Raw genomic sequence first — 230,686 nt, 5'->3', positions numbered from 1 at the left:
CCGGAACTTTTGGCGAAGGCCGATTGGTGGGGCATCATCGGAATGACGATGCGTTTAGTTGCCTCACCGTCTTACTTGAGGAAGGGCAACGCGAAAACTGGTTCGAATCCGTCTTCATTATCGGGCTCAGTTTCGCTTCGCTCTTTGGCTTTGCCATTCTATTCATCACACAGAAAACGAGCGTTGCCCCGGTTATAAAGCTGTCACTTCTCCGTAATGCTACATTCGCCAGCGCTACACTGATTGCGCTCGTCGTTGGCGCTGCAACCTATGGTGCCACGTTCATTTTACCCCAGTTTCTTAGCACCATTGCGGGATACAATCCGAGGCAAGCCGGGAGCGTTATGATGCTTGCGGCAGTTCCTGTGCTCTTACTCGTCCCTGTTCTGCCGCGTATCGTAGGACGCTTTGATGCACGCATCATGGTCGCCCTGGGATTGGTTTTGCTAGCATCGAGTTGCTTTGTCGATATTGGACTTAGTCCAGACAGTGCCGGAGCGGATTTTACTCTCTCACAATTGCTGCGAGGCGTCGGTCAGATTCTGACCGTTTTACCACTCAATCAGGTTTCGATGGCCGCGATCGGAAGAGAAAACGCAGCTGATGCGGCAGGAATTTACAGCATGGCGCGCAATCTCGGAGGCTCTCTGGGGCTGGCCTTTAGCGGTATAGTTATTGACCATAGAACTGCGGTTCATTCTGATTCCATTCGAGAGTCTCTCACTGCAAACTCATTGGCGGGTCAGGCACAGCTCGCAGTCAATGGTGTCAGCCAGGGCATAGATGCCGCCACAGCGAAGCTGCGCGCGATATCACAGCTAACGAGCCTGATCGAACGAAATGCGCTTGTGATGACCTATAATGACTGCTTTTGGCTAATGGGAATGATGATATTGGCGCTGTCACCTGCCGTATTATTGCTTCGTCGGCCCGTAATTCCGCCAGAAATTAACAGGGCTTAAAAGTGGGATTTTCTCAGCATTGTGATCGAGGAGATTGCGATGAAAACGAGCACGCTTAACCAATCAAAGATTCTTGCAATCCTGCGTCAGGCCAAAGGTGGTATTCCGGGGCCGGAGCTATGCCGCGAACACAGAGCTGCGAACTGGATCAGGTTAAAATATGACTAGTTATCTCTTGTTTTGGCGTTAGCATCTGGATTATAGGGAAATCGAGTGTTTTAGGCACGCCACAGTTATTGGTTCTCAACTCAGGACTCCTCCCTTGATAGCAATGAAGTCTCTTCTGGCTGTTTCAGGCCTCGCTGCCATACTTACTTTTCAGATCAACCCGGCCACCGCATCTTCGACAAAGTATCCGCTGACAATTGAAAATTGCGGTGCAAAAATCACGTTCGAAAAAGCTCCCGAGCGCTCTATCGGCCTTGGTCAGAACAGTGCAGAAATTCTTCTGCTGCTTGGTCTCGAAGACAAAATGGCGGGAACCGCTTTTTGGCCGAGCAAGGTCCTCCCACAGCTTGAAGCCGCCAATTCAAAAGTAAAGCTTCTGACAGTGGAGTTCCCGACTTTTGAATCCATTCTTGCGGAGAACCCGGATTTCGTTGCGGCATCATTGCCGAGCCTGATTGGAAAAAGCAGCAAGGTCGCCAAGCGCGAAGATTTCGACAAGGTCGGTGTTCCAACCTATTTGTCGCCAAGCACCTGCCTGAGCACGGAACAGGTCAAGGATGAATATGGCAGCAGAGACGAATTGTGGAACATGAATCTTCTTTACAAGGAGATCGATGAGCTTTCGCAAATTTTTGACGTTACCGATCGCGGGCAGCGTCTCATTGCTGATTTCAAGGCCCGCGAAGCTGCGTTGAGAGCCAGCGTCCCTACAGGCGGCAAGAAGCTTTCCTACGTTTTCTGGTTCTCCAGCCAGTCCCCTTCTGCCGATGCTTATCTGGGCGGCGGAAATGGCGCATCAAGTTTCATTGCGAATGTACTTGGCGGCGAAAATGCCATCAAAGCCGAGGCAGAATGGCCGACCCTCGGCTGGGAAAGCATTATCGCTGCAAATCCCGACGTCATCGTTGTGGCCAATCTCGATCGCAATCGTTGGGAGCTTGACAAGCCTGAGGCCAAGATTGCGTTCCTGAACTCCGACCCGGCCGTCAGCCAGATGCCCGCCGTCAAAAACAAGGCCATCGCCGTCATGGACGGTCAGGCCATGAACCCGACCATCCGCACGATCTATGGTGCAGAACAGGTTGCAGAGCAATTGAAAGTGCTTGGTATCCTCAAGTGAGTGACCTCAGTCATCCCTTAAGGCGCCATCCCTTAAGGCATTGGGGCATATTTGGCCTTGTACTGCTGGCGTCTCTTTTCGCAATCGGACTTGTTGTGGGTTTAAGCGTCGGGATCGGCGATTTGCCGATCCCACTCTCAACGACTTTTGCTGCGATCACCAATCGCCTTGGGTGGAGTGCGGTCGAACTCAATCGCATTCATGAGACGGTGATCTGGGATTATCGTTTAAGTCGGGCTCTTGTTGCAGCATTTTGCGGTGCCGGCCTTGCCCTGTCGGGCGCGATCATGCAGTCGCTTTTGCGCAATCCCTTGGCCGAACCCTATGTTTTGGGTATTTCGGCTGGTGCATCAACCGGCGCGGTTGCCGTGGTCATTCTGGGTATTGGAGCCGGCGCCGTTTCACTTTCCGCAGGCGCTTTTGTGGGTGCATTTGCGGCCTTCTTCTTCGTAGCTCTTCTCTCCAATGGGACACGGGGCGGCGCTGATCGCACCATTCTTGCAGGCGTTGCAGCCTCACAACTTTTCAATGCGGCGACCTCATATATTGTTACCACATCGGGCAATGCACAGCAGGCCCGCGACGTGATGTTTTGGTTGCTCGGCAGTTTTGGTGGCGTTCGCTGGCCAGAATTCACGCTGGTTTCTGTGGTGGTAGGCTTTGCACTTATCGCCTGTCTTCTTTATGCGCATGTGCTCGATGCATTTGCCTTTGGTGATGAAGCTGCTTCCTCGCTCGGGGTCAATGTGGGACGCGCTCGCCTTGTCCTGTTCGCGCTGACCGCAATGATGACAGCAACCATCGTCAGCATGGTTGGATCAATTGGCTTTGTCGGGCTGGTTGTGCCTCATGCCGCCCGTTTCATTGTGGGGCCGCTACACATAAGATTGCTGCCAGCCTGTGCCATTGTCGGCGCGATTTTCATGGTGCTCGCCGATATTGCATCACGTGCGCTGATACCGCAGCAGGTCTTGCCGATTGGCGTTGTCACCGCACTCGTCGGGGTGCCGTTCTTTTCGATCATTCTTTACCGGTTTCAGCGCGCATCATGACAATCATCGCCGACAATATCACCTGGAAGATTGGCAAGAAAACTATTCTCGATGGCGTGTCTTTTGAAGCGAAGCCCGGAAAGATGCTCGGGCTTCTGGGACCAAACGGGTCGGGAAAGACGTCCTTACTGCGTTTGGTCGCCGGACTAAAGCGCCCTCATTGCGGGCGCGTCATGCTCGATGAAACGGATATCAGCAAAATCTCCCGACGCAGCATCGCACAGCGGATTGCCTTTGTGGAGCAACACGCAACGACCAATGCCAATCTCAAAGTCATTGATGTCGTAAAGCTCGGTCGCTTTCCGCACCGCTCATTGTTCTCCGGCTGGATAGGTGTGGATGATGCCGCTGTGGAAGATGCACTTGAACGCACAGGCATGAAGACCAAGCGAAATGATCATTGGCAAAGCTTGTCGGGTGGCGAAAAGCAGCGCGTACATATCGCAAGAGCATTGGCGCAGAAGCCAAAAGAACTCATTCTTGACGAGCCGACAAACCATCTGGATATTCAGCATCAGATGAGTTTGCTCAAACTTGTCTCCGGTTTGCCTATCACGAGCATTATCGCGCTGCATGACCTCAATCATGCAGCCATGTTCTGTGATGAACTGATCGTCATGAAGAACGGCACAATAGTGGCTGCTGGAATCCCGGAAGACGTCATCAATGAGCGGCTTCTCAGGGATGTCTTCTGTATCGAGGCGCGAGTGGAGACTTCCCCGCATTCCTGCCGACCGCATATACACTATCTGAGATAATTATCGGCGGGCGGCTAACTGATCGAATAATGTCGCCGCCGCCATTGTCCTAAACAGTCAGATGACTTCTGGCTTTCGGCGTATCCAGCACTTCGGCAGCACCCTCCAGAACGATCTCACCGCGATCCATGATATAAACGTGATCGGCAAGTTCGCGGCAGAAATCGAGATATTGCTCAACCAGCAGGATGGCCATGCCGGTCGAGTCGCGCAGATAGCGGATAGCGCGGCCGATATCCTTGATGATGGAAGGTTGTATGCCTTCTGTCGGTTCATCGAGCACCAGAATACGCGGTTTCAGAACCATGGCACGACCGATGGCCAGTTGCTGCTGCTGACCACCCGACAGATCGCCGCCTCGACGCGACAGCATGTCCTTCAGCACCGGAAAGAGATTGAATATCTCGGCTGGAATAGACCGCTCCGAGCGCTTGAGCAACACATAACCGGTTTCGAGGTTTTCCTTCACTGTCAAAAGCGGGAATATTTCGCGTCCTTGCGGAACATAGCCCATGCCCCGGCTGGCACGCGCATAAGGTGGCAGGGCCTTCATATCTTCATTGTCGAACACGACATGCCCGCCGCTCAGAGCCTGCTGTCCGGTAATTGCGCGCAGTAAGCTGGTCTTGCCAACACCGTTGCGACCCAGAACACAGGTAATCCGCCCTGCTTCCGCCTTCAGCGACACTCCGCGCAAGGCCTGTGCCGCACCATAATGAAGGCTCACATTTTCAACGTTCAACATCCGTAAGCCTTTCTAGCGCCCAAGGTAATTTTCGATCACTTTCGGATCAGAACTGACGAAATCGATTGATCCTTCGGCAAGCACGCTACCCTCAGCAAGGCATGTCACCTTGACACCCAGCTCGCGGATGAAACCCATATCGTGTTCCACCACCACAACCGAGCGCGTCTTGGCGATTGCCTTAAGAAGAATAGCGGTTTCAGCCGTTTCAGCGTCCGTCATACCCGCGACTGGTTCATCGACCAGCAAAAGCTTGGGCTCTTGAGCAAGTAACATACCGATTTCGAGCCACTGCTTTTGACCATGAGAAAGATTGGTGGCGAGTTCATCGCGCCGCGCCCAAAGGCGCACTGTCTTCAATATCTCTTCGATGCGCTCGCTATCTGCCTTGTCCTGACGATAGAACAATGTCGCCCAGACACCCCGCTTACGGTCGAGTGCAAGCTCGATGTTGTCCCAGACAGTGTGGCTCTCGAACACGGTCGGCTTCTGGAACTTGCGGCCGATTCCAATCTGGGCAATGTCAGCCTCATCCTTCTTGGTGAGATCTATATTACCCTCAAAAAACACCTCACCCTCATCCGGTTTTGTCTTGCCGGTAATGATATCCATCATCGTTGTCTTGCCAGCGCCATTCGGACCAATAATGGCACGCAGCTCGCCCGGCTCGACGACGAAGGACAGCGCATTAAGCGCCTTGAACCCATCGAAGGAAACGGAAACACCGTTGAGATAAAGCAGAGTGTTGGGGCTTTCGGTCATTATCTATCTTACTCCGCTGGCGTCGCTTGCAATTTGGCTTGCACTGTCGTGTCGTTCCCGACTGATGCCTTTGCGGATTGACGTGAAACCATGAATGACCGGAATGTGCCGACAATGCCTTTTGGCAGGAACAGGGTAACAGCGACGAACAGCGCTCCGAGCACGAACAGCCACATTTCCGGAAATGCAGTGGTGAAGACGCTCTTGCCGAAATTGACCAACACTGCACCGATCACCGGCCCCACGAGCGTTGCTCGCCCCCCAACCGCCGTCCAGATGACGACTTCGATGGAATTGGCCGGAGCAAATTCACCCGGATTGATGATGCCGACCTGTGGCACATAGAGTGCACCGGCCACAGCTGCCATCATCGCCGAAACCGTAAAGATGAAGAGCTTGTAGTTTTCCGGGCGGTAACCCAAAAACCGAGTGCGGCTCTCGGCATCACGTACGCTGACGAGCACCTTGCCGAATTTCGATTTGACGACAGCCGAACTGAAGACCAGAGCCATGGCCAACACGATTGCGGAGACGGCAAAGAGGGAGGCGCGCGTACCATCGGCCTGAATGTTGAAGCCCAGAATATCCTTAAAATCGGTCAGACCGTTATTGCCACCGAAACCCATCTCGTTGCGAAAGAAAGCCAGCATCAAGGCATAGGTCATGGCTTGGGTAATGATCGAAAGATAGACACCAGTCACGCGGGAGCGGAAGGCAAACCAGCCGAACACGAAGGCCAGCAAGCCCGGCACCAGCAGTACCATCAGGAAAGCGAACCAGAAATGGTCGAAGCCAAACCAGTACCATGGCAGTTCTTTCCAATTAAGGAACACCATAAAGTCTGGTAGGTCCGGATTGCCATAAACCCCGCGCACGCCGATTTGACGCACCAGATACATACCCATTGCATAGCCGCCGAGCGCAAAAAATGCAGCATGACCAAGTGAGAGAATACCGCAGAAGCCCCAGACCAGATCAAGCGCCAGCGCCAGCAAGGCATAGGTCAGATACTTGCCAAGCAGCGACACCATGTAGGTTGGCACATGCAGCGAGTGATCGGGTGCTGTCAGCAGATTGAGCAGCGGAACAGCAAAAGCGGCAGCAATCAGGATGGCAGCGGCGATAAAGACACCCCGGTCGAGTTTTCGAAACAGAAATGCCGTAATCATGCTTCCACCGCCCTGCCCTTGAGAGCGAACAAACCGCGCGGGCGTTTCTGGATAAAGAGAATGATGAGCACAAGCACCAGGATCTTGCCAAGCACTGCACCGGCGTAAGGTTCGAGGAACTTGTTCAGGATACCGAGCGAGAATGCGCCAACCAGTGTGCCCCACAAATTGCCAACGCCGCCAAACACCACAACCATGAAGCTGTCGATGATGTAGCCCTGTCCGAGATTGGGCGACACATTATCGATCTGCGACAGCGCGACACCAGCTATGCCCGCAATTCCCGAACCCAATGCGAAGGTGAACGCATCCACATAGGGCGTCCGGATACCCATTGACGACGCCATGCGCCGGTTTTGGGTGACAGCACGCATTTGCAGGCCAAAATTTGATCGTTTCAATAGAGCCAGCAGCGTGAAGAAAACGGCCATCGAAAACACGATGATCCAGAAGCGGTTCCAGGTGATGGTCATACCGCCCAGTTCGAACGCACCCGACATCCACGATGGGTTGCCAACTTCGCGATTGGTTGGTCCGAATATCGTGCGTACAGCCTGTTGCAGGATCAAGGAAATACCCCAGGTCGCCAACAAGGTTTCAAGCGGACGTCCATAGAGGAACCGGATGACACCACGTTCGATCGTCAGCCCGACCAGCGCCGTGAACAGGAATGCCAATGGCAATGCGATAGCAAGCGACCAGTCGAACAGGCCGGGGTAGCTGGTGCGAATGACGTCTTGCACCACGTAAGTGACATAAGCACCCAGCATGACCATTTCGCCATGTGCCATATTGATGATGCCCATGACGCCGAAGGTAATTGCAAGGCCGATGGCGGCGAGCAGCAGCACCGAGCCGAGTGACAGCCCATACCAGACATTCTGCCCGATATCCCATAAGGCCTGTCTTTGCTCGATATGCGCGATGGCTCCATCAAGCGCCACTGCAAGCTCAGGCTGCGCATTGGCGCGAGCGGCGCTCAAAACCGACAAGGTGGAACGATCGCCATGGTCCTGAATGAACTGTGCCGCTCGCAACTTATCGCCGAGCGGGCGATCGGAAATCAGAAGCGACGCGGCCTGCGCCTTTTCCAGCACTGTCCGGATTGCGCTGTCCTGTTCCTTGGAAAGCGCAGCTTCGATTGGCTCAAGCGCGTCTGCGTCCGGGCTTGCGGCGACAATTTCGGCAGCCTTCAGGCGCTCACCCCGGTTGGGACTCATCAGTGTCAGCCCACCCAGAGCGGTGCGAACCGCACGGCGCACGGAATTGTTGACTTTGACCTTTTCCATCCCGCCTTTCGGCGCTTCTCCAGCCTTTTCGCCGGTGATCGGGTCCGTAAGCTGGAAGCTCGCACCGGATGCCTTGGTAATGAATACCCGGCCATCAGATTTGCGCATATAAAGATCGCCATCACCAAGTGCATTCAGCACCGGCACGACCCGCGCATCGCCCGTATCCGCAAGAGCGGAAATCCGGTCCTGCATCTGGGTAAAATTCGCCTTACCCAATGCATCGACAAGCCCCTGAAATTCATCCGCTCTCGCCGCCGTCGCCATGACGGCAAACAGGACAGACAGGACGAGCAAGACGGCCCGTATCCGGCACTCCATAGCTGACTTCCTTAATTATAGCTGTATTCTCGATTGTGACCCGTTCAGACCTCTGAACTGCAAGGGGCGGGCCCGTCCATGCCCGCCCTCTGCATCCCCGTTATCAGGATCCGCCCTGACCTCCGCACTTGCCGGTTTCGACATTGAAATTGCCGCAAGACATCGGCTTGCGCCAATCCGAGATCAGGTTCTTGGAATCCGGCAGGTAATCAGACCACTCATCACCAACAATCAGTCCCGGCGTCTGGCTGACAATTTCAAACTGACCGTTCGACTGGATTTCGCCGATCAGCACCGGCTTGGTGATATGATGGTTGGGCATCATGGTCGAATAGCCACCTGAAAGATTGGGCACGGAGACGCCAACCATTGCATCGATCACAGCGTCCTGATCGATGGTTCCGGCCTTTTCGACAGCCTTGAGCCACATGTTGAAACCGATGAAAGATGCTTCCATCGGATCGTTGGTGACGCGCTTGTCATCCTTGGTGAAAGCATGCCAGGTTTCAATGAACTTGGCATTGGTCGGATTATCAACCGACTCGAAATAGTTCCACGCTGCAAGATGGCCGACCAGCGGAGCAGTGTCGATACCCGCCAGTTCTTCTTCACCAACCGAGAAGGCCACGACCGGAATATCTTCTGCCTTTACGCCCTGATTGGCGAGTTCCTTATAGAATGGAACATTAGCATCGCCATTGACGGTAGAAACGACAGCGGTCTTTTTGCCTGCCGCACCAAAGCCCTTGATCGCCGCCACTTCCGTCTGCCAGTCCGAGAAGCCGAATGGCGTATAGTTGACGCGGATATCCTCAGGCTTCACGCCCTTGGAAAGCAGATAAGCTTCAAGAATCTTGTTGGTTGTGCGCGGATAGACGTAATCGGTGCCTTCGAGAACCCAGCGTTCAACACCTTCGTTTTCCATCAGATAGTCAACAGCAGGGATTGCCTGCTGGTTCGGTGCCGCGCCCGTATAGAAAACGTTGCGCTCGGATTCCTCACCTTCATACTGCACCGGGTAGAACAGAATATTGTTGAGTTCCTTGAAGACCGGGAGAACCGATTTGCGCGACACCGACGTCCAGCAACCGAACACGGCTGCGACCTTATCCTGAGAAATCAGCTGGCGCGCCTTTTCAGCGAAGAGCGGCCAATCGGAAGCGGGGTCCACGACAACGGCCTCAAGCTTTTTACCCAGAAGACCACCCTTCTTGTTCTGCTCTTCGATAAGCATCAGCATGGCGTCTTTGAGTGTCGTTTCGGAAATGGCCATTGTGCCCGACAACGAATGGAGAATACCAACCTTGATCGTGTCTTCTTCGGCAAATGCGCCGGAGAGGCTCGGGATGGTAAGCGCGCTTGCAAAAAGCGCGGCAAGCATCTGCGACCGGAATTTCATTGTGTGTCCCTCTCTGTATGGTTCTCCCGGTTCTCCGGGTTATTGCCAACTATTGGGGAGAGGTCGCCGTTTCCTTATACGTTAAATGACGTAGTTACCGGGGTGAAATATGCATTATTGAGTTTACCTGCTATCTCTCTTTGAAACGGCACAATAAAGAGCCAGAGGGGAAATGGAGCAGTATGGGACAGCATGGGGCAGCGCGGCAACGCATCATCCCAGTCAGAAGGGAATATAACCGCTGGGTTGCTGATGAAACGCTGGAGGATTATGCGCTACGCTTCACCGCGAAAAGCGCACGCCGCTTCTCGTCCAATCGCATTGCCCATACCGCCATAGGTGCGATCTCCTTCCTCGCTCTCGAAGCAATCGGCGGCGCGATCACGCTGTCATACGGCACCAGCAACGCCATTGCCGCCATCATTGTCGCAAGCCTTATCATGCTGGGGGTCGGCCTGCCGATCAGCCGCTATGCCATACGTCATGGCGTCGATATCGACCTTTTGACGCGCGGTGCCAGCTTCGGCTACATCGGATCGACCGTCACCTCGCTCATCTATGCGACTTTTACCTTCCTGCTCTTTGCCATCGAAGCCTCCATCATGTCTGGCGCGCTGGAACTGGCCTTCGGCATTCCTATGTGGCTCGGCTATATCATCAGCGCCATCGTGGTCATACCGCTCGTCACCTATGGTGTGCGCATGATCAGCCGGTTTCAGATCATCACCCAGCCGTTCTGGATCGCCCTCAACATCCTCCCTTTCATTTTCATCGCACTGGTCGACTGGGATAAATTCAATCTCTGGCTAACCTTTTCCGGCATTCAGGCGGGTTTTACCGGCGGCGACAGCGCACCTTTCGTGCTGGTGCAGTTCGGGGCCGCATCGGCAGTCATTCTGGCGTTGATGGCGCAGATCGGCGAACAGGTGGATTTCCTGCGTTTCCTGCCACCCGGAGGCCAACGTAAATGGCGGCATAAAATTGGGGTGTTTCTCGCTGGTCCCGGATGGGTCGTGCTTGGCGCGCCCAAATTGCTGGCCGGATCATTTCTGGTGGTGCTGACGCTCAGCACAGGTGTTCCGGCCAGTGTGGCCGCTGATCCGGCGCATATGTATCTGACGGCTTTCGGTTATATGATCCCGTCTCATACGGCAGCATTGCTGCTGACGGTCGCCTTCGTCGTGGTCTCGCAGTTGAAGATCAATGTCATGAACGCCTATGCCGGGTCTTTAGCCTGGTCAAACTTCTTTTCGCGGCTGACGCACAGCCATCCCGGTCGCGTTGTGTGGCTCGTATTCAATGTCTGCATCGGCCTCCTCTTGATGCAGCTCGGCATCTATAAAGTACTGGAACAGACGCTCGGTATTTTCTCCATCGTTGCCATGGCCTGGCTGAGCACGATCTCCGCAGATCTGTTTATCAACAAACGCCTTGGCCTGTCGCCGCCCGGTATTGAGTTCAAGCGCGCCCATCTTTATGACATCAATCCGGTCGGCACGGCTACAATGGCCACTGCCTCCCTTGTCGCGATAGCCGCCCATTTTGGTGCGTTCGGTACTGTCGTCTCGGCGCTCGCGCCCTATATCGCGCTGCTCGTAGCCTTTATCGTCTCTCCACTGATCGCATGGAAAACCGGCGGCAAATATTACCTCGCCCGCAAGCCGCGTCGGGCCTGGCAGAATCAACTCGCCATCACCTGTTCGGTCTGCGAACATGATTTCGAGCCGGAGGATATGGCCTGGTGTCCAGCCTATGCCGCGCCGATCTGCTCGCTCTGCTGTTCGCTCGACAGCCGTTGTCACGACCTTTGCAAACCGAAGGCGCATTTACGAGCGCAGAGCGCCGAAGTAGCACACGCACTGCTGCCCACCGCCGTCATTGAAAAACTCTCGACACGGCTGGGGCGCTACGCTGTCACGGTTGTCGCTTCCGTTGCCTTTCTTGGCTTTATCCTCGCTCTCGTGGCTTATCATGCGGGTGCGGCATCGCCCGAAACCGCAGAGGTCGTCAACCGAACGATCCTGATCGTGTTCTTCGTTCTGGCCTTGATTGCCATGATCGTCTGCTGGTTCTACGTACTGGCGCATGACAGCCGTCATGTTGCGGAAGAGGAATCCTCACGACAAACCGCACTTTTGCTGAGAGAAATATCAGCACACAAAAAAACAGACGCAGCGTTACAACAGGCCAAGGACAATGCCGAAGCCGCAAACCGCGCCAAGAGCCGTTATGTCGTCGGCCTCAGCCATGAACTTCGCACGCCGCTCAATGCGGTTCTTGGTTACGCGCAGATATTGGAGCGCGACGAAACCATTCCGGTGGCCCGCCAGCCGTCGATCAAGCTAATCCGGCGCAGCGCCGATCATCTTTCGGGACTGATCGATGGACTTCTCGATATATCCAAGATCGAAACCGGCCATTTGCAGGTCTATTCCAACGAGATCATTCTGCACGATTTTCTCGACCAGATCATCGATATGCTAAAGCCGCAGGCAGAAGCCAAGGGTATTACATTTCGTTATCACAAGGCCAAGACACTGCCGCAATATGTGCGCACTGACGAGAAGCGCCTGCGTCAGATACTGGTCAACCTGCTGACCAACGCAATCAAATTCACCGAGAAGGGCGAAGTCGCCCTGGAGGTCGACTATCGCAATCAGGTTGCGACATTCAAGATCATGGACACTGGTCGCGGCATTGCGGATAAGGATCTTGAGCGTGTCTTCGAACCCTTCCAGCGCGGTGAGACCGAACATACCCGCCATCTGCCGGGCCTCGGCCTCGGCCTGACGATCACCAAGCTTCTGACCAACACGCTGGGCGGTGAACTTTCAGTCACAAGCACCTACGGTAAAGGTTCGACTTTTCAGGTCCGCCTGATGCTGAGTGCCATCGACCGCCCGATCAATCTGGCTGCTCCAACGCGAAAGATTGAGAACTATAGCGGCCCACGACGTACCCTGATCATCGTCGATGACAATGACGACCATCGCACGCTGATGCGCGAAATTCTGACACCGCTCGATTTCATCGTGTTGACGGCAAAGAGCGGACCGGAATGTCTGACCCTGATCGACGGCATCAGCCCGGATCTCTATTTCATCGATATCCGAATGCCGGAGATGGACGGCTGGGAACTGGTGGCCCGCCTGCGCGATAAGGGTGAAACTTCGCCCATCATTATGCTTTCAGCCAATATAGGCGATGGCACACGGCCTGGTAGCTTGCCAGACAACGCACATAATGACGCGCTGACCAAGCCATTCGACATTCGACAGATTCACGCCAAGCTTGCCGTGCATCTGGGCCTCAACTGGATTTACGAAGAAGAAGACCAGCGCAAACCTCAGCCGCTACAGGCAACCATCACCAGTCCCACAATCACCGACCTCCAGGATCTGATCCGTTTGGGTGAAATCGGCTATGTCCGAGGGATCGAGGCAAAACTCACTCTTCTCGCGCAGGACGAAAGCCTCGTTCCCTTCGTTGAAAATGCGCGCGAATATATTCGTGCATTCAACATGTCTGGCTATGATATGTTCTTACGCGATCTGGAACAAAAAATGGATCACCGGCTATGAGTGTTCTCCCCCGCGACACGGTTCTAATTGTCGACGATTCCCCGCAGACACTCGGCTTTCTAACTGAGGCGCTCGAACAGGCGAGTTACTCCGTGCTAATCGCCACATCGGGCAGCGCGGCACTCGGCATTGCAGAGCGTATCACCCCGGACATGATCCTGATGGACGCTGTTATGCCGGGAATGGACGGCTTTGAAACCTGCCGCCAGCTCAAAGCGAATCCGGCAATCTCGCAGGTGCCAGTAGTTTTCATGACCGGCCTGACTGAAACCGAGCATATCGTTCACGCACTCGAAGCGGGTGGGGTCGACTATCTGAGTAAGCCCATCAATATCGACGAACTGCGGGCGCGCATAAAAGTGCATCTGACCAACGCCCGTTCCGTGCAAAGCGCACGCGTGGCGCTTGATGCAAGCGGCAGACATCTGTTCGCCGTGGATCGCGATGGATCCATCCTCTGGTCGACGCCTCAAGCCGTACGTCTGATGGATGGTGTCAGCGCCCCCGGCAAAGGACAATCGTTGTTGCAGGAAAAATGCGCCGAGTGGCTGCAGGCGCGAGACAGACAAGACGCTTCCAGAGATGCACCAGACATTATCTCTGCAGATGACCGTATTTCACTGCATCTTGCTTATCTCGGCTCCACGGGTGCGAACGAGTTCCTGTTTCGCCTGACTGCTATTGATCAGGCCGGGGAACAGGATATGCTTCGCGTTCATTTCGGCCTGACGCCCCGCGAAAGTGATGTATTGCTTTGGGTCGCGCGAGGAAAAACCAATCGTGACATCGGTGCTATTCTCGACCTGAGTGCCCGTACCGTGAACAAGCATCTCGAACAGATCTACATTAAACTTGGGGTCGAGAACCGCGCTGCGGCGGCTGTGAAGGCGACTATACTTGTTCATAAGTAGAAAGGAGCTGCTGATCACTCCCGGTGGCAGCCACGTTGACCTCTACGACAGAATGGACAAGATTCCCGTTTATTCAATCAGAATCTCACCTCGTAGAAACCAAGGCGTCTGGGCGTGGGGGCCACAACATGCAGTCACGAAAACGAACATGCCTACCGATAGACATCGATAGGCATGAACGCTAAAATTATTTCATTTCAGTGATTTAGATCGATTTTTGGCGGATATTATTCCCACTCGATCGTACCCGGAGGCTTCGAAGTCACGTCATAGACTACGCGATTGATACCGCGTACTTCATTGATAATACGGGTAGCCGCATTTCCAAGGAAGTTCATGTCGTAGTGGTAGAAGTCAGCAGTCATGCCATCAACCGAAGTCACTGCACGCAGTGCACAGACGAATTCATAGGTACGGCCGTCACCCATAACGCCAACGGTCTGAACCGGAAGCAGAACGGCAAAAGCCTGCCAGATAGCGTCGTAAAGGCCAGCCTTGCGGATTTCATCAAGATAGATCGCATCTGCTTCGCGCAGGATTTCAAGCTTTTCGCGCGTGATGCCGCCCGGGCAACGGATCGCAAGACCCGGACCGGGGAACGGATGACGTCCGATGAAGCTGTCAGGAAGACCCAGTTCCTTGCCCAATACGCGCACTTCGTCCTTGAAGAGTTCGCGCAGAGGCTCGACCAGCTGCATGTTCATGCGCTCTGGCAAACCGCCAACATTGTGGTGCGATTTGATCGTGACTGAAGGACCACCCGTAAACGAGACACTTTCGATAACGTCCGGATATAACGTACCCTGCGCAAGGAAGTCTGCGCCGCCGAGCTTTTTCGCTTCTTCTTCGAAAACTTCGATGAACAAACGCCCAATGGTCTTACGCTTCTTTTCCGGATCGCTTTCGCCTTCGAGAGCGCTAATGAAGCGGTCCTGCGCGTTCACGAGGATCAGCGGCAGGTTATAATGCTCCTTGAACATGGCCACCACATCGGCAGCCTCGTTCTTGCGCATCAGGCCGTGGTCCACGAGGATACAGGTCAGCTGATCGCCAACTGCTTCGTGGATCAGGAGAGCGGCAACTGAGGAGTCAACGCCGCCAGAGAGAGCGCAAATGACCTTGCCCTTGCCGACCTGCTTGCGAATGGCGTCAACTGCCTGTTCGCGATAGGCAGACATGGTCCAGTCAGGCTTGATGCCGACGATGTTGTGAACGAAATTCTGAAGCAGCTTTGCACCATCTGGCGTGTGCACCACTTCCGGGTGGAACTGAACTGCGAAATACTTACGCTTTTCATCCGAAATTGCTGCGAAAGGTGCATTTGGCGACGTGCCAATAACCTTGAAACCTTCAGGAAGCGCTGTAACGCGGTCGCCGTGGCTCATCCAGACCTGATGACGCGTGCCTTTGGCCCATATGCCAGCGAACAGTGCGCTGTCTTCCTGAACTTCGAGGAACGCGCGGCCGAATTCACGGTCGTGACCGCTTTCGACCTTGCCACCCAGCTGGGCGCACATGGTCTGCTCGCCATAGCAAATGCCAAGAACGGGAATGCCCGCCTCGAAAATTGCCTGCGGCGCGCGCGGACTGCCGATGTCCGTTGTCGAGTGTGGACTACCCGACAGGATCACAGCCTTCGGATTGATGCGCTTATAGGCATCTTCCGCCGACTGGAACGGAACGATTTCGGAATAGACTCCGGCTTCACGTACGCGGCGTGCAATCAGCTGCGTGACTTGGCTGCCAAAGTCGACGATAAGGATAGTGTCAGGATGTGCCGTGGTGCTCATGCGGAGCATCTAGATAAAAAGCGGCCAAAATGCAATGGAAGAAGTGCCACGTTTCAACAATCCAACAGAGAAACTTAGCCTATACTGACATATCCCTGTCAGGAAGTATCAGGGTGCCGTCCAAAATCGCCGCTTCCAGCTCTTCAACCGCACTTGCGAGCTTCTCGTCGATAACATGGAGATACTCGGTCCAGTCGCCCACCTGCTGCAATTCTCGTACGCCGTCGGAAATGCCACGCAGGCCAATCAGAGTGATGCCGTATGCCTGACATGCACGCAGGCAGGCGTACGTCTCCATATCCACCATATCGGTATCAATTGTATCATAGGCTTTTCCGGAGACGATATTCGCACCGGATGAAAGCGACGCACTGGGAAGACCCGGCACCAGACACGGCAAATCAAGGGTTCTCGGCAAGTCCAGAAATGGTGTGCAGCCTTTTTCAAAGCCTAAGGGTGAAGCGTCCATATCGCGGTAAGCGACCGATGAGACCTGATAGATTTCAGTCTGCGGAAGTGTCGCGGATCCAGCTGAGCCAAGCGAGACGATCAGATCGGGCAATTCGCCCTGCTGTTCGAATAGGGTGAGAACGCGCGTCAGATTGATTGCAGCTTCGACCGGACCGACACCGATCATAAATGGCGAGAAAAGCGAACTCAGATATGGACCATATTCCGCTTCTGTCGCCATGACATAAAGAAGACGTTTTCCTGCAATGGTTTTGATCATCCCTGCAGGCCCTTACGATCCTGAACAACCATCATCGTGCCAGTCATGGTCGCAATAAGACGCACTTCTGTGTCTGTCACAGCGAAAGCCTGACCATCGCTGACCATAATCGTCCGACCGGGCTTGGTAACCTCGCCGCGAAACAGAAAACGGTCACCTTTACCTGGGGCCAACAGATTGACCTTGAACTCGATTGTAAGCACCGCAGCATCAGTCGGCATAAGACTAAGGGCTGCATACCCGCAGGCAGAGTCCAATGCCGCAGAAATGATGCCCGCATGGAGAATACCGTGCTGCTGTGTCAGCTCTTCGCGAAACGGCATTTCGACTTCAACAATGCCTGGCTCACAGCGCGTGAGTTCCGCGCCGATCAATTTCATGGCCGCCTGGCGGCCAAAACTCTCTTCAACGCGCTCTTTAAAATCAGGCTCGGCAATTCTGTGCGCTGGCATAAAGTTCCCTGAGATTAGCCTCGTTTTTGTAGAACGCTCACATAAAACCCATCGGTATCCGTTGACAATGGAGAAAATACGCTGCCGCGCGCAGGATACACCGGCGCAACCGCACCGGCTTCCGGAACTACCCTGTTCCAGAGTTCCGACGGGGCAATTTCCGAATAGTTGCTGTTCTCAGAAAGGAAGCGCTCAACCTGTCGTGTATTTTCTTCGTCAAATAGCGAACAGGTCACATAAACCAGTCGTCCGCCCGGCTTCACGTAATGCTTGGCTGCTTCCAACACTTCCTGTTGGTCCTGCACACGACGTTCAAGCTGCTGATCATTGAGACGCCATTTTGCATCCGGTCTGCGTCGCCACGTGCCCGAACCGGTGCATGGAGCGTCGGTCAGCACAAGGTCCATACGCTCGATAAGCGGCGCGAGTGCATCGAGATTGCCGTGAACCTGCGTGTTGCGAACGCCCGCTCTCTGCAATCTGTCATGCATTGGCGAAAGCCGCGCGCGTTCGGCATCATAAGCGTGAACCTGTCCGCTATTGTGCATAGCGGCAGCCAGCGCCAGCGTCTTACCGCCCGCACCCGCACAATAATCCAGCACCTGCTCTCCGGGCTGCGCACCTGCAAACAGGGCAGCCAGCTGTGATCCCAGATCCTGCACCTCAAACCAGCCGTCAAGAAAGGACTGATCGGTCTGCACATTGGGATGACGTCCAAGCGCTTCAATCGGCGGAATACGCAAGGCCTGATCAAGGAACGGTGCCTTTGCAACGCCCGCCTTTTCAAGGGCCTGGAGCGTGGCTTCAGGCGTGGCTTTCAGCAGGTTCACTCTGAGATCGACTGGTGGGCGTGTGGCAAGGGCTGCGGCCTCTTCCACCCATCGTTCACCAAACAGCGCTTCAAATGACGGGACGCACCATTCGGGCACATCGGCTTTCACAAATGCTGGTGCTGCAGAAAGATCGCGACTGGCCCAGGCTTCGCGACGTGCGGTTTCCAGAGGTTCAGGGGCAAATTTATCGCCTTCAAGCGTGGCATCAATGGCTGCGAAATCCATGCCACCTTCGGAGACCAGCGCGCCATGGGCCAATGCACGTGCATCATCCGCATCCATGCGCCACGCAATGGATAGTTTGCGGCGAAGCGCATCATAAACAATATTGCCGATAACAGCACGATCGCCAGCACCGGCAAAGCGATGCGATGCACCCCAATCCTTCAGCGCATCGGAAGCCGGGCGCTTGCCCGCTTCAATATCGTTCAGAACCTCAATCGCCGCCTGAAGGCGTCCGCCAAGCCGCATTACCACTCCTTCACATCTTAAGTGTCGGGCATAGCCTTCCTTGATGGGAAAAGGCAATCGGCAATTAGAGCGCGGTGTATTTTATCATGCCGCAATTGATCCCCTCAAAAGCAAAAAGCCGGAACAATCGTCCCGGCCTTTTAAATGGTTGCTAAGTCGCTTACTCAGCCGCTGCGGTCGACTCTTCTTCAAGAGCGATCGTATTGGCCTCATAGCCATGCGCATCTTTCAATGCTTTGCGAACACCAGCTTCATAATCAGGGTGCGCAAGCTTGAAATGAGCGAGTTGACGCTCGACGATGAAGCCCGGAACACCGGTCATTGCCGCCGCAATATTCGAGAACAGGCGCGCTTTCTGCCCATCGTCGAACAGATTGAACAGGGCACGCGGCTGCGAGTAATCATCGTTGCCGATACGATGATTGTACCGATCGGCGTTACCAGTAATCCGCAGCGGCGGTTCCTTGGCCGTTGGTTGCTCAACCGGACCATTGAACGAGTTTGGCTCGTAATAGGCATCGGGGTTACCCGTCGCAATACCGCCAAAAGTGTTCATCTGACCATCGCGATGGTAGTGGTGCACTGGGCATTTCGGCTGGTTGACCGGAAGGTTCTCATAATGCGTACCAAGGCGATGACGATGCGCATCGGCATAAGAGAACAGGCGTGCCTGCAGCATCTTATCTGGCGAATAGCTGACACCCGGCACGATGTTTGATGGCGAAAACGCAGCATTTTCAATCTCGGTGAAGTAATTTTCCGCATTGCGGTTGAGTTCCATCACGCCAATATCGATCGGCGGATAGTCGGCATGCGGCCACACTTTGGTGAGATCGAAGGGGTTATAAGGCGTCTTGTCAGCATCAAGTTCAGGCATGATTTGCACCTGAACTTTCCACTTCGGGAACTCGCCCTTGTCGATGGAAGTGAACAGATCTTCCTGCGTGGATTCACGTGTACGGCCGATCACGCGCTCAGCTTCATCATTGGTCCAGTGCTTGTGACCCTGCAAGGTCTTGAAGTGGAACTTGACCCAATAACGCTCGCCAGCATCATTCCAGAATGAATAGGTATGCGAGCCATAGCCGTTGATATGGCGTACATCCGTTGGAAGACCACGATCCGACATCAGGATCGTCACCTGATGCAGGCTTTCCGGCGAAAGCGACCAGAAATCCCACATAGCGGTCGCCGAACGCAGGTTGGTCTTTGGATGACGCTTCTGGGTGTGAATGAAGTCCGGGAACTTCAGCGGATCACGCACGAAGAAAACTGGCGTGTTGTTGCCAACCAGATCCCAATTGCCTTCTTCGGTGTAGAACTTCAATGCAAAGCCGCGCACATCGCGCTCGGCATCAGCTGCACCCTGCTCACCGGCAACAGTCGAGAAGCGAGCCAGCATTGGGGTTTTGGCACCCGGCTGCAGCGCCTTGGCCTTGGTGTATTTAGAAATATCGCCAGTAATTGTCAGCGTGCCGAATGCACCCCAACCCTTGGCGTGAACGACGCGCTCAGGAATACGCTCACGGTTCTGGTGCGACAGCTTTTCAATCAGCTGATAGTCCTGCAACAGAACAGGACCGCGCTCACCAGCGGTAAGGGAATTCTGGTTATCCGGGATTGGCGCACCAGCGCTTGTAGTCATAATCGGACGGTCTGCCATGGGAATTTCCCTCCTAAAATAAATTGGTCTATCCAGCAATCAGCCTGGCTTTTGGCGCGACATAGCCCTGCTATGCCCCACTCTCGCTGGGTAACGAAAACAGTTTAGACTTGTTCCAATAATAATCTCCAATTGCTTTTTGTGTTATTATTGATAGGATTTTCTTATCATGTTTACGATCAGACAAATGCGCTACTTCGATGCACTTGCCAGCACGCTACATTTTAGAAAAGCCGCTGAGCTCGCGCATATCTCTCAGCCTGCCCTCTCGGCACAGATTGCTGAAATGGAAGCCGTCGCTGGCGCGCCACTATTCGAGCGCTCGCAACGCAAAGTCATCATGACAGAGCTTGGTCGGGAGTTGCTTCCCGGCATCAGAACGATTCTCAAAGAGCTTCACGCGCTGGAGGAAATCTCGGCACAAAGCAAAGGCTTGCTGCAAACCCAGTTGCGCCTTGGGATTATTCCGACCGTTGCACCTTATGTCGTGCCCCATCTCATTCCACTACTCAGAGACCGGCATCCGTCTTTCCGTCTGCAACTGCGCGAAAGTGTAACAGCAAAACTACTTGATGAACTTCATGCTGGTGAAATCGACGCTATCGTTGCGGCACTTCCAATCGCAGATGAGCGACTTGCGCATGAAAAACTGTTCGACGACCGCTTTCTGATAGCCACTTCAAGCAATGACCAGACGATACTCTCCTCACCCATGACACAGGATAGTGTGGTGCTGGATCGTTTGCTGTTACTGGAAGAAGGCCATTGCATGCGCGATCAGGCGCTGGCGGTCTGCTCATTGCCGTCGAAGCGACAGCTGGTGAAATATGGCGCGACCAGCATGACGACACTGCTGCAAATGGTGAGCCATGGCATGGGCCTGACACTGATCCCGGAAATTGCCGTTCGTGCCGAGGCACGCAGCAATCACATGCGCATCGTTCCGTTTGAAGGTGAACAGCCCAAACGGGAAATAGCACTTTTGTGGCGAAGGCAAAGTAAGCGCCGTAAAGATTTTCATGCTCTTGCCGAATGCATCGTCGAAAGCGCCAGCAATCTCCTCATCAGCGATGATGAATTACCGTCGCTTGCAAAATAAAAAGGCGACCCGAAGGCCGCCTTGGTATTATATCTTGCACCATCCAGTGGATATTACATGCCGCCCGGATAATTCGGGCTTTCACGAGTGATTGCCACACCATGGGAATGGCTTTCACGCAAGCCCGCATTGGAAATGCGCACGAAGGTCGCTTTATCGCGGAACTCTTCGAGTGTCTTCGCGCCGACATAACCCATGGAAGCGCGCAGGCCACCGGCAAGCTGATGCAGAACGGCTGAGATCGGGCCCTTGTAAGCGACCTGACCTTCGATGCCTTCAGGTACCAGCTTCAGCTCGTCACGCACTTCCGCCTGGAAATAGCGATCTGCCGAACCACGAGCCATTGCACCGACTGAGCCCATACCACGGTAGGATTTGAACGAACGACCCTGATGCAGATAAACTTCGCCCGGGCTTTCTTCCGTACCCGCCAGAAGCGAGCCTGCCATAGCTGCGACCGCTCCGGCAGCAAGCGCTTTGGCGAAATCGCCGGAGAACTTGATGCCACCATCGGCGATTACCGGAATGTTGTGCTTGTGAGCTGCTTCAACCGCCGACATGATTGCGGAAAGCTGCGGAACGCCAACGCCTGCAACAATACGCGTCGTGCAGATCGAACCCGGTCCGATACCAACCTTGACGGCATCCGCACCCGCATCAATAAGCGCCTGCGTACCACCAGCGGTGGCAACATTGCCTGCGAGAATAGCGACATTCGGATAGGCCTTCTTGATGCGTGCAACCGCATCAAGAACACGCTGCGAATGACCATGCGCCGTATCAACCACGAGAAGATCAACGCCTGCATCAATCAAACGTTCGGCACGCTCATAGCCGTCTTCACCAACGCTCGTGGCAGCAGCGGCACGCAGACGACCCTGTGCATCCTTGGCCGCATTTGGATTAAGCTGCGACTTCTCAATGTCCTTAACCGTGATGAGGCCAACACAGCGGCCTTTATCGTCAACAACCAGCAGCTTCTCAATACGGTGTGCATGCAGCAAGCGCTTGGCTTCATCCTGCTGCACGTTTTCACGCACAGTGATGAGGTTTTCGCGCGTCATCAGTTCATAGATTTTCTGTGCCGGATCAGAAGCAAAGCGCACATCGCGATTGGTCAAAATGCCGACCAGACGCCCCGGGCCCTTGGTTGCATTTTCAACGACCGGAATACCCGAAATGCCATGTGCTTTCATAAGCGCCTGCGCGTCGGCAAGTGTCGCATCTGGTCCGATTGTGACAGGGTTTACCACCATGCCGGATTCAAACTTCTTGACCTGACGGACTTCCTCGGCCTGGCGCTCAGGTGTCAGATTACGGTGAATAACACCAATGCCGCCCGACTGCGCCATGGCGATGGCCAAACGCGATTCTGTTACGGTGTCCATTGCAGCGGAAAGCAGGGGCAGGTTAAGCTCGATATCCTTGGCAATACGTGTGCGCAGATCGACCTGTCCGGGCATCACCTCGGAATGACCCGGCTGCAAAAGCACATCATCGAAGGTGAGAGCGAGCGCGCCAGTGGAAGATTCCACGATTTTTGCCATTGCCAATTCCTTTACCGGTTTTACCGAATGAGAAAAGCCGCCTCTCCGGTAAACATCCGGGAGCAGCGACTAGACTGGGTTTCGTGTTGAATTGGCACCGGCTGGTAACATGGTTATGACTGCTTGGAAAGTCTTTTGCGGACAAGTTTCAGTTACTGATAACGATTTTCATGATAAATCGCCCGCATACTTTGTGTAATTGGCCCAAAGGGGGCACAATGCGTAAATCATATCAACGCGTTCCACTCATTCGCCGTTCACGGGCAATGTGGATGTCTCCACGTTTGTGGAAGCCTCGGCTCGTTTTCTGGTGCGGGGCGATCGCAATTGGCCTTATCAGCGTCGCCTTTGCAGAAGCCGCAGATATTGCACAGGACTGGTTCAAGAGATTGACCGATGGTTCTGCCAGCCCATGGCGGGCCTGGTTGCCCCTCATCATCACACCACTTGGTTTCATGCTGTGTTCCTGGATCGCAATCGCCTGTTTCCCCGGCTCCGGCGGCAGCGGTATCCCGCAGGCGATTGCTGCCCGTCACCTGAACAATCATGAAGACAGGACGTTGCTGCTCTCGTTGAAGATTGCATTTGGTAAGATCGTTCTGACCATCGTGGGCCTTTTTTCAGGCGCGTCCATCGGGCGTGAAGGCCCCACCGTGCAGATCGGCGCATCGATCATGCTGTTATCGGCACGCATCGGCAGCATGGAGCAAGCGCGCGGACTCATTCTGGCAGGCTCAGCAGCCGGCATTGCCGCAGCCTTCAATACACCGCTTGCGGGCATCGTGTTCGCCATCGAAGAAATGGGGCGTGCCTATGCGGCGCGAACCAACGGTCTGGTTCTCTCGGCAGTCATCCTTGCAGGTCTCGCCTCACTCGGCCTCGTCGGCAATTATAATTATTTCGGCCTGACGACTGTAACCGTTACAACCCATATGGATTGGGTTCTGGTGATTGGCTGCGGTGTGATCGGCGGCGCATTCGGCGCTGCATTCAGCGCGCTCGCACTCAACCTGACAAATCGTGTACGCCGCCGCGTGCAGAAAGCTCCGCTTCGGGATACGGTACTGATAGCAGGCGCTTGTGGTCTGGTGATTGCCATCATCGGCATTGCATCAGGTGGAGCAACTTTTGGCACCGGATATGATCAAGCGCGTAGCGCCGTGGAAGGTCTGCCGCTGTCTCCATTCTACTTCGTAGAGAAATTTATTGCAGGGCTTCTCTCTATGGTGTCCGGTATTCCCGGCGGCATATTTGCACCATCCCTATCCGTTGGCGCTGGACTTGGCAGCACCATAGGACTGCTTCTGGGGACCAGCATCAGTCTCGCAGCTGTTCTGGGTATGGCGGGCTATTTTGCCGGCGTTGTGCAGGCACCCATGACTGCATTTGTCATCATTCTGGAAATGACCGGCAACCACAACAATGTCATTCCGCTGATGTGTGCATCGATGCTGGGATATGGCACCGCGCGCCTCATCTCACATGAGCCGCTCTATCACGCCTTGTCGCGAACATTCGTGGCAGATGTCTTGCGCCAGCGTCGCGCAAGGGAAAAGAATATATCGTCTGAATAAACAATCATCTTTGGGGGAGGACATACCTATGGATCGAAGAACATTCGCAAAATCGCTTGCGGGGTTGGGGACAATACCCTTCTTAGTCGGTTCGGCAACAGCAGCACAAAGGGGAGAAGAAAGCATGCTGGAATTGATGGGCGGAAGCATTACCGATGTGCCGGGAATGAAACTCGGGCATCACACGCTGACCAAGCGCCCCACCGGCTGCACCGTTTTGCTTTGCGAAGAAGGAGCAACCGCAGGTGTTGATGTGCGTGGCTCTGCACCCGGCACGCGCGAGACTGATCTTCTTGATCCAATGAATTATGTTCAACAGGTACAAGCAATTCTGTTGTCCGGCGGCAGCGCCTATGGCCTGAGTGCTGCGACCGGTGTGATGCGCTATCTCGAAGAAAACAACCTGGGTTTCAAGATCGGCAAGGGTGTTGTTCCGATTGTGCCTGCCGCGATCCTGATGGATCTTGGCGTTGGAGATTTTTCCGTTCGCCCCGATGAAGAAGCCGGATATCTGGCGTGTAAGGCAGCAAAAGCCGAAGCCTCCGGCGAAGGTAATATTGGCGCAGGTGCCGGTGCAACTGTCGGCAAAATGTTTGGCATGGAATATGCGATGAAGGGTGGCCTTGGCACAGCGAGCTACAAGGTTCCCGGAACAGACGTCGTGGTTGGCGCCATCGTTGCCGTAAACGCTGTGGGTGATGTTTACGCCCCCAACTCGCAGCAGATATTGGCGGGCGCGCGTAACGAAGACGGCAAAGGCTTCCGCAACATCATGGACTCGCTCATGCAGGGCCGCAATGTCGTCAAGTCTGGCGGGGCCAACACGACCATCGGCGCCATTGCAACCAATGTTCCGTTCAACAAGGCTGAGCTCAAAAAGATCGCTGGCATGGCGCATGACGGTTTTGCCCGTTCGATTAACCCCATCCACACAATGTGGGATGGCGATACGATCTTTGCGCTCTCGACAGGCAAGGCAGAAGGTGTTGAAGCTGATGTAACTGCCATTGGTGCTATTGCCGCAACTGTGATGGCTCATGCCGTTGCCCGTGCGGTGATGCAAGCTGAAAGTCTGCCAGACCTGAACCTGCCCGCCCATCGGGACTATGTTTAGAGTATTTGAGCCAAAAATAAGAACCGGCTTTGCGTTCGGAAAAGTGTAAAGACAAATAGATAGAGCGGTTCCAACGATTTGATATCAACTGGAACCGCCCTACTCGGAAAGTTCTCGATAACCACATAAACACGCAGCGATTGAAACGATCCGTAATATACGCGATATGAGAAGCGGCTCTTACAGAGCCTGATATTGGAATTAGAGCGCCGCGCGCCTTGTTGGGCGCACAAAGATCGTTCTGGTAGTCTAAACAATGCACTAAATTGATTTTCATTGGAAAACAGGTCGGACACAGCATGACAGTCAATTCCCTCAAATTCGGTACAAGCGGTCTCAGAGGGCTAGCGACCGAGCTTAACGGATTGCCTGCTTATGCCTATTCGCTGGCATTTGTGCATATGCTGAAATCGAGGGGCAGCCTGAACGCAGGCGACAAGGTGTTTGTCGGTCAGGATTTGCGACCATCGAGTCCTGATATCGCAGCGCTTGTAATGGGCGCGATTGAAGATGCAGGCTTCACATCTGTTGATTGCGGTGTATTACCCACACCCGCTCTGAGCTATTATGCCATGGCGCAAAATGCGCCATGTATCATGATCACCGGCAGTCATATCCCGGATGATCGCAATGGATTGAAGTTCTATCGCGCCGATGGCGAGATCGATAAGGATGATGAAGCCGCAATAAATGCGGCTTATGCTGCCCTCCCGTCTGATATTTCATCACGGAAAGCAGTTGGCTTGTCCGTAAGCGACAGCGCAATCAACGCCTATGCTGAGCGCTACATCGAGCTTTTTGGCAGTGGCAGCCTCACAGGACTGAAAATCGGCATCTATCAACATTCATCGGTGGCGCGCGACCTTCTCACCAAAATCCTTGGCGCACTTGGTGCGGAAACGGTAGCACTTGGCCGCTCCGATATTTTTGTGCCTGTCGACACAGAGGCGCTACGCCCGGAAGATATTCGCCTTCTTGCCGAATGGGCGCAGCAGGACCGTTTTGACGCCATCGTCTCAACCGACGGCGATGCAGACCGCCCTCTCATTGCAGACGAGCATGGGCATTTCGTGCGCGGCGATCTTGTGGGTGCCATCACATCTGCCTGGGTCGGTGCCGATGTCATCGTCACGCCAGTCACATCCAATGCAGCACTTGAAGAATGTGGGAAGTTTACCCGCGTTCTACGCACGCGCGTTGGCTCGCCATATGTGATTGCGGGCATGCAACAAGCTCTCAACGAAAACGCAAAAAGCGTGGTTGGATTTGAAGCCAATGGCGGGGTGCTTCTCGGCAGCACCATCGACAAGGATGGTCGACAACTATCCGCTTTGCCTACACGCGACGCGCTTCTGCCAATTCTTGCCTGCCTGAGCACGATCAAGCAAACGCAAACGCCGCTGTCCGAAATCGCGCACAGCTATGGTTTTCGAATTGCATTGAGCGACCGTTTGCAGAATGTGCCGCAAGAAAAGAGCACCGCATTTCTGTCAGTCATCACGCAGGAAGACGCACGCATTCAGCTTTTCCCAGCGACTGACACCGTTATACGGTTCGAAACAATCGATGGCGTAAAGCTGTTCTTCAAATCAGGGAATGCCGTGCATTATCGCGCGTCAGGAAATGCACCCGAACTGCGCTGCTATGTCGAAGCCGCCAGCGAAGCTCAGGCCAATGAATTATTGACAATGGGACTCGAAATCGCCCGTAACGCAACGAAGGATGCCACCAGCAAATGAGCTTTATCCCGGTTATCATCAGCGGCGGTTCTGGTTCCAGACTTTGGCCGCTTTCGCGCGACGCCCATCCAAAACCGTTCATCGAACTGCCAGACGGCGGCACGCTGATCGGCAAGACCTATGCACGCGCTTCGCACCTTCAGGATGCCGATCAGATTCTCACTGTCACAAACCGCGATTTCCTGTTTCTGACGCTTGATGCCTATGCAGACGCTAAGACGGATACCTCTGCGCGCAAAATCGACAATACATTCCTTCTTGAACCGGTGGGCCGCGATACGGCACCCGCAGTGGCGTTGGCTGCGCTTCAAGCAGCATCGACCTATGGCGCTGACGCGACTTTGCTCGTCATGCCAGCGGATCATCTGATCGAAGATGAAGCCGCTTTCGCAGATGCTGTACTGGAAGCACGCAAACTTGCCGATGCTGGCCGCATCGTCACTTTCGGCATCGTTCCTGATCATCCGGAGACCGGTTTCGGCTACATCGAAGTCGATGGCACGGACGTTCTGCGCTTTGTCGAAAAGCCTGATGCAGCCACCGCACAGACCTATGTTGAGAGCGGCCGCTATTATTGGAATTCCGGCATGTTCTGCTTCAAGGCTCTAACGATGATCGACGCCATGCAGCGCCACGCACCGGAAGTGTTGATCGGCGCCAGATCAGCCCTCGAGCATTCGCGTCGTGGTGTGAACGGCGAAACCAGAACGCTGGAAATTGCCAAGGATCAGTTTGCGGCAACACCTGCTATTTCCATCGACTATGCCGTCATGGAAAAGGCAGACAACATCGCCTGCATCCCTGTTTCCTGTGGCTGGTCCGATATTGGTTCGTGGGCAGCAATGGCAGACCTGATCGAGCCGGATGCTGACGGCAATCGGCTGCGTGGCGAAACGGTCCTCGAAGAAACAACCGACAGCTTTGTTCTTTCGGAAACGCGCCTCGTCAGTCTCGTTGGCGTTCACGATCTTCTGGTTGTCGATACACCGGATGCCCTGCTTGTCGCCCATCGCGATAAGGCACAGGATGTGCGCAAGGTCTTCAACAAGTTGCGTGCTCAAGGCCACGAAGCGGCCAAATTGCACCGCACCGCTCACCGTCCATGGGGCACTTATACAGTGCTGGAAGAAGGCGATGGCTTCAAGATCAAACGTATCGAGGTCAAGCCCGGTCGCCGTCTAAGCTTGCAGGCACATCATCACCGTTCCGAACACTGGATTGTGGTTTCCGGCACGGCAAAGGTCGTCAATGGCGAGCGGGAAATCCTGCTCACCAACAATCAATCGACCTATATCCCTTGCGGCTTCAAGCACCGTCTAGAAAATCCTGGCATTCTTCCGCTTGTCCTGATTGAAGTACAAAGCGGCGAATATCTCGGTGAAGACGACATCGTTCGTTACGATGATATTTATGGGCGCACCTGATCCTGCAACGAAGAAGCGAATTGTGATCTGGATCATCGATAAATGGCGGTTTTTAGCAATCGCGAATCCGCTATAGTTGTGTCATGACGATCCAGCACCTAAGCGAAACCATTATCAACCAGATTGCCGCTGGCGAGGTGATTGAACGCCCTGCCAGCGTGATCAAGGAACTTGTCGAAAACGCAATCGATGCTGGCGCAACCCGTATTGAGGTTGTGACCGCTGGCGGCGGCAAGACGCTTCTGCGCGTGACCGACAATGGTTCGGGCATTCCTTCCAATGAGCTGCCACTCGCCGTTTCACGCCATTGCACGTCCAAGCTCACCGACGATGTGAATGATATTCGCGCGCTGGGTTTTCGCGGCGAAGCGTTGCCATCCATCGGCTCAGTTTCAAAACTCACGCTGAAATCACGTCCGCAGGACGCCGAGTCCGGCTTTGAAGTAGTGGTCAATGGCGGGCATCTTGATGGCCCTCGCCCGGCGGCGCTTAATCGCGGCACCATTGCCGAAGTACGCGACCTCTTTTACGCGACGCCTGCGCGCCTTAAGTTCATGAAAACGGATCGCGCCGAAGCAACCGCCATCACCGATATCGTCAAAAGGATTGCAATCGCCTTCCCGCAGGTTCGGTTTTCGTTAGCAGGCACGGATCGAACTCCGCTGGAACTTCCGGCCACAGGGAGCGGTGTAGACGCGACCCTTGAACGTATCGGCCAGATACTCGGCAAGGAGTTTTCGGATAATGCGCTGCATATTGATGCCGAGCGCGATGGTGTGCGACTTGCAGGCTTTGCTGGCATCCCATCATTTAACCGAGGCAATGCACTGCATCAATTTGCATATGTGAATGGCCGTCCTGTTCGCGACAAACAGATTTTCGGAGCGCTACGCGGGGCATATTCCGATGTCATTGCACGTGACCGCCATCCGGTGGCAGTGCTGTTTCTGACGCTCGATCCCTCTTTGGTCGATGTGAATGTGCATCCCGCCAAAGCAGATGTCCGCTTCCGCGATCCAGGCCTTGTGCGTGGTCTTATTGTCGGCGCCATCAAGCAAGCGCTTGCACAATCGGGCATACGCCCGGCAACAAGCGGCGCAGAAGCCATGCTGCAAGCGTTCCGGGCTGAAGGATTTCAACCGCGCGCCTCTACCGGCAATTACGCGGCTCCTGCGTGGCGACCAGCGACACCATCCGCGCCACGTACAGAATGGTCGCCGCAAACGGCACACCCGGCACATAAGCCACTAAGTTTTGATAGCCCGCTTGCCTTTCATGAAGACGAGCAGGCAACGATTGTAACAATTCCTGCAGCCGATGCACGCGCCACCATCGCGGAAGCCTCTGTCGAAACGATGCAGAAGCCGCTTGGCGCTGCGCGCGCACAAATCCACGAAAATTACATCGTCGCGCAGACAGAAGACAGTCTGGTGATCGTAGACCAGCACGCAGCGCACGAGCGCCTCGTCTATGAAGCGCTGAAGAATGCGCTCCATTCTCGCCCGATACCGGGGCAGATGCTGCTGATTCCCGAAATTGTTGACCTGCCGGAAGAAGATGCAGAGCGACTCACTGCCCATTCTGAAACGCTGGCACGATTCGGCCTTGGTATTGAACAGTTTGGTCCCGGCGCAATTGCGGTGCGCGAAACACCAGCCATGCTTGGCGAGATGAACGTGCAGCAGCTTATCCGCGATTTAGCCGATGAAGTTGCGGAGCACGACACATCCGATGGTCTCAAAGCAATGTTGAACCATGTCGCTGCCACCATGGCCTGCCACGGTTCAGTGCGTTCGGGTCGACGGCTTAAACCTGAAGAAATGAATGCGCTTTTGCGTGATATGGAGGCGACGCCCGGCTCCGGTACATGCAATCATGGACGCCCGACCTATATTGAGCTGAAGTTGACCGACATTGAACGATTGTTTGGTCGGCGCTAACCATAGGCTCAAGCATGTCGCAGTTAAATGGATTCATTGAACGTTCGCGAACATGCGACAATTAAAAGAATCTAGAGCGAGCGCCATGGGTGCGATTAAACGCGACACGCTCTGGACGAAGCATTCGCTGCTTGATAGATTCTGGTATCAAGGAATTACACAATGAACAAATTTGAATCACCTCGCTCATCAGAAGCTGTCCTGCGTTATCTCGACGGCGATTTTGAAATCGTAAAGCACGGCTCTTTTGTCCTGTGTGCCGTGACAGGCGCACCTATTCCGCTCGACGAGCTGAAATACTGGAGTGTTGCGCGCCAGGAAGCCTATGCGTCGGGGTTGATTTCATACGAACGCGAGCTTGCACTCAATCCGGAATTGCGGAGCCGCAAGAAGGCTTAGAGGCTGACAATGAGCGGACTTTGTACCGCTCGACCGCCATATCGAGAATATGGCCCAGCGCGTCCTTGCGCTCAAATTGCAAATCAACATCGAGTACGGCCAGTTCGCGCATAAACTCACTCGGCACGTCACTCATAGTCACAAGACGAACATGGTCCTTGGCAGTCGTAATAAGACCCGTTCCAAGCCGGTTCGCTGTTTCAATAAGTTTGCGAATATCATCAGGCTGATAGCTATAATGGTCCGGGAAGGTTTGACTTTCCACAATCTCACCGCCAGCCTCCCGCACACTTGCAAAGAACTTGGCAGGGTTGCCAATTCCCGCAAATGCCAGCCAGCGATTGCCTGCAACAGCTGAAGAAGACGAAGGCACCAGTTTTGCCTCGTAAATGGCGCGTCCGGCACGCGATGCCTGCCGCACCACGAAATCGGCAGCACTGCCCTTGCCAATGCGCAGCAGAGCATCAGTCTTGCGCATCTGGTCAGTCAATGGCGCGCGCAAGGGGCCTGCGGGAATCACCCGACCGTTGCCTACGCCACGTGTCGAATCGACCACCAGCAGTGAAAAATCGGCATGCAGCCGTGCGCTCTGGAAACCATCATCCATGATGATAAAGTCGCAACCGCGCTGGCGTAGTTCCCATGCAGACTTCAGGCGATCCGGGCAAAGCGCGACCGGTGCGTGACGCGCAAGCAGCAGCGGTTCGTCGCCCACATGACGGGCGCTGTCAATGGACGGATCGACAATATGCAAACCTTTGTAATTGCCGCCATAACCACGTGAAACAATACCGGGCTGTAAGCCGCGTGCCTTGGCAGCCTTAGCAAAGGCAATAGCAGTCGGGGTTTTGCCTGCGCCGCCAACGGTAAAATTACCGATACATAGAACGGGGGCCGCTATTTTGGGCGGCTCCGCTTTGAGAAGCCGTCGGCCAGCAACAGCACCATAGACCCATGAGAGAGGTGCAAGCCCATAAGCGCGCCAGTCAGGCTTTTCCCACCAGAAGGGTGGTGCCTCGCTCGCCATTCAGACACCGCCGTTGATAAAGGTCGCTTCGCTGCGGTTCCCTGGCAACTGCGCCTGCAAGACCAGCGGTTGAATGAACGGCTCCAGCGAATTCAACGTGCGATCCAGCGCGCCGCGCATATCCTTTACCGTATTTGCACCGGCAGTGATCATCGCGCGCAGATGCTGCGGATTATTGAAGAGAAAATTGATCGCGCCAGCGAGCATGTTGCGATCCTTCACCACGCGCGCGCCGCCATTCTTGATAAGCCGCTGGAAGGATTCACGGAAATTCTGGACATTCTTACCTGTCAGAACTGCTGTGCCCATCATGGCCGGTTCAAGCGGGTTATGCCCGCCTTCCTTGGTCAGCGAATTGCCAATGAAGGCGATCTCGGTGAGCTGGAGATAAAGCCCCATCTCGCCAATCGTATCACCAAGCAGAATATCGGTATCCGCTTCAATAACGTCTCCGCGGCTGCGTGCAGCCACCTTCAATCCCTTTTCGCCAAGCATGGCTTCAATGGCGGGAGCGCGGTTTGGATGACGCGGAACGATGATTGTGACCAGACGCGGATAACGTACCTTCAGCATCTGATGCACTTCTGCCGCTATCTCTTCTTCACCATCGTGGGTAGAGATTGCAGCCCATGTACGACGCCCGGCAATTTGGCGCTGCATGGTTGCCAGCGCCTGCGGATCGGCTGGTGCCGGGGCCGTATCAACCTTGAGATTACCTGAAACGCTGACCGGCCTTGCCCCAAGAGCCCGAAATCGATCGCCATCCAGCTCGGACTGCGCAATCACATGTGCGAAGTTTTCAAACAGCGCTTCCGCCAGTTCAGGGCGCTTCTGCCATGAGGCAAAAGAGCGATCAGACAGACGCCCATTGACCAGCACATGCGGAATATGCCGTGCGCCGAGCGAAAGCACGGTGGCTGGCCAAATCTCGGATTCACAGCCTATCGCCAGATCCGGCTTCCAGTGATCAAGGAAGTTATTGACTGCCGGTTGCAGATCAAGCGGCGCATATTGATGGATAACCTGATTGCCCAGCTGATCGGCAACGAGTTTCGCCGATGTCACTGTTCCGGTCGTCATAACGATGTGGATACCAGTGGCTGCAATGCTTTCGATCAGCGGCGCAATGGCAACCGATTCCCCAACGCTTGCAGCATGAGCCCATATAACAGGACCTTGTGGGCGCGCTATCGAGGTTTTCCCGTAGCGCTCACCGCGCCGGACGCGTTCTTCCTTGCCACGCGATGCACGATAGGAAATGTAAGCGCCAATGAAGGGATAGGCTGCAGAGCCGAGCATACGATAGGCCGACAACATGTTTCGTGCCCAACGTTCACTCATTTGCCTACCTCCAACGCCGCATAAGCCTTGGTCGTCGCATCATTGAGTTGGCGCGTCAATTCCATGCGCTTTTCTTCCAGTTGTGCCTCATCGGCATTTTCATCCACCCAGACCGGCTCTCCGCAGACAATTATCGAGCGGCCGAATGGCAACGGAATTGTGGTCTTGTCCCATGTCTTATGCAAAACATGATTCCGCGAAAAAGCATACGCAAAAGGCATAATTGGTCGACCCGATAATTTGGCCAGCAAAATAATTCCTTCGCCCGCTTCACGCGCTTTGCCATGGGCAATATCAGCAATCATCGATGCCGACTGTCCCTTTTTCAGGGCATTCTTCAACGTTAAAAGCGCACGCGCTCCGCCTTTTCTGGCAGAATTGCCTTCACCACGCCCACCAGAGCCACGCACTGTGATGAAACCAAACTTCTCGGCAATGCGTGCATTGAGTTCCGCATCGGCACTGCGCGAAAACATGGCCACAACTTCCAGATCATGCGGACGCACCACCGCAGCCATAATGTGCTGGCCGTGCCAGAACGTTATGATTGAGGGACTGTTTTCGCGCAAAAGGGTCTTGATATCAGCAGATCCCTTGAGACGTGGATTAGTCAGATGCACAAATTTCAGATAGCTGGAAATCAACTGCACCAGCACGGATTGTAAGAAAGCCGAACGCGCAAGTGGCCCGCGAATGCGGCGCCACATACGCTTGGCAAATCCATCCGAGCGGCTGCGCGCATCGGCTTTCGATACGCCTTTTTCCTTTGCCATCTGATCTTTGTGCGAAGCAGACAAAAGCGCTTATTCCGCCTTCAGGTCCACGCCTTCCGGATCAAGCAAGCGATGCAGATGCACAATGAAGTAACGCATATGCGCGTTATCGACTGTCTGTTGCGCCTTGGACTTCCAAGCCGTCTTGGCAGTCTCATAATCGGGATAGATACCAACGACATCTAGATTATCGAGATCGCGAAACTGGATGGTTCCGAGCTTTTTCAGCTCACCGCCAAATACCAGATGAAGAAGCTGCTTTTTGTCGCCTTCGGCACTCATGACAATATCCCTTGAACAAAAACGCGTTCGACCTGACAAAATCAAATCGCGCATCTCAACATGTTTATCTAACGCACATCTTAGTCCTGAAACCGCTTCACACGTTTCGGGATGCACTTATTCCGGTTCGCAGCATGATTAACTCAATGGCCAGTCCGCGACAACACTCAACATTTCCTGCAGGAGGTTTCCACTGGAAGCAACCAGCGCACCATGTTGCAGTGTAGGTCCACCATAAATGAGAGGCTGAGCGTCCTGGGTCAAGAGCGCTCCGCCCGACTCACTCAGGATGAGATCGGCTGCAGCCAAGTCCCAATCATGCGAATTTGGCCGAATGAAGGTGCCGGCAATATCACCACGTGCCACCATTGCAATACGATAGGCGAGCGATGGCACATAAGGGTGCACCGTCACACGGTCGCGCCAGCCTTCAGGCAAAACATCAACCATTCGCTTTGCCGAAGCCATCGAGATTTTTTCGCCCGGTGGAGGCAAGCGGGTTTGAATGGGCATGCCATTTTGCGATGCACCAAAACCTTTTCCAGCCTCAATAACTTCGTTGACCACAGGACATTGCAAAACACCGGCAATCGGTTTGCCGTCTTCCACAATAGCCACGCTCACGCACCACTGGGACTGGCCATTAATAAAGCCGCGTGTACCGTCAATAGGATCGATAACAAACGCGCGACGGCGCTGGGCTGCCGCTCTGTCATCCGTCGTTTCTTCCGAAATCCAGCCATAATCAGGCCGTGCATCAAGCAGCACTTCCTTCAGATAGTTATCGACCGCGAAATCGGCTTCACTGACGGGCGACTGTCCATCCTTCAACCAGACTTCCGGCGATTGGCCGAAATAGCGCATAGCGATACGGCCAGCCTCACGTGCTGCATTGCGCAGAAGTTCAAGCTCGTTCTGGATATCTTTGCGTTTCTCAATTTCCGGCAAGGGTCATGCCTTCAATCACAAGTGTTGGAGCCGTCATGCCAAAATTCCGGTCAATATCGGAAGCAGGCGTCATATTGAGGAACATGTCCCTGAGGTTAGAAGCAATCGTCACCTCGCTTACAGGATAAGCAAGCTCCCCGTTTTCAATCCAGAACCCGGAAGCACCACGGCTATATTGACCCGTGATCATATCAACACCCTGCCCGAATACTTCCGTCACGTAAAAACCAGTACCGACGGAACGGATCAGTGATTCCGGTGTTTCCACCCCCGGTTCAATAGCAAAGTTAGTTGAAGCTGGTGAGACACCTGAACCTGAACGCACACCACGTCCATTGCCAATCAACCCCAGTTCCCGTGCACTCGAACCTGACAGAAGCCATTGCTGCAACACGCCATCTTCAACCATCGTCAGAGGCTGGCCTTCGATGCCCTCGCCATCAAATGGACGCGACGATGATCCACGAATGCGCAATGGATCATCGGTAACATTGATCCCGGCCTTCAAAATCTGTTTGCCAAGGCTGTCGCGCAGAAAACTGGTCTTGCGTGCAACAGAGGCGCCATTGATTGCGCTTGCGAGATGGCCCGCAATACCCCGCGCCAGACGTGGATCAAAAACGACCGTAACCGGACCCGTCTTGGCTTGGCGTGCACCCAGACGACGCACGGCACGCTCACCGGCGCGTCTGCCGATATTTTCAGGTGTGTCGAGATCCGCAAAATGAAGGCGTGAGCTGAAATCATAATCGCGCTCCATCTTGGTCCCCTCGCCTGCAATTGCAGACACCGAACGACCGAAACGCGTTGCAGCATACTCACCCGAAAAGCCCGATGATGTGACCAGCACCAGACCACCCATGCTGCGTGAAGCACCTGCACCGCCGGAGTTGCTCACACCTTGCACAGCACGTGCCGCAGCTTCCGTGGCCAGTGCGTCTTCGGTAAGACGCGCCGTATCGATTTCAATCGCATCGAAGAGATCGAGATCGCGGGGCGCTTTCACCAGCAAAGCCGGATCGGCCAGTTGCTCATACGGATCTTCCGGAGCAACCCGCGCCATGGCAACCGCACGCTCAGCTAATTTGTTGGGATCGCTTCCAGCATTGGCAGAAACACTGGCGATACGTCGCCCAACGAACACCCGAAGAGAAAAATCATCACTCTCGGACGATTCGGTTCCCTCAACCTTGCCAAGCCGAACAGAGACGCTGACCGAGCGCGCGCGGATCACAACCGCGTCAGCATGATCGGCCCCCGCACGCTTTGCAGCAGCCACCAGCTGCGCTGCGCGATCAACCAGTTTCTCCGACGAATTATCTGAAATCATTACATAATCCAAGACTATAGGGGCAAAACGGCACCAGACTGGCAACCACGAGATATAACCAACCGTAATGGGAATTTGCGAAAAAATATCGTCAAATTATTCGACATCGGGCTGATTAGAGCCATATCTTGTTTCTATATTGCCGAAATCCGGGGGCTTCAAGGCAAGCCTGCCACATTCTTCACATTTCAAGAGCACAACATGGTCGCAACTGGCGGAAGTCTTTACTTACAGGCGCTGATGATTCTGGGTGGTGCGATCATCGCTGCGCCCTTATTCAAACGCCTTGGCCTTGGCACCGTTCTGGGCTATCTCGCCGCCGGAATTGCGATCGGTCCCGTTGCACGCCTTATCTCGGAAGGCGAGGAACTGCTGCATTTTTCGGAGCTCGGCGTCGTCTTCCTATTGTTTATAATCGGACTTGAACTGAAGCCATCGCGGCTCTGGTCGTTGCGCCATGCAATTTTCGGCCTGGGTGCTGCTCAAGTCTTGCTTACAGGCTCGGCATTGGCAGCCCTGGGCGTCTATCTTGCCGGGCTGGAGACGAATGCGGCAATCATCATCGGCTTCGGCCTGGCGCTGTCCTCAACGGCATTTGCCATGCAGGTGTTGGAAGATCGCGCGGAGACTAACCAGAAGCACGGGCAGCGTGCCTTCGCTATCCTGCTGTTTCAGGACCTCGCCATTGTTCCTATTCTGGCAATCATTCCGGCACTGTCTCCCAATGAACCTTCACAGGCCAGTGCGGGCTTTCATCTGGCGACAGCCATTGCCGCGATTATCGCACTGGTGATTGCCGGACGCTATCTCATCAATCCGATGTTCCGTATCATTGCCAATACCGGCGCACGTGAAGTGATGATCGCCGCTGCCCTTTTTGTGGTGCTGGGTTCAGCCAGTCTTTTACAGGCAGCAGGGCTATCCATGGCAATGGGTGCATTCATTGCAGGCGTGCTGCTGGCCGAATCGTCTTACAGACATGAGCTTGAAGCAGATATCGAACCTTTCCGCGGAATTTTCCTCGGCCTGTTTTTCGTGGCTGTCGGGCTTTCGCTCAATCTGACTGTGATCCTGCAATACTGGCAGACCATTCTGATGGCGGTGCCGATCTTCATGATCGTCAAGGCGGCGATTATCTATGTGCTGTGCCGCATCTTCCGCTCGAACCATAATGATTCAATCCGCGTTGCATTTCTGCTTCCACAGGGCGGCGAGTTTGCGTTTGTGCTGTTTTCCGCAGCTGCTGCCGCTGCTGTCATTTCAAGCGCGTTAAGCTCAGAGCTTGTCGCCGCCGTCACAGTTTCGATGGCACTGACACCGCTTTCTGTAGCCATTGGCTCAAAGCTGCTGATCAAAGACAAGACCGAAGACGTCATCGAAGAAAACTTCGAAGGCGCTGGCGCAGATGTTCTGATGATCGGCTTTTCGCGTTACGGACAAATTTCCGCTCAGATCCTGCTTGCCGGTGGCATCGATGTGACGGTGATCGACAACTCACCGAACCGCGTGCGTGCAGCCGGAAAATTCGGTTTCCGCATCTATTTCGGCGACGGCACGCGCAAAGACGTGCTCGAAGCTGCGGGCATCCGCAAAGCCAAGATTGTCGCCGTGTGCACGCATAAGAAGGAAATCACCAACCGGATCGTTAATCTGATCCAGTCGGAATTTCCCGACGTACGTCTTTTTGTGCGTTCTTATGACCGTGAACATACGCTGCAACTTCGCGCTCAAGGCGTTGAATATGAACTGCGTGAAACTTTCGAATCCGGTCTCTTGTTCGGTCAGCGCACGCTCGAAGGTCTGGGGCTTTCGGAAGCCAACGCCTATGCCATCTGCGAAGATGTGCGTCAGCGCGATGAAGATCGTTTGCACGTACAAGCGTCGGAAGGAATCATGGCAGGACGGCATCTGCTCTTCAACAAGCCCGTCACGCCTGAGCCTCTGGTTAAACCACAACGCGAAGGTCAGCGCATTGACAAAGCAGGCGACGGCATCGATGCGGTTGCCAATCTCGACGAAGGTACGGCCTCGGCCGCAGTTGCCGCTGAATAGGATCAGGAAGCGGCAGCGGCGGGCTTGCCACTTAGAACTGTATCGAGGGCAAGTTTCAACTCTTCGCGAATGTCTGCACTCTGCGACAGAATCTGCTCGAACTTCAGAAAATCGAGCAGGCCGATTCTCTCGACATTGGGGCGAAGGAAAATATGCGGCGGGCGATTGCGGAACTTGTTCTCGATGATCGAACACATGGTAAGCTGGTTGGCACCCATGACAGCTTCAATGGTGGTTGGCATATAGTCGTCGGGCCCAACAGGGGCACCAACAACATCGATACCGATCACGATATCCGCTTTGTCGAAGAGCAGATCGAATGGCACCGGATTGAGCAATCCGCCATCCACCAGAATACGTCCATTGCGACGCACCGGTCTGAAAACCGGCGGAATAGCGCAGGAAGCCGCAATGGCTGAGCGTAGATCGCCTTGTTCGATATTAAGCTCAGTGGCTGCATGAAAATCCGAAGCGGTAATGCTCATCGGGATTTTCAGCTCTTCCACATTTTCGGGCAGTGCCGCCGGTAAAAAGACGTCCAATATCTTTTCGATGTTGAACTGGCTGACACGGAAACCGCCTTTCAGCAGCTCCACCCAACGTTCAGGACGCGCCTGCCACATACGGCGGGCAACTTCCGCACGACGATTAAAAATCGCCGCCATATATTCGTGAATTTCCTTGCCGCTCATGCCGTTCGCCATTCCAGCACCGACAATCGAGCCAATGGATGAACCGGCAATTGCTACTGGCTTTATACCCAGTTCGTCCAACACTTCGACAATGTGGATATGAGCTATACCGCGAGCACCGCCGCCGCCAAAGGCGACGGCGATACGTGGTGATGTCGGTACGGTTATATCCATGAAACTTTCCTCACGGCATATAGGCTTACGACTGGGCTGGGCCAAAAATCAGAATTGCAGGTTCAGCTTCCAAAAGCTTTTTGGCAATAGCTTTCACCTGATCGAGCGTCACCGCATCAATCAGTTCAGCACGCCTGTCGATGTAATCACGATCAAGTCCGGCTTCCTGAAGGCCAACAAGTGTGTCGGCAATCGATACCGAAGAATCGAGATTGTTTACGGCATAAGAGCCTTTGAGATAGCTCTTGGCTGCAGCAAGCTCGGCTTCTGTCGGACCATCATTTGCCATCGCAGCGACTTGCTCACGAATGATCTTGAGCGATTCCTGCGCCTTTTCAGGTCGTGTTGCAGTCGAAATCGTCAGCGCCGATACGTGATCACGTAGCGCCATCGACGATGACACGGAATAGGCCAGACCGCGCTTTTCACGCACTTCCGCATAAAGGCGCGACGTAAACCCGCCACCCAGAATATGGTTCATCAGATAGGAAGCGAAGAACTCCGGATCTTTACGTGGAACTGCCGGATAGACAAAACTGATCGATGTCTGCGGCATATCAAAACTAAGGCTCGTTGTCGTGCCGAGCGCGAGTTTCGCATCGGGCACTGGCACCAGCTCAGCATTTGCAGGCAGATCGCCGAATACCTTGTCGAGCATTTCGCCAAGATCCTTGGCGTTGATCGCACCAACAACGCCAATCGTCAGGCGATCACGAGCAAAGTTCTTGCGATGGAAATTGACAAGATCTTCGCGGCTGATTGATTGCAGCGACTTGATCGTACCCTCATCCGGACGGCCATAAGGATGGCTGCCATAGAGAACTTCTGAGAATTTTCGCGAGGCAATGGTCGAAGGATTGCGCTGCGAAGCTTCGAGGCTTGCAACCACCTGCTGACGAATACGATCAATCGCATCCTGATCAAAGCGTGGCTTGTTAACGGCAAGCGCCAATAGGCCGTTCACTGCATCACGGTTCTCGGCAAGCATACGGATATTGCCGGAAACCGAATCAGGAGAAGCCGAGAAGCTCATTTCTGCGCCAAGATTATCGATGCGTTCCTGAAAACTGTCGGAATCAAGATCGCCAGCACCTTCATCGAAAAGACCCGTCATCAGATTGGCAAGACCTTCCTTGCCACTCGGATCTTGCGACGTGCCACCCTTGAACGAAAACCGCATGGAGATAAGCGGTACGGAACTGTCTTCAACCAGCCAGGCTTTGATACCCTTTGGCGAAACGACTTCCTGAATCTCGATTGCGTATGCCGGAAGGTTCAGAACCACCAGCAACATCATGGATGTTGCCAGTGCTATCATTGCCGTCTTTGCACGATTAACATTCAACGCAATAGCTTTGCTCACTGGATTGCTCCTCCCGCGCCATTCTCACCTGCATTGCCAGCGGCAGCATTGGGATTTTCACGTGCATTTTCAGGATCGGTATCCGGCGGCAGCAAGTAGCTCGTCACCGACTGATTTTTCACCAGATAGCGGCTCGCAGCATCTTTTATCTGCTCGACAGTGACACCCTTGATAACATCCGGCCATTTCTGAATATCTTCAATGCTCTGGCCAATGGAGAGCGTGGAGCCGTAAATACGGGCCATACCGGACTGACTGTCGCGCGCAAATGTGACAGCTTTCAGGAAGCGATTGCGTGCCTGATCAAGTTCGATCTGTGTCACACCGTCCTTGATGATACGTGCAACTTCGGCATCAACAGCCTTTTCAACATCGGCCAGCGTCTTGCCGTTTTGTGGTGAACCATAAACCGAGAATGTACCGTCATCGAGGGGATCGCCATCATAACTTGCACCCGTATTGGATGCGATGCCCTGCTTGACGATCAGCTCCTGATAAAGACGCGAGCGGAGCGAGCCGCCGAGAATTTCGCTCAAAAGATCGAGCGCAGGCGCATCGCCTGCCTTCACATTCGGAAAGCGCTTCTCGTTGGAATAAGACGGCACCAGCCACGACACACGGAACGATGGCGTGCTCACACGATCATCATGCAGCGTCACAACGCGCGCTGCGTGCTTGACCGGCTCCTGCGGACGCTCGCGCGGCAGAACCTCGGCGCGCTTGGGGATTGTGGCCCAGGTCTTCATGACAAGATCGCGCACGCGTTCAGGTGTCACGTCACCGGCAATCACCAGCGTTGCATTATTCGGGGTGTAATATTGCTGGTAGAAATCAACCGCATCCTTGAGGCTGAGTTTCTCCATTTCCTGTCGCCAGCCAATCACAGGCACACGATAAGGATGATTGTAAAAAAGCACAGCGTCGGTGTTTTCCATCAGCATCGCTGCAGGATTTGAATCCACGCGCATACGACGCTCTTCAAGAATAACCTCGCGCTCAGTCGTTACCGCCTCTTCGTCGAGCACCAGATTGGCCATGCGGTCCGATTCATAGCCCATCACCATTTCAAGTGCATCAGGCGCGACACGCTGAAAATAGGCGGTGTAGTCATAAGAGGTGAACGCGTTTTCCTGACCGCCAATGGCTGCGATCTTCGCGGAAAACTCGCCAGCCGGATAGGTTTTGGTGCCCTTGAACATCAGGTGTTCAAGAAAATGCGCAATACCGGATTTGCCCGGTGCCTCATCAGCCGACCCCACATGATACCAGATCATCTGCGTGACCACCGGGGCGCGATGATCAGGAATAATCACGACCTTCAACCCGTTTTCGAGGGTAAAGCTGCTGATATCTTCGGATTTCGTGATTTCTGGCAGATTTGTTTGTGCCTGAGACTGGGTAGCCTCAGTTGCAGCTGCCGGTGCGGGCGTCTGCGCCTGAACCGAGCCCGTTGCAAGCGGCAGAGCCAACGCCAAACCAAGGGCGGTGGACAACAAAAAGTGCCGGAGTGAGGGGTTATGCACCAAACGACATCTCCAATCAGTTTCATTCCGCCCTGACAACTTTGAAATGTCTGGCGAGCGGCAAGATCCAGAGCATTTCCTATCTAAGATGAATAGGTAGAAATGCTCTATTTATTTGTTTCGCTCATGTCTTTATCCCAAAATCGGTTCCCATTTTTGGGAGACATGCTCTATATTCAAAATTCACTGTGCTTCCGAAACCGGCGCTCCGGTTTCGGATAAATCTCTAGTCCGCTTTCAACTGTATCAGCCGGATGATGGTGCCACCATAATTCCGCTCTTCATGAACGACGAATCGTTCATCCAGTTCAAGCGATGCTTCCGCATCTTCTTCAAGCACGAGAAGTGCGTCAGGATTAAGCCAACGGCCTTCAAGTGCTGATAAAAGTGCCTTTTCGCCCATGCGGCGGCCGTAGGGCGGATCAGCAAAAATCAGATCGAACGGTTCCATCGTGCCTGCTTCACCAAGCTTACAGGCATCGCGGCGTAAAACCTTGGTCTGGCCCTGCAGACCAAAAGCTTCGATGTTCTGACGAAGAATGCCGCGCCCTTCCGCCGACTCTTCGACAAAAACGGCATAGCGGGCGCCGCGAGAAAGCGCTTCAAGGCCGAGCGCGCCTGTACCTGCAAAAAGGTCCAGAACACGCCCGCTTTCAACCTTGTCCGGGAAGCTGTGTGCGAGAATATTGAATAGGCTTTCCCGCGTCCGATCTGTGGTCGGACGAATAGAATTTGTGGTCGGTGTGACGAGCGCGCGCCCGCGGAATTTACCGCCGACGATCCGCACCGCCGCCCCCTGGCTTGCCACCGCGTGGCTTTCCATCACCAGATCTTCCGTTGCCTGGCTTGCCACCCGAACCGCCACGATCCGGCCCCTTGCCAAAGCCGCCTGGCCCCTTCGACGGGCCACGACCTTCGCCGCCACCAGAGCGCGGACCGCTGCTGCGTGGGCCACGATCGGCATTACCGCCACCGAAACGACCTTCGCTGCGTGGACCCGAAGGCTTACCGAAGCTACGGCCTTCATATCCGCCCGATGATCTTTCGCCGCCTTCGTTCTTCAGTTCAGCGCGCTCGCGCTTGCCCGGACGACGCTCTTGCTTGCGATCATCACGGCCTTCCGGACGTGGTGCACGAGGCTCGTAACGGCCTTCTGGTCTGCCTTCCGAACGGCCTTCAAAACGGCGCGGGCGATCATCACGACCTTCTTCACGACGCTGATCACCATCTCCAAAACGACGTGGACGCGACTGGAAATCACCTTCCGCACGAGGAGCGCGAGGTCCTGAACGGCTATCCGAGCGTCCCTCAGGACGATTTCCGGAATGGGAGCCCTGTTTATCAAAACGCCCTTCTGAGCGGCGGGGACGGTCATCACGGCCCGCTTCACGACGCTGATCGCCATCCTCGAAACGGCGTGGACGCGATTTGAAATCACCTCCCGAGCGGCTGGCGCGTTCACCACGAGCCGTAGCACGCGCGGCTTTTTCTGCCGCAGCTTTTTCACCCTGCGGACGGGCACCTGGTGCCATCCAGACATTGCTATTGCCACGGCGACGCGGCTCAACCTTGTCTTCTTTCTTTTCTTCACGCTTGCGACGCTCTGGCTGACTGGAGATCCATTCGCGTTCACGCGGCTGACGACGATATTCGCCTTCTGGCTCCTGCTGCTCCATCTCACGACGCGTGCGGCCCTGCACAACGGTGTTGGAGAATTCGTTCAGAACTGGCGCATCGAAATCCGCGCCCGATTCTTCAACGAGCTTTTCACCAAGCTGATCACGCAGAATGCGTCCCCGAATTTCACGAACCGCACCCTCTTCAAGATCGCCAAGCTGGAAAGGACCGAACGAAACGCGGATCAGACGACCGACCGTCAAACCAAGTGCGCCAAGGATGTTCTTGACTTCGCGGTTCTTACCTTCGCGCAGACCGATAGAAATCCAGACATTGGCACCCTGCTCGCGCTCAAGCGTTGCTTCGATGCTGCCGTAAAAAACGCCATCGACAGCAATACCGTCCTTCAGTGCATCAAGCTGTACCTGCGTGACCTTGCCGTGGGCGCGAACGCGATAGCGGCGCAGCCAGCCGGTGGAAGGCAGTTCCAGAACGCGCGACAGACCACCATCATTGGTGAGCAGAAGCAGACCTTCGGTATTGATGTCGAGACGACCAACTGAAAGTACGCGCGGCATTTCCGGAGGAAGCGCCTCAAAAACAGTCGGACGGCCTTCCGGATCACGATTGGTGGTCACAAGACCCGCAGGCTTGTTGTAGAGCCAGAGACGTGTGCGTTCCGCCTGCTTCAACTGCTTGCCATCAACCGTGATGACGTCTGTGCGCTTCACGTTCACCGCGGGGCTTTCAAGCACCTTACCGTTTACAGAGATGCGGCCCGCCGCAATCATGGTCTCTGCTTCGCGGCGCGATGCAATGCCTGCACGTGCCAAACGCTTAGCGATGCGCTCGCTGGTATCTTCACCCTCTTGCGTGTCGCGCGATCCGAACTTGCGCGGACCTCCGCGATCGTCGTCACGGCGAGGCCTGTCGTCGCGCGGCCTATCTTCACGTGGGCCCGAACCTCGCTCGCCGCGTTCACCGCGACTGCTGCTTGGGCGACTGCTGCCGGAGCGATCGCCTCGGCCTTCACCACGTCCATGCGGGGGGCGTCGACCGCCCTTGTTATCGTCTTCATTACTCATCTGGTATTGGCCTTTCAGCAGCGCCGCCGTGTCGTCTTTCGCACCTTGGGGGTTGGCAAAGAACCGTCCGGTCAAGAACGCTGTATAAATCCGTTTACAAATCGGTTTTGATTTCGTGACTTATGCAGTAACAAATCGCTCAATGGCTTGCGAGCGAAATTTCCCTGTCCAGCGCACGAAATGAGGTTGGCTTGAAAAAGGTTGCAGACATTTCACGCCCAAAAGTGGCGACACCGATGGAGATTGCGCTTGAAGAGGCAAAATCTGCAGCCCTCCGCGGTGAGGTGCCCATTGGTGCGGTCATCGTGCATGAAGGCACGATTATCGCCCGGGCTGGCAACCGTACGCGGGAATTGAACGACGTTACCGCCCATGCGGAAGTGCTTGTAATTCGTCAGGCAGGAGAAGCACTTAACTCCGAACGCTTGCTCGACTGCGATCTCTATGTGACGCTTGAACCCTGCGCGATGTGTGCCGCTGCAATCTCGTTTGCTCGCATACGCCGTCTTTATTATGGCGCCGCCGACCCTAAAGGGGGCGGCGTGGAATATGGACCGCGTTTTTACACACAGCCCACATGCCATCACGTTCCAGAAATTTATGCGGGCTTCTCCGAAGAGAAAGCCCAGAAAATTCTCCGGGATTTTTTTCGCGAAAAGCGATGAGCGAAGCTTAATTTACCACCCTATGTCCCGTCATATGGCGCAGAGTATTATCACGCAGCGCAAAATGATGGACCAGCGCCATCAGCACATGTCCGACAATAACGGCCAGCAATACCCAGCCAAGAAGACCGTGAAGCGCGTTGCCCGGCGCGGTTAATGCTGCGTTCTGCACTCCAGTCTGTTCGAATAGCTGGATGCCGAAGACCGAAAAGCCACGGCCATTGCCATAGCTCCGGAGTAGTGCAAGCGCAGGCACTGCAAACATAAGCGCATAAATCACCAGATGACCGAAGCCCGCAAGCTTACCCATCACACCCGGCTTATGCGGACGACTGGAAAGATTTAGCACCCCCCAAATTCCACGCAGCAGAACGAGCACCAGCAGAGAAAAGCCAATCGTGAAATGCGCTGACCAAAAGAAGTTATAAAGCGGCGTTTCTTTGATAAATACGCGCAGGATAGCAGATATGAACTGCCACAGAAAAAGCGCAGCCATCAACCAATGAAACATACGGCTGACGACACCGTAACCATTGGGGCCATCCCAAATTGAATTTGTCTTATTCATTACTATACCTTACATCCCGAAAAGCTGCAGGATACGCTTTGCCAGAATGCTTTCGTTGATTGAAATCAAATATTGTTCAGAATAGCCAACATTAAAAATATTTAATATTATAGATCCGTTACTATGGAGCAGTTCCGACTTCATGACAGAGAATTGGTAGTGATATAAAAAAGAAGCCGGAAGAAAAAATCTTCCGGCTTCCGCAATTATGAAAATCTATACTATGTATATCAATTCCAGGGCAGCAGATCGCGCCAGCTCTTGCCGCCACCGCCAGCTGCTTTCTTGCGCTCGCGTTCTTTCTGCGCCTCATCCTGCCCCATGTCACCAACAGCTGCTGTCGATGCAGGCTGGCGGTAACCAAGTGGCGGCTCGCTCAGATAGCGGCGATTGGTTGATGTACCTTGTGTCTGCTCTGCACGCTGTTTCTTCAGCTCAGCAACCTTGGCTGGATCGAAGGTCGGCGTGCGCGATTCATAATCTTCGCGACGGCTGGCACCACTTGGCAATGAAGCCCGGACGTTGCTTGCAACAGGTACGTCCTGTTCAACAGGCGAAACGAAGTTCGGATTGTCGCGGTTTGCGGTGATTTCATCACGCAAGCGCTTGCGGCGTTGTTCTGGCGATTCTGGCCATGATGGATCGCCCGCACTTGCAAGACTTTCCTGTGGAGCTGGCAACACACCCTTGTCACCCTCTCCCGGACGCACAAGATCAGGTCGTGGCTTGTAATCAATACGGTCTTTTTTCTTGCCCTGACCAAAGCTTGCCATGTTCGACACGTCATCGAGAAGCTGCGCATTCGCAGTTTTGTCGGTTCCGTAGGTCGGCGACGATACACAACCAGACAGCGCGAGGCCCGCGACTGCCGTCATCAATACCAGAACTCGTCCTTCAATCTTCATTAGCGCCACTTCTTTTACGCCTGTCGATTTTCTCTTCGTCAAAGGCTTCTTTTCAACCCTTGCCGCAAGAAACCGGCAACTCCAAGGCAGATTGCAAGTTTATCTCAAGGAGAGCCTTGTACATGAGAGCATCTCTACGGGCAATCGCGATATTAACCGCTATTTCACCATGTCCTCACTTTACAAGGCAAGCCCTGAAGCGAAAAGCCCGGATGCACACCGCAGCCGGGCCTTTGATTATTATGCCGAAAGCTTGCCGAGAGCCTTCAACTCGTGAAGGGCTGCCGCATCACGGGCCGAGACTTCCGGGAATTCCGGGTCAGAACCGACATCCGTGGTGTATCGCCACGAACGCGCGCACTTCTCACCTTCTGCACGAACCGGAACAACTGCAACGCCCTTCACGTCATCCAGCGTGAAGGCATCAGCAGGTGCTGCAGCATCAGTCACATCGATGCCACTGGTGATGCAGATTTCAGCGAAATCCAATCCTTCAAGCGAATCGACAAGGCTCCTGTCCGCGATATAGACAACGGGCGCTGCTTCCAGAGAAGAACCGATGCGCTTATCCGCGCGTTCCAGTTCCAAAGCGCCCGTAACGACCCGGCGAACATTACGAACCTTGCGCCACTTTTCAGCCAGCACATCGTCGCGCCATTCGGCAGGCGTCTTGCGGAACTGTTCCAGATGCACCGAAACAGATTGCGGATAGCGGTCGAGCCAGGCTTCTTCCATTGTGAAAGGCAGCATTGGAGCAAGCCAGGTTGTCACGCGGTCAAAAATCGCGCGAACAGTCTGAAGGGCTGCCTTGCGGCGGACGCTCGATGGTGCATCGCAATAAAGCGCATCCTTGCGGATATCGAAATAGAAAGCCGAAAGCTCGACATTCATGAAGTCGATCAGAGCGCGGGCAATCCGCTTGAAATCAAACGCGTCATAGCCCGAACGCACGACTTCATCGAGCTCCGCCAGACGATGCAGCATCAGGCGTTCGATTTCCGGCAGTTCTGCATGCGGAACATTTTCGCCTTCATCATGGGCGAGCGTGCCCAGCATCCAGCGAATGGTATTACGCAGCTTGCGATATGCATCGATATTGGTCTGGATGATGCTCTTGCCGAGGCGCTGATCTTCCCAATAATCGGTCGTCATGACCCATAGACGGAGAATATCCGCACCCGAATCCTTGATGACGTCCTGCGGCGTGACAGTGTTGCCGAGCGACTTCGACATCTTCTTGCCGTTCTCGTCCATGGTGAAACCATGGGTGACGACAGCATTGTAAGGCGCACGGCCACGGGTTCCGCAGCTCTCCAGCAGCGACGAGTGGAACCAGCCGCGATGCTGGTCGGAGCCTTCGAGATAAACGTCCGCTGGCCATTTCATATCCGGACGATCTTCCAGCGTGAAAGTATGCGTCGAACCAGAATCGAACCACACGTCGAGAATGTCGCGAACCTGTGTCCAGTTTTCGTTGGAACGGCTACCGAGGAAACGCTCACGCGCACCGTCCGCAAACCATGCATCCGCACCTTCTGCCTCGAACGCTTCAAGGATGCGCTTGTTCACGGCATCGTCCTGAAGGATGTTGCCTTCCTCATCTGCAAACACGCAGATCGGCACGCCCCATGCGCGCTGACGCGAAAGCACCCAGTCCGGGCGACCTTCGATCATGGCACGAAGACGATTCTGACCGGCAGCCGGCACAAAACGCGTATCTTCAATCGCTTTCAGCGAGCGCGAACGCAGCGTGGTGCCATCGCCGAGGTTCTTGTCCATATAGACAAACCACTGTGGCGTGTTGCGGAAGATAACCGGCTTCTTCGAGCGCCATGAATGCGGATAGGAATGCTTCAGACGACCACGCGCGAATAGCTTGTCAGTCGCGATGAGCTGCTTGATGACAGCATCATTCGCATCGCCCTTCTTGCCGTTATCATCGATGACACGCGCAGGCCCACCTTCGCGATCCGGACCAAAGCCCGGCGCATCCTTGGTGTAATAGCCATCATCGCCGACCGGGAACGGGATGCTCGGATCAATGCCGCGCGCTTCCAGCTCACGTGCGTTGTCCATCCAAGCTTCAAAGTCTTCGCGACCATGGCTTGGAGCGGTGTGCACGAAGCCAGTACCGGCATCGTCAGTGACGTGATCGCCAGAAACCAGTGGCACGACGAATTCGTATCCGCCGCCAAAGCCCTTGAGCGGGTGATCGAGTACATTCTTGGAAAGCTCTTCGCCGGTCACATCGCGAAGGCGCTTAAACTCAAGCTTTGCCTTCTTGGCGCATTCGTCAGCCAGCTTATCAGCGAAGATAAGCTTTTCGCCGGGACGTGGGCCAAAATCATTTTCAGCAGCTGTGACTTCATAAAGGCCATATTCGACACGCGTCGAATAGGCCACGGCACGATTGCCCGGAATGGTCCATGGAGTTGTTGTCCAGATAACCACGGAGCTCCCGGCAAGATCGCCAGAACCTGCGACCGGGAACTTCACCCAGATCATATCCGACTCAATGTCGTGATATTCGACTTCGGCTTCTGCAAGGGCTGTGCGTTCGACAACCGACCACATGACAGGCTTCGACCCACGATAAAGCTGGCCGGTTGCAGCAAACTTCAACAACTCACCAGCAATCCGCGCTTCCGCGTGGAAATTCATGGTCGTGTATGGGTTTTCAAAATCGCCGCAGATTGCGAGGCGCTTGAACTCTTCCGACTGGACCTTGATCCAGCCAGCCGCAAATTCACGACATTCCTTGCGGAATTCGTTGATTGCAACTTCGTCCTTGTTCTTGCCCTGTGCGCGGTATTTTTCTTCAATCTTCCATTCGATCGGCAGGCCGTGACAATCCCAGCCCGGCACATAATTCGAGTTGAAGCCGCGCATCTGGAACGAGCGCGTGATGACATCCTTGAGGATCTTGTTAAGCGCATGACCGATATGGATGTTGCCATTTGCATAAGGGGGGCCGTCATGCAGCACATAAAGCGGACGATCCTTCGCGTCTTCACGCAGCTTTTTATAGAGGTTCATTTCCTCCCAGCGCTGCACAAACAAAGGCTCGCGCGCAGGCAGTCCCGCACGCATTGGAAACTCGGTCTGTGGCAGATTGAGAGTTTTGGAATAGTCGATCTTGGCAGTCGTCTCGGTCATTTTATTACTTGCCTGTCAATCCCGCGCAGCAATATGGCGGGCGAAAATGCTGAAAGTTCAGGAGGCTGCAACATACAGCCGGGAAAATTCAAAAGGCTGCGAGGCACAGCCGGTCGTTCCCGGACCTTCCTGCCATGCATTGCGTTTCACGCAACGCCATCAAGGCTTAGAGGAAGGCCGGGCCAATAATTCGTATGGCCGCGATGATATGCCGAAAATCCGTCATCATGGGCACGCTTTTAGCAATGACCTTCGCAGGAATAAAGAGGCAGGACGCAATAAACTTGCAGCCCTGCCCTCCAAAACTTTACAGATAGAGCATGCCTCCCAAAAGTGAGAACCGGTTTTGGGATAGAGACATGCGTAAAAACAAATGGATAGAGTGTTTCGATCAGTCGAGCGAGAAATCGAAGCGGTAAGTCGCAGCAATACCAACCATAAACTGATCACGTGAACCGTGCTGTTTCACAATGCTCGAGTCCTTTGCCGGACCCTGAAGACGGCTATATTCACCAAACAGGCTGGTATCGATTTTGTCGGTTGCTTTCCATGTAACCGCGCCACCAACACCGACCGATTCCCAACCGCCACCTGGACGATATTCCTTAACGCCAGATGCGACCGCTTCCTCAGCCGTCACACCATAATAGGTTTTAAAATAGTCTTTGGACGCGAAGGTCGCGCGTGGGCCGGCCGAAACGCGGATCACAGGCGTCACGTCATAGAATGCGTCTGCTGCAACATCGGCAACAACGCCCTTGTGGGCGCGAATACCCTGACGCACTTCGCCACGGAAACGCAGCCAATCGGTTGGATAGACGTCTACGAAGCCACCGGCTTCACCGCCGAATTTGGTTTCGTGAAGGCCATCAATATCGGTATCGCGCTTGAACAGAAGCTTGCCCGTCGCACCGACACGAAAGCGATCCGTATCGATCACAGCAAAGGAGACGTTGTCGTTACGCGAAGAGAAGCGCTCGGCTTCACCCTGACGACCGAGCGAGACCAGCGGCTGCGCCGAGAATTTATATTTGTTGGAACCTTCGAACTTCGGAGCAACAAGGCCAGCCGCACCGACCTTGAGATACCAGTCACCTGACCAGAAGTACTTGCGGGCGGGCTTCACTTCCTCAGCCGCATATACGTCCGTCTGCTGCATATCCGCAGCAATGACCGACAAAGGACCTACGAACAATGCTGCGCCTGTAACAAAGGCAAGAGGGACAATACGCGTCACATGAAACTCCGATGAACAGTGGCCCGTAAACTTTGCGGGCATTTAACACTGTTTGAACGGAATATGTAAAATTAAACTTAAATCTCAGGTAGAAATTACTACAGTTTTTTCGCGATATGACTCTCAGAAGTGGAAATCCACTGTAAGTCAGGACCGTCGCTATAGCTAAGCTGGAAAGGACAGGAGACGATCCAGTGCGGATATCGGTTGTGCTCCCGCCAGAATCGCGCGCGCTTCTTCTTCGTCGCGTTTCATCTGAACGATCAGCGGATCGAGACCGTCAAATTTGATTTCACCGCGCAGATAGCCAAAGAAAGACACCTCAGCGACTTCACCATAAAGGTCGCCGGAAAAATCAAAAACAAAGGTTTCGAGCAAGGGCTTGCCATCACTGTCGACGGTCGGGCGACGGCCAAAACTTGCAACACCGTCATGCAAACTGCCATCTGCCCTGCGGAACCGCACAGCATAAATGCCGTGTTTCATGCTGACATGATCATCGATTGTCATGTTGGCGGTTGGAAAGCCAAGCGTGCGACCAAGCTTCTTACCGTGAATAACTTCACCGCTGACTCGGTAGCGATAGCCAAGAAGACCCGCAGCTTCTGCAACCTCGCCATCGCACAAAAGCGCGCGAATACGCGTCGAGGAAACGACATTACCGCCCTCGTCGCTGAATGCATCTACCAGAGAAACACTAAAGCCCGATGAGGTTCCGGCTTCCACGAGGAATTCCGGTGTGCCACGGCGTCCCTTGCCAAAATGGAAATCATACCCCGTGACAACCCGGTTGGCATGCAGCCGCCCGACAAGGATATTGCGCACGAAATCTTCTGCGGACTGTGCTGAAAAATCGGCGGTAAACGGCTGCTCAACAACCGCATCAAACCCCATGAGCCGGAGTATCTCGGCCTTTTCAACTGCATCTGTGAGGCGTTCAATCGGCTCGTTCGGCTTGAAAAAACTGCGTGGATGCGGCTCGAAAGTCAACACAACTGCAGGCAATCCATCCCTGTGTGCGAGTTCCAGCGCACGCTCCAGCACGGCCTGATGGCCACGATGAACACCGTCAAAATTGCCGATCGCCACCACGCAATCACGTAGGTTAAGCGGTAGTGCATCGGTTCCTGAAAGACGCTGGAAGACAGGTTTTGTCATGATCGAAGCAGTTTCTCGAAAATATCAGACGAGGGCATAAAGCGAAGCGATTGGAGAATGGCCATGCTTTTGTAGAAAAGCATTCATTTTATCAAAATCAACATTCCCGTCGGCAGCGTAATCGGCGGCATGGACGCCGCCCGAAATATAGAGCACATCCAGACCATAATCCGCCGCGCCCTTCACATCAGTCAATACACCGTCGCCGATGCCGAGAATGCGTTTTCTATCAACGGCATGCCCACGGACTTCCTCGACCGCCTTCGAAGCGGCTTCATAGATCGGGCGATGTGGCTTGCCTGCAATCAGAGTACGACCGCCAAGCTGACCGTAATCACGCGCCAGCGCACCAGCACACCAGATCAGACGTGGGCCGCGTTCAACCATGATATCCGGATTGGCACAGATGAATGGGAGATTGCGCGAACGCAAGCGCTGCAACAGCTCAGTATAATTTTCCGGCGTCTCGGTTTCATCGTCATAAAGACCAGTACAGACAACACCCGAAGCTTCGAACTCTTCAACGAGCTCGACATCCAGACCTTCATAAATCGCCAACTCGCGTTCGCTGCCGATATGGAAGACCTTGCGCGGTCCTTCGATAATAAGGTCACGGGTCACGTCGCCTGACGTCACGACACGATCATAAGCATCTTCCGGCACACCAAGCAGAGTCATTTGTGCGATCACGCTCGGATATGGACGCGGCGCATTGGTCACGAGGACAACCGTCAATCCCTTGGCGCGTGCCCGCTTCAAAGCGGCAACGGCTGGCGCAAACGCAACCTCACCATTGTGAAGAACACCCCAGACATCACAGAAGATCGCATCATATCCATCCGTCAGATCGTCCAGGCGTTCAGGCATCTTCATGGTTTTCCTCAGTATGCTGGTCCAGTCCATGACCGGTAAAATCGGGAGCCCGACCGTGCTATTCTCAAGCAAACGGTCGACTTTGGTGAAGATGCATCTTAGGCATCCTGCGGTTTCCTCTACAAGAATGAGCCTGATCTGTCACCACGCTTGAGCTCGTCTGCGTCCAAATGAACGCCCGGATGAACGCATTGTGTTTAAACGATAAGTCTTTCTCCCGATCAGACGCCGTTAACCAAGCCTGCCATTTCCTGAACATAACCAGCCACAGGCGCTTATTTTCCTGCCCTCCTTGCCCCGCGCCTGTATAGTCCCCACATTCCGGGGAACAGCACGCCCATGCCCTGGGCAGCTGTATATGCAGAATTTATTTTCCGCTCTGTCAAAAAACGGCAACGATCCTTGACAAAGAATAGCCCTGCTTCTATCTCTGAGGCACGTTAGCACTCAGACATCTAGAGTGCTAACAGCGCGGGCCGGCCGGCTCGCTTAAACAGGGTTCAACGTCTACAACACCAAGGGTTATACCATGGCTGAGATTAAGTTCCGTCCGCTTCACGACCGCGTAGTCGTTCGTCGCGTAGAATCGGAAGCAAAGACTGCTGGCGGCATCATCATCCCTGAAACCGCCAAGGAAAAGCCACAGGAAGGCGAAATCGTCGCTGTAGGCGCAGGCGCCCGTGACGAAGCTGGTAAGCTGATCGCTCTGGAAGTTAAGGCTGGCGACAAGGTTCTGTTCGGCAAGTGGTCGGGCACCGAAGTCAAGATCGGTGGCGAAGACCTGCTGATCATGAAGGAATCCGACATCTTGGGTATCGTCGGCTAATACCTTCGCCTGACCGGCGGTCTAGCCGGTAAAAATTCATTCATCACCATAATCTGACCGGGAAATTCCCAGGAGAGTAAAATGGCTGCTAAAGACGTAAAATTCGGCCGCACTGCGCGCGAAAAGATGCTGCGCGGCGTCGATATCCTCGCTGATGCTGTTAAGGTAACGCTCGGCCCAAAGGGTCGTAACGTTGTTATCGACAAGTCCTTCGGCGCTCCACGCATCACCAAGGACGGTGTATCGGTTGCCAAGGAAATCGAACTGGAAGACAAGTTCGAAAACATGGGCGCACAGATGCTGCGCGAAGTGGCTTCGAAGACCAACGACACTGCCGGTGACGGCACCACCACTGCGACCGTTCTCGGTCAGGCTATCGTTCAGGAAGGCGCCAAGGCTGTTGCCGCTGGCATGAACCCAATGGACCTGAAGCGCGGTATCGATCTCGCAGTTGGCGAAGTTGTTGCTGAACTTCTCAAGAAGGCCAAGAAGATCAACACTTCGGAAGAAGTTGCTCAGGTCGGTACCATCTCCGCTAACGGCGAAGCCGAAATCGGCAAGATGATCGCTGAAGCGATGCAGAAGGTTGGCAACGAAGGCGTCATCACGGTTGAAGAAGCCAAGACCGCTGAAACCGAACTCGAAGTCGTTGAAGGCATGCAGTTCGACCGCGGCTACCTGTCGCCATACTTCGTCACCAACCCAGACAAGATGGTTGCTGATCTCGAAGACGCATACATCCTTCTGCACGAAAAGAAACTTTCGAACCTGCAGGCCCTTCTGCCTGTTCTCGAAGCCGTCGTTCAGACTTCCAAGCCGCTCATCATCGTTGCTGAAGACGTCGAAGGCGAAGCTCTTGCTACCCTCGTAGTCAACAAGCTGCGTGGCGGCCTGAAGATTGCTGCTGTTAAGGCTCCTGGCTTCGGCGATCGCCGTAAGGCAATGCTCGAAGACATCGCGATCCTCACCGGCGGTCAGGTTATCTCCGAAGACCTCGGCATCAAGCTCGAAAGCGTTACGCTCGACATGCTCGGCCGCGCCAAGAAGGTATCGATCACCAAGGAAACCACCACCATCGTTGATGGCGCTGGCAAGAAGGCTGAAATCGACGCACGCGTTGGCCAGATCAAGCAGCAGATCGAAGAAACCTCTTCCGACTACGACCGTGAAAAGCTGCAGGAACGTCTTGCTAAGCTTGCTGGCGGCGTTGCAGTTATCCGCGTCGGCGGTGCAACGGAAATCGAAGTTAAGGAAAAGAAGGATCGCGTTGACGATGCTCTGAACGCAACCCGCGCTGCGGTTGAAGAAGGCATCGTTGCTGGCGGTGGTACCGCTCTGCTCCGCGCTTCGGCAAAGGTTTCCGTCAAGGGTATCAATGCTGACCAGGAAGCTGGTATTGCCATCGTTCGTCGCGCACTGCAGGCTCCTGCCCGTCAGATCACGACCAACGCCGGTGAAGAAGCATCCGTAATCGTTGGCAAGATCCTTGAAAACGCTTCGGAAACCTTCGGCTACAACACTGCAAACGGCGAATACGGCGATCTGATCGCACTCGGTATCGTCGATCCGGTCAAGGTTGTCCGCACTGCTCTGCAGAACGCAGCTTCGGTTGCTGGCCTGCTGATCACCACGGAAGCCATGATTGCTGAACTTCCTAAGAAGGACGCAGCTCCTGCTGGCATGCCTGGCGGCATGGGTGGTATGGGTGGTATGGATTTCTAAGAAATCCATAAAGCACAAACCTGCGCTGAAATCTGGCGCAGGTGGCAGCTCAAAAATAGAAAACCTCCGGTCTCGACCGGAGGTTTTTTTATGCTCGATTTAAGCGATAGTTAGAATTTTCCGGGTAGTTTTTCTCAATACCCACAGTCAGAAATTCGAGGAAAGGCACCGGTTATACGCCTTTCTTACATCATGTAACTCTTTGTGATTTATGGAAAATTTACCTAGCGCAAGCTTTATTATGTTGCCCGTATGTATTTTAGCATTTTCTGATTTACTTTCGGCAACTTTCGTGATCAATCGCTAGCTATACGAGATGGACTTCCTGTTTGCCCCCGCACTTTGGAAGTCCTGTCTCAGGCAACAGGAAAGGCAGGCGCAAGCCTGCCTTTCCACTTTTTAGCGACCAATCATTTAGCTTGCTTATTCCGCCGCATCTGCGTGCACATGGTCATCGCCAGATAGACGGGCATCATAGCGCGCCCGCGCCATCATTACCTGTGCCTCATTGGCAATTGCCCATTCCCCCAAACCACGAACAGGTTTGAGAAGATCGCGACCCAATTCCGTCAGTTCGTATTCGACCTTTGGCGGGATGGTTGGAAACACAGTCCGGGATACGAATCCATCACGCTCAAGATTACGCACCGTAGTTGTCAGCATTTTCTGTGAAATGCCCTCGACCGTACGGCGGATTTCATTAAACCGCATCGGACCATTGCCGAGATAGCTCACCACCAAAACCGTCCATTTATCGCCGACACGGGAGAGAATATCCGTCACGGCTCTACAAGCGCTGGTTTCCTTGAAGTCACCGGGTTTCATAAAAGTGCCTCCTTGCGCAATATAATTAGTCACTAGTATAGCGTTAGTCTCTATTGGTTACCACTCAAAAAGGAAATATCCATGAGCAAGCTTAAAGTGGCCGTGATTGTCGGCAGCACCCGCGAACAGCGGTTTTCGCCGGTGTCGGCAGAATGGATTGCAAAGGTCGCTGCTGAACGTTCTGAATTCGATGTCGAAATTCTGGACCTCGCCGACTATCCGATGGGCTTTTATGGCGACACGACAACCACGACCGCACAGGCTGAGACCGCCGATAAGTGGAAAACCAAGCTTCGCGAATTTGACGCCTACATCCTCACCGCGGCTGAATACAACCATGCTCCGACTGCTGTTTTGAAGAATGCTATTGACTATGGTGACTGGATCCAGAAGCCAATGGGTTTTGTCGGACACGGCGGCGTCGGCGGTGCACGTGCAGTGGAACAATTACGCATGATTGCCGTCGAAATGTCCTCCATGTCGGTTAAGACCGGCGTACACATCCTGTTTCCGGACTATCTGGCAGTCGTCAAGAAAGAAAACACACTGGATGATTTCCCGCATCTGGCTGAAGCTGCAAAGAACATGCTTGATCAGCTTGCATGGTGGGGCCATGCTTTGAAGGCAGCTCGCCTCGGCTAGTTTACTTGCGACAAGCCGGACAATGGCTCACGGGTCGCATAACCCGGCTTGTCGCAACGCTTTTTCGCCCTATGATTATCAGAACGACAACTGGGATGGATAATCATATGCGTAAAGAATTACCGATAGCGACCGCGCCAAAAGACGGGCGGAAAGTCACTGTGGTCTGGATCGATGATGACGATCAGCGCAATGAGTCGGTTGGCCAGTATCGTTCGCTCGATAAGCTCAAAGCTGGCGGTGGTGACTGGGACGAAACAGACACGGGCTGGTGGATTTTCACCGATAGCAAAACCCAGCAGAAGGTTGAACCGACCGCATGGATTTCCGAAACCGACGACGGCGATGACGACAACGAGGATAACTAAATCCCGGACATGCGCTGCGGTCGATAAAATTTGACTTTTATATTCATATTTTATCAAATGGTTGAGAGCTAAGACTTTGCAATGCAAGCATTCCATAGCCAATAATCCACCAATGCTGTTATTCTCGATTCTACAGGCGGGCATTTCACCCGCTTGAAACAAGCCGGAGACTGAAAATGACTGCCACGCGTACCGAAACAGATACTTTCGGACCGATCGATGTTGCCGCCGACCGTTATTGGGGCGCGCAAACTCAACGTTCTTTGCAAAACTTCAAGATTGGCGGCGAGCGTATGCCCCTGCCCTTGGTTCATGCGTTGGGCGTCGTCAAGCGTGCGGCAGCCGAAACCAATATTGCGTTGGGCAAGCTTGACCCGGTTCTGGGGCAGGTCATCGCCGTTGCGGCATCGGAAGTGATTGAAGGCAAACTCGACGATCATTTTCCGCTTGTCGTCTGGCAGACCGGTTCCGGTACGCAGTCGAACATGAATGCCAACGAGGTCATTTCGAACCGCGCGATTGAGCTTCTCGGCGGTGAACTTGGCTCCAAAAAGCCGGTTCATCCAAACGATCACGTCAACATGAGCCAGTCGTCAAACGACAGCTTTCCAACCGCGATTCACATCGCGACTGCCGTTGAAGCCGTAAACCGGCTTTACCCGGCACTTGAGTATCTCACCAAAGCGCTCAAGACCAAGGAAAAGGCGTTCAAGGACATCATCAAGATCGGACGCACGCACACGCAGGATGCAACGCCGGTCACACTTGGACAGGAATTCTCCGGCTATCGCGCAGCACTCGAATATGCGCGCCATCGCATCGAACAGTCCCTCGCTGACGTCTTCCTGCTCGCACAGGGCGGCACCGCCGTTGGTACGGGCCTGAATGCGCCAAAAGGCTTTGACACCGGCTTTGCCGATGCAGTGAGCGAAATTACCGGATTGAGCTTCAAGACGGCACCGAACAAATTTGAGGCACTTGCAAGCCACGGTGCTCTTGCAAACTTCCACGGCAGCCTCAATGCGCTGGCCGCTGACCTCTTCAAGATAGCCAACGATATCCGCTTCCTGGGTTCCGGCCCACGCTCCGGCCTTGGCGAACTATCGCTGCCGGAAAACGAGCCGGGCTCCTCGATCATGCCCGGCAAGGTCAACCCGACACAGGCCGAAGCTTTGACGATGGTCGCAACACAAGTCTTCGGCAATCAGACGACCGTTACGGTTGCTGCAAGTCAGGGCCACTTCGAGCTTAATGTTTTCAAGCCAGTCATTGCTTATAATGTGCTGCAATCGATCCGTATTCTGAGCGACGCCATGGTTTCCTTCGCAGATCATTGCGTTGAAGGTATTGAAGCGAATGAAGATCGCATCAAGGATCTTCTTGAACGTTCGCTGATGCTTGTGACCGCTCTGGCTCCAGCTATCGGTTATGACAATGCGGCCAAGATCGCCAAGACTGCACACAAGAACGGAACAACCTTGCGGGAAGAAGCGTTGAAGAGCGGGCACGTCTCCGAAGAAGACTATGACCGTTTGGTGCGCGCTGAAAAAATGATCGCACCGGAATGATTGTGCACAAGCGGTGAACAAACTGTCGAGGAATATCTATCTTTCCTTGACAGTGTGGAGTAGGTATTTGATTGCTCAGTTTAATTGGAGATACCCCTGATGTCCTCTATCACTCCTCAGAGCAACGGCCTGGCCACGCTCGTCGCACGCGTCTTTCTTTCGATCCTGTTCATTCTCGCTGGCTTCAGCAAGCTGACCGCAATTTCCGGCACCGCTGGTTACTTTGCAGGCCTCGGCCTTCCGGTTCCAACTGTAACTGCCGTTCTGGTTGGTTTGGTTGAATTCCTCGGTGGTCTCGCCATTCTGGTTGGCTTCCAGACCCGTATTGCTGCTGCAATCGTGGCTCTGTTCACCATCGGCGCAACGCTCGTAGCGCACATGAACTTCGCTGAAGGCATGAACGCAATGATGGCGCAGAAGAACCTCGCCATTGCTGGTGGTCTGATCCTTCTTGCACTTCAGGGTGCGGGTTCGATTTCGATCGATGCCAAGCGCGGCTGATCAAGCTGCAATACATATTTTGAAAAAGCCGCGCCGCAACAGCGCGGCTTTTTTAGTATCCGCTTTATCAAGACACAGAACTGTTACTTAGAACGCGCAATGATTGCATCCTTCGTTCTTGTAAGATAATGCAACCGCCTATTTTCATTTTGGAAAGACATTTCGTCCTCCCAGACGTGTCTCATAACTTAGCTTGTAGAGAAAAAATGGCCGTTTCACCCGCAACGAACAGTCAGCTTCGTGCTGACGCCCATTCGGGCAAAAATTACAGCTTTGCGCTCGCCAGCCTCACCATGCTCTTCTTCATGTGGGGCTTCATCACATGTCTCAACGACATCCTGATCCCGCATCTTAAGGGCGTGTTTCAGCTCAACTACTTCCAGTCGATGCTGATCCAGTTCTGCTTCTTCGGCGCTTACTTCATCGTCTCGCTGCCAGCCGGTGCACTAGTCAAACGTATCTCCTATAAATGGGGCATTGTAACCGGTCTGGTGATAGCTGCTATCGGCTGCGCCCTGTTCATTCCGGCTGCATCTTATCGCGTCTACGCACTGTTTCTCGGAGCGCTTTTTGTTCTGGCCTCAGGCGTCACGATCCTGCAGGTCGCGGCAAATCCTTATGTCACGGTTTTGGGGACACCGGAAACCGCAGCGAGCCGTTTGACGCTTACTCAGGCTTTCAACTCGCTCGGCACAACCGTCGCGCCATCCTTTGGTGCCCTCCTGATCCTGTCCGCAGCAACCAGCGATGCTGCAAGCTCTGCGCAGGCAGACGCTGTTCAGTTCCCTTATCTGCTGCTGGCATTGGCTTTCGCCGTTCTTGCAATTGTTTTCGCAATCCTGAAACTGCCTGACGTTCAGGAAGAAGAAACCGCTGTCATTACCAAGGAAGATGGTTCAGCCTGGCAGTATCGCCATCTGGTCTTAGGTTCTGTTGGCCTGTTCGTATATGTCGGCGCTGAGGTCAGCGTTGGCAGTTTCCTAGTCAACTTCCTCAACGATCCGAATGTTGCGGGCCTGGCCGAATCCGAAGCTGCGCACTACGTTTCCTATTTCTGGGGCGGTGCAATGATCGGACGTTTTATCGGCTCCGTTGCGATGCGCTATATCGATGACGGCAAGGCGCTGGCGTTTAATGCCGCTATGGCAATCGTCCTGCTGCTCATTACGGTCGCTACCACAGGCCATGTTGCCATGTGGTCGGTACTTGCTATCGGCCTGTTCAACTCAATCATGTTCCCGACGATCTTCAGCCTCGCGCTGCATGGTCTTGGCAAACACACCAGCCAGGGTTCCGGCATTCTGTGTCTGGCCATTGTTGGCGGCGCAATTATCCCGCTCATTCAGGGCGCATTAGCCGATACTGTGGGCATTCATCTGGCATTCCTGATGCCGATCATCTGCTACATTTATATCGCTTATTATGGCCTCATTGGCAGCAAACCAGCGAACTAGAGCATTTCCAGCAAAAATGCGAAGCGGTTTTGCGTCGGATAATGCGAAAAAACAAAGAGATAGAGCATTTCCAATGATTCAAGAAAAACAGGAAATGCTCTAAAGACAAAAAAAAGCCGGTCTGAATTTCAGACCGGCTTTTTTAGTTCAATGTGGCACTTATCAGCCTGCAAGACCTTTACGAATACGTGCAACGACTTCCGCAACACGCGCACTTGTCTCACCGCGACGGGCAGATACAAGACAAGCCTGCGAGCGCAGGATGATACCGTCTTCCAATACCTTCAGATGATTAGCCGTCAGGGTCGAACCGGTTGACGTGATATCGACGATCATATCAGCCGAGCCTGCTGCTGGCGCACCTTCAGTCGCTCCAAGGCTTTCGACAATGCGATAGACTTGGATGCCGTGCTTCTGTGAAAAGAACTGCTGCGTCAGGCGCCAGTATTTGGTGGCGATGCGCAAACGGCGACCATGACGCTGGCGGAAATCGGCAGCAACATCGTCAAGATCAGCCATTGTGGTCACATCGCGCCAGACTTCCGGCACTGCAACCACAACATCGGCATGGCCAAAGCCTAGCTCCGCTTCAATCGCCACACGCTCGTCGGCATGAGCCAGTGTCTCACGCACGAGGTCTTCCCCGGTCACGCCCAGATCGACACTGCCGTAACCCAGCTCGCGTGCGATTTCAGATGCCGAGAGAAACAGAATATCGATGTCATTCTCGCCCTCGACCCGCGCGCGATAATTGCGTGAATCGTCAGGCAGAATAACCTTGTATCCAGCCGTCTCCAGAACCGCGAGCGTCTGCTCCTTCAACCGTCCCTTGGAAGGGAGTGCCAATGTCACAGTCATGATTGTTCTCCGCTCAGCGCCTGAAGCCGGTCGAGCCAGATGGAAAAGCCGACGCCCGGAATGTTTTCGGATGCGCCAAGCATGGTCAGCAGACGGTCATAACGACCGCCACCTGCCAGCACCATATCCTTGTCGCTGCCCGCCTGACGGATTTCATAGACAAGGCCTGTGTAATAATCGAGCGGACGACCGAAAGACGCGTCATAGACAATGTCTTCCACCGAAATGCCAGCTGCAATAATCGCATCGGTACGTGCTTCGAATTTTTGCAGAACGGCGCTCAAATCAAGCGCATTGTCGGCAGCGAAAGCGCGCAGCGTGATGCTTGCAGCTTCCAACGAAACACGCGTTGCAAGGAAACGCTTCAACACTTCAAGGGCCGAGGATGGAAACCGCGTTGCGGCCAGATCTTCCTTCTCGATCAGGCGGCGAGCAATCTCGGCAGGCGTACGGCCCGCTCCCGGTGAAATACCGGCTTCCAGCATTTCGGTTTCAAGCATGCGTGCGAGCCCGGCCTCATCACCTTCGGCGACAAGTCCGGCGAGCTGTTCAGGCAGTGGATCGTTGCGCTGTTCACCCGTCAGCTCTGCAAAGGCTGCTTCCATCGTGTGTTCATCACCGAAAGCGCGCAGCAGTTTCTTGCGCCAGCCCTGTGGCAAACCAAGCGCCTTGAGCATTCCTGCAAAAACGGCCTGATCACCGAGAACGATTTCAAGCTGTGTGTCTGTAGAGGCAGACTTCACGCATGCTAGCGCATCGCCAATCGAACGTGCATCTGATGCCGCTTCATCGGCAGCACCGAGATCTTCGATCCCTGCCTGTAAGAACTCCACAGCGCCATCACGGCGCTGACGGAAAACCTCGCCAAGATAAGCATAACGCTTGGGCGTTGCGGCATTGAGCGCGATGTGATTGCGGCAGACCGGAATGGTGAATTCCGGGCGCAGGCAAAGGCTGTCGCCATTCTCGTTTTCGGTCAGGAAAATACGGCGGCGCAAATCCTCGCCCGCCATATCCAGAAACGGATCAGCTGGCTGGATCAGCGGAATATCAACAAGCTCCGCTTCGCTGGCATCAAGCTGACCACGAAGCGTCGCGAAAATCGGTGATGTGCGTGATCCAGTCATAGTCCCGTCACTTTGCCTGCTGCGCGCGATCGCGCGCCTGCGCTTCGAGAATTTCGCGAACCGCCGTAATGATACCTTCTTCCTTGACCGTAACCTGCGCCGGGCGGCTTTCGCGCCAGGTCGCATTGTCCTCGATCTCGGCAGAGATACGCTTGCCTTCGATCAGATCCTTGATCTGAACTTCGCCCGCGTCACGCTCCTGTGAACCCTGAATGATCACGCATGGCGCATCGCGACGATCCGCATATTTCATCTGCGCTTTCATGCCGGAACCACCGACATACATTTCAGCGCGAATGCCAGACTGACGCAAATCGGAAACCATCTTCTGATAGCGGCCAAGGCTTGCAGCGTCCTTGTCCATGACCAGAACGACAACCGGGCCAACCACGTCGGAAACATCAAGTTTACCGAGGTTCTTCAAGGCCGTCATCAGGCGCGAAACGCCAATCGAGAAACCAGTCGCCGGAACAGGTTCGCCACGGAAACGCGAAACCAGACCGTCATAACGACCACCGCCACCGACTGAACCGAACACAACCTTCTGGCCGTCTTCGTTGGTCACATCAAACAGAAGCTCTGCTTCAAAAACAGGGCCGGTGTAATATTCAAGACCGCGAACCACGGACGGGTCGATCTTCACGCGACCTTCGTAACCACCAGCATCAAAAAGTGCTTCCATATCGGCAAGCTCTTTAACGCCTTCTTCGCCCTTGGTGTTACCAGCAACAACGGCCTGCAAATTGGCGATGGTTTCGGCACCATTGGCACCGCCCGCCGAGGTGAACGCCAGAACTTTTTCCACGGCTGCATCGTCAAGCAGTGCGCCCTTGGTGAAATCGCCGCTTTCATCCAGACGACCCTTGCCGAGCAGAAGACGAACACCTTCAGCACCAAACTTGTCGAGCTTATCGATGGCGCGCAGAACATTGAGGCGTTTGCCTGCATTCTCATCGCCTGCAAGGCCAATCGCTTCGAGTACGCCGTCGAGAACTTTCCGATTGTTGACGCGGATCACGTAATCGCCGCGCTGAATGCCAAGACGCTCAACTGTATCAGCCATCATCATGCACATTTCGGCATCAGCCGAAACATTCGGCGCGCCGACCGTGTCGGCATCGAACTGCATGAACTGGCGGAAACGGCCCGGACCCGGCTTCTCGTTACGGAAAACCCAGCCATTGCGATAGCTGCGATAAGGCTTTGGCAGGCTTTCGTAATTCTCAGCCACAAAGCGTGCGAGTGGTGCGGTCAGATCATAGCGCAGCGACAACCACTGCTCATCATCGTCCTGAAACGAGAACACGCCTTCATTCGGGCGGTCTTGATCCGGCAGGAACTTTCCAAGCGCGTCGGTATATTCGATGAGCGGCGTTTCCACCGGCTCAAATCCATAAAGGTCGTAGACCTCACGGATGGTCGCCGTCATCTTTTCGGTGGCGCGCAGATCATCCGGCACCCGATCGACAAACCCGCGTGGCAACCGCGCTTTCATCTTGTCCGCTTTATCGGCCATTTTTTCCGCCTGATCGTTGATTTTGTTCATGTTGCGCCGGACAAACCCGGCAAATCCGTTGCCGGTTTCCTAACGCATCAAGACGAGTGCGGCAAGGGTAGTCTACACAATCAGCGTGTAGCGATGGCGACCGCCGCACCAGCCATCATTCCGGCACTGGTGCGATTGGCGATCTGCATAGCGAGTGGACTGCGAAGCAGGCGCCGTGCCTGTGTTGCAAGCACCACCCAGGCGCTGTCGACAAGCGCCAGCACCACAAACATAACAAGCAGCAATTCCATCCAGCCAACAACTGAAACATGGGTGATGTCGATGATGGTTGGCAGGATCGCGACGTAGAATACCATGATCTTGGGATTACCGAGCGTAACCGCCAAAGCGCTGAAGAAGAGCTTCTTTGCCTCTCCATGGCGCGGGATCGCATCCTCGTCCACGCTCTCTGCGACGGGAGCAAACCACATTTTCCACGAAAGATAGATCAGGTAAGCGACGCCAAGATATTTCAACACAAGGAAAACGGTGTGGAAGCTGTGGGCGAGAGCAGACAGGCCCCAAACAGCAAGCGAAAGCCAGATCGCGTCACCCAACCAAAGTCCGAACATGAATGGAAACACGCCCTTATGACCACGGCTAAGAACACGGGCGACCAGCGCACCAATGTTTGGCCCCGGCGTACCAGCCGCCACAACCAGAATACCGGCAAAAGCCACAAGCGATGTCATATCCATTTTCACACTCCTGAAAACGAGATGTGCCAGAAAACGGATTTCGCTGCAATCGCTCTTAAACCATGGTGCTAAGAGGCTGGCGCATCGCACATTGGCATCACTTCGGTCGGGTCAGTGCTTGCCGAAGCTTTTCGATGTTCGAGCGGCAATGGCAACCTTCAATGTGGTCATTGACCAGCCCCATGGCCTGCATGAAGGCGTAAACGGTGGTTGGTCCCACGAAAGACCAGCCGCGCTTTTTGAGATCTTTTGAAATCCGGGTTGAGGTAGCCGTTGTGGGATTGGCAGACAAGGTCGGATAATCCACCACTTGCGGGCGATCCTCTGCACCCGGCTCAAAGGACCAGAAATAAGCAGCGAGCGAACCTTTTTCTTTGACCAGCTCGATTGCGCGCTTGGCGTTGTTGATCGTGGACACGATCTTTCCGCGATGGCGCACAATACCTTTGTCAGCCAGTAGCCGCTCGATATCCTTATCATCGTATAGAGCTACGCGGTGGAAATCGAACCCGTCAAAAGCTGCACGAAAATTCTCACGCTTGCGCAGGATCGTCAGCCAGGACAGACCCGACTGAAAGCCTTCAAGGCAGATTTTCTCGAACAGACGCTGATCACTCGTTACCGGAACGCCCCACTCATTATCGTGATAGGCTATGTAATCAGGCAATTCACCGGGCCAGAAACAGCGCATTTTGCCGTCCGCATTGACGATCAAACCGGTCTTTTCCTGCACCGTGTCGCTCATTTCTGTCCTCCAAAGTTTCATTCATTTTTAATCATGTCGCGCAACTTGCCGCTAACCACAACTATAATTTGAAGCAGGTCAAAGCCCGATACGCGGCAAAATTTACCTTTATGATTCCATTGCCCGGCACAATGGACCCATGAATTTCGGGGCCGTTCTCCTGACAGGCGATGTCAGGAGTGCGACGGGTAACCGCGTCAGCGTAAATGCAGGACGCAAAATAGTCGGATTTGGCTTATGAAACCACGTCATCTGCTTTTGATCGGATCACTTGCGGCAATCGCCGTCTCCATTGTGACCACCAGCATGGCTTTTGCCAATGATCGTTACGCGACCCAACCACCGGTTCGCGTTGACAATGAAACATCGCAGCGCTGGATCGCGCAGCTCGGTGGACCGGCAGTCCGTGTCCTGCCGCAGCTTGATGCAGCACAGCCGCATAAGCGTACAGTCGTCCGTCAGAAGCAGCCACAAAAGCCGCGCTATCAGAATGTAAGTCAGCAGCGCCCGGCAGCTAACCCGGCCAAGGTTGTGCGTAAGAAGCAGCAGCTTGATCCAGTTTTCCTGCCTCAGACAGTTTCTTATTCGGGTGGCGAAAAGCCCGGCACATTGGTGATCGATACCAGCAAGCGCTTTCTCTATCTCGTTGAAGGGAATGGCCAGGCGCGCCGTTACGGCATCGGTGTTGGCAAGGAAGGTTTCGGCTGGAAAGGCACGCAGCGCATCAGCCGCAAAGCCGAATGGCCAACCTGGACACCACCAAAGGAAATGATCGCCCGCGAGCGAAAGAAGGGACGTATTCTCCCTGCTCAGATGAAGGGTGGCATCAACAATCCGCTTGGTGCACGCGCACTTTATCTCGGTTCGACGCTTTACCGTATCCATGGCACAAACCAGCCCTGGACCATTGGCAAAGCCATGTCTTCGGGTTGTTTCCGCATGCGTAACGAAGATGTGACCGATCTTTACGGACGTGTCCCTGTTGGTACACAGGTGGTGGTGCGCTAAGCCTTTTCTTTACAAACAAGCTATCAGGCCGCTGTTATCACCATAACGGCGGCCTTTTTTGTCATCAAATTGAAACCTTTGGCTTTTTCTCGGAGAAAGCACGCTGATCACTGACAAACATGTCGGAAATGCCTTTCACTTTTTGTGCGAACACCCATATGCTGGAAATGATACATCAAACAGTATGCACGTAAGAGGGAAGGACAGATCATGACCGTACCGGCGGTAAAACTGAACGACGGCAATCACATTCCACAGCTCGGTTACGGTGTCTGGCAGGTTGGCAACGATGAAGCCATTGTGGCTGTCAGCGAAGCCTTGAAAGTCGGCTATCGCCACATCGACACCGCTGCCATCTATGGCAACGAAGAAGGCACCGGAAAAGCGATCAACGATTCAGGCATTGCCCGCAGCGACATTTATCTCACGACCAAACTCTGGAACAGCGATCAGGGCTATGAATCGACCCTCAAGGCGTTCGACACCAGCCTGAAGAAGCTTGGAACTGACTATGTGGATCTTTATCTGATCCATTGGCCTATCCCTTCCAAAGACCTGTTCATGGAAACATGGCGCGCCTTCATCAAGCTGAAGGAAGAAGGTCGTGCCAAATCCATTGGTGTGTCGAACTTCCGCACTGCCGATCTCGAGCGCATTCTGAAGGAAAGCGACGTTACGCCAGTTCTGAACCAGATTGAGCTGCATCCGCAGTTCCAGCAGGACGAGCTGCGTCTGTTTCACAGCAAACACGATATCGCGACGGAAGCCTGGAGCCCACTTGGTCAGGGCACCATTCTGGAAAATCCAACGCTGAAATCAATCGCCGATAAGCACGGCAAATCTGTCGCTCAGATCATCCTGCGCTGGCACATCGAGACCGGCAATATCGTCATCCCGAAATCGGTTACACCTGCACGGATCAAGGAAAATTTCGATATTTTCGATTTCCGCCTCAACGGCACCGATCACGATGCAATTACCAAGCTCGACAAGGCTGATGGTCGTATCGGACCAAACCCGAACACGTTTTCCGCAGGATAATGTGTAAGGACAAATAGCGAGACGCGGCTCCAACAATTAAGTCTTGATCGTTGGAGCCGCTCTTGTCAGGCCTCTTTTTATCGCAAAAGCTTTAAGCTTCCGGTCAGTGAGCGCACCCACTTGGCCGGGCCAGCAATGCCCACTCCATCGATCGTTGCCGATGAAAGCTCCTTATCCGGGAATGTCTTTTCATATTCGGCATAGACATGCAGTGTACGGGCAAAGGCTGGGAATGCCACAACAGCCTGTCGTTCTTCAAAGCTTGCGGCCTTCAAAACAATGGCCCGAATAGTCTCCGCATCAGCCTGCAGGATAGGTACTGGGCGATCAGAACTGATATCGATTGCATTGCCTGATTTGTCGATCAGTTGTCGCGCTGCAATGAATGGCAGCTTCGCACCCAGACCGATGGAAATCGCCCCGACCGTATTGGCAAGCAACCCTAAGGACAGCTCCGGATTGACGATGATGGCGAGACGTAAATCTTCTTGCATGGTAGCTCCGGCGGAATTGATATTTCGATCAGAATTACACTGGACAAGAAGGCAGTTCTTATCTTTATTCCCCATTCTGGTTTGAAATTTGGTAGTATCTACCTCAATTTAGAGAATTTCAGGTAGATTCAAATGATCCAACTCGAACCATCCGACATCAAGATTCTCGACGCATTGCAGGACGATGGGCGTCTGACTAATCAGGCGCTGGCTGAAAAGGTCAATATGTCCACATCACCAAGTTGGCGCAAAGTGCGCAAGCTTGAAGAAGACGGAGTCATACAAGGCTATCGCGCCACACTGGACCGGAAAGCCATTGGCCTTGGTGTTTTGGCTTTTGTTCGAATCAAGATCGACAGCCACAGTGAAGCGGAGGCTGAGCAATTTGCTGCCGAGCTGATGGGCCTTGATGAAGTCATAACCTGTTACAGCATCGCGGGCGATGCAGACTTCCTGCTGCAAGTCGTATCGCGTGACCTAGACACCTATGCAGATTTCGCTATGTCGACCTTACGTCGCCTGCCTCGCATCAAGGAAATGCAAACCACCTTCGTTCTGAAAGAGACGAAAGGGTTCAAAGGTTTCCCTTTGCATTATGCCCGATCAATGAAGACTGGCGCTTGAAAGGGCAGCAGGTTTTGGTCCGCCATATGCCCAATCGAGCAATTCAATTGTATGCACGATGGGCAACTGGCTACCGGTTGCGATTTGCGTCATACAGCCAATGTTACCGGTAGCGATCAAATCCGCCCCAGTGGCCTCAATGTTCTTGACCTTGCGGTCACGAAGCTTGGTTGCGATTTCAGGCTGCATGATATTGTAGGTACCAGCCGAGCCGCAGCAAAGATGACCTTCCAGAGGTTCCCGCACGGTAAAACCTGCCTTAGCAAGCAGATCCTTCGGCTGACGAACAACCTTCTGACCATGCTGCATGGAGCATGCCGAGTGATAAGCAACAGTCAGGCCTGCAGGCTGCGGCGGCTCGGGCAGTTCAATTGAGGTCAGATATTCGGTCACGTCCTTGGCCAGCGCGGAGACCTTTGCTGCCTTGTCCTTATATGCAGGATCGAGCCGCAGCATATAGCCGTAATCCTTGATCGTCGTACCGCAACCTGATGTTGTCACGATAATAGCATCCAGGCCACCGGCTTCGATTTCACGGGTCCAGACATCGACATTGTGCCGTGCTTGCTCAAGCGCCTGCTCCTCACGGCCCATATGATGCACCAGCGAACCACAGCAGCCTTCGCCCTTGGGTGTTATCACCTCGATACCGATCCGGTTAAGTAAGCGCAGCGTGGCTGCATTGATGCCGGGATTGAGTACCGGCTGCGCGCAGCCGTTGAGGATTGCAACCCGTCCGCGCTTATCGCCTTTGGCCGGGCTGATAGCATCGACGGGTTGATGAGCGGGCAAATGTTGCGGTGCAAGATCGAGCATGGCGGCTACGGGCCTCAATGTATCGCTCTTGCGAAACAGAGAAGCAAACGGACGGCCAAGTTTTGCCAGTTGCAGTGCCAGCCGGAACCGACCCGGATATGGCAGAACCTGTGCCAGAACCCCGCGCAGAAAGCGGTTCATAAATGGGCGCTTATAGGTCTTCTCGATATGCGACCGCGCGTGATCGATCAGATGCATATAATTGACACCGGACGGACAGGTCGTCATGCATGACAGACACGAGAGACAGCGGTCAACATGCCGCACAACCTCTTCGTCAGCCGGACGATTATTCTCCAGCATATCCTTGATGAGATAGATGCGTCCACGCGGACTATCCAGCTCATTGCCAAGCGTCACGTAAGTAGGACATGTTGCCGTACAGAAGCCGCAATGCACGCATTTGCGGAGAATTTTTTCGGCCTCATTAACACCGGGATCAAGCAGTTGTTCAGGACTGAATTGGGTTTGCATGGCATCACACTCCTGCTTGCTCAGGATAAATACGGCCCGGATTGAGAATATTCTCCGGATCAAATTGCAGCTTCAGACGTCGCGACAAAGCGGCCAGAGCTGCCGATTGCGGTTCAAACACATCCGTGTTTGCGCGCACATGCTCCGAAGCCCGCACCAGCGTGGCATGGCCACCGCCATATTTGGCAATAAGAGCGCGCAGCACGTGAGCCTCTGGCTCAGCTTCCATGCGCAGCCAGATCAATCCGCCCTGCCAATCATAATAAGCATCGGCACCAGCATGGCGCCGGAGCTCATCCACCATTTTCCAGCCCTGCATAGGAGCCATGGAAACACGCCAGACCGCACGCTGATCGCCCTTTTTCACAAAAGGCAGCACATCGCGCACCTCACGCCAAAGCTGACGCGACTGTGTTTCATCAAGAAGATCAATCACCCCAGCAGAGCCCAGCAACGCCTGCAATTGTGCGCTGCGATGGCGAACCGAAGGCGCAAAGCCCTCTATCCGCAGAATGGTCGCGGCTTCTCCGCCCAGTTTACCATCCAGAAAGCGCCATGCCACGCTTGGCGGCAGATGGGCACTTGAAGCAACCTCTTCACGCGACCCCATAGCCATGGCCATGATCCGGCTTGCAGCCTCGTCATCAAGCCCGCGCACAGCAAGCGTTGCCACTGTTTCAGGCGCAGGTAAAACCTTGAAGGTCACTTCGGTGGCGACACCCAGCGTCCCCCATGAATTGGCCATGCCTTTTGAAAGATCGTAGCCGGTAACGTTTTTGACCACACGTCCGCCGGATTTGAACAGCTCACCGCGCCCCGAAACCACACGCACACCCAATATATGGTCGCGCGCGGCACCCGCCTTGAGGCGACGCGGACCTGACAGATTGGCCGCAAGCGCGCCCGCAATCGTGCCGCTTCCCGCCTCACCGGAAAGAAGTGGACCGTAATCCATCGGCTCAAAATGAAAGCACTGCTTGTTGTCGGCCAGCAGTTTCTCGATTTCGGAAAGAGGCGTTCCAGCCTTTGCAGAAAGCACCAACTCATCGGGCTCGTAAAGAGTTACGCCGGACAGGTTCGACACATCAAGCACAGCGCCTGTTGCCATCGGACGGCCAATACCGCGTTTGCTGCCCCGACCGATGATTTCAAGCGGCGTTGAATTGGCCAAGGCCCATTGCACCGCCTCCAGAACACCCGCCTCATCCTGCGGCTTTATTATGTTTGTGTCAGTCATCATCAAAACCGCTTATTAAAATCGGGGAATGTCCGGAAAAGCCAATTCGCCACGATGCACATGCATGCGGCCAAGTTCGGCGCAGCGACGTAATTGTGGGAATACCTTGCCCGGATTGAGCAGATGCTTGGCATCAAAAGCACATTTGACCCGCATCTGCTGATCGAGATCGATCTCGTTGAACATGACCGGCATAAGATCGCGCTTCTCGATGCCAACGCCGTGCTCGCCGGTCAACACACCGCCAACCTTGACGCAAAGCCGCAAAATATCGGCACCAAAATCTTCGGCCGCTTCCAGTTCACCCGGAATATTCGCATCGTAAAGGATGAGCGGATGGAGATTACCATCACCTGCGTGAAAAACATTGGCGACACGAAGTCCGTATTTTTCGGAAAGATCGCGCATGCCGGAAAGCACACGCGGCAATTCCTTGCGCGGTATCGTGCCATCCATGCAAAGATAGTCAGGCGAGATACGGCCTACCGCCGGGAAGGCGGCTTTTCTCCCTGCCCAGAAAGCAAGGCGCTGCTCTTCCGATTGCGAAAGTGTGCAAGTGGTTGAACCGTTTTTAAGCGCAATTGCTTCCACCTGACCAATCAGGTGATCGACTTCTACCGGAGGACCATCGAGTTCAACAATTAGCAGTGCTTCGACATCCAGCGGATAACCGACACGGACAAAATCTTCCGCTGCCTGAATGGCCGGACGATCCATCATTTCCATGCCGCCGGGAATAATCCCGCAACCGATGATGTCGGCCACACACTGACCTGCCTGCTCGCTTGATGGGAACCCGACCATTACCGCACGTGCTGTTTCCGGCTTCTGCAAGATACGCACGGTGATTTCCGTAACCACCCCCAAAAGACCTTCAGAGCCTGTCATGAGACCCAGCAGGTCATAGCCTTCGCTATCGAGGTGTTTGCCGCCAAGGCGCAGCACTTCGCCCGTAATCAGCACCATTTCGATACCGAGCACATTGTTGGCTGTGAGGCCGTATTTCAGGCAATGCACGCCGCCCGCATTTTCCGCAACGTTGCCACCGATGGAACATGCGATCTGCGAAGACGGATCAGGCGCATAATAGAAGCCTTCGTGCTCAACAGCCTTTGTAATGCCGAGATTGGTCACGCCCGGCTGCACAACTGCAACGCGGTTTGGATAATCGATTTCGAGAATACGATTGAAGCGGGACATGCCCAGCAACACAGCGTCGACCAATGGCATGGAGCCGCCGGAAAGCGACGTGCCCGCACCGCGCGGCACAACGCGAATTTCATTCTCGTGACAATAGTGCAATATCTGCGAAACTTGTTCGACCGTTTCTGGCAGAACCACAACAAGTGGCAGCGCGCGATGCGCGGTCAGTCCGTCGGTTTCGAACACCCGCATGGCATTGGTCGTGTCGACAACACCCTCACCGGGTACAATTGCCCTAAGATCAGCAACGATCGTCTCGCGCCGCTCGAGGACCGAAGCATTTGGCTCCGGCATAATCAGTCCGCTCATGTGATCCTCCGCCTCCCCAGAGTACATTCGGCATCGCTTGGATCAAGTGGTAATATTATTTTACCAATTGGCCTATAGCGAAACAGTTATGACGCTGCGGCATAATCGCCTTGCGATCCATCGCCTGCCTCGGCTACATCAACCATGTGCATATATCTGCCAGGGAGGATTTAAAACTATCATGATGAGCAGTCTGGCCGATATGGAGATTTTCGCACGTGTTGTCACAACAGGTAGCATGTCAGCCGCGGCGCGTGATCTTGGATTGTCACCGGCAGTCGTTTCCAAAAGACTGGGAAGACTTGAAGAACGTCTCGGCACACGTCTCCTGCAGCGAACCACGCGTCAGATAGCCCTGACTGAAGCAGGCCAAGGCTATCATGAGCGTGTATTGGCAATTCTGAGCAATATTGAAGAGGCCGAAGCCTTCGTCGCCCGCAGATCGGCAAATGCACGCGGCACACTGAAAATATCAGCCCCCACGACCTTCGGCCGTATGCATATCGCGCCTTATCTGGTGCCTTTCATGCGCACCAATTCAGACCTCACCGTCAATATGCAGCTCTCCGACGAGATGGTGGATATTGTCGGCGATGGCTATGATCTTGCAATCCGCATCGGTGAATTGTCAGATTCTACGCTTGTCGCGCGACGTCTAGCACCAGTGCGCCGTGTTCTGGTTGCCTCACCGCATTATATCGCTGAACGGGGCACGCCGGAAACCATCGAGGATCTACAGGCGCATATTTGTCTTGCTCCGCACAATAATGACCCGTGGCGGCTGGAAGGACCGAAAGGGCCGATCACCATTCGCCCACAAGGACCACTTCAGACCAATTCGAGCGAGATGGTACGCGAAGCGGTTCTGGCCGGGCTTGGCATCGCGCAGCGCTCGACATGGGATGTCGGACCGGAACTCGCCGCGGGTAAGCTCGTGCAGGTGCTGCCTGATTATTCTGCTTCCCGCAATGTCGCGATCCATGCCGTCTATCCGTCAAAGCAATTCCTGCCCGCTAAAGTGCGGTTGTTCATAGACTATCTGGCTGATCTTTACGGACCGGTTCCTTATTGGGAGAGCGGCAGTTCTCCACAAGACATGCCCTCAAAATAGACGAAGCCGATATGATTGCTTATGAAAGCACGGCGCTTTATTTGAAAGCGCGCAATGCAGCCGGCTAAGCAATTGATTAGCAATGGCGTTGCAGCCCCACAATTCAACGAATCGAATGGCCTTCCTTCCTGCCATGTCGATCTTTGAGGAATGATAATGAACACACCTACCCGCCTTATTCTCGCAATCGTCGTTGCCGCTATCGTTGGTTTCGGCTTCATGTTCTATGACAAATCGCGCGGCGCAGAATGGGTCGTCTCCCCGCAGCAAATCGAACAGGCGAAAGCCGAAGGAAAGGCTGGCTTTGAAAGCCGCCCGGGCACGGTCACTGTGCTTCCTATTCGCAGCGAAACAGCCGATGCTCTTCCCTTCAAGTGGGCAATGTATGGCCTTGTTGCAGGCCTCGTCGCATTCTTTTCAGGCCGCAAGCGTAAGAAAGCCTGAAGCAAAACTCTAATCCTCTCAAACCCCGGAAGCATGTCTTCCGGGCTTTGTTAGAGCGGCTCCAGTTAGGACTGAATTGTCGGAACCGCTCTAACGATTTGTTCCGACGCATTATCCAGCGCAAAACCGCTTCGCACTTTTGCTGGAAATGCTTTACTTACAAACTCCCCGTTGCTCGGCTGACGCCTTAAGGCTACCTTGCCGCCGATATGGAGAGGGCTTCAAACGGCATGGCCGAGACAATTTTTTCACGTATCCAGGCGAGCCGCACAGCGGATGATGTCGTCCATCAGATCGAGGGCCTGATTCTCGAAGGCGTCTTGCGCGGTGGCGACCGCCTTCCGGGTGAGCGGGAACTGGCGCGCCAGTTCGATATTTCCCGTCCCATTTTGCGTGATGCCCTGAAGCGGCTTGAAAATGCAGGCCTTCTCACATCGCGTCATGGCGGTGGCACTTTTGTGGCAGATGTCATCGGACAGGTTTTCAGTGCACCCGTGGTGAAGCTTTTCGCGGACCATCGCAAAGCCAAAGCCGATTATCTGGAATACCGCCGCGAAATAGAAGGCATTGCCGCTGAATTTGCTGCGCTGCGGGCAACGCCCGCGGACAAGGCTCTCTTGAAGGAAATCATCGTCGCAATGGAAACGGCGCACGGCGCTGGTGATTTCGATACGGAAGCGCGGCTTGATGTCGATTTTCACAATGCGATTGGCGAAGCCGCACACAATATCGTGCTGCTGCACACATTACGCTCCTGCTATCAATTGCTCAAAGATGGGGTTTTTTACAACCGCAGTCTTATTTACAATTACCCCGGCGTTGCCGACATGTTCCTGTCGCAGCATCGCGCCATCTACGATGCCGTTATCGCAGGTAATCCACAGGCGGCCCGCGAAGCGGTTCAGAAACATATCCGTTTTGTCGAACAGGCGACGAACGACAGGGAGCTGAATGATGAACGTGAGCGCGTATCGCGCTTGCGATATCGTCAGCGTGCAGGAAAAGACGCAAAAGAAAGCGACGACTTATGAATGGCGTGATGTTGAAGGACGCTAAAGGACCTGCAGGCGTTCGGCTTTACGCCATCGGCGACATTCACGGGCGCCTTGATCTTTTACAGGATATGCATGGCCTTATCCGCGCCGATCTCGACCGTAATCCGGCACATGACTGGCGTATTATTCATCTCGGCGATTATATCGACAGAGGACCGGATTCCAAAGGTGTGCTTGATTTTCTGATCAATGCTTCAGCGCATGATCCGCGTATCCTCTCTTTGATCGGAAACCATGACGATGGTTTCCTGCACTATCTTGCGACGGGAGATACGAACGGGATTTTTACCCATCATGGCGGCAGCGACACTGCGCGCTCTTACGGGGTTGAGGTGAACTTCAGTGATCCGGTATCCACAACGTCAGGATATCGACAACTCGTAAACACGGTGCCGCAAGCGCATGTCGACTATATCCGCTCCATGCCGCATTCAATGAGTTTCGGTGATTTCTTTTTCTGCCATGCGGGCGTTAACCCAGCTGTGCCCCTCGACGCTCAGGACCCCGACGAACTGATGTGGATCAGAACGCTGTTTCTGAAATGGACTGATCCATTGGAAAAAGTCATTGTCCACGGCCATACACCGCAGAGTGTAATCGACGTCCAGCCCAACCGGGTTAATCTTGATACTTATGCCTGGAAGAGCGGAAAGCTGTCAGCCATCGTAATCGATGGCTCTGAAAAGCGCTTTCTGGAAGCGACCGGTCCAGCCGCTACTGCATAATTCCTTAAACTTGAACCAGCTTAAGATAAAATTATGCGGAAAACTCAAAGTGCCAGAGCGACCTTAGTGCGCCTAACCGGGCGCACGGTGCTCTGGTTAAAAAATTAACGCGCGTTGGAAACGCCGTAACCGTCAGTCGAGGTCATGCTGCTACCAGCATCGACTGTAAAAATACCAACTGCCATAAACACGATCGCAGAAATCATCAGGACGGTGAGGAGTGTGGCATGCTTAGCGGTCATGATCGAAAACTCTTTCGAGAGGCACCGGAGGAGGGTTACCGGGGGGATCGGGGAGCCGAGCTTTCATAATGAGCAAGGTTTGCACCCTGCCCAATCACTTGCCACCCGGAAGTTGGCCTCAGTTACACCTGAAAAAAGTTACCTGCAACTGAACGCAGGGGTTACAATTGTCGCTTTCACAGGGAAAAACTCAAATGGTTTTCCCCTGTGGCAAAGGCGCAACGCCTTATGGGTGCGGAGTGTTGTTTACCGGCAACTTTCAGCACATCTGCGCTAGATCAGACTGGTCCACGCGCGCGCAAGAGCGGCGCCAGCCTTGTCCGCAGCAGCTCCCGAACGTTGTAAATGTGCTGGAAATTCAGCCGGCCATTCAGGATCAAACTCGGCGATTACGTCGCTGAGTGTTTCATTCCAGTCGACAACAAGTGCAGTGTCAGCTTCAAAGTGAAACTGAGTGCCATAGACAGCGCGGCCAATCCGATAAGCCTGATGTGCAGTCATGTCGCTGGATGCCATGTGAACGGCACCTTCTGGCAATGAAAACGTATCGCGATGCCAGTGGAAAATCGGAAAAGCAGATCCTGCAGCGGCAAGCACCGGATCGCTTTGTCCCCTCTCGGTCAGCCGCACTTCATGCCAGCCAAATTCCATTGGCCGATCCAGAATATTCTCGGCTCCATATGCGCGCGCGACAAGCTGGCTACCGAGGCAAATACCAAGCACAGCCTTGTCCTTATCGCCGAAAGCGCGAATGAGATTGAGAAGATCTGGGAAATATGGGAACTCGGCATCAGCAAGCGCATTCTGTTCCCCACCAAGTATGATGAGCGCCTGATAATCGCTGTCGTCCTGCGGAAGAGTGTCGCCCCGATAGGCATGGCGCAGATCAATCGAATGGCCCGCCTCAAGCAGTATAGGCCCAATTTGTCCGAGGCCCGAATCTGGATAATTCTGGATGACCAATACGCTCATAGCCCAAGCCCCACAGCGACTTCTTCACCCAAATTGCTAGCATGAAAAAAGCCCGGACAATAGCCGGGCTTTGCTGCTTGATTTGGTTATCTTAGTTGACGACCGAAACGCTGACCGTACGACCGGCCACCAGATGAACACCCTGCGGCACTTCCTCCAGTTTCACTCTGACCGGCACGCGCTGCGCAAGGCGAACCCAGTTGAATGTTGGGGAAACATTGGCAAGCAAATTGGTTGAATCCGTGCGCTCGCGGTCTTCGATGCCGCCAGCAATGCCTTCCACCTTGCCTTTCAGCTGCACTTTGCTGCCCATCACATCAACCAGAACCGGATCGCCGATTTGGATACGTTCCAGCTTGTTTTCTTCGAAATAGCCGGAAACGTAAAAAGAATCCGTATCGACCAGTGCTGTGACGGCAGAGCCCGTCGTCACATAATCACCGCGTTGAAGCGAGAAATTGGTAATCACACCATTGACCGGAGCCTTGACCGAAGACCGTTCCAGATTAAGCGATGCCAGATCACGGTCGATCTCCGCCTGACGATAGGTGGCCTCCGCCTGCTGGGTTGTCGTTTCAATCTGTTCCATTTTTTGCTGGGTCACAGTCGTATCGTTAAGCTTGCGATAGCGGGTCTGATCACGATTGGCCATATCCAGCGCCGCCTTGCTGCTGGCAAGCTTCGCTTCGGCCAACTGGAGCGCCAGTTTGTAGCGCGCCTGATCAATACGGAAAATCACCTCGCCCTGCTCGACCGTCTGATTGTCATGAACCAGAACTTCGCTCACGAGACCGGAAACATCGGGCGCGATGCGCACGACATCCGCGCGGATCTTGCCGTCGCGTGTCCACGGCGCATTCATATAATAGTCCCAAAGATGCCAGCCAAGCAGCCCTGCCATTGTGACCATGACGAGGGTGAGGAAGACCCGGCCGGAATGTGCAAAGAGCTTTTTCATAGCGGTATTCCATTCAAAAGTACGGCACTTACGCCGAGAATGCAGAAGTACATGGCAGCATCAAACAAAGGTCGGTGCCATACAAAACGATAGAAGCGAGCGCGCGCCAGCAGGCGCTGCAGCACAGAATTGGCGAAATAAGCGCCCAGCGCCAAAACAGCCAAAGTCGGCAGATAAATCCCATAGATGTCGAGTTCGGGTCTCATGACTATTCAGGTTCCATTCGTGCGAAATACCTGCCTTATGCAGCCTGCGGCAGCTCAAGTTGAGGCTGCGGCGGAAGGGCAAAGGGCGGCGCTTTCGGAAACAGGTTGAAGCGCAAACCAATCAGGGCAATACGAGGCCTCTTGGCGATGGCTGGTGAACCATTTTCGATGATGACTGTGATCGCCTGATCGATGGCCACCAGAAGACTGGCATCAATGTCTTCCCGTGCTTCCGATTTGGCATCACGCGACAGCGCCCGATAATGCGCACCAACACCATCCAGCACAGCGTCCACCGCTTCACGGCACGATGCAGGCAATTTTGAACGATACTGCTGCAGATCAATCGTGTTCATGCCGTTGCGCAAATCGCGCAGCAGATCAACCTTGGCAATATCGGCGGCCGGTATCAAAGCAAGGCGTGGCGTCATCATGCCGATGCGATCAATCATCTTGAGCAGCAAACGGTTCATATGCTGACGACGATGGCGACCCGGCTGACGCTCGCTTGCAAGCACAATGTCGTTCCAGCCCGCTTTGACAAGACGACGCACGCTCCATTCGGCACCGACCGACCGCACGATGGACGTCACCCCGGCAGCAATGACAATACCCAGAACGGTAGCGAGGTTGGCATTCGTAAAGCTCACAAAGTCATGCGTCAGATGACCTTGCAGCATCAGCATGTTTGGCAGGTTCACACAAAGCACCATACCGAGCAAAAACTGCGATGGAATTGCAAGAAGCAAACCGGCAGGAACCAGAAACAGACCGAGCACGAGAACCAGTGGGAAAAACCCGTCCACCAGCGGCAATAATGCAAATTCAAACACGAAGGCGGCAGCAATCACGATCAGCAGCAGCCAGTTGAACTTGCGCATCACCGGGACGGGATCATCCATGCCTGCAAAAATACAGCAAAATATCCCGGCCATCATGGCGGCGGCACTGCCCTGCGACCAGCCAGTCGCAATCCAGAAGGCCGTGGCAATACAGGTTGCCAGAAAAGCCGAAAAGCCAGAGAGGAAAGCCATGCCATAATCTCTGTGCTGCGGACGCGCCTTCTGATGCGCGTCGTAGCGGCGCCAGCGCAACGAATGACGCGAACCGGAAATTATGTCCTGACGCAGCGTAATGCAGTCACTCCAGATCTGGACCAGATCACGCACACGCGCTGCCAGGTTGAACGGCAGCAATTCGGCCCAGCTATCCGCATCCCTGCCATGCTTTTCGATTTCATCGAGATAACCAAGAAGTATTGCGCGGCGCTGTTCCGTCAGGGCTTCTCCACTTTCAAGCCAGTCGCAGGCCTCATCCAGAAGTTTCTGCACTGCAGGATGCCACGGCTTTTCGCCCTTCCCGGGCTTGAGCGCCAACACATCATGCAGGCTGGAAACGATTGGCAGAACGGCAACCATACGCTGTTGCAATACGTGCAAAAGCGCACCGACATTGCGGATGGATGATGTATCATAAGCCACATGCGTCGTCAGATTACGCAGTTCCAGCGCATCAGCCGCAAGCCGTTGGCGATCACGCTTAAATTCGGGGCTGTCGCCATCACCGCGCAATGTCGCAACGGCGAGCTTTGAACCGTCACGCAGCCAATTATCAATTCGTGCGACCAGAACGGGACCGCTATGGCGCGGAAAAACCAGACGGTTGACCACGGCTGCACAAATGATGCCGATGGCAATTTCTTCGACCCGGCCCACGGCATAATCGAAGGTCGTGGCAGGCGCGGAGACAACCGCGAAACTTGCAATCGCCACGGTATAACCAGCCAGCATGAAAAGATAGCTGCGCGGCGTGCCGTCGAGCAGGCTGATAGCGAGACAAAGCCCCATCCACAGGCCGATTGCCAGCGTTAGAATTTCAGGCGAGTTGACCAGATGCGGCACGAACAGAATAGTGACAGCACCACCGATAATCGTACCAATGAGACGATAGAAGCCCTTGGACGTCGTAGCCCCTGAAAGCGGATGCGCTACGATGTAAACTGCCGCAACCGACCAATAGGGATTGGGCAAGTCTGCCATCAAGGCAATCCAGAGCGCGAGCATAGCCGCCGCAAAGGTCTTCAGCGAGAAGACCACGTCCCAAAATCGCGGCATTGTTTCAGCGGGCTTAATCATCGGCTTTCAGAATGTTCATTACAATAAGTTGCCAGCCTTTCTGTCAGGAAGGCCGGGGGGCGTTTGCCTTCCTGTCAGGAAGGCTGGTTCTGGAATTTCTCGTGAAGCTTGCGCAAAACATCCATCGCAACATCAACCGCATCAGGATCAAGGTCGCCCAGAAAAGCCGTGCGCAGACGCGCCGCAGTCTTTTCCACTTTGGCCGCAAGAGCCCGCCCCTCATCCGTCAGTTGAATGAGCTTGACCCGGCGATCCGTGTCGTCAGGGATTCGGCGGATAAGGTCTTCCCTTTCCAATTCATCCACGACGCGAACGATCGTTGCCCCTTCAATTCCAACTCTTTCAGCAAGCACGCCCTGAGGAATGCAATCGCCATGCCGTAAAAGCGTCATGAGCGGGATGGCTTTGGCATCCGATAGGCTGTGCTCGGCCATTGCCGCATCGAAGGCTTTACGCCATCCGCGGGCATTGGCTGACAGCAGCGGTGCAAATTCGACCCAAGCTTGTTTCATCACTTAAATTCCATTCAAATAGATAGCTTCATATCTATATGGATACAATCTAGTTCATATCAACTACTTTATTAGTCCCATCAAATGTTTGTGTAGCAACGCATTCAATTTGCCCCAAACAACCAAAAAGCTTGACCATCGGGCCAGCCCTCTGCCATCGATGCGATCATGCGCGCAAATTATAAAATGCAAAGACTTTATATCGAAGCTGGCCTTGGTGATGGCGTAAACGTGGAAGCGCCAACGCAGGCCGCTCACTATCTGACGCATGTGTTGCGATTGAAGGAAGACGACGAAATCCTCGCTTTCAACGGGCATGATGGCGAATGGAAAATGCGGTTGCGGCCTGAAGGCAAGAAGCGGCTGTTTCTTGAAGCAACTGAGCAAACACGTCCGCAGCCCGAACCTTGCGATCTGATCTACTGCTTTGCCCCGCTAAAACAGGGACGGCTTGATTATATGGTGCAGAAGGCCGTTGAAATGGGCGCAGGCGTTTTGCAGCCGGTTGTCACGCAGCATACGCAGGTGTCAAAGCTTGGGACGGACCGCATCAAGGCGAATGCCATCGAGGCTGCCGAGCAATGCGGTGTACTTGCGATCCCCGAATGCCGCGATGCAATCCGCTTTGATCGTTTTCTGGAGCAGTGGGACCAGTCGCGCCGCCTCATCTTCTGCGATGAAGGCCATGAAGCAAATGACCCGCTGACTATTCTGAGCAGCTTACAGCCCGGCCCCTATGCGGTTCTTATCGGCCCGGAAGGCGGGTTTTCAGAGACTGAGCGACAGCAATTGCACGGCCTCCCTTTTGTGACCGCCATTCCGCTGGGTCCTCGAATTCTGCGCGCAGATACGGCAGCCGTTGCAGCACTTACGCTTGTCCAAACGGTGTTAGGCGATTGGAAAGCGAACACATGAATAAGAGAAAAACCAATCATCAATGAAATTGACTTGCGCGATTTGACAAATTTGTCCAATCACGCTGACAAATATAAATCCGACTAGGGACAATACGCATGGCGCGCGACACGACCGATGAAACAACACTGACCGGCGTTGAAGAACTCGCAGCCTATCTTGCCGAAGGCAGTAAGCCGAAAGATGCCTGGCGCATCGGCACGGAGCACGAGAAATTTCCTTTCTACGTCGCGGACAACAGCCCTGTTCCTTATGACGGCCCGCGCGGTATCAAAGCCATTCTGGACGGTATGAAGGCCAAGCTCGGCTGGGAGCCGATCATGGATGAAGGCAATATCATCGGATTGGTAGAGCCGACCGGACAGGGCGCGATTTCGCTCGAACCTGGTGGCCAGTTCGAACTTTCCGGCGCGCCCCTTTCGACCATTCATCAGACCTGTCGTGAAGTGAACGCCCATCTTTCGCAGGTGCGCGAGATTGCCGAGCCACTCGGCATTCGTTTCCTGGGTCTTGGTGGCAGTCCAAAATGGACATTGGCTGAAACGCCCGTCATGCCGAAATCGCGTTATAAAATCATGAGTAACTACATGCCGAAAGTCGGGCATGAAGGTCTCGACATGATGTACCGCACATCGACCGTTCAGGTTAACCTCGACTTTGGTTCCGAGACCGATATGCGTCGCAAGATGCAGGTTTCGATGAAGCTGCAGTCGATTGCGACAGCGCTCTTCGCGAGCTCGCCTTTCACCGAAGGCAAACCTAACAATCTTCTGTCGTGGCGCTCCAATATCTGGCGCGACACCGATAACCAGCGCTCGGGCGTGTTGCCATTTGTCTTCTCGGAAAACTTCGGCTTCATCGATTATGTCGAATGGGCGCTGGATGTGCCGATGTACTTCATTCTGCGCGACGGGCGTTATCATGACTGCACGCATGTGACCTTCCGCCAGTTCATGAATGGCGCTTTGAAGGGCGAAGTCAGCGATCCTGTGCCGAATATGGGCGATTGGACCAACCATCTGTCGACGCTGTTCCCGGAAGTGCGCCTCAAGCGCTTCCTCGAAATGCGCGGAGCTGACGGTGGCCCCTGGCGTCGTATCTGTGCTCTGCCCGCTTACTGGGTTGGCCTGCTCTATGATGATGAAGCGCTCGATGCGGCAGAAGATCTGACAAAAGACTGGACCTATGAAGAAGTTCTTGCGTTGCGCAATGAGGTGCCAGCAAAGGCGCTCAATGCTTCATTCCGTGGCAAGCCTGTTGCGCAGATCGCCCGTAAGACATTGGAAATCTCGCGCCTCGGCCTTCTCAACCGCAACAAGCTGAACGCGGACGGGTTCGACGAAACGCATTTCCTGGCACCGCTGGAAGAAATCGTCGCTGCAGGTATCACTGACGCCGAGCGCATGCTCAAGGCCTACAACAGCGTATGGGCCGGTTCAGTCGAACCAATCTTCCTCGAATACGCATATTAGAGCGGAGGTCGTCTTCGCCCGCAACCAGCGATGCGCCGGGTCACTTTCCCGGCGCTTATGCCATATCTGCACAAAGGGTATAGGCGGCAACGCGACAGGTACAGGCAGCACGATCAGATTATCATCCGGCGGCAGATTTTTGAGCCCGCCACGCGCGATGGTCAAAATCAGGTCTGTGCCCGCGATCAACTGTGGCGCAACACCCCAATGCGGAACAACCACGGCGATATGGCGCGTGTGTCCTGCAAGTTTCAGGCTCTCGTCAATCTCTGTCGTCGCGTCGCCACGCACTGCAACAAGCGCATGCGGTCGCGCGAAATAAGTATCGGCGTCGAATTGTCGTCCTTCAAGGCTGCGGCGATCCAGCAAACACACATATTCATCCTTCATCAGCACATCGGCCGCGATTTGAGTGGGCAAATGTGGGAACACCCCAAAGCCCATATCGATCTCGCCATCCAGAACGCGCGCGATCATGCCTTCGCGACTGAACTGACTGATAGCCAAATCAATGCCCGGCGCATCCTTTCGTAATGCTCTGACCAATCCCGGTAAGACGATACTGCCGCCATAATCGGACATGGAAAGATGAAAGCGATGTTGCGTGGTTGCAGGTTCAAAACCTGAAGGGCCAAGCACACTGCGAACGCCCGAGAGAATTTCAGTGAGCGGCTTTGCAATTTCCATGGCTTTGATTGTCAGAGATAGCCCTGCACCTTCCCGAATAAGAAGTTGGTCGTCCAGCAACTCGCGGAGACGCGCCAGCGCGTGACTGGCCGCTGGCTGGCTCATGTTGAGCCGCGCGGCTGCACGCGACACATGACGCTCTGTCAGAAGCACGTCCAGAATCACCAACAGATTGAGATCAACATTCCGCAGATTATTCGTTTCATGCATGACTACCTCGGAAATCTGAATTTCAAATTCCTCATATCTATAGCTAGATCAAAGCCAAAGGAATACAGGAAAGGTTTCCATGCAGGCTCAAGGATCACTTACATTTCTCTTCGCTGCCCTCATTGCCGGTGCGGTGGTACCGTTTCAGGCTGGCGCCAATGCGGCATTGGGGCGCGCACTTGGCCATCCGCTCTGGGCAACGGTCGTGTCGTTGCTCGTTAGCATCATCTGTGTGCTTCCGGTCTTGCTCGCAATGAAGGTTTCACTACCCACATTCGCCGGTCTTGCCGGGCAGCCAAAATGGATATGGATCGGCGGCGTCGCCGGTGTGGTTTACATCACCGCCGCAATACTGTTCGCGCCAAAGCTCGGTGCAGCGAGTTTCATGACAGCAGTCATTGCCGGTCAGCTGATTGCCTCGGTGCTTATCGACCATTTCGGCATCATGGGCTTTGCGAGCAAGGCAATCACCCCCTCCCGCATTGTTGGCGTTGCACTTGTCGTCATCGGCGTCATCGTCATGCAAGGCCCATCGCTCTGGCGAACTGCGCAAACCATTACAGCCGCTTCCGGACAGAACTGAAGGAGATGACTATGAATACCCGATCGACCTCTCTCACGCTGGGCGAAGGCGCAATCCCGGTACAGATCCGCTTTGCCCGCCCAACTGACAAGTTCAGCGAAGTCGTTACTTTCTACCGAGACGGTCTTGGCCTGCCAGAGCTGGGGTCTTTTGCAGATCATGCCGGATACAATGGCATCATGCTCGGCCTACCCAGGAAAAGCGCGCATCTGGAATTCACCGAGCATCAGGCAGGTAGCCCTTGCCGGGCTCTGTCAGAAGACAATCTGCTTGTGATTTATATCACCGACGAGAATGCCTATGAACAGCTGAACCGCCGCATGCAGGGTAAAGGTTATGCTCCGGTCAAACCTGAGAACCCCTACTGGATCGACCGCAGCTTTACCTATGAAGATCCCGACGGCTGGCGCGTTGTGATCTGCAAACAAACAGGCATCTGATCACGGCACCAAACAGAATTGAAAAGGGCGCGATAATCGCGCCCTTGTTCACATTCAGCTCGTCACCTGTGTCCCTTTTGTCGGATCGGGGATCACGACAATCGTACTGCCGTCACGCATATTGTTGTAAAGGTCGATGACATCCTGATTGAGCAGGCGGATACAACCAGACGACACGGCCTTGCCAATGCTCCATTCTTCGGTTGAGCCGTGAATACGATAGATCGTGTCACGCCCGTCCTTATGAATATAAAGCGCTCGTGCACCCAGCGGATTTTTCAAGCCGGGAGGCATGCCACCATTGGCGATGCTGTAGGGTTCAAGCGCTGGCTGACGTGCCACCATTTCATCTGGCGGAGTCCAGCGCGGCCATTGGCGTTTATACGCGATAATTGCACGGCCAGCCCACGAAAAGCCGTCGCGCCCAACGCCAATACCATAGCGCATGGCACGACCATTGCTGCGAACATGATAAAGATATTTGTTCGGCGTATCGACAATAACCGTGCCAACTTTCTCGTCGGTCGGATAATCAACTTCCTGCCGCCAGAATTTGGGGTCGACCTTGGCAACATTCACTGCGGGCAGAGGAAACTGCTCATAGGGCATCGCCTCATACATTGGGGGAACAGCGCGCACCGGAGCTGGCGTAGCAGCCACTTTTACAGGGCTCGCCTGTTGGGCGGTCGAAACGCAGCCGGAAAGTGCAATCGCACTGGCACCAAACAGGAACGCCCGGCGGCTTGTCACTCCGTTTGGCAAGAGCGGCCCGCCACCACTTTCAGAAAATTTACGCGACATTCAAAAACTCTTTCATCTGCACGACTTGAAACCACGTGCCTTCCAAACTGGAATACACGTCGGCGAATGTGTGCCGAGAAAGAGAAGGCCAAACTTAAGTCAGCCTTAAGAAAACAACATAATCTGCAACTTACGCGCAAACTGAGGGGCATCACGAGGCAATCAGCGAGCTGACTGTTGCTAAAATAGCGATCCCTGTCCACCAGGACGAGAAGAGGATGCTTTGCGTGTTGCACCTTTGGACGAAGGTGTCCCGGGAGTTTCGCCCGCGATCGCCGCAACATCGCCATCACGGAAGCGAATCGACAAGGCGTCACGCTCAGAAACGCTCGCCGCCTGTTTGACCGGATTGCCTTCCGCATCGAAAACAATCGCGAAGCCACGCTCCAACACGCTTTCATAAGACAGCGAACGCATGAGGCGCTCCAACTCCTGTCCTCGACGTTTTGTCCGTTCCAGAAGCAGACTGATCGCCTGATCGCGCCGGCGATCAAGCTGCTCAATTGCATTCTTTGCAAGTGTGGTGCGCCGTAATAAGGGCTCGGGCGTCAGCCTGTCAGCGCGCCTTGCAAACACCGTCCGGCGTTCGCGTAAGAACGCCTCAAGCGCGCGCGGCAACCGCTGACCGAGTAGCTTCATATGGCGTTTTTGCTCGTCGAAACCGCGTTGCAGCAAGCGCGGTGACAATTGGCGCGCACGGCCCTCAAAATGAACGCGTTTCTTTTGCGTATTCACAAAAAGCGCCCGCGTTAACCGCGAAGCGGCTTCATCGAAACGACGACGCGGCAATGCCAACAGCTGATCGGCCGAAGGCAATGCCCGGCTTGCCGCGCGTTGCGCCTGACGTTTCAAGTCGATAAACCGCGACATGGCCGAAGCCAGACGCGCAGATTGCGTTGTAACCGTTGCGACCAGATCCGCTTTGACAGGAATCGCCATTTCAGCGGCACCTGTCGGCGTCGGCGCGCGCACATCGGCGGCCAGATCAATCAATGTCCAGTCCGTCTCATGACCGACAGCCGAAATCACCGGAATATGCGATGCCGCCACCGCCCGCACGACGATTTCATCGTTAAAGCCCCAGAGATCTTCAAGGCTGCCGCCGCCACGCGCCACGATCAGCACATCAGGCCGCGCAATTGCGCCATCTTCGGCCAAGGCATTAAACCCTTCAACCGCTGCCGCCACTTCGGCACCACTGGTTTCCCCCTGCACGCGCACTGGCCAGACAATCACATGCAGCGGATAACGATCCGAAATGCGGTGAATAATATCGCGAATGACCGCACCCGTCGGCGATGTCACAACGCCAATAACGCGCGGCATGAAAGGCAAAAGCTGCTTTGCTGCCGGATCGAAAAGACCTTCCGCAGCAAGCCGTCGCTTGCGCTCTTCGAGAAGAGCCATCAGAGCGCCCGCGCCTGCGGGCTCCATTTGCTCGATGACGATCTGATATTTGGAAGAGCCCGGATAGGTTGTCAGTTTGCCAGTGGCAATGACTTCCATCCCCTCTTCGGGACGGAAGCGCAAACGACCCATGGAACCGCGCCAGATCACAGCTTCCAGCCGTGCGCGATCGTCCTTCAATGCAAAATAGGCATGACCCGACGAATGCGGTCCACGATAGCCGGAAATCTCGCCGCGCACGCGCACATGCGAAAACGTATCCTCGACCGTCCGCTTCAAAGCGCCGGAAATCTCGGAAACGGTATACTCCGCTACATTCGAAGCGGTGCCGCTTGGTATAGAATCGGAACCCATGCTCATCCCATCATAGGCAACCAGCCCGCCCTTTCGGTCAACTGGTCAAGACGCCGCCTGTTTCGATTATGCACGGTCACCAACCCGGCATCAACTCGTTGCTGCGCACGCGACGGGTGCGGACGGATGGGAACGATGCAATTTCAGCGGAAACCATAGAAGCTGGCGCAGGCGAGGAGATATTATCAAGACTTTCAATGATATGCTGTGCCAGAGCGTCAACAATCGCATTCTGCTTGGTGTGCCCGCGCATGATCCCAATGCCAAATTCTGGCAAAGCACCAAATCCATCTGCCTCGCCCAACACACGCATTCCCGGCCTCAGCGCACATTCCGGTAAAACCGATACGGCAAGGCCTGAAAGCACTGCCGCCGCAAGAACTGTTGCAGACCAGCTCGTGATGATAATGCGATAATCGCGCTCTACCTGTTCCAGGACATCGATGGCCGCATGACGCCAGATACAGGTCGGGCGCCCAACGGCAAGCGGAAGCATCGCTTCCTCATGCACCGCATGATTGGCCGACGTCACCCAAAGGAGCGGTTCTGTACGCACCACCTCAGACCGCCGCTTGTCATCACATTGCGTCACAAGGGCAATATCAAGCGTCCCACGACGAATCATTTCATCAAGATTAACTGTCGGCTCACAAACCACCGACAACTCGACGCGCGGATTGGACCGCGCAAACCGCGCCATGATTTCTGGCAAAAACCGATCCGCATAATCATCTGGCGTACCGATACGCACATGGCCTTCGAGTTGCATGTCATCAAAAGCAGCTATGGTTTCGCCGTTCAACAGCAGCATACGACGTGCGTAAAGAAGCAATCTCTCACCATCTTCGTTCAGACGATTCATACGGCCATCGCGTTCAAACAACGCTTTGCCGATCCGCTCTTCAAGGCGACGCATCTGCATGGAAACTGCCGATTGTGTCTTGAAAACAGCGTCCGCCGCCTTGGTAAAACTACCCGTATCGGCAATGGCGATGAAGGTCTGCAACTGGTCAAGATCCAAGGGTGCGCTCATCAGAACCATCCATCATAATTATTGAACTATCACATTAAAAACATTCGTTAGAACAATCAATTCAATTATTGGATAAAGGCGACATCGCAGAGAACGGAGACGCGAAAGCGAATGACCTGACGATAGAAGCATTTTTGACCAAGCGCGCTTGAAGGAGAGCGGCAATGACAGCGATAAGCAAAACCACAATAACACCCTTACCAGTAACGAGCGCAACGACCTCCGTGCTCAAGCAAATGGTTCAAGCCGTGTTTACGTCGGTTCTGCGTCGCTGGACGCTTTTCCGAAACCGGCGCCACGTGATGCACCTCAATGAGCTCGACAATTACCTTCTGAAGGATATTGGGCTGCAGAGTGGAGATATTTATACGGCAGTTCACCAGCGCGATGCGGACGATCCAACCCGCATTTTGGCTGCCCTTGCAGATGCGCGTTCGCGCGTTGAGGCCACGCGGCACATCTGCTGATCGAACATCTGGCAGGCGCCACCTTCACAGGCCGGGTCCCCTCTCGGCCAGCCTGTCTCTTTGCCCGGCCGCATCTCTGCTGCCGGGCTTTTTTATGCATAACCCCTTCGCCACCTCACCCAAATGCCGGTCTTTTTGTGAGTAACTGCGAAATAACTGAATTTGCCAAGATTTTTTAAAAGAAGGGCTTGCACTCATCGTTTGAGTTCGCTAGATGGAGGCCGTCGACAAACAAAGCTTCACGCTTTTGTCGCAATCGCGCTTCAGGCAAATATAACTGACACGCGAACCCTGCTGGGGAATAGTTTAATGGTAGAACGACGGACTCTGACTCCGTTAGTCTTGGTTCGAATCCAGGTTCCCCAGCCAAACAAAATCAAGGACTTAGCAGTCATTTTCCCTATTTTCCATGTCGCAAAGCCGTGAAATCGGACGCAACATAACGCATTGAAATGTAACAGAATGCATCACATGCGCGCTGCGAAACGCGACATGGGCGCGACATGAAATCAGTGAATCAGCCCCGTCCGGCACTTGGTCAGGCGGGGCTTTTGCTATCCTCGTGTATGGTCAACCAGCGGTTGGTAGCCACCAGTCACTGTCCCGCGCGATGCAGTGCCTGTGATGTGTGTGTTGTTCGGATCGCCCCAATAAGCACGGGGAATACAGATGCGTTTCGGACGATACACAATCGTTTCCATTCCGCCCTTTGTCGCAGCAATGAAGGCCTGAAGCTGAACCGCCTCACTGGCCTTCATCGGCAAGGTTTCCATATCCACAGTGCGATAAGGGTCAACGAATTCAACCGTTGAAATAACCCGGCCACCGAATTTCGTCTGACTGGTCGGATTATTAAGCATGGGATACGACGGCACAAAGCGGACGGTTGAGAGAAGATCGATCATGGGGTGTCCTGAAAGGGGAGGAAATATTATTTGGCCCGTCAATTAGCCTAGACTTCTGCCGTGGTAGGCAACGGATATAACAGTGACGTCTGCCTTTAAGTAACCTCAATTGTTAGCTTGCTATTTTATCCATAAAAGCGGACTCTTGATTGTCAGCATCAGATTTTTACTTGGGCACGCTGGCGGGACTAAATTGTCCGTAACCGCAATCTGAAAGGAGGACTTCATGTCTTCCAATATTCATCTCGTCGATTTCCACATCAGCAACCGCATCCTTAATCAAATGATGGCTAACGCGGGTTATGTAACGTTAAGAATGAAGCCACTATCTGGTCCGCTCTTTCACCAGTCAAAATTAGTTTTGCAGAATTTTATGACGGGTGTCATGCGTGACCATCGCATTGATATCGCTCCATTGCCTGAAGCTACCTCAGCATATGGTACGGCTTAATTAACGAAGCTTTGTTGGGGTGAGCTCACCATTCGTGAGAGCTCGCCTTTTATAAGTTTTAGAAAAATATTAGTGCCGATATTCGTTAGATTAAAATAAAAGTATCTACTAAACGATGCATTACTTAAATATAATTTGACAATTCCGAGATCATGCATTAAGTATTAATCATCGATATTTTCTTGATGAGTTTTGCTTTATTGCGTGTTTTGCACCGCGCCCTGAACGAACCCCTTTTTAATAATCGTTATCACTTTGCGTCACGCAACTGCGTGCTGCTATCTATACCTCTATGAAAGGGTTTATTATGACCACTGGCACAGTTAAATGGTTCAACTCCACAAAAGGCTTCGGCTTCATTCAGCCTGACAACGGTGGCGCAGATGCCTTTGTTCATATCTCTGCCGTCGAGCGCGCCGGAATGCGCGAAATCGTCGAAGGTCAGAAGATTGGATACGATATGGAGCGGGACATGAAGTCCGGCAAGATGTCTGCCTGCAACCTCGTCGCAGCCTAAATAAGTTTTCTCCTTTCCTTTGACCACGGATGTACTGGCACTGTTGAAAGAAGTTACTTTTAAAAGGTCGAGTGCACGCTCGGCCTTTTTTATTTTCGTTCTTATTGCATTAATGAATTTAACAGAGAGGCTCTTATGGAAAACCAACTAGACCATTCAAAAAACCTTACAAAACAATCTAGGAAGACTGATGTTTCGCCTTTGGAGCAGTCCCGTTTGGTGAACAACCTCTCGACGCGCCTGACTTCATCGCGTGACTGGTCAAAACTTTCAAACGTCCTGAGACGAACTGCTGGCGGTTGTTCAAAAAGCCGAGCCCGTTAGTCATCGGCTTTATTTTATATTGAGAGGACTCCGCCATGATAACCGAATACACAAAAGATACGCTCTTCAAGCCAATTGATACCCGCACGGAGTCGCAAAAGTCGCGAACCGCTTTGGCCGCTAAGACTATTCTCCACGAAGAGAGATCCGCGACCACCGCGAAAACGGACCGTTTGAGGGCGGCCAGAATAGCTCGCGATCATTCTTTGTAATCTATAAGTTAGGAGAGACTATGCAAGTTCTTGTCCGCGATAATAACGTTGATCAAGCCTTACGCGTTTTGAAGAAGAAATTGCAGCGTGAAGGTGTGTTTCGCGAGATGAAGGCTCGCAGGGCATATGAAAAGCCTTCCGAAAAACGCATTCGCGAAAAAGAAGCTGCAATAGGCCGGGCTAGAAAAGAAGCTAAGAAAAAAGCTCAACGCGAAGGATTACTGCCTAAGCCTAAGAGAAAGCCGTTATCGGGGACTACTAGATCACCAGCTCATAACGTTAATGCTCAAACTGCAGCTTAAAAGAAAATAGGAACTGCACGAACGCCATCCAGATTCCTATCTGTTGGTTTCCACGCAGAACTGAGCCGGTTAGGCAGATAATTTCCATTGAGAACCGAGCCATGTGAACCTTCCCCCAACGCGGTGAGCAACGGGGGCAACGGAGTGATCCACATGGGACTTTTAAACATCATCCGTCGGATGGCGCTGCGAGAGAAGCAGTCGATCCGTGAGATCAGCCGACGCACCGGGCTGTCGCGCAACACGATCACAAAGTATTTGAACGCAGTTACAATCGAGCCGACGTTCACGGTACCGGAACGACCAAGCAAGCTTGATCCCTTTTCCGACAAAACTGGCGGCCTGGCTGAAGACAGAGGCCGGAAAGTCGTGCAAGCAGCGCCGGACCTTGAAGCAGCTTCATGCCGACCTGGTGGCTCTCGGTTTTACGGGCTCGTACAATCGGGTGGCCGCCTTCGCCCGCGAGTGGCGAGCTGATCGGCTACGTGAGCAGCAGACGACGGGCCGTGGCGTATTCGTTCCGCTGTCTTTCCGACCTGGTGAGGCATTCCAGTTCGATTGGAGTGAGGACTACGCCGTAATTGGCGGCGAGCGCACGAAGCTCCGGGTCGCACATATCAAACTATCCCACAGTCGGGCTTTTCTGGTCAGGGCCTACTTGTTGCAAACACACGAGATGCTCTTTGACGCACACTGGCACGGCTTCCGTGTCTTCGGCGGCGTGCCTGGTCGTGGGATTTACGATAACATGAGACAGCGGTCGATCGTGTGGGCCGCGGCAAGGAGCGACAGGTCAACATGCGCTTCCTCGCGATGACGAACCATTACGTCTTTGCACCTGATTTCTGCAATCCAGCGGCCGGTTGGGAAAAGGGTCAGGTCGAGAAGAACGTCCAGGATGCCCGACCACGCTTGTGGCAACAGATGCCAGACTTTCCAAATCTGATGGCGTTGAATGACTGGCTGGAGCAACATTGCCAGGAGCTGTGGCGGGACACGGCGCATGGCACCTTGCCCGGTCCTATCGCAGATGTTTGGGCCGATGAGCGAGCAGCATTGATGGCATTGCCGACTGCATTTGACGGCTTCGTCCCAGAGCAAGCGCGTCTCACCAACATGCCTGATTACCTTCGAGCGGAACCGCTACAGCGTGCCTGCATCATTTGCAAACCGGCCCGTCAGCCTGCGGATATATCCCGAGCGCCTGGTCGTTGCGGCCGAGGGAAACATTCTATGTGAACACGCGCGGGTCATCGAGCGCAGCCACAGGCTACCCCGGACAATCTATGATTGGCGACATTACTTGCCGGTCATCCAGCGCAAGCCCGGTGCCCTGCGCAATGGTGCTCCCTTCCTGGAATTGCCGTTTGCCTTTCGACAACTACAGGATCAGATGCTTCGCCGCCCCGGTGGTGATCGTGAGATGGCCGATATCCTCGCCCTCGTCCTTCATCACGACGAACAGGTTGTCGTCAGGGCTGTAGAACTGGCTTTGGATCAAGGCGTGGCAACCAAAACGCATGTGCTGAATCTTCTGTACCGTCTGATCGACGGCAAGACGAACGAGGGTCCCGACGTCGATACGCCACAGGCATTGACCTTGCTGCGTGAACCCAAGGCCAATGTAGAACGCTACGATGGCTTGCGCGTCCGGATCGTGGGAGGTCGCCATGCGTCATGATCCTGCCAGCGCGGCCGTCGTCATCATGCTCCGCAGCCTGAAGATGTATGGCATGGCGCAAGCCGTCACAGACTTGATCGAGCAAGGTGTTCCAGCTTTTGACGCAGCCGTGCCGATCCTCTCCCAGTTGCTGAAAGCCGAGATGGCCGAGCGCGAGGTCCGCTCCATCGCCTATCATATGAAGGCTGCACGCTTCCCGGCCTACAAGGATATCTCTGGATACGACTTTGCCGCCAGCGAAATCAACGAAGCGACGGTGCGCCAGTTGCACAGATGCGAGTTCATTGACGGAGCGCAGAATATTGTGCTCGTCGGCGGACCGGGCACAGGCAAAACCCACGTGGCGACGGCCCTTGGCATCCAGGCTATCGAACATCACCGTCGAAAGGTCCACTTCTTCTCAACCATCGAATTGGTCAACGCACTTGAGCAGGAGAAGGCCAAAGGCAAGGCAGGCCAGATCGCTGAGACCTTGGTCCGCTTTGATCTGCTGATCCTTGATGAGCTCGGATACCTTCCATTCAGCGCTTCAGGCGGAGCGCTGCTCTTCCACCTGTTGAGCAAGCTCTATGAGCGGACCAGCGTGGTGATAACCACCAACCTCAGCTTTAGCGAATGGGCAACAGTCTTCGGCGACGCCAAGATGACGACGGCATTGCTCGATCGTTTGACCCATCGCTGCCATATCCTGGAAACAGGTAGTGACAGCTTCCGCTTCAAGGCCAGTTCGGCAGCCGCAGCAAACAAGAGAGGAGAAAAAGCCAATCCCTTGACCAAAACCCAATCATAAAACCATAGTCAGAGGTGGCTCACTTCTCGGTGGAAAAACCGGCTCAGTTCCGCATGGAAACCAACACAAGGGCCCATAAAACACTCTGACTCCGTTAGTCTTGGTTCGAATCCAGGTTCCCCAGCCAAAAATTTCTTCAAGAAAATCAGATGCAACATGGATTTGCCAATAACACTTTTAAGAATTACACTTTTTTGTCCCGCGTCAGCACAGCAAGAACCTGGTTAACTCGCTTATTTGTTTCCTTCAGACCTTTGCAAATTTGGTGTCGCATTTTTTTCATGCTGCCGCGTAGCCGACCAGCCACATATCCCAAAGCCAGATACAAAAATGCCGCCAAAGCAGCAGCTACGTACTTCATCAACCAGTGGGGGAATAGCGCCCAAATCATGATTTGATTTTACGCCAGATGCCCCATAGGGCAAGCCCGACAATCACAGCAGCTATAGCAACGCACACTAGTGCTACAAACTGATTGTCAGTCAGCGGCACCTCAACAGGACGCTCAACTTTTGCCGGATCGTTCTGCAGGATGCGTTCGACTTATCCCTCGCAAACTGCGGCGTCTCTCTTTTCCAAGGCCTTCCTTTCGGCATGAAAAACCGTCTCAAGGGCGGTTAGACGATGGGTTCAACAAAATTTGAAGCTGTTAAATCTGCAGTTTTGAGGTAATGCCTCTCACGATAGATAACAGCCTGGAAATATTCAAAAGATGGACTGGTTCATTATAGTCTTCGTTACGTTCAAAGTTCTCGTATTGGGCACAGGCATGTTCTTCGCGATCAAGTGGCACTACGATCAAGGGAAGAAAGAGAAATAACGAAGCCAGCGGACCGTAAGCGCCCGCCGAACACACCCTTGACGCTTCAGATTAGTCGGTCGATATCCAGTGATGCCGCGATGGGGCAGCGTTGGCAGGCGGGTCAGCGCGTCCTTGAGATAGGCATAAGGCCGGTTCATGATGAATGTCGACACGTGGCAATTCGGCAGGCAACCATAGACGTGGTCTCGATGGTTGAGGTACAGGTGCGTCCCGCACTGCCTCCAGTTCCTCCTCTATGGCGGCAAGATTCTCATCCATTGTTTCTTCCAGCAGACTCAACTGGACTACATTCAACTGTTCGCAACGCTTGTCATTCCCCCCTGGCCGGAACTAACCCCAGTTAAACTGAGCAGCCGACTTCCTACATATGCATCATCGCCATACTCTTGGAAGCTGACCATCCGTTTTCTGCTCGCATCCGGTCTTCGTAGGAATACATGAACTACCCCTTGATAGTCCAAGTTTTCGTCCGCACCCCAGGACACGATATGCCGTCCAGGATATCGCATTTAGAGCAATCATGCTTGTGCGCGGCAATCTAACTTTTAAATAAATGACGCATTTCCTGTCTGCGATGAACCGCTGGAAATGCTCTATCTATTTGTTGAGACGCATATCTCCATCTCAAAAAATCATTTCGCACTTTTCAAGACGCGCGTTGGGCTTCTGGAATAAACGCCAGGACAATAATTCTGGGGGACACGCAGAAGACGAGTTCCGCCCGCTGGCCCGTCGTTGTTGTTGCGTATCGTTTTGTCAGATCAACACTGATATCGTCGTAGTTCAAAATCATCCGATCAAGCGGATAGACAGCTTTATAGACGGCCTCCTTCGCACAAAACAGGACGCGATCAGAAATGCCTGAGGCATGATCATTTCCTATCTTGTCGGTAGGAATCCTTACAAGAGATTGAATATCTACAGGAAGAGGGATTGCAGGTTCGACATCAATGCCCAACCCTTGGAAATCCACCGCGCTTCCCACGGCGGCAACAGCAACTTCATCATCATGGGCGAGCGATCCGACGATACCCTCAGGCCAAATGGGCTCCCCAGTTGGTGCACGCAAAACCCGGAATTCGTTTATGTCCCGCTCCCCAAGCAACCCGCGCGCAATGTAGCGAACCGCGCCGCTTGCTTTGAGCCGTTTGAGGTAGCTGGTCTGAATTGATTGCCTTTCCTCCGCAAGAAGGCGGGTTTCGTCTCCGCTTTGAATAGTGCGACAGCCGGTTGAAATTCCGTGTGGTACAACAGCCGCCAAAGCTTCCGTTAATGCTTGGTCCGCATGGGCTAAATTCCAGCCATCAACAGCAGAGCACGACATAGGTCAGATTACCCTTCGAGAGTAAGATACGCGATCATCTCACCGTCTTCATCAAGTCCATCTTCCACAAAGCCTGCTTTTGCATAAAGTTGTTGGGCGGCTAAGTTTTCCGGTTCATAACAGATAGAAATCTGGCGGACCTGATTAAGCATTCTGATCTCCGCAAGCACTGCCTGCAACGCCGCCTTACCATAACCCAGTCCCTGAAAAGATTTGTCGATCATGAAGCGGTAAAGCTGGGCCATTCCCGCTTCACTGGTGGCATCATACATAAGAAAGCCGACAAGTGTTCCAGCGACAAAAATCGCTCGTGGACTGGCATTCGCATCCTCATCGGCTTCAAGCAGGGAATCCGTGTTACTTGCGACGAGATGCGTTTGACCGGAGGCGAGTTCCAATGCCTCCACCTGTGACCGGATTTCGCCGATCACAGGGAGAAGTTCGACCTTGATCGTTTCAAGAGGAAGCTTCCTCACACAAAGCCTTTCTTTGCGTCCAATGCCACAGTTCCACTGCGATGAAGTTTCCCTGCATGAATGACGTCTACAAGTACGATGCCATTTTCATCAACCGGAACCACATCAACAATCGAACCTTCCCCCATCACCACACCATAATGAACGAACGCTGCAGGGCCCAACGTACAACCGCTGCCGATGCGAATGAAGTCGGACTTGAAAGCCCCCTCTTCCAGCGAATGCGGCTGAATAACCGATCCTTCGTTGAGGGTGGCATCATCGCCAATCTCTACAAGCGAACGCTCTGTGAGGTTTGCGCCTCCGTCATAAACACGTTTACCGACTTTCACACCCAGCATACGAAGGATCAGCGGACGGAATGGTGTACCCGCAAATAGCTGCGTAATCGGCGAGTCCGATAGTTTCCAGTGCCGCTCATGACGCCAGAAAGCTGCATCGTAAATGGTCGTCATCCGCGGCTTCAATCCCTTGAAACCCAAAGAAAGCCGTTCGATGAGGATATAGAACGGTATAGCGATAGCTGATGTCAGCACAACCGCGACAAACAATGCTTTATGTGCCCATGCATCATAATAATTGAGTGCACGATCCCAGATTGCGATTGTTGCAAACAGCATCAACCATTGTGCCGCGAGGAACATCAATCCCGTGCGCAGGTTATGGAAGTTTTTACGCCGCAACCGGCGCAGGCGATCCTCTTCCTCGATATTTGCAATCAGTTCCTTATCGCGATTAACGATGCGCGGAATTTCAAAGGATGGCGATCCCAGCAGACCGACATTCTCACGCACCGGCCCATCAATAGGCACCATTACCTTGGTGCCGAGCAGGCAGTTATCGCCCGTCCGGCCATCTGGCGGATAGAAAATGTTGTTGCCAAAATAGTTCCGTTCACCGATTTTAGTATGTTCCAATCGGAAGGTCGCAGCCGATTTGTGCATGTTGATCATGAACAATCCGTCCGACACCATTGTCTGCGTGCCGATTTCACACAGAAGCGGATTTTCCTGTTGTTGGTTTGTGCCGAAGTTTGAACCGGTCTGGACGACCTTGTTGAGCTTCCAGCCAATCGCCCGGATGTAATGCACGATCGCAGAACTATCCCCGAACAACAGGTTAAGCAGGCGCGAATTGCTGCTCAGTTCCACCATCGACTGAAGCCAGTAATGAAAGCCGTAAAGTGTGTAGGTTCGGTTTGGCTTTAAAAACAGGCTGACGATACGCGGCACAAATACAGCCGCTAGCAGCGATACAACAATCGCACCAAAAAGCGTTACCGTTGTACCGATGGCGACAATACCGATCGTTTCCTGATAGTCGTCACTCACGTTCTGCCAATAGCTATGGAACAACAGTGGAAATGGCGTGACGAGCGTAAACAGCCCGATAAGCTGCACCATTTCAAACGTCACGCGTCGGGTCTTGGACAACGTGATATTGCGAACTTTGCAGTAGTCGGCATCGGTCTGCGTCGCAGGCGATCCATGCCAGTGTTCGCCATCAGGAATGGCCTGCCCGCGTTGAAGCGAAGAAGCGTGGCCAAGCTGGGATCCACTGCCAATCCTGGTGTCAATGTCCAACGTGGACCCTACACCAACGAAAGCATCATCTCCGATAGTAATCGACCCGGTGTGAATGTAGCCGCTTTCGGCCCGGTATCCCAGAATATTGGATTCGCGACGCAAAATCGAATTTTCACCAATCGAAATCAGATCAGTGCAAACCGGTATAGCCCGACATTCGATGGCGGTGTTGCGACCAAGCTTTGCTCCAAGCAGACGCAAATAGAGACTATAAAGCGGGTTGCCGCGGAAAAGCACCACAGGCGCCGTCCGAATCAATGTTTTGACCACCCAGAAGCGATAATATCGCAAGCCCCAGATCGGGAAACGTTCTTCTTTCCAGCGACCAATAAGCAGCCATTTTGCAAGGATCGCAAAGCCCGTCATCCCGAAAAAGCTGGCGCCAGCCAAAACCACGCAGCGGAAATAAAGCTGCAAAGGCTCATCGAGTTTGACATAGACCCAGTCGAGGCCCTTGTCGAAAAACAGCAAACCGACATAGCTGTAGATTGCATAAAATGCGAGCTGGGCTGCGCCGCACGTCCAATATGCAAAATTGGATGCCTTATGGGTGGGGCTTTGTTCAGTGACAGATGCGACCGATTGCTGTGGCAAATGAAGGTGCTTCGCAAGACCGGTGATTGACGGATGCAGATAAATGTCCCGCATTGACGCCATTTCCCAGCCTTGCACGGTGCGCAGACGTGCACAGAAACGAGCCATCAGCAAGGAATTGGCGCCAAGGTCATCAAAGAAAGTTATCTTCGACAGAGACCTCATCGAGGTTAAGCACTTCCGCCAAGGCTTCAGCCATGAAACGTTGGTCGTCATTGGCTGGCGGAATAATGACGCGTTCTGCCGAAAGACGCACATTGGTTGGCTTCGGTAACTGGCGCAGATCGGCTTTGTTGGAAACCGTCATCGGAATTGCGTCAAGCTCTTCCAGATAGGTCGGGACCATGTAAGACGGAAGGCGGCGTTTGAGTTCGCGAGCAATGTCAGCGCGCTGGATGGGCGGCATTCCGGATTTAGGCGCATAATAGGCAACCAGTTCCACCCGGCCCGGCTCGATCTCCCACGTTGTCACAGCTGCCTGTGCCACCAAAGGATTGTCGAGAAGAACAGCTTCGATTTCTCCAAGCTCAATACGATAACCACGTATTTTCACCTGCGTATCGATACGACCACGATATTCGATTTCGCCTTGTGCGTTGATACGTCCGAGATCGCCCGTACGATAAATCCGTTTTGAAGGATTATTCGGCAGACCTATGAAGTCTGGAATGAACTTCTGATCCGTAAGGTCCTGCCTGTTGAGATAGCCCACCGCGAGACCAATGCCGGCAATGCCAATTTCACCGAGTTCATCGGGGTCCGTCAGCTTTGCTTCAGTCGGATCGATAATGACAATCGAATAAGTCGGCAACGGAGCGCCGATTGTTACCGGTTTATCGGGTGTGAGCACACCCATAGTGGCAGTAACGGTTGCTTCAGTGGGACCGTATGTATTCAAAAGTAGGCGCCCAGGCTTTGTCCAGCGAGTCACCAGATTTAGCGGACATGCCTCTCCGCCGACCATGAGTAGACGCAGCTTGGGGACGTCACTTTCGATAGACGATAGCAATGTCGGGCTGCACGCCATGCAATTGATGTCGTTTGTGCGCAGAAAATCCGCCAGTTCTTCGCCAACCAGCGTCAAGGGGCCCGGTGCAGGGATGACGGTGGCGCCTGCCACGAAGGGAACCCAATATTCCTCGGCTGAGAAATCGAAAGCAATCGTCATGCCGTGATAGACACGGTCACTGGGTTTGTACCCATAAGAAACGGCTGCCACACGCAGAAAGTTGCAGAAGCTTTGGTGACGAATGGCGACGCCTTTTGGTCGTCCGGTCGTACCCGACGTATAAAGAATGTAGCAAATCTCGTCGGGGTTGGGGGCTCTAGCAGCGAGATCCAGTCTAGCATTGGAATGCTGAGAAATTTCCGCCGAACAGGCATCGATCAATATATGGGGAACCGGCATTTGTTCCACGCGTGCCGAATAGGCACGAAGGGAAATCACAAGCTTGACCCCGGCATCGTCAATGATCAGTGCCATACGGTCTTCTGGAAAAGCGGTAGCGAGCGGCACATATGCAGCACCCGCCTTCATCACCGCCAGAAGGGTGATGTAAGTCTCCGCAGAGCGGTCAAGCAGCAGGCCGATGCGATCGCCGGGCTTCACGCCATGCTCGATCAACAGCCGCGCGAACTGATTGGCGCGCTCATCAAGTTCCTTGTAAGTCCAGGACAGTCCATCGGAGATGACGGCCACAGATCCTGCAAACTTCTCGGCGAGCCTTTCAAAAAAGATATCAAGCCGTTCGCCGGGCTCGCCATCCTGAGCAAAATCTGCACCGAGCAAAACCTGCTGATGCAGCGCAGAAGCGCTTGAAGCATGTGGCTGCATGCCCACATTCAGTTCGCTTGCGTTGACATCATTTTTATCATTTGTGGATGGAATTTTATCCAATCCAGCACCATCAATACCGTGGCTCATTTTAAATACTCACTGACCAAAGGTCGCGCATCGCCGGGCATTTGTACGCGTTAGGCGAGACACCTGCATATGATCAGGTATTGTCTATCGTCGGACTGTGCACAGCGGCTCATCTGACCGCTTCTGGCGTAGGCAACTACGCAATATAATCAAAATAAGAAAGTGACATTCTCTTGACTAAAAATATTGTTTTTTAAGTGTTGCAGATTGGAGCGGGTATTGCTCACTGTCTATACGAAAACGCAATATACCACAGCAATCATTCACCGTTGTTGCCCGCAAACAGGCGTCTTTTGCCCCATCGTTCTGACACATAGCATATCGCCACATGCAGCAACCGAGCGTATCCGGAACGCATCAAAACTTCGTCAATCATGAGGTCTGCTGTGAGGTAACATCTCTCCCCCCTTGTTGCCTGTGGCGCTAACCCTTAGTGTTGACGCGTGGAGACTAACCCGTTTAACAAATGCAGCACTTGGCCAAAAAAATACTGGAAGAAGCAGGCTGGGGGTTCCCGGCATCCGTCGTTCTTCATCTGACTTTGGCATTGTTGCTGCTTTATCATGTCCCTGAATTGTCGCCTCCGGCTCAGGATCAAAGTGTCAATGTGGAACTGGTTCCTCCGAAACCAACCGCGCCACCATCAGATGGCAAATCGAATACGGATACCAAGTTGTCGCCTCAGGCTTTCGAATCTGCTTCGGCAGAAAAAGACCAGGCCGTCCCCGCGAACAACGCTCAACCGGCAATGAACAAGTCCGAACCACAACAAACAGCATCTGAAAATCATACCCCCGCTTCGAAAGAAGAGAACGAAGCTCTGCAGAAATCCGATAATAGCGCGCAGTCTGTCACTGAGTTGCGCACTGACGCCGAGGGTCTGCCCGCCGCAACAAAAGCGGCTGCTCCAGCGCCGCAGAACCCAACCGTAACACCTGACCAGCCCATGGAAGTGAAGCCAAAACTCACTTCGGCGCGGCAAATCTATTCAAAGGATACGCTCTCAGATCCTCGCGTGAAACAAGCGATTGGGAAACTCCCTCCACGAGATCGGATCGTTCAAATTTGCGGGATCGAGGCGCTGGAACAGGTTCGCCACCAAAGACCCGGCACTTTTCCAGACATGCTTGCTCCCAGCGCTGGTGTTGTTTCAGAAACCAGCTTCACGATCCGTGACGGAGCTTTTCGCAGTCGGGCGAAGTGGTATTCGATCGATTTCAAATGTCAGGTCGATACCAAAGCAATGAAGATAACTGATTTCAGCTATTCTATTGGCAAGGCTATCCCTGAAGTGCAGTGGAATTCGAGGCAGCTGCCAAGAGATTAGAGCACTTCTCGATCAAGCTGAATCATCAGAAACGCTCTGGCTTGCCGGGCATCAGTAAAAGTGGATCAACTCATTCTCAGTGAAAAACTGTTCCACCCTGATTGAATTATTAGCACGCTACCATTTCAAATTTCAACATATGTCGAAATAAACATCTATTAACGTCATAGTTTATAGCATTTGATTCCAATCAATGCTGCTGATGCCCAATTTCAGCATAGCCTTGGCTATTCCTATTTCTTTGGGGGCTAAGGCACATGAAACTGATCTGGAAAGCGGGGGTTGCGGGCGCGGGAGCGTTGGCGGCAGCATGGCTTTTTGCGCTTTCGACACCATATTGGCTGACACCCGTGCAGGAAAACACCGTTGATGTCAGCGACAAAAAGCTAATCGCCAAAGGTGAATATGTAGCCCATGCAGGCGACTGTGCGGCCTGTCATACGGCCCCCGGCGGCAAAGCTTTTGCGGGCGGCTTGGGGATGCAAACGCCGCTTGGCACGATTTATTCAACCAACATTACGCCCGACACAGAAACGGGTATCGGCAATTATAGTTACAGCGACTTCGAACGCGCTGTGCGACAGGGTGTGCGCAAGGATAATGTTCACCTTTATCCGGCTATGCCTTTCGTTTCTTATACGGTGGTCAGTGATGACGATATCAAAGCGCTTTACGCTTTCTTCATGTCGAAAGTCGACGCCGTAAAGCAGGAAAACCAGCCAAGCACCTTGCCCTGGCCGACGAATATGCGCTGGCCACTCGCATATTGGCAGCTGCTTTTCGGAAATTCCCGCTCATTCGAAATCGCAGCCGATACCGACCCGGTCATTGCGCGAGGCGCCTATCTTGTAGAAGGGCTAGGTCACTGCGGCGCATGTCATACGCCGCGTGGATTGGCCTATGAAGAAAAAGCCGTAAAGAACGATCCGAAAGGCAGCTTCCTTTCCGGGTCAGTGCTTGAAGGCTGGTATGCGAAGAATTTACGCGATCAGGATACAGGCCTTTCGACCTGGGCCGAAGACGAGATTGTTACCTTCCTCAAAACCGGACGCACAAATCGGACGGCTGCATTTGGCTCTATGGCTGATGTTGTTCAACACTCAACCCAGCATCTTGAGGAAGAAGATTTACGCTCGATTGCGCGCTATGTGAAATCACTGCCACCAAGCGAGGGTCGCGAGAGACAGTGGAAGCCAAAGGAAGATGTCACAACAGCCGCGCTCAAAGCCGGTGATTTCAGTGCGCCGGGCGCCATGTCCTATGTCGAGCAATGTTCTGTCTGCCACCGTATGGACGGTAAGGGCGCTCCGCGCATTTACCCCGCACTTGCAGACAACTCTATCGTCTTCGCCGATGATCCAAGCTCGCTCATTCAGGTCACACTGACCGGCGGCAAAACGCCCGAGACCGCTGCGGATAAAATGGCTTTCACGATGCCCGGTTTCGCCAGTCTTCCTAACTGGCAGGTGGCTGAAATCCTCAATTTCGTCCGCAATGGCTGGGGTAATCATGGCAGCGTCATAACAGAGCAGGATATCGCGCGAATGCGGCGTGAAATTGCCCACAAACCTGTGCACTACGTTCCGGAGAACAAGCAATGAAAACCACCACGATTGTCGTTCTCGGTGCGGGATTTGCAGTGGCGGTAACAGGCGGTGCCTTCCTCTTCAACCATCTTCGACCAGTTCTGGACGCCCCGGCACCCGTGACCTATGCAGTGCTGGATAAAGATAAGAAGCAGGTCGGCACCTATGTCGTTCCACCAGACCGCGACATCCTGAAAGAACCCAATGCTTCTGACATCATGCAGGGAAAGCGACTGCTTAACGAAACAGCCCGCCTTCTTCCTGATAATGTCGGCAATGGATTGAACTGTAGTTCCTGCCATATAGGACAGGGCAAGGTGGATAATGTCGCCTCTTACATCAACACCAGCAATTTCTATCCTGCTGTTATGCCGCGTGCTGGAAAAGAAGTTGATCTGGTCATGCGCATCAATGGCTGCTTCCAACGTTCAATGAACGGCAAGCCTCTGCCACCGAAGGGGCCAGATATGACCGCGATGGTTGCCTACATGGACTGGCTCGGGCAAGGCGTGACCAAGGGAACCAAAGTAGCAGTCCGAAATGCTGGGCCTATCGATGACAGTCTCGTTCCAGATCCCACCAACGGAGCAAAGATCTACGCAGCGCAATGTTCGACCTGCCACGGCGCAGACGGAGAGGGCATGAAGGACATGGCTGGCGATTACATTTTCCCACCACTTTGGGGTGACGAAAGCTTCAACATCGGCGCGGGACTCGCCCGTACCTATAAGGCAGCACAGTTCGTAAAATATGCAATGCCACCTGCACAGAACCACAACTTGCCTATAGGTCAGGGCGGTGTCCTGACCGATCAGGAAGCCATTGATGTGTCGGAATATTTCACCCACATGCCACGACCGGATTTTGCCGGAAAGGTGAAGGATTGGCCAAACAGCAAGAAGCCGAAAGACGCCCGATATTGAGGGCATAAGAAAACAATAACGCTCTGGACCGATATACGGCCAGAGCGCCTATTTAGAGCGCATCCCGAAAAGTGTGAAACGGTTTTCGGACAAAGATGCGCGTTAAAACAAATATTTAGAGCGCCGATCTGTTCCAATCAGATCGGCGCTCTAAGAGACTGCAATGTCGCAGAAACACTGATGTCTCCGGGTCAGCCAATGGCCGATAGACGCTCACGATACTTATCGACAATGACTGCCAGAATAATAACGAATCCCGTAATCATCTGGCGCATGAAGTCGCTAAGGCCAAGCAAAACGAGACCATTGGCGAGCACGCCGATAATCACCGCTCCAAGAAGTGTTCCCAGAATGGAGCCTCGTCCGCCCGTCAGACTGACACCGCCGATGATAACTGCGGCGATGGCGTTCAGCTCAAAACCGATACCGATGATTGGGCTCGCGACGTTCAGGCGCGCCATATAGATGATTGCACCGATCCCAACGGCCGCACCAGCAATCGTGAAAGCAGCAATTTTATACCAAAACACCGGATGCCCAGCCAACCGCACCGCTTCTTCATTGTTGCCAATGCCATAAAGCAGACGACCAAAAACAGTCCGATTAAGTACAAACCAGCTTATAGCCACCATCGCCAATGCGACGAGAAAGGCTAGTGGTATTCCGAACAGAGTCTGCGAACCAAACGCATTGAAAGCAGGCGGAAAGGAATAGATCGCACGTGCATCAGTCACCTGCAGTGCTGCACCTCGCGCGATGTTCAGCATACCCAATGTCACGATGAAAGACGGCAGCCCCCAATAGGCGCTTATGAAGCCGTTAACAAACCCGCAAGCAATGCCCACCGCGATGGACGCGAGTGTGGCAAGAGCAACGGCTTCGACAACGCCAAGTCCGGGTAGGTTCATCACCGTGCCACCGACCACGGCACACAGGGCCAGAACCGAACCCACCGACAGGTCAATACCGCCAATCAATATGACAAAGGTCATACCTATCGCCAGAATAAGATTGATGGTCACCTGGGTGAGAATGTTGGTGATGTTATTGAACGACAGGAAATGCTGCGTGGTGAGTGAGAACACTACGATGAGCAATAAAAGCGCCAGGGCAATGCCAGAATCGCGCAAAAGATTTGCGAACCGAATTGAAGAAGAGCGGTTCGGAGCGACATTAGCCATGGGCTGCCATTCCTTGTTCTGAAGCATGCAATTGAGGTTTTAAGGTCTTGTAGGCGAGATTGAGAACCCGCTCTTCCGAAAACTCTTCGCGTTTCAATTCCCCGGTAATTATGTGGTTGGCCATCACGAGGATACGATCTGACAGGGCCATGAGCTCCGGCAATTCGGAAGAAACAACGAGCAGTCCCTTGCCCTCAGCGGCAAAAGAACGAAGCAGCGAATAGATTTCCGCTTTAGCTCCCACATCGACACCGCGCGTGGGTTCATCAAGCAAGAGGATAGAGGGTGAACGGGCGAGCCACTTGGCCAGGACAACTTTTTGCTGATTACCGCCTGACAACGTCGCAACGTGATCACCAAGAGCTCCGAATTTCAGTTTCAGATCAGAAGCTTTTTCTTTTGCCAGTTTTAACTCCGATTGGCGATCCAGAACGCCAAACCGGGAGACGGCTTTCATATCGGCAAGGCTGATATTTGCTGCAATCGGCATTTCGAGGATCAGACCTTCGTCTTTGCGATCCTCAGTTACGAAGGCTATTCCCGCTTCAATTGCTTCGGCTGGAGAACGGAGCGTGGTTTTCACATCCTCGATGAAGACATCGCCTGAAAGAGCTTTATCAATCCCGAAGATCGCGCGCAGCAATTCGGTACGGCCTGCGCCGATCAGTCCACCAATACCGAGAATTTCCCCTTTGTGCAGAGAGAAGCTCACGCCATTTGGATTGGGAGATTTCGAATGCCTTAGTCTATCCACGCGCAACAACACTTCCGCCGTCGCCGCCGAAGGAACTTTTGCATGCATGGGATCGACCAGATTACGCCCGACCATACCCTGGATGAGATCGTCACTATTGGTTTCACTGATCGGCTTCGTAAACACGGTCTTGCCATTGCGCATGACTGTAACTTGCTGACAATGATCAAATATTTCATCCAGATGATGCGAAACGAAGACGATGGCCACACCACGCGCTTTCAACAGATCGAGCAGCTCGAAAAGGCGGCGTGCTTCATGCGCGGTCAACGTCGCTGTCGGTTCATCAAGGATCAGGATACGGCTATCACTCATCAATGCCCGGGCAATTTCAACGAGCTGACGATGTGCAATACCCAGACGCTCGACCGGTGTCGCTACATCCACTTCATCAAGGCCGATTGTATCAAGGGCAGCGCGTGCTTTTTGCTTTAAGGTCGTGCGATCGAGGATTCCGAGGGCATTTCTTGGCAGATTTTCGAAGCAGATATTCTCTGCAACAGACATGTAAGGAAGCTGACTGAATTCCTGATGAACAACCTGAACGCCTGCCTGCTTGGCTTCGCGTGGAGAAGCAGGCTCGTAGGATTGACCATCCAGCGTCATAGTGCCGTCGTCACGCTTGATAATGCCACTCATTATCTTGATAAGCGTCGATTTCCCCGCACCATTTTCACCCACAAGCCCATGAATTTCACCAGGTGTCAGTTCAAGATCGACACTGTCCAAGGCAACAATGCCGCCGAAGCGTTTCCGAATTCCTTTGAGTGAAAGGATCGGGGCAGATTGCGCGTCAGCGCTGGCCTCGCCCATAGCTTTTCTCCGGTTGAATGGTGGTGGCTCCATCCTTATGAAGCCACCACTCGACTGAGATTACTTCAGCTTATCAGCCGTAATCAGCTCCAGATCGGTTTTCACCCAACCTGTAAGCGGTGCACCACCGGCAACCACTTCAAGTGCCTTATCGATACCCATAGCAGCCATCTGCGATCCAAACTGGTCAACCGTAGCCAGAACCTTTCCGGCTTTGATTTCCGGCTGTATCGCAGGCAAATTGTCGAAGCCCACAACCTTGATATCGTTCCGCTTGGCCGCGTCGAGTGCTTTAACAACGCCAAGTGCCATCGAGTCATTTGCGGCCATTACGCCCTGGATATCAGGATGTGCGGTCAACATATTCGTGAATACCGAATTGGCTTCCTCGGTTTCCCAATGAGCCGTACGAGAGTCGAGTACGTCCAGACCGCCCTCTTTTGCAGCATCATCGAAACCAAGCTTGCGCTGCACAGCATTATCGGCACCGGGATTCCCCTCAAGCATCACGACCTTGCCGCCTTTGCCGATCGCCTTGGCAAGTTCGTCACCAGACATTTTTGCACCGGCACGGTTGTCCGGGCCGACAAACGCCAGCTCAAGCCCTGCATCCTTCTTGGCCTGCGCATCAAGCTCCACGTCGATGTTCACAACCACGATACCCGCATCAACCGCGCGTTTTAGCGGGGGAACCAATGCGCGTGAATCTGCCGGAGCGATGACGATGGCATTCACACCCTGTGTGATGAAATTTTCGACAGCATTGATTTGGGTTTCGATGTCTGTTTCGGACTGCATACCCACGGCCTTCAGCTCGTAGGTGCCCTTTTCCTTATTGTGGGCCTGTGCCCCTTCGAGCATGTTCTTGAAGAACTCGTTGGCGAGTGATTTCATCACAAGACCGACGACAGGTTTATCGGCAGCATAGCTGGCTACCGGAGCTACGATCAATCCACTCGCCACAGTCGCTGCGGCAACAAAAGCTTTAAAGCGCATTCTTTCCTCCCCGTCCGTCGCTTTTTGTCTTGGACAAGACCTGCGACGATGTTGACGATTGGCCCAATAATTGTCCCGCGAGCGGCTTGCTCGGGAAACATCTCTCCTACCCAATGGTCGACATACTTATAACATGGCAACCACACGCCCAATCAAAAACAGAATAGAATTTTCGAGTCAATATGAAACGGTTCATTGATAAGAATCGTGATTTCATTGAAATGCCTCCCAATTTTTGCGACTTCACTGAAGTAATGATCAGATTTTCAAGCCACATCACGTTGTCTGAACTGCTGGACAAGAGAATTTTCAGTTGTTACGTTTACAAGATGAACCGTTTCATTTGGAAAATGTAACATTATTCCAAAAGGGACGGCTCGGTCTTTGGGAGAAGAGGAGGAGTTTTCAATGAAACGATTACTAGCCGCCATTTGTATAGCAGCGAGCACTTTACTCGTGCTACCGGCACAAGCCGCCACTGAAAAAATGATCATTGATACCGATTTCAGCACAATTGGTGACGATGGTCAGGTCCTGATCATGGCTGCACAGCTCTACAAGCAAGGCACCATTGATCTCCTGGGCGTCACTGTTGTCACAGGCAATAACTGGCTAAAGCAGGAAGTGGCCGATGCGCTTCGCGCCGTAGAACGCCTGGGTATCGAGGATAAAGTTGGTGTCTATGCGGGAGCCAACCTACCGTTGGTACATGATCCCCGCAGCTTTGAAAGCGAGCGAGCGCTGTTTGGCTTTGGCGAGAGCTACAAGACGGCTTTTCATCGTCCCGAACCGACCGAAAAAGACTTGATCGCTCCGCCGGATGGCTTTGCAAAAAAGGCAATACTCGAAAAAGAAGACGCAGTCGATTTTATAGTCAATACGGTCAAGGCCAACCCGAATGAAGTAACGCTTCTGGTTATTGGTCCTGTCACAAATGTCGCTCTGGCCATTCGCAAGAATCCGGAGATTGTGCCGCTTATCAAACGCATCGTGTATATGGCGGGCGCTGTCGACGTAAAAGGCAACACGACACCAGCAGCCGAAATGAATGTCTGGGTCGATCCGGAAGCCGCACGTATCGTCATGCGCGCGCCAATTGAACAGGCTATGATTCCGCTGGATGTCACCGATATCACGCAGCTTGATAAAGAGACATTTGACCGGGTGACTGCAGGTGATGGACCAGTTCAAAAGCTTTTTGCAGATAGCTGGATGGCTGAGACCTTTGCGAAAGACCCGAAAGCCGGCGCAAGCGTCTTTGATACGCTCGCTCTGGCCTATGCAATTGACCCGAGCTACGCAACGAAAGTGGACGATCTTTATATGGACGTCGATATCGCTTTTGGCCCAGGCTATGGGCGTACTCTTGGCTATTGGCAGAAGCAGCCGACGCCGCTATTGCAAAAGATGAAAGTTGTCAAAGAATTCGACAAAAAGCGCTTCTTTGATCTCTATGTGGATTTGATGCAGCGTCCAGTGCCAATCAAGTTCGACAAATAGAACTTAGAGCGGCTCCAGTTAAGACTTAATCGTTGGAACCGCTCTATCTACTTTTTTACGCATTATCCAACGCAAAACCACTTCGCACTTTTGCTGGAAATGCTTTAATTCCTTGCCTCTCTCGATTTATGGGAGAGGCAAGAAAGTAATTTGCAGGACAGGCATTCATGGCGACGATAAAGGATGTTGCGAAGCGGGCTGGCGTATCGGTCGGAACGGTTTCGCGCGTGCTGAGCAACAATCCTTCCGTCACACCTAAAATGCGCGAAGCGGTCGGCGAGGCAGTCTCTGCGCTTGGATACCGACCGAACAATCTTGCGCGAGGATTGCGGCGACACCGCACCAATATGATCGCGCTTGTCTTGCCCGATATAACCAACCCGTATTTCTCTGAGCTGGCTCAGCGCATTGAGGCTGCGGCTTATAGCTATGGGCATCTTGTCGTTTTGGCAGATACGCATGGCGACCCGGCGCGTGAAGAACAACAGATACTCGGGCTGCGAGCGCACCTGCCCGCAGGTTTTCTGATTATTCCCGTCAATGCCCACTCTCTCAGCTCTTTGACGGGTTCAATTCGAACAATTGCACTTGATCGCCCCTACGGTAGTCACCCACTTGTTGCGGTCGATCATTATGCAGGCGGAGAACTGGCGGCGCGTCACCTACTTGGACTTGGACACCGAAAGATTAGCTATATTTCTGGCCCATCCAATCTGACAATCTCCGCTGAACGGCGGAAAGGGTTTATGGATTATTGCCAACGTGCCATTCAATCTGGAGAGGCAGAGATGCCTATGCCCGAATTGCTGGAAGCTGGTTTCGACTATAATTCAGGCGAGGCATTGGCCGCGCAACTCTTTATGCGAAAGCGGGAAGAGTTGCCGACAGCTATCGCAGCCTCCAGTGATCAGCAGGCAATTGGCATCATGCGCGGGGCGTCTGATTACGGCATCTCCATTCCCCGCGATGTTTCCATCATTGGCTTCGACGACATTCCGCTGGCTCGTCTTACCACACCACGCCTTTCGACGATTGTGCAGCCTGTTAAGGCAATAGCTGAGAACGCCGTCGCCACACTTTTGGGAACAGATGCACCGCAACGCTCAATTTTGCTTACACCCACAATCAAGTTGCGCGAAACCACGATCAAACTCTAAAGCGTGTCGTGTTTTATCATATCCATGAGACACGCTTTAAGTCTTTGTTTTATGAACCTTATATCCCAAACCCGCACCCACTTTTGGGGATCGCTTTAGTTTTGAGACTCTCTTTTTATGATACGAACTGCACCTGAGTTGACTGAAGTGTTGTTTGGCTGGTCGTTCCTCGGCACAACGATAAGCCGTTTATCGGAGCGATTGGCAGGTCTGGAATAATCAGTGCGCTGCTCCGGTCGTGGGCGGGTTCTTTCGCGGTCTGATCTGTCCCGATATGATCTGTCGCGGTATGATCTATCACGGTAGTAACGATCATCTCGATAATACCTTGAGTTATACCTCGGCCCGCTACGGTAAATAATATCTGGTCCAGAATAGAAATCACCATATGCAGGACCATAATTACGATAACCATCGTAGGAATACGACTCGCTCACGCATCCAGACAGAGAAAATGACAGCAAGGCGATCACGCCCATCGACGTAAATGCTTTGAAATTGATCATGATCTTTCTGCCTTCTTTGCTCAATGTTATCTAGTTACAATCCTCCTTCTGATGAAGGAGGGCAAGTCACGAAATTCTATCCGCATGTTACTGTCCGAGATATCAGGCAGATAGATCAGGCTTTCAGTCACTGTGATTGCGCGTGCTGAGAACATCGGCAATCCCTCAACAATAGTAAGCGCAGCTTGGTTTCACAAAAGAAAGGCGCCCTTCATCGGAAGAGGCCGCCTTTCTTTGGCGCAAAACCCGAATCCTCAGAGATCAACCGGCTTTCCAGAGTCTTCTTCTTCAAGAGTCACCGCCACATCGGCATTGGCTGATAGCCGGACCTTATCGTCGCTCTCTATATCGGCCACAAAGCCAAGTTCGATATAATGATGATGATTTCGGTGGGCTTCCGAATTGTCAGTTTTCTTCAGCTTGATACGATTCCCTTCAAGCCGATCGACCGTTCCAACATGAACGCCATCCGCTCCTATCACTTCCATATTCTCGTGGATTCTGTGCTGCATTGTCATTTCCTCCTTGGAACCAATCCAGTGCAGGGAGTCAGATAGTGCGTAGATGTGTAGAGACTATCCCCCAGATCGAATTAAGATTATCATTTCGCCAATGTCGGCGTCGGCACAGAATCGTTCCACCCTCCTGTTCTCCCATCAGTCTCACTTCGGCTTCGCAGTTGCAGTCCGTCTAACTTGCAAAAGGTCTGGCTATTTCCTAGACCTAAGGCAGAGCCATACTATCGTGGTGAGCAATTCAGTCTGGGGACATGACGGCTAATTTTCGAAATACACTGCTTTCACTCGTTATCTCGAATAACCAGTCGGCCTTTCCTCTGATGATGGACGCCAAGTCGGACGATGCCATTGGGTTGCTGCGCGCTTAGCCCCGCAGCGACCCTCAAATTCCAGTCACACTGAATACGAAAAGTCCTGCCGGGCGACCGGTAGTTCCAACGTTTGGGATTTATTATGGCTATCTGGACTGAATTGGCGCGTGCCAGCAATGATGCTGGCGACGAAATTCTCTTGCGCCAAAGAGACGATATTTTCGAGATCCGATATAATGGTCTGGAACTCATGTCGAATATCAACTTCCAATCTGAGACCGTTCTGGCGGAACGATCGCTGAGGCTGCTTGACCGTGCCCCGAAGAGAGTCCTGATTGGCGGACTCGGTATGGGTTTCACGCTCCGGGCTGCTCTGGATTATCTCCCGATTGATACCGAGGTTACGGTCTGTGAGCTCGTGCCTGAAATAGTGGAATGGAATCGTTCTCGCATTGGCCACTTGGCTGGTTTCCCGCTTCATGACTACCGCGTGAAAATTCGGATCGGCGATGTAATGGATACCCTCAGTCAGAACCAGGCGACATATGATCTGATTTTGATGGATACCGATAATGGTCCTGATTTTCTGGTCCGAAGCACGAATGATGCAATTTATGCAGATCACGGTCTGACTGTGGTAGAAAACGCACTCACATCTAACGGTATAGCGAGTTTCTGGTCTGCAACTGCATCACCCGAGTTTGAAAAGACACTTGATGCCCTGGGATGGGAGTGGAGCCGTCAGGATATCTGCCTGATTGGCGGAAGAGCCGATGCCTTCCATTACATCTACTTCGTCAACCAAACTCAGACCTCTGAAAAACTCGGTTCAATAATCAAAGCAGCCAGTGAGCTCAATCAACTGGCCAGTGTTTAACGAAGTCAATCTGGGAGATGGTCTCAAGATTGTCTCCCAAACTCACTTCTCCAAAGGAAATATTGTGCGATCGCCACGGTCGCATTCTCCCATGCTTATAGACACTGGCGATCTGCAAGGAATGCGGATAAATGCACTTTGATAAATATGAGTATGAGGGGTCTATGTCTTACTTCCCGAAATGGCGTCTTACCAATAACAGCATAGTATTGCCTGATGAAAGGCTTCCGACAGCAGCGGCTGTGCCGATGGGCATCCAGCATCTGTTGGCAATGTCCGGCTCGACAATCGTCGCCCCCTTACTTATGGGGTTTGATCCGAATGTTGCGGTGTTCTTCTCAGGCATCGGCACATTGTTGTTCTTCCTGATGACCGGCGGTCGCGTACCGAGCTATCTCGGCTCGTCTTTCGCTTTCATTGCCGTCGTCATTGCCGTCACCGGCTATTCCGGAAGCGGCCCCAATCCCAATATCGGTCTGGCACTTGGCGGCATCATCGCCTGTGGCGCACTTTATGCCGTCATCGGTCTGGTGGTGATGACGATCGGCACAGGCTGGGTTGAGAAACTCATGCCGCCTGCTGTCACGGGTGCGATCGGCGTTGCCATCGGCCTGAACCTTGCCCCTGTGGCTGTGGGTCAGCTCAAGGGCACAGGCGCGCATATGACCATCGCAATGCTGACGGTCCTCTGCATGGCTATGATTTCAGCCTATGGTCCGCTTGCCACCAAACGCATTGCGGTGCTGCTCGCACTTCTGTTTGGTTATTGCCTTGTGCTGATTTTTGGCAATGGTCTCGGCATGGTCCCTGGCATCAATTTCTCAGCGGTCAGTGCAGCTCCATGGTTCGGTTTGCCCGCTTTTGCAAAGCCGGTTTTCACCTGGCCCGCTATCACACTGATTGCACCTGTTGCGATTGTTCTTGTTGCTGAAAACCTTGGGCACATTAAAGCGCTTGGCTCGATCACAGGTCAGAATATGGACCGCTATATCGGTCGCGGCTTTCTGGGAGATGGCCTTGCAACCATGATTTCCGGTTCCGGCGGCGGTACCGGTGTTACCACCTATGCGGAAAATATCGGCGTCATGGCCATGACCAAGGTCTATTCGACCCTGATCTTCGTCATCGCTGCCGTAGTCGCCATTGCACTCGGCATGTCACCAAAGTTCGGCGCAATCCTGCAGACCATTCCAGCACCTGTTCTCGCAGGTCTTGCAGTATCGGTCTTCGGGCTTATTGCATCCGCGATGGCACGCATCTGGGTGGTGAACAAGGTCAATTTCGCCGACCCGCGCAATCTCTTCACAGTGGGCGTGGCGCTGATTTTTGGTGCTGGCGACTTTACTGTCAATATTGGCGATTTTGCGCTGGGTGGTATTGGCACCTCCACTTTTGCAGCTCTGATAATCTATCAGCTGCTCAGCATCGGACGTCCAAGCGGCGATGAAAAAAGCTAAATAATAGTGTCGCGCAGAACCTTTAAGGTTCTGCGCGACACGCCCCCGCCCACATCAAGCGTCCGCTTTTATCAAGCGCGACGCGTGCCTGACGAAACGATATCGAGATAAACGGCCAGCACCAGAATACTGCCCTTGATGATCTGCTGCCAGAATGTATCGACCCCCAGCATCGACATGCCGTTGTCGAGGCTGGACATGATCAGCGCGCCGACCAGCGCACCAATGACCGATCCCACACCACCACGCATTGATGTACCGCCGATAAAGCAGGACGCAATCGCATCCAGTTCACCGCCAAAGCCTGCAGATGGTGTCCCAGCCGCAAGACGCGCCGTTGTCGTCAGACCGGCAACCGCAGCCATCAAACCCATCAGCGCAAACACCGCCATTTTGACGAAATTCACATTGACGCCTGAAAAACGCGTGGCTTCAAGGTTCGAACCGACCGCATAAATGTGTCTTCCGAAAACCGTCTGCCGCGAAATGACAGTGAAAACACCCAGAATGACCAGCAGCACCAGAACTGGAACTGGCACGCCCTGATAGCTGTTGAGGATCAAAATAAAGCCGAGGATCAGGACGCCTGTGCCAAGAAGACGCGCAGTTTCCATCGCCGGTGAAAGGGTTTGCAGACTGTGCTTGCGCTTGCTGGCACGAGTTCTGAGCGTAATCAGAATAAGGACCGTAAAGAGCACCATAGCGCAGACATTGCCAAGCCAGCCGGGCAGATACCCTTGTCCGATATATTTGAACTCCGGCGAAATCGGCGCAATCGTCACACCGCCCATGATGCCCAGCACAATGCCGCGAAACACCAATTGCCCACCAAGCGTGACAATGAACGAGGGAATACCGAGATAGGCTGTCAGCCAGCCGTTAAAGCCGCCCAAGATCACGCCAAGAACAAGAACCGTGCTGACCGTGGCCCATAGCGGCCAACCATAAACCACATCGAGCACCGCCGCGACACCACCAAGAAGTCCAAGCAGTGCCCCGACGGACAGGTCGATTTCACCCGCGACAATGACAAACACCATCGCCGAAGCCAACATGCCTGTAATCGCCATCTGACGCAGAAGATTGGAGAAATTGCGCGCTGTCAGAAACTGCGACCGCCCCATTTCCGGGTCATAAGTCATTACGGCAAAGAATGCCCAGATGAGGGCCACCACTATCAGCAGCGCCACGATCTTGTATTCTGCGAGGAATTTTCTGAGGCTTTTGCCTGTCAACGTCATGTCATGCACCGGTTAGATTAGTTGCAGATCAGTCTTCAAAGACTAGGCCGCATTGGTTGCAGGCTTGCCGATTGCAGCGGCAAGAACCTTCTCCTGGGTGAGATTTTCATTTGGGAAATCGCCGCGTAATTTGCCCTCGCCAATCACAAGGACACGATCGCTGATGCCAAGCACTTCCGGCATTTCCGACGAAACCATCAAAATTGCCACGCCTTGTTTAGCGAGTGCGAATATCAGCTTATAAATCTCATATTTTGCACCGACATCGACGCCACGTGTCGGCTCATCGAGTATGAGGACCTTGGGATCAGGCAGCATCATTTTTGAAAGCACAGCTTTCTGCTGATTACCGCCAGATAGTGAGGCAATCGCCAGCATTGGATCGGCAGTTTTCACTTTAAGCCGCAAAATCTCGCGCTGAATGGTTGCAAGCTCTGATTCCTTATCGATCAGGCCGCGCAGCGAAAAACGATCCAGCACAGAGATCGTCATATTATGGCCGACCGGCATGATCGGAAGGATGCCATCGCGCTTACGGTCCTCGGGCACCATGCAAATGCCCTGTCGCACAGCATCGCGCGGCGTACGGATTTTGATTTCTTTGCCGTCAAGAAAGACCTGCCCCTCATGGGCTCCCGGCCACACACCAAACAGGCTCGATACGAGTTCGGTGCGCCCCGCACCCACAAGACCCGCAATGCCCAAAATCTCGCCACGCCTGAGCGCAAAGGAAACATTGTCGACCACCTTGCGGTCGGGATTGGTCACGTCCCAGCAGCTCACATTGCGGGCTTCAAACATCACCTCACCAATGTTATGCGGCTCGCGCGGGAAGAGGTTCTTCATCTCGCGCCCCACCATCATGGTGATGATGTCAGGTGTGGTCAATTCAGCCATTGGCCTCGTCGCGATATGCGCGCCGTCACGGATGACTGTCACAGTGTCGGAAATCTCCGCCACTTCATCGAGCTTGTGCGAGATATAAACGCAAGCCATGCCTTGCGCTTTGAAGTCTTTGATCAGGTCAAGCAGCACCCGCGTTTCAGATGCGGTCAGCGCCGAGGTTGGCTCGTCAAGGATCAGCAGCTTGGCGTTTTTGTTGATCGCTTTTGCGATCTCAATCAATTGCTGCTTACCGCCGGAGTAATGATAAACGGGCAATGCAACATTGATGTCATGGATCTTGAGGCGTGCGAGCAGTTCCGTCGCCCGCGCATTCATCTGATCATAATCGATGAATCCGCCATTGGTTGGCTCGGAACCCAGAAAGATATTTTCAGCCACGGACAGATGCGGCACCATCATCAGCTCCTGATGGATGATGACGATACCGGCGGCTTCCGTGTCACGAATGCCGCTCGCCTTTAGTTCGTTGCCTTCCCAGAATATCTCGCCAGTCCATGTGCCATAGGGATAAACACCCGAAAGCACTTTCATCAGGGTGGACTTGCCCGCCCCGTTTTCGCCGCACAGTCCGACACATTCTCCCGCGCGCACTTTCAGGTAAATGCCATCCAGCGCCTTCACGCCGTTGAACTCTTTACCGATGTTTCGCATTTCCAAAAGATATTCGGACATCAACAACGACCTTGCAGTATTTTCAAAACTTGGCTCGATGCTGAGCCCTAAGAAGGCTCCTGAAAGCCACTCATCTGGAGAGTTCTAGCCGACAACGCTGTCAAAGACAGGCCTGACAAACTTGATGTGAGGCCAGACGTCGGAAGCATGAATTCCCAACATCCGGCCCCGCATTTTATTCTCAGCTTTGCAGAAAAGAGGGCTTATTTCCCTTCGATCTGCTCCTTGGTGTAGAAGCCGTCGGTCACGTAGATGTCGATATTGTCCTTGGTCACAGCCGTTGGCGTGAGGAGAAGCGTATCAACTTCCTTGGAGCCGTTGTCGATCTTGCCGTTGAATTCCGGCTTTTCGCCCTTCACCATCTGCACGGTGAGCTTGGCTGCTTCTTCAGCGATCAGCTTGAGTGGCTTGTAAACCGTAACGGTCTGCGTACCATCAACCAGACGCTTCACGGCTGCCAGATCGCTATCCTGACCGGAAACAGCAGTCTTGCCAGCAAGGCCCTGTGCTGCAAGTGCCTGAATTGCACCACCAGCAGTACCATCATTGGAAGCAACAACCGCGTCAACCTTGTTCTGTGCAGCGGTCAGCGCGTTTTCCATGATCGAAAGTGCTTCAGTCGGGCTCCATTCCTTGACCCACTGCGAGCCAACGATCTTGACCTTACCTGAATCAACAGCTTCTTTCAGCGCCCGTTCCTGACCAGCGCGAAGCAGCTTCGCGTTGTTGTCGGTAGGCGATCCGCCGAGCAGGTAATAATTGCCTTCCGGCTTTGCCTTCAGCACAGCCTCTGCCTGCATGAAACCAACGCGCTCATTGTCGAAGGAAATGTAAGCGTCGATATCGGCATTGAGGATCAGACGGTCATAGGAAAGAACCTTGATGCCGGAAGCCTTTGCGTCGGCAACAACCGCGTCAAAGACCTTTGAATTCATCGGCACGATCACGATGGCATCGACGCCCTGCGAGATCAGGTTTTCGACCTGCTTGACCTGCTTTTCTTCGTTGCCGTCAGCCGACTGAACATTGACTTTGGCACCGAGCTTCTCTGCTGCCGCGATGAAATAATCGCGGTCGCGCGCCCAGCGCTCAACGCGCAGATCGTCAATGGAAAAACCGATAACCGGATTTTCCGGCGATGCAAAAGCTGGTGTTGCACCCATTGCTCCAATGCCGAGAGCTGCTGCAACCAACGCGCCTGTTAGAAAATTACGACGTTTCATGCACTGTTCCTCCAATCACCGCCGGCATTATGCCGGTTGATATAAATTCCTCGCCCCGAACGAACCCGCCCCCGGAGTCTGGCACGACAAAGCAGCTCCTGACGAAGCTGCTTGATTTCATATCTGGCTGATCCTCCCTGCGGTGCAATGCACCAAGACCACTCCAGTGAGTCTCACCCGTGAAGGTGCAAGATCTCATCCTCGGATGCAATTGATACGTGAACAAAAATGAATAGCAAGCATTTTTTGATTTACGTACCTCATTTTTGATCCTATGTTCCGCTCCGAGGAGTGAGAATGAAACCTACCGTGCATGATATAGCCAGAACTGCGGGCGTCAGTCTCGCCACGGTTGACCGTGTGCTGAACGATCGCCCTGGTGTGAGAGCAAAGACCCGCGACCGTGTTACGGACGCGATGAACACGCTTGGCTATGTGCGTGATGTGGGTGCTGCCAATCTTGCGCGTGGGCGGCTTTATCAGTTCGATTTCATTTTGCCGGATAATGAAAACACCTTCATGCAGAGCCTTCGCGCAGAGCTTGAAGCGGCAACAGAACGCGGGCTCTCCGAGCGTGTTCTCATCAATCTCGTGCTTGTGCCGGCATTTGATGACGCAGCCCTTGTTAGAGCATTGGATGCAAGTGCAGAACGCAAACCCGATGGTGTCGCCTTTGTTGCGGTCGACACCGACCCGGTACGCGACGCCTGTTTACGCCTTGCAGAACAGGGCGTTCATGCGGTTACGCTTGTTTCCGACCTCGGCAATTCATCCCGCGCACATTATGTCGGCATCGATAATGGTGCTGCTGGCCGCACTGCGGCACGCTTGTTGGGCCTTTTTGCAAGCGGTACCGATGGTGCCATTGCGGTTATCGCTGGCTCGCTGAAAGTGCACGACCATCAGGAGCGTTTTGAAGGCTTCAAAAGTGCTATGGAAACCGACTTTTCCGGGCGTGAGATTCTGCCGGTTCTGGAGGGCTTCGATGAAGGCGCGCGCGTTGAAAAGCTTGTGCTTGAACTCCTTGAAAAGCGAAAAGACCTCGAGGGAATTTATAGCTTAGGTGCAGGTAACAGTGGACTAATCCGGGCACTCGCGGCCTCCCGAAATGACAGTCGGCCCCTGGTCATCGCCCATGAACGCGACGATATCACATCGCAGGCACTGAAAGACGGTCTTGTGCATGCGGTACTTGCGCAAGACGCGGGCCATGAAATCCGCAGTGCCATTCGTGTTCTCAAAGCAACGGCGGATCGCCTCGCCATTGTGCCGGGACAGGAACACATCCGCATCGAAATCTTTCTCAAAGACAACCTGCCACAACTCGACTGAGGCGCAGGCCAAACGACAATTCCACAGGAGCGACTATGTATCTCGGCCTTGATCTTGGAACATCCGGCGTAAAGGCGCTTCTGATCGACAGCGAACAGAAGTTGATTGGCTCTGCCCATGGTGAACTTGATGTTTCACGCCCGCACCACGGCTGGAGCGAACAAGATCCTGCACAATGGATCAGGGCATGCGAAACAGCCATTGACGGCCTGCGCGCAGCGCATCCAAAAGAGTTTGCAGCCGTTGCAGGCATCGGCCTTTCCGGTCAGATGCATGGCGCGACTTTGCTTGATGAAAGCGATCAGGTGCTTCGCCCTTGTATCCTGTGGAATGATACACGCGCCTATAAAGAAGCGGCAGAACTTGATGCCGATCCGGCCTTCCGCGCGATCACCGGCAACATCGTTTTTCCGGGTTTCACAGCGCCTAAACTCGTTTGGGTTGCCCGCAATGAGCCGGATGTTTTTGCGCGCACCCGCAAGGTTCTTCTGCCAAAGGATTATCTGCGTCTCTGGCTGACCGGCGAACATGTATCTGACATGTCGGATTCGGCGGGCACAAGCTGGCTCGATACCGGCGCGCGCAAATGGTCGACTGAGCTTTTATCAAAAACCGGGCTGACTGAAAACCATATGCCTAAGCTTGCCGAAGGCAGCGATGCAACTGGCACCTTGCGCGCCGAACTCACCGCCCGTTGGGGGCTTACAAATGCTCCTGTCGTTGCAGGTGGCGCAGGCGACAACGCAGCCTCAGCCTGTGGCATGGGAACGGTCCAGCCCGGCCATGCTTTCGTTTCACTCGGCACATCCGGCGTGTTGTTTGCCGCCAATGGTGCCTACCAGCCAAAGCCTGAAAGTGCCGTACACGCGTTCTGCCATGCCCTTCCCCACACATGGCACCAGATGGGCGTCATCCTGTCTGCCGCGAGCGCGCTCGACTGGTTTTCCCAAATCGTTGGCGCAACCCCGCATGCGCTCGATTCCGAGCTTGGCGACACACTCAAGGCACCTGGGAGTGTAACATTCCTGCCTTATCTTTCTGGTGAACGCACGCCTTACAATGACGCAAAAATTCGCGGTGTCTTCAGCGGCCTTGAGCATGAAACAGACCGCAAGGCGATGACGCAGGCTGTGCTTGAAGGCGTGGCCTTTGCCATTCGTGACAATCTCGTAGCACTGCAATCGGCAGGCACGGAGATCAAATCGCTGATCGCAGTTGGTGGCGGCTCAAGGTCTGGCTATTGGCTGAAATCAATTGCCACCGCATTGAATGTTCCGATTTCACTTCCCGAGGAAGGCGACTTCGGTGCTGCATTCGGTGCCGCGCGCCTAGGCCTGATTGCTGCAAGTGGCGCCGATCCTTTTGCGATCTGCACACCGCCACGCACAGCCCGCACGATTGAACCCGAACAGTCGCTGATCTCGTCTTACAACGAAGCTTATCAGCGCTACCACGCACTTTATCCCGCGCTGCGTCCACTCGCTTAACAAGCAGGACCACAGCGTCACCAGCATCAACATTGGAGGAGCATGATGAGCACCGGATTTTTCGGCGACATCCAGAAAATACGTTACGAAGGACCAGACAGCGACAATCCGCTGGCATTCCGTCATTACAATCCAGACGAGATTGTTCTTGGCAAACGTCTGGAAGACCACCTGCGCTTTGCGGTCGCCTATTGGCATACATTTGCATGGGAGGGTGGCGATCCTTTTGGCGGACGTACCTTCGACCGCCCCTGGTATAAGGACGACCTCAAAGCTGCAAAGCTGAAGGCCGATGTGGCGTTTGAATTCTTCTCGCTTCTCGGTGCACCTTTCTATTGCTTCCACGACGCCGACGTCCGTCCGGAAGGCGATAGCTTCGCTGAGAACACCAAAAACCTCGAAGCGATCGTCGATGTTTTTGAGCAGAAGCAGGCCGAAACCGGCATCAAGCTTCTATGGGGCACAGCCAATCTCTTCTCACATCGCCGCTATATGTCTGGTGCTGCAACCAATCCTGATCCGGAAGTGTTCGCTTTTGCAGCAGCCACAGTCAAAACCTGTCTCGACGCAACCAAGCGTCTTGGCGGTGACAATTACGTGCTTTGGGGTGGTCGTGAAGGTTATGAAACCCTTCTCAATACCGATTTGACACGCGAGCTCGACAATATGGGCCGCTTCCTCAACCTCGTGGTCGAATACAAGCACAAGATCGGCTTCAAGGGCACGATCCTGATTGAGCCAAAGCCACAGGAACCAACCAAGCATCAGTATGATTATGATGTCGCAACGGTTTACGGTTTCCTCAAGCGCTATGGCCTCGAAAACGAAGTGAAGGTCAATATCGAACAGGGCCATGCAATTCTTGCCGGTCATTCGTTCGAGCATGAGCTGGCGCTGGCCCGCAGCCTCGGCATTCTCGGTTCCATTGACATGAACCGCAACGATTATCAGTCGGGCTGGGATACAGATCAGTTCCCAAACAATGTGCCGGAAATGGCGCTCGCCTATTATCAGGTGCTGCTCGACGGCGGCTTCAAAAATGGCGGCACCAATTTCGATGCCAAGCTGCGTCGCCAGTCGCTCGACCCGCAAGATCTGTTGATCGGCCATATCGGCGGCATGGATTGCTGTGCACGTGGCCTTAAAGCTGCTGCCCGCATGTTGGAAGACGGCGCACTATCGAAGCCACTTGATGAGCGCTATGCCGGATGGTCTGGCGATTTCGGCAAGAAAGTCGCAACCGGCATGTCGCTGGAACAGATTGCTTCAGAAGTCGAAACAAAAGACATCAATCCGCAGCCACGATCCGGTCGTCAGGAGTATCTGGAAAACGTGGTCAACCGCTACGTTTAAAGCATTTCCAGCAAAAAGTGCGAAGCGGTTTTGCGTGGGATAATGCGTGAAACAAACAAAAGTCCCGCTCAAAGAGCGGGGCTTTTCATTTAATTCGATGCCACCTTATGCGGCGTCCGACAAGCGGCAAAACGATCAAGCGTCTGGTCATAGGCGGAAGTCTTGACCGCCATCATACCAAGCACCGTGTGGAACAGATTGTCATGCGATGACGGTTCTGCCGTCGTCTTGCGCAGACAATCCAGATTCAAGCCCGTATCAGACACATATTCCGGCGCAAACCACGTGATGAACGGTATATGAGTCTGCTGCGATGGCGCGATGAAATAGGGAGCCGCGTGGAGGTATAGGCCGTCCTCACCAAGCGACTCGCCATGGTCGGACATATAGATCATCGCGGAAGCAAATTTGTCCTCATGCGCTTTGAGAAGATCAATCACCTCGGACAGAATATGATCCGTGTATAGGATCGAATTATCATAGGCGTTGACGATCTCTTCCTGCGAACATTTAGCGAAATCGTTGGAGCGGCAATCCGGTTTGAAGCCTGCATATTCTGTCGGATAGCGGCGATAATAAGCCGGGCCGTGACTGCCCGTCATGTGCAGAACGATTGTCGCATTGCCGGAAACTTCGTTCAGCTCTTTTGACAGACTATCTACCAGTATCTGATCGATACACTCACCGCCTTCGCAATAGCGCTTGTCCTGCGCGCCCTGCAAATCAATCAGCTTGATCCGCTCAGCAACGCCTTTGCTGCCGGTATTATTCTCGTACCAGCTGACTTCAACGCCTGCATGTTTGAGCACATCCATCAGGTTTTCCGAGCCTCGGAACTTTGTATTGGAATAGTCATCGCGGGTGAAAGGCGAAAACATGCAAGGCACTGAAACGGAAGTTTCCGTGCCACAGCTCGTCGTATCAGTAAAGGCAACGACGTCGCGCTTCTTCAATTCCGGATTGGTTTCACGGTCATAGCCATTGAGGCTGAAATTCTGCGCACGCGCCGTTTCACCCACAACCACAACCGTGACCAGTTTTTTGCCTGCTGGCAATTGCGTCAGTGTCTGTTTGGCATCCAAACCCAGCGGTTGCATCGGGATATCGCGATTTTTATACACATGCGAAACATATTGGATCGTGCTGGTGATCGGAGTGCTTGGCATAAGCTTCTGTATGATATCAGCGCCATGTTCACGGAACATGGATGAATAGGCCGCATAGTTTGTCCCGAGTATGACGACAGCGGCAATGAGGCAAGTGAAGATGACGCCTGCATTGACCATCAACTTTCCAAGCAGCCGACGGTGCTTAACGCGCACCCAAACAATCAACAGCGACGGAACAACACCGTAAAACAGCATGTGCCATAGGAAGCTTGGTGTCAGCAATGCCCCGGACTCAGCCTGCGTGGTTGTAAGCGCCGCTTCAATGACATTCTTGTCGATGATCGTGCCAAATGTATCCGTGAAATAAGAACCACCGGCTGCAATTATCACGAATACGATAAGCATCGGCTTGATGACGTATTTTGCCGAAAACAGCACAAAGAGCGCCACGTGCAGCAGCAACAGCGCAGTCAGTATGCCTGCAAGCCTTAATGGCGCATCAGCATAATAAGTGCTGATTGCATGCCAGAAGGACCTGTTTGTGAAAATGAGAATGTAGAGTGCTGTTAAAAGGCACAGCGGTCCACTGGCAATTGTGGGGCGGAATTTCTGCATGGCACACGCTTTCGAACGGCTTTGAATTCGCGTGCCTTACCGGGCCGACAGATCCAACGGGTCAGCTATATCAGGCACATCTCAGTCAAACATGAAATCAAGATGGCTTTTCTACGGCGGTTAAATTGGACCACTGGCCAGGCCGTAACGCACAAACAAAAACGCCGCCATAAATGGCGGCGTTTTGGAATTTGAATTAATGTCAGAGACTAACCCATCCACCATTTTTGTTGGAGGATCGGACGCAAGCATCGATGAATGCGACGCCTTTGACACCATCGTCGACGGTTGGATACATGACAGCACTGTCAGGCTTGGTATTGTCACGCTTGGCCTGAATGGCATTGGCGGCTTCAACATAGATTGTCGCGAACGCCTCCAAATAGCCTTCCGGATGGCCGCCCGGTACGCGCGTAACGCGGGTTGCGGCATCCCCAACACCTGAACCGCCACGCGTGATCAGCCGCTTCTGTTCACCAAACGGCGTGAACCACAGCCGGTTCGGGTCTTCCTGCGCCCATTCGATTCCACCTTTGGTGCCATAAACGCGAAGACGCAGCGCATTCTCATTTCCGGGTGCGACCTGACTGCACCAGAGCATCCCCTTGGCGCCGCCTGCAAAACGCAGCATCACATGCGCATTGTCATCAAGACGACGACCGGGAACAAAGCTATCGAGATCAGCTGCGAGACTGTCCAGCGTCAAACCAGTCACAAACGAAGCAAGATTGAAGGCATGCGTGCCGATGTCGCCCGTTGCGCCACCAAGGCCGGACTGGGCCGGATCAGTGCGCCAGACAGCCCCCTTGGCACCGGTTTTTTCCACCGCTTCCGTCAACCAATCCTGTGCATATTCCACCTGAACAACACGGAGATCACCCAGCTCGCCATTCGCGATCATCTCACGCGCCTGACGGACCATCGGATAACCGGTGTAATTATGGGTCAGTACAAACAGCGCGCCGCTCTCATCGGCCACTTTCTTGAGCTTCTTCGCATCAGCCAATGTCGAGGTCAGCGGCTTGTCGCAGATCACGTGAATGCCCCGCCGTAGAAATTCCTTGGCCGCATCGTAATGCACATGATTTGGCGTCACGATGGCCACCGCCTCAATGCCGTTCTTGAGGCGCGCTTCACGAATTGCCATTTCCTTGTAGCTTGAATAGATCCGGTCTTCCGCAAGGCCAAGCTCACGACCGGAGGCTTGCGCTTTCTCTGGCGACGAAGACAACGCTCCCGCCACCAGTTCAAAGCGATTGTCGAGCCGCGCGGCCATGCGATGCACGCCCCCGATGAAAGCCCCCGCACCACCGCCAACCATACCTAAACGAATGCGTGGATTTGCGGTTTCTTTGGTTTTTGCTTCAATGGTCATTGTGTCTGCTTCCCCTCAAAGCCCCAGCATGCGCCGATTGGCTGCATCATCGGTTCCGCCAGCAGCAAAGTCATCGAATGCTTTTTCGGTCACGCGAATGATGTGGTGCTTAACAAACTCAGCGCCTTCACGCGCACCGTCTTCCGGGTGCTTCAACGCGCATTCCCATTCGACCACAGCCCAGCCATCAAAATCATTGGCAGCCATCTTCGAGAACACCGCGCCAAAATCAACCTGACCATCACCAGGCGAACGGAAGCGACCAGCGCGGTTGACCCAACCCTGATAACCGCCATAGACGCCCTGACGCCCGGTTGGATTAAACTCGGCATCCTTGACGTGGAACATCTTGATGCGGTCTTTGTAGATGTCGATATTGTCAAGATAATCGAGGCATTGCAGCACATAATGTGACGGATCATAGAGCATGTTCGCGCGCGGATGGTTTTTAACGCGCTCCAGAAACATCTCGAATGTCACGCCGTCATGCAGGTCTTCACCCGGATGGATTTCATAGCAGATATCCACGCCATGTTCGTCCGCATGATCGAGGATAGGTGTCCAGCGACGAGCCAGTTCGTCAAATGCCGTTTCAACCAGACCAGCAGGACGCTGCGGCCATGGATAGATAAACGGCCATGCCAAAGCGCCTGAAAAGGTCGCGTGAGCACCAATGCCCAAGTTGCGCGACGCCTTGATAGCCATCTTCACCTGCTCAACTGCCCATGCCTGACGTGCCTTGGGATTGCCGCGTACTTCCGGCACTGCAAATCCGTCAAAAGCTTCGTCATAGGCCGGATGCACGGCAACAAGCTGGCCTTGCAGATGTGTTGAAAGCTCAGTCACCTCAACGCCATTTTCGCGTGCGACGCCAGCAAACTCATCGCAATAATCTTTGGATTCCGAGGCCTTTTTCAGATCGATCAACTGGCTCGCCCATGTCGGCACCTGTACACCGGCATAGCCTTTTTCTGCGGCCCATTTGGTGATGCCGTCCCATGTATTAAATGGCGCTTCATCGCCCGCAAACTGCCCGAGAAATATCCCAGGCCCTTTGATCGTTTTCATCAAAAGTCCTCCAACTGAAAATTCTAACCGATATCGGGAATAAGGGCCTAAAGCCCTCAAGCGTTAAACTGCGCGCCCGCCAAAGCAGACGCGCAGATGAGTATTAGAACGGAGAATCCGGGAAATAGAACTGCTCGGCGTTATCCTTGGTTACCAACGTGGCATCGAGGATATAGTTGCCGCTCACTGGAATCTGATCGTAGAAATGACCGGCAGCAAGCTGCATGGCGGTTGAAACCATCGCAGGTGGATAAAGAACATCAACCGGCATAAGCTTGTCGCCATCCATGACCTTCTTGATCATATCCTTGGAACCAGCACCGCCGATGACATACTGGATATCTTCACGGTTGGCCTGCTTGATCGCTTCGAGCACACCAACAGCCATGTCATCATCCTGACACCAGACGACATCGATCTTCGGATATTTCGTCAGGAAGTCCTGCATCACGCGGAACGCATCGTCGCGGTTCCAGTTGCCATATTGGCGATCAAGAACCTTGACGTTCGAGCCTTCGATACCCTTGTCAAAGCCGTCCTGACGCTGCTGATCGATAGGGATCGGCAGGCCGCGAATGACGACAACCTGTGCGTCTGGCGTGGTCTTCTTGATGTATTCGCCAGCAACCTGACCAAGTGCCGGATTGTTGCCTGCCACATAAAGATCGCGGATGGAGTTGTCGTTGTTGCTTGGCGCGCGATCGACCAGTGCCACAAACGTACCCTTGTCCTTGATCTCCTTGATAGCATTTACAAGCGGATCGGGATCGGATGGCAGCACCACAAGACCGTCCAGACCCTGCACAGCAAGATCCTGCAATGCATTTGCCTGGCTGGCCGCATCCGGCGACGTCTTGACGATGACGTTAAGGCCCGGGTGCTCAGCCATCAGAAGCTTGGCCACGCGTTCGGCATGATAGACCACACCAGCAGTCCAGCCATGGTCGGCTGCTGGAATAGATACGCCGATAGTGACCTTCTTGTCCTGCGCGCTTGCAATGCCCGTAAAGGCCAGCGCACCAGCGGCCAATGCTGCAAAAGCAACGCCTAAAAGTTTTCCTCGCATTATTTCCTCCCAAATGTTCAGGGGGCTTTATCCCTCTGTGACCGGACCGCCCCTTCAATCCCGTCAAACTCGATGTCCAGAACGTGATGAGATTACCCATCACATCCTGGGTTTTTATCGTCGCGACAACGACCGTTGCACCAGCATGGCGATGATGATGATCGCCCCTTGGATGGCCCCGATCAGATACTCGCTGATGAAGTTGGAAAGCAGCATGATATTGCCGACAATTTCCAGAATGAATGCACCGCAGATCGTGCCCCAGACACGCCCCACGCCGCCGCGCAATGCTGTACCACCAACGACGACGGCAGTAATCGCCTGCAACTCCCACAACATGCCGGTTGTTGCAGATGTCGACCCCAGTCGCGGCACATAGAGAAGCACCGCGACAGCCACGCAAAGCCCCTGCACGATATAGGCAATCGTGCGGACACGCTTGACGGAGATGCCTGAGTAACGGGCAACATCCTCGCTGGAACCAACTGCAATCACATGGCGGCCATAGCGTGTGCGATAAAGAACGAATGCCGCAATTGCTGCCGTCACAAAGATCGCAATAACCGGAATCGGAATGCCAAAAACGGAACCGAAATAGACAGGCCTGTAAAGCGCCTGAATGTCAGGATTGCGCAATGTGATAGCACCGCCCTGCGACAGCCATGTTGTCAGGCCACGATAAATTCCCATCGTGCCGAGTGTGGCGATGAACGGTTCTATACCGCCGAGTGTTGTGATCAATCCATTTGTCAGGCCGCAAAGCGCCCCCACGACAACGGCCAGAAGCACGGCTGCGATCAGCATCATGACCGGATCGGCAATAACACCGCTGTTCATGAACATGATCATGATGCTGCCGACAAAAGCCGCCATGGCGCCAACCGACAAATCCAGCCCGCCCGACGAAATTACATAGGTGGCACCAAGCGCGATAATGGCAATGAACGCACTGCGTGTGGCAACATTCAACAGATTGTCGATGCTGATGAAGTTTGGATTGGCAATTGTACCCAGAACAAGCAGCAAAAGCAGCGCAATAAAAGGCGCAACAGCCCTCAGATCCCAGTCTTTGGACGTTTTCGGCACTCTGCTTTTATCGGTCACTACGTCTGTCATTTACTCCCCTTTTTTTTTAAGCCGCTTCTTCGGTGCTGACGCCGGTTGCTAAGACAACGATGTCATTTTCGGTCATGCGTTCGCCTGTCACCTCGCCTGCAACCCTGCCCTCGCGCATGACGACGATACGGTCGCATACGCCAATGAGTTCCGGCATTTCAGACGATACGACGATGATCGATTTGCCCTCGTCGGCCAAATTGGCAATGAACTGATAGATTTGTTCTTTGGTACCCACATCGATACCGCGGGTTGGCTCGTCAATAATAACGATGGACGGGTTGAGCATCATCATCTTTGCCAGAAGAAGCTTCTGCTGATTGCCGCCAGAAAGCTGCCCGGCAAGAATATCTTTCCGGCCCGTGCGGATATCGAACTCTTTGATCGCATCGTCGAGTGCCGTGCGCTCTTTGCGCCGATCAATCTGTAACCCCCGGACGAATTTGCTGATCGAAGCAAGTGTCAGGTTGATACCGAGGTCTTTGGTAAGCAGCAGCCCCTTGCCTTTCCGATCCTCGCTCAGATAGGCGATGCCAGCGGAAAGACTTTCGTGGGCATTGCGGAAATTGACAGGCTGTCCATTATGACGGACCTGGCCTTTGCCGGGACGCAGGCCAACAATGCCTTCCATCAATTCCGTTCGACCAGCACCGACAAGCCCCGCAAAGCCCAGAATTTCACCCTTGCTCAATGTAAAACTTGCCGTTTTAACATAGCCCGGAACGCTGAAGTCATCGACCTCAAGCACGGGCACCTGTCCATGATGTACTGCGCGATCCGGGTAAAGTTTGGCAACATCGCGCCCCACCATCAGCCGGGCCATATCCGACGGCTGCAATTCCGAGGCCAGATGCGCGGAAACAAGCTTGCCATCGCGAAGCACGGTCACACGATCTGAAATCTCTTTCACTTCCGGCAGGCGATGCGAAATATAGAGAACCGCGACACCTTTGGCGCGGATGTCGCAAATGACTTTCAGAAGTGCCTCGGTTTCAACCGGAGTAAGCGATGCCGTTGGCTCGTCAAAAATCACCACACGATGCGGCACGAGCAAAACACGAGCGATCTGCACAAGCTGACGCTGTGCGATGGACAAACTGCCCACGATGGCATCAGGATCAATATCCGCGCCAAGATCACGAATGGCTTGGCGTGCGCCTTCGCGCATGGATTTGTCATCGACAACAAGGCCGTTGGATAGTTCGCGTCCCAGATAAATATTCTGGGCGACAGTGAGATCAGGAGCCAGCAGGATTTCCTGATGCACCAGAACAATGCCCTGCGCTTCAGCTTCCACCGGCCCGGAAAACGAGATTGGTTTGCCATCGATGTGGATTTCACCGCTGGTCGGACGCTCATTACCGGCGAGCAGCTTCATCAATGTCGATTTACCAGCGCCGTTTTCGCCGATAATAGCGTGAACTTCGCCGCCAAAAATGCTGAGATTTATATTTTTCAGAACCTGAACAGGTCCGAACGATTTCGACAGCGAAACCGCCTCCAGAAGCGGTGTGCCATGTTCGTTTCGGGTTGTGTTCATATGCACGCACCAACGCAAGCACTATAGCTTGAGTGCCCGCCATGACTTCTGATTGTCAGAATTTCCACTTGCATGTGAACTCCTCCCAAAGCTTCACTGTGCAACCTTAACGTTGGCTTTGAGGTACGTAAAGCAAAATTCTACGCAACACAAAAATCATTGGCAATTAATAGATGACCGCTTCAAGCAAAAGGCGACATAGCAATTTGAGCATTGAACTAAAGGGGTATACTCAAATCATAATTTGGGCTGATATTCAGCGTACCGCGCGTCACTCGATAGTGAGAAGACAAAGCGCACAGCATTATATTGAAAGGCCGCAAATTCGATGTACAACATACCCTGCCACGTTACCGGGCAATCAGAGCGCGTTTCGATCTGATTATTTGTTTTGATGCGCATTTCATCCGCAAACAGTTGCACACTTTTCACGATGCGCTCCAAAACGGTGGATGATTAGACCTTGGCGCTCAACAAATAATACAATTTTGAATTAGCATATACAGCAAGACACGCGCTTTTTTATATACTATGAAATGGTAACGTCCAAGGCGTGTTGAATTGCGGATACAGACACATGACCTCCCATTTAGCGCAGTCAAAATGGCGCATGCTAGACATGCTGCCAGCCATGGCCCTTTTCGTGATCGGCCTCACAGCACTCATCTATGCGATGCTTTCTCCACGTGGCGAGAACGGCCAGTTTGCTGTTCTCATGCAGCCATGGGCGAATGCCTCACAAGTGGCGACACTGCTTGGCAAAGCCGACGCACAGATCCTTTCCTTCAATGAGCGCATGAACGTTGTGGTTGTATACGCCGCACGTCCTGACGCAATCGACGCACTTTACGATGCAGGCGCGTGGCTCGTTTTTGAACCCGCACAGCTGTCCGGCTGTTTTGACCTTGCCGTTACCGGGGCCTAATCCATGATCATTGAGCTTGATGATATTCGCAGACGTTTTGCGCGTTTTCTGGTGATTCTTTTCTGGCTGCATGTTCCGCTGTTCGCGGTCATCGCATATGGAACGGGCGCTTCCGTCCTCGGCGGGGCTCTTGCGGGAGCCTTCCTTGCAGCAAGCTATAATCTGATGTGGTGGCGCGCCGATATCGCGCCCGCAACCCGCTTTCTGTCTGCCGTAGCTCTCGTGGCTGAACCTGCGATCCTGCTCTATCTGCTTCGTGGGCATATCTGGCAGATGGACATGCATATGTATTTCTTTGCCATGCTCGCACTCACTATCGGCTGGTGCGATCGCAGAGCAACCATCATTGCAGCCGTTGCGGTTGCATTGCACCATCTGACACTCGATTACTTTCTGCCATCCCTCGTTTTCCCGACAGGCAGCGATATTCGTCGCGTGATGATTCACGCTGTGATTGTAGCTTTTCAGGCAGCCGTTCTCGTCTGGTTCTGCGACATGCTTGTCGCTTGCGTCGAAAGCATCAGCAGAATGCGCGACGAAATCATGGTCAAGAATGCGGAAATCGAGAAACGTTCTGCCCAGGTTGAACAGGCCTACAAGGCCAAGGGCATGTTCCTGGCCAATATGAGCCACGAAATCCGCACCCCGCTCAATGCGATATTGGGTTTCTGCCATCTGATGCTCCGCACCGACATGACGGAGCGCCAGCGCGATTATCTTTCCAAAATCAACGGAGCCAGTGGCTCGCTGCTGCGCCTGATCAATGACATTCTGGATTTCTCCAAGAACGATGCTGGCAAACTTACGCTGGAAAACCGTCCGTTCGAATTGCGCGCCCTCTTTGATCGCAAATTGCAGATTACCAGTGCCGATGCCCGAGCCAAAAATGTGACCGTGAGCCTGCATATCGATCAGGGCGTCCCAGAACGCCTTGTCGGCGATGAAATGCGCCTTGGACAAGTGCTGCTTAACCTGATGAGCAATGCCATCAAGTTCAGCGAGAATGGTTCTGTTACTCTTCGCGTAAGCGGAAAACCATCAGATAGTGGCGACTACAGCCTGCAGATTGCCGTTGCCGATACCGGTATTGGCATGACGCCCGACCAGCAATCCAAGCTGTTCAGTTCCTTCTCGCAGGCCGATAGCTCCACAACGCGTCGTTTCGGCGGCACCGGACTTGGACTGGTCATCAGCAAGCAGATTGCCGAGCAGATGGGCGGTGACATCACCGTACTCAGCACCCCCGGCAAGGGCAGTGTCTTCACCGTCACAACCACTCTTGGCAACGTGGATCGCGCGCACTCAATTGTCGAAAAGCCGCAAGCGCATATCCAGAAGCTTCGGATACTTGTAGCAGACGACAATCCGGCTTCCCGCGAAATTCTGCAAAGCATTTTCGCGGACTGGTCGATCCCGGTCGATCTGGTCGCATCCGGCACTGAGGTTATTGGCGCACTGGAAACTGCGTTCCAGCATGGCCAACCCTATGATCTGTTGCTGCTCGACTGGAAAATGCCTGGTATGGACGGCATGGAAACAGTGGGTAGCCTTTATGCCAATGCAAAGCTCGCCAAACTGCCCGAAATTGTCCTGATAACGGCCTATGGCAGTGACGAATTCAAGGAAAAAGCTTCGCGCGCCGGCATTGCAGCCTATCTCCCAAAGCCAATCGAAGCCCAGCAAATTCTGCTAACACTGAATATGCTTTTCCCACTATCGAAAGATGCCAAGGAAGCCGCAAGAGATTCAGAATTGATCGCAGAGCCGCTGCGTGGCGCACATGTTCTGCTCGTCGAAGACAATGCGATCAATCGCGAAATCGCTTATCAGCTTCTTTGTGATGCGGGTCTTGATGTCGACACTGCCGAGAACGGACGCATTGCGTGCGAAAGCGTAGCACGATCCGGTTCGCTCTATTCAGCTGTGCTGATGGATGTTCAAATGCCGGAAATGGATGGTCTGGAAGCCACACGTCATATTCGTCGCGACTGGAGCCAGGAGGCTCTGCCTATTATCGCTCTGACCGCCCATGCCTATGAAGAAGAGCGCCGCAGATGCGCCGAGGCCGGTATGAACGATCATGTGGCCAAACCAATTGATCCAAGCGTACTTATCGGAACGCTCGAGCGCTGGATGAAGCCACGCCGGGTGGATATTGCGGCCGCCCAACCGCAGGAAAACAAGATTGAGGTTACACAAGCCGAGCTTCCTGAACGGCTTCCGCCATTCGACCTCACTCGGGCACTCGTGCGGGTGAATGGAAAACAGGCTCTTCTGCGTCGTCTCATCATGAGCTTCCATGATGATTTTGTGAATGTCATAGAAACCCTGATGGATCAGATTGCCAAGGGTGATCTGACCGGAGCGCGACGCCTTGCTCATACGCTCAAAGGTGTTGCAGCATCGCTGGAGCTACCAGAAATTGCGCGTATTTCCGCTGAGGTGGAACTGGCAATAGCCAACGAACAGCTGGTCGGTCTGGAGCCAACGCTATCGGCGCTGAATTCCGCCATGAAGCCAGCCTTGAAGGCTGCAGCCAGCCTGAAGGATCAAGTGTCAGCGCCACAGCAGCAGGCAAATTCCGGTCCTCAGACCGCAGATATTGCATCGGCTGTGACCACACTGCGCGACCACCTCACCCGCCGGAGCATGCGTGCGCGCAGCAGTTTTGACGCGTTGCTCCAAATGCTCGGCTCTGATGCCGAGCAAGGCAACAATGCGGGAGCCTTGCGCGTGGCAAAGGCTGCGCTGGACAAGCTCGATTATGAGCAAGCCCTGCGCAGTCTGAATGAAGCTTTTGCTGAGGAATTTCCTCCAGCGAGATAAAGCATTTCCTGCAAAAGTGCGAAGCGATTTTGCGTTGGACAATGCCTGCAACAAATAGTTAGGGCGTCGATCTGATTGGATCAAATCGACGCTCCAGAATTCGCCACAGATCATAAAAACCACTCGGCGATCTAAACACTACCGGAGTAAAAAATGCCTGATCGTGCAACCGTCCTGATCGTCGATGACGAAGTTTCAAACATCGAGATCATGAACGCGGTGCTGGAAGACCACTATGAAATCTGCTTTGCCACATCTGGTGAGCAGGCGCTGGAAGTCGCTCGCTCAGTTTTACCGGATCTGATTTTGCTGGATGTCATGATGCCAGGTCTCGATGGCTATGAAGTCTGCCTCCGCCTGAAGAATGATCGCTTGCTGGCTGACGTGCCGGTCATCTTCACGACAGGTCTCGATGATCAGGAAGCCGAAGTACGCGGCCTGTCGCTGGGCGCTATCGACTATGTAACAAAGCCGATCAACCCGGTCGTTTTGCGGGCACGTGTCTCCAACCATATCGAACTCAAGCGTCTGCGCGATCAGCTTGCTCAGATGGCTGTTACCGACGCTTTGACGGGTCTTAGCAACCGTCGTCAGCTTGAGGTCATTCTGGCCAGTGAAATCTCGCGCCTCGCGCCTGCTGGTGCATGGCTCTCGGTTATCATGCTTGATATTGATTTCTTCAAGCTCTTCAATGACACCTATGGTCATCCTGAAGGCGATCGGTGCATTGCCATGGTTGCGGCCGCTCTGAATCGTGCGGTGCATAAGGTTTCGGGCATGACGGCACGTTATGGCGGTGAAGAATTTGCCTGTGTTCTGCCCGGAGCACCCCCCGAAACAGCCTTGGCCACAGCGCATGAAATCCAGCTTCAGATCCAGTCGCTGAACATTCCACATCAGAGTTCGGAAGTCAGCACCAACGTAACCGTCAGCATGGGGATTGCGTCTGCGCGCACTCATCCGGGCAAGAGCGGCTCACTTTGGCTGCAGCAAGCCGACCATCAGCTCTACACAAGCAAGAAAAGCGGTCGCAATCAGATTGCGAGAACCGAGTTTTCGGCAGCCTGAGCTGACTGCATCACGTCAGATCGAGATGCGCCTTAAGCGGCATATCATCATGAATGGACACAGTCTGCCGTTCGATCATGCGATGTACCAGAGGGGGCGTTGCCCCCTTGTGTAGCGCAAGCAGCCTTTCTGAAACTTCCGCGTCTGATTGCGTACGCCGCTGATTGTGACGCACATATTCCACCCATGTCGGAACGTGATAGCTTTCTGTCCACGTTTCCGGATTTTCCAGATCCCGCAGCAAGGCCCATTGTCGTGCGCCATCGCGAATGCGGATGCGGCGGCGTAGCGCCATGGCAGCAAGAAATGCCTGCACATCTTCCTGAGCGATTTTATAATCGACCATGATCATGATCGGACCACTGCGTGACCGTAGGTCGAGGCGCAATTGCGGCTCGCTGAAGCGATTGAGCGGATCGAGATTGAGCGATTCAAATTCCGGCTGCGGCAGCAGAAACCCGACAAGCGCACCGAAGAGCAAAACACAGGCTGCCGCCAGCAAAGCGCCCGGAACACCGAACTCATCGGCAACCGAACCCCAGAGCCAACTGCCCGCCGCCATGCCACCGAACGTGGCAGTCTGGTACAACGCCAACGCGCGGCCAACCACCCATCGTGGGGTTGAAAGCTGCACGGTCACGTTAAACAGGGAAAGCGCCAGAACCCACGACAATCCCGCAGGAAGCAGGAAGATGCAACTCATCCAGATGCTGCGGCTCACCGAGAGCAAAAGACAGCTTAGTGCAAAAGCAACAAAAGCCCCACGCACCAGCCATTCATTGCCAAGTAGTTCGCGCAATCGCGCGCTTGAGAGCGCACCGCCAATAGCACCTATCCCGAAAAAACCGAGCATGATGCCATATGTCAGCGCTGTGCCTTTAACGAGGTCACGCGCCACAAGCGGTAACAGCGCGAGAATGACAATCGCAGACAGACCGAACAGAAAGCCGCGAAACATAACCTTCAGAAGGTTTGGCGACATTGCCACATAGCGCAGCCCCGCAACCATTGCAGGCCCCAATGCTTCGCGCGGCAAAGTGGATTTCGTCGTCTGTGGTTGCCAGCGCCAAAGTGCCAGAATAAGTGCGCAATAGCTGAAAGCATTGAAAATGAACGCAAAAGCAGCACCCGCAGCCACGACTATTGCACCGCCGATGGCCGGGCCAATGCTGCGCATCAGATTGAAACTCATGGAATTAAGAGCAACTGCTGCAGGCAAATCTGCTCGCGGAACAATGTCTCCCATTGATGCCTGCCACGACGGATTATGCAAGGCACCTCCACAACCGATGAGAAAGGTGAAACCGAGCAACATCCAGGGCGTCAACATGCCAAGATAGGCGAAAGCTGCAAGCGCAACCGAAATGACGAGCAGGAGAATCTGGGCCGTAAGCATGATGCGGCGGCGGTCGAAATTATCCGCAAGCGCCCCTGCCGCAACCGAGAAGATCATCACCGGCAAAGTTGTGGAGGCCTGAACCAGCGCGACCATATCATCCGAACGCGCGATGGTGGCCATCATCCAGCCCGCACCAACAGTCTGCACAAGACCGCCCAGGTTTGAAAATAGCGTGGCAGACCATAAGGCGCGAAAAGTTCCGTACTGAAACGGCGCCAGGGGGGAATTTCTTTGCGGCATTCGGACGACCTCCATCCTCATCCGTTCCCTTAGGCGATACGCGAATCGCATCCAGGGAACAAGCAGCTTCCATCAAGCGCGACCGGACGACACACTTAAACCACTGAACCAGCTTGAAGATAATGAAAGCGGATACTCCCACTTTCTGGCGGGATCATGTAAACAGGTTTAACTCCCTCATGAAAACGCGTTCAATATGACACAGCCATCCCGCTCTTCTCTGTTTGGACTTGCCCTCGTTTGTTTGTCTGCCGGATTATCAACTGACGCTTTTACTGCGGAGGCATTGCCACAATTGACGCCGGAAATTGGTGTCACGGCCCGCATCGCAAAGACCGAAAAAGGCTATGTCATTGTGCAATCCGATGGGGCAGAGCTCTTGATGATCGACGCCGAATGGGCCACAAATTTTGACGGCAACCCGAGCTTTACAGTCGCGGATTTCAATTTCGATGGATTTTCCGATGTGGCGCTTGGCGCAAGTACAAGCGAGAGTCCCGATATAGGGTTTGGTCTTTTTCTCTATAAGCCAACAACAAAATCTTATGCGGCGCTCAATTTCACGGAAGATTTCAGCGAGCAGCTTAACTGCGGCGCTCTATGGAATATTGAGTTAATCGAAAGCAGGAAAGCGCTCAAAAGCAGCTGTAACTTTGAGGGCGAAGATGCGCGCATCGATGTTGTGCAGATAGACCCCGACGGCGGTGCAAATTTGCTGGAACAATCGCGCCCAAAAGACGAAAACTGGCATTGGCCCTATCTCGACCGCCCCGCTCGCATGGTCTCGTATGACCGGCAGGGCAACATCGCTCTGGAAACAGTCATTGCCAGCGATGAAACAGAGAATAGCTGGGAAGTCCCTGTCACTAAGCTCGAAATATATAGCGCGGCTGATCTGCAAAGCAGGACGCCTGCCCATCTTGTCAAAGGCGAAACCGTCCGCATTCTTGCTTTTAGCGGCGACTTCATGAAGTTCGCCCGCAAAGGCACCGATAACCTGCCCGGCGGCTGGGTATCGCTTAAAGAAGCTTATGACCTTGTCGCCCGTTATGATGCTGACGGAACCAAGCCGCAAACGGCCTCCCTCGGCCTTTCCGACTACAAAAATACAACGGAAAATCCTGATTATTATCGCAACCTCTTCACGCTGACGATGAAGAACACCAGCGATACGGAAATCCAATTGTCGAATGCTGAGCTTTTTCTTCTCTTTAACGGAGACAACGGCACGCGACTAGCCCACAAGCTCTACGATATCTCCGATACGAAGCTCACGCCCGGCGAAAGCCATATGCTCGACGACAATCCGATTGAGAAGCGCGACGGACAATTTGTGATTTATCACGATAATGACGGGCAGGACGCCTATCCTCTTTTCTTCCCGCCGGACCTAATGCCCGGCAAGTATCGTGTTCGCCCGATCATCACCGATCCAGGCCTCGGCAATTTCATTTATGGCGAGAACGAAATCGAACTTGAGTATCCGCCAAAGCTCGCCGACGGTCTGGTGAAGCCTTAAGCTACCTGCCCTGCACACCAGCCGGACGACCATGCCCACTGGAAATTATAACCGCCGAGCCAGCCGGTGACATCGACCACTTCGCCAATGAAATAAAGGCCGGGTACATTCTTCGCTTCCATGGTTTTGGAATCGAGGTCGCGTGTATCGACACCACCCAATGTCACCTCAGCGGTGCGATAGCCTTCTGAACCCGCTGGCTTTACATGCCAGTCATTGACCGCAGCTGCAGCGCGCCGCAATACGGCGTCCGAAAGATCTGCGAGATTGGTCGCGGGAAAATCGGCCGCGATAAGCTGCGCGAGCTTCTTCGGAACGAAGAACGACAGAGCCGTTTGCAGGGCCTGCTTACCGTTCTTGGAGCGCTGCTCCCTAAGAGCTTCAAACAGATCGGTCGTTGGCAGCATGGAAATGACAATTTCATCGCCTTCACGCCAGTAGGATGAAATCTGAAGAATGGAAGGGCCGCTAATGCCACGATGCGTGAACAACATCGCCTCGGCGAATTTCGTCTTCTTGCATGAAACCACAGCATCGACCGCAACGCCCGCAAGTGGCTTCAATCGCTCAAGCAAATGCGGCTCGAAAGTCAGCGGCACCAGACCGGGACGAGTTTCAACAATCCGCAGACCGAAACGCGTGGCAACGTCATAACCAAAGCCTGTCGCACCCATCTTCGGAATGGATTTACCGCCGGTCGCAATAACCAGAGATTTTGCTGAAACGGTGCCGCCAGAGTGGCGAATGACAAAACCGCGATCGGTTTTCTCAACAGTCTCGATTGCTGTTTCAAGCTGCAAACGCGCACCGTAGCGATGCATCTCATCAAGCAACATATCGATGATCTGCGTTGCAGAACCATCGCAGAAAAGCTGTCCAAGCGTTTTTTCGTGATAGGCGATGCGATACCGCTCAACGAGCTTAATGAAATCGCGCTGTGTATAACGACTTAGTGCCGAGATGCAGAAATGCGGGTTTTGCGACAGGAAGTTCTTCGGGCTTGCATGGATATTGGTGAAGTTACAGCGACCGCCGCCAGAAATGCGGATCTTGTCACCGGGTTTTCTCGCATGGTCCAGCACCAGCACGGAGCGCCCGCGCTTAGCCGCTTCAACCGCACACATCATGCCAGCAGCGCCAGCGCCTATCACCAAAACATCGACGCTCTGCAACATTCAACTCCGGGTCAATTCTTCGCGGCACCATATTGCGCTATATCGCAAGCGCAAGACATGTTTTGGAGTTTTTAAACATCTGGCAGTTAGAACGAGTATAAAGTTGAACCATTTTCAAAGAAGCGGGGGCAGAATTTGAAGGTTTCAGTCTCTTCAGTGCCTGATATAGCGAACGGGCGGACTCGTTTTTTGGGGGGAAGCATCTTTTGGATGCTGCTTGTCCTTGTCGTGCTGGTTGGTCTGTTGAGCATCCCGCTGACCGTTCCAATCGGTCCGATGTATTGGGATACTTATCTCTATCTCGATGCAGCTCAGCGCATAAATACAGGTCAAATTCCCTCGGTCGATTTCTTCACCCCGGTAGGCCCGCTGGGGTATTATCTCTTTTCCTGGGGACAGAAGCTATTCCCTCAAGCGCAATCCTTGCTGCTTGTGCAGTGGTCCATGCTTGTCGTGGCAGCTCCCCTCATGGCAGTGGTTCTCGCCGAAGTGGAACACAAAAGCCGACCGATTGCCTTCGCGCTTCTCATTCCTTTTCTGGTCTTCGCCATATTCCCCGCCAATGTGCAAACCTATACGTCCTATCCCGGCCTCGACGGCTTCGGCATCTATAACCGGCAGGTGTCGCTGCTGCTTTATGTGCTGACATGCGGTCTGATGTTTATTGCAGACGGACGCAAGCTCGCAGCCTTTTGCGCCATTACAATGCTTGCCTTGTTTCTTACCAAGATCACAGGCTTTCTGGTTGGCGGTCTGTTTGGGCTCACAGCACTTCTGGCAGGGCGCGTGTCAATCAAAACCGTTTTGATTTCTGCCGCCATAACACTGATCGGATTGGCCGCACTCGAACTAAACGGCCGCATGATTTCTGCCTATCTCGTCGATATCGAGCAACTTCTGGTCCTGAATGAAGGCGCGCTGCTGCCGCGGTTTTTGACGGTCTTATCCGGCAAGCTTGATGTGATCCTGCCAGCCACAATTCTCGTTCCGGTTCTCTTCTGGATCGAGTTGACGCGCGGCACGCCTGCGGCACGCTTTTTCGATCGTAGCTCCATATGGCTCGTGGTCATTTTGCTCGGTGGCGTCATACTGGAAACACAAAATACCGGCAGCCAGGAATTCATCTTTATCTGGCCTCTTCTGTTGATGATCTACGAGCGCATCAAGCACGTCAAAGGCAAGGCAAAGATTGCTTTTCTGGTGCTTGCGGCCTTCAGCGTCATTCCCACCTTCAGCAAGGTCACGCACAAGATTTTGCGTGTCATTGCAGTAGCGCCCACCTATGTCCAGCCACCTGTGACAGAACTCAAAACCATGCGTCAAGTATCCGTCAGACCGGACATCATGGATCGTGCAAAATTGCTGCCCGTGCATTATGCGGATTATTCTGCACCTTACGAAGCATTGGCAACGCAGGGACAATTGCCAAGCTGGCGGCTTTACTCAGAGCTGGATTATCAGATGTACTGGATCATCTCGGCCGATGAGGCCATCAAAGCCTTCAAAGCCTTTGAGAACAGCAACGGCGTTTATCTTAAAACGCTGATGACGCTTGATTTTACCGATCCTTTTCCATGGCTACTGAACCGCGAGCCGACCCGGAAAATCCAGATCGGTGCTGATCCGTTTCGCACGGTTCCCGCAATGACGGATGAAACCAGAGCAGCGGTTGAAGCAACGGACGGCGTTCTACGACCTAAATGCCCGATGACAACAACCCGTCTGGCCCTGCAGGAAATTTACGCTGACGCGCTCAAAGATCGCCAAGTGGTGCCACTTGATGCATGCTGGGACTTATTGCTGCGTCCCGGAATTTTGCAAAAATAGAGCAAGAAAAGCGAAAGGCCGGATGAAACCACCCGGCCTTTCTTTTTACTTGATTTGCGCCTTCACGAAATCCTTGACGATACCGACGATGCCGCGCCCGAGAATCTCATCAAGTGCTGCAATAAACTCATCGACATGCGCGCGACCACAAATCAATGGCGGCTCCAGCCGGATCACATTGCGATTATACTCGGTGAAAGCCACCAGCACGCCATGGTCACGCAGCAAATGACTGCCGATGAAGCCCGGCAACGAGCCTTTCAGCTTATCATCCAGCATGGCGATCACAGGACGCAGCACAATCGGCATGGCGTTGGAGAAGTCATGGAACTCCAGCCCCACCATCATGCCTTTGCCGCGCACGTCCTTGATGAGTTTCGGATAACGCGCGTGTAACTCTTTCAGCCGATCAAGCAGATAATCGCCAGTTTCTGCTGAGTTATCGATGAGATGTTCATCATAGAGCACATTGATCGTTTCAATCGACGTTATGCAGGCTTCACCAATGCCGCCGAAGGTCGCCATGGCATGGATCATCGCTGTTTTCGGCGTGCCATACGCTTTCATATAGACGTCGCGCTTTGCGATCATCGCAGCCATCGCCGTCTTACCGCCGCCAAGCGACTTGGCAAGGGCGGTGACATCGGGAATAACGCCATAATGCTCAAAGGCATAGAATTTGCCGGTACGACCAAAGCCACACTGCACTTCATCCGCCACCCAGATCACGCCATACTGATCGCACAACTGACGCAGTTTCTGCCAGAATGCAGTATCGGCCTGAATGATGCCGCCGCCGCCCTGAACAGTTTCAAGCACGATGACGCCAATTTCAGGATCAGAACGGAACGCGTTTTCGATGGCGTCAATATCACCAAACGGCACGCGAACCGTGTTATCGACCAGCTTGAACTCGCCACGATAAAGCCCGCCATCGGTGATCGACAGTACGCCCTTGGTCTTTCCGTGGAATGAGTTTTCAGCATAGACAATTTTCGGCTTCTTAGGACCAGCAGCACGTTCTGCAACCTTGATCGCAGCTTCCATGGCTTCCGAACCGGACGACCCCAGGAAGACCATATCGAGATCACCCGGCGAGCAGGCCGCAATGTCATAAGCAAGCGCTGCTGCATATTGCGACATGAAAGCAATGGCGATTTCGTGCCGCATTTCTTCTTGGAACTTGCGGCGCGCCTCAAGAATGCGCGGATGATTATGTCCCAGCGCCAGAGATCCGAAACCGCCGAAGAAATCGAGAATCTTGCGGCCATTCTGGTCATAATAATACATGCCTTCGGCGCGCTCGATCTTAACCTTGTGAAAGCCGAGCAGCTTCATAAAATGCAGCTGGCCCGGGTTAAGATGACCGGTAAAAAGCTCGGTCATGCGCGGCAGATCGAGTGCCTTTGCATCTTCGACCGTCAGAAGCTTTGGCTTGGGCGTGTGGTTGGCAACAGCAACCGCATCATGTGTCGTAACTGTCTTTGTCATGGTTCTGTCCTCACGCCGCCTTCGATGCATTGGCAAGTTTCTTGCGATATTCGCTATAGGCCGCGATCAGCATGTCCTCATCACGATATTGCGGTATCCAGCCCAATTCCCGCTCGCCTTTCGAAACATCAAGAACACACATCTCATCGGCGATCAGATATTGCTCCGGGTCCATCAAAGGCTTGTTGAGCCAGTCAAGAAAGTCCAGCGTGCGTTTGACTGCCCATGCGGGAGTCGGCACCAGAATGGATCTCGATCCTGCATGCTTGACCAGATCACCCAGCAATTTACGCACCGGCGGCGGGTTGAGCGAGCCGAGATTATAAACCTCGTTCGGCACGCCTGCCTTGAAGGCCGCGTAGCAAGCAGATGCACAATCAAACACCGAGATAAACTGATAGGGGTTCTTGCCCGAGCCGATCATCGGAACCGGCAGATTGTTATCGATCAGCTTGAACAGTTTTTCCAGAATACCAAGGCGTCCCGGTCCGATAATCAAACGCGGACGGAACAGCGAAATATTCATCCCGCGTGTGCGCCATTCTACGGCCAGTTCCTCGGTCTTGAACTTCGACAAGCCATATTCGCCCAGCGGGTTGCAAGGATGATCTTCCTTCTGCGGCCAGACATAGGTGTGGCCATAAACCATATCGGTCGTGAAATGCACGAGCCGCTTTGCACCAGCTTCATCCATCGCCTTGATAATGTTTTCCGTGCCGTAATAATTGACCGGGAAGAAGAAATCGTGACGCTTGGCCCGCACCTGAAGCGGCGACAGCATCTTAGCCGAGAGATTATAGATCATATCGTCGGCGCGAATGCCGAGCTTGCGGATCGCCTCAGGATCGGTGACATCGGTATGAACGAAAGTCGCATCACTATAATGCGCCAGATCGCTCTTCACGATGTCAGCGACAATAACTTCATGCCCATCGGCAAGAAGCAAGGGCGCCAGATATCGTCCAACAAACCCGTCACCACCGAAAATAATATGTCTCATAATCCTGCCCCAACCTTAAATTTATGATGCTGAGCGGTCGTGAACCGCCGCGTTCTGTTCGGCATTCGACGACTTGCCGCTCTGTGCGATCAGCACTGTTCCAATGCAAATGAAGGCGATACCTGCAATCTTGTAAGCGCCCAGTTCTTCCTTGAACAAAAGCCATGCGAACAGCGCGACCGCGACATAGGCGAGGCTTAAAAAAGGATATGCAAAAGACAGATCGACTTTCGACAGCACATACATATGTGATGCCATGGAAATCACAAACATGGTCAATCCGGCGAAAACCCACGGATTAAAGACAATCTGAAATATCCGATAAATCAGTGTGTCCGCTGAGTAACTAGCCGTACTGAATGACATCATGCCGTATTTGAGCAGCAGCTGTGCTGCCGCATTCGTCATGACCGTGAAAAGAATGAATGGGATATATTTCATGTCCTGTCCCGTCTTAATTGGTTAAAGCGGTCCGCCGCCAGAAATCGGAGCAGAACCGCGCATCACGCATGTCCTCAAGCTGCTGCCATTCTGGAAAGCCCGCTTTGAATGTCTCAGAACTCATCCGCTGATCCTTGTAGGGATTGACGCGCCCACCCGCCTCGATCGTCATGCTGTCGAGATGATCGAGCAGTTCCAGCGTCTTTCCCCCGCGATTAGGAAAATCCATCGTCAGAGTATAGCCCGGCTTTGGAAATGACAGCAGCCCCGGAGAATGCAGATTGCCGAAACGCTTGAGGACCGTGAGAAAGGACGACTGGCCTGCATCGCGACTTGCCTGAAGCAGTGCCGGAATCGTCTTTTCCGCTGCCTCAAAAGGCACAACGCTCTGATGCTGATAAAGCCCTGCAGGACCATAAAAGCGGTTCCAGTTGCGAAGACCATCCAGCGGATAGAAAAAGCCTGCAAATCCCGTCAGATGCGGCTCTTGTTTGCGGCGTTTAGCGTGAAAATAAAGGTTGTTGAATGCCGTCAGGCTCAACCTGTTGAGCATCGAGAACGGCAGATCAAACGGTACACCGAGCCGCGCTCCACCGCTGCTCGCTGTATGATTGCCATTGATCGCGTGATTGCCAGTGATCAACACACCACGGCCTTCCGAGCGGCCACTTGCCAGCTGATCTACCCAAGCCACCGCATATTCATTCTGCCGGTCGGATTCTTCGGCAATCGCAAAATATTCGGCCAGGTTCCGAAAAGATGTGATGCGTTCTTCAACATCGAGGGAGCCAACTGGCATCAGTCGGATGCGGGCGTTCAAGATCAGACCTGTCAGGCCCATGCCGCCAATTGTTGCTGAAAAGAGTTCCGCATTTTCTGCACTCGAACAGATGTATTGCACGCCATCAGAACGTAGTAGTTCCAGGCTTTCGACATGGCTGCCGAATGTTCCGCGCAAATGATGGTTCTTGCCATGCACATCGTTCGCGATTGCACCACCGAGCGTTACAAAACGCGTGCCGGGCGTCACCGGTAGAAAGTAACCGTGTTGGGCAACAGCCTCGATAATTTCACTCAGCAGAACACCGGATTCAGCCTCAAGAACACCGGTATGAACATCGAAGCTAACAATCCGGGCGTGCGTTCGCATCGGCACAAGCAATCCTGCGTCATTGTGGCAGCTATCACCATAAGAACGACCATTGCCGAAAGCGAGCAAGCTCTCCGGGCCTTCCAGTTTGGAAAACACACCGTCGAACGCAATCGCGCTTCGCCTGCGACGATTAATGCGTCCAAAACTGTCAAACGACTGGTCCATCACCGCATCCCGGATACGAACAGCAGAACTGCGCCAATCGCAATCACCGCCTGACTGCGCCAATCATTGGCAAGGAACACAACAGGATCGTCGTCCATTTCCTTGCGATGCGCCAGAATCCACACGCGGATGATTATGTAGAGAACGATCGGAACAAGCGGCCAGATGAGCCATGGATAGGTATAAAGTTCCTGCACTGCGGCACTGTTGATATAGAGCGCCAGAACTACGACGGCGGTGAATCCGGAAGCAACACCGCTCTGGCCGACAATGTCTCTGTCTTCGGGACGATAGCCTCGGCCGGCGATACGGTCCTTTTCCGTGACCGTGGAGTGCTGCAATTCAACATAGCGTTTCACCAGGGCCAGCGACAGGAAGAAGAACATTGCAAATGCCGTCAGCCAGAAAGACTGCGGAATTTCGGTCGCCGCCGTACCGCCTAGCAGCCGCAGGGTGTAAAGCGCTGCAAGACAAATGACATCAACCAGCAATGCGCGCTTCAGCACCAGCGAATAGGCGGTCGTGGCAACCAGATAAAGACCGATAACCAGCGCAAAAATCGGCGGCAGGAAAAAGCAGGTTGCTACGGCAATCAACAAAAGCAGCGCCGACACCTTGAGGCCGAACGGAATACTCAATGCACCGCTTGCGAAGGGGCGCGAGCGCTTTCGGGTATGCTGGCGATCAAGCGGCAGATCAATGATATCATTGAGAATATAGATCGCTGAGGCGGCCGCAGAAAAGGCAATGAATGCAAGGATGGACGCTAACAGCACGTCGGGAAAGAAGATCGTGTGAGCAAGGATCGCCGGCACAAAAACCAGAAGGTTCTTGAGCCATTGATGCACACGCAGCATTTTCAGATAGGACTTGATGCCCGCTGCACTTTTCTCAAAGAGCCGACTATCATTGGCTTTCTGAAAACGCGCTGCTGCCCGATCCGGAGCAACGACGACCACCTTTCGCGCAGCTTCGAAGACCGCTATATCGGCGCGGTCGTTGCCAGCATAATCGAAGCCTTTCGGGCCATAATGTTCTGTGAGAGCACGCGCCTTGGCATGCGAAGAAAGATTGTTTTTGCCTGTCGTGGCTAAAACAGTCTCAAAAATACCAAGCTCCGAAGCAACCGCCTGTGCCAGCGGATCTGCTGCTGCAGTTGCCAGAACCAGCCTGCGCCCATTGGCATATTCCTGACGAAGGTACTCGAGAAATTCGTGCCGATAAGGCAACAAAGACGCATCAATGACGATCCGACGCGCGATTTGCTGCTTGAGGTGAGCCTTGCCTGACAAAAGCCAGATCGGCAGCAGGAAAAGATAAAGCGGATTCTTCTTCAGAAGAACGAAGGCGCTCTCCCAAAGCAAGTCGGTTGCGATGAGCGTTCCGTCGAGATCCACGGCCAGAGGCACGTCCTGACTTTTGAGCCGCTCATCCATTTCTCGTCATCACTCTCAAACCCGCCCCCGGCAACTCTCGTCAGCCAAGCCCCCTTGGCGACCCATAAGACGAAAGTACAAATGAACAATGATTAGTCTTCTCTGCAATCGATAATTGTTATTAACGGGCTTGTCTCTACCAAACTGCCCTTTAAACAATCACTACAAGTTTTGGTTAATAAACCCGCGATCCCAATAATTGCTGGTCTATCTTTTCATCGCGTAATATAAGGCGTTGATTATTTTCCAGTTTGATCTGCGCTTCTTGCACGAACGCCTCAGGTTTAGAGCCGACCATGAATATTGAATCTGCCTTGAATGACGGTGCCAATGTCTTCGAACTGGCACCAATTTCCCTGTGGCTTGAGGACTATAGCGGACTGCGTGCGCAGTTCGAACAATGGCGAAAACTCGGCGTTACAGATCTTAGGGCGTTTCTTCACGAAGACACGACCCGCTTGCGCATCTGCACAAGCCTCATCCGTGTTCTCAAGGTCAACCGCAAAACTCTGTCTCTTTATGAGGCGCGTGACGTCAACCATCTGATCGAAAATCTTGAGCGCGTTTTCCGCGACGACATGCTCGATCCGCATATTGAAGAAATGGTTCAGCTCTGGAACGGCGACAACGCCTTCATCAGCGATACAGTGAATTATTCGCTAGGCGGCAAGCGCCTCGACATCCAGCTCAAAGGCGTGGTTTTGCCGGGCCATGAGGAAAGCTGGGACCGCGTTCTTTTGTCCATCGAAGACGTGACAGCACGTGAAGAGGCCCGACGCGAGCAAAACAAGCACAAACAGCACGCAGAAGGCTTGTTTGAGCATTCTCCTGTCTCACTTTGGGTGGAAGACTTCAGCCGTATCAAACAGATGATGGACGATATCCGCGAGCGCGGCATCGTCGACTTCCGCGTTTTCACTGATGTACATCCTGAATTCGTGCGCCAATGCATGAGCGAAATTCGCGTTCTGGATATCAATCGGGAAACACTCGAACTGTTTCTCGCGCCAGACAAACAGACGCTTCTGCAAAACCTGCCGAACGTTTTCAAAGCCGATATGGAAACCAATTTCCGCGAGCAACTGATCGACCTGTGGAATGGCGTACTGTTTCAGCGCCGCGAAGTTGTCAATTATGCGCTCGACGGAACCGAACGGCATTTGCTCCTGCAATTCTCGGTCCTGCCCGGCCACGAAGAAGACTGGTCACTTGTTCAGGTCGCACTTGCAGACATTACAGCGCGCAAGAAAGCCGAAGCCTATCTCGAATATCTTGGCAAGCATGATGTGCTGACCAAGCTGCATAATCGCGCCTTCTATGTTGATGAGTTGAACCGCCTCGAGCGCAAGGGACACGCACTTGTCTCAATCATCATCATCGATCTCAATGGCCTGAAGGCAGCCAATGACCAGCTTGGACATGCGAGCGGCGATGGCTTGCTGCGCCGCATCGGTGAAGTGTTGAATGAGGCTGTAAAGCTGCCGGGCCATGCTGCCCGTATTGGCGGCGACGAATTTGCAGTCGTGCTGCCTTATGTCGATGAGCGCGGTGCAGAAGCCGTCATGGAAGATATCCGCCGACTGGTCGATATCAACAACCAGTATTACTCGCAGCTCAAAATCGAGCTTTCGATGGGCACCGCCACCAGCATGCCCGGCGAAAAACTGGAAACGGTTGCGAAGCGTGCAGACCTTCTGATGTATGAAGACAAGCGCATGCACTATTCAACGGAAGCGCTGCGAAAGTCACAACTTTCCTGATCAGTCATCAAACTTGATAATCGTCTTGCCCCGTGTGAGATCGGTGACAAGCTGCGCCAATTCACTTTGAACAGCGAGCGGCATCGCGCCGGTCATTTCCACACCGGTTGCTATGAAATTTTCGTTTGCAATGGTGACGTGCTCGACAGCCGTAAGACGCGCTTTAAGAAGTGCGTGATCTGAAAAATCACAAGCCAACGAAAAGCCGATCACCGGGATCACCTCGGTTTTCTCGGCTTGCCGCAGGCACATTGCCGCCGTGCCACCATAAGCCCGCATCAACCCCCCACTGCCAAGCAGAATGCCCCCGAACCAGCGCGTGACGACGACCACGATATTATCAAGCTGCTGCCCGTCGATTGCTTGCAGAATGGGTTTTCCTGCCGTGCCGCTCGGCTCGCCGTCGTCACTGAAACGGTAGTTCTGCCCGATGCGCCACGCCCAGCAATTATGGTTAGCCGCAAGATCGGAATGCTCAGTCAGAAAATCCTTAGCCGCCTGTTCATTTGCCACTGGCGCAGCAATGGCCAGAAACCGGCTCTTCTTGATCTCCTGCGTGATGGTTTCAATGCGACTGATGGTGAACATGGCTATCCTGCAAACGGTATTTTTGCGACCTAGCATTTTACGTTGCGGATGACGACTCCTTATGCCTGCGTTAGCATTGCACACATACAAACTAGGGTATAAGGCATTGAAAAATGAGCTGCGCTTCCTGCCTGCCGCTCACCCCTGCCGATAATATGAAAGGTCCGCCGATGTTCGATCTGATTGTAAGAAACGCCAATCTTCCCGACGGACGTGAACAGCAGGACATTCTGGTCAAGGACGGCAAGATCGCCGATATCGTACCCTCCAGGGGCGAACATCAGGCAGCCAAGGAAATCGATGCAACCGACCGGCTCGTAACCCCGCCATTCGTCGATCCGCATTTCCATATGGACGCGACCCTGTCGCTCGGCCTGCCGCGCCTCAACCGTTCCGGTACTCTTCTTGAAGGTATCGCGCTCTGGGGCGAATTGAAGCCGATGCTGACCGTTGAAGCCATGGTCGAGCGCGCGCTGCGTTATTGCGATCTGGCCGTTTCGCAGGGCCTGCTGGCAATCCGCAGCCACGTCGATGTCAGCGACCCGCGCCTTCTCACAGCGACCGCGATGATTGAAGTACGCGAGAAGGTAAAGCCTTATATCGATCTGCAGCTCGTGGCCTTCCCGCAGGACGGTTATTACCGTTCGCCGGGCGCGGTCGATCTCGTCAATCGCTCGCTCGATATGGGTCTTGATGTCGTGGGCGGCATCCCGCATTTCGAGCGCACAATGGCCGATGGCGCCGCTTCGCTCGAAGAACTCTGCCGCATTGCTGCTGAACGCGGCCTGCCGGTCGATATCCATTGCGATGAAAGCGATGATCCGATGTCGCGCCATGTCGAAACGCTGGCCGCGCAGACAATGCGCTTCGGCTTGCAGGGCCGCGTTTCCGGTTCGCACCTCACCTCCATGCATTCCATGGACAATTATTACGTCTCGAAGCTCATTCCGCTGATTGCGGAAGCGAAGATGAACGCCATTCCGAACCCGCTCATCAACATCACGCTACAGGGCCGTGCCGACACTTATCCGAAGCGCCGTGGCATGACCCGTGTGCCGGAACTGATGGCTGCCGGTGTCAATGTCGCCTTTGGCCATGATTGCGTTATGGACCCCTGGTACTCGATGGGTTCCGGCGACATGCTTGAAGTTGGCCATATGGCTGTCCATGTTGCGCAGATGACTTCAATCGAAGGCAAGAAGCAGGTTTTCGATGCACTCACTGTCAATTCCGCCAAGGCGCTCAGCCTCGAAGGCTATGGCCTTGCCAAGGGTTGCAATGCCGACTTCGTGGTGCTGCAGGCACGTGACCCGATTGAAGCACTGCGCCTCAAGGCCAACCGCCTGACCGTCGTCAAGCGCGGCAAGATCATCGCTGAGACCCCACAACGCATCAGCGCGCTCAACCTCGAAGGTCGCCCGTCATCGGTTGACGGGGCAGATTACGCGCCAATCAGCTAACAATATCAGCAGTTTCGGCCTACCCGGCAGATTGCCGGATGAGCGAACAGGAACAGTCGCGGCTGGAAAAGTCGTGCCTATTTTTGAGGCCGCGACCTAATTCGCTTGTATTCGAGGCAGATTGAGCAAAGATAGAACCGTTGCTCATACATTCTGCTCACACAAAACGAAGCAACCGGCAGTGCAGTCCCGGCACGCCGAAAACACACACGAGGGGTCCATGGCCAAAATCATCAAAACATCGAACTTTACCCGCCGCGACATTCTTGCGATGTCTGCGGCTCTCGGTGCAACCGCCATCACAACGCGCGTTTTTGCGGCTGACGAGAAGCTCAAGGTTGCGGGCATTCACGCTTCGCCGGTCGAAAATGCGTGGAACTCGCGTCTTCATGAAGCGCTCAAGCAGGCGCATGACGAAGGCGTCATCGAATATGTATTCTCCGAAGGCGTTTCAGCCAGCGATTACCCACGCGCCATGCGCGAATATGCCGAACAGGGCATCAAGCTGATCGTCGGCGAATCTTATGCCGTTGAACGCGAAGCGCGTCAGGTTGCAGGCGACTATCCGCAAACCACATTCATCATGGGCTCTTCCGGCAAAGAACAGGGCGACAATTTCGGTGTTTTCGGCACATGGAATTTTGAAGCAGCCTACCTTGCAGGTATGCTCGCCGGCGGCATGAGCAAGTCGGGCACTTTCGGTTCAGTCGGCGCTATTCCAATCCCTGAAGTCAACATGCTCATCAATGCGTTTCAGGAAGGCGTGAAAGAAACCCGCCCGGATGCGAAGTTCAATGCATCGTTCATCGGCACGTTCTTCGATCCACCGAAGGCACGCGAAGCTGGCCTCGCCCAGATCGACGCTGGCGCAGACATTCTGTTTGGCGAACGCATTGGTACAGCAGACGCTGCCAAGGAACGCGGCATCAAGGCAATCGGCTCGCTGATCGACTATACACCGCGCTATCCAGACACTGTCTTCGCCAATGCGATGTGGTACTTCCGCCCGATCCTCAATGCAGCCATTGCTGATGTTAAGGCTGGATCGCCAACCGGCAAGGATTACACACCATTCAGCCTCATGAAGGAAGGCGGTAACGATATCGTTTACGTCAAGGGCGCTGCGCCTGCAGAAGTTGAAGCTAAGATGGAAGCGCGCCGTGCCGAGATCAAGGCAGGCACTTTCAAGATCGAGCCAAATCCGGCTGAGCCTAAGTAATAAACATTCACGGCAGCAGAAGTGGCACTCGATATGAAGCAACAGGATGCAACCGCGCTCGCCAACGCGATCGCGAAGGGCGTTTTGACCGCACGAGAGGCTATGGATGCTGCCGTTGAAGCCGCAGAAAAATGGCGCCCTCTGGGCGCCATTGCATATCTCGACGCAGAACTTGGGCGCAGCAATGCGACTGCCGTCGATACCAATCCGGACAAAGCACCTTTTGCTGGTGTGCCATCGCTGTTCAAAGATCTGGGCGGACCTTGCGCTGGCCTGCCAATCCGCCTTGGCTCACGCGCCTGTGCAGATGCGCCGCTCGAACTTGATTCAGAACTGGCCGCGCGACTGCGCAAAGCCGGACTGAATTTCTTTGGAACGACAACCGTGCCGGAGTTCGGCATGGCGCTTGCCAGTGAACCTCTCGACGGCCCCGTCGCGCGACATCCCTTCGATGAGAGGCTGTCCCCTGCCGGTTCATCTGGCGGCGCTGCAGCAGCTGTTGCAGCGGGCATCGTTTCGATAGCACACGCCACAGATGCTGGTGGCTCGATCCGCGTTCCAGCGGCCACATGCGGACTTATTGGTTTGAAGCCAAGCCGTGGTGCCATGCCAGCCGGTCCGCTTTTCGGCAATTATCTTGCAGGCATTGCGAGCGAATTTACCCTTTGTCGTTCAATCCGCGATGCAAAAACTTTGTTCCCACTTGTCGCTGGCAAGATCGAAAGCTTCCTTCCCGACGTAGCACTTGCATCAGACACAGTGCCCGAAAAATTGCGCATCGGCATTATTTCAGGCGATCTCGGTAAATATCCGGTGACGGCTGAACGCAAACAAGTGGTTGCTGACGCCGCGCACTTTCTGGAAGCACAGGGCCACGCGATCCGTGCCATCGATGCAGGTGTGCTTTCATCACTCATCGATGCCAGCGCTACAGCCTTTGACCGGATTATCTCAGCCAATCTCGCATCGGCAATTGATGCTTTTTCGATGGATGAAGCAAAACTCGAAAGACTGACACAAGCTGTCGCTTCGCGTGGGCGCAAGCTCGGCGCTATCGAGCTTTATGACGCCATGAATGGCGGCGTGATGACCGCCTATCAGCTCTGGCAGATTTTCCATGATGTCGATGTACTGATTACGCCGATGCTCGCAAGCGCTCCACAGCCAATCGGCTCTTACGCGATGGATCACGACGATGTGGACGCACATTGGCATAAGATGAATGAATTTGCGCCTTATGCGGCCCTGGCCAATATTTCCGGTTTCCCGGCGCTTTCCATGCCTTTTGGCGAGGACGCAAATGGTATGCCACTTGCAATTCAGTTGATTGGACGAATGGGAGCGGACAATCTTCTCTTGAACCTTGGCGAGCGTCTGGAGGAGGACCAGCGTTGGCAGCACAGATTTCCCGTTGCGGGGTTGAACACATGACCACCACAGTTCTTGAACTGCAAAACATCACCAAGCGGTTTGGCGCGCTTACCGCCAATGACGATATTTCGTTAAAGCTTGAGCGCGGCGAAATCCTCGCTTTCTTAGGCGAAAACGGCGCTGGCAAAACCACGCTGATGAATATCCTCTTCGGCCATTATGTGCCCGACGAAGGCCGCGTTTTCGTCAAGGGCGAGGAAATCCCGCAGGGCAAGCCCCGCGCCGCCATCGATGCAGGCGTTGGCATGGTGCACCAGCATTTCACGCTCGCGCCCAATCTCACCGTGCTTGAAAACATCATCACCGGCACCGAAAGCCTCTGGAAGCTCAAATCAGCGCACAGTGCTGCCCGCAGCAAGATTGCGGAAATCGCCAAGCGCTTTGGCTTGCAGGTCGATCCCGATGCGCGGCTTGGGGATCTGTCTGTTGGCGAGCAACAGCGCGTGGAAATTCTCAAAGCGCTCTATAACGACGCCGATATTCTGATCCTTGACGAGCCGACCGCCGTTCTGACGACACAGGAAGCCGAAAACCTCTTTGCGACACTGAAAGAGATGGCGCGTCAGGGCCTGTCGCTGATCTTCATCTCGCACAAACTGCATGAAGTCATGTCGGCAGCCGACCGCGTTGTCGTCCTGCGCGGCGGCAAGGTTGTGGCGGAGCGCAAGGCTTCCGAAACCTCGAAGGAGGAACTCGCCGAACTGATGGTTGGCCGTCGTGTTTCGCGCCCTTCGCTTGCAGCAGCTACGCCCGGCGAAACCTTGCTGGAAGCAAAGAATGTGTCCGTGGTTGAGGATGGCGCGACCCGCCTTAGCGATCTCAACTTTCACCTCCGCGCTGGCGAAACGTTAGGTATCATCGGTGTTTCGGGCAATGGGCAGGCAGCGCTCGGGCGTCTCGTTTCCGGCCTCAGCCAGCCTGCCAAGGGATCGCTTGTGATGTTCGGACAGGCCATCACCAAATTCGATCCACGCCAGTTTGTTGCGGAAGGTGTCGGCCGCATTCCAGAGGATCGCAATGCCGAAGGGGCAATCGGCGATCTGACACTCTGGGAAAATGCTGTGCTTGAACGCGTGCGCGATCCGCAGTTTTCCAATGGTCTTCTGGTCAACCGCACAGCTGCGCGCGAGTTCACCGATCGCATCATCAAGGATTTCGATGTGCGTGGCGGGACGCCCGACAGCCGCATTCGCCTGCTATCCGGCGGCAACATGCAGAAGCTTATTCTGGGTCGCAATCTTGAAACTGCCCCTCGTATCCTGATTGCGGCACAGCCGACACGCGGCCTCGACGAAGGTGCAGTTGCGGCCGTCCATGCCCGCATTCTGGAGGCGCGCGCCAAGGGTGCCGCCGTGCTGCTAATCTCGGAAGACCTGGATGAAATCATCGGCCTTGCCGACCGCGTGCAAGCCATCGTCAAGGGCAGGCTGTCACCACCAATTGATGCAAGCGAGGCCAACGCGCAAAGACTGGGCCTGATGATGGCTGGCGAATGGCAGACTAATTCCACAAAGGGGCTGAACTGATGCGTATTGAACGACGCGAAACACGGCCCATGGCACTGGTGGCAACCGCTCCGGTGATCGCCGTTCTTGCTGCCTTTGTGCTTGCTGGCCTGTTGATTGCAAGCGCTGGCGCGCCGGTCTTTGAATCCTTCCGCCAGATTGCGATTGGAGCCTTCGGCACGAAGCTTTCAATCACCGAAACACTGACACGTGCCACACCCTTGATGCTGACCGGACTTGCTGCGGCTGTCGCTTTCCGGTCCAAGCTGTGGAATATCGGCGCAGAAGGCCAGTTCTATATGGGGGCGCTGGCAGTTGTAGCACTTGGCACACAATTGGCGCTTCCTGCCCCGCTGCTCATTCCGCTTCTGCTGATCGTTGGCGCGATTGCTGGCATGATTTTCCTGCTTATTCCCCTCGGTCTTCGCCTGCGCTTCGGTGTTGATGAAGTCGTGACCACGCTGCTTCTCAATTTCGTTGCCGTGCTGTTCGTCTCGATGATGATCGAAGGCCCGATGAAAGACCCGCTCGCTTTCGGCTGGCCCCAATCGGAACCTGTACCGGATGCCGCCGTTCTGCCGAAAATCATGGCCGGCATGCGCCTCCATATCGGCATTCTGATCGCCATCGCGCTCGCTCTTATCATCGCCTATGTTCAGAATCGCACCGTCTTCGGCCTTGAGACCAAGGCTGCCGGTCTCAATCCGCAAGCCGCACGCTTTGCAGGCGTTCCGCTTGGCAAGACGCTGGTGAAAGTCGCCTGTATTTCCGGTGGTCTTGCAGGCCTTGCAGGCGCGATACAGGTCATGGGCGTGAAAGGTTACGTCACGACCGATCTCTCACCGGGCTTCGGCTATTCCGGCATTATCGTTGCCATGCTGGCCAATCTGAACCCAATCGGAGCAATCTTCTCCGCACTTTTTGCTGCCGCAATGTTTGTTGGGGCTGACGGCATGAGCCGCGCCATCGGCATTCCAAGCTTCATTGCCGATGTTACCGTGGCTCTGTCACTTCTGACCATGCTGGTTGCTCTGTTCTTCACACAATACAGGATCGCCCGATGAACGAGTTGATGGATATCCTGCTCTCCGCTGGCCTCTGGGTCTCGGTTCTTCGCATTGCCACGCCACTGATCTTCGGCACACTCGGCGCGCTTTATTGCGAACGTGCGGGCGTGCTCAATCTCGGCATCGAAGGCATTATGACCTTTGGTGCGATGATCGGCTGGCTGACGGTTTATAATGGTGCGGATCTCTGGGTCGGCGTGCTCGCAGCCGCTGCGTCAGGCGCGCTGTTCGGCCTGCTTCATGCGGCCCTCACCGTGCCGCTTGGCCTGTCGCAGCACGTAGTCGGCCTCGGCATCACGCTGTTTGCGTCGAGCCTCAGCTATTTCCTGTTCCGTCTTCTGGTGCCGCTTTCATCGACGCCGCCCACAATCACACCATTCCAGCCCATCAATCCATCCTGGCTTGCGGATATTCCGTTTATCGGACAGGTCCTCGGAACACAGACAGCCCTCACATGGATCGCCATTCCGCTGGCTCTCCTGCTTGGTTACGTGCTTTTCCGCACGCCGCTCGGCCTTGCCATCCGCATGACTGGCGAAAACCCACATGCTGCCGAAGCGCAAGGCATCAACCCGATTCGCGTTCGTATCTTCACGATCATGTTCGGCAGCGCCTTAATGGCTGTCGGCGGCTCTTTTCTGACACTCTCCGCTTTCAACTCGTTCTTCCCCACTATGATGCAGGGACGAGGCTGGGTATGCATTGCACTCGTCGTATTTGCCTCGTGGAAGCCTGCCCGCGCGCTTCTGGGCGCATTGCTCTTCGCACTGTTTGATGCGTTCCAGCTGCGCCTGCAGACGGTCTATGGCAAGGTCGTGCCTTACCAGCTCTTCCTGATGATCCCTTACATCATGTCGATTGTGGCGCTCATCGTCATGGCGCGCCGCGCACGTGTTCCGCAGGCACTGATGCAGCCTTATCGTCGCGGCGAGCGATGAGCAAAAAAGCGGCGGCATGTTTGCCGCCGCTTTTATATTATAATCAGGCGCTATAGCGCTTCTGACCATCCATCCAGGTTTCACTGACCTTGATCTTGCTGATCTTCGTCGGCTCAACCTTCGTCGGGTCTTCTTCGAGAATCGCGAAATCAGCGCATTTGCCTTCTTCGAGACTTCCGACAATATCATCCATCCTGCAATGATAGGCCGCATCAATGGTTACGGCGCGCAGCGCCTGCTCCACAGGGATACGCTCATCGGGAAAGAACACGTCGCCCCCGTCATTCATGACACGTGCGACAGCATCCTCGACATAGCGCAGCGGTTCAATCGGCGTCACATTCCAGTCAGAGTGAAATGAAATACGCAGGCCTTCAGCCAGTGCGGTTGCACATGGGTCGTAGAATTTCGCACGATCAGGTCCAAGAATTTCGTCACGAAAGGCCTTGCCCCACCAGCGCACATGTCCGATGAGAAAGGAGGGTTGCAGCCCGAGCTCTTTTGCCTTTTGCATCTGGTCCTGATGGAAGACGCTGCAATGCTCAATGCGATGACGATGATCATCACGCGGCATTTCCTTCAACACCGCTTCATAGGCTGCGATCGTTGCATCGATTGCCGCATCACCATTGGCGTGAACACCGACCTGCCAGCCGCCCTGATGCGCACGACGGACCGCAGCGGTCAACTGTTCAAGCGTATAGTTCATCGCGCCACGATCATTTGTCCCGAGATAGTTTTCACGCTGATAGCCGGTGCGGGCCTGATTGGAACCGTCAGCCCAGGCTTTGATGCCATCATAGCGATAAAGATCGCTGCCACGTCCCGGTTTGATGTTCATTTTCTCCCACTGATCCATGGCGGTCGAGACCAGCATGCCGCGATATCGGATCGGCGGGTTCTGCGACATAACCTGATCCAGCAGTGCCAGATGCTCTGCTGGCGCCATCATTCCTACACCGCAGTCATGCAGCGATGTGCAGCCAACCGATGCAGCCTTATCGAGCATACGCCGGATACTGGTCGAGACGTCAGCCGCCGTAGGCAGGGGCATTTTCTCGATAAATGCATTGAACGCAGGCGGCTCTTCAAGACGACCGCTCAATTGACCGTTGGGTGTTTTGACGTAACGCGCCTCAGGAGGGTTCGGTGTCTTATCGGTGATGCCTATCAGCGCAAAGGCCTTGCTATTGGCATAAGCGATGTGGCCGTTGCTCTCCATCATGAAAAATGGATTGTTCGGTGCCAGCTCATCCAGCTCTGCCAAGGTCGGGATATGAGCCCCCTTGGTGATGCTGGGATCGAATTGCTTGGCGCGCACCCATTCGCCTTCACCGGCCTTGCTGACGCCATTACGCAGCATGCTCCAGACCTGCTCGAATGTCGGCGTGGTGATAGGGCTGACGTCGATCCAGTCATCCATGACGACAAAGACCGAATGCATATGCGGATCGATCAGACCCGGCATCAGCGTTCTGCCATCCAGCTCTACAATACGTGTAGTTTTATCACGAAACTTGTCGACATGCTCTGCGGTGCCGACTGCGAGGATACGGTTTCCACGCACAGCGATTGCCTCGGCGTTCGGTGTTTCGGAATTAAGCGTGAGAATGGTTCCGTGACGGAAGATCACATCGGCCGGAGCATTAGCGCTCGACAGGTTGCCCTTGGCCATTGCGGGCTCCACCGCCGTTGCGGCAAAGGCCGTGGCAGCAGCACCGCCCATGTATTTAAGGAAGTCGCGTCGTGAAGTCGTGTGCTTAAATACAGCCATCAGTCCGGGATTGCAGGCTAAACACATGGGTCGTAATTCCTATAAATGGGGGAATATTTTGCCTTACCCATCAAAAAGAACAACAAAAATCATAAATAGGCAAATAAAATAAGAATTCCATATTTATATTATAATTATCTAAAACATTTATCACTTATACTAAGTACAACATTACATAAAACTTGAAACAAAAACGGCGCCCGAAGGCGCCGTTCTTCTGTAAATCAAGCAGATCAAGCAACGCTCGACTTGCCGCTCTTTTCAAAGCGCTTGCGTTCATTTGGATCAAGATAGAGCTTGCGCAGGCGGATCGACTTTGGCGTCACTTCAACCAGTTCGTCGTCCTGAATCCACGACAGAGCGCGTTCCAGTGTCATACGGATCGGAGGCGTCAGCTTAACTGCTTCGTCCTTGCCCGAGGCGCGAACGTTGGTGAGCTTCTTGCCCTTCAATACGTTGACTTCCAGATCGTTATCGCGGCTGTGAATGCCGATCAGCATGCCCTGATAAACCTTGACGCCAGCATCAATGATCATCGGACCACGATCTTCAAGGTTGAAGAGAGCGTAGGCAACTGCTTCACCCTGATCGTTGGAAATCAGAACGCCATTGTTACGGCCAGCGATTTCGCCCTTGTATGGCTGATAATCATGGAACAAACGGTTCATGATCGCCGTGCCGCGCGTATCGGTCAGAAGTTCCGACTGATAGCCGATAAGACCACGGGTCGGTGCGTAGAAGACCATGCGTACGCGATTGCCGCCCGACGGACGCAGCTCGACCATTTCGGCCTTGCGCTCGGACATCTTCTGAACAACGGTGCCGGAATATTCTTCATCAACGTCGATGACGACTTCTTCGACCGGCTCGAGCATTTCGCCGTTTTCGCCTTCTTTCATGACGACGCGCGGACGCGAAACGCCAAGCTCGAAGCCTTCACGGCGCATGTTTTCGATCAGAACAGCAAGCTGCAATTCGCCACGACCGGAAACGAAGAAGGAATCCTTCTCGCTTGATTCTTCGATCTTGAGCGCAACATTGCCTTCAGCTTCTTTCATCAGACGGTCGCGGATAACGCGGCTCGTTACCTTATCGCCTTCGGTGCCAGCATATGGGCTGTCATTGACGATGAAGGACATGGTCACTGTTGGCGGATCGATTGGCTGTGCTTCAAGCGGCACGCTTACCGAAGGATCGCAGAATGTGTCAGCAACCGTACCTTTGGAAAGACCAGCAATCGCAACGATGTCGCCTGCATGGGCTTCATCGATTGCCTGGCGCTCAATACCGCGGAACGCAAGGATCTTCGAAATACGGCCAGTTTCCAGAAGCGAACCGTCCTGACCAAGAACCTTGACGGCCTGGTTCGACTTGATCGAGCCCGAATGAATACGACCAGTGATGATGCGGCCAAGGAATGGATCGGCTTCAAGGATCGTACCGATCATGCTGAACGGACCTTCAGCAACCTTAGGCTGCGGAACGTGCTTGAGAACCAGATCGAACAGCGGAGCCAGACCTTCGTCCTGCGGACCTTCCGGGTTCAGCGCCATCCAGCCGTTACGGCCCGAACCGTAAAGAACCGGGAAGTCGAGCTGTTCGTCGGTGGCATCGAGATTGGCGAAGAGGTCGAAGACTTCGTTGATGACTTCTTCATGACGGCCATCCGGACGGTCGATCTTGTTGATCGCGACGATTGGCTTCAGGCCAACCTTGAGCGCCTTGCCAACGACGAACTTCGTCTGTGGCATTGGGCCTTCAGCGGCGTCAACGAGAACGATAGCACCGTCTACCATCGAAAGGATACGCTCAACTTCACCGCCGAAGTCGGCGTGGCCTGGCGTATCGACGATGTTGATGCGGGTGTTCTTCCAGACAACCGAAGTTGCCTTGGCGAGAATGGTGATGCCGCGCTCGCGCTCGATATCGTTGGAGTCCATCATGCGTTCTGCAACGCGCTGATTGTCACGGAAAGAGCCGGACTGCTTCAGCAGTTCGTCGACCAGTGTGGTTTTGCCATGATCGACGTGTGCGATAATAGCGATATTACGCAATTCCATATGGAGATCACTTCTATATGAGTTGGGAGCCGCGCCAAGATGGATGCACGGAAAATCAATGGGGCGCTCTTACAGGTTTTTTTGCCTTTTAGAAAGGGGCAGCGCGAAACTGCCCCTCAATTAACCCGAAAAGGCCGGATTTATTTGCTTTTTTACACTGCCATTCTGACAGTTTTTTGTCGGCCAGGCCTATAAAAGCGTTCCAGACAAAATTACCAGCGCAACACTGAAGTAGATCACAAGGCCCGTCACGTCGACCAAAGTGGCAACAAAAGGTGCTGATGCACTGGCTGGATCAAACCCAAGTCGTTTGAGAATGAATGGCAGCATCGAACCCGTTACCGAGCCGAATGTCACAATACAGACCAGCGCCATGCCGACTGTTGCGGCTACCAGAATCCAGTGCTCGCCGTAATCGTAAATACCGAGCTTCTGCCACAGCGCGATACGCACCATGCCAATCAGGCCCAGAAAGCTGCCCAGTGCCAGACCGGTCGGCACTTCGCGGATCGCGACCCGCCACCAGTCTTTAAGCCTGACTTCCTGAAGTGCAAGCGCGCGGATGATCAGTGACGTTGCCTGTGAGCCGGAATTGCCGCCCGAAGACATGATGAGCGGAATGAACAGCGTCAGCACTAGTGCTTTTTCCAATTCCAGTTCAAAATGCTGCATGGCACTTGCCGTCAGCATTTCGCCCAGAAACAGGATGCCCAGCCAGCCCGCACGCTTCTTGAGCATCTCGCCAAAGCCGATACGCATATAAGGTTTGTCAAGCGCCTCCATACCACCGAAGCGATAAGCGTCTTCACTGGCTTCTTCTGTCATGGCATCCAGCACATCATCGACAGTTACAATGCCGATGATGTGGCGGCTGTCATCAACGACAGGAACGGCCAACAGGTCGTGCTTACGGAACAGACGCGCGACATCCTCGCGATCCGCATGTGGCGAGATCGTGATCGGATCGTCATCACGAGCAAGAGACAGGATCGGCTCGTCCAGCTCACGAATGATCAGACGGCGCAAACTGACAACACCCAGCAAAACGCGGCTTTGTGGATCAACCACATAGATTGCGTAAACAGTCTCACGCGTGCGCTCGACCTTGCGGATATGGTCGAGCGTCTGCCCGACATTCCAATTGGAAGGCACAGTGATGAATTCGATGGTCATCAAGCTACCAGCCGTGTTCGGCGGATAGCCCATGAGCTTCTTCAGCGCAGCCTTGGTTTCAGGCGCAAGAATGGGAAACAAACGCGCGCGATCGGCATCTTCCAGTTCCTGAAAGACATCGGTAGCACGGTCAGCGGACATACCATCAAGCAACAAACTGGCAGTGTTTGGAGGAAGGATGGCCAGAATTTCGGTTGCACGTTCCAGCTCCGGCTGGTCGAGCAGGCGGATAGCGTCTTCGTGGGAGAGTTGGGCGATAACGGCTACTGCGTCATCGGCATCCAGCTCATTGACGATCTCGACCGCATCGCCCGTACGAATATCGGCGAGGCGGCTGGCAATTGCTGCAGCAGGGAGGTCGGCAACATTGAGCACTTCAGAGACGAAGTTGTTGTCGGGCTTAAGGCCGGTCATGGGCTTGCCTTTCTGTCGATCCGCCGTCAAAGACAGACCGTGCAAGCCGACCTCAAGCGATCAGATCACGAACTGCCTTGACGGCTGAAACAATCGACTGTGACTGTCGCTTGGCATAAGAGAATAAAGCTCCGGTTGAAATGCAGCCAGATAAAATGCGGCTGCGAGCGTGATGTGCCCCCGACGGCCCTCAAAGTCAAGCCCCGGCGCACGATGATGAAAGCTTTTTCATACTTGGTTTTAACTTGTCTGCTGCAAACGCAACCACAGCAGAAAAGCAATCGCGGCAATGAAGCCAAGAGCCGGGATCAGCGTTGCAAAAGCAATGACCGGATCACCCATAAGAGCCGCGATTGCACCGCCGGCAAGCCCGCCTCCCATTTGAAAGAAACCCATCATTGCGGATGCAGCACCCGCCATTTTGGGAAACGGCGCCATGCCCGCTGACGTCATCACAGGCATCACCAGAGCAACGCCGAAAGCAAAGAGCGCCATCGGCAACATCACGAGCAAATAGGATGGCTCGAAAATGCGCAGCAGCGTTGCGATAAGAATACTGGCAATGACCATGGCGACATATCCGGCCGCGGCCAGCTGTCGGGGACGATAGGCCTGCATCAACCGCCGAAACAGCAGACTGCCCGCAAAATAACAGCTCGTTTGCAGAAGCAGTCCCATGCCAAATTGTGTGGCCGTCATGCCCACGCGTCCCATCAGGATGAAGGGCAGAATGGTCGCCGCCGTGTATAACCCGCCAGTCGTACCGCCGACCCCAAGGCTTGCGTAAATGAATTGGCGGCTGGTCAGCAGTGTGCGGTAAGAGCGCAGCAGTTCATTCGGTCGAATCCGGCTAAGATCACGAGTGACCGTTTCCTTGATGATGAAGATCGCCATCAGGACGACCAGAATGCCCAGGCAGACCATTACGATGAAAATTGCCTGCCAGCCGAAGAGCTCCATGGTGAGACCACCCAATGTCGGCGCCACAGCCGGTCCCACCGCAATGACAATGCCTATGAGGTTCATCACACGGGCCGATGCCTCATGGGTGAAAAGATCACGCACGATTGCGCGTGAAATCGTAACCCCTACAGCCGCTCCCACGCCTTGCAGAAACCGTGCCACCAACAGCATATCGATGGTCGTTGCGAATAGAGCGAGGATGCTGGCAGCAAGGTAAATCACCATGAAGGCGATCGTGATGGGCCTTCGCCCGAAGCCGTCCGACAACGGCCCGCAGATAAGCTGCGAAAAGCAAAAGCCTGCGAGATAGACCGATATGGTGAGCTTCACCATCGCTTCTGTCGTGCCAAAGGCATGAACAATCTCGGTCATGGCTGGCGTATAGAGCGCCATCGACATGAGGCCCAGTGCGGCCAGAAGGCCACCGATAACGCCGACCCGCAATTCGCTCATCACTGGCTTTGCATCCTGGGCGGTGTGATGATCAGGCGCCACATTCATGGATTGCTACAATCGCTCTCGGCCAGACAGCGGTGGAAACCCGCAACCCAAGGCCTAATCTTTGAGGAAAATTAAGTACCCACATTTTCATGAGAGCAAGCCGTCTTTCATCCCTATTCTCTGCATGGGGCACGGTCAAGCAAAGGCCCACCCGCAGAACGCCCATTCAGACCGAAAGCTTAGGAAACACCCTTGCCCCGCTGTCATTGAGCTCCTAAGTCTGGTGAATATCGAATTCATTTGAGTGAGAGTTTCATGATGTCCGACAAGCCCACCTATAATCACGCACTGACCGAATGGAATGGACCTCTGGGGTTGCCGGATTTCGCTGCGTTCAAGGATGATGATTTCGCACCCGCATTCGAGGCTGCACTTGCGGAAGATCTTGCCGAAGTGGAAGCCATTGCCAATGAAACCACTGAGCCAACTATTGAAAATACGCTCAAGGCTTTGCAGCTAACCGGCAAATCCCTCGACCGCGTATCTTCGGTTTTCTGGATGCGCGCTGGAGCGCACAGCAATGATGATATCCAGGCGCTGGAGCGCGAGATCGCTCCAAAAATGTCGCGGCACTACTCGCGCATCATGATGGACCCTAAATTGTTTGCGCGCATCGATGCGCTTTATGAAAATCGCGACCATCTTGATCTGGATATCGAAACCAAGCGCGTGCTGGAAAAAACCTGGAAAGGGTTTGTTCGTTCCGGTGCCAGGCTTGATGAAGCTGGCAAGAAGGAACTGGCGGGCATCAATGAAAAGCTTGCCGGGCTTGGTGCGCGCTTCGGTCAGAACGTGCTGAAGGATGAATCAAGTTGGGCGCTTTTCATCACGGATGAAGCCGACCTCGCAGGCCTTCCGGATTTCCTCAAAAACGCCATGCAAAGTGCGGCAGCAGAGCGCGGCCAGCCCGACGCATGGGCGGTTACGCTATCACGTTCGATTGTCGAGCCGTTCCTTTCCTTCTCGGAAAACCGCGAATTGCGCGAACAGGCCTTTAACGCATGGGGCAAGCGCGGCGAAAATGGCGGCGAGACCGACAATCGCGAGATTGTGCGCGAAATGGTGGAACTGCGTGAGCGCAAGGCTCATCTGCTCGGTTACGCCAATTTCGCGGCCTACAAGCTCGACGACACCATGGCCAAGACGCCGAAAGCCGTTATGGACCTGCTGGAACCTGTATGGGACAAGGCCCGCGCCAAAGCGCATGAAGAAGAAACCGAACTTGAACGGCTGATTGTGGCCAATGGTGGAAACCACAAGGTTGCGCCGTGGGACTGGCGCTTTTATGCGGAAAAGCTTCGTGCTGAACGTTTCGCGTTCGATGAGGCGGAATTGAAGCCATATCTGCAGCTCGAAAAAATCATTGAAGCAAGCTTCGATGTGGCGACCCGTCTTTTCGGCATCCGTTTCGAGGAGAAGAAAGGCATCACCACATGGCATCCGGACGTAAGGGTGTTTCAGGTCCTGAATGCCGATGGCAGCGAACGCGGTCTTTTCCTCGGCGACTATTTCGCCCGCACCTCCAAGCGCTCCGGTGCATGGATGAGCGCATTGCAATCAAGCCATAAGCTCGATGCCGGGCAAAAGCCGATCATCTACAATGTGATGAATTTTGCAAAACCCAAGGCCGGTGAACCAGCGCTGCTTTCGCTGGACGACGCGCGCACATTGTTCCATGAGTTCGGCCATGCGCTGCATGGGCTTCTGTCGGATGTGACCTGGCCAGCAGTTTCCGGCACCGCCGTTTCGCGCGACTTTGTCGAACTGCCGTCACAGCTCTATGAACATTGGCTGACAATCCCCGCTGTTCTTGAAAAATATGCCGTGCATTATCGCACGGGCGAAGCGATGCCAAAGGCGCTGCTCGACAAGGTGCTCGCGGCCCGCTCGTTCAATGCAGGGTTCAACACGGTCGAATTCACCTCGTCGGCACTTGTCGATATGGCTTTTCATACGGGCAATGAAAAGATCACCGACCCACTGGCTTTTGAGGCAGCAACACTGAAAAAGCTGTCGATGCCTGATGCCATCATCATGCGTCATCGCACGCCGCACTTCACCCACGTTTTCTCCGGTGATGGCTACTCAGCCGGTTACTATTCCTACATGTGGTCGGAAGTGCTGGATGCCGATGCATTCTCGGCATTTGAAGAAACGGGCGATGCGTTCAACCCGGAACTGGCTGCGAAGCTCAAACAATATATCTATTCTGCCGGAGGCAGCCGCGATCCGGAAGAGCTTTACAAAGCCTTCCGCGGCAAGATGCCAACGCCGGATGCAATGATTGAAAAGCGTGGGTTAAATTAAGAGTATCTCAATAAAAAGGCCGGGGAACCGGCCTTTTCAGTTCTTGTGGCTGAGAACATTCACAAGACGTCCATAGGGATCACGCACAAAGAAACGGCGCACGCCCCATTCTTCATCACTCGGTCCATATTCGACAGCAAAGCCAGCAGCAGTCATCCGCTCAAGCACTGCATCAACATCATCGACTTCGATGGAAAGATCGGGCACTGGCGTGCCCGATCCGCCTTCGGTGGCAAAGCTGATCTGCACCCGCGCGTCCGCATCAGCGGCATAGGTCACGATCCAGCCGTGGTCCATCACCACATCGAGTTCCAGCACGTCTCCATAGAAACGCTTCGCGGCCGACAGATTATCGGCGGCTATATTGGATACGATGCGGCGGACGGCCATCAATATTCGCCGAGTTTGATGTCCGGCGTATAGTCGACGCCGTCGACTTCTTTCACCACTGGCTGGCCGCAATGCAGAACACCCGTTGCCGCGTTGAATGCATAGGTCGGGGAGCCGTAAAGCTGCCAGCCCTTGTTAAGCGCTGCGGTAACGCGGTGGCAGAATGCGGAATCGTCCGGGCCAGTGATGAAACGGTAGAGCTTCATAATCTTTCTTCCTTTGTTATGATTATGAGTTGGATTTCGCGAGCAGGCGCTCAGCCATTTCGAGATGCAGACGTTCGACCATCTGGCCATCCAGCGACACGACGCCCTTGTCGGCATTTTCGGGTCTGGCGAAGGCCGAAATCACCGCACGGGCATGAGCCACATCTTCGTCTGAGGGCGAAAAGGCACGGTTGGCCGCCTCAATTTGCGAAGGATGAATGAGCGTCTTGCCATCGAACCCCATCAGAGCCGCCTGCATGCACTCGGCTTCATGCCCAACGCTGTCGCGAAAGTCGTTATAAACCCCGTCCAGCACATCGATACCGCCAGCGCGCGCAGCGAGAATGATCTGCATAAGCCATGGGATCAGATAGGGCCGTCCGGCTTGCGGACGGACGCCCGTTGCTCGCGCTATATCGTTTGGCCCAACCACAAAGCAGCCAAGCCTTGCTGCAGAACGATGCCCGAGAACTGCAATTTCATCGGCATTGAGAATGCCACGGGGCGTCTCGATCATTGCCCATACACGCACGTCGAGATCTGCATCGTTGCGATCAAGCCGGTTCGCCGTATCGATAACATCCTGCGGTCGTTCCACCTTCGGCAGAAGCACAGCATCAGCCCCGATTTTAGCAGCGGCAGTCACGTCAGCCTTACCCCATTCAGTATCGGCTGCATTGACCCGCACAACGCGCTCAAAACCAACTTTCGGATGCTCGGCAAAATGTGCGGACAGCGCATCACGCGCAGCAATTTTTGCTTCAGGCGCAACGGAATCTTCCAGATCGTAGATCACGCAATCTGCTGCAAGCGTCAGTGACTTTTCGAGCGCCCGACTATTGGATGCGGGTAGGAACAATACGGAACGGCGTGGGCGAGCAATTGTTTTCATGTGCAATTTGTGCACCGATCTGGATCAGCAGACAAGCACTCGCCACACAAAGTTTTTAAATGCCGCTTGCTTCGTGTTCCAGCGTTCCTGTGAACTCACATGATGCGCCGTGGTAATAGGTGCATCCGCCGACCTCTTCGATCTCAAGCTTGTAGTCACCAACGAAATTCATCTTGATTTCGCAATAGCGAGGGTTCCGGTCGGACTCCGCTTCTTGCGGATCAAAACCTTCACTCTGGATTTTGAATGTCGCCTTTTTGTCTTTGATAGTGACATCACCGGAGACACCGCCACCGCAACCTGGCTGATTATCGACCATCGGGACGCTTGTAGACAGAGATACGGCATATTGATCGCCACTTTTGTGCGTCACATCAGCCTTAAGTTCCATGCCTTTATTGCTTGTAAAAAGTCCTTCATGCGGATTGAAGCCAGGCTTGTTTTCCGCAGAAGCTGGCAAACTCATCACTGCAACTGTCAATCCCAAGAGAAAAATTCGAAGCATATTCCACCCATCGCTGCTTATCGTAAGACATAAAAACGTAGATAAGACTTTGATTATTTAAGCGATCCGGTCAAGCACATATAATATTTCCGTGCTGTCAGCATAATTGATCTGTCGGAAGCGAACGTTGCTAGAATTGAAGTGTTGCAGCGCTTCCCATTCATAAGACTTGAAATCTGCCTTATGCCTGCCTATTTTCCAGCCTTCGGTTGGAATGCACCCGCCGCTCGCAGCCTTATGGCCATGGTAAAGCATTCTGAATTCACGTTCCTGTTCCGGTGACGGCAGAAACGGCAATGCGAGCACCCGTTTACGAAAATGCCGCTCACATTCAGGAGCGAAACCATGACCACAGCCATGCTTGCTGGGCACAATACAACTGATTTCAAACATCAGGCTCGCCGTTTGCGGCAGGCCTTGGGTGAAGAAGGCATCAACATCAGCCACGGAAAGGCGCTTGACCTCGTTGCACGCCAGTCCGGTACGCGCGACTGGAACACACTTGCCGCTCAGGACGTAAAAGCTGAAGCCACACGCGTTGAAGATAATACTGCGCCTTATCGTGTCAGCCAGCGCGTTTCAGGCATGTTCCATACAACCGCTTTCGAGGCACGCATCATCGGCGTCGAGGAAACGATCAAGCCTGATCTCTGGCGGATTACACTGCAGTTCGATCCGGCGATCAATGTTGCAGTCTCGCCAAACCTCTCGATGCTGCGCAGGCGCTTTACTGTCGTTGTCGGGGCAGATGGAAAGTCCCGCAGGCTGACCGGCAGTGAAGCCGGCGGGATTACACTTAGCGTGCAATAATTTCGCCTGAAAGAACTTTGGCGCATGATTCTAAATGATTCTGGTAAATTTCAGACATATTCATGCGCTGATCACCGCCACACACTTCCGGTCCGCGTTAAAACGGGCCGGAGGCCTTGATATCGCGTCTAAGGTTGCGACCTATTGGGCACTTGCGGCCTGAAACATTGACTCTCTGCGATGCTGATGTAAATCAGACAGCAAATTTAAAATACCCAACCGACAGGTCAGGAACATGGACAAGTTCACCAAGCTCACGGGCGTCGCAGCCCCCCTGCCGATCGTCAATATCGATACGGACATGATTATCCCTAAGGATTATCTGAAGACGATCAAGCGTACGGGTCTGAGCAAGGGGCTTTTTGCCGAAATGCGCTTTAACGAAGACGGAACCGAAAATCCGGATTTCGTACTCAACAAGCCTGGTTATCGCAATGCGCAGATACTGGTTGCTGGCGATAATTTTGGCTGCGGCTCCTCGCGTGAACATGCGCCTTGGGCGCTGCTCGATTTCGGCATCCGTTGCGTGATCTCGACCTCTTTCGCCGATATCTTCTACAACAACTGCTTCAAGAACGGCATCTTGCCGATCAAAGTCAGTCAGGAAGATCTCGACAAGCTGATGGACGACGCTTCACGCGGCGCCAATGCAACACTGACCGTCGATCTTGAAGCCAAGGAAATTCATGGCCCAGATGGCGGCACAATCTCCTTTGACCTTGACGATTTTAAGCGTCATTGCCTGCTCAATGGTCTCGATGACATCGGCCTGACTATGGAAAAGGTAACGAACATCGATACCTTCGAGGCAAAGAACGCACAACAGCGTCCCTGGGCATAATGGCTTTTAGTATTACAAGCTCATTGCCAGAAAGTCCGGCGGCCTTAATCATTGAATAGGACCCGGTTGGCTGAAATGGCCCGAGAAGATCAAAGCGGCGACTGGGCGGGACGTCTCTCGCCCTCGCTTGATGAAGTCGAATCCATTGCGATTGAAGCGTTAGCGCATCTCCCGCAGGAATTTCGCGCGCTTTGCGGCGACATCATCATTCAGATCGCAGATTTCCCCGAAGAGCAGATCGTCGAAGATATGGGCCTCGAAACGCCTTTCGATCTTCTTGGCCTGTTTGAAGGTGTGGGAATTGGCGAGCGTTTCAGCCTTCAAACCGGCGACACTCCCAACCGCATCACGCTTTTTCGTCGTGCAATTCTCGACTACTGGTCAGAGAATGAAGAAACACTTGGCGACATCATCACCCATGTCCTCATCCATGAAATCGGCCACCATTTTGGCCTTTCTGATGATGATATGGAAGCTCTGGAAGCGCATGCTGATTAGAGCAACACATTGGCGTTGTGTTGCACAGATTTGTCATTTCTGATCAAAACAGTGACAATTTCGGTATTTTTCCAGTAGATTTCGATACAATCGCATACAGATATTGAATGCGGAGAATGCTATGAATTCCCTCAGTGCAATCTGAGTGATGATCATGAGCCTTTCTCCGGCCGCCTACCAGCTTCTCCTCGTCTACACGACCTATGTGATTGCAGCCGGCAGCCCCGGCCCGAGCAATATGCGCATTATGGGCGTCGCCATGCATCAGGGTCGAAAGGCGGGGCTTATATTCGCTGCCGGTGTTGTTACTGGTTCGATTTTCTGGGGCTTGATGGCCGCAACCGGTGTCTCGGCCATCCTCACACGCTTTGCGGAAGCACTGATTATCCTTAAAATCTTCGGTGGTCTTTATCTGCTGTATCTGGCCTTCAAGGCTGGACGCGCCGCCATGACGTCAGATGCGAAAATCGCTGCCCGGGCGCCAAATGGCGACGCATTTCTCTCAGGCGGCGAACTTTACCGGCGTGGATTGCTGATGCATCTCTCCAATCCCAAATCCATTCTGTCCTGGATTGCTTTGGTGACACTGGGCCTCGGCACCAACTCATCATGGTCTCACTCAGCCGCGTTTCTGGGTGGCTGTATAGTGCTTAGCGTCACTATTTTCTGCGGCTATGCGATTGTGTTTTCAACGGCGCCCATGGTGCGTTTATATCGCGGCGCCCGTCGCTGGATCGAAGGTGTACTGGCTGCAGTCTTTGGTCTTGCCGGTATCCGTCTGCTTCTGTCACGCTGAAACTGTTTGAGAAACGAGTACCGCAATGAAGATTTTCAAAGGCCTCTCCGCTTTCCCGCTCACGCCAATCGACGCAACCGGCAATCTCATGGAGGAGGCGCTGTGCCGTTTCCTTGAGCGCATTCACGAGGCGGGCGCGGACTCGATCGGCCTTCTGGGAAGCACTGGCGGCTATGCCTTTCTCACGCGTGAACAGCGTCGGCATACAGTGAAGACAGCCGTTAAAAGCATTGGCGGGAAAACGCCGATCATCGTTGGTGTGGGTGCATTGCGCACCGATGAGGCGAGTGCGCTTGCGCGCGATGCTGCAGATGCCGGTGCAGATGCGTTGCTGCTTGCCCCCGTCTCCTATACGCCGCTAACGCAGGAGGAAGGCTTTCAGCACTTCAAAGCGGTTGCAGAAACGACTGACCTGCCGTTATGTATCTATAATAATCCCGGCACCACCCGTTTCATTTTCAGTGATGAACTGATTGCACGACTAGGGGCCCTCAAAAACATCAAAGCAATCAAAATGCCTCTGCCAGCCGACGACGGCTATGTGGCAGAAATCACAAAACTACGCTCTGCAACACCGGATGACTTCGCCATCGGTTATAGTGGTGATTGGGGCGCAAAGAATGCACTGCTCGCAGGAGCTGACGCTTTCTACAGTGTCGCTGCTGGCCTTCTGCCGGCTCAGTCAGTAGCACTGGTCCGCGCCGCACAAAGCGGCAATCAGGCTGAATCCGAACGCATCAATGCAGCATTTGAACCACTATGGGAGCTGTTTAAGACCTTCGGCAGCTTCCGCGTCATGTATGTGATTGCTGACCTTCTGGGCCTTGCAAAGATCGAGCCGCCACGACCCATTCTGCCATTAGCCGCAGAGACCCATGGACAAGTGGAAAATGCACTCGCCAAAATCAAAGCGCTCTCTCTTCGATCAGAAATTTGATAGCCATGAGAGCTGCACAACGACTGAGCAATATGTCTCGTTCATCTGCCAGATCAGCAGCAAAACGTTCGCTAACCCGGCGATAAGACGTTTCGACTGATGGGTTCAAGAGATATCGTTGCTCTATGCTCGCACAGGTAGAACGCAGCTCATCCATGTTGGGCAAAATTCCCATCGAAGTCACTTCCTGCTGAAAATATGCAGGATACCATAAAACAAAAGGCGCCCTTTTCGGGCACCTTTTATATTCTTCAGATTAAGCTACGCTCAGACGGACATCGATATTGCCGCGGGTTGCGTGCGAATAAGGGCAGACGATGTGTGCTGCATTGACCAGCTCTTCGGCCTTGGCCTTGTCCACGCCCGGCAGAGCAACTTCAAGAGCAACATCAAGACCGAAGCCTGTGCCGTCGTCGCGCGGACCGATGCCAACCGTCGCGGTCACAGTGCTGTCAGCTGAAATCGAAACCTTCTCCTTGGAAGCCACGAATTTCAAAGCACCGAGAAAGCAGGCTGCATAGCCGGAGGCGAAAAGCTGTTCGGGATTGGTGCCCTCACCGCCCGAGCCGCCCAATTCCTTTGGCGTATCAAGAACGACGCTAAGACGTCCGTCAGCGGTCTTGGCACTGCCGGTACGTCCGCCCGTTGCGGTGGACTGTGTTGTATAGAGAATGGACATATGACTTCTCCTGTTTGTGAACTTATCTTCGCGAACAAAGTTGCAAATAATTAAATTGTTCGCAATCTAATTTTGCAAAATCGTTTTTCACGATTATGTGACGCGCAATTCAATTGTGCATAGCTTATAATCGCGGTAGGGAAGGTGGATCATGAACAGCGACCACAAAGACTCCCACTTGCACTTATCAGATATGGTCTGCTTCGCGATCTATTCAACCGCGAATGCGCTGACGCGTGCCTATCAGCCCATCCTGAGCAAGCTCGACCTGACCTATCCGCAATTTCTGGTCATGCTGGTCCTCTGGGAAAAAGACGATCAGACGGTATCGGAGATCGGTGGGAAGCTGAACCTTGATTCCGGCACACTGACCCCTCTCCTCAAGCGTCTTGAAACGGCTGGCCGCATCAAGCGCCGCCGCGACCCACAGGATGAACGTCAGGTGCGCATTACGCTGACTGATGAGGGACAGGCTTTGCGCGAAGCTGCGGAAAGTATCCCGGAACAGATTTTCTGCGCGCTGGGTCAGCCATTAGACGACTTGAAGGATTTACGTGCGCGATTGCTCGATATTCGCAGCAATCTTACGGATAGTGTTCCGCGCTAGAGCATTTCCTGTTTTTCTTGCATCATTGGAAATGCTCTATCTCTTTGTCTTTCGCATTATCCGACGCAACTCCGTTTTAACTGGCACCGCTCTAACAAAAAAGCGCCGGGAAACCGGCGCTTTTGTTTTTAAAACTGCAGTATCAATTAAGCAGCAAGCGCCTTTGGCGTGATCAGGCCACGAGCGACCAGCAGTTCTGCGATCTGGATCGTGTTGAGCGCTGCACCCTTGCGCAGATTGTCGGAAACAACCCACAGTGCCAGACCGTTTTCAACGGTGATATCTTCACGGATACGGCTGATATAGGTGGCGTCTTCGCCTGCCGATTCATAAGGCGTGATGTAACCGCCATCTTCGTGCTTATCGACAACCTGACAGCCCGGTGCATCACGCAGAATTTCACGGGCTTCTTCTGCTGAAATCGGGTTTTCAAACTCGATATTGACCGCTTCCGAGTGACCGATGAAAACAGGAACGCGTACAGCTGTCGCGGTGAGCTTGATCTTCGGATCGAGCATCTTCTTGGTTTCGGCCACCATCTTCCATTCTTCCTTGGTGTAGCCGTCTTCCATGAAGACATCGATATGCGGGATCACGTTGAATGCAATGCGCTTGGTGAACTTCTGTGCTGTCACAGGATCAGCAACGAACACAGCGCGCGATTGCTGGAACAGCTCATCCATGCCTTCCTTGCCAGCGCCCGAAACCGACTGGTAGGTCGAGACTACAACGCGCTTGATCTTGGCTGCATCATGCAACGGCTTCAGAGCTACAACGAGCTGTGCCGTCGAGCAGTTCGGATTGGCAATGATGTTCTTCTTGCGGAAGCCTTCAATCGCGTCAGGGTTCACTTCCGGAACAATGAGCGGCACATTGGAGTCATAACGCCATGCGGAGGAATTATCGATAACGACGCAACCCTGCGCACCGATCTTTGGCGACCATTCCTTGGAAATATTTCCACCAGCGGACATGAGGCAAATGTCGGTATCGGAGAAGTCGTACTGGTCAAGTGCCTTCACCTTCAGCGTCTTGTCGCCATAGGACACTTCTGTACCCTGGCTGCGACGCGAAGCGAGAGCCACGACTTCATCAGCCGGAAAACCGCGTTCTTCGAGGATATTGAGCATTTCGCGACCGACATTTCCGGTGGCGCCGACGACTGCAATCTTAAAACCCATTTACCTTCTCCTGTCCTCTCCGCTTCCATAAAAACCCGCGACCAGCGGGCCTTTTCCCTGGGCCGGACCCGGGGAGAGAGGGCGAGCAGGCCAAGGGGTCAGACCGTTTTGGTGGTCGTTTTAATGCAAGTGGCCGTGGTAGTTTTGGAAACGGACGCCATGAGGGCACCGATGGCGATGAGGCCATTCAGTCCACACAGGCTATGTGATGCGCGAGAAGCGTTCACGGGATTGTCTCCTTTTCCGATTGCGCTTTTAAGCCCTTTGAAAAAAGAGTCAATGATTTCTCGAAGAGAAGCGCAACAAAACTGCTCAAAAATACAGGAACAATACCGCTTATTACGTTGCGATATTCAAATGCAAAGGCCCGCGCGGCGAATGCTGCGCGGGCCTTCAAATGGCATGCTGCTTTATCAATAAAGGAGGCGCGTCCGCACAGTACCCGGAATTTCGCGCATCGCCTGAAGAACGTCTTCGGCATGTTCTTCCATCGCGTCACCCTCGATCACCACATAGCCAACTTCACCATCGGTCTGCAGAAACTGGCTGACGATGTTGATGTTATGTGAGGAGAAAATATTCACGAGACTGTTGAGAATGCCCGGGCGGTTTTCATGCACATGCATGAAACGCGTGCCATTGGGACGCGCAGGCAGCTGCACCTGCGGGAAGTTAACCGCACCAAGCGTCGAACCAACATCGGAATATTCCACCAGCTTACGGGTGACTTCCAAACCAATGCGTTCCTGCGCTTCTTCAGTCGAGCCGCCAATATGCGGAGTGAGAATGACATTCTCCAGCCCCTGCAACGGCGAAACAAACGGATCCTTGTTCGAGGCAGGCTCAACCGGAAACACGTCAATTGCCGCACCGGCGAGATGGCCTTCTTTCAGAACCTTGGCCAGCGCTTCCAGATCGACCACAGAACCGCGCGCATTGTTGATGAAGAAGGCGCCCTTCTTCATCTTGCGCAGCTTGGCTTCGGTGATCATCTTGGCCGTCGACTTGTTCGATGGCACATGCAAGCTGATCACGTCCGAAATTTCGAGCAGTTCGTCGAGCGTTTCAGTCGGAATAACATTACCGTATTGCAGCTTGTCGGTCATGTCGAAATAGCGGACCGTCATGCCGAGGCTTTCAGCCAGATTGCCGACCTGCGAACCGATATTGCCATAGCCGACGATACCCAGCGTTTTGCCACGCACTTCGCGACTGCCTGTCGCGCTCTTGTCCCAGCCGCCCGTATGGGCCGCATTGGAGCGCGGGAAAATGCGGCGCATCAGCATGATAATTTCACCAATCACCAGCTCAGCCACAGAGCGCGTATTGGAGAACGGTGCATTGAAAACGGGAATGCCGCGCTTGCGAGCAGCCTTCAGATCCACCTGATTTGTGCCAACCGAGTAGCAACCGACAGCAATCAGGCGCTGCGCTGCTTCAAACACTTCGTCAGTGAGCTGCGTGCGTGAACGAATACCCACGATATGAGCGGATGAAATCGCCTCAATCAGCTCAGCCTTGTCCAACGCTTTCGGCAAATGAACGACGTTCGTGTAGCCAGACGATTTGAAATAATCGACGGCGGACTGGTTGATGCCTTCGAGAAGAAGAACGTTGATACGCTCACGCGCGAATGAAAGACGTGCAGTCATGGTTGGGGCTTTCAGGCTCTGGCTCAATGTTCGCTCAGCGACATAAATCAATCTGCCAATGTCGTCACTGCGATATTTGGGGGTATGCGGATGAATTGAACTCTGGGAATTTGTCGGCATTTATCGCGAGAGCGACTTAGCACTCAAAGCCCAAGGAAAAAAGCCAATTCGACGAAAACTGGCCGATTTGCGTCGTATTTGGATATTCATTCCAATTTCATCATCACTGCGCAGCCAGTCGCACCTAAAATAAAGGAATTCCAGTGCAAAACAGACAGGAAAAGTGCGCGATTTACCTTCCGTCCGGATCGCCTGATCTAGTCTTCATTCCGAGTCGTGCCAGTCCGATCACGTTCATAATGTCTTTTAAGTGGAAACGGCGGCAGCCAGGACTCACGCCGAATGGTCCAGAGCTCATAGGTCGGCGTCAACTGATCGATGTCATCGAGCGAGCCGAGATTGATCTCAACTTCATCATCTGAACGGGAAAACACAGACGAGCCACAGCGCGGACAGAAAAACCTCCCTTCATAATCGCGCGTCTCGCCATGGATGGTAACGGCAGCTTCGGGAAAAATTGCCGAGGCGTGAAACAGTGCTCCATGCTGCTTGCGGCAATCGAGGCAGTGACAGATGCCTACGCGATAGGGGTGCCCGGATGCAGCGAACCGAACATCTCCACACAGACAACCACCGACAAAACGGTCCATTTCTTGCTCTCCTAGAATAACTGCCAAGTGAAATTCTACCTCGAACAACAGTACCAATCTAATTTGTCTTTGACCCGCTGAATTTGAACTTTCACCCCTTAGTCAAGGCCGAGCCTTTCTCATACTAAAAGATAATAAACGGATTAAACGATTCAGTTCATCATGCGCTCGTGGAAAAGTGCGCGGAAGTTGGAGGAGAACGTCCGCACACGTCAGCAAAAATGCTGTTGGGAGGAACCTTACTTATGTCAGTTCAATCGAGCGCCAAGGCTGGCGCGCCAAAAATGACGCGTGAAGAAAAGAAGGTGATTTTCGCTTCTTCACTCGGCACAGTATTTGAATGGTATGACTTTTATCTCTACGGGACACTGGCTGCCTTTATTGGCGCGGCGTTCTTTAATGAATATCCGGAAACAACCCGCAATATCTTCGTCTTGCTCGCATTCGCAGCAGGCTTTCTCGTCCGCCCGTTCGGCGCGCTTGTCTTCGGACGCATTGGCGATCTCGTCGGTCGTAAATACACCTTTCTCGTTACCATTGTTATCATGGGTGCATCGACGTTCCTCGTCGGTATTCTGCCTGGATCGGCAACCCTTGGTATCGTCGCGCCCACAATCCTGATCATTCTGCGTATGTTGCAGGGTCTGGCACTCGGCGGTGAATACGGTGGCGCTGCAACTTATGTTGCCGAACACGCACCGAATGGCCGTCGCGGCTTCTATACGTCATGGATTCAGACAACGGCAACGTTGGGGCTTTTCCTTTCGCTGATGGTCATCCTGAGCATTCAGAACGTGATGACCACTGAGTCCTTTGCTGCCTGGGGTTGGCGTATTCCTTTCCTTGTTTCGATCATTCTCCTGGGCATCTCGGTCTGGATTCGTTTGCAGATGAGCGAATCCCCTGCCTTCAAGAAGATGAAGGAAGAAGGAAAGACCTCCAAAGCGCCGCTTTCCGAAGCATTCGGTCAGTGGAAGAATGCCAAAATTGCCCTTATCGCTCTGTTCGGCCTGACAATGGGGCAAGCTGTCGTCTGGTATACCGGCCAGTTCTACGCACTGTTTTTCCTTCAGAACGTACTTAAGGTCGAGAACCAGTCGGCAAACATCATGGTCGCGTCGGCGCTCATTATCGGCACCGGCTTCTTCGTGGTTTTTGGCTGGCTCTCGGACAAGATTGGCCGCAAGCCGATCATCATGGCGGGCTTGCTTCTTGCAGCAGTCACCTACTTCCCGCTGTTCAAAGCACTGACTCATGCAGCCAACCCGGCTCTTGCTCAAGCTGAACAGACGATCCGGGCCACCGTTTCTGCGGCACCTGGCGACTGTAACTTCCAGTTCAATGCAACCGGCACATCGAAGTTCACCAGCTCCTGTGATATCGCGACGAGCTTCCTGTCGCGCAGTGCTGTTCCTTATGACGTCGTAACCGGTCCGGCCGGACAGCCTGCAACCATCAAAATCGGCGATTCCACTGTGACGTCCTTTGATGCGATCCAGGCTGGAGCGGAAGCGACTGCCAAGCAGGCCGCTTTGACCCACGACATCAACCTTGCCCTGCAGAAAGCAGGCTGGCCGCTCGTTCGCAGCCCTGCAAAAGTTGCAGATTCCAAGCTCGATGCCTTCATCGCAGCCAATCCGGAACTGGAACTGAATGCTGAAGCTGTCCGTGCCGGTGAAAAGGCAACCATGTCGAGCGCCGATCTCGTCAAAGCCAAGATCATCACGCAGGCAGAAGCCGATGCTGCAGCACAGCCTGAACAGGCTGTCTACACCATCCCGAATGCCGGCGCGTTCAAGATGATTGCCGATCCATCTCAGATCAACTGGGTTATGACGATCGCCATTCTTACCGTCCTCGTGATTTACGTCACGATGGTCTATGGCCCGATCGCCGCTATCCTCGTTGAAATGTTCCCGACCCGCATCCGTTATACCGGTATGTCGCTGCCATATCACATCGGCAACGGCTGGTTCGGTGGCCTTCTGCCTGCAACCGTCTTCGCAATGAGTGCGGCTAAGGGCGATATCTATTACGGCCTTTGGTATCCGATCATCCTTGCAACGATCACACTGGTTATTGGCATCATGTTCGTCAAGGAAACCAAGGACGTCGACCTCAACAAGATCGAGTAGTCGGTCAGACTTTTAGAGCGCCGATCTGATTGGATCAGATCGGCGCTCTAAATATTTGTTTTAACGCGCATCTTTGTCCGAAAACCGTTTCACACTTTTCGGGATGCGCTCTAAAGCTAAAGCGCCGCCCCATTTGGGCGGCGTTTTCTTTTGGGAAGGACGATCAACGGTACTGCGCCTCGATCTCGATCAGCTTCTGCTTGCGCCAAAGACCTCCGCCGTAGCCCGTCAACGAACCATCCGCACCAATAACGCGATGGCAAGGAATGATGATGGCAATCTGATTGGCGCCATTGGCGCGTGCTACGGCGCGTACTGCGAGCGGCTTTTCTACGGCCCTTGCAATTTCGCTATAGCTTCGTGTCTCACCTGCCCCGATATTCTGCAATTCGCGCCAGACGTCGCGCGTGAATGCGCTCCCATGCAATACCAGCGGAATATCGAAATCGGCGGATCGTCCTGCAAAGAACGTATCAAGCTGCTGTTCCAACACATTATGCGACGGATATCGCCCTATCCCGATTGCACCATGGCAGGCCTTGTGCAGCTTTTTAAGCTCTTGCGGCAGCGCCTTACGATCAGCGAACTCCAGCAGATGCAAAGCTGACTGATCGCATACTGCAATCATTGTACCGAGCGGCGTCCTGATCCAGTCAGCGCGGAGCAAACCATCCTTTTGCAACTGTGCTGGCGGAAGCCCCAGAATGCGGGCAAAGGCATTGCGGAAAGCATCCGGCGATTCAAAACCCGCATCGACCTGCGCATCAATGACGCGCTCACCCTGCGCCAAAGCCTGAAACCCTTGTCGTAATCGTTCCTGCCGCGCCATTTCCAGAAACGTAATGCCGAAATGTCTTCTAAAACTGCGGCGCACCGTGGATGGATCCAACCCCATGCCGGCGACATCATCCTCGCTCCAGCGCCTTTGCGGTTGCGCTTCCAGCGCCTTCAGCAAACGTTCAACAGACACGTCTGCTTCCGCCGCAGGCTGCAACGGGTGACATCTTTTGCAAGGTCTGAAACCATCAGCAATACATTCGGGAATAGAAGCAAAAAACCGGCAGTTTTCTTTAAGCGGCTTTCTTGCCGGGCAGGTCAGCCGACAGAAAATGCCGGTCGAAAGGACGCCAACATAGGCTTTGCCCTCGTAAGCTGCGTCACGGGCAAGCAATGCGTCATACAGGACGCTCGGATTTGGAAGGGTGTTCAACATGCTTGCCATTCTTAATGTCTTTGTCGGAAATAGCAGCCGGAAATCGGGCGTTTATTTCCAACTATCCAGTCAACTGCACAGCGCTGCCATGTACTGACAACCGCTTTACCACAACAGAACAATTCATTTCATTTTCAATAAACAACGCGCTATTCATCAGGAAACGGTAGTTATTGATCATGTTCGAGAGACTATAGATACAGGTGGAAATTGCCTTCTGGAGTTGAAACCACTATCAGCGCAGCTGATGCTTTTTCTCATATGAGAATTATCAATGGTATGGGCATCAGTCTGTGCCTGTCACGATTACTCATCTTCGCATCCAAATTCGTCCAACACCCCAACAAGCATAAGATATCCTATATGCATATTGGGTGGGTAGTCGTTGTCTTTCTCTGGATCATCCAGTTCTGGTGGGAGTATTTATTCCAAAGCGGGACAAAGAGCTACAATGTATACACATATGTACTCGACCTTCTCTATGTCTTTGGTCTTTTCTTCGTATGCGTTACTCTGACACCGGATGACATTAAAGAATATGGCAATTACGAAAGCTATTTTCTATCAAGAAAGATATGGCTTTTCTCGCTCTTTATCTTCCTCAACCTCGTCCAGTTCCTGAATGGCACGGGTCCGCAATTCTCAGTTGACAACAAAGAGTCCTATCTGGGCGAATTTATCCTGTTTGCAGTTGAAACTGCGGCCATACTCTTTGCCATGCGCCTCAAGCGCAAGGGATTTCAGTATTTCTTCATCGCGCTGCTGATCGCTGGTGTGTTTGCGGATTTTACGCTTCAGTTCGATTAGAGCGCGTTTCGATCTGATTGGATCAGATCGGCGCTCTCAATATTTGTTTTAACGCGCATCTTTGTCCGAAAACCGTTTCACACTTTTCGGGATGCGCTCTAATACTTAAAAACAAAAAGCCGCCGTGAACACGTCACGGCGGCTTTTTAATAATCGTACAATCGGTGATTAAGCCGAGAGCGCCTTGAACTTTGCGAGGATCGCATCGCCCATTTCGACGGTACCAATCTTGGTCTTGCCTTCCGACCAGATGTCGGCAGTACGCAGACCATCATCGAGAACACCGGCGATTGCTGCTTCCAGACGATCAGCTTCATCGATCAGATTGAACGAATAGCGCAGGCACATGGCAAGCGAGGCAATCATTGCAATCGGATTGGCACTGCCCTGACCTGCAATGTCAGGTGCGGAACCATGTACCGGCTCATAGAGCGCCTTGCGCTTGCCGGTCTTGGCGTCAGCAGCGCCAAGCGAAGCCGATGGCAACATGCCCAGCGAACCGGTCAGCATTGCTGCAACGTCAGAAAGCATATCGCCGAACAGATTGTCGGTGACAATCACGTCAAACTGCTTTGGCCAGCGGACGAGCTGCATACCACCAGCATCGGCCAGCATGTGCTCAAGTTCAACATCGGAATGTTTCTCCTTGTGGCGAGCCGTAACGACCTGATTCCACAAGACGCCAGACTTCATCACATTGCGCTTTTCCATCGACGTGACTTTGTTGCGGCGCGTGCGCGCAAGCTCAAAAGCCACATCGGCAATGCGTTCGATTTCGTAGGTATCATAAACCTGCGTATCGATACCGCGCTTCTGGCCATTGCCCAGATCAATGATTTCCTTCGGCTCGCCGAAATAAACACCGCCGGTCAGTTCGCGCAGGATCAGAATGTCCAGACCTTCAATCACTTCCGGCTTCAGCGACGATGAATGGGCAAGCGCTGGATAGCAGATTGCCGGGCGCAGATTGGCATAGAGTGCCAGATCCTTGCGCAGACGCAGGAGGCCTGCTTCCGGGCGCACTTCATAAGGCACGCTGTCCCACTTCGGACCACCAACGGCACCGAAGAGCACAGCATCCGCAGCAAGCGCCTTTTCCATATCGGCATCAGAAATAGCCTGTCCATGCGCATCATATGCCGATCCGCCAACCAGGCCTTCATCGGTTTCAAAACCGAGATTAAGACCCGAGTTGAGGAAAGCGATAATTTTGCGGACCTCAGCCATTGCTTCAGGACCGATGCCATCACCGGGCAGGAGAAGGAGTTTTCTGGATGCCATAATGCCAAGCCTCTGTTTTTTCTCGCACAATAACGGCAGGGAAATCAGATTCCGCAATCGTGCTTTCAAGTTCCGCGAGGGTTATAGAGCCCCCTCGCGTGGCAAGCAACAAGCAGCAACGTGAAATTTATGAAAAAGAACAGAGGATATGTAGAAATTATATAACAGAAATTACAGGTCTCGATCAAAGACCACGCGCGATCTATTCAAGAGTGCGCGCTTCCGACGGCAGCATGATCGGAATGCCGCCGCGAACCGGATAGGCAAGCCTGGCTTTCTCGGAGATCAGTTCGCTGTTTTCTGCATCATATTTCAGCGACCCCTTGGTCAGAGGGCACACGAGCAATTCAAGCAGTTTGACATCGATGTTGCCGGTATTTTCATTCTCAGTCATTGGTTTTTTCCTAAAGCATGTCGCGCTTAAATGAATTCATCGAGCGTTCGTGAACATGCGGCAATTAAAAGAATCTAGAGCGAGCGTCATGGGTGCGATTAAGCGCGACACGCTCTCGTCGATCACTGCAGACGCGAGCCGTAATCATCCTTAACCTTCGCAAGGACCATTTCCGTAATAGCGATTAGTGTCGCTGCGCGTGTCTTCAAATCAGGCGCTTCCAGCAATGCCTGCTTTTCGGCAGGTCCGAAAGGCGACATCATCGACAAGGCATTGACCAATGTATCGTTGCCCGCACGCGAGATACTGTTCCAATCGGCTTCAAGATTATGCACTTCAAGATAATCCTTAAACGCATGGAGCAGCGCATCACGATCGATCTCACCCAGATCAGGCGCAGTTTCCAGATCCGTCAAAAATGGTGCAATCCGGCACTGCCGATAAGGCTTGCGGCAGTTGATTTCATCCAGCACCCGGAACCGGCATATGCCCTGAAGCGTGATGAGAACACGCCCATCGCCGGTTTCCGCATATGTGGTTATACGCCCAAGACAACCAACCTGGCTCAACTGCGGTCGCGCAGTCTCGTCAAATCTGTTGCTATCGTCTTCGTCTTCATCCTTGTCATCGGGACCTTCCACAATGCGCGGCTGGATCATCGCGATAATCCGCTTTCCGGCCAGCGCATCTTCCACCATTTCCAGATAGCGCGGCTCGAAAATATTCAGCGGCAGCTGTCCACCGGGCAAAAGCAGCGCGCCTCTCAATGGGAAGATCGACACCAGCTCCGGTATATCAGCGCCCGTCCGGTAACGGGCATTGCCCACTTGCATTACACTCTCCCTTAGAACGCATCCCCTTCAATCTTGTCGAGAGACGCGTCAAAATTAAGCTGCGCAGCGTCCCCTTCAGGAAAATAGGAGCGACGAAAGTTTGCGGCGTGCGCCCAGGGTTGCCGGGTCCATATTGCCCCACGCCTCGAAGAACTGCAAAAGTTGTTTGCGCGCTCCATCGTCCTCCCAGCTACGATCCGCTTTCATGATCGCCAGCAATTCATCAGCCGCATCTTCACGACGTCCCTGCGCATTGCGCACCTGCGCAAGATCAAACCGTGCCTGATAATCCTTTGGATCGGCCTGCACGCGGCGTTCCAGTTCAATCGGATCACCGATGAGTTTCACCTGATCTGCAAGCGCAAGACGTGCTTCAAGTGCGCGCACAGGCGCTGCATCCTGCTTGTCTTCGGGCAGGCTCGCCAGAATCTCACGCGCCTTATCGGCATCGCCCGATTCAAGCAGGCATGTTGCAAGACCAACGGCGGCATCCACATTGTCAGGTGCAACTTGCAGGATCGACGAGAATATCTGCGAAGCCTGCACAAAATCGCCAGCCTCAACAAGTTCCGTGGCGGCATTCACCGCTTCGGTAATCGCTGCTTCCTGATCGCTTGGGCCGCCAATCTTAGCGATGAATTCCTTGACTTTGGATTCCGGCAAAGCACCCATAAAGCCATCTGCCGGTTGACCATTGACGAAAGCAATAACCGCCGGAATTGACTGAATGCCGAGCTGGCCCGCGATTGACGGATGATCGTCAATATTCATCTTCACCAGCTTGACCGTGCCGCCCGCTTCACGCACGGCATTCTCGATAATTGGCGTCAACTGCTTGCAGGGGCCACACCATGGTGCCCAAAAATCAACGAGCACAGGCTGATTGCGCGATTCCGCCAGAACATCCGCCTGAAAGCCCGCAGTCGTGGTGTCCTTGATAAGATCGCCACCACCAACGGCTGGTGTTGTGGTGCCAAACGACACGTTTCCTGTCATTTGTCCGCTTGCACTCGAATAAGGATTGTTCTGGCTCGTCATCTGATATTCCTTATGTCTTCCAGCTTGCATATAGGACAGCACCAGGCTGGTTTCGATATTTCAGTTCGTATTTGCAGCGGCCAATTTCAAGATGCTTTCGCAATCGAGACGTCAATGTGCAGTCTACACCGATGATGCTGCCTTAGCATCCTCTGAAACAGCCAATATGCGCGGCTCGTGCCCCGTCGCAGTCAGAAACCGCATCAGATCATCGCGTTTGATTGATGTCGTCGCTTCATTGGTCAAAGGGTGGCCATTGATGACGTCGTTTTCCATGAGACCAGCGTCGAGTATGACCTGAACATTATGGTCGGTATCATTCACCGCACCAAACACCGTCACGCCACCCGGCACGACACCGAGATATTCCATCAGCTTTTCAGGCTTGCCGAATGAAACGCGGCTGCTGGCACCAATGATCTGATGGATCGACTTGAGATCGACAACAGCTTCCTCGTCTACCGTCACCAGAAAGAAATTGTCCTTCTTGTCTTTCAGAAACAGGTTCTTGGTGTGCCCACCGGCGATTTCCCCGCGCAGGTGCTGTGAATCGGCAACCGTGAATAATGGTGGATGCTCCACCGTTGTAACCTCGATATCGAGATTTTTCAGATAGTCGTGAAGTTCATGCGATGTCAAAGGCATGCTTAACCCTATTCCCCAAGGTGCCAGACTGTTTCACTCTGTTTATTCGTGATTTTATATACTCTTAATGCGCCGAGCTAAACACGCAATATCGCAGACTTTCTCAAAGGCTGGTTGAGGGAGTCCCGTTTGCACAGGTGAATCACTCAACACGAGTATCTGCTGCGCCCCAGAGTGGATGACAGCCAACAGGAAGCGCAAAAGTTGCACTCCATTTACCCATCAACACCTGATCAACAGCTCCTTAAACAAAAATAAATACAATAATTTCATATAATTAGATTGGATCCGGCAGTTTCTTCGCAAGAAACAGCGTTTTCCGCTAATTTCCCTGTTGCAATCTCAAAGTCGTTAGTCCATATAGCGCCTGCCTGACGGAAATGACTGGCGCGAGCGGGTGTAGCTCAGGGGTAGAGCACAACCTTGCCAAGGTTGGGGTCGAGGGTTCGAATCCCTTCGCCCGCTCCAGTTTTCCGATCAGAACTCTCCAAAAAACATACGCATGGACATGAGCGAGCAGATAGATCTGCGTTCGAGATGCATTCATCTCTATTGATTCCGGCTCGATCAGCCGGTCCGACGTTGAGATATATTCTCAGGAAATCCGGCGATTGCGCGCGAGCACCCAGAGAAGATACACACCGCCCAACAAACCTGTTGTCAGGCCGATTGGCATCTTCACATTGAGCGGGAAGTGCTGACTGACAAGATCCGCTCCCACGAGCAGAACTGCCCCCATTAAAGCACTGGCGAGCAGAGGCACGCCCGATGTGCGGGTTAGCCGTCGCACAAGCTGCGGCGCTGCAAGTGCGATAAAGGCAATGGGTCCGGCGGCAGCTGTCGCGACCGATGTCAGCCCGACCGCAGCCAGAACCATGACCAGACGCGTGGTTTCAACCGGGACGCCGAGCTGGCTTGCTGCATCATCACCCATTTCGAGCAGATTAATGCGCTGCGCGTGATAGATCGCAATCGGTACGACGATGACAAAGCCGAGAATAGCTGGAATCGCATGTGACCATGTCCTCGTGTTGAGCGACCCAGCCAGCCAGAGCTGTGCAGAAGCCGCCTGATCCAGATCACCCACGACCAACAGGACCGTATTGACGCCCGAGAGGACGGCTCCGATTCCGATACCCACCAGAATAAGCCTGTAGCCGCCGGTGGTGCGGCCTTTCATCGACAGCAGAAACACAATAAGCGCCGTTCCTATACCCGACAGCACTGCTGCGAAGGCCGTCTCAAACGGGCCTGCATTGAATAGAATTATCTGGACGATTGCGCCCGTCGCAGCCCCTGTCGTGAAACCGATAATATCCGGCGATCCGAGTGCATTGCGTGATATCGACTGAAAGATCGATCCGGCCATTCCCAGCGAAGCACCTACAAAGAGCGCGGTTACGAGACGCGGAAGACGCACGCGCATGATGATGCGGTCGGTTGTCGGGCTGGCACCATCACCCAAAAGGCTTTTGATGATCTCACTTGGTGTGAAAGACATTGTGCCTGTGCCGATATGCAGAATGCCTAGTATCAAAGCGGTAAGCAGCAACAGGCTACAGATAATAAGCGCTCTCATTCGCCACTGAATGGAGAAGCCGCCAATGCGTAAAACGGATTTTTTCGTGTCGCTCATAGCTTGGACAACCGAAATCTGCGGACGACGAAAATGAAGAACGGGCCACCGATAAGCATTGAAACGATGCCAGCTGCCACTTCCGAAGGAGCTGCAATCACCCGTCCGATAATATCCGCACCGAGCAGCAGAATGGCAGCAAACAATGCCGAATAGGGCAAAATCCAACGATAATTCGGCCCAACGATTGCACGTGCGAGATGCGGCGCGACAAGACCAACAAAGCCTATCGGCCCTGCGCCTGCAGTGGCAGCACCTGCCAAAAGCATCACAGTCAGGCAGGACAGCAGCCATGTTGTATATACATTGACGCCGAGTGCAGCTCCCAACTCCTTGCCCAGAGCGATGGCGTTCAGTTTACCAGCTATGGAAAAGGCAATGATCAGTCCAAGCACGACGGAAACGGCCAGGACTGTAATCACATCATAATCTCTGCCCTCGACCGAACCGGCAGACCAGTGGCGAAACTGGTCGAAAACGGCCAATGGCGCATTGATAATGATGATCCCGGTGACTGATGCGAGCACCACGGACACGCCTGCGCCTGCAAGAACAAGCCTTACCGGATTGGTTCCGGCTCCGTTGCTTCGTCCCAGAATGAAGACGGCAACGCCTGCAAGTCCGGCCCCGAGAAATGCAAACCAGACATATTGCGTCATCGATGTCAGATTGAAGGCAACAATTCCAAGAATGACGGCGACCGCCGCACCTGCATTGATGCCAAGCAGTCCCGGCTCTGCCAACGGATTGCGTGTGACCGCCTGCATCACGGCACCCGCGACACCCAAAGCAAGGCCCGCGAGGATCGCAACGATTGTGCGAGGGATACGCAATTCGCGAATAATCAGATGCCGATCATTCCGGAGATCAGGCAACCACAAAGCCTGCAAAGTATCGCCAAGAGGTATAGACCGGGAGCCAAGCGCAAGGCTGGCCAGAACCGCGATGCCAAGCACAAGCAGACCGGCACCAAGACCCCACATTCGCCGCTGGCGTAACGAGACGCGCAAAGCCCGGCTTCTATCAGAAAGTGATGTCAGATCAGGCGTCATTTACGAAAGTGCGCGGCAACAATATCAATCAGCTGAATCCCAGAATAATAGTCTATCCGAAATGAAGTAGCACCCAATGGATAAACCTGTTTGTCCTTGACGGCAGGTAGGTTGGCCAGAACCGGATCATTCAAAAAAGCCGTTACGTCAGCATCGACGCCGCGAAGCAGAAACACCGTGTTTCCGGTGATCGCCGCGGACAGGTTCTCATGTGAAATGAAATCAAAATCGGAACTGCGCGTCACCTGCCTCGCCAGTGCTTCAGGCAACCCATCGACCTTGAAACCAAGCGCTTCAAGCAATTGCCCCTGAGCACTTGTTTCTTTGCCAATCGAATAGCTGTTGCCAATATTATACCCGACAATGCTGACGGGCGCTTCGGAACGCGCGATGGTGGCTGCAGCTTTGGCAGCATAATCGTTAAAGCGCGCCACTGCTGCAACGACCTCATCTTCAAGGCCGGTCGCTTTTCCAAATTCGGCTGCAATATCCTGCCAGCTCTGATTGGAATAATTGACGACCATCGTTGGAATGCCCTGCGCTTTCAGCTCAGGATAATGCTGAAGAACACTGTCGGCGCCCGTCGCAGATGCCACGACGAGATCAGGCTCCAGCGCAATGATTGCTTCAATATCGAAATCAAGGTTGGAATAGAGCACCTCAACACCACGCTCATCCGCGACCTTGGCCCATTGTGAAAAGAAGCCCTTGTCGTCGGTCAGCATGCTAGGCGTAGTCGCTGTGCTCGCGATAACCGGCGCGTTGATTGCAAGCAGAATTCCCGTGAGGCTTGGAGCGGTCGAAACAATCCGCACAGGCTTTGACTTTAGCGTCAGCTCGCCAGAATAGTGCTCGATCGTGCGGGGCCATTGATCATCCTGTGCCAGCGCGGCTTTAAATGACAGCGCAAAAGCCGCGAGCACAGTCAGGAATGAAACGATGATTTTCCAGGATTTCATGACCGATCCTTACCGGAGATCGTTTTTCTGCGGTTCTGGCAAAGTGAAAACACTCTGCTAAAATATGATTATTCCACTCCATATTGCAGAACGCATTCTGCAATGCAATACAGATCACATCCAACACACCAATGATTTCTACTGACTTGCCACTGGAACCATAGCAATGATGCATCGCCTTCACGCTGATACCGTGACGCTGAAATATGATGAGAGAACAGTCGCGACTGATTTGTCCGTGTCTATTCCTGATGCATCCTTTACTGTCATTGTAGGGCCGAATGCGTGTGGAAAATCGACACTACTCCGGGCTTTATCACGACTGTTGAAACCAACGTCCGGGAAGATCATTCTGGACGGCGGCGACATTGCGAGCCTGCCCGCGAAGGAAACCGCGCGCCGGCTCGGCCTGCTGCCGCAAAGTTCGATTGCACCTGAAGGGATCACGGTTGCCGATCTCGTAGCGCGTGGCCGTTACCCGCATCAATCCTTCCTGCGGCAATGGTCCGAAGCGGACGAAGTGGCTGTGGCACGAGCCATGGAAGCAACCAAGATCATTGAACTCGCGGAACGGCCTGTGGATGAGCTCTCCGGTGGTCAGCGCCAGCGCGTCTGGATCGCTTTGGTGCTGGCGCAAGACACGCCGATATTGCTTCTCGATGAACCGACGACCTATCTCGATATCGCGCATCAGATCGAGTTGCTCGATCTTCTGGCACAACTTAACAAGCAGGGACGAACCGTCGTGGCGGTCTTGCATGAACTCAATCATGCCTGCCGCTATGCTTCCCATCTGATCGCAATGCGCGAAGGCGCTTTGATTGCGCAGGGCAAGCCTGCCGATATCGTTACAGAAAAACTGGTCGAAGATGTGTTTGGCCTGACCTCCATCATCATCCCAGACCCTGTTTCCGGTACGCCGCTCATTGTTCCTAAAAGCAGCGCTGCTTAGCTCTCAGGCATTTCCAGCTGCGTGTCGACAATCAGGCCGCCCGTAGATTGATTGACAATGCAGGCTTCATGAAAAAGTGCTCTGCGTTCTTCATCGGTACGAAGCTGGCCGAGATCGGCGACGGTCGTCATCACGCAAACAATTTCGCCCTGTGCATCTAATACAGGTGACGCCTGCCCGGTCACATTCGATAAAAGATGGCTGGTCATCTCTGACCAGCGGTCACTGCGCACCTTATCGAGAACAGCTTTAGTGGGTGGCGTGCCACGAAAACTGGCAGGCTGAACCTTGCGAACCGCATCAATGCTGCTCTTGGGCAGGAACGACTGAAAGACCAGACCGCAGGCCGTGTTATCGACCGGCAAAGTATCACCGAGCGCCAGCGGGTTTACCGAAAAATAGGCGCTGCGATACCAGCGCACCAAAGTTGGGCCACGATCCGTCCAGATCGCCACGCCGCCGCTCATGGCATGACGCTGTGCCAAGGCTTTCATATGCTGTGCGGCGATTTCCACCGCATCGACCCGCTTCAACGCTCCAATGCCAATGCTGAGTGCCGTTGGTCCGAGATCGTAAAATCCGCTAACGGGATCTTGCTTTGCAAGGCCTTCCTTCACAAGACTTTGCATATAGCGATGCGCCGTTGATCCGCCTGTGCCTGCCCGCTTTGCAACCTCTCCCAAGGCGAGCTCATTTTCGGCATTGGCCAGAATTTTGAGAAACCGTGCTGCAATCGATACCGACTGGATCGTACCGGAGCGTTTATCTCCTGCAGTCTCAGCCTCATCAGCCGGAAATCCATCGTGTTCTTTCAAATGCTCCGCCTCCCATCAGAACGATTCCAGATCATCAGAACCATTCGATCATTGTTGTTCTGCTTTGAGCGATGTTTAGCCTCAAGCTCACACAAAGTCATGCCCGGCCTGAAAGCTATTTCCATGATTGCGTTTCAAAACTCTGTGCTTCGCGAGGGGCGACAGGTCAATGCGTTGCTAATGTGCAACATCAACAATCAGCTTGCGCTCATACTGTATTGCGGTATGCATTCCTTATTGCGGAATTGGTATCATGGGGATAACAGAACATGACTTACACACTCATGTTTGGGGCGACCTATGAATATCCGTTCTACCCGTGGCTTTTTCTATAGTGTCAGCGCGTTGACGCTTGTGGCACTTGCTGGTTCGCCTGCCCTTGCGCAGGATGCCCAGACGTCAGGCGAATCCAAAACATTGGTGCTCGATACGCTGGTCATTACCGGCGAAAAAGTCGCGCGTGATATCAAGAACACCGCCTCATCGGTCACCGTGATTACCGCCAAGGAAATCGCTAACGAAAAAACCGGGGATTCTTCCGTAGCGGAAGTGGTGCGCGGAACCCCCAATGTCGTTTACACCGATACCGTCGGCGCGCCCGTTATTCGCGGTCAGGACAGCCAGGGACCGAACAATGGTGCAACGGCCTTCTTTTCCGGCACTGTCCCCCGCGCGACGATCAATCTCGACGGCCACTATCTGAACTACAATGAGTTCATTTTCGGCTCAGCACCAATCTGGGATGTTGACAGCATCGAAGTCTTCCGTGGCCCACAAACCACATCGCAGGGCGCAAATGCTATTGCTGGCGCGATCGTCGTCAACACCAAAGACCCGACATTCGAGCAGGAAGGCGCTTATCAGGTCGAGATTGGCAATTACAATGCCAAGCGCACCTCGATCATGCTGAACAGTCCGCTTTATAAAGACGAAGTCGCTGGCCGTCTCGCGATTGATTATTCGGGTCGCGATACTTTCATCGACTATATCAATCCGGGCTTCTATTCTTCGGGCACCGATCACGACTTCCAGTCACTGAACATACGCTCGAAGCTTCTGTGGCAACCTGCGGAGATCCCCGGCCTTGAAGCAAAGCTCACTTACTCTTTCAACAAGAGCAATCGCCCGACATATGAGGCCGCAACACCACTGTACTATGAGCTGGACTATAACGGACAGAGTATGCCGACATGGGATCAGCGTACCAATACCGGAATTCTGGATGTCAGCTATGATCTCGATAATGGATTTAAGCTCTTCAACCAGACGCAGTTTTCCGACTCCAGTGTCGAACGCTCGACGGGTATTGTAAACGGTGGCGATGCCAATATCGACCAGACCAATGTTTCAAATGAAGCTCGCGTTACCTATGGCGATCAGGAAGACGTTATCAGCGGCGTAGCAGGCATCTATTACGCACACACCAAAACGGACGAAGCGCTTTATCTGCTGAATGCGAGCAATAAAACCACCAATAATTATCTCTCCACATTCGATGACAAGAAGACAAATCTCGGCCTGTTCGGTGAGTTAAGCTGGCGCATGAATGATCAATGGACCCTTACCGGTGGCATGCGCTACCAGCAGGATAACATTCAGCGTGATGGTGTTTCTGTCTATTCCTATGAGCCCGTCAACTTCGACGAAACCTTCTCGGCTTTCCTGCCTAAAGTGTCGCTGGCCTATGCTATCACACCCGATCTGACAGTCGGTGGTCTTGTTAGTCGCGGATACAATCCGGGCGGCGTGTCGCTTTATATGAACACAACGAACCCCGCATCCAGCAAGTGGAACAAGTTCGATGAAGAAACTCTGTGGAACTATGAGCTGTTCACGCGGGCTGAAGTGCTGGATAACAAGCTCGTTCTGAACGCCAACATATTCTACATGGACATGAAAAATGCCCAGTATAACATTCCCGTTGTCCTGCCGAATAATATCGTCCAGTCTTACACCATCAACGCCGAAAAAGCTCATGCCTACGGCCTTGAAATTGGTGCAGACTATCAAGTGCTCGACAATCTGACGCTCAAGTCGAGTGCGGGCATTCTGCGCACCAAGATCGATGAAATCTCCAGCAATGCTTCGTATGAAGACAATGAGTTCGCAAAATCTCCCGGCTATATGCTGAACTTCGGTGCGAGCTGGGATGTAACTGAAAAATTCAACGTCTCGGGCAATGTTCGCCATACGGACGGTTATTATTCAGATGTTGCAAACACGAAGGCATACTGGGTTGGTGCTTATACGATTGCCGATGCCCGCATGAGCTATGATTTCACTGAGAAATTCCAGCTTTATGGCTTTGTAAAAAACATCTTCAACGAGCGCGCGCCAACGTCTCTGCAAGCAACGCGCGGCATCAGCGGTGCAACGACGCAAGCCAGCATGACCTTGCCACGCACATTTGGTGTCGGCATCAAGGGCAGCTTCTGATCGGTTGCTTTCTACGCACGACCCGGAAACCATTTCTCATTTTTTGGAACGTGCTCAAAATCGAACAAAACAACCGCGGGCTTTCGGCTCGCGGTTTTTGGCTTAAAACCTGAACCGGAATTGATCATGGCTCCTTGCAAAACGCTCCATATTGGTATGTCTCTCGCCCCCACCTGGCTGAGCGGTGATGGCTGGCGCCACGCAAACAGCGACATCGAAGGCGCATTCGGATCAGACTTTTATCTCGATATCGCCAGACGTGCGGAAGCAGCCAAACTCGATTTCGTATTCCGCCCCGACAGCCTGTTTCTCAACAGCCAGATCATGGAGACAACACCGGGCTTTGCCAGTCTCGACGCAACATTGCTGATGGCGACGCTTGCCCGTGAAACCTCAAAGATCGGGTTGCTCACGACCATTTCGACCACTTTCATGCCGCCATATGCTGTGGCACGACAGGTTCTGTCACTGCATCATCTGAGCAATGGACGTGCTGGCTGGAACATCGTCACAGCACTGGATGGCAATGTGAATTTCGGCCTTGATGAGATGCCGACATCGGACGAGCGCTATGCGAAAGCGGCAGAGTTTACAGAAGTCGTGCGCGCATTGTGGGAGAGCTTTCCCGGCTCAGCCCTCAAACGCGACCGGGCCAGCGGAACCTATGCAGATACGGCGCGCATTCAACCGATTGATCACAAAGGCGACTTCTTCAAGGTCAAAGGACCGCTCAACATTCCATCTCTTGAGAATGTGCCGATCCCGCTTGTGCAGGCTGGAGCCTCGCCTGCCGGGCGCAGTTTCGCTGCCTCGGTTGCCGATGCAATCTTTTCCGCAACACCGGACATCGATGTGGCCATCAATCTACGCAAAGACCTGCGCTCCCTTGCACAATCCCATGGCCGCAATGCGGATGACGTGCGCCTGCTTCCGGGTTTGAGCCTCTATCTCGCGCCCACACGCAAGGAAGCTGAAGAGCTGTTTTCCTATACCCACGCGCGTGGCGACCGCACCCGCAAGATTGTCTATATTCGAGATATGACAGGTCTTGATCTCACAGACTGGCCTGAAGATCGATTGATCCGCCCGTCCGATTTGCCACCACCGCCGGAAAAAGTTCGCAGCAAAACCCATGCCGGATTGTTGCAGCGTCTTCTGCAAAAAGAGACGCTCCGCCTTGATGATCTGCTCCGCCGACCGGAAGTTATCAGCGCGGCCCATTGGCAGATCATCGGAACGGTCGATGATGCGGTTGCCGAAATCCGCCAATGGTCTGATGCTGGAGCGATTGACGGCTTTATCACAGCACCCGGCGGCTCGACATCGTCCATGCACATCGCGCTTGACGAGCTAATGCCACGACTGAGTGAAGCTGGGCTGCTTCGATCAGACTATACTGGCAATACCTTTGCCCATCACTTAAGCGAATAGCCTATCAGGCAAAGCTGAAGTCGAGACCGATATCGAGGTTGGGCGCGCTGTGTGTCGTCCATCCCACGGAAATGAGATCGACACCACTGGCGGCGACTGCCGCAACAGTTTCAGGCGTAATCTCACCCGAGGCCTCGGCAATCGCCCGACCGTCAATGATTTTCACCGCTTCGCGCAATTGCGCGGGCGACATATTGTCAAGCAGTACTGCATCGACACCAATTGCCATTGCTTCATGCAATTGCTCCAATGTGTCGACCTCGACTTCGATCTTGACCATATGGCCTGCATTGGCTTTGGCACGCTGGATGGCTTCGCCAACGCTGCCTGCAACTGCGATATGATTGTCTTTGATGAGCACGGCATCGTAAAGCGCAAATCGATGGTTCATGCCGCCACCAGCCCGCACGGCATATTTTTGCAAGGCTCGCAGACCCGGCATGGTCTTGCGCGTACACACGATTGCGGCCTTCGTGCCCTGCACAGCCTTGACCAGATTGGCCGTTGCGGTCGCAACACCGGACATATGGCCAAGAAAATTCAGCGCGGTACGTTCAGCCGCAAGAATGCTGCCCGATGAACCGGATACGCGAGCAATCGTCGTGCCTGCTGCCAGAAAATCGCCGTCATTGACCATTCGTTCAAAGGCGACCACAGGATCGACAAGCCGAAACGCCATTTCGGCAACGTCCAGCCCGGCAATGGCGCCCGGCTGCCGCAGGCTGAAAACCATGGTCGAACGATGGTCCGAGGGCACAACCGCATTGCTGGTAATGTCACCTGCAAGTCCGAGATCCTCTAAAAGCGCGGCGCGCACCAGCGGTTCGATGAGCAATGGGGAAAGGCGTGGCAGATCCATCATGCGATCCTCGATAAAGGTTCAGGCAAAGCGATTTCGCGAGCTAGTGCGAAAGCCTGCTCGAATGTGTAAAAGCTGCGCTCGGTCGCAGCCGCTTTTCCCGGAAAATCTGTCCGCGCATGACTACCCCGAGTCTCGCATCGCTCAAATGCTGCGACACTCATTATGAGTGCCACCGCAGCTGCATCATCCGTCTGTGCAAGCGGCAGAAGCGCCGTAATTGCCGAACGTAAGCCCTCTTCATCGCGCAACAAACCCAGATGCCCGGATACAATCGATCTCACATAAGGCAGACTGGATGATGATGACTTGGCTTTCGATGCAAGCGCCAGCATGGCCGCATGTGGTTCAGATGCGATAGCTCGCCCGGCACGAAGCCCCATGACTGCGGCTTCAAGAAGCGAATTGCTCGCCAGACGATTTGCACCATGAAGGCCCGTTGAGGCAGCTTCACCAACAGCCCATAGCCCGGGAAGGCTGGTACGGCCATCGCCATCGGTAGCCACGCCCCCCATATGGTAGTGGGTGGCAGGCCTCACCGGCATCAGATCGCAAGACGGATCGATACCAAACTGCCTGCAAAGCGCATCAATGCCGGGAAACCGCTTTGCAAAGCCCTTGCCTAATGGCGCGCGTGCATCGAGAAACACTTTGTGACCTTGCACAAGCTGCTGACCAATTGTCCGCGCGACGATATCGCGCGCCGCCAATTCCTGGCCCGGAATATCCCGCATGAAGCGCTCGCCGCGATCATTGACAAGGATCGCGCCTTCACCACGCACAGCCTCGCTGATCAATGGCAATCGGGGAGCTGAAACGGCTAAGGCCGTCGGATGAAATTGCACAAATTCCATATCGGCAAGCACCGCACCGGCGCGCCCGGCAAGTGCCGCTCCCTGACCTAGATTGCCAAGCGGTGTGGTGGTTGCCTCATAGAGCCCACCTACGCCACCAGTCGCGAGCACCACAGCACGGCCTGCAATTGGTCCAATGCCTTCGAGTTCAACGCCTGCAACGCGTCCGTCTTGCTTGATAAGCCGCAGCGCGCGGGTATTTTCTTTGATTGTTATCGATTGCGTTGCTCGCACTTTGGCAGCCAGCACACGCATGATGCCCGCCCCTGTCGCATCACCATCTACATGGACAATGCGGTGACGGCTGTGAGCCGCTTCAAGACCCAGTGCATAAGACCCACCCGGCTTGCTGTCGAAGCGAACGCCATAATCTTCAAGCGTTGCAATCGCCTCCGCAGCAGCTTCAATTATATTTTTTGCAACAGCTGCGTCACAAAGACCGGCTCCTGCAGCCAATGTATCCGCCAGATGCAATGCTGGGCTGTCATCGTCACCAAGGCTTGCTGCGATGCCGCCTTGCGCCAGCGCGCTTGAACCATCGAACGCAAAGGTGCCCGCTGTCACCAGCAATACAGGATGCGGCGTAAGTGAAAGTGCCGTCATCACTCCTGCAAGGCCACTGCCAATAACAATCACAGGAGCGGCACTCATACCGCAAGCATCCGTTCGACCGCGCGGCGCGCAGGTTCGGCAATCGCCGGATCGACTGTTACCTCATGGCGATTTTCTTCAAGCGCCTGCCGAATATTGGCAAGTGTGATCCGCTTCATGTGTGGGCAGAGATTGCAGGGCCGGATGAATTCGACATCCGGATGATCGACAGCCACATTGTCGCTCATCGAGCATTCCGTGAGAAGCACCACGCGTTGCGGCTTCTTCTCGCCGACAAAATCCGACATGACAGCCGTTGACCCGGCAAAATCTGCGGCTTCCACCACTTCCGGCGGGCATTCCGGATGCGCCAGCACCATCACGCCGGGGTGGCTCTCACGCAGTTCGCGAATATCGTCAGGGGTAAAGCGCTCATGCACCTCGCAATGGCCGTGCCAGGCGAGGATTTCCACATGGGTTTCCCGCGCGATGTTCTGCGCAAGATATTCGTCAGGGATCATCAGCGCACGTGGCACGCCCAGCGATTCAACCACCTTCTTGGCGTTGCCAGATGTACAACAAATATCGGAGGCGGCCTTAACCGCAGCCGACGTATTCACATAGGTGATGATCGGCACGCCCGGATGCGCCTCGCGCAAAAGCGCCACATCTTGCGGCGTAATCGAATCTGCAAGCGAACAACCCGCGCCCATATCGGGGATCAGAACAGTCTTTTTCGGGTTAAGCAGCTTGGCCGTCTCGGCCATGAAATGGACGCCCGCGAGAACGATCACATCGGCCTCAACATCAATCGCCTTGCGGGCAAGCGCAAGACTGTCGCCAACAATATCCGCTACGCAATGAAAAATTTCCGGGGTCTGGTAATTATGCGCGAGAATAACTGCATTCCGCTTGCGCTTGAGTTCAAGGATTGCCGCGACATCGTCTTCGAACCCCATCCATTCAGCCTTAGGCAGCACCGAGGCTACGCGATCATAAAGCTTTGATACGGAAACGAATTCATTCATGGCGGCCTCCCGAGCAGCGCATAAAATCCCGCTATAGCGGAACGTCCTATTATACTCATTATGAGTATTTCATAGGTTTGAAGTTATACTCGATTCGAGTATATTGTCAATCGCGAGAGATCGGGAGCTTTGTTCCGGCGAGGTGACGCTCCGAAAGCGCACGTTCCTCGACAATCGAGTAGCGGAAACGGAACAGTTTTGCCGGACGACCGCCGGTTTCGCTGTCGCTTTCGCCGGTTTCTTCAACGAGATCCTGCTGTTCGATCAGACGGCGGAAATTCTGCTTATGCAGCCGCAATCCGGCCAACGCCTCAACGGTGCGCTGCAACTGCAAAAGCGTAAAACTGTCGGGCATCAATTCAAAAACAACGGGGCGATATTTGATCTTGGCCCGCAACCGCGCGATGGCTGTCGCAAGAATTCGGCGATGATCGGCAAACATATGGCGGCCGTTTTCTTCATCGCCCTTTCCGGCCTCGCTCACCAGACCGGCTTCATAGAGCAGTTCGTAGCGCTGAAGCACGAGATCTTCATTCCAGCGCTCGCCATTCAGTCCAAACGAGAAGGCAATGCGCCGCAAGCGCTGCGCGGTCAATTCTGCGGATGCCGCCTGATGCGACCAGACCCGCAGACCATTGCTCAAATGGCCAACAATGTCCGGCACACCCTGCCGATGGTCTTCCCATGGCAGATAGTCATACCAGCCGCGCCAGCTGGCCTGTTGACCCGCGGCATCATCCTCGCGCACGAGGCCGAGATAGCTGATTGAAATCGTGCGTTCACCCTGCCTGTGACGGTCGCGATCGGCAAATGTATAGAGCTGCTCGAGATAACCGACGGGATGTGCTGTTTCGGTCTGCACCCAGGCTCGCAGCCCAGCCTGCAACGAACGGTGCTCCGTCTCGAACGGACCAGACGGCAAGGCCTGCCCCTGACGCACGGTCATGACGCGTGGCTGTTCCCCTGTGACAGCGGTCAAAACAGCGATCAGCTCGGTATGGGCAATATCATCGGTCAACGCGGCAGCTTCTTTCTCCACTCAACATCCAGAGGCATACAGAACCCTATGAATGGTTGTGCGTTGGATAACACATAAAATCAATTTAAAAGCTTGGCATCGGCATAAGCTATCCGCCATAAAAAACGCCGCCCATTGGGCGGCGTTTCAATTGGACTAGAGCGTGATGTTTTTAAGTTGAATCGTTATCCCGCTCTAAACTTTTGCTTGAGCATGATTTTATCCGAAAACCGGTTCCCACTTTTCGGAATCATGCTCTAAAACTGTCCCGATTATGGCGTTACGTCAAAGCCAAACCACTTTTCAGAAAGCTTCTTGATCGTACCGTCAGCCTTGGCAGCTTCAATGGCTTCGTTGAACATTTTCTGAAGTTCAGGTTCATTCTTGCGGATACCAACGGCAACACCACGGCCAAGGATGCCGCCCTTGAAGTAAGGACCGGTCATGACGATGTCTTCATTGCCTGGCTTCTTGGCTGCATCCGTCAGATAAGCCAGCGAAGCAACGACCAGATCGACGCGGCCCGACTTGAGGTCAAGATCATGCTGATCGGTGGTCTTGTATTCGCGGATATCGGTTGAATCCTTGAAATACTTGTCGAGGAGCGAAAGGCCGAGCGAAGCTGTCTGAACGCCAACGGTGCGACCCTTGATTTCAGCAGCAACGTCGTCAATTGCCTTCTGGCTCGCTGCTTCATCCTTTGCGAGATAAAGCGTTTCGCCAGTGTGCGGCAGCTTGGCGAACGGGCTATCCTTCAGCGTTGCAAAGGTCTGTGGCGTCAGGCCATAGGAAACGGTGAAGTCAATCGTTTCTTCACGCTTTGGCGTAGCCGTCAGACCAGCCATGATAGCATCGAACTTGCCAGCATTGAGCGCTGGAATGATGCCGTCGAAAGGCTGCGCAACGAGCGTGCACTCAACCTTCATGCGCGCGCAGAGATCCTTGTAGAGATCGACTTCGTAACCATCCAGCGTGCCATCCGGCTTGGTGAAATTATACGGACGGAAAGCGCCTTCTGTAGCGATCGTGATCTTGGTCCACTTCTTTTCTTCTGCATGTGCAGAAGCGGTCGTGAGAACCAGCGCAGAAACGAACAGGGCTTTGAACAATCCCACAGTTTTCATTTGGGTCTTCATTTGACTTAACCTTACGCAGTTATTTGCTGACGCGCCTTTTGGCACAAATCAGCGTTGTTTAAAATAATCAGGCTGCATTTTCATGGCTGATAAACTTGCGGAAACGCTCGGATTTCGAATTTCCGAATACTTCTTCAGGCGCGCCGTCTTCTTCGACCAATCCCTGATGCACAAACACCACACGATTGGACACGTCACGGGCAAACCCTATTTCATGGGTTACGACCAGCATGGTGCGGCCTTCTTCAGCAAGGCCACGCATAACGCGCAATACTTCGCCAACCAGTTCCGGGTCGAGCGCCGATGTCGGTTCATCAAAGAGCATGACTTTCGGCTTCATGGCGAGCGCACGCGCGATGGCTGCACGCTGCTGCTGACCACCGGAAAGATGTGCCGGATAGAAATCGCGCTTGTCAGCGATACCAACCTTGGCCAGAAGTGCTTCTGCTTCTTCCACACATTCAGCGCGCGAACGGCCCTGAACATAAATCGGCGCTTCGATGATGTTTTCGAGAATGGTCTTATGTGACCAGAGATTGAAGCTCTGGAACACCATGCCAAGCTCAGATCGAATGCGCGAAACTTGCTTCTTATCGGTCGGATAGGCTTCGCCCTTCGAGTTCTTCGCCATGCGAATGGTCTCGCCGGAAACGGTTACAGTACCCGAGGTTGGAGTTTCCAGCAGATTGATGCAACGCAGGAAAGTTGACTTGCCGGAACCGGAAGAGCCGAGGATCGAGATCACTTCGCCTTCGTGTGCTTCAAGTGAAATACCCTTGAGCACCTCATTGGCGCCGAAGCTCTTGCGCAGATTTTCAACTTTGAGTGCCACCGGGGCATTGGGAGAGACGACTTTACTCACGATGTTTTTCCTTCGGTGGTGATCTTGACGACGGGCTGGCGCAGATATGGCGTCAGTTTGTATTCCGCGAACATCAGTGCGCGCGTCAGAACGAAGTTGATGGCGAGATAGATGGCACCCGCAATGACGAATACCTCAATCGCACGATAGGTTTCCGCAATCAGCTTGGCAGCGATACCGGTCACTTCCATCAGCGTAATGATGGAGGCCAGCGAGGTTGCCTTGACCATGGAGATCATTTCATTGCCATAGCCGGGCAGTGCCTGACGGATTGCCAGTGGCATGACGATACGGCGGAAGCAGGTAAAACGCGACATGCCGCAGGCTTTTGCTGCTTCGATCTGACCGCTTGGCACGGACAGAAGACCACCACGAATAATTTCGCTGGCGTAAGCCGCGTTATTCAAAGTCAGCGCAATGATCGCACACCAGTAAGGTTCACGCAGGATCGGCCACAGGAACGAATAGCGGATGGCCGGGAACTGGCTGAGACCGTAATAGATGATGAAGATCTGAACCAGAAGCGGCGTACCGCGAAACACGAATACATAGAGCCGGGCGATCCAGTCGAGAACAGCGACACCCGACAAACGCATCATGGCAAAAAGCAGTGCCAGAATAGCGCCAAATACGATCGAACTTGCAGCGAGCTGCAACGTGAGTGGCACGCCACTCAGCATCTGCATGAAAGCTTCAGAATAAAATTCGAGGTTCATTTTGCCCTCCTGACGCCACGCGAGAAGTGGCGTTCAGCTCTTTGCAGGATGGTGCCTGAGACCGATGAAATCAGCAGATACAACGCACCGGCAATGAGATAGAAATTGAACGGCAGACCGGTCGAGCCGGCACCAATCTGAGCCTGACGCAGAATATCCACGACGCCGACAACGGAGATCAGCGCGGATTCCTTCAGTGCAACCTGCCAGACATTGCCAAGGCCCGGCAGAGCGTGACGCAGCGCCAGGGGAGCAATGATCCGGCGGAACTTGAGCGCCTGTCCCATACCGCAAGCCGAAGCTGCTTCAAGCTCGCCCTTGGAAACCGCCCGGAATGCACCACGGAAAACTTCCGTGTGATGTGCGCCGCAAGAAATACCGATTGCCAGCACACCCGCTAGAAATGCCGGAAAACCAACAAAACCCTGTGCGCCGAACATGCGGCCAATCGCGGTCACAGCAGCACTGCCACCGAAATAGAACAGATAAATGACCAGTAGATCCGGAATGCCACGGATGATTGTCGTGTAACCGTCGGCAATGCCGCGCAGTGCAAGACCGCCGGAAATCTTCGCCCAAGCCGCAAAAACACCGATGATTGCACCAAGAAGAAAGCCGAGAACGGCGAGCGACACACTCACCAGTGCGGCCATCATCAGCACATGGCCCCAGCCGTCAGGCCCGAAGCTTAAGATATCGAGAAACGCCTTCATGATGCGTCAGGCCTTGTGGGGCATAAGGAAATGAACGTCATATTGTTTTCCGGGTATTTCTATTAGGCTCGGCTTCACTTATCAGAAACAGGTAAGGCAGGTTGAACATTATCGGGAATAGGATTCACAAAAACGGCGCCGTCGAGCTTCTTCTCATGATCTTTTTTGGCTTCAACGATCTGTTCGGGATTGAGGAACAGTTCGATAGCCGTACTTCCCATAATCTTTGCCGCATGTGCCATGCCTTTGTGCGCCGCAGGCAATTTGCCCTGCGCCACCATTTGCCATGAATGAAGCGGCGTACCAATTGCACAGGTTGCACCACGCATCTGCACGGTCGGAACAACCCAGCTTACACTTCCCACATCCGTCGAGCCGACGAGTGAGTTATCGCCCTTATAAGGCGCATAGACGCCTTCGCAAAGCGCAAGTTCTGCCTTTGGTTCAACACCAAAACGGCGGAACGCATCGGAAATATCTTCTTTTGATAAAGTTGCCTGAAACTGTTGTGCAGTTTTGCAGTCCTGCTCATCAAAAACCGGCGGACCAAGGCGATCGAGCTCGCGCTGCATCAGCTGTTCCAGCGTTGGATTGCCAATAAGATTGGCGTCGCCGCTGACGATGTCACTCTTGACCGAAGTTTCGGTCATCAGAGCTGCACCTTCGGCGATCTTCTTAACGCGCTCCAACAGAACCTGCATTTGCGGCAAATCGAGCGCGCGGATCAGATAGCGCACGCTGGCTTTGGCCTGCACGACATTAGGGGCAAAACCACCTGTATCAGTGACAGCATAATGAATGCGCGCCGAAGACGGCATATGCTCGCGCATATAGTTGACGCCAACATTCATCAACTCAACTGCATCGAGCGCACTGCGTCCCAGATGCGGAGCGGAAGCTGCGTGGGCGGCGCGACCCGTGAAGTTGAAATTGATTTCGTTGCAGGCCAGTGAAACCGGATCGTTTACGCCCGCAAAAGGCGCCGGATGCCAGCAGAACGCAATATCGACGTCGTCGAACAGACCTTCGCGTACCATAAAGCCCTTGGCCGACCCGCCTTCTTCAGCAGGACAGCCATAATAACGTACACGGCCCTTGATACCATTGGCAGCAAGGTAATCCTTAACCGCACTTGCTGCCAGCAAGGAGCCTGAACCAAGCAGATTGTGACCGCAGCCGTGGCCATTACCGCCCGCTTCAATCGCCTGTTCCTCAGCAACACCGGCAATCTGGCTCAACCCCGGAAGCGCATCGAACTCACCCAGAATGGCGATGACCGGACCCTCGTCGCCCGCCTCACCCATCACAGCGGTCGGCAGACCAGCAATGCCGCGCTCTACACGGAAACCTTCCGCCTGCAACATGGCTGCATGAGCGTCGCTGGACTTGTACTCTTCGTAGTTCGTTTCCGGGTTGTCCCAAACCGTATCGCTCAGTTCGAAATAGGCGGCGCTTTTCGCGTCGACAATATCCCAGATGTCGTGGTGGTTCTTCAACTTGAGGTTCACGCTCTCGGCTCAGGTTTTAACATTTTGGACGGAAGAAGCAGATCAAGGACAATAGAGAAGCCCCTCATTCTGGCTTCCGCTTTTATCGGCTTTTATGGCTGAAACAATCCGATCTGACTGCTGCCACAGAAGAGAGCGCTCCTCCCGAGCTGTACCTAGAGGTACTCTAAACTTGTGGCAACCGATATAAGTGAAATTGCTCAAAAGCCCCATCAAAATCGACATTATGGCCAGCAGGAGTTGCCGGATTGATAAGCATTTATGCAGATCCCGACAGGAAACCTCTCGCAGACAGATTTCTGCCAGGTCCCAACCAGAGGCCGCCCCGGCGAGAACCGGCACAGCCTCCGATGGGTGGGTGAGCGCTTTCGAGCTCAGCTTCATCCCTGTCTCGCGCGCAAAAGTTCAAACATTGAATTGGAAGCCATCAACCGTGAATGCTTGTCCCGTGATGAAACAAGGCTCGGAGGTCGCCAGAAAAGTCACCAGACGAGCAACATCGTCGGCACAACCAAGTCGTCCCAACGCAATACCCCTGATAACTTCATCCGCACGTTCGGTTACATTCGTATCGATCTCGGTACGAATGACGCCAGGGCAAATGGCATTCACTGCAATGTTTGGTCCCAACTCCTTGGCAAGGGAACGAGTCATACCAAGGATACCGGCCTTTGCTGCCGCATAAGCGAACTTGCTGACTGCAGCCGTCACACCACCCGAATAGGCATTGAGCGACGACATCGAAACAATTCGGCCACCGCCCTGTTTCAGCATATGTGGTGCAGTATGCTGAATATAGTTGAAGCAGCTTTTCAGATTGATCGCGATAGCCCGATCGAACTCGTCTTCCGAAATATCAAGAATGCCGACAGGTGCGGAACGCCCGGCATTGTTGAGAAGGAAATCGACGCGACCGAACGCATCTACAGTTTCGGCGACAACTTCGCCTGCCCGCTTATGACTTGAGACATCCGCAACACATCGCAGCGCACGCACACCAAGGCTTTCGATTTCGGCAGCCGTATCCGCCAGTTCCGCTTCCAGCAAATCGACCAGTGTGACGTGATAACCGGCACGCGCCAGGTCAAGAGCACAAGCCTTTCCGATGCCACGCGCGCCCCCCGTGACGATGGCAACCTTGTTTTCTGTATTCATTTCAAAACGTGCTCCTTTTGTGTTGCCATGTGATGGTATGTCTGTCACATTATTCCACAATAGGAATTTGGTTCACATATATGAACACTGAAAATAACGGCGAAGTGAAATCCGCAGTTCGGGTTCTCGAAATCCTCGAGTTCCTTGCCCGCGCCCATAAACCGGTGACGCTGAAGGCAATCGTTGCGGAGCTGGGTTATCCCAAGAGCAGCACCTTCAATCTGCTCGCCACATTGGTAGCCCGTGCCTATGTCGTTCGCGACGACACAGAATCCTATAAAATCCACGAGACTTTCAGGAACGGCCCTGGCTGGTGCAGCGGTAGTGACGCCTATCTGATTGCCACCGCTCAGCCGATTATGGATGCCATGCGCGACAGTGAAGGGGAAACCGTGTTTCTCGGCACGCGCCGCAAGGATGGCCGGGTCAAGCTTCTGGCAAAAAGCGCCAGTCATCAGGTTGTGCGTTTTGATTCCGATCTCACTGGCTCAGACCCTGCTTATTGTACGGCGATGGGACGTATTCTCCTCGCGCACTGGCAACCGGAGAAGACGGCAAGCTATCTAGCAAAAGAGCGCATCATCCCTTTGACCGACAAGACCGTGATCGATCGCGTGCAAATCCGCCGTATCATCGATGCGGCTCGCGAAAACGGTTACGCGGTTTGCGACGAAGAGGCAGTCATCGGCGGCTCAGGTGTCGCAGCACCAGTCTTTGATTCAAGCGGCGAAGTTATCGCAACACTCAATATGGCGACGATTTCATCGCGCTTTACCGCCTGCCGTCAGCGCATGATCGACGCGGTGGTCAAACATGCCGCCGAATTGAGCGCGCGCCTCGGACACAAACCATCCACAACAGACAAGCAGTAAAATGGATATTCATTTCAAAGAAAAAAGAGTCCTGGTCACCGGGGCCGCAAGGGGAATTGGCCGTGCAATATGCGAAGCATTTGCTGCCGATGGCGCACATGTGACGGCAACAGATGTTCTTGACGATGAACTGGCAAGCCTTGTGAGCGAAGCGCATCCTGCACGCGGCGGGTCGATCCACGCGATTCATCTCGATGTAACGGATGAGACAGCAATTGCGGAACTGGCCACAGAAGCCGAGACCGAAGGCGGTTTCGATGTATTCGTCCACGTGGCTGGTGGTGTTCTGGGTCAGAAAAAGCGCCCACTTGAAGAGGTGCCAGCAGCAGACTGGGATCGCATCTACGACATCAATGTGCGCGGTGCATTTCTCGTTGCGCGCGCCATCGTTCCGGCCATGAAAAGCCGTGGTACAGGCAAAATGGTCTTCATTTCCAGCGGCGCCGGTCTGGGCGTAAGCCTCACCGGAATTCAGGCCTATGCCAGCGCCAAGTCAGCGCTCATCAGCCTCGCCCGTCAGCTTGGTCATGAGCTCGGCCCATTCGGCATCAATGTGAATGCTGTGGCACCGGGCTTTCTGCGCACGAGCCCAGATTATGAGCGTCAGTGGGCGTCCTATGGAGAAGACGGCCAAGCCGCCATGCTCAACGAAATTCCACTGCGCCGGATCGGATTGCCGGAAGATATCTCGAATGCCGTGCTGTTCCTCGCGTCCCCTTACGCGAGCTGGATCACCGGCCAGACCTTGTCGGTCAGTGGAGGGCCAACAACATGACAACCGAAACACCCGTTCCAACATGGACATGGCCGGAAGAACGGCTGCAAACGATCATGAACCGTGCGCGCGCCGGACGCAGCCTGAAGCCATCTGCCTGGCCGGAAGGTGCCAAATGTGCGGTTGGTCTGTCGTTTGATTCCGACCATGATACGTTTGAATTGCGGGACGGCGGCCGCTCTATTTCGGCCCTTTCGCAAGGCCAGTTCGGACCAAGACAAGGCATTCCGCGCATTCGTGAATTGCTGCGTAACAACAGCATCCCCGCTACATTCTTTGTGCCAGCAGTTTCGGCGATCCATTATCCCGAAGAACAGCGCGCCCTGATAGGTGAAGGACATGAGATTGCTCTTCACGGCTGGATTCATGAGCGCAATACTCTGCTTGATGGCGATACCGAGCGCGATCTTCAGCATCGTTCCGCCGATGCGTTGGAAAAGATTACCGGCGTGCGGCCTGTCGGCATCCGGACACCCTCATGGGACTTCAGCGACAACACGCTGCAAATCACAGCCGAGATGGGCCTGATTTATGACTCATCCCTTATGGCCGATGTCGACTGCTACGAGCTTCTGCTGAACGGCGAACCCTGCGGCGTAACCGAGCTGCCTGTCGAATGGATTCGCGACGATGCCGCTTATCTGGTGATGGATCGTTGGGGTGGTCTGCGCCCACAAATTGCGCCACACGATATTCTGCAGATCTTCGTCCGCGAGTTTGATGCGGCCTATGAAGAAGGCGGAGTTTTCCAGCTGACCATGCACCCTGACATTATCGGTCACCGCTCCCGCATCTGGATACTCAAAGAGCTAATTGGCCACATTCGTCAACACAAGGATATCTGGTTCGCAACTCATGCGGACATTGCGCGTTATGCAACGTTAAACGGCTGATAAGATTATATTTTTCTTATCACAACATTGCACCTGGTTCGGGATTCGGGCCGGGTGTTTCTGCATTGCCTTGCAACATCAGTCTGCTCATAAAATCAGAATTAAATTCATATATGTGAACACTATTCTGCTTTTCATCCCCCGACAGCGGGTCCACACATCATAGATGAGATGGGTGCGAAAAATGGTTCTCAGAAGAAGAACGCATCCCAATATCGATTAAGCATTTGAGCCAAAACTGCGGAGCGGTTTTGCGTGGGATGATGCGTAAAAACAAATAGTGAGACGCGGTTCCAACCTTAGCGGGAACCACTCCAGGAACGAGGGAACTATGATCAAGAAAATAGCAGCTATCAGCCTTTGCACTTTGTCCGTTCTTTACAGCGGCAGCGTTCTCGCCAAGGAATGGAAATCCGTAACTGTTGGCGTTGAAGGTGCTTTTCCGCCCTTCAATCTGACCACGCCCGGCGGTGAACTTCAGGGGCTTGATCTTGATGTCATCAAGGAAGTCTGCAAGCGCGCCGAGCTGGAATGCAATATTGTTGCGCAGGACTGGGATGGTCAGATCCCATCGCTTCTTGCTGGCAAATTCGATGTGGTCCTGACAATGGGCCCTAATCCAGAGCGCCGTAAGGTTATCGACTTCTCCGATCCTTATGTGATCACGCCCAATACATTCCTCGTGCCCGCTGAAGGTCCGCTGGCCAATCTTCCGCATACCGGAGAGAGCCTCAATACCGATACCGAAGAGGGCAAAAAAGCCATCGCCGATATCAAGGAAGCCGTAAAAGGCATGACGCTCGGTGCATCGCTTTCAACCAGCCAGTTGCAATTTGTTGAGCAGAATTTTGGCGCTGCCGCTCAGATCCGTTCTTACAAAGGCTCCGAGCAGGTCAAACTCGATCTGCAATCCGGTCGCCTCGACGGTCAATATGACAATGTCGTCTTTGCGCGGGATCGTGCAGAGAAAAGCAATGGCGCGCTCAAGATCACCGGCCCGCTTCTGGTCGGCGGCATTCAGGCGACGAATGTTTGTATTGGTCTGCGCAAGGATGAGCCGGAACTCAAAGCCAAGCTCAATAAGGCACTTGGCGAGATGCAGGCAGATGGGACACTTTCGAAAATGTCTGAAAAATGGTTCTCGATCGATCTGAGCCCAAAGAGCTGAACCAGCCATAAGAACGAAACAAAAAGCGCGTTGTTCTCACAGCGCGCTTTTTTTAATCAAAAATCCCAGTCATCGTCTTCCGTCGCAACAGCCTTCCCAATCACATAAGAAGAGCCGGAGCCTGAGAAGAAGTCATGGTTCTCATCGGCATTCGGCGAAAGAGCCGAGAGGATTGCAGGGTTGACCTTGCAAGCCTCTGCCGGGAACAGGGCTTCGTAACCAAGGTTCATCAGCGCCTTGTTGGCATTATAATGCAGGAACTTTTTCACATCCTCGGTCAGACCAACGCCATCATAAAGCGCTTCAGTGTAGCGCACTTCATTGTCGTATAGCTCCAGCAGCAGATCGAAAGCAAAATCCTTGATTTCCTGCTTCTTGACTTCATCAAGCTTCTCAAGCGCACGCTGATACTTATAGCCGATATAATAGCCATGAACGGCTTCATCGCGGATGATCAGGCGGATGAGGTCGGCCGTGTTGGTGAGCTTGGCACGGCTTGACCAATACATTGGCAGATAGAAGCCCGAATAGAAGAGGAAGCTTTCCAGAAACACGCTGGCGATTTTCTTCTTGAGCGGATCTTCAGCGTTATAATTGTCGAGGATCAGCTGCGACTTCCTTTGCAGGAATTCGTTTTCTTCCGACCAGCGATAGGCATCGTCCACATCAGGCGTCAAGCACAGCGTCGAGAAGATCGACGAATAAGAACGCGCATGAACCGCTTCCATGAAGGAAATGTTCGAGAGAACCGCTTCTTCATGCGGGGTCGATGCATCTTCCATAAGGGTTACCGCGCCAACCGCGTTCTGGATGGTATCCAGAAGCGTCAGGCCTGTGAACACGCGGATGGTGAGCTGCTTTTCTTCAGCTTTCAGCGTTTCCCAAGACTGAATATCGTTGGACAGTGGCACTTTTTCCGGCAGCCAGAAATTGCCCGTCAGACGGTTCCAGACTTCAAGGTCTTTGTCGTCTTCGATGCGGTTCCAGTTGATGGCCCGCACAACCGCCGGCTTTTTCGCATTATTGTTTTTAAACTGCATGTTCATCGGTTTCGATCCTGATCAAAGAGCGCAAGAGACGCAGCCTTCAACCTGCGTACCTTCGAGCGCCATCTGGCGCAGGCGGATGTAATAAATCGTCTTGATGCCCTTCTTCCAGGCGTAAATCTGCGCCTTGTTGATATCGCGCGTGGTGGCGGTATCACGGAAGAAAAGCGTCAGCGACAGACCCTGATCGACATGCTGCGTTGCCGCTGCATAGGTGTCGATAATCTTTTCCGGGCCAATCTCATAGGCATCCTGATAATATTCGAGATTATCATTCGTCATGAAAGCAGCCGGGTAATAAACGCGGCCAATCTTGCCCTCTTTACGGATTTCGATCTTGGAAACAATCGGATGGATCGAAGAGGTCGAATGGTTGATGTAGGAGATCGAGCCTGTTGGCGGCACAGCCTGCAGGTTCTGATTATAAAGTCCGCCTTCCATGACGGACTTTTTCAGTTCCTGCCAGTCTTCCTGCGTCGGGATTGCAATACCGGCATTCTCGAAAATCTCGCGAACCTTCTCAGTCGCAGGCTCCCAGACCTGATCGGTATATTTGTCGAAATATTCACCTGTCGCATATTTCGATTTCTCAAAGCCCTTGAACGAGCTGCCCTGTTCGACCGCAATACGATTGGAGGCGCGCACCGCGTGATAGGCAACGGTGTAGAAGTAGACATTAGTGAAATCGACGCCCTCTTCCGAACCATAGAAGATACGTTCGCGAGCGAGATAGCCGTGCAGGTTCATCTGGCCGAGGCCGATGGCATGGCTTTCGTCATTGCCACGGGCAATCGAAGGCACCGAGCCGATATGGCTCATATCGGCAACAGCCGTCAGCGCACGGATTGAGGTCTCAATCGTCTTGCCGAAATCCGGGCTATCCATGGCTGCCGCTATATTGAGCGACCCGAGATTGCAGGAAATATCCTTGCCGAGATGCTCATAAGACAGATCATCATTGAAGATGCTGGCTTCGCTCACCTGAAGAATTTCCGAGCAGAGATTGCTCATGGTGATGCGGCCATCAATCGGATTGGCACGGTTCACCGTGTCTTCAAACATGATGTAAGGATAGCCGGACTCAAACTGGATTTCTGCCAGCACCTGGAAGAAGTCACGCGCATTGATCTTCTTCTTGCGGATACGACCGTCATCCACCATTTCGCGATATTTTTCAGTGATCGAAATCTCGGTCATCGGCACGCCATAGACGCGCTCGACGTCATAAGGCGAGAAGAGGTACATGTCCTCGTCGTTTTTGGCGAGTTCAAACGTGATGTCCGGGATCACAACGCCAAGCGACAGCGTCTTGATGCGGATTTTTTCGTCTGCATTTTCGCGCTTTGTATCGAGGAATCGCATGATGTCGGGGTGATGGGCGTGCAAATAAACCGCGCCCGCGCCCTGACGCGCACCAAGCTGGTTAGCGTAGGAGAATGAATCTTCCAGAAGCTTCATCACCGGAATGATGCCGGAAGACTGGTTCTGGATCTGCTTGATCGGCGCACCGGATTCACGAATATTGGTCAGGCTGAGCGCCACACCGCCGCCGCGCTTTGAAAGCTGGAGTGCCGAATTAATCGAGCGACCAATCGATTCCATGTTGTCTTCAACACGCAACAGGAAGCACGAGACCAGTTCGCCACGCTGCTTTTTTCCTGCATTGAGGAAGGTCGGCGTTGCCGGCTGATAACGACCTGAAATGATCTCATCGACCATTTCGCGTGCGTGCTGCTCGTTGCCACGCGCAAGCGCCAACGCCACCATGCAGACGCGATCTTCATAGCGCTCAAGATAGCGCTTACCGTCGAAGGTTTTCAGCGTATAGCTGGTGTAATATTTGAACGCACCGAGGAAGGTCGGGAAGCGAAATTTCTTGTCATAGGCATGATCGAAAAGATCGCGCACGAAATTGAAGGAATACTGATCCAGCACTTCCTGTTCGTAATAGCCTTCATCGACCAGATAATCGAGCTTCTCACGCAGATTGTGGAAGAACACCGTGTTCTGGTTGACGTGCTGCAGGAAATATTGCTGCGCCGCCTGGCGATCGCGATGCAGCTGAATCTTCCCCTCGTCATCATAGAGGTTCAGCATCGCATTGAGCGCGTGATAATCCAGCGACGTTTCCGTCAGCTTCTGCGGCTTGCTGCCCGATGCTGGCGATGACTCGTGCTTTTCCGAAGCGGCGACCGTCTCGCGCTCACGGGTCAGGGTTGTGTCTGCCGTGTCCAAAATCGTTCCATCCCGTCTTTAACATTGACAATGTCTTCATCCGTTCCCAGAAGCTCAAAACGATAGAGGTAGGGAACCTGACATTTTTCCGAAATTATTTTGCCTGCAAGGCCAAAGCCTTCGCCGAAATTGCTGTTCCCGGCGGCGATAACACCGCGAATGAGGGATCGGTTATCCGCATCATTGAGAAAGCGGATGACCGGCTTGGGAACAGCGCCTTTCGCACCCCCGCCGCCGTAGGTTGGCGTTACGAGCACAAAAGGCTCGTTGACCCGTAACAGGCCAGTATTATCTTCATAGCTTTCCAGCGGAATGCGCTTTGAACGCATGCCAAGACGCATCACAAAGCGATGCGTGTTTTCCGAACGGCTGGAAAAATAAACGATCTGGCCCATAACAAACCCCGGCAGCAGACCGGCGTTACGCCAGCGAGCTGATCATATCCGGACGGAAACCGGCCCAATGGGATTCACCGGCAACAACAACCGGCACCTGACGGTATCCGAGGCCCTGAACGAGATCATATGCATCGGCATTGGCGGAAATGTCGATGACATCATATTCAATGCCCTGACGGTCGAGCGCGCGGGTGGTTGCGGTGCACTGGACGCAGGCGGGCTTGCTATAGACGGTAACGTTCATTTTTTCCTCACTGGGGATGGAGCATTTCCAGCACCGTCGCAGAAGCATTTGGCGTTGGAGAATGCATATAGACAGACGTTTTGATCCACTGCGCCTCACACGAAAGAAGGCGCAAAAAAGCGTTCGCGCATGACGAAATGCGCGTGAAAAGCAACGAAAACTGAGAGGCACAACGAGCTTTAAGAGCGCGAAGCCTTCAAACTAGCCCGTACCGGGCGGACCGGAACTGTTTGGTCTTGAATTACTCGACATGCTTGTCACCCCGAAGCTTATGAGAGGGATATACGGGGCACCAAAAGACATGGCAGAACAATGCCACAACTTATCGCGCGCCAACCGGACACCCCGCCCGTGGACGTTCTCGTTCAAGGCAGGTCTCCTGGCTCACGGTTTAATGCTTTTTGCCCGCCTTCCCGGTTTTAGCCAGTGGCATATGGACATAAAGCTCGCCGCTTACAGTTGCGGGGGCAGCTACGGCTTAACAGCATCCATCATGGATACCACGCACCGTATTCCCATCTTCGCTTTTGATCCTCACGAATCGTAAGAACCTTGAACACAAGATATAGTATCTGAAGTTAAAAAGTCGTCAATGGATAGACGGTTCAAAAAAATTTAATCTGGCTTTTACCCCGGGCAGCCTGTGAATAGCAGGGATATGTAGCCGACTATTCCACAGGCGTGATAGGCCTGGGTCGAAAGTCGGGCTTTACGGCCTTCAATGCCATGCGATCCACCAGATGTGGTGCCAATAGTTTCAACCAGCGCCCCAAACGCATCTGACGCGTCATCAACACTTCGCGTTTGCGGTTGGTGATTCCATCCAGCATCAGCTCGACGGCCCGCTGAACAGACATCATATCGTCTTCGCGAACGCCACTCACCCCGAGAGCGCCCCCACTGGCTCCATAGCCAACCTTGCGAATGTCGGTTTTGACGACGCCCGGATAAACAATCGTCACCGAAATACCGCTTGGATCAAGCTCGGAACGCAGCGCCTCACAAAACCCTGAAAGCGCAAATTTGGTGCCGCTATAGGCTGTACGTCCCGGCACGCCAATCAGTCCGGCAACAGATGAAACTGCCACGATGCGGCCTTTGGTTTTGGCCAGATGCGGGAGTGCTGCATGGATCGGCCAGACGCTGCCCCAATAGTTGAGCTCCATCAGATCATGCATCCATTTCAAGTCTTCCGGTTTGATCTCGGAAAAATTGGCATGGGCCGACATGCCCGCATTAACGATCAGCGTATCAATCCGACCAAAAGAAGAAGCCGTTTTTTCAATGAGGCCAATACAGGCATTGCGATCCGTAACATCGGTCGGAACAACCAGAACTTTACTGCCTGACTGCTCTATTTCTGCAGCAAGCGCTTGCAACTTTTCGACGTTACGCGCCGCCAGAACCAGCGCTGCCTTGTTCCCGTCACACATGCTTATCTGGCGCGCGGTTTCGGCACCTATGCCATCGGATGCGCCTGTGATGATCGTAACTTCCATGAAGCCCTCCCTTGCTCGCATGAATGGTCATGTTTCCGAGCTTACAATTCACTTCGTCAAGCCGTCCAGTACCGAGAATTTGCTCGTGGGCATACCAGGCCTTCACAAAGCCGTGTGAGATGACAGACAAAGAGCTTAACGAAATCAATGCCCTACTGAACGACATCTCCCGGATATCAATTGAATTGATTAAAATCCCTGGTGTTCGTCGAAGGGATAAATTGACAGCCGCGCTTCATTTCCTGTATCGCTTTATTAAATCCTGAACATTGTTCAATATATTGAACAATTAAGAAGAGATCCTCCCAAGCATCTCTTCAGACGACCGATGCACCGGCTGCATCGGAAAACTGTCGGTCCGGCTTTCCTCTACGCGAAAGCCGGACCGCTTGAAACCCAGCGCCTCTGTGCCGGCGAGGAATGAGAGACCTCGGCTCTGGGGAAATTTGAATAAGGGTGGAAACAATGACTATAGGTATCAAGCCATTTTCGTTCGACACGGTCGGCTCAATGCTTGTCGAGTGGGGGGCTGCAAAGCGTCTCGGCGAAGTTCTGGGCGAACGTTTCTCAGAACGCAAAATCCTCATCGTAACCGACAAGGGCCTGCACAAGGCTGGCGTTCTCAAAGAAGCGCTCGCTTCGCTGGAAAAAGCAGGCTTCAGCATCAGCATTTTCGATGCAGTTGTTGCTGATCCGCCGGAATCAGTTCTGTTCGAATGTGTCGATCAGGCCAAGGCCGCTGGCAGCGATATCGTGCTGGGCCTTGGCGGCGGCTCTTCAATGGATATTGCAAAGCTTGCTGCGGTGCTTATCGTCTCCGAGCAGGAACTGTCTGAGCTTTATGGTATTGGCAAAGTGCAGGGCACGCGCCTGCCGTTGATCCAGATCCCGACCACTGCTGGCACCGGATCAGAAGTGACCAACATCACGATCCTGACCACCGGCGAAACCACCAAAATGGGTGTCGTCTCCCGCCAGCTTTATGCAGATTTCGTCATTCTGGATGCAGAACTGACCTGCGGCCTGCCAGCGCTTCACACGGCTGCCACCGGCATTGACGCCATGGTTCACGCGATTGAAGCCTATACCAGCCGTATCAAGAAGAACCCGCTTTCCGACGCTTTTGCGCGCGAAGCACTGAAGCTCTTGTCGGCCAATCTGGTTGCAGCTTGCGAAAACGGCAAAGACCGTCACGCCCGAGAAGCCATGCTGCTTGGCGCAAACTATGCCGGTCAGGCCTTCTCGAACTCGCCGGTTGGCGCGGTTCATGCCCTGGCCTATCCGCTTGGCGGCCATTATCATGTGCCGCATGGCCTTTCCAACGCATTGATGCTCGGACCGGTCCTACGCTTCAACATGGCGGGTGCTGCTGAGCTTTACGCAGAACTTGCCGACCTGCTTCTTGGCAAATCGGACGGCACGACAGAGGAACGTTCGGCTGCTTTCGTTGATTATATGGAAGACCTGATGAACCGCTCTGGCGCACCGCGCCGTCTGCGCGACGTTGATGTCACCGAAGAAAGCCTCGAAATATTGGCACGATATGCAATGCTTCAGACACGTCTTCTGGGTAACAACCCTGTCGATGTGACCGAAGCTGACGCGCTGGCGCTTTATCGCGAAGCATTCTGAGCACACACCCTCTTTTAAAACAGCATCCCGGACGAGTGGGCTTGATTAGCCGCTCTTCCGGAGCCCTGTTTCGTCTATTCGGAGTAAAATCTTGAGCACTGAACGCATCGACGGTCAGGAGCAGCCATATTGGCCTGCCGGACCGTTCAAAATCCGTCTGCCTTTCGTTCATTATAAATTCGAGTGGCCTGATTATTGTCAGGGCCTTCTGATGTGCGCGGTCGATCTGGCCGCTATTCCGCTGATGGCTGAATTGCTGGGCATGCCCTTTGAAGTGGCCCTAGCCGTTGTTGTTCTCAACGGCCTGTTCTACCTCACCCATCATCTGCTTGGTGACCCTGTCGTTCCGGGCTGGATTACACCCGCCGTCCCGCTCATCATGGCCTATTGCGCTACCTTCCCCGAAGGTCCGGAACGCGTCCACGCGCTTGTTTCCTTCCAGATGACCCTGGGACTATTATCAATATTGATCGGTGCCACAGGCATCGCCAATCGCGTTATTGCCGCCATTCCACAAGCGATTAAATCCGGCATTATTATCGGCGCGGGCTTTGCAGCAGTTATTTCCGTCTTCAAGATCGGCGGCAACTTCGATATTTTCCCGTTCACCATCGCGATCTCTATCGGCCTTTGCTTCTATCTGATGTTCTCACCGCAATTCGCCCGCCTGTCGCGCAAGGGTGGCATTTTCGGCCTGGTTGGAAAACTCGGCATTCTGCCGTGCATCCTGCTCGCCGTTGTCATCGCTCCACTGTTTGGCGAAGCCAAATGGCCTGAATTCCAGTGGACGATTTCGTCGCCGGATTTCGCAACACTCTGGCGCGAATACACGGTCTTTGGTCTTGGCCTGCCGCCATTGTCAATGTTCCTGACGGCTCTGCCAACGGTTCTCGCAACCTATATCGTTCTCTTTGGCGACGTACTGAAAACCAAGTCGATCCTCGGAGAAGCACAGCTTCATCGTCCAGATGAAAAGATCGATTATAATGCCAATCGCGCTCACCTTGTTTTCGGTATGCGTAACACCGGCATGTCGGTACTTGGCCCCGATGTTACCATGTGCGGACCCGTATGGGCTGCGATGCAGGTTGTCATCTGCGAACGCTTCTCCAAGGGCAAAAAGTCGATGCACTCGATCTTCGGTGGCGCTGGATCTTTCCGCTGGGGCACCAATACGGGCCTGTTCCTGATGCCAATCGTGACGCTCGTGCAGCCGATCCTCGGTGTGGCACTCACCCTGACATTGCTCATTCAAGGTTATGTTTCGGTACGTATCGGCGTGATGGAAGCCCGTTCGCAGCGCGATCTCGGCATTGCTGGCGTTACAGGTGCAGTTCTTGCAACGCGTGGTGCAGGTTGGGCCTTTGCCACAGGAGTTGTTCTCTGCCTGCTCATTTATGGGCGTGACTTCTTTAGGGGTGAGACCGATCACACCTTCGTCAAGGATCAGCAGTGGCAGTAATTTCACCAAAGAGTCCCCCGGAAAACCACTGGGGGGCTCTCATTCTGAATAAGTTACCCCGAGGCCGATTTGCCTCTTCAAGAAGATTCCTATAGATTTCAGCCGCAGTCCGGCAATCGCATTTCTCCTCCCAATATCTATTGCCGCGTGCTGCGTGTCAATTCGGAGTAAAAATTGCGTAGTGAACAATCTATTCTTCAAATATCCATAGCAGTTACTATTTTTGTTGCAGGCTTTGGCGTCGTCTTTGGCCTTTTGTCTGGTTCATTTTCTATTGTCTTTGACGGTGTTTACATGTTTGCAGATGCTGCCATGAGCGGGCTTGCACTTGTTGTTGCCCGGTTAATTGCACTGTCTGCACTACCAGAGCCTCCAAGCGGAAAATTGCGTGATCGCTTCACCATGGGTTTCTGGCATCTTGAACCTATGGTTCTGGGCCTCAACGGTATCATGCTGACCGGCGTTGCAATATATGCGCTTATCAATGCCATCGGCAGTCTGATGCATGGCGGTCGTGATCTCGAATTTGGTTACGCGATCTTCTATGCCGTCGTTGCTCTTGTTGCCTGCCTCGGCATGGTATGGCTTGAAACCCGTGCCAACCGCAAGCTCAAATCCGACTTCATTGCGCTGGATGCCAAAGCCTGGATCATGTCAGGTGGTATTACCGCAGCACTGCTCATCGCCTTCCTGATAGGCTACGCCATTCAGGGAACTCAGTTCCATTGGATAACGCCGTATATCGACCCTGCTGTGCTGGCCCTCGTCTGTATCGCCATCATTCCGATGCCGATTGGGACGATCAAACAGGCACTAGCGGACATGTTGCTCGTGACACCTATCGATCTCAAGCAGCATGTGGATCAGGTCGCAAAGCACGTCGTGGAGCGCAACGGCTTCAAGTCCTATCGTGCCTATGTCGCCAAGGTCGGGCGTGGCAAGCAGATAGAACTCTATTTTATCGTGCCACCCGATCAGCCCGCAAGAAAGCTCGAAGAATGGGATGCTTTACGTGACGAAATCGGCGATGCGCTTGGAGGCGAAGGCCCTGATCGCTGGCTGACGATTGCGTTCACCACCAATGTGGAATGGGCCGTTTAGGCGTTGTTGCATGGAGGCCAATTAAGGCGGATTGCGTTCTTTGATGTTTGGTTACAGGCTCACAGCTTTCACGCGGATGGAATTCGGGCGTGTGGATGCCAGCATTCGATTAAGAATGCGGCATCCGAGTTTGATTTCGGTTTGCTGATTGGCAAACTTGCGTGAGCGAAGACAGTTCCCATTGACGGATTTATACCGGCCCATTGTCGTTTCCACGTTGGAACGTCTGCCATAATTGATCATGGCCTGCCACTTCATCCGGCCATGATCTGCAATTTTATGGTTATGCCAGTCACGCTGATCCGGTGGGCCATAAATGTCTGCTGGGAGCTGCCGTGCGCGTGGTGGAACGATAATGCTGACACCCGGACTGTGATGGCGAAGGGATCTATACGTTTCATCACTGTCATAGGCCCCATCAGCAGTGAAGCTGGTGATGGGCTGGACAATCTGTTCAAGCAAAGCTGTAAGCTGGCTGATGTCACTGCTGCTTTGATCTGTCAGCACTTCAGCGATAATTTCACCCGTGTCAGCATCCACAGCAAGGTGCAGTTTGCGCCATTTTCTGGGAGATTTACCACCATGCTTGTCCTCAAGCCACTGGCCTGCGCCATAGATCTTCAACCCCGTGCTATCGACAATAACATGAATGGGTTCATCAGGTGCTGCTGTCTTGTGACGAACCAAAGCCTTCGAAAGTGACAAGCTGGAACAGCGCCTGCTCAGTGTCGTGTGGTCAGGGACTGGGAGATCAAGGCCCATCAACTGAAACAGTGAAGTCATCAAGCCTTCTGTCTGACGCAAAGGTTGATGGAAGACGATGCCACACATCAAAGATGTTTCAATCGCCAGATCAGAATAGCGCGACTGGCCATCTGGTGTTGTCCGCCGCGGAGCCAACCAGCCCGCAATCGCAGCTTCACTGATCCAGAAGGTAATGCTGCCACGCTGGCGCAAACCAGCTTCGTACTCAGGCCAGTTCTCAACCCTGAACTTTTGCGGCGGTATCCGATGACGGGGAGCAGTACGATGTTTGAAAGGCATGAGCCCGATCCCACAGACGAAAAGCAAGGCTGCTAAAGCCTAATTCTGTAAAATCTTTAAACCGCAAATGCCATCCGTGCACCAACGCTGCTTCGATCTATGCTTAGAGATTAGGCCCTAGAGCCTCGAAAGAAAAACGGAAGGGTACCACGTAATTATTTTATTTTATTACACTATTTGGCACTAATGGGGTCAGAGAAACTCTGGGTAATTTTTCGTTTTTCTGACTACTATCATAGGAACCGGTTGCTCGTTTCGATGCTTGATAGTTACCGATCAAAACCGATCCAGAACAACACCCAAAAGTATAGCCGTTTTGGCGGTACGGATCAGTTGGCATGCAGGCAGTCCTACACGTAAAGTGGACACACGCATGATAACGCGCTATATTATTACGAGGTAATACCAAGTGATAAGGAGCCATTATGGCCACCTCCCTCAAAATCGACGACGCTCTTAAAGGGCGCGTGCAACAGCTTGCCAGCCAACGCCGTCGGTCGGCGCATTGGATCATGCTCGAAGCCATTGAGCAATACGTTAAGCGCGAAGAAGCCCGCGAGAGTTTTAAACAAGAAGCCATTGCTTCCTGGGCATCCTTTAAAGAGACCGGTCGCCATCTTACCGGCACAGAAGTCTATAACTGGCTCAATAACTGGGGCACAAATGACGAAACATCGGTGCCAGAGTGCCACGAGTAGTTATAACCGAAGGCGCCGCACAAGGCTTGGAACGCTGCCGCCGATTTCTGATTGCCAAATCACAAGAAGCTACACAGCGTGCTGGTAATGCGATTCAACGTCACTTGCTTCATCTCGATAATGCTCCCGATATCGGGCGACCTTTCCCCGATGCACCGGAACTGCGAGAGTTGGTGATCCCTTTTGGGGACTCTGGGTATATAGCGCTCTACCGTCATGAAACAGCTGAGAATGCGGTTTATGTGCTCGCGTTCCGACACCAGAAAGAAGCGGGCTACTGAAGACCTCGGAAATCCCATGCGTTGAGTTTCACCAGCATTTCAACCATTTTCTTAATTGACCGTAACACGTCTACGAGGAGAAGTAAGTCGTCGGCTTCACGCGCCTTTTCGGTGTCTTGTTCCTAAGTTGAAGTTCTAAGTCCCTGTAAATCCGATAGGTCCGCTTCATGTTGATGTCCCAGCCCTCGCGCGTGAGCATCACGTGCACGCGCCGGTAGCCATACCGAACCCGCGTTGCACAGATGTCTTTGATCCGAGCTTCGATGCCGGCCTGATCGCGGCGACGGGACTTGTAGTGATAGGTCGATGTGTCGAACTCCAAAACCCGGCAGGCTCGCCGGATCGACACGTTCGACTCACCACACGTCTGCGCCACCAGCTCGCGTTTGCGATCAGGCCTCACAGTTTTCGGCGGATCACGTCCTGCAGCATCTCCTTGTCCAGCGACAGGTCGGCGACCAGCTTCCTGAGCTTGCCGTTCTCGTCCTCAAACTGCTTCAGCCGCTTCATCTCCGTCGGCAGCAGCCGTCATAATTCTTTTTCCAGTTGAAGTAGGTCGCTTGGCTGATCCCGGCACGGCGGCAGAATTCCGCCACCGGAATCCCGTCCGCCCCCTGCTTGCCCATCGTGCTGTTCTTACCTCAAAATTAGGTAAGAAAGTACCTTCAAATTTAGGAGCTACTCTCTGGGCTGAACCTTTTGACTGGCAAAGTAGTAAAATGACTGCGCCGAAACTTACCCGAAAGAGGTATTATTGATAACTTGCCAATTAGAATTCCGTCTGAAATTCTGACGACACGGAAATCCAGCAGATAATTCCAACGAAGAAAAATGCTACGAATACGGAATAATCAGTATAAAGAACTCGTGTGTGGGGAGCGTTTGTGATGGGTAACAATATCGCCTATATTGTCAGTGATAGCTCATTGCTTTGCTCTAGTTTGGAAAATTCTCTGCGATTAAATTTCAAAAGTGTAATCTGTAAATTAAGTGTTGATTCAGTCGAAATTGATGACAATTGGAGCGAAACGGTTCTTATAGTTGATGCCGTCAATCCAGAGGCATTGATTCAATCTTTGAAGAAATTGTCATTAAAAGGGGATCTTTCCAGAACAATTATACTGATGCGCGGGTCGCAGTCGTTGAGTAATTTTCGGGAAGTTATTGGCTTTGTTGGAGGGCTGCTTCCAAATAGTTCGACTGTTGAAGAAGTTGGAATGGCTGCAAGTATTGTCCGTTGTGGCTTGCTGGTGGCTCCATCGGAACTTGTGGTTATGAAAACAGAGGCGGATGATACGTCGAGCGAAATAAGCGGTTCAGGTTCGGTTCTTACCGAACAGGAGAACCGCGTTCTTGCCTGTATTTGTGAAGGCTCTGGTAACAAGATCATAGCGCGTAAACTGGAAATCAGTGACAGTACGGTCCGCGTTCACGTCCGCTCAATCCTTAGGAAACTGGGTTTTCAAAACAGGACGCAAGCAGCGCTTTACGCCGTTGGCCACTTCAGAAAACACTTATCGCAGCCAGTATTGAATGCTTTGGCCGTCTTGGGTTTATACGAAGCAAATACGGGTATTATAGCCAATTCTTTGATTGCTCTATAAGCAATCGTGTAGACGTGTAGTTTCTATTTATAAATAATATTTTACAGTATATGGTTTGTAGATCAATGTATAAATTCGTTGTGGTTTACTACTTATGGTAGTCAGCTAATGAAGGTGATTTTTGTTTCATTTTGTTTATTGAATGACAGTATATACCCAATTTTCGTCATGAGCTAAGCGCTTTGTTTCCTTTTGGCCAGCCAGCGTAGCAGCCATAGTCCCCTTATTAGCCACTTAACAACGATGGCGATATTGGATCGCGTACGGCCCAGGGGAATGGAAATGAAAAAACGCAACGGTACCGAATTCGGACAAAGCCATCCTCATCAGAAACTGACCATCGCTGATCTTACGAGCGCGACAAATGATGTCAGGGATGTCGGGGCGCATTTCTCGGTGAGTGCTCCCGCAACCGGTCGACATCAGGTTTTTATAACCTACAGCAATGGTTGGGACGAGGCGCGGGATACTGTTCTGGTCGTGGAAGGTGTGGGTTCCGACACGATCAGCTTACCTAGCACAGGCTCCTGGAGCCGCAGGGAGATCGTATCACTGGAACTGCCACTGGTGGCCGGGGAAAATCGGCTGTCGTTCATTTCCCTCAACAATTCAGGGCCGGAAATCGCAGGTATTGTGCTCAAGGAGGAATTGGCTGGTCGCGAAGTTGAATTTACTCTTGGTGCCAGCACGATTGCGGCGGTGAATTTCGCATCTATTGGTGCCCTCGCACTTACACTCGATCGTAGTTCCATTCTTAATGGTGCATTCCGGCATGATCGGGGAAACATCGCCCCTGATGGAAATGAGTTGCCGGGCGCTGAAATAGCGGCGGCGCCAGACGTTGATGGAAGCGACACGTCCAATCCATCAAGGGGGCCAGCCATGAGTGATGGTAACAGTGGCGACGCTGCAGCTGCTGTGAATAACGTGGAAGTGCCGGATTCTGCAGGCGGTCAAGGTTCCGCCAGTCAAGGTGAAAGGCTTTCTGGACAGGGCGTTTCGGTGACGCTTGCCGAAAGTGTTGAAACGGCGAATGGGCCAAGTGCTGTTGCCGATACCCCCCCGTTGTCCAACCTGGAGGGCGCGCAACCGAGCGCCGACGATAGTGTTTCGACATTGAAAGAGACTTTGGCGGATGAGGGTGAACCCGTTGTCAACGAGATCGTTGCGCCAGAGCCCGACAAGGGGGCGATTCAAGAGCTTGCGCTTGGAACACTTCGTATACAAGCTGAAGATGCTGTCATTGGGACTACGGGCCCCAGCGTGACCACAAATCCCATAGTGGTTTCTGCATCAACCGCGACCGGCACAGATTTGGCCAATGCAAATGCGGCAGACAATGATGCTTACGTCGATTTCAGCGGTCTGAACGGGGATTTTAATTCCGGTTCAGGAGAATATATCGAGTGGTCATTCAATGTCGATCAGACTGGTTACTATGATCTTGCAGTAGGCTATGCCTTTTATTCGGCGAGTGCGAACAATCGTCCAATGCGCATGGATGTGAATGGCGCACTCTGGGATCGTATGTTTGACATGCCAAATACCGGCAGCAATACATCCTACGATGAGGTGGTAACGCGTGTTTATCTGGTTGCGGGCGAAAACGTCGTACGTTTGACGTCGAACGGATTCAGCGGTGCAAATATCGACTATCTGGAAGTTAGGGATCCTGACCCGAATGTTTTCGTTTTCCAGGGGGAAGATCTTGCGCCACAGCTTTCGAAAGACCAGAATATCAATGGTTTGACGAACAGGTCCATCTCGGCAGACACAATTCCAGATAACGAACAGTTCCGCGTTGGCGCAGAAGGTGAAGGCTACCTCGATTGGGCGGTCGGTAGTGGTGCGACTGTTGATGCCGCACGCGCCGCAGTTGCAGATTTTACCTTTACGGCATCGACAGCCGGCACCTACGCGATCACGCTCACCTATGTCAGCGGTTCTGCACGGCCGCTTGAGCTGAAGCTTGTTGATGGTGCAACGGTGACGTTGCTCGATACATTTCAGATTGCACCGTCTATCGCGCCCAACAAACTTCCGACAGACCGTGCCGAGCTTATTGGCGTTGGCGATAACCACGACACTTTGAGTGAGATCAATAATGCAACGCCGACTGCATGGGAGGGCTGGACGCAGGAAATTGTCATTGTCACACTTGCTGCGGGTGAGAATACACTCCGCTTGCAATTGCCACCTACAGGACAGGCGACTGGGCCAAATATCGATAAGATTGTTGTTGCTCTCGTGGAACCGGGTGAACCGCCGGTGGATGAAAACACGGCGCCAACCGCTCATGCTGTCGCAGCTGCCACAAACGAAGACAATGCGATCATTGTCGACCTTTTAACTCACATCGACGATGCCGATGGCGATGCGCTAACAATCAGTAGTGCGGTATCGAGTGAAGGAATTGTGTCCATCAACGGGACCATGGTCACTTTCCAGCCGAACGCCAATTTCTCCGGTCAGGCGACGATCACATATACAGTGAGTGATCCGGCGGGTGCCACCGCTATAAATACAATCACGGTTGACGTCGTACCTGTGAACGATGCGCCGGAAATCTCCGGAACCATTGACGACCAGACAATTCCTGCGACGGGCGGTACCATTGACTTGACCGGCCTTTTCATCAGCGACATTGATGGCGACACGTTTACATATGGCCTGCGTGCGACAGTTGGCGAACTGCCGGATGGTATTACACTGGACGGAAACCAGATTGTTGTCGCCCCAGGGGTTGCGGCGGGAGCCTATGCACTTGAGATTTTCGCCAGTGACGGAACACTGGAGTCGGAATCCGTATCGCTAACCGTATCGGTTGAACCTTCATCAGTCGAGCCCGGCACTTTCACGCCGCTGCTTATCCAGGCCGAAGACTTTACAGCTATACCCGATGGAGATGCTGTCGCAACCAATGACACTTTGATACGCACGCACACACAAAATCAGGAACGGGCGGGTATCAACAATCCCGGGGGACAATCCAATCCAGGCCTTCCGGAGTTCGACGAATACGGTCTTCGCCCGGGTTATACCGGCGATGGCTATCTTGACATCAACGGAACCGGAACCGGTGTGCGTGCCACATTCGAGCTCGATGTTCCGCCGGGGGAATATGTCGTTCATATTCGACTTGCTAACGGTGCGACGGGCACCGGCGATGGGTTCAATCGGCCGATTGGCGTGGCAGTCGATGGCGTCCAGCAAGGCGCACCGCAGAACACCAATACGGGAGGCTTCTTCAACTGGCAGGTTCTCGCATTTACGGTGACGCTTGAAGGTGAGCGGCCTTATTCAATCGGCATTGTGCAGGCGACAAGCGGACAGGCGCCCAATATTGATGCGGTGGCTATAACCGAAGTCGGCGGAGAACCGTCTTTCTTCATACCAGTCATCACCAGTGCGACTGCCGTTTCTGTGCTTGAAGGCTCTACTGTTGCGCTCGATATTGATGCGACCGATATCGACGGGAGTGCGCTGAGCTATTCATTGACTGGCGAAGGTGCGGATGACGCCATGTTCAGCATTGATCAGGAGACCGGCGTTTTGTCATTTGTGTCTGCGCCGGATTTCGAAGATCCGGGCGATAACGATGGTAACAATGTTTATCAGGTGGAGATCGCTGTTTCCGATGGCTGGTCAATAGTCAAACAGTCTATCACCGTAACCGTGACTGACGACCCTGAGGATAATGTGTCTGACGATCTCACGGCAGACGAAGGGAACGATCTGACGCTGATAATCATGGACCTTTCGGACCCCCAGAGCGCGATATTTGCTGTTTCCGGGCTTGATGCCGATATCGTTTCCCTTACCGTTTCCATTGGTGGCGATACACCTCTTCCCGTGACAGTGACGAACGGCCAATTTGTTCTCGATCTGGGTGCTCTTGAGCCGGGCGCAGTTGAAATCGTGCTGAACGTGCAGGATGGCGCCGGAAATACAGCCAGCGCCGCCGCAACTGCTACTATTGGAGCAGAAAACAGTACTCCGGAAATCTCGAGCGACGCGAGCTTCGCGGTCTCTGAAAATTCAACAGTGGTTGGTGCGGTACTGGCCACCGACGATGATGGTGACAGCCTGAGTTACACATTATCCGGCGCTGATGCAGGGCTACTTTCTATCGATGAAAATGGCGTCATTAGCCTTAACGCGTCCGCTGATTTCGAGAATCCTGCTGATGCTGACGGTGATGGCATCCTGAATGCGACTGTTACTGTGAGCGATGGTTCATCCAGCGTGATGCAGGATATCTCCATCGTCATTACCAACGAAAATGAAGCGCCCGAGCAGATCGCGCTCACGGGTGAGGCCGCATTTGCTGAAAACGCGGCGGGCGGCACTGTGGTCGGCGTTGTCTCGGCCAGCGACCCGGATGTCGGGGATGCGATCAGCTTCAGCATCAGTGATACACGCTTCCTTATCAATGCGGCGGGTCAGATTGTTATCGCCAATGGTGCTGTCTTTGATTTCGATACCGAGTCGACTATCAGTGTGGTCGTCACGGCTTCGGATGGCGCATTGGCGACGCAGTCGACCTTCACGCTCAATGTCCAGGAGGCTTCTGCTTCCCCTGAACCGGTGGGGCTGGTCTTCAATCCCAGCACGCTCACGTCGTATAGTACGCAGGATGTTGGCACAGGCGCATCTGTCACCGATGGCGGGGCGACTCTCAATCTTGCCGGAAACCTTTGGAAACGTGCGCCGCTAAGTGAGAGCTACACGATCACCGAAGGTACGAAACTGGTGCTCACAGTGACGCTTGGTTCCAATCTTTCGGAGATTGTCGCTGTAGGCTTTGACGATGATAATTCGCCATTCGAGATAAGCGACCGCTCCGTTTACCAGCTTGCCGGGACCGAAAACCAGGCGGCTTTCGTTGATCTGCGTGGCGGGAATAATGGCGTTCCTGGGTCAACTTTCACGGTAACGATTGATTTGTCAGCACATGCTGGCAAAACGATTTCATCGCTGGTCTTCATTGCCGACGATGATGCATCAGGCAACGGCATCGGGTCAGCCTCATTCAGCAATGTTCAGCTTGTTGAGGGCAATCTCGATCCGGACGTCAACAGTGCTCCCGATGTCATTGGCGGTGGGATTGCTGACCTCGTACTTCCTGAGCGGGATGACATTGAAATTGACATGCCGTTCATTGATGCCGATGGCGATGCTTTGTCTTACACGCTGACGGCCACGGATTCATCCGGAAATCCGGTTTCCGGCTTTGCCAATCTGGTTTTTGATCAGGGGACATTGAAGGGCCGACTTGAGGCCGCACCAAGTCCGGAGCCGTATATCATTACGATCACTGCCAACGATGGAAATGGTGGCGTCACTTCAACCACGTTCAATATTACCGTTGAGGACGTAAACGATGCCCCGGTTGTCAATGGCGGCATTGCCTTTGAACCCTATTCGGGCCGGATCGGTCAGGAAATCGACGGAATTGATCTTGCGCTGTTCGCGGATGCATTCTCGGATACTGATGGCGACCAGCTGATATTGTCGGTTGAAGGCTTGCCCGCAGGACTAAACCTTAATGCTGAAGGCGTGATTGTTGGAACGCCGCTGGAGGCGGGAGATGGGACGATCACGATTGTTGCCACCGATCCTTCAGGTTTGCGGGCCGAGTTGGAGCTTGAATTCTTCATTGCCGGGCCAGCCATAGGCGATGTCACCGTGGTTCAAGCTGAGGAGTTTACAGGGCTCACTGAAGCTTTGGGCTTCTACTCTGCAGTGACGCCCGGTGCTTCCGGTAATCAGGTCATCCGTACAAATGCCAATCAGTCGGGCAGTGTGACAACCAATCTCGCCACCAATGGCTTGAGTGAGGGGTGGTATCAGGTTGCGATCACCGTCTATGACGAAACGGATGGAACTGCGACGTTCTCGCTTTCAATCGGTGACACTGTTCTGGCGGACCGCCTTACTTTCGATGCGAATGGAACTTTCGATAATCCGGGACAGGTGCGAGGAAGTGGTGGTCAGGCGGGAAACCTGAAGACGATCAGCTTTACCACTGCAGTGTTTGTTGACGCGACAACCCTTGCGACACTAACGGGCATGGCCGATTCAGGTGAACATCTGCGCATCGACAAGCTCAGCTTTACCCGTGTTGAAGCCCCCGTCTTGCCACCCGTCAACCTTGCACTGGACAATGCTGGGGTTGATGAAAATGTGGCTGGTGCTGCAATCGGCCTGCTGTCCGCAACAGACCCGGATGGTAATTCCAGTGCAATCAGCTTTACGACCACCGACACCCGCTTTGTCATTGTTGGAAATGTGCTTCGCCTCGCGGAAGGCGTTTCTCTTGATCACGAAGCCGGTGAGATCGTCACGGTTCAGATCACCGCGACAGATGCCGATGGTCTTGCAACAACAAGCGCGCTGGCAATTACAGTCAATGATGTCAACGAAGCACCGATACTCGGTGAAAATGCCGCCATTGCGGATGTCAGCCTCGCAGAGGGGACAGAGCAGACAATCGACATAGCTTCCGCACTTGGCGTCATTGATCCGGACGAGGGCGCGATACTGTCCTATGTGGCGAAGCTCTCCGACGGTACACCACTCCCTGACGGGATGGTGATAACGAACGGCTCGCTAGAAATTGGC

The 230,686-nt window shown here is 53.6% G+C and carries 197 protein-coding genes, 2 tRNA genes, 3 pseudogenes and 1 riboswitch (2 of these 203 cut by a window edge); of the genes and pseudogenes, 89 read left to right on the top strand and 113 right to left on the bottom strand.

Features of this window, described 5'->3' with window-relative positions:
* The 6 genes from ACSME1_RS15170 to ACSME1_RS15145 form a co-directional block, all read left to right on the top strand.
* Positions 1-198 carry the final stretch of an MFS transporter gene (locus tag ACSME1_RS15170; RefSeq protein WP_235822390.1) on the top strand. 615 nt of this gene lie to the left of the window's left edge, so 198 of the gene's 813 nt are visible here — the last part of the coding sequence; its start codon lies beyond the left edge, outside the window; it ends in the stop codon at positions 196-198.
* The gene (locus ACSME1_RS15165; RefSeq protein ID WP_244430458.1) at positions 117-962 is read left to right on the top strand and encodes an MFS transporter; all 846 of its coding nucleotides are present in this window, start codon (positions 117-119) and stop codon (positions 960-962) included. Before ACSME1_RS15170 ends, ACSME1_RS15165 begins: the two co-directional genes overlap by 82 nt.
* A 39-nt stretch (positions 963-1,001) precedes the next feature.
* Positions 1,002-1,130, top strand: coding sequence for a hypothetical protein (locus ACSME1_RS15160; RefSeq protein ID WP_268877386.1), 129 nt, complete (start codon positions 1,002-1,004; stop codon positions 1,128-1,130).
* A 94-nt stretch (positions 1,131-1,224) separates the two neighbouring features.
* Positions 1,225-2,250 (top strand): ABC transporter substrate-binding protein, encoded by a 1,026-nt coding sequence (locus tag ACSME1_RS15155; protein WP_024897780.1) that lies wholly within the window; start codon positions 1,225-1,227, stop codon positions 2,248-2,250.
* 47 nt (positions 2,251-2,297) lie between these two features.
* On the top strand, positions 2,298-3,302 hold the full coding sequence (locus tag ACSME1_RS15150) for a FecCD family ABC transporter permease (RefSeq protein ID WP_024897779.1): 1,005 nt from the start codon (positions 2,298-2,300) through the stop codon (positions 3,300-3,302).
* Positions 3,299-4,060, top strand: a complete 762-nt coding sequence (locus ACSME1_RS15145) for an ABC transporter ATP-binding protein (RefSeq protein ID WP_435655443.1) — start codon at positions 3,299-3,301, stop codon at positions 4,058-4,060. Before ACSME1_RS15150 ends, ACSME1_RS15145 begins: the two co-directional genes overlap by 4 nt.
* Before the next feature lie 49 nt (positions 4,061-4,109).
* Here the strand turns inward: ACSME1_RS15145 and urtE are convergent, their stop codons facing one another.
* The 5 genes from urtE to urtA all read right to left on the bottom strand — a co-directional run bounded on the left by urtE (position 4,110) and on the right by urtA (position 9,727).
* Complete coding sequence (gene urtE, locus ACSME1_RS15140; RefSeq protein ID WP_105707872.1) at positions 4,110-4,805, bottom strand: urea ABC transporter ATP-binding subunit UrtE; 696 nt, start codon at positions 4,803-4,805, stop codon at positions 4,110-4,112.
* A 12-nt stretch (positions 4,806-4,817) separates the two neighbouring features.
* On the bottom strand, positions 4,818-5,567 hold the full coding sequence (gene urtD, locus ACSME1_RS15135; protein WP_036567336.1) for an urea ABC transporter ATP-binding protein UrtD: 750 nt from the start codon (positions 5,565-5,567) through the stop codon (positions 4,818-4,820).
* A gap of 8 nt (positions 5,568-5,575) precedes the next feature.
* A complete protein-coding gene (urtC, locus tag ACSME1_RS15130) occupies positions 5,576-6,736 on the bottom strand; it encodes an urea ABC transporter permease subunit UrtC (protein WP_100557754.1) in 1,161 nt (386 codons plus the stop codon).
* The gene (urtB, locus tag ACSME1_RS15125) at positions 6,733-8,346 is read right to left on the bottom strand and encodes an urea ABC transporter permease subunit UrtB (RefSeq protein WP_105707875.1); all 1,614 of its coding nucleotides are present in this window, start codon (positions 8,344-8,346) and stop codon (positions 6,733-6,735) included. Before urtB ends, urtC begins: the two co-directional genes overlap by 4 nt.
* 103 nt (positions 8,347-8,449) lie before the next feature.
* Positions 8,450-9,727 carry an urea ABC transporter substrate-binding protein gene (urtA, locus tag ACSME1_RS15120; RefSeq protein WP_374844450.1) on the bottom strand — a complete coding sequence of 426 codons (1,278 nt, stop codon included), beginning with the start codon at positions 9,725-9,727 and terminating at the stop codon, positions 8,450-8,452.
* A gap of 200 nt (positions 9,728-9,927) precedes the next feature.
* Here urtA and ACSME1_RS15115 point away from each other — a divergent pair, with 200 nt between their 5' ends.
* Both ACSME1_RS15115 and ACSME1_RS15110 read left to right on the top strand, forming a co-directional pair.
* Complete coding sequence (locus ACSME1_RS15115; RefSeq protein ID WP_105707879.1) at positions 9,928-13,326, top strand: hybrid sensor histidine kinase/response regulator; 3,399 nt, start codon at positions 9,928-9,930, stop codon at positions 13,324-13,326.
* Positions 13,323-14,237 carry a response regulator transcription factor gene (locus ACSME1_RS15110; protein WP_024897771.1) on the top strand — a complete coding sequence of 305 codons (915 nt, stop codon included), beginning with the start codon at positions 13,323-13,325 and terminating at the stop codon, positions 14,235-14,237. Before ACSME1_RS15115 ends, ACSME1_RS15110 begins: the two co-directional genes overlap by 4 nt.
* 227 nt (positions 14,238-14,464) lie before the next feature.
* On the opposite strand, the gene guaA is transcribed toward ACSME1_RS15110, so the two are convergent.
* From guaA to katA, 5 genes are all read right to left on the bottom strand, one after another.
* The gene (guaA, locus tag ACSME1_RS15105) at positions 14,465-16,027 is read right to left on the bottom strand and encodes a glutamine-hydrolyzing GMP synthase (RefSeq protein ID WP_024897770.1); all 1,563 of its coding nucleotides are present in this window, start codon (positions 16,025-16,027) and stop codon (positions 14,465-14,467) included.
* 79 nt (positions 16,028-16,106) lie between these two features.
* On the bottom strand, positions 16,107-16,757 hold the full coding sequence (locus ACSME1_RS15100) for a 5'-methylthioadenosine/S-adenosylhomocysteine nucleosidase (RefSeq protein WP_024897769.1): 651 nt from the start codon (positions 16,755-16,757) through the stop codon (positions 16,107-16,109).
* The gene (locus ACSME1_RS15095; protein WP_024897768.1) at positions 16,754-17,209 is read right to left on the bottom strand and encodes a PaaI family thioesterase; all 456 of its coding nucleotides are present in this window, start codon (positions 17,207-17,209) and stop codon (positions 16,754-16,756) included. The genes ACSME1_RS15100 and ACSME1_RS15095 overlap by 4 nt, the downstream gene beginning before the upstream one ends.
* A 14-nt stretch (positions 17,210-17,223) precedes the next feature.
* Positions 17,224-18,513, bottom strand: a complete 1,290-nt coding sequence (locus ACSME1_RS15090) for an RsmB/NOP family class I SAM-dependent RNA methyltransferase (protein ID WP_100557748.1) — start codon at positions 18,511-18,513, stop codon at positions 17,224-17,226.
* A 160-nt stretch (positions 18,514-18,673) separates the two neighbouring features.
* On the bottom strand, positions 18,674-20,176 hold the full coding sequence (gene katA, locus ACSME1_RS15085) for a catalase KatA (RefSeq protein WP_100557747.1): 1,503 nt from the start codon (positions 20,174-20,176) through the stop codon (positions 18,674-18,676).
* 169 nt (positions 20,177-20,345) lie between these two features.
* Between katA and ACSME1_RS15080 the strand changes: the two genes are divergently transcribed.
* Complete coding sequence (locus tag ACSME1_RS15080; protein WP_105707881.1) at positions 20,346-21,275, top strand: hydrogen peroxide-inducible genes activator; 930 nt, start codon at positions 20,346-20,348, stop codon at positions 21,273-21,275.
* Positions 21,276-21,328: 53 nt separating this feature from the next.
* On the opposite strand, the gene guaB is transcribed toward ACSME1_RS15080, so the two are convergent.
* Positions 21,329-22,822, bottom strand: coding sequence for an IMP dehydrogenase (guaB, locus tag ACSME1_RS15075; RefSeq protein WP_024897764.1), 1,494 nt, complete (start codon positions 22,820-22,822; stop codon positions 21,329-21,331).
* A 218-nt stretch (positions 22,823-23,040) separates the two neighbouring features.
* Between guaB and ACSME1_RS15070 the strand changes: the two genes are divergently transcribed.
* The 6 genes from ACSME1_RS15070 (at position 23,041) to ACSME1_RS15045 (ending at position 31,012) form a co-directional block, all read left to right on the top strand.
* A complete protein-coding gene (locus ACSME1_RS15070; protein WP_024897763.1) occupies positions 23,041-24,396 on the top strand; it encodes a chloride channel protein in 1,356 nt (451 codons plus the stop codon).
* A 28-nt stretch (positions 24,397-24,424) separates the two neighbouring features.
* Positions 24,425-25,510 carry a P1 family peptidase gene (locus tag ACSME1_RS15065; protein ID WP_024897762.1) on the top strand — a complete coding sequence of 362 codons (1,086 nt, stop codon included), beginning with the start codon at positions 24,425-24,427 and terminating at the stop codon, positions 25,508-25,510.
* A gap of 299 nt (positions 25,511-25,809) precedes the next feature.
* Positions 25,810-27,249 carry a phosphomannomutase gene (locus ACSME1_RS15060; RefSeq protein ID WP_435655442.1) on the top strand — a complete coding sequence of 480 codons (1,440 nt, stop codon included), beginning with the start codon at positions 25,810-25,812 and terminating at the stop codon, positions 27,247-27,249.
* Positions 27,246-28,673, top strand: a complete 1,428-nt coding sequence (locus ACSME1_RS15055; RefSeq protein ID WP_024897760.1) for a mannose-1-phosphate guanylyltransferase/mannose-6-phosphate isomerase — start codon at positions 27,246-27,248, stop codon at positions 28,671-28,673. Before ACSME1_RS15060 ends, ACSME1_RS15055 begins: the two co-directional genes overlap by 4 nt.
* Before the next feature lie 83 nt (positions 28,674-28,756).
* Positions 28,757-30,613, top strand: a complete 1,857-nt coding sequence (mutL, locus tag ACSME1_RS15050; protein ID WP_105707884.1) for a DNA mismatch repair endonuclease MutL — start codon at positions 28,757-28,759, stop codon at positions 30,611-30,613.
* 162 nt (positions 30,614-30,775) lie between these two features.
* Complete coding sequence (locus ACSME1_RS15045) at positions 30,776-31,012, top strand: DUF2093 domain-containing protein (RefSeq protein ID WP_024897758.1); 237 nt, start codon at positions 30,776-30,778, stop codon at positions 31,010-31,012.
* Here ACSME1_RS15045 and lpxK read toward each other — a convergent pair.
* From lpxK to ACSME1_RS15015, 6 genes are all read right to left on the bottom strand, one after another.
* On the bottom strand, positions 30,978-32,039 hold the full coding sequence (gene lpxK, locus ACSME1_RS15040; protein ID WP_105707886.1) for a tetraacyldisaccharide 4'-kinase: 1,062 nt from the start codon (positions 32,037-32,039) through the stop codon (positions 30,978-30,980). The genes ACSME1_RS15045 and lpxK overlap by 35 nt on opposite strands.
* A complete protein-coding gene (waaA, locus tag ACSME1_RS15035) occupies positions 32,040-33,380 on the bottom strand; it encodes a lipid IV(A) 3-deoxy-D-manno-octulosonic acid transferase (protein ID WP_105707887.1) in 1,341 nt (446 codons plus the stop codon).
* A complete protein-coding gene (locus ACSME1_RS15030) occupies positions 33,377-34,153 on the bottom strand; it encodes a lysophospholipid acyltransferase family protein (RefSeq protein WP_105707913.1) in 777 nt (258 codons plus the stop codon). The genes waaA and ACSME1_RS15030 overlap by 4 nt, the downstream gene beginning before the upstream one ends.
* 30 nt (positions 34,154-34,183) lie before the next feature.
* Positions 34,184-34,435, bottom strand: a complete 252-nt coding sequence (locus ACSME1_RS15025) for a DUF4170 domain-containing protein (protein WP_024897754.1) — start codon at positions 34,433-34,435, stop codon at positions 34,184-34,186.
* Positions 34,436-34,573: 138 nt separating this feature from the next.
* The gene (locus ACSME1_RS15020; protein WP_024897753.1) at positions 34,574-35,383 is read right to left on the bottom strand and encodes a 3'(2'),5'-bisphosphate nucleotidase CysQ; all 810 of its coding nucleotides are present in this window, start codon (positions 35,381-35,383) and stop codon (positions 34,574-34,576) included.
* Positions 35,370-36,713 carry a TldD/PmbA family protein gene (locus ACSME1_RS15015; RefSeq protein ID WP_100557740.1) on the bottom strand — a complete coding sequence of 448 codons (1,344 nt, stop codon included), beginning with the start codon at positions 36,711-36,713 and terminating at the stop codon, positions 35,370-35,372. The genes ACSME1_RS15020 and ACSME1_RS15015 overlap by 14 nt, the downstream gene beginning before the upstream one ends.
* A 201-nt stretch (positions 36,714-36,914) precedes the next feature.
* On the opposite strand from ACSME1_RS15015, the gene ACSME1_RS15010 reads away from it, so the two are divergent.
* Positions 36,915-38,765, top strand: a complete 1,851-nt coding sequence (locus ACSME1_RS15010; RefSeq protein WP_105707888.1) for a monovalent cation:proton antiporter-2 (CPA2) family protein — start codon at positions 36,915-36,917, stop codon at positions 38,763-38,765.
* 2 nt (positions 38,766-38,767) lie between these two features.
* On the opposite strand, the gene ACSME1_RS15005 is transcribed toward ACSME1_RS15010, so the two are convergent.
* The 5 genes from ACSME1_RS15005 to ACSME1_RS14985 form a co-directional block, all read right to left on the bottom strand.
* Complete coding sequence (locus tag ACSME1_RS15005; RefSeq protein ID WP_024897750.1) at positions 38,768-39,631, bottom strand: patatin-like phospholipase family protein; 864 nt, start codon at positions 39,629-39,631, stop codon at positions 38,768-38,770.
* 25 nt (positions 39,632-39,656) lie between these two features.
* Entirely contained in the window at positions 39,657-40,949 is a 1,293-nt protein-coding gene (locus ACSME1_RS15000; protein ID WP_210348101.1) for a M16 family metallopeptidase, read from the bottom strand.
* Positions 40,950-40,990: 41 nt separating this feature from the next.
* The gene (locus tag ACSME1_RS14995; protein ID WP_105707914.1) at positions 40,991-42,517 is read right to left on the bottom strand and encodes a M16 family metallopeptidase; all 1,527 of its coding nucleotides are present in this window, start codon (positions 42,515-42,517) and stop codon (positions 40,991-40,993) included.
* A 226-nt stretch (positions 42,518-42,743) separates the two neighbouring features.
* Positions 42,744-43,304, bottom strand: a complete 561-nt coding sequence (gene rsmD / locus ACSME1_RS14990; protein ID WP_024897747.1) for a 16S rRNA (guanine(966)-N(2))-methyltransferase RsmD — start codon at positions 43,302-43,304, stop codon at positions 42,744-42,746.
* Positions 43,285-45,219: a pseudouridine synthase gene (locus ACSME1_RS14985; RefSeq protein WP_024897746.1), complete on the bottom strand. Its 1,935-nt coding sequence runs from the start codon at positions 45,217-45,219 to the stop codon at positions 43,285-43,287. The genes rsmD and ACSME1_RS14985 overlap by 20 nt, the downstream gene beginning before the upstream one ends.
* A gap of 236 nt (positions 45,220-45,455) precedes the next feature.
* On the opposite strand from ACSME1_RS14985, the gene ACSME1_RS14980 reads away from it, so the two are divergent.
* Positions 45,456-45,884, top strand: coding sequence for a nucleoside deaminase (locus ACSME1_RS14980; protein WP_374844449.1), 429 nt, complete (start codon positions 45,456-45,458; stop codon positions 45,882-45,884).
* A 7-nt stretch (positions 45,885-45,891) separates the two neighbouring features.
* Here ACSME1_RS14980 and ACSME1_RS14975 read toward each other — a convergent pair whose 3' ends face one another.
* The 3 genes from ACSME1_RS14975 to ileS form a co-directional block, all read right to left on the bottom strand.
* The gene (locus ACSME1_RS14975; RefSeq protein ID WP_105707892.1) at positions 45,892-46,452 is read right to left on the bottom strand and encodes a cytochrome b; all 561 of its coding nucleotides are present in this window, start codon (positions 46,450-46,452) and stop codon (positions 45,892-45,894) included.
* Positions 46,453-46,682: 230 nt separating this feature from the next.
* On the bottom strand, positions 46,683-47,357 hold the full coding sequence (locus ACSME1_RS14970; RefSeq protein ID WP_024897743.1) for a hypothetical protein: 675 nt from the start codon (positions 47,355-47,357) through the stop codon (positions 46,683-46,685).
* 240 nt (positions 47,358-47,597) lie between these two features.
* Positions 47,598-50,513: an isoleucine--tRNA ligase gene (gene ileS, locus ACSME1_RS14965; protein WP_105707894.1), complete on the bottom strand. Its 2,916-nt coding sequence runs from the start codon at positions 50,511-50,513 to the stop codon at positions 47,598-47,600.
* Between ileS and ACSME1_RS14960 the strand changes: the two genes are divergently transcribed.
* Complete coding sequence (locus tag ACSME1_RS14960) at positions 50,494-50,850, top strand: hypothetical protein (protein ID WP_146113150.1); 357 nt, start codon at positions 50,494-50,496, stop codon at positions 50,848-50,850. The genes ileS and ACSME1_RS14960 overlap by 20 nt on opposite strands.
* Positions 50,851-50,904: 54 nt before the next feature.
* Here ACSME1_RS14960 and ACSME1_RS14955 read toward each other — a convergent pair whose 3' ends face one another.
* The 3 genes from ACSME1_RS14955 to ACSME1_RS14945 form a co-directional block, all read right to left on the bottom strand.
* On the bottom strand, positions 50,905-51,750 hold the full coding sequence (locus ACSME1_RS14955; RefSeq protein WP_024897740.1) for a MipA/OmpV family protein: 846 nt from the start codon (positions 51,748-51,750) through the stop codon (positions 50,905-50,907).
* A 165-nt stretch (positions 51,751-51,915) separates the two neighbouring features.
* Entirely contained in the window at positions 51,916-52,908 is a 993-nt protein-coding gene (locus ACSME1_RS14950) for a bifunctional riboflavin kinase/FAD synthetase (RefSeq protein ID WP_105707896.1), read from the bottom strand.
* 24 nt (positions 52,909-52,932) lie between these two features.
* A complete protein-coding gene (locus ACSME1_RS14945; RefSeq protein WP_024897738.1) occupies positions 52,933-53,781 on the bottom strand; it encodes a TIGR01459 family HAD-type hydrolase in 849 nt (282 codons plus the stop codon).
* 529 nt (positions 53,782-54,310) lie between these two features.
* On the opposite strand from ACSME1_RS14945, the gene groES reads away from it, so the two are divergent.
* Both groES and groL read left to right on the top strand, forming a co-directional pair.
* Positions 54,311-54,607, top strand: coding sequence for a co-chaperone GroES (gene groES / locus ACSME1_RS14940; RefSeq protein WP_024897737.1), 297 nt, complete (start codon positions 54,311-54,313; stop codon positions 54,605-54,607).
* A gap of 81 nt (positions 54,608-54,688) precedes the next feature.
* Complete coding sequence (groL, locus tag ACSME1_RS14935; RefSeq protein WP_024897736.1) at positions 54,689-56,329, top strand: chaperonin GroEL; 1,641 nt, start codon at positions 54,689-54,691, stop codon at positions 56,327-56,329.
* Positions 56,330-56,752: 423 nt separating this feature from the next.
* Here the strand turns inward: groL and ACSME1_RS14930 are convergent, their stop codons facing one another.
* Positions 56,753-57,154: a winged helix-turn-helix transcriptional regulator gene (locus ACSME1_RS14930; RefSeq protein ID WP_024897735.1), complete on the bottom strand. Its 402-nt coding sequence runs from the start codon at positions 57,152-57,154 to the stop codon at positions 56,753-56,755.
* Between the two features lie 81 nt (positions 57,155-57,235).
* On the opposite strand from ACSME1_RS14930, the gene ACSME1_RS14925 reads away from it, so the two are divergent.
* From ACSME1_RS14925 to ACSME1_RS14905, 5 genes are all read left to right on the top strand, one after another.
* On the top strand, positions 57,236-57,796 hold the full coding sequence (locus tag ACSME1_RS14925; protein ID WP_024897734.1) for an NADPH-dependent FMN reductase: 561 nt from the start codon (positions 57,236-57,238) through the stop codon (positions 57,794-57,796).
* Positions 57,797-57,903: 107 nt separating this feature from the next.
* Positions 57,904-58,164: a hypothetical protein gene (locus ACSME1_RS14920; RefSeq protein WP_024897733.1), complete on the top strand. Its 261-nt coding sequence runs from the start codon at positions 57,904-57,906 to the stop codon at positions 58,162-58,164.
* Positions 58,165-58,340: 176 nt separating this feature from the next.
* The gene (gene fumC, locus ACSME1_RS14915) at positions 58,341-59,732 is read left to right on the top strand and encodes a class II fumarate hydratase (protein WP_100557732.1); all 1,392 of its coding nucleotides are present in this window, start codon (positions 58,341-58,343) and stop codon (positions 59,730-59,732) included.
* 99 nt (positions 59,733-59,831) lie between these two features.
* On the top strand, positions 59,832-60,233 hold the full coding sequence (locus ACSME1_RS14910; RefSeq protein ID WP_024897731.1) for a DoxX family protein: 402 nt from the start codon (positions 59,832-59,834) through the stop codon (positions 60,231-60,233).
* A gap of 206 nt (positions 60,234-60,439) precedes the next feature.
* Positions 60,440-61,687, top strand: coding sequence for a sugar MFS transporter (locus ACSME1_RS14905; protein WP_105707898.1), 1,248 nt, complete (start codon positions 60,440-60,442; stop codon positions 61,685-61,687).
* 162 nt (positions 61,688-61,849) lie between these two features.
* Here ACSME1_RS14905 and hisG read toward each other — a convergent pair whose 3' ends face one another.
* The 5 genes from hisG to ACSME1_RS14880 all read right to left on the bottom strand — a co-directional run bounded on the left by hisG (position 61,850) and on the right by ACSME1_RS14880 (position 66,661).
* Positions 61,850-62,545, bottom strand: coding sequence for an ATP phosphoribosyltransferase (gene hisG, locus ACSME1_RS14900; protein ID WP_024897729.1), 696 nt, complete (start codon positions 62,543-62,545; stop codon positions 61,850-61,852).
* The gene (locus ACSME1_RS14895; protein WP_435655441.1) at positions 62,542-63,672 is read right to left on the bottom strand and encodes an ATP phosphoribosyltransferase regulatory subunit; all 1,131 of its coding nucleotides are present in this window, start codon (positions 63,670-63,672) and stop codon (positions 62,542-62,544) included. The genes hisG and ACSME1_RS14895 overlap by 4 nt, the downstream gene beginning before the upstream one ends.
* Positions 63,673-63,679: 7 nt before the next feature.
* Positions 63,680-65,188 (bottom strand): histidine--tRNA ligase, encoded by a 1,509-nt coding sequence (hisS, locus tag ACSME1_RS14890; protein ID WP_024897727.1) that lies wholly within the window; start codon positions 65,186-65,188, stop codon positions 63,680-63,682.
* A gap of 110 nt (positions 65,189-65,298) precedes the next feature.
* Positions 65,299-65,916: a LysE family translocator gene (locus ACSME1_RS14885; protein WP_435655440.1), complete on the bottom strand. Its 618-nt coding sequence runs from the start codon at positions 65,914-65,916 to the stop codon at positions 65,299-65,301.
* A 97-nt stretch (positions 65,917-66,013) separates the two neighbouring features.
* On the bottom strand, positions 66,014-66,661 hold the full coding sequence (locus ACSME1_RS14880; RefSeq protein ID WP_024897725.1) for a DNA-3-methyladenine glycosylase I: 648 nt from the start codon (positions 66,659-66,661) through the stop codon (positions 66,014-66,016).
* Positions 66,662-66,898: 237 nt separating this feature from the next.
* Between ACSME1_RS14880 and ACSME1_RS14875 the strand changes: the two genes are divergently transcribed.
* Positions 66,899-67,669: a L,D-transpeptidase gene (locus ACSME1_RS14875; RefSeq protein WP_435655439.1), complete on the top strand. Its 771-nt coding sequence runs from the start codon at positions 66,899-66,901 to the stop codon at positions 67,667-67,669.
* A 210-nt stretch (positions 67,670-67,879) separates the two neighbouring features.
* Positions 67,880-68,710 (top strand): aldo/keto reductase, encoded by an 831-nt coding sequence (locus ACSME1_RS14870; protein ID WP_435655438.1) that lies wholly within the window; start codon positions 67,880-67,882, stop codon positions 68,708-68,710.
* 77 nt (positions 68,711-68,787) lie between these two features.
* On the opposite strand, the gene ACSME1_RS14865 is transcribed toward ACSME1_RS14870, so the two are convergent.
* The gene (locus ACSME1_RS14865; RefSeq protein ID WP_435655437.1) at positions 68,788-69,204 is read right to left on the bottom strand and encodes a DUF2000 domain-containing protein; all 417 of its coding nucleotides are present in this window, start codon (positions 69,202-69,204) and stop codon (positions 68,788-68,790) included.
* A gap of 132 nt (positions 69,205-69,336) precedes the next feature.
* Between ACSME1_RS14865 and ACSME1_RS14860 the strand changes: the two genes are divergently transcribed.
* On the top strand, positions 69,337-69,828 hold the full coding sequence (locus ACSME1_RS14860; RefSeq protein ID WP_105534939.1) for an Lrp/AsnC family transcriptional regulator: 492 nt from the start codon (positions 69,337-69,339) through the stop codon (positions 69,826-69,828).
* Here the strand turns inward: ACSME1_RS14860 and glcF are convergent.
* The 3 genes from glcF to ACSME1_RS14845 are packed head-to-tail and all read right to left on the bottom strand — an operon-like array spanning position 69,808 to position 73,867.
* Entirely contained in the window at positions 69,808-71,118 is a 1,311-nt protein-coding gene (gene glcF / locus ACSME1_RS14855) for a glycolate oxidase subunit GlcF (protein ID WP_435655436.1), read from the bottom strand. The genes ACSME1_RS14860 and glcF overlap by 21 nt on opposite strands.
* Positions 71,119-71,122: 4 nt before the next feature.
* A complete protein-coding gene (glcE, locus tag ACSME1_RS14850; protein ID WP_024897719.1) occupies positions 71,123-72,355 on the bottom strand; it encodes a glycolate oxidase subunit GlcE in 1,233 nt (410 codons plus the stop codon).
* Positions 72,356-72,370: 15 nt separating this feature from the next.
* Entirely contained in the window at positions 72,371-73,867 is a 1,497-nt protein-coding gene (locus ACSME1_RS14845; RefSeq protein ID WP_024897718.1) for an FAD-linked oxidase C-terminal domain-containing protein, read from the bottom strand.
* Positions 73,868-74,048: 181 nt separating this feature from the next.
* On the opposite strand from ACSME1_RS14845, the gene ACSME1_RS14840 reads away from it, so the two are divergent.
* From ACSME1_RS14840 to ACSME1_RS14825, 4 genes are all read left to right on the top strand, one after another.
* Positions 74,049-74,978, top strand: a complete 930-nt coding sequence (locus ACSME1_RS14840; RefSeq protein WP_105534937.1) for a LysR family transcriptional regulator — start codon at positions 74,049-74,051, stop codon at positions 74,976-74,978.
* Between the two features lie 156 nt (positions 74,979-75,134).
* Positions 75,135-75,422, top strand: coding sequence for a hypothetical protein (locus ACSME1_RS14835; RefSeq protein ID WP_024897716.1), 288 nt, complete (start codon positions 75,135-75,137; stop codon positions 75,420-75,422).
* 230 nt (positions 75,423-75,652) lie between these two features.
* Positions 75,653-76,453: an FCD domain-containing protein gene (locus tag ACSME1_RS14830; RefSeq protein ID WP_024897715.1), complete on the top strand. Its 801-nt coding sequence runs from the start codon at positions 75,653-75,655 to the stop codon at positions 76,451-76,453.
* Entirely contained in the window at positions 76,450-77,202 is a 753-nt protein-coding gene (locus ACSME1_RS14825; protein WP_435655435.1) for a metallophosphoesterase, read from the top strand. Before ACSME1_RS14830 ends, ACSME1_RS14825 begins: the two co-directional genes overlap by 4 nt.
* 104 nt (positions 77,203-77,306) lie before the next feature.
* Here ACSME1_RS14825 and ACSME1_RS14820 read toward each other — a convergent pair whose 3' ends face one another.
* The 6 genes from ACSME1_RS14820 to ACSME1_RS14795 form a co-directional block, all read right to left on the bottom strand.
* Positions 77,307-77,444, bottom strand: coding sequence for a hypothetical protein (locus ACSME1_RS14820; protein ID WP_164844685.1), 138 nt, complete (start codon positions 77,442-77,444; stop codon positions 77,307-77,309).
* Positions 77,445-77,717: 273 nt separating this feature from the next.
* Positions 77,718-78,416, bottom strand: a complete 699-nt coding sequence (locus ACSME1_RS14815) for a type 1 glutamine amidotransferase (protein WP_435655434.1) — start codon at positions 78,414-78,416, stop codon at positions 77,718-77,720.
* A 91-nt stretch (positions 78,417-78,507) separates the two neighbouring features.
* Positions 78,508-79,374 carry an efflux RND transporter periplasmic adaptor subunit gene (locus ACSME1_RS14810; protein WP_435655433.1) on the bottom strand — a complete coding sequence of 289 codons (867 nt, stop codon included), beginning with the start codon at positions 79,372-79,374 and terminating at the stop codon, positions 78,508-78,510.
* The gene (locus tag ACSME1_RS14805; protein ID WP_094542490.1) at positions 79,371-79,580 is read right to left on the bottom strand and encodes a DUF1656 domain-containing protein; all 210 of its coding nucleotides are present in this window, start codon (positions 79,578-79,580) and stop codon (positions 79,371-79,373) included. Before ACSME1_RS14805 ends, ACSME1_RS14810 begins: the two co-directional genes overlap by 4 nt.
* 35 nt (positions 79,581-79,615) lie before the next feature.
* Complete coding sequence (locus ACSME1_RS14800) at positions 79,616-81,715, bottom strand: FUSC family protein (RefSeq protein ID WP_435655432.1); 2,100 nt, start codon at positions 81,713-81,715, stop codon at positions 79,616-79,618.
* 74 nt (positions 81,716-81,789) lie between these two features.
* Entirely contained in the window at positions 81,790-82,227 is a 438-nt protein-coding gene (locus ACSME1_RS14795) for a MarR family transcriptional regulator (protein ID WP_111786565.1), read from the bottom strand.
* 168 nt (positions 82,228-82,395) lie between these two features.
* Between ACSME1_RS14795 and ACSME1_RS14790 the strand changes: the two genes are divergently transcribed.
* Entirely contained in the window at positions 82,396-83,142 is a 747-nt protein-coding gene (locus tag ACSME1_RS14790) for a 16S rRNA (uracil(1498)-N(3))-methyltransferase (RefSeq protein WP_036567325.1), read from the top strand.
* 98 nt (positions 83,143-83,240) lie between these two features.
* Positions 83,241-84,614, top strand: a complete 1,374-nt coding sequence (locus ACSME1_RS14785; RefSeq protein WP_024897706.1) for a glutamate--cysteine ligase — start codon at positions 83,241-83,243, stop codon at positions 84,612-84,614.
* Here the strand turns inward: ACSME1_RS14785 and ACSME1_RS14780 are convergent.
* Entirely contained in the window at positions 84,579-85,511 is a 933-nt protein-coding gene (locus ACSME1_RS14780; RefSeq protein ID WP_435655431.1) for a LysR family transcriptional regulator, read from the bottom strand. The two genes, ACSME1_RS14785 and ACSME1_RS14780, sit on opposite strands and share 36 nt — an antisense overlap.
* A gap of 79 nt (positions 85,512-85,590) precedes the next feature.
* On the opposite strand from ACSME1_RS14780, the gene ACSME1_RS14775 reads away from it, so the two are divergent.
* Entirely contained in the window at positions 85,591-86,094 is a 504-nt protein-coding gene (locus ACSME1_RS14775) for a DMT family transporter (RefSeq protein WP_024897704.1), read from the top strand.
* Between the two features lie 11 nt (positions 86,095-86,105).
* Positions 86,106-86,534 carry a VOC family protein gene (locus ACSME1_RS14770; RefSeq protein ID WP_435655430.1) on the top strand — a complete coding sequence of 143 codons (429 nt, stop codon included), beginning with the start codon at positions 86,106-86,108 and terminating at the stop codon, positions 86,532-86,534.
* 54 nt (positions 86,535-86,588) lie between these two features.
* Here ACSME1_RS14770 and ACSME1_RS14765 read toward each other — a convergent pair whose 3' ends face one another.
* The 3 genes from ACSME1_RS14765 to ACSME1_RS14755 all read right to left on the bottom strand — a co-directional run bounded on the left by ACSME1_RS14765 (position 86,589) and on the right by ACSME1_RS14755 (position 90,129).
* Positions 86,589-87,335 carry a L,D-transpeptidase gene (locus tag ACSME1_RS14765; protein WP_435655429.1) on the bottom strand — a complete coding sequence of 249 codons (747 nt, stop codon included), beginning with the start codon at positions 87,333-87,335 and terminating at the stop codon, positions 86,589-86,591.
* A gap of 180 nt (positions 87,336-87,515) precedes the next feature.
* Positions 87,516-89,096 carry an exodeoxyribonuclease VII large subunit gene (gene xseA, locus ACSME1_RS14760; protein WP_435655428.1) on the bottom strand — a complete coding sequence of 527 codons (1,581 nt, stop codon included), beginning with the start codon at positions 89,094-89,096 and terminating at the stop codon, positions 87,516-87,518.
* Positions 89,097-89,172: 76 nt separating this feature from the next.
* Entirely contained in the window at positions 89,173-90,129 is a 957-nt protein-coding gene (locus ACSME1_RS14755; RefSeq protein WP_024897700.1) for a LysR substrate-binding domain-containing protein, read from the bottom strand.
* 164 nt (positions 90,130-90,293) lie between these two features.
* Here ACSME1_RS14755 and ACSME1_RS14750 point away from each other — a divergent pair, with 164 nt between their 5' ends.
* A complete protein-coding gene (locus ACSME1_RS14750; protein WP_024897699.1) occupies positions 90,294-90,596 on the top strand; it encodes a DUF1127 domain-containing protein in 303 nt (100 codons plus the stop codon).
* A 295-nt stretch (positions 90,597-90,891) separates the two neighbouring features.
* Positions 90,892-90,965, top strand: a tRNA-Gln gene (locus tag ACSME1_RS14745).
* A gap of 185 nt (positions 90,966-91,150) precedes the next feature.
* On the opposite strand, the gene ACSME1_RS14740 is transcribed toward ACSME1_RS14745, so the two are convergent.
* Positions 91,151-91,501: a hypothetical protein gene (locus tag ACSME1_RS14740; RefSeq protein ID WP_435655427.1), complete on the bottom strand. Its 351-nt coding sequence runs from the start codon at positions 91,499-91,501 to the stop codon at positions 91,151-91,153.
* A 226-nt stretch (positions 91,502-91,727) separates the two neighbouring features.
* On the opposite strand from ACSME1_RS14740, the gene ACSME1_RS14735 reads away from it, so the two are divergent.
* From ACSME1_RS14735 to istB, 5 genes and pseudogenes are all read left to right on the top strand, one after another.
* Positions 91,728-91,952 (top strand): hypothetical protein, encoded by a 225-nt coding sequence (locus tag ACSME1_RS14735; RefSeq protein WP_435655426.1) that lies wholly within the window; start codon positions 91,728-91,730, stop codon positions 91,950-91,952.
* Positions 91,953-92,259: 307 nt separating this feature from the next.
* Complete coding sequence (locus tag ACSME1_RS14730; RefSeq protein ID WP_024897687.1) at positions 92,260-92,469, top strand: cold-shock protein; 210 nt, start codon at positions 92,260-92,262, stop codon at positions 92,467-92,469.
* 556 nt (positions 92,470-93,025) lie between these two features.
* A complete protein-coding gene (gene rpsU, locus ACSME1_RS14725) occupies positions 93,026-93,307 on the top strand; it encodes a 30S ribosomal protein S21 (RefSeq protein ID WP_024897686.1) in 282 nt (93 codons plus the stop codon).
* Positions 93,308-93,460: 153 nt separating this feature from the next.
* Positions 93,461-94,988: pseudogene (gene istA / locus ACSME1_RS14720) on the top strand (IS21 family transposase).
* Positions 94,978-95,778 (top strand): IS21-like element helper ATPase IstB, encoded by an 801-nt coding sequence (istB, locus tag ACSME1_RS14715; protein WP_435655425.1) that lies wholly within the window; start codon positions 94,978-94,980, stop codon positions 95,776-95,778. Before istA ends, istB begins: the two are co-directional and overlap by 11 nt.
* Positions 95,779-96,576: 798 nt before the next feature.
* Here istB and ACSME1_RS14710 read toward each other — a convergent pair.
* The 4 genes and pseudogenes from ACSME1_RS14710 to ACSME1_RS14695 all read right to left on the bottom strand — a co-directional run bounded on the left by ACSME1_RS14710 (position 96,577) and on the right by ACSME1_RS14695 (position 102,415).
* Positions 96,577-96,753 carry a hypothetical protein gene (locus ACSME1_RS14710; protein WP_435655424.1) on the bottom strand — a complete coding sequence of 59 codons (177 nt, stop codon included), beginning with the start codon at positions 96,751-96,753 and terminating at the stop codon, positions 96,577-96,579.
* A 494-nt stretch (positions 96,754-97,247) separates the two neighbouring features.
* Complete coding sequence (locus ACSME1_RS14705) at positions 97,248-97,925, bottom strand: 4'-phosphopantetheinyl transferase family protein (RefSeq protein WP_435655423.1); 678 nt, start codon at positions 97,923-97,925, stop codon at positions 97,248-97,250.
* 8 nt (positions 97,926-97,933) lie between these two features.
* On the bottom strand, positions 97,934-98,401 hold the full coding sequence (locus ACSME1_RS14700; RefSeq protein WP_435655422.1) for a GNAT family N-acetyltransferase: 468 nt from the start codon (positions 98,399-98,401) through the stop codon (positions 97,934-97,936).
* Positions 98,398-102,415, bottom strand: a pseudogene (locus tag ACSME1_RS14695) (Pls/PosA family non-ribosomal peptide synthetase). The gene ACSME1_RS14700 and the pseudogene ACSME1_RS14695 overlap by 4 nt, the downstream one beginning before the upstream one ends.
* A 556-nt stretch (positions 102,416-102,971) precedes the next feature.
* Between ACSME1_RS14695 and ACSME1_RS14690 the strand changes: the two are divergent.
* From ACSME1_RS14690 to ACSME1_RS14680, 3 genes are all read left to right on the top strand, one after another.
* Positions 102,972-103,832 (top strand): DUF930 domain-containing protein, encoded by an 861-nt coding sequence (locus ACSME1_RS14690; RefSeq protein WP_024897682.1) that lies wholly within the window; start codon positions 102,972-102,974, stop codon positions 103,830-103,832.
* A gap of 257 nt (positions 103,833-104,089) precedes the next feature.
* Positions 104,090-105,433: a c-type cytochrome gene (locus ACSME1_RS14685; protein ID WP_024897681.1), complete on the top strand. Its 1,344-nt coding sequence runs from the start codon at positions 104,090-104,092 to the stop codon at positions 105,431-105,433.
* Positions 105,430-106,341 (top strand): c-type cytochrome, encoded by a 912-nt coding sequence (locus tag ACSME1_RS14680; protein ID WP_024897680.1) that lies wholly within the window; start codon positions 105,430-105,432, stop codon positions 106,339-106,341. The genes ACSME1_RS14685 and ACSME1_RS14680 overlap by 4 nt, the downstream gene beginning before the upstream one ends.
* A 191-nt stretch (positions 106,342-106,532) precedes the next feature.
* Here ACSME1_RS14680 and ACSME1_RS14675 read toward each other — a convergent pair whose 3' ends face one another.
* Genes ACSME1_RS14675 through ACSME1_RS14665 form a run of 3 tightly spaced genes read right to left on the bottom strand, consistent with a single transcriptional unit; the run spans position 106,533 to position 110,085 of the window.
* Positions 106,533-107,522 (bottom strand): ABC transporter permease, encoded by a 990-nt coding sequence (locus ACSME1_RS14675; RefSeq protein WP_024897679.1) that lies wholly within the window; start codon positions 107,520-107,522, stop codon positions 106,533-106,535.
* Positions 107,515-109,089 carry a sugar ABC transporter ATP-binding protein gene (locus ACSME1_RS14670; RefSeq protein ID WP_024897678.1) on the bottom strand — a complete coding sequence of 525 codons (1,575 nt, stop codon included), beginning with the start codon at positions 109,087-109,089 and terminating at the stop codon, positions 107,515-107,517. The genes ACSME1_RS14675 and ACSME1_RS14670 overlap by 8 nt, the downstream gene beginning before the upstream one ends.
* A 60-nt stretch (positions 109,090-109,149) precedes the next feature.
* Positions 109,150-110,085, bottom strand: a complete 936-nt coding sequence (locus ACSME1_RS14665; protein WP_024897677.1) for a sugar ABC transporter substrate-binding protein — start codon at positions 110,083-110,085, stop codon at positions 109,150-109,152.
* A 408-nt stretch (positions 110,086-110,493) separates the two neighbouring features.
* Between ACSME1_RS14665 and ACSME1_RS14660 the strand changes: the two genes are divergently transcribed.
* On the top strand, positions 110,494-111,585 hold the full coding sequence (locus tag ACSME1_RS14660) for a nucleoside hydrolase (RefSeq protein ID WP_024897676.1): 1,092 nt from the start codon (positions 110,494-110,496) through the stop codon (positions 111,583-111,585).
* Between the two features lie 167 nt (positions 111,586-111,752).
* The gene (locus ACSME1_RS14655; protein ID WP_024897675.1) at positions 111,753-112,742 is read left to right on the top strand and encodes a LacI family DNA-binding transcriptional regulator; all 990 of its coding nucleotides are present in this window, start codon (positions 111,753-111,755) and stop codon (positions 112,740-112,742) included.
* Between the two features lie 760 nt (positions 112,743-113,502).
* Here ACSME1_RS14655 and ACSME1_RS14650 read toward each other — a convergent pair.
* The gene (locus ACSME1_RS14650) at positions 113,503-113,760 is read right to left on the bottom strand and encodes a DUF2171 domain-containing protein (protein WP_024897672.1); all 258 of its coding nucleotides are present in this window, start codon (positions 113,758-113,760) and stop codon (positions 113,503-113,505) included.
* Positions 113,761-114,219: 459 nt separating this feature from the next.
* Between ACSME1_RS14650 and ACSME1_RS14645 the strand changes: the two genes are divergently transcribed.
* Together ACSME1_RS14645 and ACSME1_RS14640 are read left to right on the top strand one after the other, a co-directional pair.
* Complete coding sequence (locus tag ACSME1_RS14645) at positions 114,220-114,954, top strand: spermidine synthase (protein ID WP_024897671.1); 735 nt, start codon at positions 114,220-114,222, stop codon at positions 114,952-114,954.
* A 164-nt stretch (positions 114,955-115,118) separates the two neighbouring features.
* Complete coding sequence (locus tag ACSME1_RS14640; protein ID WP_024897670.1) at positions 115,119-116,411, top strand: solute carrier family 23 protein; 1,293 nt, start codon at positions 115,119-115,121, stop codon at positions 116,409-116,411.
* Between the two features lie 71 nt (positions 116,412-116,482).
* On the opposite strand, the gene ACSME1_RS14635 is transcribed toward ACSME1_RS14640, so the two are convergent.
* The 3 genes from ACSME1_RS14635 to xylF all read right to left on the bottom strand — a co-directional run bounded on the left by ACSME1_RS14635 (position 116,483) and on the right by xylF (position 120,453).
* Entirely contained in the window at positions 116,483-117,652 is a 1,170-nt protein-coding gene (locus tag ACSME1_RS14635) for a sugar ABC transporter permease (protein ID WP_024897669.1), read from the bottom strand.
* 42 nt (positions 117,653-117,694) lie between these two features.
* Entirely contained in the window at positions 117,695-119,230 is a 1,536-nt protein-coding gene (locus tag ACSME1_RS14630; RefSeq protein ID WP_024897668.1) for a xylose ABC transporter ATP-binding protein, read from the bottom strand.
* A 203-nt stretch (positions 119,231-119,433) separates the two neighbouring features.
* The gene (xylF, locus tag ACSME1_RS14625; protein ID WP_024897667.1) at positions 119,434-120,453 is read right to left on the bottom strand and encodes a D-xylose ABC transporter substrate-binding protein; all 1,020 of its coding nucleotides are present in this window, start codon (positions 120,451-120,453) and stop codon (positions 119,434-119,436) included.
* A gap of 297 nt (positions 120,454-120,750) precedes the next feature.
* Between xylF and ACSME1_RS14620 the strand changes: the two genes are divergently transcribed.
* From ACSME1_RS14620 to xylA, 3 genes are read left to right on the top strand one after another with little or no spacing between them, the layout of a single operon-like run.
* Positions 120,751-121,785: a LacI family DNA-binding transcriptional regulator gene (locus ACSME1_RS14620; protein WP_024897666.1), complete on the top strand. Its 1,035-nt coding sequence runs from the start codon at positions 120,751-120,753 to the stop codon at positions 121,783-121,785.
* 35 nt (positions 121,786-121,820) lie between these two features.
* Entirely contained in the window at positions 121,821-123,272 is a 1,452-nt protein-coding gene (gene xylB, locus ACSME1_RS14615; RefSeq protein ID WP_024897665.1) for a xylulokinase, read from the top strand.
* Positions 123,273-123,317: 45 nt separating this feature from the next.
* Positions 123,318-124,625: a xylose isomerase gene (gene xylA / locus ACSME1_RS14610; RefSeq protein WP_024897664.1), complete on the top strand. Its 1,308-nt coding sequence runs from the start codon at positions 123,318-123,320 to the stop codon at positions 124,623-124,625.
* An 89-nt stretch (positions 124,626-124,714) separates the two neighbouring features.
* Here xylA and ACSME1_RS14605 read toward each other — a convergent pair whose 3' ends face one another.
* From ACSME1_RS14605 to ACSME1_RS14580, 6 genes are all read right to left on the bottom strand, one after another.
* Positions 124,715-126,349 carry a phosphoethanolamine transferase gene (locus ACSME1_RS14605; RefSeq protein WP_024897663.1) on the bottom strand — a complete coding sequence of 545 codons (1,635 nt, stop codon included), beginning with the start codon at positions 126,347-126,349 and terminating at the stop codon, positions 124,715-124,717.
* 202 nt (positions 126,350-126,551) lie between these two features.
* Complete coding sequence (locus ACSME1_RS14600; RefSeq protein WP_024897662.1) at positions 126,552-127,724, bottom strand: Gfo/Idh/MocA family protein; 1,173 nt, start codon at positions 127,722-127,724, stop codon at positions 126,552-126,554.
* Positions 127,725-127,739: 15 nt separating this feature from the next.
* Positions 127,740-128,792: a sugar phosphate isomerase/epimerase family protein gene (locus ACSME1_RS14595; RefSeq protein ID WP_435655421.1), complete on the bottom strand. Its 1,053-nt coding sequence runs from the start codon at positions 128,790-128,792 to the stop codon at positions 127,740-127,742.
* A gap of 103 nt (positions 128,793-128,895) precedes the next feature.
* Positions 128,896-129,858 carry a substrate-binding domain-containing protein gene (locus tag ACSME1_RS14590; protein ID WP_024897660.1) on the bottom strand — a complete coding sequence of 321 codons (963 nt, stop codon included), beginning with the start codon at positions 129,856-129,858 and terminating at the stop codon, positions 128,896-128,898.
* Between the two features lie 114 nt (positions 129,859-129,972).
* Entirely contained in the window at positions 129,973-130,974 is a 1,002-nt protein-coding gene (locus ACSME1_RS14585) for an ABC transporter permease (protein WP_024897659.1), read from the bottom strand.
* A 16-nt stretch (positions 130,975-130,990) separates the two neighbouring features.
* Positions 130,991-132,514: a sugar ABC transporter ATP-binding protein gene (locus tag ACSME1_RS14580; protein WP_024897658.1), complete on the bottom strand. Its 1,524-nt coding sequence runs from the start codon at positions 132,512-132,514 to the stop codon at positions 130,991-130,993.
* 577 nt (positions 132,515-133,091) lie between these two features.
* Between ACSME1_RS14580 and ACSME1_RS14575 the strand changes: the two genes are divergently transcribed.
* The 3 genes from ACSME1_RS14575 to ACSME1_RS14565 all read left to right on the top strand — a co-directional run bounded on the left by ACSME1_RS14575 (position 133,092) and on the right by ACSME1_RS14565 (position 137,333).
* A complete protein-coding gene (locus tag ACSME1_RS14575; RefSeq protein WP_152544401.1) occupies positions 133,092-133,439 on the top strand; it encodes a hypothetical protein in 348 nt (115 codons plus the stop codon).
* Between the two features lie 3 nt (positions 133,440-133,442).
* Entirely contained in the window at positions 133,443-136,265 is a 2,823-nt protein-coding gene (locus ACSME1_RS14570; RefSeq protein WP_024897655.1) for a response regulator, read from the top strand.
* A gap of 153 nt (positions 136,266-136,418) precedes the next feature.
* On the top strand, positions 136,419-137,333 hold the full coding sequence (locus ACSME1_RS14565; protein ID WP_435655420.1) for a diguanylate cyclase: 915 nt from the start codon (positions 136,419-136,421) through the stop codon (positions 137,331-137,333).
* Positions 137,334-137,343: 10 nt separating this feature from the next.
* Here the strand turns inward: ACSME1_RS14565 and ACSME1_RS14560 are convergent, their stop codons facing one another.
* On the bottom strand, positions 137,344-138,972 hold the full coding sequence (locus tag ACSME1_RS14560) for an MFS transporter (protein ID WP_435655419.1): 1,629 nt from the start codon (positions 138,970-138,972) through the stop codon (positions 137,344-137,346).
* Positions 138,973-139,168: 196 nt separating this feature from the next.
* Here ACSME1_RS14560 and ACSME1_RS14555 point away from each other — a divergent pair, with 196 nt between their 5' ends.
* A complete protein-coding gene (locus ACSME1_RS14555; RefSeq protein WP_024897652.1) occupies positions 139,169-140,491 on the top strand; it encodes an FG-GAP repeat protein in 1,323 nt (440 codons plus the stop codon).
* Here ACSME1_RS14555 and ACSME1_RS14550 read toward each other — a convergent pair.
* Complete coding sequence (locus tag ACSME1_RS14550) at positions 140,488-141,663, bottom strand: NAD(P)/FAD-dependent oxidoreductase (RefSeq protein ID WP_024897651.1); 1,176 nt, start codon at positions 141,661-141,663, stop codon at positions 140,488-140,490. The genes ACSME1_RS14555 and ACSME1_RS14550 overlap by 4 nt on opposite strands.
* Before the next feature lie 213 nt (positions 141,664-141,876).
* Here ACSME1_RS14550 and ACSME1_RS14545 point away from each other — a divergent pair, with 213 nt between their 5' ends.
* Complete coding sequence (locus tag ACSME1_RS14545; RefSeq protein WP_435655418.1) at positions 141,877-143,493, top strand: hypothetical protein; 1,617 nt, start codon at positions 141,877-141,879, stop codon at positions 143,491-143,493.
* 45 nt (positions 143,494-143,538) lie between these two features.
* Here the strand turns inward: ACSME1_RS14545 and ACSME1_RS14540 are convergent, their stop codons facing one another.
* Genes ACSME1_RS14540 through ACSME1_RS14520 form a run of 5 tightly spaced genes read right to left on the bottom strand, consistent with a single transcriptional unit; the run spans position 143,539 to position 149,179 of the window.
* On the bottom strand, positions 143,539-144,984 hold the full coding sequence (locus ACSME1_RS14540) for an aspartate aminotransferase family protein (protein ID WP_024897649.1): 1,446 nt from the start codon (positions 144,982-144,984) through the stop codon (positions 143,539-143,541).
* A 10-nt stretch (positions 144,985-144,994) separates the two neighbouring features.
* Positions 144,995-145,984 carry an NAD-dependent epimerase/dehydratase family protein gene (locus ACSME1_RS14535; RefSeq protein WP_024897648.1) on the bottom strand — a complete coding sequence of 330 codons (990 nt, stop codon included), beginning with the start codon at positions 145,982-145,984 and terminating at the stop codon, positions 144,995-144,997.
* A gap of 21 nt (positions 145,985-146,005) precedes the next feature.
* Positions 146,006-146,425, bottom strand: coding sequence for an EamA family transporter (locus ACSME1_RS14530; RefSeq protein WP_024897647.1), 420 nt, complete (start codon positions 146,423-146,425; stop codon positions 146,006-146,008).
* 13 nt (positions 146,426-146,438) lie between these two features.
* Positions 146,439-147,743 carry an FAD-binding oxidoreductase gene (locus ACSME1_RS14525; protein WP_024897646.1) on the bottom strand — a complete coding sequence of 435 codons (1,305 nt, stop codon included), beginning with the start codon at positions 147,741-147,743 and terminating at the stop codon, positions 146,439-146,441.
* Positions 147,743-149,179: a UbiA family prenyltransferase gene (locus tag ACSME1_RS14520; RefSeq protein ID WP_024897645.1), complete on the bottom strand. Its 1,437-nt coding sequence runs from the start codon at positions 149,177-149,179 to the stop codon at positions 147,743-147,745. Before ACSME1_RS14520 ends, ACSME1_RS14525 begins: the two co-directional genes overlap by 1 nt.
* 296 nt (positions 149,180-149,475) lie before the next feature.
* On the opposite strand from ACSME1_RS14520, the gene ACSME1_RS14515 reads away from it, so the two are divergent.
* Positions 149,476-150,939 (top strand): sensor domain-containing diguanylate cyclase, encoded by a 1,464-nt coding sequence (locus ACSME1_RS14515; protein ID WP_024897644.1) that lies wholly within the window; start codon positions 149,476-149,478, stop codon positions 150,937-150,939.
* Here ACSME1_RS14515 and ACSME1_RS14510 read toward each other — a convergent pair whose 3' ends face one another.
* Positions 150,940-151,527: an IMPACT family protein gene (locus tag ACSME1_RS14510; RefSeq protein ID WP_024897643.1), complete on the bottom strand. Its 588-nt coding sequence runs from the start codon at positions 151,525-151,527 to the stop codon at positions 150,940-150,942.
* A gap of 170 nt (positions 151,528-151,697) precedes the next feature.
* On the opposite strand from ACSME1_RS14510, the gene ACSME1_RS14505 reads away from it, so the two are divergent.
* From ACSME1_RS14505 to ACSME1_RS14480, 6 genes are all read left to right on the top strand, one after another.
* Positions 151,698-152,987, top strand: coding sequence for an amidohydrolase family protein (locus tag ACSME1_RS14505; protein WP_024897642.1), 1,290 nt, complete (start codon positions 151,698-151,700; stop codon positions 152,985-152,987).
* 229 nt (positions 152,988-153,216) lie between these two features.
* Complete coding sequence (locus ACSME1_RS14500) at positions 153,217-154,206, top strand: BMP family protein (protein WP_374844447.1); 990 nt, start codon at positions 153,217-153,219, stop codon at positions 154,204-154,206.
* 33 nt (positions 154,207-154,239) lie between these two features.
* On the top strand, positions 154,240-155,637 hold the full coding sequence (locus ACSME1_RS14495; protein ID WP_435655417.1) for an amidase: 1,398 nt from the start codon (positions 154,240-154,242) through the stop codon (positions 155,635-155,637).
* Positions 155,634-157,163: an ABC transporter ATP-binding protein gene (locus tag ACSME1_RS14490; RefSeq protein WP_435655416.1), complete on the top strand. Its 1,530-nt coding sequence runs from the start codon at positions 155,634-155,636 to the stop codon at positions 157,161-157,163. The genes ACSME1_RS14495 and ACSME1_RS14490 overlap by 4 nt, the downstream gene beginning before the upstream one ends.
* Positions 157,163-158,206, top strand: coding sequence for an ABC transporter permease (locus ACSME1_RS14485; RefSeq protein WP_024897638.1), 1,044 nt, complete (start codon positions 157,163-157,165; stop codon positions 158,204-158,206). The genes ACSME1_RS14490 and ACSME1_RS14485 overlap by 1 nt, the downstream gene beginning before the upstream one ends.
* Entirely contained in the window at positions 158,203-159,147 is a 945-nt protein-coding gene (locus ACSME1_RS14480; protein WP_024897637.1) for an ABC transporter permease, read from the top strand. Before ACSME1_RS14485 ends, ACSME1_RS14480 begins: the two co-directional genes overlap by 4 nt.
* 43 nt (positions 159,148-159,190) lie before the next feature.
* On the opposite strand, the gene ACSME1_RS14475 is transcribed toward ACSME1_RS14480, so the two are convergent.
* The 4 genes from ACSME1_RS14475 to ACSME1_RS14460 form a co-directional block, all read right to left on the bottom strand.
* Complete coding sequence (locus ACSME1_RS14475; RefSeq protein WP_024897636.1) at positions 159,191-160,948, bottom strand: amidohydrolase; 1,758 nt, start codon at positions 160,946-160,948, stop codon at positions 159,191-159,193.
* A 206-nt stretch (positions 160,949-161,154) separates the two neighbouring features.
* On the bottom strand, positions 161,155-162,981 hold the full coding sequence (gene typA, locus ACSME1_RS14470) for a translational GTPase TypA (RefSeq protein WP_024897635.1): 1,827 nt from the start codon (positions 162,979-162,981) through the stop codon (positions 161,155-161,157).
* Between the two features lie 189 nt (positions 162,982-163,170).
* Entirely contained in the window at positions 163,171-164,568 is a 1,398-nt protein-coding gene (mgtE, locus tag ACSME1_RS14465; protein WP_024897634.1) for a magnesium transporter, read from the bottom strand.
* Positions 164,569-164,808: 240 nt separating this feature from the next.
* Positions 164,809-165,984, bottom strand: coding sequence for a multidrug effflux MFS transporter (locus tag ACSME1_RS14460; protein WP_244430456.1), 1,176 nt, complete (start codon positions 165,982-165,984; stop codon positions 164,809-164,811).
* A gap of 306 nt (positions 165,985-166,290) precedes the next feature.
* Here ACSME1_RS14460 and ACSME1_RS14455 point away from each other — a divergent pair, with 306 nt between their 5' ends.
* On the top strand, positions 166,291-168,339 hold the full coding sequence (locus tag ACSME1_RS14455) for a M3 family metallopeptidase (RefSeq protein WP_024897632.1): 2,049 nt from the start codon (positions 166,291-166,293) through the stop codon (positions 168,337-168,339).
* A 36-nt stretch (positions 168,340-168,375) separates the two neighbouring features.
* Here the strand turns inward: ACSME1_RS14455 and ACSME1_RS14450 are convergent, their stop codons facing one another.
* The 4 genes from ACSME1_RS14450 to ACSME1_RS14435 are packed head-to-tail and all read right to left on the bottom strand — an operon-like array spanning position 168,376 to position 170,293.
* Complete coding sequence (locus ACSME1_RS14450) at positions 168,376-168,729, bottom strand: VOC family protein (RefSeq protein WP_024897631.1); 354 nt, start codon at positions 168,727-168,729, stop codon at positions 168,376-168,378.
* Positions 168,729-168,935 carry a DUF1737 domain-containing protein gene (locus ACSME1_RS14445; protein WP_007877777.1) on the bottom strand — a complete coding sequence of 69 codons (207 nt, stop codon included), beginning with the start codon at positions 168,933-168,935 and terminating at the stop codon, positions 168,729-168,731. The genes ACSME1_RS14450 and ACSME1_RS14445 overlap by 1 nt, the downstream gene beginning before the upstream one ends.
* 22 nt (positions 168,936-168,957) lie before the next feature.
* On the bottom strand, positions 168,958-169,827 hold the full coding sequence (locus tag ACSME1_RS14440) for an HpcH/HpaI aldolase/citrate lyase family protein (RefSeq protein ID WP_036567285.1): 870 nt from the start codon (positions 169,825-169,827) through the stop codon (positions 168,958-168,960).
* Between the two features lie 55 nt (positions 169,828-169,882).
* Positions 169,883-170,293: a hypothetical protein gene (locus tag ACSME1_RS14435; protein ID WP_051514765.1), complete on the bottom strand. Its 411-nt coding sequence runs from the start codon at positions 170,291-170,293 to the stop codon at positions 169,883-169,885.
* Positions 170,294-170,677: 384 nt separating this feature from the next.
* On the opposite strand from ACSME1_RS14435, the gene ACSME1_RS14430 reads away from it, so the two are divergent.
* The 5 genes from ACSME1_RS14430 to ACSME1_RS14410 all read left to right on the top strand — a co-directional run bounded on the left by ACSME1_RS14430 (position 170,678) and on the right by ACSME1_RS14410 (position 174,214).
* Entirely contained in the window at positions 170,678-171,142 is a 465-nt protein-coding gene (locus ACSME1_RS14430; RefSeq protein ID WP_024897627.1) for a glyoxalase superfamily protein, read from the top strand.
* A gap of 235 nt (positions 171,143-171,377) precedes the next feature.
* On the top strand, positions 171,378-171,983 hold the full coding sequence (gene leuD, locus ACSME1_RS14425) for a 3-isopropylmalate dehydratase small subunit (protein WP_024897626.1): 606 nt from the start codon (positions 171,378-171,380) through the stop codon (positions 171,981-171,983).
* Between the two features lie 75 nt (positions 171,984-172,058).
* Positions 172,059-172,481: a metallopeptidase family protein gene (locus tag ACSME1_RS14420; RefSeq protein ID WP_036567283.1), complete on the top strand. Its 423-nt coding sequence runs from the start codon at positions 172,059-172,061 to the stop codon at positions 172,479-172,481.
* Positions 172,482-172,635: 154 nt separating this feature from the next.
* The gene (locus tag ACSME1_RS14415) at positions 172,636-173,277 is read left to right on the top strand and encodes a LysE family translocator (RefSeq protein WP_024897624.1); all 642 of its coding nucleotides are present in this window, start codon (positions 172,636-172,638) and stop codon (positions 173,275-173,277) included.
* A gap of 25 nt (positions 173,278-173,302) precedes the next feature.
* Complete coding sequence (locus ACSME1_RS14410) at positions 173,303-174,214, top strand: dihydrodipicolinate synthase family protein (protein ID WP_024897623.1); 912 nt, start codon at positions 173,303-173,305, stop codon at positions 174,212-174,214.
* A 256-nt stretch (positions 174,215-174,470) separates the two neighbouring features.
* Here the strand turns inward: ACSME1_RS14410 and ACSME1_RS14405 are convergent, their stop codons facing one another.
* Positions 174,471-174,893: an organic hydroperoxide resistance protein gene (locus ACSME1_RS14405; RefSeq protein WP_024897622.1), complete on the bottom strand. Its 423-nt coding sequence runs from the start codon at positions 174,891-174,893 to the stop codon at positions 174,471-174,473.
* 151 nt (positions 174,894-175,044) lie between these two features.
* Here ACSME1_RS14405 and ACSME1_RS14400 point away from each other — a divergent pair, with 151 nt between their 5' ends.
* Positions 175,045-175,500, top strand: a complete 456-nt coding sequence (locus ACSME1_RS14400) for a MarR family winged helix-turn-helix transcriptional regulator (RefSeq protein ID WP_024897621.1) — start codon at positions 175,045-175,047, stop codon at positions 175,498-175,500.
* A 146-nt stretch (positions 175,501-175,646) separates the two neighbouring features.
* Here the strand turns inward: ACSME1_RS14400 and ACSME1_RS14395 are convergent, their stop codons facing one another.
* From ACSME1_RS14395 to ACSME1_RS14385, 3 genes are all read right to left on the bottom strand, one after another.
* On the bottom strand, positions 175,647-176,681 hold the full coding sequence (locus ACSME1_RS14395; protein WP_024897620.1) for an aspartate-semialdehyde dehydrogenase: 1,035 nt from the start codon (positions 176,679-176,681) through the stop codon (positions 175,647-175,649).
* Positions 176,682-177,094: 413 nt separating this feature from the next.
* Positions 177,095-178,333 carry a phosphoglycerate dehydrogenase gene (gene serA / locus ACSME1_RS14390; protein WP_024897619.1) on the bottom strand — a complete coding sequence of 413 codons (1,239 nt, stop codon included), beginning with the start codon at positions 178,331-178,333 and terminating at the stop codon, positions 177,095-177,097.
* Between the two features lie 317 nt (positions 178,334-178,650).
* Positions 178,651-179,043 carry a GFA family protein gene (locus tag ACSME1_RS14385; RefSeq protein WP_024897618.1) on the bottom strand — a complete coding sequence of 131 codons (393 nt, stop codon included), beginning with the start codon at positions 179,041-179,043 and terminating at the stop codon, positions 178,651-178,653.
* A 245-nt stretch (positions 179,044-179,288) separates the two neighbouring features.
* On the opposite strand from ACSME1_RS14385, the gene ACSME1_RS14380 reads away from it, so the two are divergent.
* Positions 179,289-181,178 (top strand): MFS transporter, encoded by a 1,890-nt coding sequence (locus tag ACSME1_RS14380; protein WP_024897617.1) that lies wholly within the window; start codon positions 179,289-179,291, stop codon positions 181,176-181,178.
* A 163-nt stretch (positions 181,179-181,341) separates the two neighbouring features.
* On the opposite strand, the gene ACSME1_RS14375 is transcribed toward ACSME1_RS14380, so the two are convergent.
* On the bottom strand, positions 181,342-182,391 hold the full coding sequence (locus tag ACSME1_RS14375; RefSeq protein ID WP_024897616.1) for a bifunctional transcriptional activator/DNA repair enzyme AdaA: 1,050 nt from the start codon (positions 182,389-182,391) through the stop codon (positions 181,342-181,344).
* Positions 182,392-182,754: 363 nt separating this feature from the next.
* Here ACSME1_RS14375 and ACSME1_RS14370 point away from each other — a divergent pair, with 363 nt between their 5' ends.
* Positions 182,755-183,198, top strand: a complete 444-nt coding sequence (locus tag ACSME1_RS14370) for a hypothetical protein (RefSeq protein ID WP_146111760.1) — start codon at positions 182,755-182,757, stop codon at positions 183,196-183,198.
* Between the two features lie 168 nt (positions 183,199-183,366).
* On the opposite strand, the gene leuB is transcribed toward ACSME1_RS14370, so the two are convergent.
* From leuB to ACSME1_RS14345, 5 genes are all read right to left on the bottom strand, one after another.
* Positions 183,367-184,479, bottom strand: coding sequence for a 3-isopropylmalate dehydrogenase (gene leuB, locus ACSME1_RS14365; RefSeq protein ID WP_024897614.1), 1,113 nt, complete (start codon positions 184,477-184,479; stop codon positions 183,367-183,369).
* A 202-nt stretch (positions 184,480-184,681) separates the two neighbouring features.
* Positions 184,682-184,873: a Trm112 family protein gene (locus tag ACSME1_RS14360; RefSeq protein WP_024897613.1), complete on the bottom strand. Its 192-nt coding sequence runs from the start codon at positions 184,871-184,873 to the stop codon at positions 184,682-184,684.
* 122 nt (positions 184,874-184,995) lie between these two features.
* Positions 184,996-185,706, bottom strand: a complete 711-nt coding sequence (locus tag ACSME1_RS14355) for an LON peptidase substrate-binding domain-containing protein (RefSeq protein ID WP_024897612.1) — start codon at positions 185,704-185,706, stop codon at positions 184,996-184,998.
* A 75-nt stretch (positions 185,707-185,781) separates the two neighbouring features.
* Positions 185,782-186,744, bottom strand: a complete 963-nt coding sequence (gene trxA / locus ACSME1_RS14350; RefSeq protein ID WP_024897611.1) for a thioredoxin — start codon at positions 186,742-186,744, stop codon at positions 185,782-185,784.
* 123 nt (positions 186,745-186,867) lie between these two features.
* Positions 186,868-187,389, bottom strand: coding sequence for a prolyl-tRNA synthetase associated domain-containing protein (locus tag ACSME1_RS14345; protein WP_024897610.1), 522 nt, complete (start codon positions 187,387-187,389; stop codon positions 186,868-186,870).
* Between the two features lie 393 nt (positions 187,390-187,782).
* On the opposite strand from ACSME1_RS14345, the gene ACSME1_RS14340 reads away from it, so the two are divergent.
* Positions 187,783-187,857, top strand: a tRNA-Gly gene (locus ACSME1_RS14340).
* 127 nt (positions 187,858-187,984) lie between these two features.
* On the opposite strand, the gene ACSME1_RS14335 is transcribed toward ACSME1_RS14340, so the two are convergent.
* The 3 genes from ACSME1_RS14335 to fepB all read right to left on the bottom strand — a co-directional run bounded on the left by ACSME1_RS14335 (position 187,985) and on the right by fepB (position 191,036).
* Positions 187,985-189,025, bottom strand: coding sequence for a FecCD family ABC transporter permease (locus ACSME1_RS14335; protein WP_024897609.1), 1,041 nt, complete (start codon positions 189,023-189,025; stop codon positions 187,985-187,987).
* Positions 189,022-190,008, bottom strand: a complete 987-nt coding sequence (locus tag ACSME1_RS14330) for a FecCD family ABC transporter permease (RefSeq protein WP_024897608.1) — start codon at positions 190,006-190,008, stop codon at positions 189,022-189,024. Before ACSME1_RS14330 ends, ACSME1_RS14335 begins: the two co-directional genes overlap by 4 nt.
* A gap of 65 nt (positions 190,009-190,073) precedes the next feature.
* Positions 190,074-191,036, bottom strand: a complete 963-nt coding sequence (gene fepB, locus ACSME1_RS14325; RefSeq protein ID WP_024897607.1) for a Fe2+-enterobactin ABC transporter substrate-binding protein — start codon at positions 191,034-191,036, stop codon at positions 190,074-190,076.
* 166 nt (positions 191,037-191,202) lie between these two features.
* Between fepB and ACSME1_RS14320 the strand changes: the two genes are divergently transcribed.
* Entirely contained in the window at positions 191,203-191,988 is a 786-nt protein-coding gene (locus ACSME1_RS14320; protein WP_024897606.1) for an ABC transporter ATP-binding protein, read from the top strand.
* Here the strand turns inward: ACSME1_RS14320 and ACSME1_RS14315 are convergent.
* Entirely contained in the window at positions 191,985-192,803 is an 819-nt protein-coding gene (locus ACSME1_RS14315) for an IclR family transcriptional regulator (protein WP_036567279.1), read from the bottom strand. The genes ACSME1_RS14320 and ACSME1_RS14315 overlap by 4 nt on opposite strands.
* A 300-nt stretch (positions 192,804-193,103) precedes the next feature.
* Here ACSME1_RS14315 and ACSME1_RS14310 point away from each other — a divergent pair, with 300 nt between their 5' ends.
* Together ACSME1_RS14310 and ACSME1_RS14305 are read left to right on the top strand one after the other, a co-directional pair.
* Positions 193,104-195,239, top strand: coding sequence for a TonB-dependent receptor (locus tag ACSME1_RS14310; protein WP_024897603.1), 2,136 nt, complete (start codon positions 193,104-193,106; stop codon positions 195,237-195,239).
* 126 nt (positions 195,240-195,365) lie between these two features.
* Complete coding sequence (locus ACSME1_RS14305) at positions 195,366-196,670, top strand: NtaA/DmoA family FMN-dependent monooxygenase (protein WP_024897602.1); 1,305 nt, start codon at positions 195,366-195,368, stop codon at positions 196,668-196,670.
* Between the two features lie 4 nt (positions 196,671-196,674).
* Here ACSME1_RS14305 and nadC read toward each other — a convergent pair whose 3' ends face one another.
* The 10 genes from nadC to ACSME1_RS14255 all read right to left on the bottom strand — a co-directional run bounded on the left by nadC (position 196,675) and on the right by ACSME1_RS14255 (position 207,110).
* On the bottom strand, positions 196,675-197,529 hold the full coding sequence (nadC, locus tag ACSME1_RS14300) for a carboxylating nicotinate-nucleotide diphosphorylase (RefSeq protein WP_024897601.1): 855 nt from the start codon (positions 197,527-197,529) through the stop codon (positions 196,675-196,677).
* Positions 197,529-199,034 (bottom strand): L-aspartate oxidase, encoded by a 1,506-nt coding sequence (locus ACSME1_RS14295; RefSeq protein WP_024897600.1) that lies wholly within the window; start codon positions 199,032-199,034, stop codon positions 197,529-197,531. Before ACSME1_RS14295 ends, nadC begins: the two co-directional genes overlap by 1 nt.
* Positions 199,031-200,002: a quinolinate synthase NadA gene (nadA, locus tag ACSME1_RS14290; RefSeq protein WP_024897599.1), complete on the bottom strand. Its 972-nt coding sequence runs from the start codon at positions 200,000-200,002 to the stop codon at positions 199,031-199,033. Before nadA ends, ACSME1_RS14295 begins: the two co-directional genes overlap by 4 nt.
* Before the next feature lie 106 nt (positions 200,003-200,108).
* A complete protein-coding gene (locus ACSME1_RS14285) occupies positions 200,109-201,020 on the bottom strand; it encodes an NUDIX hydrolase (RefSeq protein ID WP_024897598.1) in 912 nt (303 codons plus the stop codon).
* A gap of 272 nt (positions 201,021-201,292) precedes the next feature.
* The gene (locus tag ACSME1_RS14280) at positions 201,293-202,144 is read right to left on the bottom strand and encodes a transporter substrate-binding domain-containing protein (protein WP_024897597.1); all 852 of its coding nucleotides are present in this window, start codon (positions 202,142-202,144) and stop codon (positions 201,293-201,295) included.
* A 79-nt stretch (positions 202,145-202,223) separates the two neighbouring features.
* Positions 202,224-203,018 (bottom strand): ABC transporter ATP-binding protein, encoded by a 795-nt coding sequence (locus tag ACSME1_RS14275; protein ID WP_435655415.1) that lies wholly within the window; start codon positions 203,016-203,018, stop codon positions 202,224-202,226.
* The gene (locus ACSME1_RS14270) at positions 203,015-203,734 is read right to left on the bottom strand and encodes an ABC transporter permease (RefSeq protein ID WP_024897595.1); all 720 of its coding nucleotides are present in this window, start codon (positions 203,732-203,734) and stop codon (positions 203,015-203,017) included. The genes ACSME1_RS14275 and ACSME1_RS14270 overlap by 4 nt, the downstream gene beginning before the upstream one ends.
* Positions 203,731-204,447: an ABC transporter permease gene (locus ACSME1_RS14265; RefSeq protein ID WP_024897594.1), complete on the bottom strand. Its 717-nt coding sequence runs from the start codon at positions 204,445-204,447 to the stop codon at positions 203,731-203,733. Before ACSME1_RS14265 ends, ACSME1_RS14270 begins: the two co-directional genes overlap by 4 nt.
* A gap of 74 nt (positions 204,448-204,521) precedes the next feature.
* Complete coding sequence (locus tag ACSME1_RS14260; RefSeq protein WP_084486802.1) at positions 204,522-205,955, bottom strand: M20 family metallopeptidase; 1,434 nt, start codon at positions 205,953-205,955, stop codon at positions 204,522-204,524.
* Positions 205,956-206,360: 405 nt separating this feature from the next.
* Entirely contained in the window at positions 206,361-207,110 is a 750-nt protein-coding gene (locus ACSME1_RS14255; protein WP_024897591.1) for an SDR family NAD(P)-dependent oxidoreductase, read from the bottom strand.
* 80 nt (positions 207,111-207,190) lie between these two features.
* On the opposite strand from ACSME1_RS14255, the gene ACSME1_RS14250 reads away from it, so the two are divergent.
* The 4 genes from ACSME1_RS14250 (at position 207,191) to ACSME1_RS14235 (ending at position 210,818) form a co-directional block, all read left to right on the top strand.
* The gene (locus tag ACSME1_RS14250) at positions 207,191-207,982 is read left to right on the top strand and encodes an IclR family transcriptional regulator (RefSeq protein WP_024897590.1); all 792 of its coding nucleotides are present in this window, start codon (positions 207,191-207,193) and stop codon (positions 207,980-207,982) included.
* A gap of 1 nt (position 207,983) precedes the next feature.
* Positions 207,984-208,757, top strand: coding sequence for an SDR family NAD(P)-dependent oxidoreductase (locus tag ACSME1_RS14245; protein ID WP_435655414.1), 774 nt, complete (start codon positions 207,984-207,986; stop codon positions 208,755-208,757).
* The gene (locus ACSME1_RS14240) at positions 208,754-209,650 is read left to right on the top strand and encodes a polysaccharide deacetylase family protein (protein ID WP_024897588.1); all 897 of its coding nucleotides are present in this window, start codon (positions 208,754-208,756) and stop codon (positions 209,648-209,650) included. Before ACSME1_RS14245 ends, ACSME1_RS14240 begins: the two co-directional genes overlap by 4 nt.
* Positions 209,651-209,981: 331 nt before the next feature.
* Positions 209,982-210,818 carry a transporter substrate-binding domain-containing protein gene (locus tag ACSME1_RS14235; RefSeq protein WP_024897587.1) on the top strand — a complete coding sequence of 279 codons (837 nt, stop codon included), beginning with the start codon at positions 209,982-209,984 and terminating at the stop codon, positions 210,816-210,818.
* A 56-nt stretch (positions 210,819-210,874) separates the two neighbouring features.
* Here the strand turns inward: ACSME1_RS14235 and nrdF are convergent, their stop codons facing one another.
* The 5 genes from nrdF to ACSME1_RS14210 form a co-directional block, all read right to left on the bottom strand.
* Positions 210,875-211,864 (bottom strand): class 1b ribonucleoside-diphosphate reductase subunit beta, encoded by a 990-nt coding sequence (gene nrdF, locus ACSME1_RS14230; RefSeq protein WP_024897586.1) that lies wholly within the window; start codon positions 211,862-211,864, stop codon positions 210,875-210,877.
* 15 nt (positions 211,865-211,879) lie between these two features.
* Positions 211,880-214,000, bottom strand: a complete 2,121-nt coding sequence (gene nrdE / locus ACSME1_RS14225; protein ID WP_280113791.1) for a class 1b ribonucleoside-diphosphate reductase subunit alpha — start codon at positions 213,998-214,000, stop codon at positions 211,880-211,882.
* 74 nt (positions 214,001-214,074) lie between these two features.
* The gene (gene nrdI / locus ACSME1_RS14220) at positions 214,075-214,494 is read right to left on the bottom strand and encodes a class Ib ribonucleoside-diphosphate reductase assembly flavoprotein NrdI (protein WP_024897584.1); all 420 of its coding nucleotides are present in this window, start codon (positions 214,492-214,494) and stop codon (positions 214,075-214,077) included.
* A 25-nt stretch (positions 214,495-214,519) separates the two neighbouring features.
* Positions 214,520-214,741, bottom strand: a complete 222-nt coding sequence (gene nrdH, locus ACSME1_RS14215) for a glutaredoxin-like protein NrdH (protein WP_024897583.1) — start codon at positions 214,739-214,741, stop codon at positions 214,520-214,522.
* Positions 214,742-215,093: 352 nt separating this feature from the next.
* A riboswitch (cobalamin riboswitch) is annotated at positions 215,094-215,311 on the bottom strand.
* Between the two features lie 98 nt (positions 215,312-215,409).
* Complete coding sequence (locus ACSME1_RS14210) at positions 215,410-216,240, bottom strand: SDR family oxidoreductase (protein WP_024897582.1); 831 nt, start codon at positions 216,238-216,240, stop codon at positions 215,410-215,412.
* 465 nt (positions 216,241-216,705) lie between these two features.
* Between ACSME1_RS14210 and ACSME1_RS14205 the strand changes: the two genes are divergently transcribed.
* The 3 genes from ACSME1_RS14205 (at position 216,706) to ACSME1_RS14195 (ending at position 220,435) form a co-directional block, all read left to right on the top strand.
* Complete coding sequence (locus tag ACSME1_RS14205) at positions 216,706-217,872, top strand: iron-containing alcohol dehydrogenase (protein WP_024897581.1); 1,167 nt, start codon at positions 216,706-216,708, stop codon at positions 217,870-217,872.
* Positions 217,873-217,963: 91 nt separating this feature from the next.
* A complete protein-coding gene (locus ACSME1_RS14200) occupies positions 217,964-219,334 on the top strand; it encodes a hypothetical protein (RefSeq protein ID WP_435655413.1) in 1,371 nt (456 codons plus the stop codon).
* Between the two features lie 174 nt (positions 219,335-219,508).
* Positions 219,509-220,435, top strand: coding sequence for a cation diffusion facilitator family transporter (locus tag ACSME1_RS14195; RefSeq protein WP_024897579.1), 927 nt, complete (start codon positions 219,509-219,511; stop codon positions 220,433-220,435).
* Between the two features lie 51 nt (positions 220,436-220,486).
* On the opposite strand, the gene ACSME1_RS14190 is transcribed toward ACSME1_RS14195, so the two are convergent.
* Complete coding sequence (locus ACSME1_RS14190) at positions 220,487-221,479, bottom strand: IS5 family transposase (RefSeq protein WP_024898621.1); 993 nt, start codon at positions 221,477-221,479, stop codon at positions 220,487-220,489.
* Positions 221,480-221,904: 425 nt separating this feature from the next.
* On the opposite strand from ACSME1_RS14190, the gene ACSME1_RS14185 reads away from it, so the two are divergent.
* The gene (locus ACSME1_RS14185; RefSeq protein WP_024898661.1) at positions 221,905-222,177 is read left to right on the top strand and encodes a CopG family ribbon-helix-helix protein; all 273 of its coding nucleotides are present in this window, start codon (positions 221,905-221,907) and stop codon (positions 222,175-222,177) included.
* A complete protein-coding gene (locus ACSME1_RS14180) occupies positions 222,165-222,458 on the top strand; it encodes a type II toxin-antitoxin system RelE/ParE family toxin (protein ID WP_084486845.1) in 294 nt (97 codons plus the stop codon). Before ACSME1_RS14185 ends, ACSME1_RS14180 begins: the two co-directional genes overlap by 13 nt.
* Before the next feature lie 94 nt (positions 222,459-222,552).
* Here the strand turns inward: ACSME1_RS14180 and ACSME1_RS14175 are convergent.
* Positions 222,553-223,084, bottom strand: a pseudogene (locus ACSME1_RS14175) (transposase); the annotation flags it as partial.
* Positions 223,085-223,345: 261 nt separating this feature from the next.
* Between ACSME1_RS14175 and ACSME1_RS14170 the strand changes: the two are divergent.
* Together ACSME1_RS14170 and ACSME1_RS14165 are read left to right on the top strand one after the other, a co-directional pair.
* Positions 223,346-224,062 (top strand): helix-turn-helix transcriptional regulator, encoded by a 717-nt coding sequence (locus ACSME1_RS14170; RefSeq protein WP_024898690.1) that lies wholly within the window; start codon positions 223,346-223,348, stop codon positions 224,060-224,062.
* Positions 224,063-224,344: 282 nt separating this feature from the next.
* Positions 224,345-230,686, top strand: the beginning of a protein-coding gene (locus ACSME1_RS14165) for a carbohydrate-binding protein (RefSeq protein ID WP_435655412.1). 9,870 nt of this gene lie beyond the right edge of the window; the window shows 6,342 of its 16,212 coding nt (coding positions 1-6,342); its start codon is at positions 224,345-224,347; the stop codon falls past the right edge of the window.

This window comes from Brucella pituitosa, assembly GCF_965577835.1.
In the GTDB taxonomy this organism is placed as follows: domain Bacteria; phylum Pseudomonadota; class Alphaproteobacteria; order Rhizobiales; family Rhizobiaceae; genus Brucella; species Brucella pituitosa.
Note: the sequence above shows the minus strand (reverse complement) of the source record. Positions and strands in the feature narration are given on the sequence as shown.

Excerpts from the sequence above, each read along its gene's own strand:
- ACSME1_RS15160 (WP_268877386.1), top strand. The coding sequence starts at position 1,002 with ATGAAAACGAGCACGCTTAACCAATCAAAGATTCTTGCAATCCTGCGT.
- ACSME1_RS15145 (WP_435655443.1), top strand. The coding sequence starts at position 3,299 with ATGACAATCATCGCCGACAATATCACCTGGAAGATTGGCAAGAAAACT.
- urtE (WP_105707872.1), bottom strand. The coding sequence starts at position 4,805 with ATGTTGAACGTTGAAAATGTGAGCCTTCATTATGGTGCGGCACAGGCC.
- urtD (WP_036567336.1), bottom strand. The coding sequence starts at position 5,567 with ATGACCGAAAGCCCCAACACTCTGCTTTATCTCAACGGTGTTTCCGTT.
- urtC (WP_100557754.1), bottom strand. The coding sequence starts at position 6,736 with ATGATTACGGCATTTCTGTTTCGAAAACTCGACCGGGGTGTCTTTATC.
- urtB (WP_105707875.1), bottom strand. The coding sequence starts at position 8,346 with ATGGAGTGCCGGATACGGGCCGTCTTGCTCGTCCTGTCTGTCCTGTTT.
- urtA (WP_374844450.1), bottom strand. The coding sequence starts at position 9,727 with ATGCTTGCCGCGCTTTTTGCAAGCGCGCTTACCATCCCGAGCCTCTCC.
- ACSME1_RS15115 (WP_105707879.1), top strand. The coding sequence starts at position 9,928 with ATGGGACAGCATGGGGCAGCGCGGCAACGCATCATCCCAGTCAGAAGG.
- ACSME1_RS15110 (WP_024897771.1), top strand. The coding sequence starts at position 13,323 with ATGAGTGTTCTCCCCCGCGACACGGTTCTAATTGTCGACGATTCCCCG.
- guaA (WP_024897770.1), bottom strand. The coding sequence starts at position 16,027 with ATGAGCACCACGGCACATCCTGACACTATCCTTATCGTCGACTTTGGC.
- ACSME1_RS15100 (WP_024897769.1), bottom strand. The coding sequence starts at position 16,757 with ATGATCAAAACCATTGCAGGAAAACGTCTTCTTTATGTCATGGCGACA.
- ACSME1_RS15095 (WP_024897768.1), bottom strand. The coding sequence starts at position 17,209 with ATGCCAGCGCACAGAATTGCCGAGCCTGATTTTAAAGAGCGCGTTGAA.
- ACSME1_RS15090 (WP_100557748.1), bottom strand. The coding sequence starts at position 18,513 with ATGCGGCTTGGCGGACGCCTTCAGGCGGCGATTGAGGTTCTGAACGAT.
- katA (WP_100557747.1), bottom strand. The coding sequence starts at position 20,176 with ATGGCAGACCGTCCGATTATGACTACAAGCGCTGGTGCGCCAATCCCG.
- ACSME1_RS15080 (WP_105707881.1), top strand. The coding sequence starts at position 20,346 with ATGTTTACGATCAGACAAATGCGCTACTTCGATGCACTTGCCAGCACG.
- guaB (WP_024897764.1), bottom strand. The coding sequence starts at position 22,822 with ATGGCAAAAATCGTGGAATCTTCCACTGGCGCGCTCGCTCTCACCTTC.
- ACSME1_RS15070 (WP_024897763.1), top strand. The coding sequence starts at position 23,041 with ATGCGTAAATCATATCAACGCGTTCCACTCATTCGCCGTTCACGGGCA.
- ACSME1_RS15065 (WP_024897762.1), top strand. The coding sequence starts at position 24,425 with ATGGATCGAAGAACATTCGCAAAATCGCTTGCGGGGTTGGGGACAATA.
- ACSME1_RS15060 (WP_435655442.1), top strand. The coding sequence starts at position 25,810 with ATGACAGTCAATTCCCTCAAATTCGGTACAAGCGGTCTCAGAGGGCTA.
- ACSME1_RS15055 (WP_024897760.1), top strand. The coding sequence starts at position 27,246 with ATGAGCTTTATCCCGGTTATCATCAGCGGCGGTTCTGGTTCCAGACTT.
- mutL (WP_105707884.1), top strand. The coding sequence starts at position 28,757 with ATGACGATCCAGCACCTAAGCGAAACCATTATCAACCAGATTGCCGCT.
- ACSME1_RS15045 (WP_024897758.1), top strand. The coding sequence starts at position 30,776 with ATGAACAAATTTGAATCACCTCGCTCATCAGAAGCTGTCCTGCGTTAT.
- lpxK (WP_105707886.1), bottom strand. The coding sequence starts at position 32,039 with ATGGCGAGCGAGGCACCACCCTTCTGGTGGGAAAAGCCTGACTGGCGC.
- waaA (WP_105707887.1), bottom strand. The coding sequence starts at position 33,380 with ATGAGTGAACGTTGGGCACGAAACATGTTGTCGGCCTATCGTATGCTC.
- ACSME1_RS15030 (WP_105707913.1), bottom strand. The coding sequence starts at position 34,153 with ATGGCAAAGGAAAAAGGCGTATCGAAAGCCGATGCGCGCAGCCGCTCG.
- ACSME1_RS15025 (WP_024897754.1), bottom strand. The coding sequence starts at position 34,435 with ATGAGTGCCGAAGGCGACAAAAAGCAGCTTCTTCATCTGGTATTTGGC.
- ACSME1_RS15015 (WP_100557740.1), bottom strand. The coding sequence starts at position 36,713 with ATGATTTCAGATAATTCGTCGGAGAAACTGGTTGATCGCGCAGCGCAG.
- ACSME1_RS15010 (WP_105707888.1), top strand. The coding sequence starts at position 36,915 with ATGGTCGCAACTGGCGGAAGTCTTTACTTACAGGCGCTGATGATTCTG.
- ACSME1_RS15005 (WP_024897750.1), bottom strand. The coding sequence starts at position 39,631 with ATGGATATAACCGTACCGACATCACCACGTATCGCCGTCGCCTTTGGC.
- ACSME1_RS15000 (WP_210348101.1), bottom strand. The coding sequence starts at position 40,949 with ATGATAGCACTGGCAACATCCATGATGTTGCTGGTGGTTCTGAACCTT.
- ACSME1_RS14985 (WP_024897746.1), bottom strand. The coding sequence starts at position 45,219 with ATGAGTAATGAAGACGATAACAAGGGCGGTCGACGCCCCCCGCATGGA.
- ACSME1_RS14980 (WP_374844449.1), top strand. The coding sequence starts at position 45,456 with ATGGAGATTGCGCTTGAAGAGGCAAAATCTGCAGCCCTCCGCGGTGAG.
- ACSME1_RS14975 (WP_105707892.1), bottom strand. The coding sequence starts at position 46,452 with ATGAATAAGACAAATTCAATTTGGGATGGCCCCAATGGTTACGGTGTC.
- ACSME1_RS14970 (WP_024897743.1), bottom strand. The coding sequence starts at position 47,357 with ATGAAGATTGAAGGACGAGTTCTGGTATTGATGACGGCAGTCGCGGGC.
- ileS (WP_105707894.1), bottom strand. The coding sequence starts at position 50,513 with ATGACCGAGACGACTGCCAAGATCGACTATTCCAAAACTCTCAATCTG.
- ACSME1_RS14950 (WP_105707896.1), bottom strand. The coding sequence starts at position 52,908 with ATGACAAAACCTGTCTTCCAGCGTCTTTCAGGAACCGATGCACTACCG.
- ACSME1_RS14945 (WP_024897738.1), bottom strand. The coding sequence starts at position 53,781 with ATGAAGATGCCTGAACGCCTGGACGATCTGACGGATGGATATGATGCG.
- groES (WP_024897737.1), top strand. The coding sequence starts at position 54,311 with ATGGCTGAGATTAAGTTCCGTCCGCTTCACGACCGCGTAGTCGTTCGT.
- groL (WP_024897736.1), top strand. The coding sequence starts at position 54,689 with ATGGCTGCTAAAGACGTAAAATTCGGCCGCACTGCGCGCGAAAAGATG.
- ACSME1_RS14930 (WP_024897735.1), bottom strand. The coding sequence starts at position 57,154 with ATGAAACCCGGTGACTTCAAGGAAACCAGCGCTTGTAGAGCCGTGACG.
- ACSME1_RS14925 (WP_024897734.1), top strand. The coding sequence starts at position 57,236 with ATGAGCAAGCTTAAAGTGGCCGTGATTGTCGGCAGCACCCGCGAACAG.
- ACSME1_RS14920 (WP_024897733.1), top strand. The coding sequence starts at position 57,904 with ATGCGTAAAGAATTACCGATAGCGACCGCGCCAAAAGACGGGCGGAAA.
- fumC (WP_100557732.1), top strand. The coding sequence starts at position 58,341 with ATGACTGCCACGCGTACCGAAACAGATACTTTCGGACCGATCGATGTT.
- ACSME1_RS14910 (WP_024897731.1), top strand. The coding sequence starts at position 59,832 with ATGTCCTCTATCACTCCTCAGAGCAACGGCCTGGCCACGCTCGTCGCA.
- ACSME1_RS14905 (WP_105707898.1), top strand. The coding sequence starts at position 60,440 with ATGGCCGTTTCACCCGCAACGAACAGTCAGCTTCGTGCTGACGCCCAT.
- hisG (WP_024897729.1), bottom strand. The coding sequence starts at position 62,545 with ATGACTGTGACATTGGCACTCCCTTCCAAGGGACGGTTGAAGGAGCAG.
- ACSME1_RS14895 (WP_435655441.1), bottom strand. The coding sequence starts at position 63,672 with ATGACTGGATCACGCACATCACCGATTTTCGCGACGCTTCGTGGTCAG.
- hisS (WP_024897727.1), bottom strand. The coding sequence starts at position 65,188 with ATGGCCGATAAAGCGGACAAGATGAAAGCGCGGTTGCCACGCGGGTTT.
- ACSME1_RS14885 (WP_435655440.1), bottom strand. The coding sequence starts at position 65,916 with ATGGATATGACATCGCTTGTGGCTTTTGCCGGTATTCTGGTTGTGGCG.
- ACSME1_RS14880 (WP_024897725.1), bottom strand. The coding sequence starts at position 66,661 with ATGAGCGACACGGTGCAGGAAAAGACCGGTTTGATCGTCAATGCGGAC.
- ACSME1_RS14875 (WP_435655439.1), top strand. The coding sequence starts at position 66,899 with ATGAAACCACGTCATCTGCTTTTGATCGGATCACTTGCGGCAATCGCC.
- ACSME1_RS14870 (WP_435655438.1), top strand. The coding sequence starts at position 67,880 with ATGACCGTACCGGCGGTAAAACTGAACGACGGCAATCACATTCCACAG.
- ACSME1_RS14865 (WP_435655437.1), bottom strand. The coding sequence starts at position 69,204 with ATGCAAGAAGATTTACGTCTCGCCATCATCGTCAATCCGGAGCTGTCC.
- ACSME1_RS14860 (WP_105534939.1), top strand. The coding sequence starts at position 69,337 with ATGATCCAACTCGAACCATCCGACATCAAGATTCTCGACGCATTGCAG.
- glcF (WP_435655436.1), bottom strand. The coding sequence starts at position 71,118 with ATGCAAACCCAATTCAGTCCTGAACAACTGCTTGATCCCGGTGTTAAT.
- glcE (WP_024897719.1), bottom strand. The coding sequence starts at position 72,355 with ATGACTGACACAAACATAATAAAGCCGCAGGATGAGGCGGGTGTTCTG.
- ACSME1_RS14845 (WP_024897718.1), bottom strand. The coding sequence starts at position 73,867 with ATGAGCGGACTGATTATGCCGGAGCCAAATGCTTCGGTCCTCGAGCGG.
- ACSME1_RS14840 (WP_105534937.1), top strand. The coding sequence starts at position 74,049 with ATGATGAGCAGTCTGGCCGATATGGAGATTTTCGCACGTGTTGTCACA.
- ACSME1_RS14835 (WP_024897716.1), top strand. The coding sequence starts at position 75,135 with ATGAACACACCTACCCGCCTTATTCTCGCAATCGTCGTTGCCGCTATC.
- ACSME1_RS14830 (WP_024897715.1), top strand. The coding sequence starts at position 75,653 with ATGGCCGAGACAATTTTTTCACGTATCCAGGCGAGCCGCACAGCGGAT.
- ACSME1_RS14825 (WP_435655435.1), top strand. The coding sequence starts at position 76,450 with ATGAATGGCGTGATGTTGAAGGACGCTAAAGGACCTGCAGGCGTTCGG.
- ACSME1_RS14820 (WP_164844685.1), bottom strand. The coding sequence starts at position 77,444 with ATGACCGCTAAGCATGCCACACTCCTCACCGTCCTGATGATTTCTGCG.
- ACSME1_RS14815 (WP_435655434.1), bottom strand. The coding sequence starts at position 78,416 with ATGAGCGTATTGGTCATCCAGAATTATCCAGATTCGGGCCTCGGACAA.
- ACSME1_RS14810 (WP_435655433.1), bottom strand. The coding sequence starts at position 79,374 with ATGAAAAAGCTCTTTGCACATTCCGGCCGGGTCTTCCTCACCCTCGTC.
- ACSME1_RS14805 (WP_094542490.1), bottom strand. The coding sequence starts at position 79,580 with ATGAGACCCGAACTCGACATCTATGGGATTTATCTGCCGACTTTGGCT.
- ACSME1_RS14800 (WP_435655432.1), bottom strand. The coding sequence starts at position 81,715 with ATGATTAAGCCCGCTGAAACAATGCCGCGATTTTGGGACGTGGTCTTC.
- ACSME1_RS14795 (WP_111786565.1), bottom strand. The coding sequence starts at position 82,227 with ATGAAACAAGCTTGGGTCGAATTTGCACCGCTGCTGTCAGCCAATGCC.
- ACSME1_RS14790 (WP_036567325.1), top strand. The coding sequence starts at position 82,396 with ATGCGCGCAAATTATAAAATGCAAAGACTTTATATCGAAGCTGGCCTT.
- ACSME1_RS14785 (WP_024897706.1), top strand. The coding sequence starts at position 83,241 with ATGGCGCGCGACACGACCGATGAAACAACACTGACCGGCGTTGAAGAA.
- ACSME1_RS14780 (WP_435655431.1), bottom strand. The coding sequence starts at position 85,511 with ATGCATGAAACGAATAATCTGCGGAATGTTGATCTCAATCTGTTGGTG.
- ACSME1_RS14775 (WP_024897704.1), top strand. The coding sequence starts at position 85,591 with ATGCAGGCTCAAGGATCACTTACATTTCTCTTCGCTGCCCTCATTGCC.
- ACSME1_RS14770 (WP_435655430.1), top strand. The coding sequence starts at position 86,106 with ATGAATACCCGATCGACCTCTCTCACGCTGGGCGAAGGCGCAATCCCG.
- ACSME1_RS14765 (WP_435655429.1), bottom strand. The coding sequence starts at position 87,335 with ATGTCGCGTAAATTTTCTGAAAGTGGTGGCGGGCCGCTCTTGCCAAAC.
- xseA (WP_435655428.1), bottom strand. The coding sequence starts at position 89,096 with ATGGGTTCCGATTCTATACCAAGCGGCACCGCTTCGAATGTAGCGGAG.
- ACSME1_RS14755 (WP_024897700.1), bottom strand. The coding sequence starts at position 90,129 with ATGAGCGCACCCTTGGATCTTGACCAGTTGCAGACCTTCATCGCCATT.
- ACSME1_RS14750 (WP_024897699.1), top strand. The coding sequence starts at position 90,294 with ATGACAGCGATAAGCAAAACCACAATAACACCCTTACCAGTAACGAGC.
- ACSME1_RS14740 (WP_435655427.1), bottom strand. The coding sequence starts at position 91,501 with ATGATCGATCTTCTCTCAACCGTCCGCTTTGTGCCGTCGTATCCCATG.
- ACSME1_RS14735 (WP_435655426.1), top strand. The coding sequence starts at position 91,728 with ATGTCTTCCAATATTCATCTCGTCGATTTCCACATCAGCAACCGCATC.
- ACSME1_RS14730 (WP_024897687.1), top strand. The coding sequence starts at position 92,260 with ATGACCACTGGCACAGTTAAATGGTTCAACTCCACAAAAGGCTTCGGC.
- rpsU (WP_024897686.1), top strand. The coding sequence starts at position 93,026 with ATGCAAGTTCTTGTCCGCGATAATAACGTTGATCAAGCCTTACGCGTT.
- istB (WP_435655425.1), top strand. The coding sequence starts at position 94,978 with ATGCGTCATGATCCTGCCAGCGCGGCCGTCGTCATCATGCTCCGCAGC.
- ACSME1_RS14705 (WP_435655423.1), bottom strand. The coding sequence starts at position 97,925 with ATGTCGTGCTCTGCTGTTGATGGCTGGAATTTAGCCCATGCGGACCAA.
- ACSME1_RS14690 (WP_024897682.1), top strand. The coding sequence starts at position 102,972 with ATGCAGCACTTGGCCAAAAAAATACTGGAAGAAGCAGGCTGGGGGTTC.
- ACSME1_RS14685 (WP_024897681.1), top strand. The coding sequence starts at position 104,090 with ATGAAACTGATCTGGAAAGCGGGGGTTGCGGGCGCGGGAGCGTTGGCG.
- ACSME1_RS14680 (WP_024897680.1), top strand. The coding sequence starts at position 105,430 with ATGAAAACCACCACGATTGTCGTTCTCGGTGCGGGATTTGCAGTGGCG.
- ACSME1_RS14675 (WP_024897679.1), bottom strand. The coding sequence starts at position 107,522 with ATGGCTAATGTCGCTCCGAACCGCTCTTCTTCAATTCGGTTCGCAAAT.
- ACSME1_RS14670 (WP_024897678.1), bottom strand. The coding sequence starts at position 109,089 with ATGGGCGAGGCCAGCGCTGACGCGCAATCTGCCCCGATCCTTTCACTC.
- ACSME1_RS14665 (WP_024897677.1), bottom strand. The coding sequence starts at position 110,085 with ATGCGCTTTAAAGCTTTTGTTGCCGCAGCGACTGTGGCGAGTGGATTG.
- ACSME1_RS14660 (WP_024897676.1), top strand. The coding sequence starts at position 110,494 with ATGAAACGATTACTAGCCGCCATTTGTATAGCAGCGAGCACTTTACTC.
- ACSME1_RS14655 (WP_024897675.1), top strand. The coding sequence starts at position 111,753 with ATGGCGACGATAAAGGATGTTGCGAAGCGGGCTGGCGTATCGGTCGGA.
- ACSME1_RS14650 (WP_024897672.1), bottom strand. The coding sequence starts at position 113,760 with ATGCAGCACAGAATCCACGAGAATATGGAAGTGATAGGAGCGGATGGC.
- ACSME1_RS14645 (WP_024897671.1), top strand. The coding sequence starts at position 114,220 with ATGGCTATCTGGACTGAATTGGCGCGTGCCAGCAATGATGCTGGCGAC.
- ACSME1_RS14640 (WP_024897670.1), top strand. The coding sequence starts at position 115,119 with ATGTCTTACTTCCCGAAATGGCGTCTTACCAATAACAGCATAGTATTG.
- ACSME1_RS14635 (WP_024897669.1), bottom strand. The coding sequence starts at position 117,652 with ATGACGTTGACAGGCAAAAGCCTCAGAAAATTCCTCGCAGAATACAAG.
- ACSME1_RS14630 (WP_024897668.1), bottom strand. The coding sequence starts at position 119,230 with ATGTCCGAATATCTTTTGGAAATGCGAAACATCGGTAAAGAGTTCAAC.
- xylF (WP_024897667.1), bottom strand. The coding sequence starts at position 120,453 with ATGAAACGTCGTAATTTTCTAACAGGCGCGTTGGTTGCAGCAGCTCTC.
- ACSME1_RS14620 (WP_024897666.1), top strand. The coding sequence starts at position 120,751 with ATGAAACCTACCGTGCATGATATAGCCAGAACTGCGGGCGTCAGTCTC.
- xylB (WP_024897665.1), top strand. The coding sequence starts at position 121,821 with ATGTATCTCGGCCTTGATCTTGGAACATCCGGCGTAAAGGCGCTTCTG.
- xylA (WP_024897664.1), top strand. The coding sequence starts at position 123,318 with ATGAGCACCGGATTTTTCGGCGACATCCAGAAAATACGTTACGAAGGA.
- ACSME1_RS14605 (WP_024897663.1), bottom strand. The coding sequence starts at position 126,349 with ATGCAGAAATTCCGCCCCACAATTGCCAGTGGACCGCTGTGCCTTTTA.
- ACSME1_RS14600 (WP_024897662.1), bottom strand. The coding sequence starts at position 127,724 with ATGACCATTGAAGCAAAAACCAAAGAAACCGCAAATCCACGCATTCGT.
- ACSME1_RS14595 (WP_435655421.1), bottom strand. The coding sequence starts at position 128,792 with ATGAAAACGATCAAAGGGCCTGGGATATTTCTCGGGCAGTTTGCGGGC.
- ACSME1_RS14590 (WP_024897660.1), bottom strand. The coding sequence starts at position 129,858 with ATGCGAGGAAAACTTTTAGGCGTTGCTTTTGCAGCATTGGCCGCTGGT.
- ACSME1_RS14585 (WP_024897659.1), bottom strand. The coding sequence starts at position 130,974 with ATGACAGACGTAGTGACCGATAAAAGCAGAGTGCCGAAAACGTCCAAA.
- ACSME1_RS14580 (WP_024897658.1), bottom strand. The coding sequence starts at position 132,514 with ATGAACACAACCCGAAACGAACATGGCACACCGCTTCTGGAGGCGGTT.
- ACSME1_RS14575 (WP_152544401.1), top strand. The coding sequence starts at position 133,092 with ATGACCTCCCATTTAGCGCAGTCAAAATGGCGCATGCTAGACATGCTG.
- ACSME1_RS14570 (WP_024897655.1), top strand. The coding sequence starts at position 133,443 with ATGATCATTGAGCTTGATGATATTCGCAGACGTTTTGCGCGTTTTCTG.
- ACSME1_RS14565 (WP_435655420.1), top strand. The coding sequence starts at position 136,419 with ATGCCTGATCGTGCAACCGTCCTGATCGTCGATGACGAAGTTTCAAAC.
- ACSME1_RS14560 (WP_435655419.1), bottom strand. The coding sequence starts at position 138,972 with ATGCCGCAAAGAAATTCCCCCCTGGCGCCGTTTCAGTACGGAACTTTT.
- ACSME1_RS14555 (WP_024897652.1), top strand. The coding sequence starts at position 139,169 with ATGACACAGCCATCCCGCTCTTCTCTGTTTGGACTTGCCCTCGTTTGT.
- ACSME1_RS14545 (WP_435655418.1), top strand. The coding sequence starts at position 141,877 with ATGCTGCTTGTCCTTGTCGTGCTGGTTGGTCTGTTGAGCATCCCGCTG.
- ACSME1_RS14540 (WP_024897649.1), bottom strand. The coding sequence starts at position 144,984 with ATGACAAAGACAGTTACGACACATGATGCGGTTGCTGTTGCCAACCAC.
- ACSME1_RS14535 (WP_024897648.1), bottom strand. The coding sequence starts at position 145,984 with ATGAGACATATTATTTTCGGTGGTGACGGGTTTGTTGGACGATATCTG.
- ACSME1_RS14530 (WP_024897647.1), bottom strand. The coding sequence starts at position 146,425 with ATGAAATATATCCCATTCATTCTTTTCACGGTCATGACGAATGCGGCA.
- ACSME1_RS14525 (WP_024897646.1), bottom strand. The coding sequence starts at position 147,743 with ATGGACCAGTCGTTTGACAGTTTTGGACGCATTAATCGTCGCAGGCGA.
- ACSME1_RS14520 (WP_024897645.1), bottom strand. The coding sequence starts at position 149,179 with ATGGATGAGCGGCTCAAAAGTCAGGACGTGCCTCTGGCCGTGGATCTC.
- ACSME1_RS14515 (WP_024897644.1), top strand. The coding sequence starts at position 149,476 with ATGAATATTGAATCTGCCTTGAATGACGGTGCCAATGTCTTCGAACTG.
- ACSME1_RS14510 (WP_024897643.1), bottom strand. The coding sequence starts at position 151,527 with ATGTTCACCATCAGTCGCATTGAAACCATCACGCAGGAGATCAAGAAG.
- ACSME1_RS14505 (WP_024897642.1), top strand. The coding sequence starts at position 151,698 with ATGTTCGATCTGATTGTAAGAAACGCCAATCTTCCCGACGGACGTGAA.
- ACSME1_RS14495 (WP_435655417.1), top strand. The coding sequence starts at position 154,240 with ATGAAGCAACAGGATGCAACCGCGCTCGCCAACGCGATCGCGAAGGGC.
- ACSME1_RS14490 (WP_435655416.1), top strand. The coding sequence starts at position 155,634 with ATGACCACCACAGTTCTTGAACTGCAAAACATCACCAAGCGGTTTGGC.
- ACSME1_RS14485 (WP_024897638.1), top strand. The coding sequence starts at position 157,163 with ATGCGTATTGAACGACGCGAAACACGGCCCATGGCACTGGTGGCAACC.
- ACSME1_RS14480 (WP_024897637.1), top strand. The coding sequence starts at position 158,203 with ATGAACGAGTTGATGGATATCCTGCTCTCCGCTGGCCTCTGGGTCTCG.
- ACSME1_RS14475 (WP_024897636.1), bottom strand. The coding sequence starts at position 160,948 with ATGTGTTTAGCCTGCAATCCCGGACTGATGGCTGTATTTAAGCACACG.
- typA (WP_024897635.1), bottom strand. The coding sequence starts at position 162,981 with ATGGAATTGCGTAATATCGCTATTATCGCACACGTCGATCATGGCAAA.
- mgtE (WP_024897634.1), bottom strand. The coding sequence starts at position 164,568 with ATGACCGGCCTTAAGCCCGACAACAACTTCGTCTCTGAAGTGCTCAAT.
- ACSME1_RS14460 (WP_244430456.1), bottom strand. The coding sequence starts at position 165,984 with ATGAGCGAATTGCGGGTCGGCGTTATCGGTGGCCTTCTGGCCGCACTG.
- ACSME1_RS14455 (WP_024897632.1), top strand. The coding sequence starts at position 166,291 with ATGTCCGACAAGCCCACCTATAATCACGCACTGACCGAATGGAATGGA.
- ACSME1_RS14450 (WP_024897631.1), bottom strand. The coding sequence starts at position 168,729 with ATGGCCGTCCGCCGCATCGTATCCAATATAGCCGCCGATAATCTGTCG.
- ACSME1_RS14445 (WP_007877777.1), bottom strand. The coding sequence starts at position 168,935 with ATGAAGCTCTACCGTTTCATCACTGGCCCGGACGATTCCGCATTCTGC.
- ACSME1_RS14440 (WP_036567285.1), bottom strand. The coding sequence starts at position 169,827 with ATGAAAACAATTGCTCGCCCACGCCGTTCCGTATTGTTCCTACCCGCA.
- ACSME1_RS14435 (WP_051514765.1), bottom strand. The coding sequence starts at position 170,293 with ATGAGTTTGCCAGCTTCTGCGGAAAACAAGCCTGGCTTCAATCCGCAT.
- ACSME1_RS14430 (WP_024897627.1), top strand. The coding sequence starts at position 170,678 with ATGACCACAGCCATGCTTGCTGGGCACAATACAACTGATTTCAAACAT.
- leuD (WP_024897626.1), top strand. The coding sequence starts at position 171,378 with ATGGACAAGTTCACCAAGCTCACGGGCGTCGCAGCCCCCCTGCCGATC.
- ACSME1_RS14420 (WP_036567283.1), top strand. The coding sequence starts at position 172,059 with ATGGCCCGAGAAGATCAAAGCGGCGACTGGGCGGGACGTCTCTCGCCC.
- ACSME1_RS14415 (WP_024897624.1), top strand. The coding sequence starts at position 172,636 with ATGAGCCTTTCTCCGGCCGCCTACCAGCTTCTCCTCGTCTACACGACC.
- ACSME1_RS14410 (WP_024897623.1), top strand. The coding sequence starts at position 173,303 with ATGAAGATTTTCAAAGGCCTCTCCGCTTTCCCGCTCACGCCAATCGAC.
- ACSME1_RS14405 (WP_024897622.1), bottom strand. The coding sequence starts at position 174,893 with ATGTCCATTCTCTATACAACACAGTCCACCGCAACGGGCGGACGTACC.
- ACSME1_RS14400 (WP_024897621.1), top strand. The coding sequence starts at position 175,045 with ATGAACAGCGACCACAAAGACTCCCACTTGCACTTATCAGATATGGTC.
- ACSME1_RS14395 (WP_024897620.1), bottom strand. The coding sequence starts at position 176,681 with ATGGGTTTTAAGATTGCAGTCGTCGGCGCCACCGGAAATGTCGGTCGC.
- serA (WP_024897619.1), bottom strand. The coding sequence starts at position 178,333 with ATGACTGCACGTCTTTCATTCGCGCGTGAGCGTATCAACGTTCTTCTT.
- ACSME1_RS14385 (WP_024897618.1), bottom strand. The coding sequence starts at position 179,043 with ATGGACCGTTTTGTCGGTGGTTGTCTGTGTGGAGATGTTCGGTTCGCT.
- ACSME1_RS14380 (WP_024897617.1), top strand. The coding sequence starts at position 179,289 with ATGTCAGTTCAATCGAGCGCCAAGGCTGGCGCGCCAAAAATGACGCGT.
- ACSME1_RS14375 (WP_024897616.1), bottom strand. The coding sequence starts at position 182,391 with ATGTTGAACACCCTTCCAAATCCGAGCGTCCTGTATGACGCATTGCTT.
- ACSME1_RS14370 (WP_146111760.1), top strand. The coding sequence starts at position 182,755 with ATGCATATTGGGTGGGTAGTCGTTGTCTTTCTCTGGATCATCCAGTTC.
- leuB (WP_024897614.1), bottom strand. The coding sequence starts at position 184,479 with ATGGCATCCAGAAAACTCCTTCTCCTGCCCGGTGATGGCATCGGTCCT.
- ACSME1_RS14360 (WP_024897613.1), bottom strand. The coding sequence starts at position 184,873 with ATGACTGAGAATGAAAATACCGGCAACATCGATGTCAAACTGCTTGAA.
- ACSME1_RS14355 (WP_024897612.1), bottom strand. The coding sequence starts at position 185,706 with ATGCAAGTGGGCAATGCCCGTTACCGGACGGGCGCTGATATACCGGAG.
- trxA (WP_024897611.1), bottom strand. The coding sequence starts at position 186,744 with ATGACGAGCCAGAACAATCCTTATTCGAGTGCAAGCGGACAAATGACA.
- ACSME1_RS14345 (WP_024897610.1), bottom strand. The coding sequence starts at position 187,389 with ATGCCTTTGACATCGCATGAACTTCACGACTATCTGAAAAATCTCGAT.
- ACSME1_RS14335 (WP_024897609.1), bottom strand. The coding sequence starts at position 189,025 with ATGAGCGACACGAAAAAATCCGTTTTACGCATTGGCGGCTTCTCCATT.
- ACSME1_RS14330 (WP_024897608.1), bottom strand. The coding sequence starts at position 190,008 with ATGTGGGGTCTTGGTGCCGGTCTGCTTGTGCTTGGCATCGCGGTTCTG.
- fepB (WP_024897607.1), bottom strand. The coding sequence starts at position 191,036 with ATGAAATCCTGGAAAATCATCGTTTCATTCCTGACTGTGCTCGCGGCT.
- ACSME1_RS14320 (WP_024897606.1), top strand. The coding sequence starts at position 191,203 with ATGATGCATCGCCTTCACGCTGATACCGTGACGCTGAAATATGATGAG.
- ACSME1_RS14310 (WP_024897603.1), top strand. The coding sequence starts at position 193,104 with ATGAATATCCGTTCTACCCGTGGCTTTTTCTATAGTGTCAGCGCGTTG.
- ACSME1_RS14305 (WP_024897602.1), top strand. The coding sequence starts at position 195,366 with ATGGCTCCTTGCAAAACGCTCCATATTGGTATGTCTCTCGCCCCCACC.
- nadC (WP_024897601.1), bottom strand. The coding sequence starts at position 197,529 with ATGGATCTGCCACGCCTTTCCCCATTGCTCATCGAACCGCTGGTGCGC.
- ACSME1_RS14295 (WP_024897600.1), bottom strand. The coding sequence starts at position 199,034 with ATGAGTGCCGCTCCTGTGATTGTTATTGGCAGTGGCCTTGCAGGAGTG.
- nadA (WP_024897599.1), bottom strand. The coding sequence starts at position 200,002 with ATGAATGAATTCGTTTCCGTATCAAAGCTTTATGATCGCGTAGCCTCG.
- ACSME1_RS14280 (WP_024897597.1), bottom strand. The coding sequence starts at position 202,144 with ATGAAAACTGTGGGATTGTTCAAAGCCCTGTTCGTTTCTGCGCTGGTT.
- ACSME1_RS14270 (WP_024897595.1), bottom strand. The coding sequence starts at position 203,734 with ATGAACCTCGAATTTTATTCTGAAGCTTTCATGCAGATGCTGAGTGGC.
- ACSME1_RS14265 (WP_024897594.1), bottom strand. The coding sequence starts at position 204,447 with ATGAAGGCGTTTCTCGATATCTTAAGCTTCGGGCCTGACGGCTGGGGC.
- ACSME1_RS14255 (WP_024897591.1), bottom strand. The coding sequence starts at position 207,110 with ATGAATACAGAAAACAAGGTTGCCATCGTCACGGGGGGCGCGCGTGGC.
- ACSME1_RS14250 (WP_024897590.1), top strand. The coding sequence starts at position 207,191 with ATGAACACTGAAAATAACGGCGAAGTGAAATCCGCAGTTCGGGTTCTC.
- ACSME1_RS14245 (WP_435655414.1), top strand. The coding sequence starts at position 207,984 with ATGGATATTCATTTCAAAGAAAAAAGAGTCCTGGTCACCGGGGCCGCA.
- ACSME1_RS14240 (WP_024897588.1), top strand. The coding sequence starts at position 208,754 with ATGACAACCGAAACACCCGTTCCAACATGGACATGGCCGGAAGAACGG.
- ACSME1_RS14235 (WP_024897587.1), top strand. The coding sequence starts at position 209,982 with ATGATCAAGAAAATAGCAGCTATCAGCCTTTGCACTTTGTCCGTTCTT.
- nrdF (WP_024897586.1), bottom strand. The coding sequence starts at position 211,864 with ATGAACATGCAGTTTAAAAACAATAATGCGAAAAAGCCGGCGGTTGTG.
- nrdI (WP_024897584.1), bottom strand. The coding sequence starts at position 214,494 with ATGGGCCAGATCGTTTATTTTTCCAGCCGTTCGGAAAACACGCATCGC.
- nrdH (WP_024897583.1), bottom strand. The coding sequence starts at position 214,741 with ATGAACGTTACCGTCTATAGCAAGCCCGCCTGCGTCCAGTGCACCGCA.
- ACSME1_RS14210 (WP_024897582.1), bottom strand. The coding sequence starts at position 216,240 with ATGGAAGTTACGATCATCACAGGCGCATCCGATGGCATAGGTGCCGAA.
- ACSME1_RS14205 (WP_024897581.1), top strand. The coding sequence starts at position 216,706 with ATGACTATAGGTATCAAGCCATTTTCGTTCGACACGGTCGGCTCAATG.
- ACSME1_RS14190 (WP_024898621.1), bottom strand. The coding sequence starts at position 221,479 with ATGCCTTTCAAACATCGTACTGCTCCCCGTCATCGGATACCGCCGCAA.
- ACSME1_RS14185 (WP_024898661.1), top strand. The coding sequence starts at position 221,905 with ATGGCCACCTCCCTCAAAATCGACGACGCTCTTAAAGGGCGCGTGCAA.
- ACSME1_RS14170 (WP_024898690.1), top strand. The coding sequence starts at position 223,346 with ATGGGTAACAATATCGCCTATATTGTCAGTGATAGCTCATTGCTTTGC.